The organism is Burkholderia sp. AU16482 (assembly GCF_002223285.1).
GTDB classification, from domain to species: domain Bacteria; phylum Pseudomonadota; class Gammaproteobacteria; order Burkholderiales; family Burkholderiaceae; genus Burkholderia; species Burkholderia semiarida.
The window spans coordinates 917,751-1,148,436 of sequence record NZ_NKEY01000006.1 but is presented as its reverse complement, the minus strand read 5'-3'; the positions used below and the strand labels follow the sequence as shown (position 1 = coordinate 1,148,436).

Sequence of the window (230,686 nt, the reverse complement as noted above, 5' to 3'; positions counted from 1 at the left end):
CGCCGTACGAAATCGCCGGGCTTGGCTATTTCGCCGATGGCGGCGTGTTTGCGAACAATCCTTCCGTGTCCGCCATTGCCGAGGCGCTGGCCAGCACTCGCGCAGGCAGTCTGGACGATGTGCGCCTGTTGTCGCTCGGCACCGGAACCAGCCCCGTGGGCATTCCCCCGGACGCTGTCGTCAACCCGTTGACCTGGGGCGTTTCGAAATGGCTGTGGCCGCTCGAAAGCGGGCGCGTACCGGCAGCAGCCCTGCTCGGGCTGACGATGGATACGACGGCGGCGATCGCCGCACAACAGGCCGGGCAGATACTGAACGCCCATTACCAGCGCGGAAATTTCGTGCTCGGTCAAGCCGTCGCCCTCGATGACTGGCAAAAGGCGCCGGAACTGGAGAAGGAAACCCAGGCGTACATGAGAACCGCCGAGTGGCAACGTGTGTGCCAGTGGGTGGAGCAATTCTGGCGCTGATCGCTCGTCGATAGCCGGGCTTTCGTGAGCAGCAGGCGCTGCAGGTGCCGACGGCGAACGAATCAGAAACAACGAGGCCGGGCAGAACGCCCGGCGCTCGGCAACGCCAGCCGCGTGCGGACCGCAAATGGCGGCACGCACGCGGCCAACCTGCCATCAGACCACCCTCAGACGGCCATCACCGTCACCGACTTCGTAACGAGATACGGCTCCAGCGCTTCCGGCCCGCCTTCCGACCCATAGCCCGAATCCTTCACGCCGCCGAACGGCATTTCCGGCCACGGCGTCGCCGGCTGGTTGATCCACAGCATCCCGACTTCGAGGCGCTGCGTCAGCAGATGCACGTTCGCGAACGAACGCGTGAACGCGTAGCCGGCCAGCCCGAACGGCAAACGGTTCGCCTCGGCGATCGCATCCTCCAGCTTGTCGAAACCGCGGATCGCCGCGACCGGGCCGAACGGCTCGTTGTTGAACACGTCCGCTTCGAGCGGCACGTTCGCGATCACGGTCGGTGCGAAGAAGTTGCCTTCCGCGCCGATCCGCTCGCCGCCGGTTTCGATGCTCGCGCCGACCTTGCGCGCGTTGTCGACGACCGACGCCATCGCGCTCAGGCGCCGCGGGTTCGCGAGCGCGCCGAGCGTCGTGCCTTCGTCGAGGCCGTTGCCCACCTTCAGTCCTTCCGCATGCTTGACCAGCGCGCGCGTGAATTCGTCGCGGATGCTGTTGTGCACGAGAAAGCGCGTCGGCGAAATGCAGACCTGCCCCGCGTTGCGGAATTTCGCACCGCCGGCGGCCTTCACCGCGAGCGCGACGTCCGCATCCTCGGCGACGATCACCGGTGCGTGGCCGCCCAGTTCCATCGTCGCGCGCTTCATGTGCTGGCCCGCGAGCGCGGCCAGTTGCTTGCCGACCGGCGTCGAACCCGTAAACGTGACCTTGCGGATCACCGGGTGCGGAATCAGGTACGACGAGATTTCAGCCGGATCGCCGTACACGAGGCCGATCACGCCCGCCGGCACGCCCGCATCGACGAACGCGCGCAGCAGCGCGGCCGGCGACGCCGGGGTCTCCTCCGGCGCCTTCACGAGGAACGAGCAGCCGGTCGCGAGCGCGGCGCTCAGCTTGCGCACGACCTGGTTGACCGGGAAATTCCACGGCGTGAACGCCGCGACCGGGCCCACCGGCTCCTTCACGACCGTCTGCTGCGCGCCGAGGTTGCGCGGCGGCACGATCCGGCCGTACACACGGCGGCCCTCGTCCGCGAACCATTCGATGATGTCGGCCGCCGACAGTACTTCGACGCGCGCTTCGGTGAGCGGCTTGCCCTGCTCCTGCGTCATCAACTGCGCGATCGTGTCCGCGCGCTCGCGCACCAGCGCGGCCGCCTTGCGCATCGTCGCCGCGCGCTCGTGCGCGGGCACCTTGCGCCATGCTTCGAAGCCGCGCTGGGCGGCGGCGAGCGCGCGGTCGAGATCGGCGATGCCCGCGTGGGCCACCTTGCCGATCGGCTTGCCGGTCGCCGGGTTCACGACGTCGATCGTCCTGCCGCTCGCGGCGTCGACCCACTCGCCGTCGATCAGCAGTTGCGTATCCGTATAAGTCACGTTAGCCATCCAGACACCCCTACATTGCGTCGATAAAACGCGCGCCGCCGCGAACGGCCGCGCGCCGGTTGACAGAAAAAGCCATGCCGCCAGGGCAGGCACGCACCCGGCGGCATGGGCGGCAGGCACGCCGGCCCGCCCTCGTTTCGCGGCGCCCCGCGCTCAGTGCGCGGCCGCCGTCGCCTTGCGGAGTTTCGCGACGTCCGCCGCCTGCACGGCCGGCGCGCCGTTGTTCCAGCCGGCGCGCATGAACGTCAGCACGTCGGCGATCTGCTGGTCGTTCAACTGGTTCGAGAACGCCGGCATCGGATACGCGGACGGCACGCCACCGATCACGAGCGTGTCGCTGCCGTTCAACGTCACGTTGATCAGCGACGATGCATCCGCCTCCAGCACGTTCGGATTGCCGGCGAGCGGCGCGAGCAGCGGCGCATAGCCGCGCCCGTCCACCCCGTGGCAATGCAGGCAGTAAGCGTTATACACCTTCGCGCCCGGATCGGCTGCCGGCCGGCCCAGCGCGACCTGCGTCGCCTTCGGATCATAGCGGTACGGCGGCGCGCCCGTGCCGCCTGCTGCCGGCAGCGATTTGAGATAGCGCGAGATCGCGGCCAGATCGTCGTCGGTCAGTTCCTGCGTGCTGTGGTTGATCACGCTCACCATCGAGCCGAATGCGGTCGCGTGCTGATTCGCGCCGGTCTTCAGGAACTGCGCGACGTCCGCCTCGTTCCAGCGGCCAAGCCCGGTGTTGTGCTCGCCGGTCAGGTTCGACGCGAACCAGTTGTCGATCGACGCGCCCGACAGGAACGCCGCGCCGCTTTCGTCGAGCGCCTTCTCCTGGAAGCCGACGCCGCGCGGCGTGTGGCACGACCCGCAGTGCCCGAGCCCCTGCACGAGATACGCGCCGCGGTTCCACACCGCATCCTTCGCCGGCTTGTCCGCGTACGGTGTGGAATCGAGGAACACCATGTTCCACAACGCGAGCGGCCAACGCATGTTGAGCGGCCACGGGATGTCGGACGGCCGGTTCGCCTGCTTCACCGGTTCGACGCCGTGCATGAAGTACGCATACAGCGCCTTCACGTCGTCGTCCTTCAGCTTCGCGTACGACGGATACGGCATCGCCGGATACAGGTTGTGGCCGTCCTTCGCGACGCCCTTGCGCAACGCGCTGGCGAAATCGGCCTCGGTATAGCCGCCGATGCCCGTATCCGGATCGGGCGTGATGTTGGTCGTGTAGATCGCGCCCATCGGCGTGACCATCTTCAGGCCGCCCGCGAACGGCGTGCCGCGCGGCGCGGTATGGCACGCGACGCAGTCGCCGGCTTTCGCGAGATACGCGCCGCGAGCGACGAGCGCGCTGTCGGCGGGCGCCGTTTGCGCGGCATGCGCGGCCGTGCCGGCCAGCAGTGCGGACAGCGAGAGCAGCGACGCGCGCAGCGCGTTCAGGTTCAAGGTGAGATGTCGCATGGTCGTCCCTCCCCTCAGGCCGTTTTCAGCTGGTTGCCGACCGGCAGCTTGCGCAGCCGCGTGCCGGTGGCCGCGAAGATCGCGTTCGACAGCGCCGCCGCGGTCGCGGCCGTGCCCGGCTCGCCGATCCCGCCCGGCGCCTCGCCGCTCTTCACCAGATGGACTTCGATCGGCGGCACCTCGTTGATTCGCATCATCCGGTAGTCGGTGAAGTTGCTCTGCACGACGCGGCCGTCCTCGATCGTGATCTCGCCGTACAGCGCGCCCGTGATCCCGAAGATGATGCCGCCCTGCACCTGCGCCTCGATCGTGTTCGGATTCACGACCATCCCGCAATCGACCGCGCACACGGCGCGCTTGACCTGCACCTCGCCGCCGTCCACCGCGACGTCGATGACGATCGAGAAGAAGCTGCCGAACGCATGCATCACCGATACGCCGCGCCCCTGCCCCTTCGGCAGCGACGTGCCCCAGCCGGCCGCCTTCGTCGCGACGTCGAGCACGTTGCGGGCGCGCGGCGACTTGTCGAGCAGCGCGCGGCGGTACTGCACCGGGTCGGTCTTGGTCTGCGCGGCGAGTTCGTCGATGAAGCTTTCGACGACGAACGTGCTGCGCGTCGGCCCGACGCCGCGCCAGAACGCGGTCGGCACGTGGCGCGGCTCCTGGCGCACGTAGTCGACGAGCTGGTTCGGCAGGTCGTACGGCAGTTCGGCCGCAACCTCGACCGCGTCGGGATCGACGCCGTCCTTGACCGCGGGCGGCGCGAAGCGCGCGAGGATCGACGAGCCGACGATCCGGTGCTGCCACGCAACCGGCTTGCCGTTCGCGTCGAGGCCGGCGGAGATCTTGTCGTAGTAGCACGGCCGGTACATGTCGTGCTGAACGTCCTCCTCGCGCGTCCAGATCACCTTCACCGGGGCATTGACCTGTTTGCCGACCTTCACGGCCTGGCCGATCATGTCGGTTTCGAGCCGTCGGCCGAATCCGCCGCCGAGCAGATGGTTGTGCACGACGATCTTGTCGGGCGACAGCCCGGTCAACTGTTGCGCCGTGTCGCGTGCGCGGGTCGGCACTTGCGTGCCGACCCAGATGTCGCAGCCGTCGCCGCGCACGTGCACCGTGCAGTTCACCGGCTCCATCGTCGCGTGGGCGAGCAGCGGCTGTTCGTAGACGGCATCGACGCGCGTCTTCGCGTTCGCGAACGCCTTGCCGACGTCGCCTTCCTTGCGCGCGACCGCGCCCTTGCCGTTCGCCGCCGCCTGCGCGAGATCCGCGAACAGATCCTTCGTCGACACCTTCGCGCCCGCCCCTTCGTTCCACTTCACGACGAGCGCCGATGCGCCGCGCTTCGCGGCCCACGTGTGATCGCCGACCACCGCGACCGCGTTGTCGACGCGCACGACCTGGCGCACGCCGGGGATCTTCTTCGCGGCCGTGTCGTCGACGCTCGCGACCGTGCCGCCGAACACCGGGCTGTTCACGATCACCGCGTACAGCATCCCGGGCAGGCGCACGTCCAGCCCGAACTGCGCGGTGCCGTCGACCTTCTCCGGCGAATCGAGGCGCTTCGCGGGCGTGCCGATCAGCTTGAAATCCGCCGGCTGCTTCAGCACGACGTCCTTCGGCACCGGCAGCTTCGCCGCCGCGTCGGCCAACTGGCCGTACGATGCGCGCCGCCCGCTCGGCGGATGCTGCACTTCGCCGTTCGCCGCGCGGCAGCTCGCCGGATCGACGCTCCACTGCTTCGCGGCCGCCGAGACCAGCAGCGTGCGCGCGGTGGCGCCCGCGCGGCGCAGCGGCTCCCACGCGTAGCGCACCGACGTCGAGCCGCCGGTAAGCTGGCCGCCGAGCAGCGGATCGAGGAACAGTTTCTCGTTGGGCGGCGCATGATCGAGCGTCACGCTCGACAGCGGCACTTCGAGCTCTTCCGCGATCAGCATCGGCAGCGCCGTATAGACACCCTGCCCCATCTCGACCTTCGGCATCACCAGCGTGACCTTGCCGGCGCGGTCGATCTGCACGAACGCGTTCGGCGCGAACACGCCGGGCGGCGCGGGTTCGGCGGCGTCGCCGCCGATCACCGAGCGACGTGTATCGTCACCGGCCGCCGGCAGGCTGAAGCCGAGCAGCAAGCCGCCGCCGGCGGCGGCGCCGAGCGACATGCCGAGTTTCAGAAACGACCGGCGCGACACGCCCGCGCCGGCCCGACCTGCTTCGATCAGTCCGCGTGACATGTCAGGCTCCTTTTGCGGCTTGTTTGACGGCCGCGCGAATCCGGTGGTACGTGCCGCAGCGGCAGATGTTGCCGGCCATCGCCGCGTCGATATCCGCATCGCTCGGGTTCGGGTTCGATGCGATCAGCGCGGTGGCGGCCATCACCTGCCCCGACTGGCAGTAGCCGCACTGGACGACGTCGAGCTCGCGCCACGCCTGCTGGACCTTGTGGCCGGCCGGCGTCGCGCCGACGGCCTCGATCGTCGTGATCTTGCGGCCGGCGACGGCCGCGACCGGCAGCACGCACGAACGTGCGGCCACACCGTCGAGATGCACGGTGCACGCGCCGCATTGCGCGATGCCGCAGCCGAACTTGGTGCCGGTGAGGCCGACGACGTCGCGCAGCACCCAGAGCAAGGGCATGTCGTCGGGGGCGTCGACCGAGCGGGTTTCGCCGTTGATGTTGAGGGTGATCATTCAGCCTCCGGGGCCGTTGTATTTGGGGAAGCGGCGCGAACGAGGCGCGCTGCGCCGCAGGGTCGTCGTCATCGCCGTTGCGTCGTGCGCAACGGGTGCCCCCGCGGCCCGGGTGCGGGCGAGCCGCGGCGGTGTTGCTTGCTTGCGTGGTTACTCGGCCACGTCGATGGCCGACAGCACCTTGATCACCGGAGGTGCGGTGAACCACTCGGCCGACTTCGTGCGGAATTCGCCGAAATACGGGCTCGCGAGGTGCGCGTCGAATGCCGCCTGGTCGTCGTAGATCTCGTACAGATGCAGGTTCGGCGATCCGTCCTGCTCGCGGAACAGGTCGTAGCGGCGGTTGCCCGGCTCGGTGCGCGTCTTCGCGACCATGCTGCGCAGTTCGGCCTCGGCGGCCTGCGCGTGTTCGGGTTTCAGGAACAGCGAAGCGATCACGTGAAGCGCCATTTTTCACTCCTTTGAAAACGGAAACGAGCATGCCACAAGCCGGCGTCTCGCGGCGCCAGCGTGCAGCGGGTATGTCGCCGTGCGGCGGGATCAGGCCAGCTCGTCCGGGCCGACGCGCACGACGACCTTGCCGAAATTCTTGCCGGCGAGCAGGCCGATCAGTGCTTGCGGCGCGTCGGCGAGATCGGGAACGACGTCCTCGCGCGTCTTCACCTTGCCCTGCGCGACCCATTCGGTCATGTCCTTCAGGAACGGCGCATAGCCGGTCGCATAGTGATCGAGGATGATGAAGCCCTGCACGCGGATGCGCTTGCGCAGGATCGCGCCCATCAGCGCCGGCACGCGGTCACGGCCGGTCGACACGGCCTTGTCGTCGTATGCCGCGTCGTTGTAATGCGCGATGATTCCGCAGACGGGCACGCGCGCATGGTCGTTCAGCAGCGGCCACACCGCGTCGAACACGGCGCCGCCGACGTTCTCGAAATAGATGTCGATGCCGTTCGGGCACGCATCCTTCAGCTTCGCGGCAAACGCCGGATCGTGGTGGTCGACGCATGCGTCGAAGCCGAGCGTACCGGTCACGTACGCGCACTTGTCGGCGCCGCCCGCGACGCCGACCACGCGGCAGCCCTTCAGCTTCGCGATCTGGCCGACCACCGCGCCGACCGCGCCGCTCGCGGCCGCGACGACCACGGTTTCGCCGGCCTTCGGCTCGCCGATCTTCAACAGGCCCGTGTAGGCGGTGAAGCCCGGCATGCCGAGCACGCCGAGCGCGTACGACGGGTGCGCGAAGTCGCGGCCGAGCGGGATCAGGTCGCGCCCGTCGGACAGCGCATAGTCCTGCCAGCCGGCGCCGGCGACGACGAGATCGCCTTCGCGAAACGCCGGCAGATTCGACGACACCACGCGGCTGACCGTGCCGCCGACCATCGGCTGGCCGAGTTCGGCCGGCGGTGCGTAGGACGGCGCGTCGCTCATCCGGCCGCGCATGTACGGGTCCAGCGACAGCCAGACGGTGCGCAGCAGGACCTGGCCGGCGCCGGGCACCGGCACGTCGCCGGTTTCGGCGCGGAAGTTGTCCGGTGTCGGTGCGCCGACCGGGCGCGAATTCAGGACGATCTGGCGGTTTGCAGTCTTGCTTTGCGGCATGTGAGCCTCCGTCAACAGGAATGAACGTGCGTCGTGGGCACGATCGGATCAGGGATGGACCAGCAGGAAGTGCGCGCCCCCGACGGCCGCGGCGGTGTGGCCGGGGCGGTCGCAGACAGGCGGTGGGAGCGATCGGGACAGCGTAACGCGGCGTATAGCGTTCGTCATGAATGATTGAGTAGACCAGTCGTCTATAATCAGGGCAAAAACAAGGCGCGCCATGCGCGCCGGAATTACGACTGCGCGCCGTCGGACGCGGCCGGCGGCAGATTCAGCATGCGCCGCGTTTCGATCATCGCCCTCTCGAGCGGTTTGCGGTTGCGGTGAATCTTTTCCAGCAGTGTCGCGCCCAGCCACAGCTCGTACAGGATCGCGGCCGCGTGCGACGGATCGTCGACGCCGCTCAGCGAACCGTCGGCCAGCCCGGCCTCGATGCCGCCCGCGAGCCGCTCGATGATCTGACTGGTGCCGCGCCGCAGTACCGCGCGCATCGCTTCCGACAGGTCCGACACTTCGGCGCCCAGCTTGACCGCGAGGCACTTGCCTTCCGGATCGTCCGCGCACTGCGTGTGCAGCCAGTTGCCCCAGTACGTCATCAGGCGCTCGGCGCCCGTGCCGGCCTGCTGCTTGAACAGCTTGTCGAGATGCGCGAGATAGCCTTCGAAATACGATTCGAGCAACGCTTCGCCGAATGCCTCTTTCGAGCCGAAGTAATGGTAGAACGAGCCCTTCGGGATGCCCGCCGCGGCGAGAATCTCGTTCAGACCGACCGCCGAAAAGCCCTTGTGGAGCATGATCGGCTTCGCGATGTTCAGGATGTGCTGGCGGACTTCGGCGCCTGAAGATGCATTCATGATGGCGTATGGTAGCAACGATTAGACCGGTCGTCTAGTAACGTCGAGCCGGCATGTTGAGCGGCACTTTACCCGATCCCCGTCGCGCGCCCAATGCCCCGGCCGGCGTTCTCCTCGCTCGTTCGTCCGTCTGCGGGTGGCGCGTCATATCGGCGCCCCGGTTTCGCTATCAGCGCGGCGCTTCGTCGGCGCGCTTTCTGGTGCGCGCCCGCCGCTCGCTGCGCTCGGCGGCCGGGACGGTCTTGACGCCGCGCAACGGCGGCCGGCGCACGAGCGCTGCCATCTCGCGCCTCAGCGCGTCGAGTTCGTGGCTGCGCGCCGCGCCGGTCGCCAGTGCGCCGTCGAGTTGCCCCTGAAGCACGCCGCAGCGATGCAGCGCATCGCCGAGTTGGGCTTGTAGCGCCGCCATTTCCTTTCGCTGCTGCGAGTCGCGTTGTTCCGCGCGCGATGTCGCTGCGTCGAGTTCCTTTTGCAATCGCGCGGCCGCGAGCCGCTCGCGATCGATTTCCTGAAGCGCCCGCTTCTCCGACGCGCGCAGCCGCTCTTCGGCGCGGCCGGCATCGTCGCGCAACCTGTCGAGCTGGGCGGTGAAATCCGCGCGGGCCTGCGCGAGCGCGCGGTCGCCCGCCGCGTTGTCGGCTTTCAGGCGCTCGATATCCGCTTGCAGCGCTTGCCGCGATGCATCGTCCGCCGCCCTCGCCTGCTCGAGCTCCTGAATGCGAACCTGCGCGGCCAGCAAGGCTGCCGTGCGTTGCTCCAGCGCGGTTTCGGTGCGGGCCAGGTCGGCCCGCACCGTCGCGACTTCCGTTTGCGCCGCGGCCCGCTGGGTTTCGACTTCCGCGCGCAGCGCATCGAGCGCGGCGGCCGCGTCGGTACTCGATCGATTCCACAACGCCGCGACGAGTTCGCCTGCCGCCGCCTGCAAGTCGGCCGGCAGGTCGGGATGCTCGATGCGCACGCGGCTCTTTTCCCGCAACTCGGCCCAGAACTCGCCGAGGACGGCCGTCGGCGTGCTCATGCTGCCCTTGCGAACGAGTTGATACAGGCGGTTCGCCGTCGGCGTGATACCGAAGCGGAAGAACAGCAGCGCACACACTTCGCGGTACAACTCGCGCGTTTTCGGGAAGGCGGCCTTGAGCCGCTCGATTTCGGCGGTCAGGCGAGGTTCGTCGGCAGCGAGATCGGACATGGCAGGTTTGGTCGAGAATTTAGTTGATAATATAACGTAAACCGTTAAATATCCAATCAATCGAGCGATGTGATTTGACATTATTTCTATAATGTCGAGATCACATGAATCCATGCGATTCATCTGGTGCGTCAGGAAGGCCGGATTCCTCGCTCGGCGCGTTCGTTCGGCGTGTCATCGGCGTGCCACCGTAGGCCGGTAACGTTCGAAGCCGTCCCCGATCCCGACAAGCGATCCGCCATGCAGCGCCCGTCGCGCGCCACGCCCCACGTCTACGCGGCCACGTCCCGCGCCCTTGCCGTCAGCCTCGCGATCAACCTCCTGCTGCTCGCCGTCGAGACGGCGGCGGCATGGTCCGCGCATTCGTCGGGTTTGCTCGCGGACGTCGTGCATGCGGCGATCGATCTCGCGGCCGATGCGCTGATCCTCGTCGCCTGCCGGCTCGACGCGCGCCTGCCGCCGGCGCGCCGCCCGACCTACGAGCCGCTCGCGCTCGCGGGCCTTGGCGCGTTGCTGGCCGCGACCGGCGGGCGGATGATCTGGCATGCACTGACCGGGTTCGATACGCCGCCCGTCGTGCAGCCGGGCGCGACCGCATTCGCGCTGGTTGTCGTCACGCTCGCCGGCAAGGCCGTGCTGTCGTACTGGATGCTGCGCAAGGCGCGCGAGACCGGCTCCGCGCTGCTCGAGGCGAGCGGCTGGCACGTGCGAACCGATGCGCTGTCGTCGTTGCTCGCGGCGCTCGCGATGAGTGCGGCGCTGGTCGGCTTCGGTCGGCTCGACGATCTGGCCGCGCTCGCGATCGGCGCGCTCGTGATCGGGCGCCGGATTCATCCGGCGCGGCTGGACGCAGTGGCCGGCATGGGCCGGTTGGGCGAATCGCTCGACGCGCGGATCGTGAACGCCGCAGGTATCGCCTGACGGCCGATTCGTGCCGTTGCCTGCCCGATCGGGCTCCCTTTAACAGGCTATCGTTTGTTTTTTGTCAATACAGGCTATCATTTGTATTTTTGCAATACATGCCATAGACTGTATTTTCCGATTACAAACGATCGCCTGTCATCTCGCGGAGCGCCCGATGGCCTTTCCCGTCCAGACCTTGACCCAGTTGCGTCCGATACTCGTCGGCTTCCGCAAATCCGCGGGGCTCACGCAGGCGCAACTGGCCGCGCGCCTCGGCATCACCCAGCAATCCTATGCGCAGCTCGAAGCCAACCCGTCGGCGGCCAGTATCGAACGGCTTTTGAAGGTGTTGAACGCGCTCGGCGTTCGCATGATGCTCAGCCTGGACGAACGGGATGCGCGGGCGGAAGCGGCCGATCCGGCTTCCGATGCCGAGCCGCCGGCGCGCCGCAAGCCGGCCGCGAGCAAGCGCGGCACCACGGCCGCGCAATCCCCGGCCGGGGCCGCGGCCGACGCGGCGCGGAAGCGCCCGGCAGCGACGACTCGGGCCAGGCCACGCGTGTCGAAGCGGGAGGACTGGTGACGATGGCCGCACGCGCCCGCCATGATCGGCTCGACCTGTGGATGAACGGCATTCCCGTCGGCTATTGGGAAATCCGGCGCGGGGTCGAGCGTCTCGTGTACCTGCCGGACTGGCTCGACGATCCCCAGGGCCGGCCACTGTCGCTGTCGCTGCCCTTCACGCCCGGCAACCAGCCGCACCAGGGCGCGATCGTGGCCGACTACTTCGACAACCTGCTGCCCGACAGCGAGCCGATCCGCCGCCGCATCGCGCAGCGTTACCGGCTCGGATCGACGGCGCCGTTCGAATTGCTCGCGTCGGTCGGCCGCGATTGCGTGGGCGCGATCCAGATGCTGCCGCCCGGCGAGACGCCCGCCGATCTCGAGGCGATCGAAGGCGCGACGCTCGACGATGCAGCCGTTGCCGACGTGCTGCGCCACGCGACCGCCGCACCGCTGCCCGGCCACGCGGAGCCGGAAAGCGACCTGCGCCTGTCGATTGCCGGCGCGCAGGAAAAAACCGCGCTGCTGCGTCAGGGAAACCGCTGGCTGCGTCCGTCGGGCAGCACGCCGACGACCCACATCTTCAAGCTGCCGCTCGGGCGCGTCGGCAACATGCAGGCCGACATGCGCACGTCCGTCGAAAACGAATGGCTGTGTTCGAAGCTCGTCGCCGCGTACGGCCTGTCGGTCGCGCCGTGCGAGATCGGCCGGTTCGAGGACCAGAAGGCGCTGATCGTCGAGCGCTTCGACCGGCGTCCGTCGCGCGACGGCTCGTGGATCCTGCGACTGCCGCAGGAGGACATGTGCCAGGCGACCGGCACGCCGTCGGGGGCGAAATACGAATCGGACGGCGGCCCCGGCATCGAGACGATCATGGGCATCCTCGCGAATTCGGCCGATGCGTCGCGCGACCGGATGAATTTCTTCGTCGCCCAGCTCGTGTTCTGGGTGCTGGCCGCGATCGACGGCCACGCGAAGAACTTCAGTATCGCGCACCTGCCCGGCAATGCGTATCGCAGCACGCCGCTGTACGACGTGCTGTCCGCGCATCCGATCATCGGTACGCGCCGCAACCAGATTCCGCCGCGCCGCGCACGCCTCGCGATGGCCGTCTGCGGGAAGAACCGGCATTACGTGATCGGTGAAGTCCAGCCGCGCCACTGGATCGCGCAGGGCCGGCGCGTGGGCCTGACCGAAGACGACGTGCGCGCCGCGATGGCGGCCGTCGCCGCCCGCACGGAACCCGCGATTGCCGAAGCCGCCGCGCAGATCCCGGCGGATTTTCCGGCGGACGTCGCGGATGCGATTTTCGCCGGCATGCGTCGGCACAGCCGCAAGCTCGCGGCGGCCGATTCGGCGTGACACACCGACGGGCCGCGACGGGCTGTCGGCCTTCGCGGCAACACGTCAGCCCTGGATCGACGGGCAGCCCCGACGGAACGGAAGCCGTGACGCCGTCGCCGATACGGCATCGAGCGCCTCCGCGCCGGACCGCGCGCCGGCCGCCGGCGCTTGATCGTTCAGCCCGCGTCGCGCGCGCGGGCGAGTGCCGCGAGGTTGCCCTCGCCGAACCCGTGATGCCCCTTGCGCTGCACGATCTCGAAGAAGATCTCGCCGGGCCGGCGCTTGACGAAGGTCTGGAAGAACAGCCTCGGCACGCCGTCGCGGCCGATCTCGCCATCGACCAGCACCGCGCGGCGGCGCAGCGCATCGAGATCGACGCCGTGCCCGGGCAGCCGCGCATCGACGTCGTCGTAATAGCGTGCGGGCGGCTCGATGAACTCGACGCCGTTCGCACGCAGCGCATCGACGCACGACAGGATGTCGTCGGTCGCCAGTGCGACGTGCTGGACGCCCTCGCCCGGATGGTCGGGCAGGTACGCATGCATCAGCTCGGTGCGCCGCGTGCCTTCCTCGTACACGGGAATCCGCACCGCGCCGCACGGCGACACCATCACGCGCGATTCCTCCGACACATGCCAATGCGCGTCGATCTGGTGGATCTCGCGAAAATGCAGCAGGTCGTGGTAGAAATCGAGCCACTCCTGCATGCGGCCCGCGCCGACGGTTTGCGTGAAGTGGTCGACCTGCTGCAGGCCAACGCCGGCGCAATCGAGGTCGGTATGGGCGGTCGCGATGTCGATCGGCCGGAAATCGATGTCGAAGATCGAGATGTCGCCGACGCCGCCGCGCTGGCCGTCCCGCCCGCGCCAGCGGTCGACGAAATACAGGTGCGAATCGCCGATGCCCTGGATCGCCGGAATCTTGAGTTCGCCGACGCCGACCTTTTCGCCCTCGAACGCCCACGCACCGAGCTGGATCGCACGCTCGAACGCGCGCCGGGCGTTCGCCACGCGCAACCCGATCGCGCAGACGCCCATCCCGTATTCCTCCGCATAGCGCGCGGCGAACGAATCGGGCTCGGCGTTGATGAGGAAATGCATCTGCCCCTGCCGGTACAGCGTGACGTTCTTGCTGACGTGCCGCGCGATCGCCTTGAATCCGAGCTGCTCGAAGCGTTGCGCGAGTGCGTCCGGCACGGGCGCCGCGAATTCGACGAATTCGAGGCCGGCCATCCCGAGCGGATTGGCGGCCGGATCGGCGACGGGCGGCGTATCGCTGGACAGGGGGTGGGAATTGCCGGGCATTCCAGTCTCCGGGGACATGCGTCGATGGGGTAGCGTGCCTGTCGCGCGCGGCATGCGCGGCCGAGGTGGCGGCCGCACGCGCGCTCCGGACGGGCGAGTTGTCGATGCTGCAGATTTTAACCAGATCGTTCACGGCGGCACACCCCGGCCGAACGGATATCGTCGCGCCGCCTAGTGCAAACCCGGAAATCGTTCGATAATCGCACGGACTTGAACGATAATCGCGCAATTTATCCGATTGGCCGATTGCCGCCGTGCGGCGCGCGCCCTATTCTCCGTTCACTCATCGACTTCAATGCAGCATCGGACGCGGCGCCGCCACGATTCCACGATGCGCCGTGCCAGGAGACATCGCCATGACCCCCACCTTCGACACGCTCGACGCCGCTGCAGGCGCCCGTGCGCGCAACCAGGCCCGCAAGGCCGCGATCGGCAGCTTCGTCGGCGCCGTCGTCGACTGGTACGACTTCCTGCTGTACGGGATCGTCGCCGCGCTGGTGTTCAATTCGGAGTTCTTCCCGAAAGTCAGCCCGACGATGGGCACGCTCGCGGCGTTCGCCACCTTCGGCGTCGGCTTTCTGTTCCGGCCGCTCGGCGGCATCGTGTTCGGCCACTACGGCGACCGGCTCGGCCGCAAGCGGATGCTCGTGCTGACCGTGATGCTGATGGGGCTGTCGACCGTCGCGATCGGCCTGCTGCCGACGTTCTCGACGATCGGCTGGTGGGCGCCCGTGCTGCTGGTGCTGATGCGCGCGATCCAGGGTTTCGCGGTCGGCGGCGAATGGGGCGGCGCGGCGCTGATGGCCGTCGAAAGCGCGCCGAAGCAGAAGAAGGCGTTCTACAGCAGCGGCGTGCAGGTCGGCTACGGCGTCGGGCTCGTGCTGGCCACCGGCATCGTATCGATCCTGAGCCATACGCTCGGCGAGGCCGCGTTCAAGTCGTGGAGCTGGCGCCTGCCGTTCGTGTTCAGCATCGTGCTGGTGCTGATCGGGCTGTGGGTGCGCAAGAACATGGACGAATCGCAGGAGTTCGTCGAGAAGGTCGAGCACGGCAACCGCAAGCTGCGCCTGCCGGTGCTGGAAGCGCTGACGCGCCACCCGAAGGCGTTCCTGCTGATCGTCGCGCTGCGGCTCGCCGAACTGTTCACGATGTATATCGTCACCGCGTTCGCGCTCAGTTATTCGACGACGAACCTCGGCATGTCGCGCGACCTGTTCCTGAACATCGGCCTGCTGGTGGGCGCGGTGAGCTGCGTGACGATCCCCTGCTTCGCGTGGCTGGCCGACCGCTACGGCCTGCGCCGCATCTATCTGATTGGCGCACTGATCGGCGTTGCGTCCGCGGTGCCGTTCTTCCTCGCACTGGAAGCGCGGTCGATCGCGTGGATCGTGATCTTCTCGATCCTGCTGGCGAACGCCGCGCACGACATGGTCGTGAGCGTCCAGCAACCGCTGTTCACCGAGCTGTTCGGCGCCGAGTACCGCTACAGCGGCGCGGGCGTCGGCTACCAGTTCGCGAGCGTCGTCGGCGGCGGGTTCACGCCGTTCATCGCGGTCGGCCTCGTCAGCGTGGCCGGCGGTTCGTGGCACCTCGTCGCCGGCTATCTGGCGGCCGGCTGCCTGATCTCGCTGGTGGTCGCCGCACGGATGCGGGCGGCGCAATGACGCGATGAGCGCGTGGCCGGTCGCCGTCCGCGGTCGGCCACGCGGCTGGTCATTCGGCCATGCCGGCCGGCGTTCGACCTGCTGCTTCACGGGCGCGACGTCAAACACTGTCAGTTACGTGCGCCGATTCCCCTTTTCCCCTGCGAACATTCCACGCCGCGTGCCGACCAATGGCATCATATGGGCCTACGTCAGTCACCGATACGCCCCCATATCATGTCGAATCTCATCGTCCACGGCGGCACTCCGCTGCGCGGGGACATCAAGCCGTCCGCGAACAAGAACGCCGTCCTGCCGATTCTGTGCGCCACCCTGTTGACCGATCAGCCGCTGCGCCTCGTCGGCGTGCCCGACATCACCGACGTGCGCAAGATCCTCGACATCTTCCGCACGCTCGGCAGCGACGTGTCGGTCGATTTCACGACGGGTCTGCTCGAGCTTCACCATCGCAACACGAAGTTCGATCCGGCCGTCCATCGGCTGCCCGAGGCGATGCGTTCGTCGATCATGCTGATTCCGCCGCTGCTCGCGCGCTTCGGCGTCGCGCGCCTCGAGAACGACGTGAAAGGCTGCACGCTCGGCGTGCGCGAGATCGATCCGCACGTCGAGGTGTTCGAGCGATTCGGCGCGCACATCGAACGCACGCCCGATTCGCTGATCGTCCGTACCGACGGCCCGCTGACGGCCAACGATCACTGGCTCGACTACGCGTCGGTGACGACCACCGAGAACTTCGCGCTGTGCGCGACGGCCGCGAACGGCACGTCGACGCTGATGAACGCGGCATCCGAGCCGCACGTGCAGGAGTTCTGCCAGTTCCTCGCGATGATCGGCGTCGCGATCGAGGGGATCGGCACGTCGCGGCTGTGCGTGACGGGCGGCGGCAAGCTCGGCGGCGGCGAGTTCCGTTTCGCCGAGGATTTCCACGAGATCGCGACGTTCCTCGCGCTCGGCGCGATCACGGGCGGCGACATCACGGTGCGCAACTCGTCGCCCGAGCATTTCCCGCTGATCGACCGCACGTTCGCGAAATTCGGCGTCACCGTCACGCACCGCGACGGCTGGTCGCGCGCGGAGCGCGACGGCCCGCTGCGCGTGCGCCGGCCGTTCACGCAGAACATCCTGACCAAGGTCGAGGCCGCGCCATGGCCGTACCTGCCGGTCGACCTGCTGCCGATCTTCATTGCGCTCGGCGTGCGCGCGGAAGGCAGCGCGATGTTCTGGAACAAGGTCTACGACGGCGCGCTCGGCTGGTCCGGCGAGCTGTCGAAGTTCGGCGCGCACGTGCTGCTGTCCGATCCGCACCGGCTGATCACGTTCGGCGGGCTGCAACTGACGCCGGCGCGCGTCGAGAGCCCGTACATCATTCGCGTCGCGATCGCGCTGCTGATGGTGGCCGCGAGCATCGAAGGCCGCTCGGAAATCATGAACGCGCTGCCGATTCGCCGCGCGCATCCGCATTTCGTCGAAAACCTGCGTTCGGTCGGTGCGAACGTCGAGTGGACGAGCAGCGAGTAAGGTCATGACGGATGCGGCGCGCGCAACGGCCGCGTCGCATCCGGTTCGTCCGCTTTTCATGCCGTATCGGCCGTTTCCATGCGCGGCCGCGCGGCGTTCTGCCATCGGTTGCCATCAGTCCGCGTCAGCACGCTGCGTGCTGCTTCACGCCTTTTCCCGTAGTCGGCGTCAGCCTGACGATGCGTCATCGGGACGTCTACTCCCGCGACCCGCCGGCTTTTCCCGCTCGCGGAAAACCAGATTCGGACCCGTCCAATTGCCGAAACGTGAGCCCGGCCATAGCCTGCTTTCCTGATCCGGCGGAAAGTGCAAAAAACCGCACATCCTCCCTCCAGCACGAAAATGCACAGCCTATGGAACCTCGATTCACCCTGGCGCAGATGCGCGACGTCTGGATCGACGCGTATCGTCACGCCGATGTCGAACAACTCGATTTCGTCGCGAGCCCGCATTTCTTTGTCCGGCACGAAGCTCGCATTCGCCCGAAAGCGCAATTTCTTGCGCGAATGCGCGTCGTAGCGGCCGAACGCACACCGGACAGACCGGCTATCGCATATCGGGACGAAACCATGCAAATCGTTACGCGCGGACGGTGCGCGACGATAACGGGCATCGGATCGGTACGGATCGACCAGGCAATCGATTCCCGCTTCGATTTCGTTGAGCAGTGGTGCGTGATCGACGCCCGATGGCGCATTGCCGCGCTCTGGCACGAACACAAGTAAGCTGGGCGGCGCCGCAGGCGCGTTCCGGCGCTTGAATGGGTCGACTCAATCCGGCTCGTTTGCGTCGTTCCGCCTGAACCTGAAATCGCCCGGCAGCTTGCCTCTGAAACGCCTCAACGGCAGCAGAAGCGCTTCGGGGCTCGCGTGGCGGCTCGCGGCCAAAGCACCGGCATGGTGAACGACTATTTCGACTTCGTCGCCTTCACGTAGCCCCAACGCGTCGACCAGACCGACCGGAAGGCGCACGGCCAGACTATTCCCCCACTTTGCAACCCGCATACGTCCTCCTTGAATGGATGTCGCCGACTCTATATCGGCCCCTATCCCACGGGCAAGGATGGCGGATCAACCGACCTCCCGCTCCCCCACAACTCGCGCGATAATCGCCCACTCCCGCGCGAACACCGCGCGCCACCGCCCACCCGTGATGACGAAAAAGCCGGACCTCGACCGACGCGACTGGATTGCCGGCCTCGAAAAAGGCCTGATGATCCTGGAGGCCTTCGACAGCCAGCACGCGCGCATGACGCCCACGCAAGCCGCCGCGCGCACCGGCCTCACGCGCACGGCCGCGCGTCGCTACCTGCTGACGCTGGAATCGCTCGGCTACGTGTACACCGACGGCAAGCTGTATGGCCTCACGCCGCGCGTGCTGCGGGTCGGCTGGTCGTACTTCGATTCGGCGCGCCTGCCGCGCACGGTCCAGCCTTATCTGCAGCAGTTGAGCGCGTCGCTGAACGAATCGGCGTACGTCAGCGTGCTCGACGGCTGGGAGCTCGTGTTCATCGCGCGCAACGGCGTGTCGCGCGTGATGACGACGGGCTTCGTGCTCGGTGCGCGCGTGCCGGCGCCGCTGACGTCGCCCGGTGTCGTCCTGCTCGCCCATCATCCCGATCGCGAAGCCGTGCGCGCGTGGCTCGACGAGACCGAGCTGGCGCCGTTCACGCCGCACACGATCACCAACAAGGCGCGGCTGCTCGAACAGGTCGACCGGGCGCGCGAAGCCGGCTACGCGGCGATCGAGCAGCAATTGCAGGTCGGCGTACGCGGGATCGCGGTGCCGCTGAAGAACCGTCACGGCGAAGTCGTCGCCGCGCTGAGCACGAACATGCCGATCGGCGCGGAGACGACCGACGCGGCCGTGCGGCGCGTGCTGCCGCATCTGCAGGAAGCCGCGCTCGCGATGCTCAACGTGCTGTAGCAGCCGGCGCCGCCGTTACCCGATCCGCCACCACCGCGGCAGCAAATTGCGCACTTCGCGCCGCCGGTAACGGTCGTCGATCAGATGCACGACGCCCTCGTCGTGCTCGGTGCGGATCACGCGCCCGGCCGCCTGCACGACCTTCTGCAGCCCCGGATACAGGTACATGTAGTCGTAACCGTTGCCGAAGCGCGCGTCCATCGCGCGCCGCATCTGCTCGTTGATGTCGTTGACCTGCGGCAGTCCGAGCGTCGCGATGAACGCGCCGATCAACCGCTCGCCGACCAGGTCGACGCCTTCCGAGAAGGCGCCGCCCAGCACCGCGAAGCCGACGCCGCGTCCGCCCGCGTCGAAGCGCGCGAGAAACGCGTCGCGCTCGCTTTCGGCCATGCCGGGCGCCTGCGCCCACACGGGGACGTCCGGATGGCGCGTCTGCATCAGCGCGACCACGCGCCCGAGGTAGTCGAAGCTGCTCAGGAAGCCGAGATAGTTGCCGGGCCGTGCCGCGTATTGCGCGGCGATCAGGTCGGCGATCGGTTCGAGCGAACGATCGCGGTCGCGCCAGCGCGTCGACACGTGGCTCGCGACGCGCACCGTCAGTTGTTCGGCGCGGAACGGCCCGTCGACGTCGAGCCAGCCGGTATCGCCCGGCAGCCCGAGCGTGTCGCGATAGAAATGGAACGGGCTCAGCGTGCCCGAGAACAGCACGGTCGCGCGCGCGGCTTCGTAGCGCGGCGCGAGGAACCCGGCCGGGATCACGTTGCGCACGCACAGCGTCGACTGGACACGGCGCCGGCGGCCGGCCGTCGCGACGCCGTCGAGCGCCGGCTGGCGCGGCATCGGTTCGCCATGCAGCGTCGCGTCGAAGATCGACGCGCTGTCGAACGCCTCGGCCAGCACGCCGAACTGGATCGCCTCGAAATGGAAACGCAGCAGCGCGTCGTCGTTCGCGCGAGGCGCGTCGGTCAGGTGTTCGCCGATCGCCGCGACGAGGTTCTGCACGGCCGACACGATCGGGCCCGGCACCTCGGGATAGGCGGCATAGCGCTCCGCCTGCGCGCGATTGAGCGTCCCCCACGCGCGGGCGAGCCGGTCGAATGCCTTGCGCAGCGCGGCGGGCGCGGCTTCGCGCGCGGCCGCGAACGCGAATGGATCGAGCGACGCGCTGTACATCTTGCGGGCGCGGTCGAGCAGGTTGTGCGCTTCGTCCACGAGCACGCCGACGCGCCACTGGTTCTGCTGCGCGAGCGTATGCAGCATCGCGCTGCCGTCGTAGTAGTAGTTGTAGTCGCCGATCATCATGTCCGACCAGCGCGCGAGCTCCTGCGCCAGGTAGTACGGGCAGACGTCGTGCGCGAGCGCGGCGGCGCGCACGGTCTCGCGATCGAGGAGCCCGGCCTCGATCGCCGCATCGCGCGCGGCCGGCAGCCGGTCGTAGAAGCCCTTCGCGAGCGGGCACGATTCGCCGTGGCACGCGTTGTCCGGATGCTCGCACGCCTTGTCGCGCGCGACGAGTTCCAGCACACGCAGCGGCAAAGCGGGCGTGCCGGCGCCGAGCGTCGTCGCCGCTTCGAGCGCGAGCGCGCGGCCGGGGGTTTTCGCGGTCAGGAAAAATACGTGATCGAGTTCGCCCTCGCCGCAGGCCTTCAGCAACGGGAACACGGTGCCGAGCGTCTTGCCGATGCCGGTCGGCGCCTGCGCCATCAGGCAGCGTTCGTCGCGTGCCGCGCGATAGACGGCCACCGCCAGCTCGCGCTGGCCGCTGCGGAACTGCCCATGCGGAAACGCGAGCGCGCGCAGCGCCGCGTCGCGCGCGGCGCGATGGGCCGTCTCGCGTTCGGCCCAGCCGATGAAGCACGCGCACTGCTCGGCGAAGAACGTCGCGAGCGCGCCGGCATCGAGCGTTTCCGTCAGCACGGTCTCGCGCTCGGACACGATGTCGAAATACACGAGCGCGACGTCGATTTCATTCAGATCGCGCGCAGCGCACATCAGGTGCGCATAGACCTTCGCCTGCGCCCAATGCAGCGCGCGGTGGTTGGCCGGCATCGCATCGAGGCTGCCGCGGTAGGTCTTGATTTCCTCGAGCCGGTTCGCCACCGGATCGTAGCCGTCCGCGCGCCCGCGCACGGTGAGCATGCCCCACGTGCCCGTCAGCGCGATCTCGGTTTCGTAGCGCGCGCCGCGCTTCGACGTGACCGCGCCGTGGCCGGCGATGCCTTCGAGCGCGGTCGGCGCGGGCGTGAAGCGCAGGTCGAGATCGCCGCGCCGCGCGGTGAACTCGCACATCGCCCGCACCGCGACGACGTAGCTCATACGGACAACCCCGCCGCCTCGGCGTGCGCGACGCCCTCGCCGGCCCACTCGACGTCGACGACGCGCACCGGCATGCGGTGCGCGAGGCAGTAGGCGAGCCAGCGCGTCTGGTTGTCCTGCAGCCGGTCGCCGGGGCCCTTCACCTCGATCAGCTCGTAGCGTCGTTCGTCGGGCCAGAAGCGCACGAGATCGGGCAAGCCGGACCGGTTGCCGCGGATATCCGCGAGCAGGCGCGTGAACCACAGCCGCAGGTGCTCGGGCGGCAGGCACGCGAGCGCTTCGTCGAGCAACGCGTCGGTCAGCACGCCCCAGAACACGAACGGCGACTGCACGCCGGCCTTCGTCGCGAAATGCCGACGGATCGTGTCGCGGTACGCGCCCGAATCGAGCTGCGCGAAGCACGCGTCGAAGGCCGCCGCGCGACGCGCGGCGAAATCGGGCGCGTGCAGGTCGGCCGGGCCGCGCTGGAACGGGTGAAAGAACGCGCCGGGCACCGCCGCGAACACGGGTTCCCAGCACAGCAGACCGAACAGCGAATTGATCAGCGTGTTTTCGACGTAGTGGACCGGCGACGCCGGCTGCGCGAGATGGTCGCGCACCGCGAATTCGACGCTGACGGATGCGTCGGGACGCGCGAGCACGAGCGTCTCGCGCGGGACCGCCGCGGCGGCGGCCGCGCGTTCGACCCGCTGGCCGGCGCGACGCTGCAGGCGCGGCAGCATGCGCTCGACGCGCTGGCGCTCCTCGTCGCTCTCGAAGCCGCCGCGCGCGTCGAGCGCCAGCGCAAGCGCGTCGCCGTCGCGCCCGCAGCGTTCGAGTACGCGGATGCGCCGCTGGCGGCTGCCGGGCCATGCGCTGCGCGTGTACGCGTCGAGCGCGGCGCACCAGTCGGCACGGCGTTCGCATGCCTGGCCCAGCGCGAACAGCAGCTTCGCGCGGCGCGTCGCGAGCCACGGCTGCGCACAGTCGACCGCGTCCAGCGCGCGGATCAGATCGTCGAACGGCAGATCGTCGGGCCATGCGTCGAGCGCGTCGCGGCACATCTGCAGCGCGAGATATGCATCGACGTCGCCACGCTGCTGGAACGCGCGCGACGACGGCGCGATCGGCACGCTTTCGTACTGGAACACGCCGAGATCGGCGAGCACGAACTCGCTCCAGTCTTGATGCAGATTGCCGAAGAACATCAGCCGCAGCCGGTCGCACAGCGGGCCGACCGTCACGCGCAGCACGCGGTCGTCGGCCTGCGCGCACCACGCGTCGAGCGGTTGCGCGACGTCGTGCGCGGGCCTCAGCCGTTCGAGCCAGTCGGCCTTGCGCTCGCCAGCATGCGCGGCGAGCGACGGAAAGATGCGCAGCAGATCGGCCTTGGTCGACAGCGCGAACAGCTCGTCGAGCGTGAGCGCGGGCGCCGGATCGACCCAGCCGAGCGCGACGAGCGGCGCGGCGGCGTCGAGCGTGCAGCCGATCTCGTCGTACACGAGCTTGCTCGCGCGGAAATCGCACCCGTTGCGCATCAGCATCCGCACGAGCAGCGCGCGCGACGCCTGCGGCAGCGCCGCGAACTGCCGGACGAACGCATGCTCGTGCGCGTCGAACAGGTCGTCGTAACGCTCGCCGAGCCAGGCCAGCGCGCGTTCGAAATTGGTCAGGTAGTAAAACGCCGGAGGCGTCGGCGAAGCAGGCGTCACGGGGATCGATCACTGTACATTTGTACAGGTCGCAATCATATCAAATGTGGCGGCCAATGCCGCACGCGGCATTGCCGTTCCGCTGCCCCGGCTTCGGTCAGAACTGGTAATTCACCGACATGTCGAACACGCCGTTGGTCGACTGCTGCGTGATCGGGCTGCGCGCCGCGCGGCCGACGAGCTGCTCGAGCGCGCCGTCCATCGTGACGAACCAGTGCTTGTTCACGAACCACACCATCGTCACGCCCACGCCGGCCGACTTGATCCCGGCCCCGGACGAATAGGCCGGCAGCCCCGAGCGCGCCGCAGCCCCCTGGTTCACGCCGAACCAGCTGTTCATGTAGCGGGAATCGGCGAACGACACGGTGGGCCCCGCGAACCAGAAGAAGTGTTCGTTGCTGCCGGGCATCGGCATGTACGCGGAAAAATCGCCGGTCCAGCCGTTCGACCCGCCGATGCTGCGCCGCACGTCCGCGCGCAGCACGAGCGGGAAATCCTTCGAGACCACGTAGTCGGCCGCGAGCTTCATCACGGGCGCCGCATTGATGTTGTCGAGACCGTTCAGATGGCCGAGATCATCGGCCGAACGGCGCCCGAGGTCATAGCCGACCGACAAACTCACGCGCCAGTTCGGCCCGCGCAGCACGTTCGCGCCGAGCCCCTCGCCGGTCGACAGGAAGAACAGGTCGCGATAGCGGATATCGAAATTCGGGCCGCCCATCACGCGATAGCGGTCGGAGCCCGCATAGCGCGGCTGCAGCGTCATCGCGGCGCCGACGCTGACCTGCCAGGTCGGGATATTCGGATCGAAGAGTTTGCGCAGCGGCACGCCCGCCGTGTATTGCCATTCCCCGAGCGGCGAAGGCGTCTGGGCCGACGCGTCGCGGGCGCCGGCGGCGGCGAGCGCCGCGAATGCCGACAGGCTGGATACGAACCGGCGTGCGCCGGGGGACAGCAACAGGCGAGCAACAGGGGTCAAGGCGGTCTCCGTCGGTTGCATGAAAGGAACCTGAGGGAAAGCGCGTCGCGCTTCGTCGGCTGCAACGGCACGCAGCCTGCGGCGCGAACGTAGCATGCGCTGAATTAATGGACATCCTACGCGACGCGCGCACAGACGCAAAGCGCCCGCTGTATGCGGGCACTTTGCCGGAAGCCGGCATGAGCCGGCGGATGATTGCGGAATCAGAAACGCTCGACGTGATAGTCGCCGGCGAGCGCGGCCGGACTGCGCGTCGACATCATCCGGGAGAAACCGTCGGCGAGCCGGCCGAGCGCCAACTGCTTCTGGCTGGCGTCCCAGTGCGTAAAGGTGTCGTACGCGGCATCGTCGAACGAAACGGTCACGGCGACCGGGCGGCCGCTCGCGCGAAAGCCGATCTGCAGCACGCCGCCCGGCAATTCCTCGATGTGATAGTGCAGCGAACGCGATTCGAAATAGCGGCCCAGTACCTGAGCGATCGCGCGCTTGTCTGGCGATTGCACGTGAATGTCCATGACGGTCCTCCTTTTCAGTGTTCGCGCGGCCGGTGGTGGCGCACTGCCCCGGGCGGCATCCGCATCGGCGGCGGATTCGACGGCGGGTCGCCCTGCGGCAGCCCGTCGGGCACGGGCGGGTCGACCGGGTCGTCGTGCCCGGGCGGCGGCGGATCCGGTTCGACGTCGGGTGTCGTCGGTTCGGGGCGGTGCAGCATGGATGGCGTCTTCATGTCACTCCTGCGCGACGGCGCGCGCATCTCGATGGCGAGGCGAGCCCCGCAAGCGCCGTGCCCGCTCTCGCGCCGTTCCGTTCAATCGTCGTAAGCCGCCATGACGAGCCACATCGTGCGCCCCTCGGCGGACAGTTGCACGGCGAGCGCGAACGGGTCGGACGGTTCGCATTGCGCGACCAGCGCCTGCTGGGCCCGCTCCGGGCTGTCGTAGACGACGTCGTTCAGCTCGCGCACCTCGTCCTTGCCGTCGAACATGCGCCGCTCCGGCCGGTAGACCCGCGATTCGCGCTTCCACGTATCGAATCGCTCGCGCACGTGGCCGAAATCGCCGCCGCATACGTTCGCGTCGTAACGTATCCTTTCCCTGGCTGCATTCATCGCGATGTCCTCTCGTCCAGACCGGACGCGTGCCCGGCCGTCCTGGCCGGCTTGCAAGCGCCGTGCCGCGTGCGCCGCGGGTACGCCGCTTGCGCTTCTCATCGACAAGGAGGTCCGACCATGATCGTTCACGCCACCGGCCGCCGCGACGCCGTGTCACCGGTTGCCGGAGTGCTCCGGCTCGCCACGTCGCGCCCGCCGTCCGAAGACAAGACGGAGGAGCGCATCGACGAAGGGCTCGAGGAGACGTTCCCGGCCAGCGATCCGCCCGCCGTCGGCGGTGCGACCCGTATCGACCCCGCCAAGCCGTCCGGCGAGCATGAACGTCGCGCGCCGCACGTCCCTTCACCGCCCCCCGATCACGGCTGACGGCGGCACCCGGCCCGCGGTGCGGCAGCGCATGCGCGGGCCGGCGAAATCAGGAGCGATTCGATGAAAGTCCTTGAACGCAGATGGCATGAAATCAGTGGCGCGGCCGGCGTCGCGGCACTGGCCGCGATCGAAAGCGCCGTGGTGCTGGCGATCGTCACGATGACGGGGATTGGCCACTGACGTCCCGCGTTGATGCCCCTGCCGCGAGGCGGCGGCTGCCGTGGAAGATGTACAAGCGGGCTGGCCAATTTCTCCGTCCTCCGGCCGTCCGGGCCCCGCGTGCGCGCATCGCGCGCGGCACGCGGCCTGCTCCCGTCTGGATCCGATCACGAAGGAGGCGTTCATGTATCGCGTCAACGAGATCATGTCGCGCGACGTAGTATGCGTCGCACCGACCGACACGATTCGCCGTGCGGCCGAATTGATGCAGCGCTTCGACATCGGCGTGCTGCCCGTGTGCGAGGGCACCGAGCTCGTCGCGATCGTGACCGACCGCGATCTGGCGGTGCGGGCGCTGTCGCACGGTCATTCGCCCGATACGCCGGTGCACGCGGTGGCGTCCAGACCCGTGCAGTGGTGCGTGGAAGACGACGGCGTCGGCGACATTCAGCAGCGGATGGCCGACGTGCAGTTGCACCGGCTGCCGGTGCTCGATCGCAGCCGGAAGCTGGTCGGCATGGTGTCGCTCGGCGACATCGCGACGCGCGCGGGCGGCCCGGCGCGCGACGAGCTGGCCAATACGCTCGAGGACGTATCGCTGCCGCGCCGCCGCTGACCGGCATCTCTCATCGTTCTGCGTTGCCCGCTACCCCGGCGCCGTACCCGCGCGATGGATTTGCGCGTGGACCGCGGTGCCGCTTCTACCAGGAGGTTTCGATGACAACGGACAAACCGTCGCGCGACGCCGCGCGCATCGTCGGCGCGAACCCGCGCACGGCCGCCGGCGGGCCGGGGCCCGACGTGATGGCCGCTCGCACGCTCGAAGACGATCGCGTGCTGACGATGGACGGCGACGACATCGGCAAGGTGAGCCACATCATGCTCGACGTACGCGCGGGACGGATCGCGTACGCGGTCGTGTCGTCGGGCGGCTTGCTCGGGATTGGCGACAAGCTGCTCGCGGTGCCGTGGAACGCGCTCGTTCTCGACGCCGAGCGCGAATGCTTCGTGCTGCCGGTCGACACCGCGCGCGTGCGCGAGGCGCCCGGCTTCGACAAGAGCCGGTGGCCCGCGATGGCCGACCCCGAATGGGCCGAAGCGCTGCATGCGTACTACGGCAGCTCGCCTTACTGGCTGATCGAGGAAGGCGAAACGGCGCTCGATTCGCCGCCGTACGAGGCATCCCCCGGCGGCCCCGAAGACGGCACGCGGCAGCCCTGAAGCGCATCCGCCGCAACGCGGGTCACTGCGCGGTGGCCACGGTCTTCGCGAGTTGCCGCGCGGCACCCAGGTGCGCGTTCAGCGTCGGCAGCGTGCGGGCCGCGAACGCGCGAAGCTGCGGGTCGCGGCCGTCTTTCGCCTCGGTTTCGTAGAGCCGGACCGCCGCTTCGTGCGCGCGGGGCCCGGCCAGCGCCACGTACGCCGTATCGAATGCGTGCCCGTCCTTCGCTCGCAATGCCGTCACCTCCGGATCCACGAGCATCCGCGTCTGGACCGGCACGCCCTTCTGCGCGCCGAGATGCCGCAATCCGTCTGCGATACGCGCGTGATCGTCGACCATCCGGCGGGCGAAGGCTTTCACGTCCGCGTTCGACGATCGATCGAGCGCGAGCTGGCCGGCCTGTCGTTGCACCTTGCCGATCATGCCGGCCTTGTCGACGAACTCGGCGTCGATGCCGGCCGGCCGCTGCGTCATGCCGGCCTCGTCGGCGGTCGAGCCCGGCCGGATGACGCCCGGCGCGACCTGCGCGGACGAAGCGGGCGGCGCCTGCGCGTCCGACAGCGCGAACGTCCCGACACCGGCGGCGGCCATCAGCATGATGACTACCGGCCGACGCCCGCGTTGTTTCGTCCGGTTCGTTTTATTCATCCGGGCCTCCGATGTCGGGCGACGAAGCGGGGCCGGCCGCACGCCTTCCCGTCACGCGGGACGATGGGCCGACGTGAAGAAATCGGTCCACGCGCCGTTGTGCCATGCACCCTCGGTGCGCTCCACCGACAGCGCGCCGGCGGCGAGCATCGTCCGCTCCGCGAACGCGATCGTGCGCCGCGTCACGTGCGCGGCCAGCACGACGCCGTTTTCGCATTGCTTCAGTGCGCCATGTCCCTCCGGTGCATCGCCGCGCATCCGGCCGAGCGCGCCGCACAACGCGCCGACATAGGCGCCGACGAGCGGCACGCCGATCCACGCGAGCGGGGAATGAAGCCCGCCCAGATGGAGCACCGCGGCGCCGGCGAGCCCGACGACCGCGCCGATGGCCACGCCTTCCAGCGCGCCGAGGCCGCCCGGCCGCGCGGCGGAGTCCGCATAGACGTCGCCGCCGAGCCAGAACAGCGCGTGCTGCCCGGGCGGATTGAGAAAGAAGACCTTCACGTCGTCCCGATGGATGGCGTGGCCGCGCAGTTGCTCCGCGCAGCGTTCCGCCTGCTCGAGCCGCGAGAAACGGCCCGCGATGATGGTGTCCATGTCGAACCCTCCTGCCCGGTGACGCGCAGGGTCGCGGGCGCGCGACGCCCGGTCGGCCCGGCGCTGGCCCGCGCATCACATTACTTCCGGCGGATCTGCAGCTTGTCGCGCACGCCGCTCACGCCGCTGACGTCGTGCGCGACGCGGACCGCGGCCGCGCGTTGCCGCTCGTCGGGCACGTTGCCCGTCAATTCGACCACGCGGTCGTGAACCTGCACGTCGATGTCGCCGGAAGCCAGGCCGCGTTCGGCGACGAGCGCGGCCCTGACGCGGGACGCGAGCGTCGCGTCGCGGATCTGGCCCCCGACGGCCGACGCCTGGCTCGCCAGCTTCGCACGCGTGCCCTCCTCGGCCGATGCGTAGCGGGGCGTCGCGATCCATGCACACGACAACATCAGTATGCTCGCGATCCGCCCGATCGGCGTCCCGCGTCGGGTGCGTGCCGGCTTGCCGCCCGTGCCGCCGCGCCGCGTGCTTTCCGTTGCGTCCATCGTGCCTCCTTTTTCGTATGCGGCCGCGGCGGTCAGGCGGCCGGATAGCCGCGCCCGTGTATTGGCCGTCACCGCTCGCGCGGCTTCGCGTCGCCCGCGTCGTCCGGGGCGACATCGACGATCACGCTCGCGAGGGTCGGCATGTCGACCGGCTTGCACAGATACGCATCGAACCCGGCGGCCATCACGCGGCGCCGGTCGGTCTTGCCGGCGTGCGCGGTCACCGCGACGACCGGCAGATGCCCGCCGCCGTTCGGCAGGCGCCGGATCCGGTCCAGCAGCCAGTAGCCATCGCCGTCCGGCATCGCGAGATCCGACAGCACGACGCTCGGCGGCTGCCGTGCCACCGCGTCGAGCGCGTCGTGCCCCGAACGCGCGGTCGATACCTGCGCGCCCATCGTTTCGAGCGCGGCCGCGAGGCTGGTGCGCGACGTCGCGTCGTCGTCGACCACCAGCACGCGCTGACCGTCGAGTGCGACCGTATTGGCCATGCCCTTCGCGCGCGCCGGCCGCTCCACCGGATCGTCGGCATCCCAGCCGGCCGGCAGCGTCACCGTGACGGTCGTTCCGCGCCCGGCGCCCGCGCTCGTCGCGACGACGTCGCCGCCGTGCAGCTGCACGATGTTGCGCACGATCGACAGGCCGAGCCCGAGGCCGCGCTTCGGCGACGTGAACGCGCCTTCCGGCCGGCTGAACGTCTCGAACAGATGCGGCAGGCGTTCCGGCGCGATACCTTGCCCGGTGTCGGCGACCGACAACCGTACGCGTTCGCCCGCGCGCGTCAGTGACACGTTGATGCGGCCGCCCGGCGGCGTGAACTTGATCGCGTTCGACAGCAGGTTCGACAGGACCTGGCGCAGGCGTTCGCCGTCCGCCGGAATCACGCAGGCCGGCATCGCATACTCGGTCGACAGCACGAGCCCGTTTGCCTGCGCCGTCGCGTCGAGTTCGCGCGCCGCGTCGCGCACGATCCGCACGAGATCGACCGGCACGCGTTCGAGGCGCAGCCGGCCGGTCGCGAGGGACGACGCGTCGAGCAGATCGGCGACCATGTGCGACAGCGACCGCGCGCTGCGGTCGATCGCATCGACCGCCTGTTGCGCGAAGCCCTGCCCGTCGGCGTTGCGCAGTACCTCGACCCAGCCGTAGATCACGTTCAGCGGCGTGCGCAGTTCGTGCGAGACCGTGGCCAGCAGCTCGTCCTTCAACCGGTTCGACGCATCGGCCTGCACGCGCGCGTCGCGAGCGCCACGCAGCGAACGCAGGTCGCGGCGCTCGCTGCGGCGGCGTTCGCCCGCTTCGCGCAGCATCAGCGACAGGCCCGTGCAATGGCCCTCTGCATCGACGATCGGCGAAGCGGCGAAGGTGGCGCGAAACCGGCCGCCGTCGTGGCGCACGCACAGTACGTCGAGTGGCCCGACCGGCGCGCGCAGGTCTGCGAACGACGCCGGCACCGCATGTCGGCGCAACCAGCGCGGCGCGATCATCGTGACGACGTCGCGTCCGCTCGCCTGCGCCGCATCGATGCCGAAGATTCGTGCCGCGGCCGGATTCCAGCTGGTGATGCGGCGCGCGGCGTCGATCCCGACGATCGCATCGGGCGACGCATCGACCACCTGACGCAGCAGCCCGTCGTCGCGCACGCCCGCGCCGACGGAAGGCTCGCGGTGCGGCGGATGCGGCTCGCCGCGGGCGTCGTCGAACGCGCGCGGACGATCGTTCGCGAGCAGCGGCTTCACGGCCGCCACCAGCACGCATTCGACGAAACCGATCGCGACGAACGTGCCGGCTTGCGCGAGCAGCGTTGCCAGCGGCGCGGCGCGCCACCACCATGCGGCGATCACGCCGATGCTGGCGACGGTCGCGACCAGACCGCCGCCGAACGACGTCAGCCATGCGGCAGCCGCCACGCCGGCATAAAAAGGCAGCGGCGCAAATGGCGCGTGCTCGCCGACAGCCCGGATCGCCCACGCCTGCAGCGCGGACGCGAGCCCGACGGCCAGTACGACCCATGCACCCTGCCGGAACAGCTCACGGGTCAGAGTCCTCATTGCATCCTTGTATCGCGCCGGCTCCCGTCGTGCGGGGGGAATGCCGCCTTTCGGCCATCCGGCATGCCGTCGAACGCGCCGGGGCGAGCTTGAGGGCGTCAGCAAAGAACGTACCCGGGTGGCGGCGCGTTCGCGGCTCGCGGCACCCGATGGCCGGCCCCCGCGCCGGCGCCCGGTGCGACCGGGCCGGTGGGGGGGCGAGTTCGCCGGGCGCGCCGCCGCGATATGTCGCCGGCCGCTTTTTTCATCGGGTTTCTGTAAAAAAGCGCTGGTCCTGACCGAATGCGTCATCACGCCGGGGCCGGCGACAAATCCGATGGCCTGTTGCTTTCACTCACGCCGCGCACATTGGAATTTTCTATTCGGCGGCACCTTCGCGGTCGTTTCGCTGTCGATGATAAATATTGCAATCAACGGAACGTGCGATGCCGTTTTTCAAAGCGGCCCGTGAACACCTATGGGTGAATCCGCCAACCGGGCGAAGCAGCGCGCAGACGGTCGCCGGCTGTCCGGCCGGTCCGCCGCGATGCGCACGCTGCTCGCCCGTATCGAGAAAATCGCGCCGACCCGCGCGAGCGTGATGATTGCCGGCGAAAGCGGGGTCGGCAAGGATATCGTCGCGCGGCGGCTGCACGATCTGAGCGCGCGACGCGACGGTCCGTTCGTGCCGATGAACTGCGGCGCGATTCCGCCCGACCTGGCCGAGGCGCATCTGTTCGGGCACGAGAAAGGCAGCTTTACCGGTGCGATCACGCAGCGTGAAGGCTTCTTCGAAGCCGCGCGCGGCGGCACGCTGCTGCTCGACGAGGTCGCGGAAATGCCCGCGGCGCTGCAGGTGAAGCTGCTGCGGGCGATCGAGTCGAACGCGATCGTGCGCGTGGGCGGCACCGAATCGATTCCGCTCGACGTGCGGTTCGTTTCGGCCACCCGTCACAATCCGGCCGACGCGGTGCGCGACGGCCGGTTGCGCGAGGACCTGTTCTACCGGCTCGCCGCGTTCGCGATCTACGTGCCGCCGCTGCGCCAGCGCGACGGCGACGTCGAGACGATCGCGCAGGAATTCGTCGACACGCTGAACGCGCGGCATCGCGCGCACAAGCGGCTGACCGACGCGGCGATCGCCGCGTTGCGCGCGTATTCGTGGCCCGGCAACGTGCGCGAACTGCACAACACGATCGAGCGTGCATACATCCTGTCGGACGAAGGTATCGACGTCGCGCTGCCGAAGCAGCCGCTGCCGGCGGCCGCCAGCACGTCGGAAGGCGCGATGGCGCTGCCGCTCGGCGCGACGCTGCACCATGTGCAGCAACGCTTCATCGCGGAGACGTTGCGTCACTTCGACGGCAACAAGCCGCGCGCGGCCAAGGCACTCGGCATCAGCCTGAAGACGCTCTACAACCGGCTCGCGCTGATGCGCGACCAGGGCGGCTCTTGAGCGGCGCGGCCCGCATGGCGCGGGCCGCGAGCCACCCGGCCACGGGGCGCGTCAGGCGACCTTGAACTGCCCGACGGTCGTCGCCAGCGCATTCGCCTGGGACTGCAGCGCGGTGGCCGCCGCCGTCGACTGTTCGACGAGCGCCGCGTTCTGCTGCACCATTTCGTCGAGCTGGCTGACCGCGCGGTTCACTTCCTGAATACCGCGCGTCTGCTCGTTCGCCGCGTGCGTGATCTCGGAGATGATGGTCGTCACGTTCGCCACGTTGGACACGATCTCGCGCATCGTGTCGCCGGCCTGGCGTACCTGCCCGGACCCGGCCGACACGCTCGCAACCGTCGATTCCACCAGCACCTTCACTTCGCGCGCGGCCTGCGCGCTGCGTTGCGCGAGGCTGCGCACTTCCTGCGCGACGACCGCGAAGCCGCGGCCCTGCTCGCCCGCCCGCGCCGCTTCGACGGCCGCGTTCAGCGCGAGGATGTTGGTCTGGAACGCGATCCCGTCGATCACGCCGATGATGTCGCCGATCCGGCCGGACGCTTCCTCGATCTTCCCCATCGTCGCGACGACGTCCGACACGACCACGCCGCCGTGCGACGCGATCCGCGACGCGGCCGCCGCGCGTTCGTCGGCCTGGCTGGCGGCGGCGGCCGACTGACCGACGGTCGCGGTGATCTCTTCCATCGACGCCGCGGTTTGCTCGAGGCTCGCCGCCGCCGATTCGGTACGCGACGACAGGTCCTGGTTGCCGGCCGCAATCTCGTTCGCGGCCGTGCGCACCGATTCGCTCGCGTCGCGGATCTGGCGCATCACGTCGTTCAGCTTGTCAACGAAGCTGTTGAACGAGCGTGCGATGTCGGCCACTTCGTCGCGGCCGGCAGCAGGCAGGCGCTGCGTCAGGTCGCCGGCGCCCGAGCCGATCGCGGCCATCGCGTGGCGCACCTGCGACAGGCGGCGGAATGCCGTCGTGGTGATCGCGCCGATGATCAGCGACGCCACGCCGACGATCACGATCAGCGTAATCAGCGACGCGGTCAGCAGCGAACGCATGCCGGCCGTCGCTTCGGCCTTGTCGAGCAGCACCAGCGCGTACCAGTCGGTGCCCGGCACGGGTTTCGCGCGCACGAGCTTCGCGTCGCCGCCGACGCCGACCTCGACCGGCGCGTTCGCCGCCGCGATCGATGCGGCGCCCAGCGAACCGAGTTCGGGCGATACGTCGGCGACCGGCTTCAGCGTGAGCTTCGCGTCCGGGTGCGCGACGACGTGGCCGCTGCTGTCGATCAGCATCCCGAAGCTCGCCGGCGTCGGGCGGATCGACTTGACGTTGGCGATCACGCTGTCCATCGACAGGTCCGCGGCGACCACGCCCTTCAGCGCGCCGTCGCGCAGGATCGGCACCGCGAACGTGACGACGAGGTTGCCGGTGCCGGCATCGACGTACGGCGGCGTCACGACCGGCTTGCCGGCCTGCGCGGCCTGCTTGTACCACGGGCGGCCGGTCGGATCGTAGTCGGGCGGGATGCCGGTCGGGTCGGAGAAGTGGAACGCCTTGTCCGCATAACCGGCATAGACGTTCGTGAAGCCGCCGGCCGCGGCCATCTGCTTGAACACCGGCAGCGGATCGGGCGTCAGCGCGGCATCCTGCAGCGACGCGATCATCCGGCTGCGGGTCGCGACCCAGTCGGCGATCCCCACCACGTGGCCGCTCGCGACTGAGACCAGGTTGCGGTCGATCGCGTCGTCGTTGTACGAGCGTGCGATGAAATAGTTGATCAGGGTCGTGGCGACGAGCGCGAATACGACGATGGAGACGCACGCGGCGAGAATGCGGGCGCGAATGGACGAAAACATGGCAACGACTCGGTAAGAGCGGGCGAACGCCCGGTGGACGAATTCACCGGGTAAACGGCAAATCGCACCACTTTCTTGAGGTCGTCGTGACGATTCAGTGAAACATATGACGAAAGGCGCCGGCGACTGTCGGCGGACCGTCAGGATGGATGGCGCGCCGGGCGCGCCGTGCGCCTGGCCCCCAACCGGCCGCCATCCGCTACAGTCGACGGCTCGGCCGCGGATCGGTGTCCGCGGGTGCCGCATCGGCGCGCGTATCGCGGTCGAGGTCGTCCTTCTGGCGCATCCGCTCACGCAGATGGCGGATCGCGAATACGTGGATGTAGTCGTGCACGCGCGCGCCGGACGACAGCGCGCGCACTTCGTCGTCGAGCATCGCACGCAGCTGATCCGCGCCGATCGCGCGCCGTTCGGCGGCTTCCTTCAGTGAATCGAGCAAATTGTCCTTGGACATCGACGGACTCCTGGCGGTCGAGGAACGAAACGGATGACGGTACTGGAAGCTTAAGACTGGATGGACGCGCGGCGTACGATGCGCCGGCGCGTGTTTGCGCGCGATCAACGGCACGTTGCGTGCCGCCGCGCCGATCCGTTTCCGGACCGGCCCCGCGAAGTTCGCGGGGCACATGGCCTGCGAACGACACCGGAAACCCTGCCACGCCACCCCGGGGCGCGGCACTGGCGACGGACGGCAGGTGGAACGCCATGCGACGCCGGTGCAGACGCGAACTTAGACCGGCCGAAATCATGCGTCAAGCAGCGCCGTGCGCGTACCGTCCATTCGTCGAACGAACGCGCCGAATCGGCCGGTCGGCCGCCACGTGTGTCAGCGGATTCCGATACGCGTCGCGCCATTTCCTGACAACGACTTCAGCACGCACCGCTTGGCAGCGCGCCGTCGCCACACGATACTGATCACATGAACCAGGCGTTCATACCGGAACATCGCTCAGCCGGCCACCGAGCCGGCACGCGGGGTTCCGCGCAGGAGACCAACCATGGCACATCGCAACTTACCGGGCCGGGACGGCCAGCGGCGCACGTCGGGCAACGCGCGCGCCCTGCCCGACCGGGCCGCGTCGGCCGGCAACCGTCCGTCCGACGACCTCGACACCTTGCTCGCGCTCGCACGCGAGGCCGGATTGCTCGTCACGCTGGACGGACAGATCGGCCGCGAAAAGTATCAGAGCGTCGCGGGCTCGGTCCTCGCATTGCAGCGGTTCGCCGCGGCACTGTGTGCGCGAAACGCGGCCGACGCGCCGGCCGCATCGGAGCCGCGTCGCAAGGCGCGCCCGGGCTGGCCGCATGCGAATCGTTTGCGCAGCCGCACGTGCAGCGCATGCGCGCCGCTGCATGTCGTTCGTCCGCATGGGCGGGTACGACGCGGCGTGGGCCGCCGGCACGACCTGCGATCGATTCTTCATACCCTCTGATCCGCGCACGTAACCGATGCGCGGCACGGGGCCGTGCAATGGGCGCGCGCACGACCCGGCCGCCACGCCGGCGTCGCGCCGTGCATCCGCCATGCTCGCCGCGATCCGTATCGAGGTGACCGCGCGCGACGACGCGCCGCTCGACGCGGCCGCGTTCCAAACCATTCGTTCGGGGAAATGAATTCGACGGGGCCACGCGGAAAGCGGACGGGGTGACTTCCACCCCGCCCGTCCTCCAAGGCAACCGTCGGTTGCCTACCCTCGTGCCAGAGAGTTCCCGGTCGGATGACGCGCCGGACAAATACGTGGCGCGACTCCTGAAACGATGTGACATGTGACGGCGGCGCGTGCGACCGTGATCGCCACTCGCATGCAGGCGCGGCAGACCGGCCGCGGCGCCGGATGTTCCATCACTGTCTCACGCGATATGCGCGGCGCTTCTGATGCAGGTCAATCCAGAACCGCTTCCACCGCCATGAGGCGCGACTCAGTCCGCGCCGCGCACCAACAGCACGGGCACTTCCGCGAGATGCGCGACCCGCCGCGCGACGCTGCCGATCAGCCACGCGGCGATGCCGCGACGGCCATGCGTGCCGACCACCAGCAGCTCGGCCCGCCAGTGCACGGCATCGCGCATCAGCGCATGGGCCACGTCGTCGCTGGTCGGACGCGTTTCGACGACGGCGCGCTTGGTCGGATTGCCCGTCGCATGGAACAGCGGGCCGACCTTCGCGAGCGCATCCTCGCCCTCCGCGCGGTATGCATCCTCGAGCGCGCGTACCGGCACGACATCCGTCAGACGAACCGCGCGATCGATCACGTACGCCGCATACAGCAACGTCGTCGGCGCCGCGAAGCCGAGGCCGACGCGCACCGCGTGCAGCGACGGCTCGCTGCCGTCGACCGCGAACATCAGCCGCTGCAGCGTGCCGTCCGACGGCCGTCCATAGGTGCCCGGCACGATCAGCAGCGCGCAGCGCGCGCGTTTCGTCAGCATGTCCGACATCGCGCCTTCGACGAGCCGCAACAGCCCGTGATGCGGATTCGCGCCGATCACCAGCACGTCCGCATGCCACGTCGACGTATCGTTCACCAGCGCGTCCGCTACCGAGCCGCCCGTGACCGACGTATCGATGACCGCCAGTTCGACTTCGATGTCGCTGTCGTCGAACAGCGCCGCGATCCGCTCGCCGGTAGCCTGCGCTTCGCGCATCATGTCCTCGCGCGCGGATGTCAGTAGCGCGTCGATGCGCGGAATGTCGGGCAGCACGAGACGCGGATTGTCGACCGCGCAAATGATGCGCAATCGCATGCCGGGACGCAGCAGCGTGCGCACGTAACGCGCGGCGGTCAACGATTCGGGCGTCGAATCGACGGCCAGTGCGATCCGAGCGAGCGTCGGGATGGGCTGGGCAGGCTGCATGGCGAAGGCCTCCGTGCGTGCACGTCGTCGCTGAACGACGACGGGCGCTTCGCGCGGTAGCGGCACGCGGCGGCCGGACTGCCGCCGCGGTCGCGGGGACCGGCGCGGTGCCACGCGAAGCGCGGACAAGCAATGCGTTCGTTCAGCATAGGCCGTCCGGCCCGCGCGTGCATGATCGCGATCAATGATCGCGAACGGTCGCGCGGCATCCTGCCCGCGCGGCTTACGACTTCGTCGGCATCGACTCGGCCGGACGGTTCGCATGGAACAGCGCGTACGCGATGCCGAGCAGCACGATCCATACCGGCCCGATCACGAGCGCGACGCGCGTGTCGGGCGTGAGCGCCATCAGCACGACGACCAGCGCGAGAAAGCCGAGCGCGACGAACGAACCGAGCGGATAGAACGGCACGCGGATCGGCAGGCGCGCGATCCTGTCGGCCGACAGCGTGCGACGAAAACGCATCTGCGCGATCAGGATCACGCACCACGTCCAGATCGCGCCGAACGTCGACACCGACGTGAGCCACGTGAACACGTGCTGCGGCGCGAGATAGTTGAGCAACACGCTGATCAGCAGCAGCGCGATCGACACCGCCACGCCGTACACGGGCACGCCGCTGCGGTTCACGCGACCGAGCGCGGCCGGCGCCTGGCCCTGCTGCGCGAGGTTATAGAGCATCCGCGCGGTGCTGAACAGGCCGCTGTTGCACGACGACAGCGCCGCGGTCAGCACGACGAAGTTGATGATGCCGGCGGCGGCGGGAATGCCGAGCCGCGAGAACGTCATCACGAACGGGCTGCCCTGCGTGCCGATCTGGTCCCATGGATAGAGCGACATGATCACGAACAGCGCGCCGATGTAGAAAATCAGCACGCGCCAGAACACCGAATTCACGGCTTTCGTCAGCGACTTCTCCGGGTTGCGCGCCTCGCCGGCCGTGAGGCCGAGCATCTCCACGCCGAGATACGCGAACATCACGATCGGCAGCGCGGCGATCACGCCATGGATTCCATTCGGCATGAATCCGCCGTGCGACCATAGATTCGAGATGCCGGTCGCGATACCGCCGTTGCCGATGCCGAACGCGATCATCAAGCCGCCTCCGATGATCATCAGCACGATCGTGACGATCTTGATCAGCGCGAACCAGAATTCGAATTCGCCATACAGTTTGACCGCGATGAAGTTCACCGAGCCCATCGCCAGCAGCGCCGCGAGCGCCCAGATCCAGTTCGGCACGCCGGGGACCCACATGTGCATGTAGACGCCGACCGCCGTGATTTCCGCCATGCAGGTGACGATCCACACGAACCAGTAGGTCCAGCCCGTCAGGTAACCGGCAAACGGGCCGAGGTAGTCGCGCGCATAGCGGCTGAAGGCGCCGGCGACCGGGTTGGTGATCGCCATTTCGCCGAGCGCGCGCATGATCAGGAAGATCGCGAGGCCGCCGAGCAGGTAGGTCAGCAGGATGGCCGGGCCGGCCGTGCGGATCGCGGTGGCCGAGCCGAGGAACAGGCCGACGCCGATCGTCGCACCGAGCGCCATCAGGTTGATGTGCCGTTCTTCCAGCCCGCGGTGCAGTTGGTCTTCTGGTTGTTTCAAATTCGTCTCCTGGCAGCCACGAGGGGCGCCGTCATTGTGTCGATGGCAATGCGCGCCCGGTCATGCCGATTTTTGAGCCGAAAACGAAATAATCCCTGGTGTCGATTTCTGAATGAGAAACGACGTGGACGCCGTGTCAATTCGGTTGGAATTGCTGCGGATTATCCGAATTTGCCAGAGCAATCTGGAAATACGGATAGCCTTTCACGGAATACACCCTGGGTCGACCGCCTGACGCGGCTGTGCGCGTGACGAGCGGCAAACGGGGGGCATCGTTTTCGGCGCGAACGAACGCGCGTCGAATGTGCGCAATCTCGCGCACGGAATATGCAGGCGGGATTATAGGGAGGATCGGTAGTTTCACGCCAGGCGATTTTGAGAAAATCTATCTTCCTGCCTCGGTTGCTGTCGTATTTCGCCATGGCCAAATACAACGCAGATCAAGACGGTATCACGATCCCGCTCAAAACTGCGCCGTTACTTGAAATCCGACTGTCACGCGCGCGGTCGGAAGTCCGGACGGCTTGTACACCGGGGTTCCTGCGAACAGGTCGTAGCCATAGCCGCCGAAGCGCGTTGCTACACTGCCCTTCACGCCGATCATCGCCCCAGCCATCTGCGTACCGACCAGAGCAACCGGTTGCGGTCCCCACACACGGCCGTAATCCAATCCCGCGTAAATCGCCTGTCCGGTCTGTCCGATCGGCATCTGCAACTCATTGCGCCAGTAAAGTCCGCGTGCCGCCGCCAGCATCGTTTCGCCGTCGAACCCGCGAACGGTGTACCTGCTGCCAATCGTCAAATCGTCGATGTAGTACAGCGAGTTCCCGGTATATTGGCCGTGGATGCTCGTCACGTATCGGAACGGCTGCTTTGCGATCGCGAACGGCACGGACAGGTTCGCATCGAGTACCGCCATCTTGAAGCGGTAAGTCGGACCGCACATCGAGCACGACATCGCTTTCTCCCGGCACGTCGGCCGGAACGATCTGCATCGACACGTCTTGACTCGTAACGCGCTTCATCTGCTCCAGACCTTGTTCAAGGTCGCGCAAGTTCAGTTCGCCGTCGCGTGTTGGGAACGCGGTTTTCCACGTGCCACGCAATTTTTCATCAGCGAAACGCACGCGTCGAATCACGCCGGGAATGAGCGAGACGTTCAATGTGCCGGTCGACAGGTCCTGTTCGGGCAGCAGCACGCGTGTCGTGATGTACCCGCGCGAAAGAATGTCTTGCGACAATGCTTTGACGAAAACGTCCAGCCCTTGTTTGCCGACACATTGGCCCGTGTAGTGTTCGAGCCATTCGCGCGCGAATGCGAAACGATCCATCGGCAACGCGGATGCGCCCTGAGTTTTCAAGCCATCCGGCAGCGAATCGGGAACATCGAGCGTGAAGCGGTCAATGCGGAAGCACGGTGTTTCGGCCGGAGGCGCTGGATAGCCTGCACTCGCTGCGACGCTCGAGCGAACGGCTGGCGCGGAAACGGTTCGTTCCCGCTCGCGGGCCTCTTCCTGCTGGCGTGCCTGTTGGTCGTTGCCAACCAGCGGAACCGACTGCGCCATCGTACAAGTTGAAGCAAATAGCAACGACCCCGCGACAAGGCTACCCCCTCGGATTTGCTTCATTTATTTGATTCTCTCGATTACGCGTACCGCGTGACCATCCAGACCCCGATCAGGATGACGACAGCGCCGACGACCTGCATCGGCCGCAACAGGTGTTCGTGCAAAGCCGTGAACGACAACACCACGAGCATGGAAATCGCCACCATCGCCGGATACGCCACGCTTAGCGTTGTTTTGCGCAGCGCGAGTGCGTAAAGGAGGAAGCCGACACCGTAGGCACCTATGGCCGCCCCGCGGGCGATCCATGGCAACATGCTGGACTCACCAAGTGCGATGCCCTTGAGCGCCGCAACTCGGAGCAAGATGCTCGCGACACCGCCGAAAAAACCACTTGCGACGACGATCAGCCAGTTCACCGCGCGGCCTCCGTCACGACTGTCACATCCGGCCGGGGCGTGGTGTTAGTACGGATGTCATCGGATGCACCCGTGTTCCCGTCAAAAATCATATTGAACCGATTTGCGCCATGGAGCGCGATCAGCACGATGGCGGGAAAGACGACCGAAAAGTTTCGCGCCTCATCGCGGTAGCCGAAAAAGAAGAACAACACCAATACCGGCAGGAATGCCGCAAAAAAATAGATACGGTATCGATGTGGCGTCGCGCGCCACGCCGAGCCGAAGAAAACCGCAAGCGGTACAAGCATCAGCGGATTTTCGAGACTTGGCGTAAAGATGCCTTTACCGATCAGGTTGTAGAACGACAGGTAAGACAAGGGATTAAGCCAGAATTTCAGGTTATCCCACACGTGAAATTCGACGAAGCCACCAGCATTCGCGTCGTAGCCGCTCATGATGAAATGGCGAGTGCCCACGCAGATCACAAGTTGCAACACCAGCCAACCGACTCGTTTCGATACCGGAACGTCGCGCTCGTGCAGGAAAAATAGCGCAAGCGGAACAAGGAAGAACGTTTCCTTGTTCAGGGAGAAGATGGAAACCATCAACGTGCATGCCAGCATCCGCTTCTTCAGCAGGAAATAGCACGCACCGAGTACGCCGAGGAGTTCGAAGAAGTCGTAGTAATAGCCGCCCTGCTGAAACGTGAGCGGATAGACGAAGCCGAACGCCGCCAGAAAGCCAACGGATTGCCCGAAGTTCAGGCCGTGTAGCCTGGCTAGCCTGTAGACCAGCAACAGCGCGAACAGCGTCGACAACACGATCGCGATGTACGTCAGGTGGTAGACGAGTGCCACGATCGGTGTCCAATATTGGTCCGGCACACTCGTGAAATAGGCGTTGCGCAGCGAATCATGCCGTTTGATCGATTTGAAAAGCTTTTCCTGCTTTTCCTGGCCAAGCCGCTCGACTACCCATTTTGCGGCTCGCGGGAACGACGAGCGATAGACATACGGCTTCGGTGCCTCGCCGTTCATCATGCCGACGAGGCTGTAGCTGGTTGCAAAATCCCCTTTCTGGTCGTCACGAAAGCCCCACTTCAGCAACATGCTGTTGGTGATGTTTCCGGCGCATACGAACAACAGCACATAGACGATGGCGAAGCGGCAGAACGCCAGCACGCGGTTTCGGTTTTTTTCTGTCATAGGAACTGTGCCGCTCACGGAGCTGGCAAGAAGTGAGCGGCCAGCACGATCGCCACCATGACGCAAAGCATGCTGAAGCTACCGCGATTCTCGAGAATATGGACTATCGGATCGTCGTGCATCGCGCCACGCACCGTTGCGATCCATAGACGACCGAACAGGTAGATCAATCCGATCTGCACGAACCAGAGAAGATGCGGAATTGTGTAACGATCTACCGTTTCCGGGGCGTTGATGAACAGACCGAACACGACCACCGCAGCGAGGGAAGCACCGATGCCAAACGGCCAAAGGACTTCGAGGTCGCTCACTCGATAATCCCGACCTGCCGTCGCGCTTTTGTTACTCTGGCGCAAGAACACCAATTCGGAGCAACGTTTCACGAGTGCGAGGCTGAGAAAAGCAAACACGGAGAACGCAAGAAGCCATCGACTCACCATGATTTCCGCTGCAACTGCTCCTGCGACGATTCGGTACGTGTACAGCAATGACAGAACGACCACATCGAGTAGTACGACCGACTTCAAGCGCCAACTGTACGCGGTCGTCAGGAACAGATAGAGCGCGAACATGCCGGTGAATTCGGCCGACACCGCCAACGCCAATGCAAACGCCAATGTCAGCAGTACCGCTGCGCATGCAATGCCGTGACTGATCGACAACACCGCGCTCGCAAAGGGACGATCACGCTTTCGTGGATGTCTGCGATCACTGTCCAGATCCCAAAGATCGTTGCAAATGTAGGTTGCCGACGCGCCAAGCGACATTGACAAGAACGCCAGTGCAAGCACGCCGACTTTGTCGACGTCAAGAAATGCAAAGGCTGTCAGCAGCGGGACGAACAGCAGCAGGTTCTTTAGCCATTGGTGGACACGCAGGGCCCTGCACCACGTCAAGAACGTTGCACGCACATTCGTGAACTCGTGTTCGATGGGGACGTGGCCGCGGACATCTGCGGCGACATCAGAGGAAACGCCAGCAAGTACGGCACCTCTCGCGCCCGCCCAAACCGGCAAGTCAGCTTTGCTGTCGCCCGCATACACGAAGTCGTCGCCGATCTGCTCGCGAATGCAGGCCAGTTTCGCCTCCCCCTTGACATTCGTGTCGCCACTGGTAGCGATGACACGATCGAACAGGCCGAGATGCGTGCTCACACGCTCAGCGATCGAACAATGTGCGGCAGTTGCGAGGACGATTTTTCGACCGTTCTCGCGTTCACGGGTGAGGTAGTCGATTAGCGGTTCGCGGTACGGAAGCGTTTCCGCTCGAAAATCGGCATGCTCCGCGACCTTGGCCTTGAAGGCGGCGCGACCGCCCGCGAGCCAGAAAGGCAGGCGCAGTAGGTTTGCTGGCTTTCGCTTGACGACACGGATCACGGATTCCATCAAGGTATCCGAAACCGTCAACGTGCCGTCCAGATCAACGACGAGCGGAAGTTTTTTGGTCTCTCGCATTCTTTATGGATTGACCTTAATAGATCGGACCATCTGTTTAATAATCTTGATTTTATCTACCATTCCTCGAACCCATATTCAGATGGAATTTTACAATCGTCACCTGAAAATTTTTACCGACCGAAGCGTGGATCTCCGTAAGACTTTTTGCCATCAAACATCAAGCTATCAAATAAATTCGATAGATCTTGAAGCGCAAGACCGGCATGAATCAATCCTGCCTTTTCTGACAACTTGTCTCCTTTTATGGCCTAATCATATCGGTCGACGGCACCCCAAGTCGCACCACTTATGCTGTCGATATCTATGCTCGCCACGTCGTGGCGGTGCGGATGATACGCTGAAATTCCCCTCGATCGATAAATACGTCGAAGACACTTACGGGCTTGCCATCCATGCCATAGATGAGGCGTGCTTTTGATCCAGACTCCACGAGAAATACGTTATGTCCCTCATCTAACAGGCTGCGAGCAGACACTAAGTGAGTGTAATCACTGCTTTCGGCATCTGAATCTGCTGACGGAAACGCGCGTTCATATAAGACAGAATAAGCCTCAGCGATCGGCGCATTAAAAATATAATCATCTTCGACAGATTTTCCCAGGCAAGGCAATTTCGACAGCAGATGAAGGTCAACGCCAAGGGTTGAATTTTGCGAGCAAATTAATGTTTTTCCAATAAAAAATGCGAAGCATCCGTTTTCAAAATCTGGCGTTGACCACGAATCAACACGATCAAACCAGATCGCAAAACAGTTCGGATCACCAAAAATCATAGTCACTTCCCCTTAAACCCAAGTTCACGTCGCACTTCGATTGGAATCTTCGATACATTCAATTTTGCCTGGGCGTCACCGGTCGATCCCGTCCAATGAAATATCCCATTGCGATCCTCAGTAAACCGATGAATATTTCCGTTTGAATCAATAGCATAGCGGTCGTCTCCATCGCCCGGAACCGATGAGTTGAAAAGATCTAGAGAATTGCGAGGCTCTGTTCCGGCGTTCCAATTATTTCCCGGTGCCCCCGGTGTATGTTTTGGATTCGATTTTACCTGCAAACCATTGTCAGCAGTCACCGGTTTGGGAATTGGCAGGCGATTGTCTCCCTCGCCTTTCGATGCAAGCCATGTATCAACCAACCCTGCAACGTCAGTTGGAAGAATTCCCGCAATCGCATCGAGTATCGCCTTACCAGCCGCCACCGGATTAATCAACGGACCGGTTTTCGCGGTCGGATCAAGCTCGGTCCGGTTATCGACAATACCACTGTCGTCTTTCCCGCGCGGCGACCCAAAGTATCCGCCCAATGGTGGCAGCGGCCCTGTTGGGGCAATCGAAAATTGATTGTTTTCGCCCTCAATTTTGGCGGCCCCCGCCGCCGTCGCGATATCCTGACCCGATATCGCTGCAACCCCGGCAACCAAGCTCGACACGAGGTTGTCGCGAGCTTCACGCTCCTCTGAAGACATATTGGTCGTCGGAGCCATCAAGCTTCCGATCACAGAGCTTGCTGCAGCCCCCATCGCGCCAGCGCCGCACGCTTGACCGCCGGCCGCCCCGCCAGCACATCCCACGATCGCATGAAGTGCTGCGCGCGCCTCGTCACTACCAAGGCCATCGGCGATTTGCTTGACTTGATTCGCACCCAACTGTTGCACGTATGCAATCGTCGCATTTTGCGCGAGTTGACCCATACCTCCCGTTACGTTGCTACCGGCCGCAACCGTAAGCGCGGTCAACACCTGACGATACGTGCCGCTCGGTCCCCACTCTGCGGCCAACTGATCGGCACGTTGTTGGGCCGCTGCTCGCTGCTCCGGCGTGAGATTTGGATCTTTTGCCGCCGCTTTTGCCGCATCCGCTTCCTTTGCCCGGTTGGCCACGAAGGTGCCAGCTTGATTCACAAACTGGCTCGTGATGTCGAAGCCAGCCTGAATCTTGTCCTTGTCGAAGATTGGCGCGAGTGCGCCACCCGCGTTCGATGTATCTCGATTGACGCTGGCGGCCGTTTCGTCAGCGGTTTTGCCCGTTATCTGCTGTTGCTTGACGTTATCGGTGATCTTGAGCGAGCCGCCGCTGATCCCGCTACGTGTGACCGAACTCGCATCATCTGACGCACCGAGCACGACAGGGGACGCGACTGCTAATCCGCTGCCGGTCTTCGGCAAGTCGGTTCCTGCCACCGGATTCACGTTATCGGCCGTGCCTTTCTGGTTCTTACCGATGCCACCGCCGTAACCGCCCGACATTCCGACCGACGACGCGTCGTAGGACGCATGGTTCCGGATATCGCTCGTCGTCAGCGTGGCCGTTGTCAGGCTGTTCACACCGTTCTGTACAGCCTTGTCGTTACTCGCGATCAAGCCGCCTTTCAGGTCCGTATTGCCTTTGACGTTGACTTGGAACCCACCGTTGCCAGCCTTGATGCCCGACTGTTCGGCAACCGCCGCGTAGTCGCTGTTCATCTTTTGCTGACTGATGTTGCCCGATACACTCGACGGTCCGGCACACAACGGCGGAACGCACACGCTAACCGACACCCCTGCGCCTTGCTGCTTCGAATTGTAATGGTCGGTGTCCTGCAAGCTCTCTATGTTCAGGTTGCCGCCTACGTCCGCGACGACTTGCTTGCCGGACGCGACTGCCCCCTTGATGTTCGTATCGCCGCCGGATTGAATCGTGAGCGTGTCGCCTGCCGCAACGTGCGTATTCGTCCAGGCGGTCGAATTACCATCGCTGTTTCCGCGATTCCCCGCGACGCCGGCCGTAAATGCGATGCCGGTCTGCTTGCCGCCACCGATCGATACCCCGACACCAAAACTACCACCGCTATTCTTCAACGATTGGCTGCTGGTGCTTTCAGGCGCTTGCAGATTCACATTGCCGTCAGCGGCGAGCTTGACGTTCCCTCCAGCCGAAATCGTGCTTCCGATCACATCGACGGTGCTATCCGCACCAGCGCCGGTTGCCTTCACTGATACGTTTCGGCCGGCCGATACCGTACTACCGACTGCCGTACTAGCTTGCGATTGCGATTGATTGTCGCTCTTGCTCGCGCCTACGGAAATATTAACGCCGACTGTTTTTCCGAGCGCAGCGGGACCGCCGCCACCCGTTGCATCATAGGCGTTCTTCGCAGCGAGGCAAGTCGTTGCTGCTGCAAGCGCGGTCAAACGCGCATCGCCCGTGGTCTTGCCGGCTGCATCAACCATCTGCCTGCTGGTCTGCGCCAATGCGATGACGGGACTTGTCACGCCGACCGTCACGCCGGCCTGTCGGTATTGCTGCTGCTTCGCCTCGCTCATCGTGTCGTAAGCCGAGTCGATCTTCACAGACTTACCTTCGAGCGACACGTCGTTACCTGCGTGCAATGTGCTACCGGTCGCGTGCAGATCGTTCCCGGCGGCCACATTCAGATTACCGTTCAGCGAACCGACCATGCTTCCGGTATTCGACACTTCGGTGGAATACCGCTGATCCGTCATCGAGCGCGTACCGATCGACACGGACATGCCTCCATTCGACATGAGACCCGATTGTTTTTTCTCGAAGCTGTTGGCCGACTTCACCGTGTCGTGCGAGGTCGTGATACGGACGTCACGCGCCGCCTTCAGATCGACATCACTGGTGCCGACTACATTGCTGCCCTGAACTGTAATGTCCTTGCCTGATTGAATCCTCACGGTGTCGCCCGAAACCGTGCTTGCGACACCGATATTCGCTTGCGTGTCGTGCGATTCCCTGGTGGTCGAACCCGACACGAAACTGCCGCGCTTCGTCTGGACCTTCCTATAGCTGTCGTGTTCCTCGCGGCCTTCGTTGATCGTCACGTTACCGCTGCCGGTAATCGTGACACCGCCCGGCGCCGCGCTGTCGGCGCCCGAGGTAACCGACGACCCCGTCAGCGTGACATTACCTTTCGTCTCATCAGCAACGTTGACAGCCGACAGTGCTGCATTGCGACCAGCCGAAAAGGTCGTGCCTACAGCGGTTTCGTCGTAGGCATGATCGATTTCCTTGCGTGCGCGCCCGTCGGTCGCGACGTTATCGATTTTGGCGGTATCAGTGACCGTCGTCGCGGTGAGGTTGCCGCCAGCCATCACTGACAAATCTTTGCCGGCTGAAACGGTCGCACCTTTGAGTACCGTATCGTTACCGCTCTGCATGACGAGATTGCCGTCTGCCTTAATGCCGCTCGCCACATTTTTCGTGGTGGATTCTTCCCAATGCCGCTGATCGTTCAATTGCATCGATTGGTTTGTGGTCGACTGAACCGTATCGACGTTGATGTTACGGCCGGCCAATGCCATCGCATCGCCGCCAGCCGACAGATTTGCACCATGCAGCGTCAGGTCGCGACCAGCCTGAACGGCAAGACCACCCGTTGCCGCGATCGTGCCTTGCTGGCCGCTTAGACTCGTGCTGATATTGCTCGCACCCGACGTGCCGGTTGCGCCAACCGTATCGACCAACGTCGTGTTGACGATATCGCGGCCCGCCAGCACGGCAATCCGATTGCCGGTAATCTGGCCTGACGCATTCACCACATCATTGCTTGCCGACACGACCGTTGTACCGTTCGTGCCTCTGCTCGAAATCGTACCGCCACGATTCAAAATGTCCGTCGCCGTCAGCACGGTTTTCGTGCCGCCCTTGATCACGCCGGAATTCGTCGCGCTACCCGTCGCATGAATTTCAACGTCGTCCGCCGCGATCAGCGCGCCAGTCGGCTGCAGATCGTTCGCATGCGTTTGCGCCATGTAAACGACCGGAGCCAGCACATGCGTCGTGCTGCCGTTCGGCAACGTTACTGTCTGATCGACCAGCCATACGATATCGCTCGTCAGCGCATCCATTTGCGCGGCCGTCAGCGCCATCCCCGGCACCAGACCGAACGCTTTTGCGTAATTCGCCCCGTTCGTCATCAGCGCGCGATATTCATCCTCGGCACTCGCGTAGCCCGGCAAGAAAGTGCGCCCCGTCAGTTGCGTGATCTGATTGCGCACCATCTGCTGCTCATACATCCCGTCACCCAAACGCTTTTCGATGCTCGCCGGGTTCAGGTTCAACTGGCCGAGCATGTAGTCGCTCGAAATGAAGTTCGTATAGCTCTGCAGGCGCGGATCGGTCACGATCAGGTACGGCTGACCAGGTGCGTCGTGAATCGAATAAAGACCGCTCGTCGGCAACGTGATCGGCAGTGCGCCCGACGCATTCGCGACCGATTGCTGTGCGCCAACCGGTGTCGATGACCCGCCTGCGGCACCCACTGGCGTCAACTTGCCACCGGATACGCCCTCATTGGCCGAATTATTTCCAAGCGTAGCGCCAGTCGCGCCAGTCGAAGAATTCTGGGCTGCAACGTTCTGGTTGTTGACATCCCTCGCGTCGATGATTACCGACTGGTTGGCGATGATCGTGCCGCCTGTTCCACCAATGGCAACCGGCGCATACACCTTCGGAGGCTGAACGATCGTGCCGCGATCCTGCGTCGTATCCTCGTTCCACGCGTACATCGACACGATGTTGTCGGTCTGATACTGATACAGCGTCCGCCCGACGTTGTTCACGACGGTGCCACTGTAGCTGCCTGAACCTGCACTGCCGGACACATCCGCATCGCCGATCTTGATCGAGCCGCCCGCCGCGATCGAGCTGTATTCGTTGTTGATCGTGCCGACGTTCTTCATCACGATGTTGTTGCCAGCAACAAGTTGCGCCTGTTGCGCCTGGCTCTTCACCTTGTCCTGCTGAACCGTGGTCGTCGTGTCTCGCCAGATTTCGACACGCTGATAACCGTTGTGGCCGTCGCTGCGTGTCGTGTATTCCGTATCCGGAACGTAGTTGACGTGCGGATCGTACGCATCCCAATAGTTGACCGTAACCGTACCGTCCGCGTTGGTCGTCAGCGTGTTGTAGTAAATCGTCTGCTGCTTGCCGTTCACGTTCACGACCAACACCTTGTCAGTCGCGCTCGGTCCGGACGTTTCCGATACAACCTGCGAAGGGCTATAGGTTGACGTGAGCGGCGTCTTATAGCCGTTGACCCACATTGCCTGCGAGCACCCGCCGTTCGGGTCCGCGTTCATCGTCGCGCAAACGATGTATTTCTGACGCTTGGTTTCGTGCTTGCTCGCCGTGCTCGTGGTTTCGGTGGTCACCTCCGGAGCCGGACGCGTGTTCGTGAACGTGCCAGCCGCAAGTTCGATACTGCCTTGCGCTTCCATCGCGGACTGATCGTTCAAGACATTTTGCGTACGGTTCGCGAGCAACCCGTTCGCGTCACGCTGACCGTTGGCGGCGATATTGATGTCGCCAATACTGAAGACGTTCGCGCCGCCCGTGTTCGACAACTGGTTGGACGCGTACAAATTCACCCGTTCGGCTGCGGCGATCACCGCCGCTGCACCGGTATTGTTGATCGTGCTCGCATTGGCGGTGACTTCGCGGCCGATGATCGTCGCGGCGTTGTTCAGCGTCGCGCTGTTGGTGGTGACCGTATCGCCTTCAATGCGACCTGCATTATCGATCGTGCCGCCGTCCGCGTTGACCGTCGTCGTGCTGGAATTCAGATCAGCGCCTGCTTGGTTCTCCACGTTCGCGGCATTCACCGTCAGCGCGCCGTTGGCGTCCAGCACGCCCTGGTTCGTCAGCTTACCCGACGTGGAAAACGTGAGGTCGCCGTTGGCATGCAACTTGTTCGCCGTGGTCTGCGTGTAGTCGCTCGCGAGCGTCACCGCACCGTTTCGGCCCGCTACGATCGACCCGTCGCCGCTCAACGCGCTTGCGGACAACGTCAGGTCCTGATCGCTGCCGATAACGCCGTTCTGGTTGGCAAACGTGCCGGCCTGGATTGAAATACCGCCGCCGCTGCCTGCGTCGTTACCAATTTTGCCGGACGTGTTGTCGATCGATGCGGTGTTCAGTGACAGCACGCCGTTTGAACGAATCGATCCGGCCCGATTCGACAGCGCTGCATTTACCGCGCTCAGCTTGAGGTTGTTCGCAGCTGACAGCACACCGCTCGTATTATCTACGTTGCTTGCAACGTTCAGCGTCAGATCGTGCCCGGACAGCGTCTGACCACCTTGAGCGTTCGTCAAGGTTTGCGCGGTCAGCGTAACATCGCCGTTTCCGCCGATCGTACCCGCACCCGCTTTGCCGGACGCGTTCGTGTTCGTGATCGACGCGCCGCCGTCGATCGTCGTTGCACCGCTGCCGATATTCGCGATACGTCCGTCGCTGTTGTCGACGTTGCTTCCCGACAGCGCGAGCGTCGAATTCGTGCCGTTCGCTTCGATTTGCCCTGCAGTGTTGTTGACCGCGCCTTGTGCTCGCAGCGACAGATTCCCGTTCGCCTGAACAAGACCGGCTGCATTCGCCATCGTACCGTTCGACTGCACCGAAAGCGCTTGCCCTGCTAGAAGTGAGCCGCCGGAATTATCGACACTGCGTGCCGACACCGAGACGTCCCCGTTGCCGCCAATGGTGCCGCCCGCCGTATTCGTCAGCGCGTTCGCCGTCGTGACCGACAACGCGCTCGTGCCCACGTTTTTAAGCGAGCCTCCGTCGTTAGCGACACTGTCGGCCGTCACTGAAACGCCATTGTTCGCTTCGAGCGTGCCCGCACGGTTATCGACAGCGCCCTGGGCCTTCAACGTAATGCTGTCCGCACCGACGTAGCCGCCCGCATGGTTATCGAGCGACTGCACATCGAGCGCCGCCTGTCGCTGCGCGGCCAGCGTACCTGCGCTATTCGATACGGCTGTCGCTTTCAGGCTCAACGCGCCATTGGTCGCGATCGCGCCACCTTGGTTCGACAATGCGCCAGTCGAAATCGACAGCGCAACGGTTCCGGCGTGAGTGATTTTCCCGTGGTCATTGATCAGCGTTGCGGGCGTCAGGTTCAGGTCGGTGCTGTTGGTCTGAACAACGCCGTTGCTCGAATTATCGAGTGTGTTCGAGACGGCGACATTCATTGCGCCAGTCCCTGTTTGTGTAATGGTACCGCCGCGGTTCGACAAATTCGTCGCCCCGAGCGACAACTGCGCTGCCTGTACCGAACCCGCATCGTTGCTCAGCGTCGCGGCATTCACGGTCGCGGATTGTCCGGCCGTAATGCTGCCCGAGCCGTTCGTCAACTGCGCACCCGCATTGATCACCGCGTTTTGTGCAGCCGACAACGTGCCGCTGCCGTTGTCGAGCGATTGCGTGCCGACGTTCAGATTCGTTTGTGCACTGACCGTGCCGTGGTTCACGACGCTGCCCGATTGAATCTCCACGCCGCCGTTACCACCGATGACACCGCCTTGTGCACCGAGTGCGGTCGTACCGGCCGCATTCGTCAGTTGCCCCTTCGTCGTAATGGACAGACCGTCCGAATTCAGCGACGTAACGCGGCCTGCACTATTGTCCAGCGAGCTCCCCGAAATATTCATTCCGGCTGCGCTCTGAATCGTGCCCTGGTTGTTCGCGATTGCACCGCCGCGCACCTGCATCGCATTTTCGGAAACGAGCGTGCCGCCGTGATTCTCTATTGCGCCGTTCGACTGCACATTCAGCGGACCTTGCGCCGATACCTTGCCACCCTGGTTCGAAATACTGCCCGCGGTCAACGTTGCATTGCCTTGGCTCGACAGCGTGCCGTGATCGTTGATCAACGCACCCGCTGCGTTCACATCGAGAGCGCCCTGCGCACTCGTTGTCGCATTCGAGAGAGTCAAGTCCCCGGCGCTTGCGTTCAGCGACACGTTACCGTTCGCGGCCGTCTGGCTACCCGCGAGGCTCACGGCAGCACCTGAAATCGACGCGCTCCCACCCGCGACGTTCTGCCCGCTCGCCGTCAATTTCCCGGCGCTCGACAAATTCAGATCGCCGCTTGTCCCGACGGAACCATCGTTATTGACACCCGCGCCGAGCGTCCCGGTCGAATTGATGCTGCCCGCGCTGACCGTCGCATTTTGCTGTGCAGCGAGCGTGCCGCTGTTCGACAGCGTACCGGCTGCTGAAACGTTCGCGCTCTGTTGCGCATACGTCGTGCCGCTGTTTTGAACGCTGTTTGCGGCCGCCGTGAGATTGCCGCTTGCGGTCGTCTTGCCAGTCAGTACAAGCTGACCGTTCGATTGCAGCGTCAGGTCGCCCGCTTGTGCCGCGATCGTCCCGGCGTTCGCGACACCAACACCGAATTCGTTCGATACGAGAAAGACCCTGTTCGTGTACATACCGCCAAGTTGGCTCACGTCGATTGCGATCGCCGGTGCCGCACCGTCGCCAACGATTGGTGTCGCCGCCAGCGTGCTGTGGTTGACCTGGTTCGCACCCGCGACGACGTTCAGGTTCTTCGCGTAAATGGCTGCATTGGCCTGTACCGCGCGCGAAATCAAGTCGACCTGATCGACATTCGATACATTCAGTCCCGCACCGCCGACGGAAATCAGGCCGCGCGACACGTTGAAGCCACCGAGCGAGCCGTCGGCGCCGTAATACGGCGTGCCGGTGGTGAGAACGGCTCTCGACGTATTGATGAACCCGCCGCCGTCAACCTGAATACCGGCACTGTTCGACAGGATCACTTCGGCACGATTGCCCGCGACCTCGACGTACCCTCGCAGTTGCGACGGCGCATTGCTGTTGACCTGGTTGACGATGATCCGCGCAGACTGGCCCGCACCGAAGTTCGGGTTGCCGTTGATCATCCCCGCCTGCTGCGTGTTCACGATCGTCGGCGAGTTGTTCAGGATCGCGCCCGGTTTTTGTACATCGAACTGGTTGTACGTGTTCACCGACACGCGGGCGCCAGACGGTGCGGCAATATTCACTTGCGGTATGCCGTTCTGCGTCTGAATCACGTGCGTACTCGTGCCCGGAGTCGGCGCGATTTGCGCAAAGCTGAACAACGGCACACCGAACAATAATGCAGCCGCCATCGCGATCGGTTGCCAAACGATCCGCAACCCCGCCAAGCCCGACGGCGCGCTCACGCCTTTATTCCCGACCGCACGCGGTGAACTACCGTTTTCCTGAACGGCGATCATCACGCCGCGCACGCGATTGAATACAACCCGATAGCATTTCTTGTTCATTCTTCGTTGACGCGCACTGCGCCCCTACTTGCAGTCTTATTTGAATACAGCGCAAATAGGACCGAACTTAATTCGCCGTCTGATCTTTAACGCGCTTGCAACGGATAGTCAGAGCGACAACGCCTCTCGTGCGCGTCGCGATTGAGAAACAGCGCTCGCAATGGCCCCGCTCATCCACTGCGCGATCCTAGCAGAAGCGATCCCCGTGCATTGTCAGAAATGATTAATGCGATACGCAAAGCATCGGCTTTTTCTTTGCAAGTACTGGAAATTTTCAAAAAACACTCAAGAATTAATGTTTTATAATGTTTTCAGAGTGTTAATTATGAGATGGAAGCGACTTTATTGGGATAAGCGCATCGCAATTTTAGACACAGTGCCAATCGTTCGATCGCGGCCAGATACCCATGATAGGGTCGGCCGAATCATTGCGAGATAAATGGCGATGGTGCCGTGAAATTCGTTGGTCGAAAATACACGAATCAAGATAGGACAATATGCGCTCTCGAGCGCCGAAGCATGCAACCGCAGCTACATCACTTCGACAACGTCGCCCGCACCGTATATTCGCCTTCCAGCCCATCGTGATCGGGCCGCACGAAGTACCGCGACGAATCCAGATCGGCCGGCAGCGGCTCGACCGGATAACCGTGCTTTTCCCACGCATCGAGGCCGCCCTTCAGCGCCCGGATGTTGTGGATCATCTTCTTGCGCTGCATCTTCGCGATCAGACGCTTGGCCGTGGCCTCGTTCGGGCATACGCAATAGACGACGATCGGCCGCTTCAGCACTTCCGGGTCGAGCAGGTCCGGGGAATCGAGATCGACCGGCAGCGCGCCGGCAATCCGGTACGGCTCGCGTTCGCGAATCGCTTTCGGCCGCGCATCGAAGATCAGCGGCGGTTCGTCGGACGTCATCATCTCGACGAGCTGCGGCGGCGAGATGCGTACCTGCGCGAGATAGCGGCGGAACTGCACGCGGCGCACCCAGCGGTACAGCAGGAACGTGATGAAGATCGCGAGGAACGCGTCGAGGATCGTGCCGCCGCTCGCGCGTACCCACAGCACGAACTGGACGATCTGGTCGTGAATGGCCGCGCCGCCGATCAGCCAGAACGCCGCCCACAGCGACGCGCCGGCCAGATCCCAGAACAGGAACACGCCAATGCCGATCGCGGTCGTGCCGAGCAGCGGCGCCGACACGAGGCCGAGACCCGGCAGGAATTTCGACAGCACGAGCAACGGCGCGCCGTACCTTTCGAATACGTTACGGGCGAAGCGCAGCGTCGTGTCGAGCGACAGCGAGAAGCGCACGAGGCCATTCAGCAGGCGCCGGCCGCGCGTACGGCCCATGAAGAACCACAGCGAATCGGCCAGCATCGTCGCCCCGATCGCCGCCGCGAACATGCTGGCCCAGGACGCCTGCCCCATCGCCGCCATCGTGCCGCCGAGAATCAGCATCGGCACGGCCGGCACCGGCACGCCGAGCTGCGTGATCAACACGCTCGCGAAGACGGCCCACGGGCCGAGCGACGATGGAATAGCAATCGGAAAGTGCCACACGGCGGCGCTCCTGGAAGACATGCGGGCCGCGCGACAGGGCCGTCGGTACGGCGGCGCAACGGCCGCCGCGGCATGTCCGCGACCGACCGGTGCATCCTGCGCATTCTAAACGGGTTTGGCCGCGCTCGCGCGGAACACCGACCATCGGCACGGGCTTCGCGCCCGGCGTGACTCGGCCGTGACAGTCACACGTCCGAGCGCGGCGCGAGCTGCGCGACGTGTTCCGCGTAGTCGGGAAACTCGGCCGCCAGCGCGGCCGCATCCGCGAGCTCGAATTCCGCGAATTCGAACCCCGGCGCCACCGTGCAGCCGACGAGCGCGACATGCTCGGGCGATGCACAGCGCGCGCCGAACCAGCTTCCGGCCGGCACGACCGCCTGGAACACGGTGCCGGGATGCGTGAGCGGGTTGCCGAGCCGGTGGATCGTCAGCCCGTCGCGCGCGTCGAGTACCCACACTTCGATCGGGTCGCCCGCATAGAAATGCCAGACCTCGTCGGAGCGGATGCGATGCCACGACGAATACGCGCCGTCGCACAGCAGATAGTAGATCGCGGTCGATGCGGCACGTCGCGCGCCATCGGCCGGGCGCACGACCGAATCGGTCGCGCGGTAGGTTTCACGGAAATAGCCGCCTTCGGGATGCGGCTGCAGGTCGAACTGGCGAATCAGGTCGGTCGCGGAAATCGGCATGGCGGATGACGTCGGTAAGGTTGGAAACCGGCATTCGGCGGCCCTTCCGGTCCGTCCCGATTCAGGCGACCGGTGCCGCCGGATGTCCGTGCGTCGATCGCCGCGGCCATGCGCGCGGCGAACAAGCGGACACCGGCCGATGCTGCCAGAACTGCGTGCCGGGACGCAACCGTCGACGCTCGATCGCTCACCGCCAAGACTCCCGGCGGCCCGCCCCGGCACGCGGATCGTGCCGATATCCGGCCAGGCACGCGAGGCAGCCCGCTGCCCGCAGATGCACGGGCGGCATCGCCAACCGTACCGCCGTCGATTACGCGGTCGCCGACGCCCGCGCCTCGCCGTGCCGCACCAGCAGCACGGGCCGGTCGGCCGCGCGCAGCAGCGATTCCGCCACGCTGCCGAGCAACAGCCTGCGCAGTCCGTGCCGGCCGCTCGTGCCCATCACGATCAGGTCGGCGTCGGCTTCGGCCGCCGTGCGCATCAGCACCGCCGCGATGTCCTCGCCATACGCGTCGAGCGCGCGCACCGTGCCCCGCACATGCTGCTGCGCGAGCGCCGCTTTCGCGTCGTCGAGCACCGGCGTCGCGGCATCGGTCGCCGCGACATCGCCGTCGCGCTCGGCGGCGAAGCCTGCGTCGACGTCGACGAGCTGCGGCCGATGTTCGACGACGTACGCACAGGTCACTTCGCCGCCGGACGCCGCCGCGATCCGGATCGCCTCGTTCAGCGCGAGACGCGCGCTCGGGCTGCCGTCGAGCCCGACGAAAATCCGCTTGTACATGGTCCGTCCCTCCGACCGGGCGCGCATCGCGCGTTGCGCGACCACGGCCCGTTGCCGCAAGCCGGCCCGGCGCCGGCTTGCCTGCCGAACAGTCTGCCCCACGTGCCGACACGCGGGTTGACGCGCATCAAGCGGGGCCGGCGCGCCCCTGCTTCACGCCGTTTGCCGCGATTTCAACCGACCCCATTACAAAAAACGTGTAAAACGCGCACAATTTCATCTTCAAAATAGTCGTTGCACGCAGCCGGTGCGAGGTTTTCCGGTTGTGCCGCCCTGCCCGAGCGCCTTGGGTAGCCCGAACAACAGAATGGCCATCGAATGACCGCCAGTGGAACCCCGACGCGTGGCGCCCGAGGGCCCGCGCCCCTGCAGATCATGTTACGCCAGCCGCTCGCGGCCGGCGTCGTTGCGCTGTGCGCGGGCGCGGTGTTGTCGCTCGGCGTCGCGCTGCTGGTGCGCGAGCAGTGGCAAGCCGCCGTTCATACGCGTTTCGAACGCCGCACGGCGCACGTGACCGCGATGCTGCGCCACGAACTGCAGACCGGCGTCGCGGTGCTCGAAGGCGCGCGCGGCGCGTTCGGCCTCGTCCCGACCATGACGCCCGAGCAATGGCGTCGCTATGCGGAGACGCTCGATCTCGACAGCGCCCGCTCGCCGGTCCGGCAGATCGGCTATGCGCCGCTGACGCCCGCGGCGCGCAGCGCCCTCGCCGGCACGAAACCGCCGCCGGCCGGCCCGCTCGCGGCAGCGACGCTTAGCGCCCCCGCGTCGAATGCGCCGGTCGAGCGCTTCGGCGCGTCCGACGCGGCGCCGCTCGCGCATGCGCTGCGGACCGGCGATATCGCGCTCGGCGTTCATTCGGCCGACGACGATACGTCCCGCGACGCCCGCACGTTGACGCTGTTCCTGCCCGCGACGGCCTCGTCGCTTGCGGCGGCCAGACCGTCCGGCGCGCGCGAAACCGCCGCCGACGGCGTACTGTTCGCGGCGTTGAGCCCGCGGCGCCTGCTCGAGCGCGCGCTCGATACTGAACGCGGGATCGACCTGTGGATGAGCGCCGGCGGCGATCCGCGCGCGATCGCCAGCGTCGAGACGACGACCGACGAAGCGTCGGCGTCGCCCGACCTGATGCGGCGCACCGACATGCTGAATTTCGGCGGCACCGCGCTGACGCTCGCCTATTCCGCGGACGGCCGGCCGAGCGCGACCGGCGCGCAGCGTGCGGCCGGCACCGTGCTCGCCGCCGGGCTGATCGCGTCGTTCGGGTTCGCGGCGCTCGTCCATGCGCTGCTGCGCAGCCGCGCCGATGCCGGCGCGAGCAGCCGCGGCCTCCTCAACGAGGCACGGATGATGGGCATCATCCGCTCGTCGATGGAAGCGATCATCACGATCGACGAGAAGCAGACGGTCGTGATCTTCAATCCGATGGCCGAGCAGGTGTTCGGCGTGTCCGCGATGGAGGCGATCGGTGCGCCGCTGTCGCGCTTCATTCCGGAGCGGTTCCGCGCCGCGCACGCGAAACACGTCGACCAGTTCGGCGTGACGGGCGTGTCCGAGCGGCAGATGGGCCGCCAGCGCGTACTGTTCGGGCTGCGGGCCAACGGCGAGGAATTCCCGATCGAAGCGTCGATCTCGCAGATCCGCGACGCGTCGGGCAAGCTTTATACGGTGATGCTGCGCGACATCACCGAGCGGCTGCGGGCCGAGAACGCGCTGAAGCGATCGCGCGAGGAATTGCGCGAACTGTCGGCGAACCTGCAGAACGTGCGCGAAGAGGAGAAGACGCGCATCGCGCGCGAGCTGCACGACGACCTCGGGCAGCAGCTCACCGCGCTGAAGATGGACCTGTCGGTCGTCGAGCAGCAACTGCGCACGCCCGGCCGCGCGCACCCCGACGATGGCGTGCAGACCCACCTGCAAGGCATGCGGCGGCTGATCGACGCGACGGTCGCGTCGGTGCGGCGCATCGCGGCCGACCTGCGGCCGGTGATGCTCGACGATCTCGGCCTCGTGCCCGCGATCGAATGGCTCGCGAACGATTTCACGAACCGCTACGGGATCGATGTCGAGCGCCACATCGAGACGGGCGGCCTCACGTTCACCAGCGCGGGCGCGACCACGCTGTTCCGCATCGTCCAGGAAGCGCTGACGAACGTCGCGCGCCATGCGGATGCGACGCGCGTGGCGTTGCGGCTCGACGTCGAGGAAGGCTTTTGCGTGCTGCGCGTCGCGGACAACGGCCGCGGCGCGGCGCCCGGCGGTGCGGCCCACGAAGACAAGTCGTTCGGCCTGATCGGCATTCGAGAACGCGCACACATGCTGGGCGGCACCGTGACGATCGACACCGCGCTCGCGCGCGGCTTCTCGATTACCGTCGCGTTTCCGCTCGCCACCGTTCAACAGGACACGCTCATCACATGATCAAGGTGCTCATCGCCGACGACCATACGCTCGTACGCGACGGTCTGCGGCACATCCTCCAGAACGCCACCGGATTCGAGGTGGCCGGCGAGGCCTGCGACGGCCCGTCGACGATTGCGCTGGTGCGTGCGACGCCCGCGCAGGTGCTCGTGCTCGACCTGTCGATGCCGGGCCGCAACGGTGTCGAGCTGATCAAGCAGATCAAGGACGAGAAGCCCGCGCTGCGCGTGCTCGTGCTGACGATGCACGCGGAGCAGCAGTACGCGGTGCGCGCGTTCCGCGCGGGCGCGTCCGGCTATCTGACGAAGGAAAGCGCGAGCGCGGAGCTGGTCGGCGCGGTCACGAAAGTGGCGTCGGGCGGCGTCTACGTGAGCCTGGCGATGGCCGAGCAGTTCGCGCAGAGCCTGAACGAGCCGGCCGAGACGCTGCCGCACCAGCGGCTGTCCGATCGCGAATTCGACGTGTTCCGGCGAATCGCCGCGGGCCAGACGCTGACCGAGATCGCGAATGCGCTGTGCGTGAGCGCGAAGACGGTCAGCACCTACAAAACCCGGATCCTCGAAAAGATGCAGATGCCGCATGAAGCGGCGCTCGTGCGTTACGCGATGCGGCACAAGCTGCTCGACGAAACGGACGACGTGTAACGGCGACGTGTAACGGACGACGTGTAGCCGGTGCGGCGCGGGCCTCGGCGGGCCCGCGCATGGCGGTTACTTCGCCGGCACTGGGCACGCGAGGTCGCCCTCCTCGCAGGCGAGATAGCCCTTCAACGTTTCGGTGCGCGCTTTCGTCAGATCGTCGAGGCAGGTCGATACGACCATCGGGTATGCACTGCCGCCCTCGACATTCGCGCTCGAGAAACGGCACTCCGCATCGCGGTACGCGATCCACGCGCGCTGCGCGCTCACGAGCTTGTCGGCAAGCGGCTGCGCATCGCGCAGGCGCGCGGTGACGGCCTGGTAGGTCCGGTTCAGTTCCCCGTCGGATTTCTTGTACGCGCGATCGGCACACGCCGTCATCGTCGCCTGATCCGTCGCGTCCGCGCAATTCGCCTGCGCATGGGCGACGCCCGCCACCAGCGCCAGCGAGCTCAGCAGACCGGTCAAGACACGCATGGATGCTCCTTTGTTGTTCGTTGAAGTGTGGAACCCGGTGCCTTGTCGCGCCCCGTGTGCATGGGCCGCGCCACCGCGCCGACATCGACCGCGATGCTAGCGCACGCGCCGCGGATTGTCAGCGGGTCGGCGCGGCGAGAGACGTGACCGTTCACGGCAAGGTATTGCTGAATCGGCGCCGATCGGTGACCGGCGTGTCGCTCATGCAAGCCGCAGGCTATTTGCGAACGGTTCGGCCGACGGCAATTCGTGCGTTGCCGTACTCGATGAAAGAGATGCAAAAAGCCCGCACACGATACGTGTGCGGGCTTTTCCGATACGGCTTCGGCCGCGGCCTTCGGGGCCGCGAGACAACAGCCGGCTCAGTGACCGAAGTACACCGACGAGCGGTCGCTCACGGCCGGCACGACCGCGCGCTGACCCGACTGCGACGTCGCGACCGGGTTCGAACCATAGCCGGTTGCGTCGGCTTGCGCACCGGCGTTCTGCGCGGCCGCGATCTTGGCCTGGGCGGCCTGGATGTTTTCCGGATAGTTGATCCAGTCGTTCGGGTTGTAGCCGGCCTTTTCGAGCTGAACCAGTTCGGCGCGCACTTGCGCGCGCGTCAGCGGCTGCTGGTTCGATTGGGCGAACGACACGACCGGTGCGGCCACCAGGGCGGCCAGTGCAACTGCCTTGATCAGCGATTTCATGATGCGTTACCTCCAGGATTGTTTTGTCAGGCGCTTCGGACTCGGAGTCGTTGCGCATGAGTGAAAGTCTAGGAGGCTCGACTATCAGGGTAAATACTTAAATCGCAAATTCACTGTTGACCGAAACCGTACAATCGCACGGGAATAGGTTAATTCATCAGACGATTATCGACGTTCGTGCACCGAATACCGCGATAGGGTGACGGCCGTGCGCGGGCCAGGCGTCAGCGCAGGCGGTCGATATCCGCCGACGCCATCTGCCTGTCGAACAGCAGTGCCTTGAGGCGAATCAGGTCGGCGGCGTCGATGTCGTCGAACGCCGCATGGTGCAGCGTCAGCGCCGGCACCGCCGGATCGGCATGCGCGGCCCGCACCGTGCCGGCGAGCGCCAGCCGCTCGACACGGCCGCCGGTTTCGTACGGCAGCATCACGCACAACGGCTCGCCGGGTGCCGCGATCGCCCGGCCGACGGCGATCGACAGACCGCTCAGGCTGAGGTCGTGCACCACCCCGATGCTTTCCGCTTCGTCCGCCGCGCCGCGGCAGCCGGCCGCGATGCGCACCGGCACGCGCGGCTCGGCGCGCGTGCGCAGCCGGTCGACGAAACCGGGCGGCGACAGGATCATGAATGGCGCCGCGCCCGACGCCTGCACCGATTCGACCGTCGCGCCGAAACGGGACACCGCGGCGCGGCCGACCGCCACCGCTTCGACGTCGTCGCCGCGCGCGAACTCGAGCGCGGTGGCGGGCTGCGGCTCGACGAACAGCGCCCCCGACGCGCCGACGCCGATCAGCCGGCACCGCTGCAGCGCGCGCGCCGTGCCGACCCGCCGGCGGATGCCGATCGCGGCGCCCGCCGACAAGCCCATGCGCGTGGCGGGGGCGCCCGTCGCCGCGGACGCGCGTGGATCGGTGTCGGCGGCGTCGCGTCGGCGCACGGGGCGGAAATGGTCGAACAGGAAAGCGTGCTGCGCCGGGTCGGCCAGCGTCGTGCCGGCCGGCAGCAGCGCGGCGCCGTCGGCGTCGTAGAGGTCGAAGCCGAGCGGGACGCCCACGGAAAGGTCGTCGCGCGCGAGCGCGGCATAGTCAGTGGAAAGTCGCATCGGAGAAGCGCGGGGGCGACCGCGCGAGCTATCGTGACAACTTGATTACGGCAGCATCGCGCGGAATCTGAATGGCTTCGTCACTGCGAAGCGCCGGTCGAGTCAGGCGCGGCCGGCGCCGGCTCCGGGATCGGCGGTGGGGCCGGCACGGCCGAAGGGGCGGCGCCGACACCGGCGCCGCTTCCGCTCGTCGTACTCGCGCCCGCGGGCGGCTGCGCAGGCTGCGGCGGCTGCGATGCGCCCGACGACAGCGCCGCGGCCGACGCGGCTACTTCCGACGCCGGCACCCATTCCTCGACGATGCCGCCGGACGCGGCATCCGGCGCCGACGCGGCCGACGCTTCCGACGCCGCCCCTTCGTCGGTCTCGGCCGGGCGTTCGACGCGCGGCGTCCTGACCGGCGCGGACGCCTTCTTCGGCTCGGACGGGAACCACGTGTCGAACAGGTCGGTCACGCGCTCGCGCAGCGAGCCGAACCAGCCCGGCGACGGCTCGGTATCGAATTTCGCCTTCGTATCGACGATCCGGGCGCGCTGCGCGCGCTGGAAGAAATCGCCGACGATCGGCAGCGCGCTGTGCGCGCCCTGCCCCCAGTAATCGCTGCGCAGCGTCACGCGGCCGTCGTCGAACCCGACCCACGCGCCGGCGACGAGGCCCGGCTGCATCAGGATGAACCAGCCGTCCGCATTGTCCTGCGTCGTGCCGGTCTTGCCGGCCACGTCGCCGCGCACCCCGAAGCGCGTGCGGATGCTGCCGCCCGTGCCGCGCGTCACGACGTCGCGCATCACGTCGAGCAGCATCTTGTCCGTTTCGGCGTCGAGCGCGCGCTCGGGCGGCGCCGGTGCGTACTCGGCGAGCACGTCGCCCTGGCGGTTCTCGATGCGCGTGACCATCTGCGGCTCGACGTACAGCCCGCCGTTCGCGATCGTCGCGTACGACGCGACCATTTCCTTCAACGTGACGGGGCTCGTGCCGAGCGCGAGCGACGGCACGCGTTCGAGCGGGCTTTCGCGCACGCCCATGTCGCGCGCCAGCCGCGCGACGGCGCCCGGCCCGACCTTCTCCATCACCTGCGCGGTGATCCGGTTGCGCGACAGCGCAACCGCGTCGCGCAGCGTCATCGGCTTGCCCGACGGCGGCACGTCGTCGTTCGGCCGCCAGATCTCGCCGCCCTTCAACGGGATCTCGACCGGCTGGTCGATGAACGTATCGTCCGGCTTCATCCCGCTCGCGAACGCGGCGCCATAGACGAACGGCTTGAACGTCGAGCCCGGCTGACGCCGCGCCTGCGCGACGTGGTCGAACGGCTCGCGGGTGAAGTCGCGGCTGCCGACCCACGCGCGAATCTGCCCGTCACGCGGGTCGATCGCGAGGAAGCCGGCCTGCACGTCGGTCTTCGCCTTGCACAGCGCGTGCAGGAAGCCGCGGTCGGACGCGAGCAGCTTCATCGCCGCCGCGTCGTCCTTGCCTGCGTCCTGCGCGGCCTTGTACTCGGCCGATTCGCGCATGAAGGTGCGGAACACCTCGTTGTCGGTGCCGCAGCCGTCGCGGCCGCTCCATGCATTGTTCGCGATACCCTGCAGTTGATTGCCCTGCAGCGTGAGCGCCTGCGTCGCCATCTGCTGGAGCCGCGAGTCGATCGTCGTACGGACGATCAGCCCGTCCGAGTAGATGTTGTAGTCGTTGCGGTCGGCCCACGCGATCAGCCATTTGCGCAACTGCTGCGCGAAATGCGGCGCCGGCCCCGGCGGCTCCTTCTGGCGCTCGAAGTCGATGCGCAGCGGCCGGCGTTGCAACTGCGCGAACTGCGCGGGCGACAGCTTGCCGTACTTCACCATCTGGCCGAGCACCGTGTTGCGCCGCTGCAGCGCGCGCTCGGGGTTCAGCACCGGGTTGTAGTAGCTGTTGCCTTTCAGCATCCCGACGAGCGTCGCGCTGTCGAGCACGTCGAGTTCGTCGGCCGACTTGTCGAAATAGGTGCGCGCGGCCATCTCGACGCCGTACGCGTTGTACAGGAACGGCACCGTGTTCAGGTAGGTCTCGAGGATCTGGTCCTTGCTGTAGACGGCCTCGATCTTCAGCGCGGTGATCGCCTCCTTCACCTTGCGCGTGAGCGTGGGCGCGCGGCCGATCTCGTCCGGATACAGGTTGCGCGCGAGCTGCTGGGTGATCGTCGAGCCGCCCTGGCGGCTGCCCGAGAACGTATGGAGCGCGGCCGACGCCGTGCGCTTCCAGTCGAGTCCGTGGTGTTCGTAGAAGCGGTGATCCTCGGTCGCGATCAGCGCGTCGACCATGTGCGGCGAGATCTGCTTGAGCGCCACCCATTCGCGGTTCGACGGCTTGAATTCGGCCAGCAGCTTGCCGTCGGCGGACAGCACCTGCGCGGGCTGGTCGACGCGCGCCTTGCGGATGTCGCCGATGCCCGGCGTGAACGGGATGAGCACGACCACGTACAGCGCGAACAGCGCCGGCACGGCGGCGGCCGAGAGCAGTACGCCACGGCGCGTCGGGCGGCGGACATGGCGCCACGCGGTGGCGGCGAGAGGCTTGAGCCGCGCGACGGCGGCCGCTGCGACGGGTTGGGCGCGCGCGACCCATCTGGCGCACAAGGCACGCACTGACGACACGTTTCGGCGATTCACGCGGGTGGAGCTCGGCTGAAAAGGCTGCATCGTACCAAACTCGCGCGGCCGACCCGCGGCGGCCTTGCGCCGGCACACGCGCCGCGGTGTTGCGGCGGCGCTCACGCAAAAAAGGCGCGTGTCCGGCAACCGGAACGACGCGCCAAACCTGGTGCGACGACCTGAACGCCGCGCGAAGGGGGCGTAACGGGGACCAATGGGGGGCGACCGGCGCCCCGGCTCAGCGCACGAGAAATCCGTACGTGAGCGGATCGCGCTCGTCGACGATCCAGTTCGCGAACCCGCAGATATGCGCGCTGCCTTCCACTTCCGGGATCACGGCCGGGAGGCCGCCGACCGTCGTTTCGCGCAGCACGCGCCCCTTGAAGACCGTGCCGACGATCGATTCGTTGACGAGCGTGTCGGCCGCCGCGAGCAGTCCGCGCTGGTAGAGCTGCGCGACGCGTCCGCCGGTGCCGGAGCCGGTCGGCGAGCGGTCGACCTCGCGATCCGCGAACACGCAGCAGTTCGCCTGCGTCGAACCCGCGTGGCGCGGCGCGTTCGCGATGATCGTGCCGTAGATATGGTTGATTTCCGGGATCTCCGGATGCACGACCGGATACTTCGCGTTCGCGGCCGCCTTCACTTCCGCGCCGAAGCGAATCAGTTTTTCGACCGCCGATTCGCGCACCGGCAGGTCGAATGGCGCGCCGTCGACATAGAAATAGAACGCGCCGCCATACGCGATGTCGCCGGTCACGGTGCCGAACGAGGGCGTCTGAACCGACACGTCGCGTTGCCAGATGAACGACGGCACGTTGACGAAGCGCACCGGCCCCGCATGCTCGCCGTCCCACTGGACGAACGCCTCGATGAAGCCGCACGGCGCGTCGATGCCGACCCGCGTCTCGGGCACCGTGCGCTGCACCCAGCCGAGCTCGACGGCCGCTGTCGACAGCGCGATCACACCGTGTCCGCAATGGTCGCTATAGCCTTCGTTGTGCACGAAGATCACGCCGAAATCGGCATTAGGCGACACGGGCTCGGTCAGATAGCCGCCATACATGTCGGCATGGCCGCGCGGTTCGAACATCAGCGCGCGGCGGATTTCGTCGGCATGCGCCTTGAGCCATGCGCGGCGCTGGACGATCGTCGCGCCGGGCAGCCGCGGCAGCCCGCTCGTGACGATGCGAAACGCTTCGCCGCCGGTATGCACTTCGACGGTGGAAAGGGATCGGGAAATCTTCATGACGAATTGGATGCGTTGAAACGAAGGACGGCGGCCGGGCCGCCGTCCGGTGACGGGATTACTTCGCGTACGGTTCCGGCAGGCCGTTGCGGATCACGTAGACGGTGGTCGGCGCGCCTTTCAGGTCGCCGTTCGCGTCGAACGAATAGGTGCCGGCGACGCCCGCGTAGTTCGACTTCGCGAGCTGCGCGCTCAGCTTCGCCTTGTCGGTGGTCGTGCCGGCCTTGACCATCGCGTCGGCGAGCAGCTTCACGCCGTCGTAGTAATTGACGCCGTAGACCTGCGTATCGGTGTGATAGGTGTCGTGGTACTTCTTCAGGAATGCGCGCCCGGCCGGCGTCTTCTCGAGCGCGACGCCGCCCTGCGCGCAGTAGACGATCGACGCCGCCTCGCCCGCGACCTTACCCATGTCGGCCGAACAAATGCCGTCACCGCCGAGCAGCTTCGCCCGCAAGCCGCGCTGCTTCATCTGCTTGGCCATCGGCGCGCCCTGCGCCGCATAGCCGCCGAGGAAGATCACGTCGGGGTTGGCGGCCTTGATCTTGGTGAGAATGCCGAGGAAGTCGGTGGCCGACGAATTCGTGTATTCCTGGTCGACGATCTTGATCCCGTTCGCCTTCGCGACGTTCATGAACTGCTCGGCGACGCCCTGCCCGTATGCGGTGCGATCGTCGATCACGGCGGCGGTTTTCGCGTTCAGCGTCTTCGCGGCGAACGTGGCCATCGTGCCGCCGAGCTGCTCGTCGCTCGCGCCGATCCGGAAGATGTTCTTGAAGCCCTGCTTCGTCAGCGCCGGGTTCGACGCGACCGGCAGGATCGGCACGCCGGCGTTCGAATACACGCGCGACGCGGGGATCGCGACGCCCGAGTTGTACGGCCCGAGCACCGCGACGACGCCCTTGTCGACGAGGTTCTGCGCGACCTGCACGCCGGCCTTCGGGTCGGCCTGGTCGTCTTCGGAAACCAGTTTGAAGGTCACGGTCTTTCCGCCGACCTTCACGCCAGCCTTGTTGAGCTCGTCGACCGCCAGCCGCGCGCCGTTTTCATTGTCCTTGCCGTTGGCGGCCTGCGGGCCCGTGAGCGGCGCCGAATGGCCGATCATCACGACCTCCTGCGCATGCGCGGAAGTCAGCGCGCCAGCGGCGACGGCCACCGAAAGCGCGGTCACGAGGTGTCGCATGATGTCTCCTGATTGGTTTTGTGTGAAACCAATGTAGGACATGCGTGGTCACATCGCAAGCAATTTAAAAATAATCGTCGGCATTTTGGTCATATTGAAGACCAGAACGGATGCGCGCGCGGGCCGGTCACTTCGGCGCGATGTCGCGCCGCACGCGGCGGATGTGCTGTTCGACGTAGAACGCAGCCGCATCGGCATCGCCGGACACGATCGCCTCGTAGATCAGCCGGTGTTCGGACACGTAGAGCCGGATCCGGCCCGCGTCGTAGATGCCGTCGTCCTTCAGCCGCTTCCACAGCGGCTGGTCCATCGTCTTCGCGACCTCGTCCGCGATCTTCACGATCAGCGCGTCGCCCGTCATCAGCGCGAGCTGCCGGTGGAACAGCCGGTCGCTCTCGTTCCACAGCGCGCGCTGGTGCGGATCGTCGATGTCGGTGATGGTTTCCATCTGCGCGAGATAGCGCTCGGCGCCGGCGTCGGCGCGGCCATGGGCGGCCGCGAGGCGCGCGATCGCGGGCTCCAGGATCAGCCGCACGTCGAGCGTCGACGTCGGGCTGAAATCGGCCTCGAGCACGGTGTGCGCGTCGCCGTGCCGCGAGAGCACGTCGAGCGGCGCCGCGACGACGTAGGTGCCCGAATTGCGCTTCGTGAAGACGAGACCTTCGTTCTGCAGCGCGCCGAGCGCTTCGCGCACCGCCGGCCGGCCGACCTGGAACAGCGCCGCGAGCTCGCGCTCGGACGGCAGCCGCGATTCGGCCGCGTAGCGCCCGGCGCGAATCTCGTCGCGGATCTTTTCGGCTACCTGCTCGTAGATCTGCAGCGGCCTGAAACCGCCTTCGAGTGAGTCGGGGCGCGCGGACATCATCGTATGGCTCCTGCCCGTTCGCGGGCGTGGGATCTGGAATGGGTTCGCACTATACCGGAGCGGGCGGGCAGCGCGGCATCGGCGAGCCTTCTGGCCAGATATTAGAACCAAAATCCACGAAGCGCTTTATTTTCTGGGTTGCGGGCGCGCCAGCAAGTGGTATAGATTCGATCCACTGCCCTGTGTCACGGTATCCGGCAGACCCGCGGCGGGCGCGGCATGCGTCCGCCGACCACACTCACCGACGCCCCCGACGTACACGATGACCGCCCTTTCCCCGATTCCCGTTTTCGACGCGGCCGACACGGCCGCGCTGCTCCACTACCCGGCGCTGCTCGCCACGCTCACGCAAGCGGTCGTCGAGTATGCGGCAGGCGAGATCGTCAGCCCCGAACGCTTGGTCGTGCCGCTACAAGGTGGCGGCGTGATGCTGTCGATGCCGTCGAGCGCGCACGACCTGGCGAGCCACAAGCTCGTGAACGTGTGCCCCGGCAACGGGGCGCGCGGGTTGCCGACGATCCTCGGCCAGGTCACCGCGTACGATGCCGCCACCGGGGAAATGCGCTTCGCGCTCGACGGCCCGACCGTCACCGGCCGCCGCACGGCGGCGATCACCGCGCTCGGCATCCACGCGCTGCACGGCGCCGCGCCGCGCGAGATCCTGCTGATCGGCACCGGCAAGCAGGCCGCCAATCATGCGGAAGCGCTCGCGGCGATCTTTCCGGACGCGCGCCTTCACGTGCGCGGCACGCGCGCGGACAGCGCGGCCGCGTTCTGCGCGGCCCACCGCGCGCATGCGCCGCACCTCGCGCCGCTCGACGGCGACGCGATTCCCGACGCGATCGACGTGGTCGTCACGCTGACGACGAGCCGCACGCCCGTCTACCGCGAAGCCGTGCGCGAAGGCCGGCTCGTGGTCGGCGTCGGCGCGTTCACCGCGGATGCCGCCGAGATCGACGCGAACACGGTGCGGGGCAGCCGGCTCGTCGTCGACGATCCGGCCGGCGCGCGCCACGAAGCCGGCGACTTGATCGTCGCGCAAGTCGACTGGCGGCACGTCGCATCGCTCGCCGACGTGCTGAACGGCACCTTCGCCCGCGGCGGCCCGCTGCTGTTCAAGAGCGTCGGCTGCGCCGCGTGGGACCTGGCCGCTTGCCGCACCGCGCGCGACGCACTGGCCGCGCGCGGCGCCGGCTGACCCGGCCGCGCGACCGTTCGCACCGCTCGCGCGGCATCGCCTCGTCGGATTCATACCGGCGATTTCCCGTACGCGGTGTAGGAAACGCCCTACACCGCGTCGAAGCGGCCTACACGAACTTCCAATTCGGCCGATTTCAATTTCGGCGGCGCAACACGATACTGCCGGCATGAATGCCAGCCTGTCGCCCGCCTTGCTCAGGGTGTTTCTCGTCGATCATGCGGTCGCCGTTCGCCAGCGGATCGCGCTGCTCGTCGGCGCGATCCGCGGGGTTGCGGTCGTGGGCGAAGCGGAAGACGGCCAGGACGCGTGGACGCATATCCGCAGCAGTGGCGCGGACGTGGTGATCGTCGACGTGCGGCTCGCGGACGGCAGCGGTCTCGACCTGATCGGGATGCTGTCGAAAGCCGCGCCGCGCATCGTCACGATCGTGCTGACGAACCACTCGGCACCGGCATTCAGAGAGGCATGCGCGACGGCGGGAGCCGACTACTTCTTCGACAAGACCGTCGAATTCGACGCCGCATGCCATGTGATCGAATCCCTGGTGCACGCTCGCGTGCGCCGCACCTGACGAGCCGGAGCGACTCATGTCCACCGCCACCGCCTTCGCCGCCGACGTGTCCGTCGTACCCCGGCCAACGATCCCGCTGCGCCCGGCCGCGCGCGCCGACGCCGCCAAACATCCGGCCGCCCGCTGCTCGGCCTGCGCGATGCGCTCGATGTGCCTGCCGCCGCACCTGACGCCCGCCGAATACGGCCGCCTCGACGCGATCATCTGCACGACGCGGCAGGTCCGCCAGGGCGACGCGCTGTTTCGCACCGACGATCCGTTCCAGAGCATCTACGCGGTGCGCGCGGGTTCGTTCAAGACGGTGATGATGCATCGCGACGGCCGCGAGCACGTAACCGGCTTCCAGATCGCCGGCGAAACGCTCGGGATGGACGGCATCGGCGGCGGCCAGCATTGCTGCGACGCGATCGCGCTGGAGGACAGCGTGGTGTGCATCATCCCGTTCGGCGCGCTCGAAGCCGCGTGCCGCGAGATGAAGCCGATGCAGCACTTTCTCTACCAGATGCTGAGCAGCGAGATCGTCCGCGAATCGAGCCAGATGCTGCTGCTCGGCACGATGTCGGCCGAGCAGCGCGTCGCGCATTTCCTGCTGAACCTGTCGTCGCGGTTCGAGGCGCGCGGCTATTCGGCGACCGAATTCAACCTGCGGATGACGCGCGAGGAAATCGGCTGCTATCTCGGGATGAAGCTCGAAACCGTCAGCCGGATGTTCTCGCGGTTCCATCGCGAAGCGCTCGTCGAAACGCGCGGCAAGCGCGTGCGCATCATCGACGCGCAAGCGCTCGCGCGGGTCTGACGCAGGGCGCCGGATCGCCGGCGCCACGTCATTGCATGGTGTCGCGCAGCGCCGCCGTGGCGGCGCCCCGCTGCCACGCGATCAGCGCGTGCTCGGCCTGCGCGAACGCGCGACGCAGCGCATCGTCCACATCGGCGCCGACGCATGGCGGCAGCGGCAAAGGCCTGAGCGCCGCGTCGTGCATCACCAGGTCGACCCGTACGTCGTACACGCGCTCGCCATCGGCCGCCGTGCGCAATTCGATCGCGAGGTGGCAGCCGTCGATCAATGCGCGAAACCGTTCGAGCCTCACCAGTTGCGCGCCGGCTTCGGCCTCGACCGCCGCCGAACCCGTGAATCCCAGGCAGGCGATCTGCATGCCCACGCCCATGTCGTGTCTCCTGACGGGGCCGCCGCTCGTCGACCGCCTTGCAAGTGCCGTCCGCATCGCCGTGCGGCGGCACGTGTTTCCCGTGGCGCGGCGCGCATGGTTCGATCGCGGCCGGCCGATAGTCTGCCCGCGCCTGGCTGGCGCGGGACCGTTCATACGTTGAAGGTCTGCGACGCCTTCATCTCGATCCACGTCATGCCGGCCCGCAGCCCTTCGATCATCGCTTCGCGCTCCGTCGGATACGCGTGGCTGTGCTCGAAGGTATGATGAAACCGCGCGGCGCCGGCGCCGTGCTCGACCGACACGCGGCAGCGGAACTCGCCCGATTCGCACGGGCGCGTCTCCACTTCGACCGACCAGTCGCGTTCGTGAATGTTGCCCTGCAGTGTCATGCGCCCTCCTGCGGTATCAGCCTTCGAGCCGGAAGTGCCCGCTGTGCAGCAGCACCGGCCGGCCGCCGATTTCCTCGAGCATGCGTCGTGCCATCGCCTCGATGGCCGGGCGGTGCGCGTCGAATGCGCTCAGCAGATCGCGCTCGAGCAGCGAGCGCGCGCCGAAATGGTCCTCCAGCGCCTCGGCCGTGACCGCGCACTGGACGCAACGCCCGTCGACCAGCGCCGAAAACGCGACGACCAGGTCGCGCGCGCAGTATTCCGGCGGTTCGGACGGGAAAGCAATGTGCATCTGTCGGTCTGTCATCGTCGTGATGGCTCCATGACGAGAGCATAGTGGCGCGCGCGGCCGCGCGCTTGACCCACGTCAACCGGTTCGCCGCACCGCACGATCGCGCCGCCGCGCGACGCCGCCTCCGCCCGCTTCAGCCCGCGTCGGGCTCGATCGTCGCGCCGCGCTCCGCGAGCAGCTCGCGCAGCACGCTGCGGTGGCAATGGTTTTCGTCGTCGCAATAACAGCCGATCGAGAACGCGGTGGTCGCCGACAGCGCGGCCAGCAGGTCCAGCACCTTCGCCGGATCGCCGTGCGCCATCTCCGCGCGGAAGTGGCGCTTGAACGCCTTCCATTCGGCGTCGGTTTCGGCGGCCTGCGCCTGCGCGACGAGTTCGGGGCTCGGCGACAGCGTCGGCAACCATACATCATAGTAGTTGCGCGACGCGAATTCCGCCTTCGGCACGCCGCGCGGCGGCCGCCGCACCGTGCCGATCCGCAGGCCTTCGCCGGCCGCGCGCGGCGTGCCGAGCTGGATGATCCGGATGCCCATGTCGTTTCTCTGCTCCTCGGTCGTGCATGCGATCCCGTGATCGTACCGCCGCGCCCGCCCGCGCGTCAGCCGGGCATCGCACATGACGGCCGCCCAACGAAAAACCGGCTGCTCCCGCGACGGGACACAGCCGGTTCTTCATCGTGACGCGCCGAGGCGCGCCGCGTTCAGACGCCGCTCTTCAGCACCTTGCCGATCGCGTCCGCGACGATGCCGACGTTCGAGTCGTTCAGGCCCGCCACGCACATCCGGCCCGAGCGCAGGATGTACACGCCGTGCACCTCGCGCAGCGCGTCGACCTGCGAGTCGGTCAGGCCCGTGTACGTGAACATCCCGCGCTGCTTCACGTAGCGCGTGAGTGCCTCGCCGCTCACGTGGTCGCGCAGGCCGTCGTGGATCGACTGGCGCATCCGCGCGATGCGGCGGCACATCGCCGACAGTTCCTCTTCCCACTGCTTGCGCAGCGCCGGCGTGCCGAGCACGGCCGCGACGACCTTCGCGCCGTAGGTCTGCGGGTTGCTGTAGTTCGAGCGCACGGCGCCGGCCAGTTGGCCGAGCACGCGGTCGGCGGCGGCCGCGTCCTCGCAGACGACGCTCAGGCCGCCCACGCGCTCGCCGTACAGCGAGAAGTTCTTCGAGAACGAGTTCGCGACGAGCGTCGGCACGCCGCGGCGGGCCAGCTCGCGCACGGCGAACGCGTCCGCATCGAGCCCCGCGCCGAAGCCCTGGTACGCCATGTCGACGAACGGCAGCAGGCCGCGCGCCTCGATCACGTCGATCAGCTTCTCCCACTGGCCTTCGTCGAGATCGACGCCGGTCGGGTTATGGCAGCACGCGTGCAGCAGCACGATGCTGCGCGCCGGCAGCGCGTCGATGGCCGCGAGCATCGCGTCGAACTTCAGGCCGCCCGTCGCTTCGTCGTAGTACGGGTACGTGTTCACCGTGAAGCCGGCGCGCTCGAAGATGAAGCGGTGGTTTTCCCAGCTCGGATCGCTCAGCCACACCTGCGAATCCGGGAAATAGCGCTTCAGGAAATCGGCGCCGACCTTCAGCGCGCCCGAGCCGCCGAGCGTCTGCAGCGTCGCGATGCGGCCGGCCGCGCGGGCCGGGTGATCGGCGCCGAACACGAGCGATTGCACGGCGTCGCGATACGCGGCCAGGCCGACCATCGGCAGGTACGGCTTCGGGCCGCTGTCGCGCTGCAGCGCGGTTTCGGCTTCGCGCACGGCGCCCATCACCGGGATCCGGCCTTCGGCGTCGAAATAGATCCCGATGCTCAGGTTGACCTTCCGGTCGCGCGGATCTTGCTGGAAATTCTCGTTGAGCGTCAGGATCGGGTCGCCCGGGTACGCGTCGATGTGTTCGAACATGGCTTGAGTCGGTCTCGTTTGGAACAATGGTCGGTCGTGGCCTGCGTCAGCGTGCGGAGACGCCGTCGTGCACCGCCAAGCCCGCATTCTTCTGACGGAAGCGATACCCGATCGCGAGCACCGCGAGCCATACCGGGATCAGGTACACCGACAGGCGGAGATCCGGCGTCAGGTACATCACGACGAGAATGCCGGCCATGAACGCCAGGCACAGGTAATTCGTGAAAGGATAGCCCACACTGCGGAAGGATGTCTCGTCCCCGGCAGCACGCTTGGCCTGGCGGAACTTCAGGTGGATCAGCGTGATCATCGCCCAGTTGATGATCAGCGCCGACACGACGAGGCCCATCAGCACCTCGAACGCCTTGCCCGGCATGAAGTAGTTGACCAGCACGCACACGCCGGTCGCGAGCGCCGACGCGCCGAGCGCGGCGAGCGGAATGCCGCGCTTGTTCACCGAGCACAGCACCTTCGGCGCGTTGCCCTGCTTCGCGAGGCCGAACAGCATCCGGCTGTTGCTGTACACGCCGCTGTTGTAGACCGACAGCGCGGCCGTCAGCACGACGACGTTCAGCACGTTCGCGACCACGTTGCTGCTCAGCGCATGGAAGATCAGCACGAACGGGCTGCCGCCGGTGACGACCTTTTCCCACGGATACAGCGACAGCAGCACGGCGAGCGCGCCGATGTAGAAAATCAGGATCCGGTAGATCACCTGGTTGGTCGCGCGCGGAATGCTGTGCTTCGGATCGTCCGCCTCGGCCGCTGTGATGCCGATCAGTTCCAGCCCGCCGAACGAGAACATGATCGCGGCCATCGACATCACGAGCCCCGATACGCCGTTCGGGAAGAAACCGCCGTGCCGCCACAGGTTCGCGATGCTCGCTTCGGGCCCCGCTTGCCCGCTCGCGAGCAGCCAGCCGCCGAAGCCGATCATCCCGACGATCGCGGCGACCTTGATGATCGAGAACCAGAATTCCGTCTCGCCGTACGACTTCACGCTCGCCAGGTTCAGCAGGTTGATCGCGACGAAGAACACCAGCGCCGACACCCAGGTCGGCACGCCGGGCCACCAGTACTGCACGTAGATTCCGACGGCCGACAGCTCGGCCATGCTGACGAGGATGTACAGCACCCAGTAGTTCCAGCCGGACAGGAAACCGGTGAAGTGGCCGACGTATTTGTCGGCGAAATAGCTGAACGAGCCGGCGACGGGTTCGTCGACGACCATCTCGCCGAGCTGGCGCATGATGAAAAACGCGACGATGCCGGCCACCGCGTAGCCGAGCAGCACGGACGGGCCGGCCATCTTGATCGTCTGCGCGATGCCGAGGAACAGCCCCGTGCCGAGCGCGCCACCGAGCGCGATCAGCTGGATGTGCCGGTTCTTCAGCCCGCGCTTGAGGCCAGCGCTCTCGTTTCCAGAAACCATGTCTTCTCCATTCTTCCCGCCTCCGCCGGAAGCGGTGCGGCGCGCCTCGGTGTGCCGGGCGCTGTTTTTGCTGTGCCGGCGGCCGTTCGTGGGGACGCCGGGTTGGGGACTGCAATTTTCGCGCGGGCGACACCCGATTCGCGTCGGCGTGCCGGCCAGACCGGCCGCCGACTCGTCGCCCATGCCGCATTGCCGCGGCCGAACACGAAAATCCGGCGTCAGTTTAGCGTCGCGACGGCGAAATCGGGTTGCGTAACCCGCTCATGCAAACCCTACATTATGAGATAAGATTGCGCCCAGGAGACAGATGAGGAAACAAAAATGCCTGAACCGCTTCTCGACCGCATCGATCGCCACTTGCTGTCGGTGTTGCAGGAGAACGGCCGTGCGTCGAACCTCGACCTAGCGAAGGCCGTCGGGCTGTCGCCCGCGCAGACCTTGCGGCGCCATCGGCGGCTGGAGGAAATCGGCGCGATCCGCCGTTATGAAACCCGGCTGTGCCCCGATACGCTCGGGTTCGGCGTCACCGCGTTCGTGCACGTGACGATGGAGCGCGGGCATATCCGCGATCTGTCGAAGTTCCAGAAACTCGTGTCGGATCTCGCGCAGATCCAGGAATGTTTCTCGGTCACGGGCGATATCGACTACGTGCTGAAGGTCGTCGCGCACGACCTGAAGGGGCTGTCGACGTTCTTGCTCGAAACGCTGATGCGCATTCCGGGCGTGAGCGGCGTGCATTCGAGCGTGTGTCTCGACGAGATCAAGTGCACGAGCGCGATGCCGGTGGAAGGTTGACCGGCCCGGCGCACCGCGCCGGCGCGCTCACCGCACCGCTTCGAACGCACTGATCAGCAGCGCGCCGCAAGCAATCACGAGGCACCCTGCCGCCCGACGCGGCGTCAGCCGCTCGCCGAGATACACGCGCGCGATCAGCGCCGCGAACACCACGCTCGTTTCCCGCAGCGCCGACACCGGCCCCATCGGCGCGCGATCCATCGCCCAGATCACGATGCCGTACGCGAGCGCCGCGAACACGCCGCCGCAGGCCGCCTTCGCCGTTTCGCCGACATCCTGCGTCAGCCGCAGCGGCCCCGCCCGCAGCCGGTAGTACGCGGCCATCATCGCGCCTGTCAGCACGAACATCCACGCGGTATAGCCGACCGTACTGCCGCTCTCGCGCACGCCGATCCCGTCGACCACGCTGTACGCCGCGATCGACACGCCGGTCGCGAACGCGGTCGGCAGCACCTGCATCATCCGGTGTTTCGCGCCGCGCCCGCGCTCCAGTCCGATCGCCATGATGCCCGCGCAGATCAGCACGAGCCCGCATTGCGCGCCGACGTTCAGGCGCTCGCCCGCGAACGCCGCCGCGCCGAGCGTGACCAGCAGCGGCGCGGTGCCGCGCGCGACCGGGTACGCGACGCTCAGGTCGCCGTGCTCGTAAGCACGGACGAGCAGCAGCGTGTAGACGACGTGGATCACGGCCGACGCGACGACGCAGAGCCAGCTCGCCGGCGTGATCGGCGCGGCGGCCGGCAGGAACAGCAGCGCGAACAGCCCGATCGCGATCTGCAGCACCGTGGCCGAGCGCAGCCGGTCGCCGCTGCTGCGCACGAGCGCATTCCATGATGCGTGCAGGAACGCCGCGCACAGAACGGCAAACAGAACGGGGATCGGCACGCTCAATACTCCCTGACGGTCGGAAGCCGCACGGTGCACGGCAGGCGTTCATCGTATGAACGCGTCACCGTATTGTCAAAAAAGCGACGCGCGACGCCCTGCCAAGGATCCGGCCGGCGGCTGCCCGTCGCCCGCCCGGCAATGCTGGCGTCGCAAGCGACCGGCATGCGGCGACCTGTGACGTGGAGGTTGCGGACAGTCCGCCCCTTTCCGTTCTCTTTCGCATCGCGCCGGGTCGTAATGAAACCGATACCGCGGCGCAACCGTCGCGAAAACACTCCGTCCCCATATTTTCATACGCGGCTGTTCCAATGCGCGTGCTTCCTCACGAGCTCCGCGCCGAACCGACACGGCGACGGGGCCGTTCTCCACCATCGAAGGCCTTACCCTGGAGTTTCCCGATGTTCCGTCAAGCCTTGCTCGTCACCGCCTGCGCCGGCGCCACGCTTGCGCTGTTCGCCTGCGGCGGCAGTGACGATTCCACGCCGACGGCCGCCGTGTCGTCGCAGGATGCGCTGCAGACCGCCACGCCGATCAAGCACGTCGTCGTGATCTACGGCGAAAACATCTCGTTCGATCATTACTTCGGCACCTATCCGAACGCGACGAACCCGTCGGGCGAACCGGCGTTCACCGCGAAACCCGGCACGCCGACGCCGAACGGCCTGACGGGCACGCTGCTCACCGCGAACCCGAACTTCACGAACACGGCCAACGGCACCGACGCGGCGAACCCGTTCCGCCTCGACCGCACGCAGGCCGCGACCGCCGACCAGAACCACGCGTACACGGCCGAACAGCAGGCCGAGGACAACGGTCTTGCGGACCTGTTCCCGAAGTACACGGGCAAGGGCTCGTCCGGCGGCGCCGGCGCGTTCGGCACGAAAGGCCAGGTGATGGGCTATTTCGACGGCAACACGGTGACCGCGTTGTGGAACTACGCACAGCGCTTCGCGATGAGCGACAACACGTACACGACGGTCTACGGCCCGTCGACGCCGGGCGCGCTGAACGTCGTGTCGGGCCAGACCAACGGGATGCAGATCGTCAAGACGTCGAAGCAGCCGTCGACGCTCGCCGCGACCTCGTACTACATCAACGACGGCCAGGGCGGCTTCACGATGATCAACGACGTCGACCCGGGCTTCGACGTGTGTTCGAGCACGACCGACCAGGCGATGATGACCGGCAAGAACATCGGCGACCTGCTGAACGCCGCGAAGATCACGTGGGGCGGCTTCATGGGCGGCTTCAACCTGTCGACGACGAACGGCAACGGCACGACGGGCTGCGCGCGCAGCACGGTCGCCACCGCCGTAAACGCCGCGACGGCCGACTACATCCCGCATCACAACTGGTTCCAGTACTACGCGTCGACCGCGAACCCGCAACACACGCGTCCGAGCTCGATCGCGGCGATCGGTTCGAGCGTCGAGACCGACGGCAAGACGCCCGAACCGGCGAACCACCAGTACGACACGGACGACTTCTTCGCCGCCGTGAAGGCCGGCAACTTCCCCTCGGTGAGCTACCTGAAGGCGCCGGCCGCGCAGGACGGGCACGCGGGCTATTCGGATCCGCTCGACGAGCAGGCGTTCGTGACGAAGGTCGTCAACTTCCTGCAGCAGCAGCAGCCGGACTGGCAGAACACGGCCGTGATCGTCACCTATGACGACTCGGACGGCTGGTACGACCACGTGTACACGGCGCCGACGCACGCATCGTCGGACCCGGTCGACCAGCTCAACGGCCCCGGCAAGTGCGGCACGGGCGGCACCACCGGCGTGAACGGCGCGACCGTGAACGGCCGCTGCGGCCCGGGCGTGCGCATTCCGCTGGTCGTGATCTCGCCGTACGCGAAGCAGAACTACGTCGACCACACGATGCTCGACCAGGCGTCCATCGTGCGCTTCATCGAGGACAACTGGCTCGGCGGCCAGCGGATCGGCGGCGGTTCGTTCGATGCGACGGCAGGCGACCTGCGCAACCTGTTCGACTTCACGTCGAAGCCGAACACGACGCCGCTGTATCTCGACCCGACGCTTGGCACCGCATTGAGCGCGGCCCCGGCGATCTGACGGGGACGGCCTGAGCGCATGGCCGGCGCATCGCGCGCCGGCCGTTTCCATTTAACGCGCCGCCTCGTGCGGCGCCCGATTTTCGACCGACAGCATGACAGCTCGCCCCGCGTTTCCGTCTCCCGATGCCGCCGGCGCGCCCGCGCCGCGCGCCCCTTTCCGCCTGCTGCGCCGCGCGGCGTTCGTGCTCGGCGCGGCCGTGCTCGGCTATGGCGCGTTCGCGATCGCGTTTCCCGCGCAGGTGCCGGCGGCGATCGGCGCCGTGGTCGCCGACTGGACGGGCGCGAACCTGCATCCGGTCGTGTTGCAGCGGCCTGCCGCACAGCCGTTGTCGGCGGTCGCGCAGCTCGGACGCGCGCTGTTCCACGATCCGTCGCTGTCGGCGTCGGGCAAGCAGTCGTGCGCGTCGTGTCACAGCCCCGATCACGCGTACGGCCCGCCGAATGCGCTCGACGTGCAGCCGGGCGGCCTCGCGATGACGCAGCAGGGCTATCGTCCGCCGCCGTCGCTGATGTACCTGTACCGCCAGCCGAACTTCAGCATCGGTCCCGATGCCGGCGAGAACGACGCCGCGCCCAGTGTCGCGCAGCAGGCCACGGCGGCGGCCGGCGTCGTCAAGGCGCAGAAGGTGGCCGGCACGTCGGCGGCGCCGCAGCTCGTGCCGCAGGGCGGGATGTTCTGGGACGGCCGCGCCGATACGCTGCAGCAACAGGCGTTCGGGCCGCTGCTGAATCCGGTCGAGATGGCGAACGCGAGCGTCGACGACGTCGCGCGCAAGCTCGCGCAGTCGTCGCATCGCGCGCAATTCGAGCAGCTGTTCGGCGCGCGCGTGTTCTCCACGCCGCAGCTCGCGGTATCGGAAGCGATGTTCGCGATCGCGCGCTACCAGGTCGAGGACCCGTCGTTTCATCCGTACGACAGCAAGTACGACCGCTGGCTCGAAGGCCGCGCACGCCTCACGCAGGCCGAGTTGCGCGGGCTGCGCCTGTTCAACGATCCGGACAAGGCCAATTGCGCGGGCTGCCACCTGTCGAAGCCCGGCAAGGACGGCTTGCCGCCGATGTTTACCGACTACCAGTACGAGGCGCTGGGCGCGCCGCGCAACCGCGCGCTCGCGCAGAACCGCAACCCGGCGTTCCACGATCTCGGCGTGTGCGGGCCGTTCCGCGACGACCTGAAGGACCAGACGCAGTACTGTGGGATGTTCCTGACGCCGACGCTGCGCAACGCGGCGACGCGCCACGTGTTCTTCCACAACGGCGTATTCCATACGCTCGACCAGGTGATGGCGTTCTACAACGAGCGCAGCATCTCGCCGCAGAAGTTCTATCCGCGCGGGCCGGACGGCAAGATCGACGAATACGACGACATCCCGCCGAAATATCGCGCGAACGTCGACGTGACCGACGCGCCGTTCGATCGCAAGCCGGGCGACAAGCCTGCGATGACGGCGCAGGACATCAAGGATATCGAAGCGTTTCTCGGCACGCTGACGGACCCGTCGCCGCAGCGCTGAACGCCGGCCGAGCGCAGCGCCGCGTCAGCAGCGCGCGCGAATGCAGAGAAACGCCGGCGCGAGCGACAGCTCCGCATGAAGCCGTTCCGACACGGCTTTCATTTCCGGCAGCGGCTTCGGTTCGACGAAGCGGTCGAGCCGCCAGCCGCCGTCGGAGACCGCGTTCAGGATGTCGGCGAGCGGCCGCCGCCAGGCTTCGACGTACGGCCGCGGCTCGCCGAACCCCGACCAGTGAAAACCGAAGCGCGAGGTATCGAAGTAGGTGCCGTCGCCACGCGTGCGTTCGTCCAACCAGTCGCGCATCGGATGCGCCATCGAGAACACGAGCGTTGCCCCGGCACGCGCGACGCGCCGGAATTCCCGCAGCGTCGGTGCGAGGTCGCGCACGTAGTCGAGCGCGAGCGAGCACAGCACCTTGTCGACCGACGCGTCGGGCAGCCACGCGAGCGGCGCCTCCAGATCGCCTTCCGTGACGTCGACCGCCAGCCCGGCGCAGCGCGTTCGCGCGAGCGCGACCATCTCCGGCGTCACGTCGAACGCATGCACGGTCGCGCCGTGATGGGCCAGATGCGCGCTGCAGATGCCAGGCCCGCAGCCGGCGTCGAGCACCGTCAGGCCGTCGACGTCGCCGAGCAGCGCCATCGTAGCCGGCCGCTCGTAAAGCGCGTTGTGTGCCTTCGTCGGCGCGATGTCCGCATAGCGTTGCGCGAAGCTCGCGTAAGCGCGGCGGCCGGGCGATTGGGTCGGGTCATTCGGTTCGGTCATCCGGCATCCGTCGGTGGAAACTGGGCTGGCCGATTCTGCCCGATCGGACGACGGATGGCGACCTGGACGGCGATCTTGTCGCGCCTGCGTCACGACAGGCTGTCGAGCAACCGATACCAGGCGACCCCGGCCGCGATGTAGAAGCGCTGCAGCCCGTGCAACGGAATCGGCCGGATCGGCGTGACGCGCAACGGCAGCGGCAGTTGCGCATCGCCCGACAGATGCGCGGCCAGGTGCTTGCCGAGCGTCGTCGCCATCGCGATGCCGCGGCCGTTGTAGCCAAGCGCGATCGTCACGCCCGGCGCCGGCTCGTGCACGTGCGGCAGGAAATCCGCGGTGATCGCGACGCGCCCCGCCCAGCGGTATTCGAACCGCACGCCCTTCAGTTGCGGATACAGCAGCGTCGTCGCGCGTTCGAGATGGCGCCAGTCGCTCGGCGCGCGCGGTTCCGCGAACGGGCCGCGCCCCCCCATCAGCAGGCGCCCGGCCGCGTCACGGCGAAAGTACAGCAGCAGGCGCCGCGCATCCGACGCGACTTCGCCGCCGGCGAGGATGTCGCGGCCAAGCGCCGGCGCGAGCGGTTCCGTCGCGACGATGAAACTGTTCGCGGCGATCACCGACTGACGCAAGCCGGGCCACAGCCCGTCCGTATAGCCGTTGGTCGCGATCACGACGCGCTCGGCCGACAGCGTCGCGCCGCCGGACGTCGCGATCCGCCAGCGGCCGTCGGCCCGCGTCAGCCCGACGGCGCGGGTCGCTCCGTGCACGACCGCCCCGCTCGCCTGCACGGCGCGCACCAGGCCGCGCGTATAGCTGAGCGGCTGCACGCTGCCCGCGCGGCGATCGATCCAGCCGCCCGCATACGCTGGCGTGCCGAGCCGTCGCGCGACGTCGTCGCGGCCGAGCACGTCGACCGGCGCGCCGCGCGCGGCCCATTGCTGCGCGCGGCGCGCGACCGTATCGAGCATCGCGGCGGTCGGCGCCGGCTGGATCCAGCCCTCGCGACGCGCATCGCAGTCGATCGCGTGCCGCGCGATCAGGTCGAACACCGTGTCGGCCGCGCCGCCGACGATGCCGGCAAGCTGCTCGCCGGCCGCGTCGCCGAACCGGCGCACCAGTTCGTCGGGGTCGTATTTCAGCCCGGGAATCACCTGCCCGCCGTTGCGGCCCGACGCGCCCCACCCCGGCTGCGCGCCGTCGATCACGCGGACGTTCACGCCGCGCTCGGCCAGATGAAGTGCGGTCGACAGGCCGGTGAAGCCGGCGCCGACGATCGCCACGTCGCACGACGCGGACGCGTCGAGCGCGGGCGTATCGGGCGCCGGCGCGGCGGTCGCCGCCCACAGCGAATCCGGCCACCGCGAGCCGGGCCATCCGGGTGCCGCGTTCGTTGCGCTCATGTTCGATCCGGGTGGTCGGCGCCGTCCGACGCCAGCAGGCGGCGCAGGAATTCCTGCGTACGGGGATGCGTCGGCTGCGTGAGCACGTCGCGCGCCGGTCCGCTCTCGCAGATCGTGCCGTCGTGCAGGAAGCACACGCGATCGGCCACCTCGCGGGCGAATGCCATTTCATGCGTGACGACCACCATGGTCATCCCGTCGCGAGCGAGCCCGCGCATCACGCCGAGCACTTCGCCGACGAGCTCGGGGTCGAGTGCCGACGTCGGCTCGTCGAACAGAATCGCCTGCGGCTCCATCGCGAGCGCGCGCGCGATCGCGACGCGCTGCTGCTGCCCGCCCGACAGCTCCGACGGATACGCATTCATCCGGTGCGCGAGCCCGACCTTGTCGAGCAGTGCGCGGGCCTGCTCGCGCGCCTGCGCGGCCGGCATGCGCCGCACGTGCACGGGCCCTTCCATCACGTTCTCGAGCGCGGTGCGGTGCGCGAACAGGTTGAAGCGCTGGAACACCATGCCGACCCGTATTCGCAGTTCGTGGATCCGCTTCGAATGCGCGTCGACCTTCACGCCGTCGATCGTGATCGACCCTTCGTCGTAGGTCTCGAAGCCGTTGATACAGCGCAGCACGGTCGACTTGCCGGAACCCGACGGCCCGATCAGGCACACGACCTCCCCCTGCCGCACGTCGAGGCTCACGCCCTTCAGCACCGCGTGCTGCTGAAACCGCTTGTGTATCGAATCGATCCGGATCATGCGCCTCTCCTCAGTGCGAGCCGCTTGCCGAGCCGGTTCACGCCGAACATCAGCGGCAGGCCGAGCGCGAGATACAGCAGCGCGACGAGCGTGTAGACGCTCATGTTCTGGAACGTCGACGACGCGATCAGCTGGCCGGCGCGCGTGATCTCGGCGACCGTGATCGTCGACGCGACCGACGAATCCTTCAGCAGCATCACCAGCGTGTTGCCGTACGGCGGCAGCGCGATGCGGAACGCCTGCGGCAGCACCACGCGCCGCATGATCATCGGGCCGCGCATGCCGATCGCGTGCGCGGCCTCGATCTGGCCGCGGTCGATCGCCTCGATGCCGGCGCGGAAATTCTCGGCCTGATACGCCGAATACGCGATGCCGAGGCCCAGCACGCCAGCCTGGAACGCCGACAGCTGCACGCCGAGATCGGGCAGCACAAAGTACATATAGAACAGTTGCACGATGATCGGCAGCCCGCGGATCACGTTGATGATCGTGCTGCCGGCCGTCGATACGGCCCGATTGCGCGACACCTTCAGCAATGCGAGGATCAGCCCGAGCACCGAGCTGAGCACGAACGCGCATGCGGTGATCTCGATCGTGACCACCGCGCCCTTCAGCAGGATCGGCAGGAAATCGATCGCGTTCTGGAAAAACATGAGGTCTCCTATGCGACGCCCGGACGGCCCGCCGCTGGGGATGCCCGCGACGCGCGGGCGATACCGGTCGGAACTCGGGCGCGGACGCTCAGCTCATGTGCCACTTCTGCAGGATCTGCTGCAGCGTGCCGTCGCTCTTCATCTTGCGGATCGCGCCGTTGAGCTGTTCGAGCATGGCGGTGTCGCCCTTGCGCACGATGAAGCACACCTGCCCCTTCACGACGCTCTGGTATTCGGGCACGAGCCGCACCTGGCGATTGACGCCGTGCTCGATCTGGTACGCGACGATCGGCTGGTCGGCGAAGCCGGCCTTGATGCGCCCGAGCGCGACGTCGCGCATGATGTCGGCGATCGAATCGTAGGTCCGGACTTCCTTGAAGATGCCCTTCTTGTTGAGCGCGTCGACGAAGGCCGTGCCGACCTGCGCGCCGACCGCCTGCCCCTTGAAATCGTCCATCGACGTGTAGCGGCCCGGGTCGTCGGCCTTCACGATCAGACCTTCGCCGAACGAGTAGACGGTGTCGGAGAAATCGACGACCTGCTGGCGCGCCGGCGTCTTCAGCATCGCGGCCGAGATGATGTCGATCTTCTGCGTGGTGAGCGACGGGATCAGCGCGGAGAACACGGTCTGCTGCACGTCGACGCGAAACCCGGCCGACTTCCCGGCCGCGGTGATCGCATCGACCATCATCCCCTGGATCGAATTGCTCTTGACGTCGAGAAACGTGAACGGCACGCCGGTGGCCGTCGCGCCGACCTTCAGCGTGGGCTCGGCGGCAACGGCGCTCGCCGAAGCCGTGGAGAGTGCGATACAGGTGGCGAAACCGGCGGCCAGTGCGCCGAACCGCTTGATGAACGGAACCATGGTGACTCCTTCTCGAATAATCCGATGCGCCGGCCGGCCGCTGATCGACACTGCGACGATGACCCGATCTTAGAACGAATCAAAAATATCGCAAACAGATTTTTGCGTATCGATATTCGATACGATATGATGCGATATCGAATCGCTCGCGCCCCTCGCCATGGACACCTTGCCCGACCAATCAAACGATCTGCTGTTCAACCAGTCGCTCGAGAAAGGGCTGAACGTGCTGCGCGCGTTCAGCGCGAAACGGCGCACGATGACGCTGGCGGAAGTGGCCGACGCGGCCGGGATGACGAAAAGCTCCGCGCAGCGAATGGTCTACACGCTCGAGAAGCTCGGCTACATCCGCAAGCATCCGGTCACGCGCCGCTACCAGCTCACACCGCACGTGATGCGGATCGGCTTCAACTATCTCGCGGCCGACACGTTGATCGACGTCGCGAATCCGTTCCTGTCCGAGCTCACGAACCTGACCGGCGAAACCACCAACCTCACCGAGCCGGACGAGGATGAAATGGTGTACGTCGCGCGTTTCGTGTCCACCAAGTTCGTGCCGATCCACATGCCGATCGGCAGCCGTATCCCGATGTATTGCACGGGCTCCGGCCGTGCGTTCCTGAGCGCGTTGCCGCCGGACGATGCGCGCGCGCGGCTCGACGGCATGGTGCGCACGCCGCATACGCCGCGCACGGTCACGGCGCTCGACGAGCTCGTCGCGCTGCTCGATGGCGCGCGGCGCGAAGGCTACGCGACCAACCAGGAAGAATTGTTCATCGGGGACATGTCGATCGCGGCGCCGGTGCTCGGCAGTCAGGGACAGCCGGTCGCGGCCGTGCACGTGGTCGCACCGACGAGCCGCTGGACGTTCGACGACGCGCGCCGCAAGCTCGCGCCGGCGGTGATCGACTGCGCGCGCGGCATCAGCAATTCGATCCGGACGCTTGAATAGCGCCGGGGAAATGACGCACGGCGCGCCGCTGCATTGCGCAGCGGCGTTTGATCGCTACCGCGGCTTTGGGGAATGCTCGGCCCGGTAGGTACCGTTCGGGCGCAATACGAGCTTCTTCGCCGCAGCGTCCAGTTCCTTGCCGTGATACAGATCGATGCACTTCAGGAAGTCGAACTTCACATCCCGGACTTCGGATTCGACAATCGGATTCCGATAGTCGCGCGCCAGATACTTCGCGACCAGCGCGTGAATCACGTCCGGTGCACGTTCCATGTCGTAGTAGGTCCAGTCGCGCAACGCGCTGGCGCTGCTGCCGATGTCCGTGCTCGCGCCGGGCTCGTGCTTATAAGCGGTAGCCAGGCACTCCGCAAGCACCATGTCCTTGAAGTTCTGGAGGTGAGTCCGTGAGCCGGCTTCGGGCGACGGCTGTGCGGCGTCCTTCGCCACGACCATCGCCGGTTGAAACGCGATGCACGCGAACGCGGCAGCGATCCGGACTCCCCTCATGACAAGCTCCAAAAATTTGCGCGATCGGTACGATACCGCGCGCCCGGCTCGTTGAAGTAGCAATGGTCCTAACATGTGCGCCCGTTGAATAGCGTGGCTCGGCTCCATGCCATCCCGATCGATGTTGCGCAACGCGGGACCCGTGCCGCGAGACCCGGATCGAACCTTGACGTGGAAAAGTATTGCCGACTGTCGCGGCCCTGAATGGAAGGGTTTCGACAAGAAAGAGCGACTGGATACGCATCGGTCTGCGAGCCTGTTCGCCCACCCGCCCCCTCGTTTTCCCCGATCCCGTTCGACTTGACTCGGCTCCCCCGATCGTCAAGACTTCACCCATCGCCAGTGTGATCACAGATCGCAGATCAAACCCAGGAGAACCCCGCCTTGCCGCCTCGTATCGTTCCGCCCGCCCTGAAAGCCATCGAACAGGAAACGATGGGAGACAAGGTCTACCAGCAACTGCGCGAAGCGCTGATGAGCGGCCGCTTCGCGCCTGGCCAGGCGCTGAGCCTGCGCAGCGTCGCCGAGGCGGTCGGCTCGTCGACGATGCCCGTGCGTGCCGCGCTCACGCGGCTGCGCGCCGAACGCGCGCTGGTCGACGGCCCGAATCGGGCGCTCGTCGTCCCGCCGATGACGCTCGACATGCTCGACGAACTGCGCGACGTGCGCATCGCGCTCGAAGGCTGCATCGCCGAGCGCGCGTGCGCCCGAATGACCGACGCGCAGATCGCGGCCGTGCGCAAGACCTGCGAAACGATGCAGGCGCACGCCGAGGCCGGCCGCTCGCGCGCCTACCTGCAAAGCAATTTCGCGTTCCACAGCGCGATCTACGCGCACGGCGCCAGCGAAAACACGCTCGCGATCGTCGAGAACCTGTGGATGCGCGTCGGCCCGTTCCTCAACATGGTCGCGCTCGACATCCCGCACATGCGGCGCTCGATGGATGCGCACCGCGCGATCGTCGATGCGCTCGAACGGCGCGACGGCGCGGGCGTGCGGGCCGGCATCGCGCTCGACATCGGCGGCGCCGCGCACGATCTCGCCGAGACGCTGCGGGCCGAACAGACACCGCGGACCGTGAACGCGAAACCGTAGCGACCGCTTGCCACGGCCGCCCGCCGCACGAGCGGCCGCCATCCCACTACACCAACGATGGAGACGACCCGGCATGACAGCTTCCGAACTACTGAAACCCTATGACGGCCTGCGCGTCCTCGTGACGGGCGGCGCGTCGGGCATCGGCCTCGAAATCGCCAACGCGTTCGCCGAATGCGGCGCGCGCGTGCACGTGTGCGACGCGTCGCAAGCCGCGATCGCGGCGCTCGCCGACCGGCCGCCGCGCGCCGCGGCCCGTGCGATCGGCGCGACGCTCGCCGACGTATCCGACCCGGCCGCCGTCGAGCGCGTGTTCGCGGACGTGTCGACCACGCTCGGCGGCCTCGACGTGCTGGTCAACAACGCGGGCATCGCCGGCCCGACCGGCGGCATCGACGAAATCGACCCCGTGCAGTGGGAGCAGACCGTCGCGATCAACCTGAGCGCGCAATTCCAGTTCGCCCGCCGCGCGGTGCCGCTGCTGCGCGAGTCGAAACACGGCGGCGCGATCATCGCGCTGTCGTCGGTCGCCGGCCGGCTCGGCTATGCGTTCCGCACGCCGTACGCGGCCACCAAATGGGCGGTGGTCGGCCTCGTGAAGAGCCTCGCGATCGAGCTCGGGCCGCTCGGCATCCGCGTGAACGCGATCCAGCCCGGCATCGTGCGCGGCCCGCGAATGCGCCGCGTGATCGAGGCGCGCGCGCAGCAGCTCGGCATCGGCTACGACGAAATGGAAAAGCGCTATCTCGAGAAGATCTCGCTGCGGCGTATGACCGATCCGGCCGAAATCGCCGCGACCGCGCTGTTCCTGTGCTCGCCGGGCGGGCACGGGATCACGGGCCAGGCGATCTCCGTCTGCGGCAACGTCGAAGTGCTCTGAGCCCTCCTGCATCGTTCATCGAAAGGAATCCATCCGTGGCAAACGCTCGCAAAGTCATCATCACCTGTGCGCCGACCGGCGCGATCCATACGCCGTCGATGTCGCCGTACCTGCCCGTGACGCCGCACGAAATCGAAACGGCCGCGGTCGCGGCCGCGCAGGCCGGCGCGGCGATCCTGCACCTGCACGCACGCAACCCGTCCGACGGCAGGCCGACGCAGGATCCGGCCGTGTTCGCCGAATTCCTGCCGCGCATCAAGGCGCAGACCGACGCGGTGATCAACCTCACGTCGGGCGGCAGTCCGCACATGACGGTTGACGAACGATTGCAACCCGCACTGCACTTCCAGCCCGAGATCGCGTCGCTGAACATGGGCTCGATGAACTTCGGGCTGTACCCGATGCTCGAGCGCTTTCGCGAGCTGAAGCATCCGTGGGAGCGCGAGCATCTCGAGAAAAGCCGCGATCTCGTGTTCAAGAACACGTTCGCGGACATCGAGACGATCCTCACGCGCTGCGGCGCGAACGGCACGCGGTTCGAATTCGAGTGCTACGACATCTCGCACCTGTACAACCTCGCGCATTTCGTCGATCGCGGGCTCGCGAAGCCGCCGTTCTTCGTGCAAAGCGTATTCGGGCTGCTCGGCGGGATCGGCGCGCATCCGGAGGATTTGATGCACATGCGGCGCACAGCCGACCGCCTGTTCGGCGGCGATTACGTGTGGTCGATCCTCGGCGCCGGGCGCAACCAGGTTCCGCTCGCGACGATCGGCGCCGCGCAGGGCGCGAACGTACGCGTCGGGCTCGAGGATTCGCTGTGGATCGCGCCCGGCAAGCTCGCGGAATCGAGCGCCGCCCAGGTCCTGAAAATGCGCCAGGTGCTCGAAGGCCTGTCGCTTGAGATCGCGACGCCGGCCGAGGCGCGCGCGATGCTCGCGCTCAAGGGCGGGGACGCGGTGAATTTCTGAGCGCAGGGCCATCCCCCAACAGCAGCATCCGCAAGCGCAGTGACAAGGCGCCCTTGATCGCCCCGCTCCATTCGAGCGCCGCCGGCGCGGCTCCGTCGTCTGCCCATCCGCTGCGACCGCAGCGGCATTTGCCGAACGCGGCGCGCCGTGCTTGCCGTGCGCGCCGGTTCGCCCTTACCGGAGTCGTCCGCATGTCCACTCATCACGCCCAGGCCTTGCCTTCCGCCGCCGGCGACGCGCACGCGTCGCTGAACCGGCTGCTGTTCCGCAAACTCATGCCGCTGCTGATCGCCGCCTACGTGATCAGCTTTCTCGACCGCACCAACATCGCGTTCGCCAAACATTCGATGGGGGTCGATCTCGGCATTTCGTCGGCCGCGTACGGGCTCGGCGCGGGGCTGTTCTTCCTGACCTACGCGCTTTTCGAGATCCCGAGCAACCTGATCATGCATCGCGTCGGCGCGCGCTTCTGGATCACGCGGATCATGATCACGTGGGGCGCGCTGTCGGTCGCGATGGCGTTCGTCCGCGGCGAGACGTCGTTCTACGTGATGCGCCTGCTGCTCGGTGTGGCCGAAGCCGGCCTGTTTCCGGGCGTGATGCTGTATCTGACGTACTGGTTCGGCCGCGAGGAGCGTGCGCGCGCGACCGGTTACTTCCTGCTCGGCGTGTGCATCGCCAACATCGTCGGCGGGCCGCTCGCCGGTGCGCTGATCGAGCTCGACGGCACGTTCGGCTTCCACGGCTGGCAATGGCTGTTCGTCATCGAAGGCATTCCGGCGATCCTGCTCGCGTTCGTCGTGTGGGCACGGTTGCCCGACCGTCCGAGCGCCGCGCCGTGGCTCGCGCCGGAAACAGCCCGCGCGCTCGAGCGGAAGCTCGCGGCCGAACAGGACGCGGGCGTCGCCGCGCACGGCGGCCATGCATTCGGCGCCGCGCTGCGCGATCCGCAGATCTGGCTCGCGATCTTCGTGTACTTCTGCCACCAGTTGACCATCTACACGGTGATCTTCTTCCTGCCGGGCATCATCGGCGCGTCGGGACGTCTTTCACCGGTGGCGGTCGGGTTGCTGACGTCGTTGCCCTGGCTCGCCGCCGCACTCGGGGCCGGGACGCTGCCGCGCTTCGCACGCGAATCGCGTCATTCGCGGCGGATGCTGTGCGCGGGGCTCGTCGTGATGGCGGCCGGGATGGTCGGCGCCGCGCATGCGTCGCCGGTGGCGGGGCTGCTCTGCGTGTGCGTGGCCGCGTCGACGTTCTTCGTCGTGCAGTCGATCGTGTTCACGTTTCCGGCGTCGCGCCTCGCGGGCAGCGCACTGGCCGGCGGGCTCGGACTTGTGAATACGTGCGGGTTGCTCGGCGGCTTCGTCGGGCCGACCGTCGTCGGCGCGATCGAACAGGCGACCGGCAACGCGAAGAACGGACTGACGCTGCTGGCAGCCGCGCTCGTCGTCGCGGCGGTCGCGAGCCTCGCGTTGCGTCACGGGCACGAGCGCGCCGACGCGCGGTCGCGCGGCTGACAGGCAGGCTGGAATCAAGCTGGCGGGAGGTGGGCTCAGCCCCGCCCGCCTCTCGCCTCACGTCGTCAGAACAGATACATCGCCCCGACGAACACGACGCCCGAGAACAGCATCGTCGTCACGCAATACCCCATGATGTCGCGCATGCCGAGCCCCTAGTGCAGCAGCGCAACGTTCTCGTCGATTCGGCGCTGGATGTCCATGAGGGTGTCTTCGGTGATGATCCCCTCGTAGCGGCACTTCGCAATGGTCGAAAACTGGCTGGCCACGCCGCACATTCCGTCGATCATGTCGCCGGCAGCGGCTGCGGGAAGCTCCGCTTCCTTTGCCAGTCCGAGCAATGCGGCTCGGTCGATCCGCAGCGCCTCGCCCATGACGTCCATTTGGTGGTAACCGCCCGGCCCCTCGCAGAATGTCACGTCGTAGGCCGGCGCGAGCTTCCACTCGCCGGATCGCGACATGACGTACGCGAAGTTCTTCGGATGATCGTCGCGATTGTTGAATGCGACATTGAAGACAGCCCGTTCAAACGCCCGCGCCTTCTCGCGTACGTCGTTGGTGCACATGTGAGTGGCGCGCAAGAAATTCACGTAATCCAGCGCACCCGGCGTTTTGTAATCGGCGCCGGTGAACGCGGCAACGCTTTGCATGGGCACGCGCAGACCGTCCAGTCGATCGAAACGCCGGGACGCAAATGCCGCCATCCCGTCAGGCAAATTGAAATGCAGCGTGTCCGGGGTCTCGATGCCGCACATGCGCAAGCACTCGGCGTAGACCATTTCGATCGCACACACCTCGGGATGCTCTTGCCAAGCCGGGAACTTGACCAACCACGCTTCAAAGCCCGCCACCGCGGCCGTGGTAAATACGCCGGACCGCGGATCACGATAGACCAGGGCCTTTGGCCTGGCGCCTTGCGGAGAGCCACCGACCTGCAGCAATTGATGAAGGAATTCGCCACCCTCGCCATCGAGAACTTCCTGTACCTCGGCCGCAAGCCGAGCGAGGGGGATATCCTGCCGCGGCGCCAGGATCTCGGGCGCGACAGGCTCGAACGACAGGGCGCCCATTGCATGGTTGCCAATGTAAGCCAATCGCTCCAGCGGCCCGATACGTGCGGCGTTGAGACCGCGGCGTTTGAACAAGCGGTCCATCAGCAACATGCCCCATCCATCGGGCAACGCGTCATAGACCGGTCCGGGCAATCCAAGCTGGTGGACCGGAAAGTCCTTGCGCAGCCTCGCCCCATGCAATGGGAGCGCATAAGACGACAGTTCCAGCCCCCTCTTGCGCGCGTCGTCGCTATATTCGAATACGACCAACGGGCGCCCCGTGATCGCGGTCGTGGAAACCATCGATCCCCACAGCCAGTGTTCCCCCCAGCCGTCGTAGTAGACATCGATCCGCTCGATCATTTCTGGTTACCCCTCTTGACGCGCCGGCGTTTGGCACTTTTTTCATACCGGTGAACGTCTTCCAGGCTATCGAGCTTCGGCAGGAAAAGTCCCTCGAGTTCCTTGCTTCGTCCCAGAACCATCGCTATACGGATTACCGTCTCGAGGCTCACATTGCGGCCAGCTTCGAGATTGGACACGGTATTGACACCGACGCCGGCACGCGCGGCTACGTCGCTCTGCGTCAGTTGCAACGCGAGCCGCTCCGTGCGAAGCCGCGCACAAAGGAGGGTGACGATTTCGTCGGGCTTGCGGAAACTTAATTCCAACATAGTGGATCTTAGAACGCTTTATCTCTGATAACTCACAATATTATAGAGTTATGAGCGAGATACGCTCAAGAAATATAATCCCCGATTGTTGGGTCTTACCGTGAGATGTTCGGTTCTAATCCACTTCAAAAGGGAATTACGCGCGCGCCCCGTGCCCTTCCAGTATCCACGCGACGCCCGCCGAACACGCCAAGTCGTGGTGCGGTTCGTCGCGCTCGCCAGTACCTTGGATGTGGCCGGTCGTGAGCCCGGCTAGCGGGCAGCCGCTTCCAGCGTGCTGACAGCTGCGATCGCCCGCGCACGCCCCTCCGCCACCCGCTGCGCGAACCGGTACGCCACGAGCGAACCGGCCACGGCGAGCAACATCGGCACGAGGCAGTCGTGATTCGCGCGCGTGAATTCGAGCATCAGCACGACGGCCGTGATCGGCATCTGCATCGACGCGGCGAGAAACGCGGTCGCGCCGATCAGCGCGCATCCGCCGAGCGATGCGCCGGGCCATAAGGCGCTCCACAGCCCGCCGAGCACGACGCCGAGCAGCGCGCCGTTCGCGAGGCCCGGCGTCAGCAATCCGCCTTCCGCGCCGGCCCGCAGGCTGCCGGCCTCGATCAGCACCTTCAGCACCAGCAACGCCGCGGCAAGCCCGATCGTCAGCGTGCCGTCGAAACCCAGCGACGCCGGCCCCTTGCCGTTGCCGAGCAGTTGCGGAAACCCGATCGCTAGCAAGCCGATCACCGCGAAGTTGAGCAGCGCGAACACCGGCAGCCGCCAGTCCTTCGGCGCGTTCGCCCGCGCGCGGGTCGTGAGCCGCACGAAACCGTACGCGGCGAAGCCGAACAGCGGCCCGCAGACGACCGACCATGCGACGAGCGGCGTGCTCAGCACGAACGCCGGCACCGTGTACTGATGCTCGTTGCCGAGGCCGATCCACGCGACGATCGCCGCGATCGCGGACGTCACGACCGCCACGATCAGCGCACGCAGCTCGAACGTACCGAGCAGCACCTCCAGCACGAAGATCGCGCCGCCGAGCGGCACGTTGTAGACGGCCGCGAGCCCCGCGCCGGCGCCGCACGCGACCATCAGCCGGCAATCGTCGGGCGTGAGTCCCGCCGCATGGGCGAACCGCCCGGCGAGCAGCGAACCGATCTCGCGCGGCGCGACTTCGCGGCCGAGCGGCGAGCCGAGCGCGACGGTGACGATCTGCAGCAGCGCGTGAACCGTCGTGCTGACGAACGGCATCCGCGGATCGGCCGCGCACACCGCGCGACGGATGCTGACGAGCGGCCGGCCATACCGGTAAAGCGCCCACCAGCCGCCGCCGGCGACGAGTCCGCAGACGGCCAGCACCGCGAGCCGGCGCAGCGGATCGGCCGCGGTCACGCCAGTGAGGAAGCTCTCGGACCCGATCACGTGCGCGATGCTGTAGCCGTACGCGACGTGCTGGATCGCATGCAGCAGCAACGCGAGCAGCATGCCGCCGAGACCCGCGCCGATGCCGGTCAGGACCGTGACGACGGCCATGCGCGCGAACGGGCTGGCGGCCGGCGAAGACGAAGCGGGAGCGGATGGAAGATCGAGGCGCATGGGGTCGGCGAACGAAGATCGAAAGGACGGCGCGCAATACGCGCGCCGTCGTCAGAACCGCATCGTAGGCGCGCGCCCATCATGAGACAAACGTATTTTTTTGATCAACTCATGTATTTTTAGAATACACGACGCACGACAGGTCATAGCGGCCTGTCTTGCCCTGTCAATCCGGATACGTGATGCGCTCCGGCTCGCGCCGCATGATGACCTTGCCGTCGCGCATCGACAGCGTGGCCTTCGCCTGCCGGCGCACGGCTTCGTAGTCGCTGTCCGCGTCGAGCACGACGAGATTCGCCGGACGCCCGACCTCGATGCCGTACCGGTCGCCAAGATGCATCGCCGTCGCGCTGTGGTCGGTCACGAAGTCGAGGCAGCGCTGCAAGTCCTGATAGCCCATCATGTGGCAGATATGAAGGCCCGCATCGAGTACGCGCAGGATGTTGCCGTTGCCGAGCGGATACCACGGATCCTTGATCGAATCCTGCCCGAAGCACACGTTGATCCCGGCGCGATCGAGTTCCGCGACGCGCGTGACGCCGCGCCGCTTCGGAAACGTGTCGAAGCGCCCCTGCAGATGGATGCTCTCGGTCGGGCACGAGATGAAGTTCAACCCGGCCCGCTTCAGCAGCCGGAACAGCTTCGAGCAGTACGCGTTGTCGTACGAACCCATCGCGGTCGTGTGGCTCGCGGTGACGCGCGCACCCATGCCGCGCACGCGCGCTTCCTCCGCGAGCACTTCGAGAAAGCGCGATTGCGGATCGTCGGTCTCGTCGCAGTGCACGTCGACGAGGCAGCCCGTGCGTTCCGCGAGATCCATCAGGAAGCGGATCGAGCTGACGCCCTGCTCCCGCGTGTTCTCGAAATGCGGAATCCCGCCGATGACGTCCGCGCCGAGCTCGATCGCCTGCTCCATCAGCGCGCGGCCGCCGTCGAACGATTCGATGCCTTCCTGCGGGAACGCGACGATCTGCAGGTCGATCAGCCCGCGCGCCTCGTCCTTCACTTCCAGCATCGCCTTCAGCGCGGCGAGCGTCGGATCGGTCACGTCGACGTGCGTGCGCACGTGCTGGATCCCGTGGTCGCGCAGCATGCCGATCGCCGCATGCGCGCGCGCCTTCGTGTCGTCGTGCGTGATCGTCGCCTTGCGCTCGGCCCAGCGCTCGATGCCCTCGAACAGCGTGCCGCTCATGTTCCACGCGGGCTCGCCGGCCGTCAGCACGGCATCGAGGTGGATATGCGGCTCGACGAGCGGCGCAATCGCGAGACGGCCGCCGCCATCGATATGGTCGGGATTCGTCGACGCGATCGGTGCGGCTTGCGCGTCGATGCGCGCGATCGTGCCGGCGTCGATGCCGATCGTGAACAGGCCGTCGCGGCCACGCAGGCGTACGTTGAACAGGTTCATGGGGGAGGCCTCTGGTCGTATGCATGAACACGGCCGCGCGATCTGCGTCGGCGGCCGTGCGGTCCGGACGACCAGTATGGAGGAAAAGCGGCGACGCGCGTACGTGCCGTGCATGTTGCATCGGCACGACAGCCGGGCCGCGCCGGACGGACGCCGCTCGCCGGTCGTCACGCAAGAACCGCCTGCCCGGCGCGCGCCACACGTCGTGTCGGTTTTGTGAACGACTCTTGCCGGATCTGGAACGGTGCGCTCGCGGCCGCCACGCCCTTGCGCACGCCGCGCATTCCTATACTTGCGCCGAACTTTCGTTTCCAGTCCCACACGCAGGAGCTTCACGATGAAAAAAACCCTGATCGCCGGCGCGGGCGCCGCCGCCCTGTTCGCGCCGCTCGCCCACGCGCAAGGCTCGGTCACGCTGTACGGCCTGATCGACGCCGGCATCGCCTATACCAACAACGCAAACGGCGGGTCGCAATGGCGCATGACGACCGGCACGATCAACGGCAGCCGCTTCGGCCTGCGCGGCACCGAGGATCTCGGCGGCGGCCTGAAGGCGCTGTTCGTGCTCGAAAACGGCTTCAACGCGAACAACGGCGGGCTCGGCCAGGACGGCAAGCTGTTCGGCCGTCACGCGTATGTCGGCCTCGGCCAGGCCGGCTACGGCACGCTGACGCTCGGCCGCCAGTACGACACGATGGTCGACTTCGTCGCGCCGCTGTCCGCGACGGCCGGCGATTTCGGCGATACGGGCTTCGCGCATCCGTTCGACAACGACAACCTGAACCACTCGCTGCGCATCAGCAACGCGGTCAAGTACACGAGCGACACGATCGCGGGCTTCAAGGTCGGCGCGCTGTACGCATTCTCCAACTCGGCGAATTTCAGCGCCAACCGCGCGTACAGCGTGGCCGCGAGCTACACGAACGGCCCGCTCAAGCTGGCCGGCGCGTACCTGCAGATGAACGGCACGAAGGGCTCGACGAGCGCGAGCCCGGGCGCGCTCGATTCGGCCGAGGCGAAGAGCCTGAACCAGGGTGGCTGGTCGATCGGCTCGGACCGCATGCGCACCTACGGCGGCGGCGTCGGCTACGTGTTCGGCCCGGCGACCGTCGGCTTCGTCTACACGCGCTCGCAGTACGACAACACGGGCGCGTTCGGCTCCAGCGGCCAGATCGCGTTCAACAACTACGACGTGAACGTGCGCTATGCGGTCACGCCGGCCATCAGCATCGGCGCCGCCTATGTGTACACGGACGCCAGCGTGTCGAATCCCGACAGCAAGCACGGCACCGATCCGAAGTGGCATCAGGCCAACGTGCAGGCCGTGTACAAGCTGTCGCGCCGCACCGACCTGTACGCGGAAGCGATGTTCCAGCATGCGTCCGGCCGCGGCTACCACGCGTTCATCAACACGTCGGGCGGCGCATCGAGCACGGCGAATCAGGTGGTCGGCACGATCGGCATGCGCACGCGGTTCTGACCGGCATCGCGTAACGTCGCCCGCCTGCGCTGCGCCCATGTTCGCTCACGGGCGCGATCGCCGCGGGCCACGCCGTCAATGTTGTTTCTTCTGGAAAGCAGCCCTCCCGGAATCGGGGTGTTTGCGCGTGGCAGCGCTACGTAGACTGACGTCGAAGGTCGCAGCCGCGCGTCACGCGCCGCTGCGGCCACCCACCCCGTATTCAGGAGAACCTCGTGAAATCGCTCGTCGTAACCGCCGCCGCTGCTGTCCTGCTTGCCGCACCGGCCCTGTCGTTCGCCCAGCAGCCGACCTCGCCCGTCACGCGCGCGCAGGTGCTGCAGGAACTGATCGATCTCGAATCGGTCGGCTACAACCCGGCGCGCGGTGAAGTCGGCAACTATCCGGACGACATCCTGGCCGCACAGGAACGACTGCAGGCGAAGCGTGTCGCCGCGAGGAAAGCGGCGCAGGCCGCTTACGGCCCGGCCGGCGAGCCGGCAACCGAATCGGGCGCGGCGGCCAGGCCCGCGCTGTGACGGCGCGCGTCGCTCGCATCGAGCATCCATTGCGAGCAGCGCGTATCCGGTGTTTGCATGAAGCATGCCGCCGCGCGCCGATGCGCGCGCGGCATTCACGCGGCCTGCGGTTCGCGGTCGATCGCGTTCAGCATCTCGACGTCGCGCGCGATCATCCCCGGCACCTGCGCACGCAGCGTCTCGACCCAGGTCCGCACCTTCGCATCGACGAAGCGGCGCGACGGGTACAGCGCATGCACGTTCATCTTCTGCAGGATATGCGTGGGCAGCACACGGACGAGCGTGCCGTCGCGCAATGCGTCGATCGCCGAATACACCGGCAGCATGCCGATCCCGATGCCGTCGCGGATCGCGAGCGCGAGCGATTCGGCGGTATTGGTCTGCACCGGCCCGGTGACGTGGATCTGCTCCACGCCTTCGGGCCCTTCGAGCACCCATTCGTGCGTCGGGAACGCCGGCGTACACAGCGTCAGGCACGCGTGCGCGGCGAGATCCCGCGGGCGGGCCGGCGCGCCGTGCCGTTTCACGTACTCGGGCGATGCGCACAGAATGCTGAACGTCGAGCCAAGCAGGTGCGACACGAGCTCCGAGTCGGGCAGCGACGAAGCGGTGACGACGGCCATGTCGCTCGTGCCGTCGAACAGGTCGGGCATGCGCTGCGACAGCGACAGCTCGATCGAGACGTCCGGGAACTGCGCGTGATAGCGCGTCAGCGCGGGCAATACGTAGTGATGGCCGACGCTCGCGAAGCTGTGCATGCGCAGCACGCCGGCCGGGCGCTCGTGCGCGCAGCTCGCCTCTTCTTCCGCGCGGTCCACGTCGGCGAGGATCTGGCGGCAGCGCCGCAGATAGTTTTCACCGGCCGACGTGAGCGCGAGACGGCGCGTCGAACGATTCATCAAGCGGGTGCGCAGGCGCGCCTCGAGCTCCGATACCGCGCGCGACATCGCGCCCGTCGTCGAATTCAGCGATTGCGCGGCCGCGGTGAAGCTGCCCGTCTCGACGACGCGCGAAAACACCCGCATGTTTTGTAGGGTATCCATTCCTGTGAGCAACCTGTAGCGGAGCCGTCATTTTCCTCCACCGGATGCGACAGATTGTTACTCCGGCTGCAACTATCGTTTCCCCGCAACTGCGTTAATGCGCGGGCGCCGCACTCCTACAATCGGCGCCTCACCCGTCGAACGGACCCGTTCGGGCGTACCGCGGCACCTTGCGCGGTCGGCCCTGGGCCCTCTTTTCATGAAGCCACAACCTGCGATCGAGCGACCTTCCATCGAACCGGCACGATGGAGAGCATGGCTCGATCCACTCGGCAACGCGGCGCGCGACTGGGCCGCGACCGACGGGCTGATCTGGCTGCACCTCGCGAAAACCGTGCTCGCGGCGCTGCTGGCGATGGGCATCGCAATGCGTCTGGAGATGTCGCAGCCGCGCACCGCGATGACCACCGTGTTCGTGCTGATGCAGCCGCTGTCGGGGATGGTGTTCGCGAAGAGCTTCTACCGCGTGCTCGGCACGGCGGCCGGCCTCGTCGGCGCGCTCGCGCTCGGCGGGCTGTTCGCGCAGCAGCCCGAGCTGTACATGGCCGGCATCACGCTGTGGATCGGCGGCTGCATCGCACTCGCGGTGCGCAACCGCCACTTCCGCTGGTACGGTTTCGTGCTCGCCGGCTACACGGCCGCGCTGATCGGCCTGCCGGCCGTGATGACGCCGCAGACGCTGTTCCAGTCGGCGCTCACGCGCGCCGCGGAAGTCGCGCTCGGTATCGCGTGCTCGGGCGCGGTCAGCGCGCTGATCCTGCCGTTGAGTTCCGCGAAGGCGCTGATGCGTTCGTTGAGCGCGCGCCACGCGACGTTCGCGGCATTCACGGCCGGCGCACTGGCGGGCGACGTCGCACGCGGCGATTTCGAACGGCGCTTCGCCGACTTCGTCGACGACATCGTCGGCTTCGAAGCGAACCGCGCGTTCGCGTCGTTCGAGGATCCGCACATTCGCGCGCGCAGCCGCCGGCTCGCGCGGCTGAACAGCGAGTTCATGAACGCATGCACGCGGCTGCATGCGCTGCACCAGCTCGTCAAGCGCCTGCGCGCGAATCGCTCGGACGCGGTGCTCGAAGCGCTGGCGCCGCACGTCGACGCGCTCGCGCTGCGCTTCGCCGCGTTGCGCGACGAACGCCAGCGCGGCATCGCACCGGCCACCGGCGCGCTGCTCGACCTGCGCCGCTTCCATGGCGCGCTGCCGAAGGCCGCGCGCGCGTCGCGCCGGGCGCTCGAAGACCACGCGGCCGGCGGCCTGCTCGACTTCGATACCGCGATCGAGCTGCTGTACCGGTTCATCGGCGAATATCTCGGCTACGTCGACACCTACGCGTCGCTCGACCAGGACGATCACGCGTTCGAGCGCTCGGTCACGCATTACGCGGTCAAAACCAATTCGTTCTTCGTCGGTTTCGCGTTCCTGCGCACGGTGATCGCCGTCGGTGCGATGAGCGCGTTCTGGATCGCGTCCGAATGGCCGAGCGGCTCGCTCGCGGTGATCGCCACCGCGATCGCGTGCGCACTCAGCTCGACCTCGCCGCGCGCGCCGAAGTTCGTCGCGCAGATGGGCGTCGGCGCGGCGTTCGCGACCGCGGTCGGCTATGTGTTCCTGTGCTACGTCTATCCGAACATCGACGGCTTCCCGCTGCTGTGCGCGGTGCTGGCTCCCGTGCTGGGCCTGGGCGCGTTTCTCGCGATGCGGCCGGGCCTGTCCGGCTACGGGATCGGCTTCGCGGTGTTCTTCTGCCTGCTCGCGGGCCCCGACAACACGATCGCGTATACGCCGGAAGTGCTGATCAACAACGGGCTGGCGGTCGTCGTCGCGATGCTCGCATGCTCGCTCGTGTTCGCCGTCGTGTTCCCCACCCACATGCCCTGGCTCACCGGCCGGATCGCGCACGACCTGCGCCGCCAGGTGACGCTTGCGTGCGAAGGCGCGCCGAACGGCCTCGAGCAGCGCTTCCAGTCGAGCACGCACGACCTGATGGCGCAATTGCGTACGCTGCTCGTGCGCCGCACGCGGCAGCATCGCGATGCACTGCGCTGGATGCTGTCGACGCTCGAGGTCGGCCACGCCGTGATCGACCTGCGCGACGAGGTGCACGCGTTCCGCGCGTCGAAACCGCCGCAGACGCTACGCTGGACCGGTTCGATCGATGCGGTGCTGCTCGAACTGCCGCGCTTCTTCGACGATCCGACGCCCGCCCGCCATGCGCGCACGCTGAAATCCGTGAATCTCGCGATCCGCGCGGCGCAGCACGCGCTGCAGGCGTGGTACGCGGTGCCCGACGCGCGCCGCAACATGCAGCGAATCGTCGGCTGCCTGCACTTCATGCGCAGCGCGCTGCTCGACAAGGACGCGCCGTTCAACCGGCACCGCCATTGAAGATGGATGTGCGCGCAACGGGATCGTTGTTCCGGATGGAAATAAGCTCTACGGCCCCGGCGATTAATCTTTAAGCAGTGCGAGCCTATAGTTTCCTCACTGCCAGCGAGACTGGCACTCACCCAGGAGAAACAAAATGAAGCCGCTGCACCTCGCCCTCGTTGCCCTGTCGCTCACCGCTGCCGTCGCTCACGCGCAGCCGGCGCCGGCAGACGCCGCACCGCAACAGGCGAACCGCGCCGAGGCGATCCAGGCCGCCGGTCGCGTCGATCGTGCGCAATCGAAGCAGGAGGACCCGAACGCGTGCGTCGGCCCCGTCAGCTTCTGCAACATCTACTTCGGCAGTTGAGCATGACGCCGCGTCGTCACGGCCAGGCCCGCATCGCCCGCACCGTATGCATGACATGCGCGGGCGGACGGCGGCCCGGCCGATCGCGGTCCGGCCGGTCGCCACACCGCCGTCCCGCCCCACGCCGCTTCGATTGAAGGGGCGCTTGCCGTCTCACGCGCCACGCCCCGGCCGCCAGCCCACTTCGCGCAACGCATCCAGCAAGCGCGCCGGCCCGATCCCTTCGACCCGCGCCCCGCGCGACTCGACGTCGCCGCCCGCGACCAGCGCATTCACGATCGCCTCCTCCACCGCTTCGGCCGCCGCGACGAACAGCGCGGAAATATGGTCGTTGTTGACCATCCGCACGTCGGTGGTCGCCGCGCCCTTGCGGCCGTAGTTCGCCGCGGGCAAGCCGTCGTTGCCCGTTGCGAACGCGAGGAAGATATCGCCGCTCGAATCCTCGGTGCCACCGCCGACGCGGGCGAGCCCGACGCCCGCGCGCTGCGCGAGACGCGTGCATTGATGCGGCAGCAACGGTGCATCGGTCGCGATCGTGACGACGATCGAGCCCATGCCGGCCTCGCCTTTCGCGCCTGCTTCGCGAAACGGCGAATGCGCGTGCCGCAGCACTTCGCCGACCGGGTAACCGGCCACGCGCAGCATCTCGCGCACGCCGTAGTTCGCCTGCACGAGCGCGCCGACGGTCCAGCCGCCCGCATCGCTCGCCAGCACGCGCGACGCGGTGCCGATGCCGCCCTTGAACTCGTGGCAGATCATGCCCGTGCCGCCGCCCACGCCGCCTTCGGCGACCGGCCCCGACTGCGCGGCGGCCAGCGCCTGCAAGACGTGTGCGGCATTCACGTGCTGCCCCCAGATGTCGTTCAGCAGGCCGTCGTAGGTCTCCATCACGACCGGCATGCACCAGTACACGCGCCCGGCCGCCGCTTCGCGCTCATTCGCGACGAGCGCGTCGCGCACCGCGCCGACGCTGTGCGTGTTCGTATAGGCGATCGGCGTCGTCAGCAGGCCGGCTTCGCGGATCCATTCGAGCCCGGTCGCGTCGCCGTTGCCGTTCAGCACGTGCACGCCCGCGAAGCACGGCGAATCGTGCGCGGCGCCCGCGCGCGGCTCGATGACGGTGACGCCGGTGCGGATCGACGCGTCGCCGTTCTCGACGTTCAGCGTGCAGTGTCCGACCCGCACGCCCGGTACGTCCGTGATCGCGTTGAAGCGGCCGGGCGTGCCGAGGCCGATGCGGATGCCGAGATCCCTCGTGCGCATGATGCGATTCCTCCAGTCTTTCAATCTTTCAATGGTTCGATGTTTCGGTGCTGCAAGATGTCGATCCGGTGCTCAGAGCGCGCGGAATGCTTCGCTGTGACGCGCCCAGGCCACGTACATCGCGAGCGCCGCGACCAGCAGCCCCGCGATGATGATCAGGTCGGTCGGCTTCGTCGCCGTCGCGAGCGTCGTGTAGAGCGTATACGCGGCGCCCGCCACCGCGACGAGCGGCGTCACGGGCCACAGCGGCATCCGGTAGTGATGCTCGACGTCGCGGCGCACGAACCGGCTCGCGAGCGCGGCCAGCCCGACGACGAGGTAGATCAGCAGCAGCAGGTCGACGGTGAACGCGGTCAGCTCGTCGAGGCTCGACACGAACACGAGCCCGGCCGACGGAATGGCCAGCGCGATCGTCGCGAGCCACGGCGATTCGAGGCGCGGATGGATCGTCGAGAACGCGCGGTTGCAGGTGCGCGACCAGAGCGCATGCCGGCCGCTGCTGTACAGCAGGCGGCCCATCGTGATCACGATCGCGATGATCGCGTTGAACACCGACAGGAAGATCCCGCCGCTGACCACGCGCGACACGGCCGGATTGCTCAGCGAGCGCACGACATAGCCGATCGGGTCGGCGCTCTTCGTCAGTTCCGTCAGCGACGGCGCGCCGAGCACGATGGCGGTGAGCGGAACCAGTTCGACGACGAGGATCACGAGCAGCGAATAGATCACCGCCTTCGCGACGTTGCGGTTGCCGCCGCGCAGGTCTTCCGCGAGATAGGCGGCCGAGCCGAAGCCGTTGTAGCAGAAGATCGCGGTGCCGATCGCGGGCACGATGGCCGCGAGCGTGGCCGGCGCGAGCGCATTGCCGCTCGCGACGACCGGTGCGATCAATACGTCGGCGCCGCGCTGCGGCGAGCCGAAACCGAGGCCCGCGATCAACATCAGCACGCCGATTTCGACGACCAGGAACGCGCCGGTGATCCACGCATTCGTCTTGATGTTCAGCATGCCGAGCAGATAGCTGAGCAGCACGATCGTCAGCGCGACGGACTTCTTGCCGAAGTGCGTACCGAGCGCGTTGTTCAGGTACGGCGCGGCGCCGCTCGCGAGCACCGCCGGGATGAACACGCTGACGGACAGCACCGTGATGAAGGTCAGGTAGCCGGGCAGCGTGCCGAACACGCGTTTGGCCATCACGTATTCGCCGCCCGCGCTGCGGTGCGCGGCGCTGAGTTCCGCATAGCAGAGCGCGAAAGCGAGCGCGAGCACGCCGCCGAGCACGAACGACAGCACGGCGCCGCTGCCGGCCTGCTGGATCGCGAACGGCGCGATCACGAAGATCGAGCTGGCCGGCGTCACGCCCGATACGGTGATCATCACTGCGTCGCGCACGCTGAGCGTCTGCGACAGCGCGCGCGGCGCGTCTTCCGTTGCAGAGGCCGCTTGCAGCGTGCCCGTGGATTCCGACATCATCGCCATTTCGTTCTCCAATGTTCCTGTGCCGCGTTTTTTTGAACACCCATACTCGGGCCCGATTGATTGCGTGGCAGTCTAGGAAGCCAATTTCAGGACCGCTATTCCCCCTTCGTGTTACGCCCTTCCGGTGGTGGTATGGATCGTCTCTTTTCCGAAATCGCGATGCACCAGGCGCTCGGCCGCGCAATCGATCATCTCGGCCAGCCGCGCTTCTGGCGGTTCCTCGTGCTGCTGCTCAACGAAATGGCGCCGTTCGACAACGCGCTCGCGACCGCGGTCGGCCGCGACGGCGTGCCGCTCGTGCTCGACGAATACGACACGGGCGGCACCGATACCGCGTCGCCGGTGCCGCTTTACCTGAATGGGTTATATCTGCTCGATCCGTTCCTGCAGGCCGCGCACGACGGGCTCGCCGACGGCTGCTACCGGCTCGAGGAAGTCGCGCCGGACCTGTTTCGGCAGAGCGAGTATTTCCTGAGCTATTTCCGCGACGCGGTCGGCGACGACGAGATCCAGATTCTGGTGCGGCCGAATGCCGATACGCTGCTGTCGCTGTCGCTCGGTGCATCGGCGCGCTTCGACGTCGAGCCGCTCGGCAAGCTGACGGCCGCGATGCCGTGGGTGCTCGCGGTCATCCGGCAGCACTGGCGGCTGGTGGGCGACGCCACGCGCACGACGCCCGATGCCGATCTCGGCGCGCGCGTCGAGCAGGCGCTCGCACGCTTCGGCGCGGGCGTGCTGACCGACCGAGAGATGTCGATCGCACGCATGGTGCTGCGCGGCAATTCGTCGAAGGCGATCGCCGAGCGGCTCGCGATTTCACCCGAAACGGTGAAGGTGCATCGGCGGCACGTGTACGCGAAGCTCGGGATTTCGTCGCAGCCCGAGCTGTTTTCGCGCTTCATTCAGGCGCTGGGGGACGATGCGGCCGGATGAGTGCGTCGGCCGGCACGCGCGAGCCGGGCTCGGGGACGGACGCCGAATACCGACGCATGACGACGATCGTCGCGCCGTTGCGCGCGCCCTACGTGCCGCCGATATGCCCCCCGATCTTCTCGCAGCGTCGCCAAAAACCGCCTATCGTGAAGAAGGCGCCCGTTTGCCGCCATTCGCCCCGGGTCGCTCGCTCGCGCGGGCGGGTGGCGACGGCGCCGTGCTCCGGCACCATTCATCGCGATTCCGGCGCACGCTCGCCCGTGCGCGATCGCGGCCGCTCACCGGACTATCAGGAGGCACTCATGAAAGCCGCGCTGCTCGTCAGCTCCGCCCTGCTCGCCATTGCGTCAGCTTCGGCCACGGCCCAGGGTTCCATCACGAAGGAAGAAAACGGCGCACTCGTCGCCGCGAACGGGATGACCGTCTACACGTTCGACAAGGACAAGCCCAACGCCGGCACCAGCGCCTGTACCGGCCCATGCGAAACCCTGTGGCCGCCGTACAAGGCCAGCGCGACCGACGTACCGGTCGGGCCCTACACGATCGTCAAGCGCGACGACGGCAGCCCGCAATGGGCGTACAAGGGCAAGCCGCTGTACTTCTTCTCGAAGGACATGAAACAGGGCGAGCGCAACGGCGACAACTTCAAGAACGTGTGGCACGTGGTCGCGCCGTAAGCACGTAAAAAGCCCGCCGCCGATCGGCGATCGGGGCGGGCCCTGGCAGTTCCGCAGGTCGCACCGGCTGGATGCAGCCGGTGCGCGCGTCAGCTCAGCGGTTCGACGGGAAGCTGAACACCGTTCCTTCGCGCACGCCGGCCGACGGCCAGCGCTGCGTGATCGTCTTGCGCTTCGTGTAGAACCGCACGGCATCCGGGCCGTACGCGTGCAGATCGCCGAACAGCGAACGCTTCCAGCCGCCGAACGAGTGATACGCGACCGGCACCGGCAACGGCACGTTGATGCCGACCATCCCGATCTGGATGTTGTCGCTGAAGTAGCGTGCCGCTTCGCCGTCGCGCGTGAACAGGCACGTGCCGTTGCCGTACTCGTGCGCATCGATCAGCGCCATCGCCTCGTCGAGCGACTTGAGGCGGATCACGCCGAGCACGGGCCCGAAGATCTCGTGCTGATAGATCGGCATGCCGGGCTTCACGTTGTCGAACAGGCACGGGCCGAGGTAGTAGCCGCCGTCATGGCCGTCGACCTTCACGCCGCGACCGTCGACGACGAGCGTCGCGCCCGCCGCCACACCCGCCTCGACGAAACCGGTGACCTTCTCGAAATGCTGCTGCGTGACGAGCGGGCCCATGTCGACGCCCGCGCCGTTGCCAGGGCCGACCTTCATCTTCTCGATCTCGGCCTTCAGCCCCGCGACGACCTGGTCCCCCGTTTCGTCGCCGATCGCGACGACGAGCGGAATCGCCATGCAGCGCTCGCCGCACGAGCCGTACGCGGCGCCCATCAGCGCGTTCACCGCGTTGGGGATATCGGCATCCGGCATCACGACCGCGAAGTTCTTCGCGCCGCCGAGCGCCTGCACGCGCTTGCCGTGCGCGCACCCGGTCGCGTAGATATATTCGGCGATCGGCGTCGAGCCGACGAAGCTCACCGCCTTCACGCGCGGATCGGTCAGGATCGTATCGACCGCTTCCTTGTCGCCGTTCACGATGTTCAGCACGCCCGGCGGCAGGCCGGCTTCGAGCGCGAGCTCGGCCATGCGCAGCGTCGACGACGGCGTGCGCTCGGACGGCTTCAGCACGAACGTGTTGCCGCACGCGACGGCCATCGGCCACATCCACAGCGGCACCATCACCGGGAAGTTGAACGGCGTGATGCCGGCCGCGACGCCGAGCGCCTGGAACTCGCTCCACGAATCGATCGCGGGGCCGACGTTCTTGCTGTGCTCGCCCTTCAGCAGCTCGGGCACGTAGCTCGCGTACTCGACGTTCTCGATCCCGCGCTGCAGTTCGCCCATCGCATCGGCGAGCACCTTGCCGTGCTCGGCCGTGATCAGCGCGCACAGTTCTTCCGCGTGCTCCTCGAGCAGCGTCTTGAAGCGGCCCATCACGCGGGCGCGCTTCAGCGGCGGCGTGTTGCGCCAGGCCGGAAACGCGGCCTGCGCGGACGCGATCGCGGCTTCGACGGTCAGCTTGTCGGCGAGCGCGACGCTCTTGTGCGATTCGCCGGTGGCCGGGTCGAACACCGGCTGGACGCGGCTGCCGCCGTCGACACGCTTGCCGTCGATCAGGTGGCCGACGGTGGAGGTCACATTGCTGTCGTGTTTCATGGTTCGGGCTCTATCGTGAATTCGGTTGTCGCTGCGGGCGAGCCGTGGCTCAGTCGACTTCGTTCAGTGCATCGGACAGCGCGTTGACCAGGTTGTCGATCTCGCGCTTCTCGGCGATGAACGGCGGCGCGAGCTGGATCGTGTCGCCGCCGTAGCGCACGTAGAAGCCCTTCGCCCAGCAGCGCATCGCGATTTCGTACGGGCGCCGTGCCGGCTCGCCCGGCAGCGCGGCGATCGTCAGGCCGGCCGCCAGCCCGTAGTTGCGGATGTCCGCGATGTGGCGCTGGCCCTTCAGCCCGTGCACGGCCGCCTCGAAATGCGGCGCGAGATCGCGCACGCGGGCCACCGCGTCTTCCTTCACCAGCAGGTCGAGCGCCGCGACGCCGGCCGCGCAGGCGACCGGGTGCGCCGAATACGTGTAGCCGTGCGGGAACTCGAGCATGTACTCGGGGCCGCCCGCGGCCATGAACGTGTCGTAGATCTCCTTCGTCGCGATCACGCCGCCGAGCGGCTGCGTGCCGTTCGTCACCTGCTTCGCGAAGTTCATGATGTCCGGCACCACGCCGAATGCGTCGGCGCCCGTCATCGCGCCGGCCCGGCCGAAGCCCGTGATCACCTCGTCGAAGATCAGCAGGATGTCGTGCGCGGTACAGATGTCGCGCAGGCGCTTCAGATAGCCCTTCGGCGGCACGACCACGCCCGCCGAACCGGAGAACGGCTCGACGATCACGGCCGCGATGTTCGATGCGTCGTGCAGCGCGATCAGCTCGAGCAGGCGGTCTGCCAGCTCGGCGCCGTGCTCCGGCATGCCGCGCGAGAACTTGTTCTCGGCCAGTTGCGTATGCGGCAGGAAATCGGCGTCGAGGCCCTGGCCGAACAGCTTGCGGTTTGGCCCGATCCCGCCGACCGAGATGCCGCCGAAGTTCACGCCGTGGTAACCCTTCTCGCGGCCGATCAGGCGCGTCTTCGTGCCCTTGCCTTTCGCGCGCCAGTACGCGCGGGCCAGCTTCAGCGACGTGTCGGCCGCTTCCGAGCCCGAGCCCGTGAAGAACACGTAGTCGAGGCCGGCCGGCGTGAGTTCCTTGATCTTGTTGGCGAGCTCGAACGATTTCGGATGGCCGAACTGGAAGGCCGGCGCGTAGTCGAGCTGCGCGACCTGGCGGCTCACGGCCTCGACGATTTCCGTGCGGCCGTGACCGAGGCCCGTGCACCAGAGGCCCGACAGGCCGTCGAAGATCTTGCGGCCTTCAGCGTCGGTGTAATACGCGCCCTTGCCCGACACGATCAGGCGCGGATCGGCCTTGAACTGGCGGTTGGCCGTGAACGGCATCCAGTGCGCATCGAGCCACGCGGCGTCGGTGCGGAGGTTGATTTCGTCGTGCTGGGCGGTGGTGATGTCGGTCATGTCGGTCGGCGCGGCGCGCCCCTCCTCCTGGTAATGATGTTGCACATTGTCGGGACGCCAATTAGTCTTTTGAATATCGCAATATCAATGTTCACTTGCTCATCGATGCAAGCAAAGAAACCGAAGAGCCGCGCGCTGCTCGGGCAGCTCAGCGACATGGACCTGCGCCTGCTGCGGGTCTTCAAGGGCGTCGTGCAGTGCGGCGGGATGGCGGCGGCCGAGCTGGAACTGAATATCGGCATCTCGACGATCAGCCGGCACGTGAAGGATCTGGAAACCCGGCTCGGCCTCGTGCTGTGCCGGCGCGGCCGCGCGGGCTTCACGCTGACGCCCGAGGGGCAGACGGTGTACGAGGAAACGCTGCGACTGCTCGCGTCGATGGAAGCATTTCGCAGCAGGATCGACGGTATTCACGACAAGATGGGCGGAGAACTGCACATCGCAGTGTTCGACAAGACGGCCACCAATCCGCATGCGCGCCTGGGCGACGCGATCCGCCAATTCGCGGACGAAGCGCCCGACGTCGCGCTGAACCTGCACGTCGCGTCGATCAACGAGGTCGAGCGCGGGATCATCGACGGCAGCTATCAGGTCGGGATCATTCCGGCGCACCGCAACTCGGGCAGCCTCGTGTATTCGTCGCTGTTCGACGAACGGATGCTGCTCTATTGCGGCCGCCAGCATCCGCTGTTCGACGCGCCGCACGGCAAGCTCACGTGGACGACGATCCGCGATCACGCATTCGCCGGGCTCGGTTTCCATTCGCCGAACATGGAACTGAGCCATCGCGCGAAGCTCACCCGCAGCGCGACCGCGTCGGACCAGGAATCGATCGCGACGCTGATCCTGTCCGGCCGCTATCTCGGCTTCCTGCCCGATCACTACGCGGAGAGTTTTGAAAACAAGGGGCTGATGCAGCCGGTCGCGCCGCACCGGTTCAATTACCGGTGCCGGTTCGTGAGCCTGCTGCGGCGCTCGCCGCGGCCGTCGCGGGCCGCGCTGCTGTTCCAGTCGTGCCTCGAAGCCGCGCATGCGGCGGTGCGGCCGGCGGCGTAGCGGCTTCCGGCTCGGTCAGGCCCCGTCGCCGCCCGGGCCCGGCCGCGTCCGCCTGCGCGCGACGAAATGCGTCGCGACGCTCTGCGATAATGCCAACCTCTTTCCGTTTCCACGCCGCCTTCCGCCATGACGCAGCCGTCCGCCCCGCTCTCCACCGATCTGCCGCCGATCTCGTGCCTGCCCGGCGACGCGCTGCCGTGGTTGCCGATGAGCGCCGACCTGCCGGGGCTCGCGATCAAGTACCTGCACATCAATGCGGCCGAGGACACGCTTACCGCGCTGCTGAAGATGCCGGCCGGCGGCACGCTGCCGCGCCACCGCCACGACGGCGAGGTGTTCGTCCATACGCTGCAGGGTGCGTGGCGCTACCGCGAATACGACTGGGTCGCGCACGCCGGTTCGACGGTGCTCGAACCGGCCGGCTCGGTGCATACGCCGGAAACGCTCGGCGCACCCGGTGAGGATGTGATCACGCTGAACGTGATGCGCGGCGACCTCGTGCTGCTCGACGACGACGGCCGCGAAACGGCGCGCGAGAACTGCCGCGTCGCGCTGCTGCGCCAGCGCAAGCATGCGCGGACGGCGCCGGATGCGGCCTCGGCGTTCGTGACGCGGTAAGTACATGACAAGACAGGCGACGTCGGCGCCGCGCGATCCGCGCGGCGGTGCCGCGGCCGATCGCCCGAATGGCCGCCGGCACGCTTCGCCGGCCACCCCGCTCGTTACCGAAATCGCCGGAAAAACCGCCGAATATCGTCGGCCAGCAGATCCGGCTCCTCCATCGCGGCGAAATGGCCGCCGCTCGGCATGTCGGTCCACTGCGCGACGTCGAACACACGTTCGAGCCAACTGCGCGGCGGGCGGCTGATCTCCTTCGGAAAACGCGCGAACGCGACCGGCGCCGCCACGCGTTGCCCGGCCGCAAACCGCATCGGCTGCAGCCGGTTTTCCCAATACATCTGCATGGAAGAGCCGATGCAGCCCGTGAACCAGTACAGCGATATGCCCGTCAGCAGCGTGTCGTGCGAAAAACGCCGCGCGACGTCGCCGTCGCAATCGCTCCATGCACAGAATTTCTCGGCGATCCACGCGGCCAGCCCGAGCGGCGAATCGTTGAGCGCGACGGCCAGCGTCCGCGGCTTCGTCATGTGGACGTGCGCGTACCCGCCTTCGAGCGCCGCCCACTCGCCGCGCTGCGTCAGGAACGCCTGCTCGTCGTCGGTCAGCGGCCGCGCCGCGTCGATCGGCGGTTCGTAGTTGCCGGGCAGGTAGTTCAGATGGATGCCGTCGACCACGCCCTCATGCCGCGCGCCGAGCGCGACCGACACGCCCGCGCCCAGGTCGCCGCCCTGCGCGCCGAACCGTGGGTAGCCGAGGCCGGCCATCAATTCCGCCCAGCAGTCGGCGACCTGGAGCGCCGACGTGCCGGGCGCCGCCGGTGCGGGAGAAAACAGGAAGCCGGGTAGCGACGGCGCGACGATGTCGAATGCGTCGTCCGGATCGCCGCCGAACGCAGCCGGATCGCACAGGCGGTCGATCAGCGCGTGGAATTCGAATGCGGAACCGGGCCAGCCGTGCGTGACGACGAGCGGATAGGGTTTCGGCCCCGTGCCGCGCCGATGCACGAAATGCACGCGCCGGCCGCCGACGTCCGCGACGAACTGCGGCAGCCGGTTCAGCACACGTTCCGCCGCGCGCCAATCGAAGCCGTCGGCCCAGTACGCGGCCAGTTCGCGCAGCCACGTGCCGTCGACGCCCTGCTGCCAGGGCTCGGCCGGTGTGAGGTTCGGTGGGCGGCTGTCGCGCACGCGCCGACGCAGGTCGTCAAGGGCTTGATCGGGTATCGCAATATCGAACGGCTCGGCGCGCATCGTGTCTCCTCGCGAAACATGTCGACGCGATTCTGCGCGCTTTTTCGGACCCGCGCTGGCGGCGGCCGCGTGCGTCACCCGGTTTCCCGTTCGTCCGCGCGCGCGTCGCGCCGCAACGCCTGCGGCGGCACGCCGAACCCGCGCACGAACGCGTCGCGCATGTGCCGGCGGTCGCGAAAACCGTTCTCCTTCGCGATCACGTCGAGCGGATGGCGGCTTTGCTCGATCATCAGCCGCGCCGATTCGAGCCGCAGCCGCTCGATCGCCTTCGCGGGCGACTGACCGGTTTCCAGCGTAAACACGCGGCTGAACTGGCGCGGGCTCAGGTGCACGGCCTCTGCCAGCTCCTCGACCGTCAGTGCGCGGCCGAGATGCTGCCGCGCATAGTTCAGCGCGTTCTGGATCCGGTCGGATTTCGGCGCAAGCTCGAGCATTTCCGAATGCTGCGACTGGCCGCCGGCCCGGCGCTGATGCATCACCAGCTTGTGCGCGACCGAGCGCGCGGCGTCGGCGCCGAGATCCTTTTCCACCATCGCGAGCGCGAGATCGAGGCCGGCCGTCATCCCGGCCGACGTCCAGATCGGGCCGTCGACGATGAAGATCCGGTCGTCCTCGACGCGGATCTCCGGATAGTGCCGCTGCATGTCGCGGCCGAACGCCCAGTGCGTGGTCGCGCGGCGCTGCGCGAGCAGCCCGGCCTCGGCCAGCACGAACGCGCCCGTGCAGATGCCGGCGATCCGCCGTGCATGCGCATGCGCGCGGCGCAGGTAGGCGACGACGCCGGCCGGCGCCGGCGCGGCGAGCGGATCGTTGACGCCCGCGACGATCCACGTATCGACGCCGAGCCGCCCGCGCAGCGCGCGCGTGGCGACCGGCAGCCCGAGCGACGAGCGCACGTCGCCGCCGTCGACCGAATAGTTGTCCATCGCGTAGAACGGCGCGTCCATCCCCATGTTCGCGTACTCGAACACCGACTGCGCGGCGAGCGCCATGATCTGGAAGCCGTCGCTGATCAGAAAGCCGATTCGGTGCATCTGCGTTCTCCGGTTTCGTGCCGATTGGCCCGATGTCCGAAATCATACCCATCTACGTCATTTATGTCGCGGCGCGTCGAGGCCAGAATGCGTTCACGCCATCCGGCCACCCTCATCGAAACGGAGCACATCATGACGCAAGCACATCGCGGTACCGCCCTCATCACCGGCGCGTCGTCGGGCATCGGCGCCGTGTACGCGGACCGCCTCGCGCGCCGCGGCTACGACCTGATCCTGGTCGCGCGCAACCGCGACCGGCTGAACGCCCTCGCCGAGCGCATCACGAACGACACGCGGCGCAGCGTCGAGATCGTCGACGCGGACCTCAACGACCGCGCGGCGCTCGCCGCCGTCGAAGCGAAGCTGAAACAGGACGCGAGCATCACGCTGCTCGTGAACAACGCGGGCGTCGGCACGCATGCGCCGCTGCTCGACAGCGACGTCGACGCGATGACGCGGATGATCGACCTGAACGTGACCGCGCTCACTCGGCTGACCTATGCGGCCGTGCCCGGCTTCGTCGCACGCGGCCGCGGCGCGGTGATCAACATTTCGTCGATCGTCGCGATCTCGCCGGAAACGCTGAACGGCGTGTACGGCGGCAGCAAGGCGTTCGTGCTCGCGTTCAGCCAGTCGCTGCATCACGAACTCGCCGACAAGGGCGTGCAGGTGCAGGCCGTGCTGCCCGGCGCGACGGCCACGGATTTCTGGCAGACGGGCGGCCTGCCGCTCGAGCATCTGCCGAAGGAAATTGTGATGAGCGCACAGGACATGGTCGATGCCGCATTGGTCGGGTTCGATCGAGGCGAACTCGTGACGATCCCGTCGCTGCACGCGGGCGACGAATGGGAGGCGTACGAGGCCGCGCGCCGCACGATGGCGCCGCACCTGTCGGCCGATACGCCCGCGCCGCGTTACACCGCGGCGCGCTAGTTGCCGGCGGGGCCCGCGCCGCGCGGGGCGGCGCGCACGCCGAGCATCAGCGCCACGCCGCTCGCGACCAGCAGCGCGGCGAGCAGGTACACGGCGAGATCCATGCTGCCCGTGCGCGTGCGGATCATCCCGATCACCCACGGGCTGACGATGCCGCTCGTGATCCCGATGCTGCTGATCAGCGCGATCCCGGCCGCGGCCGCGTTGCCGGACAGGTAGCGGGTCGGCACGGCCCAGAAGATCGGCAGCGCGGCGAAGATCAGCGTCGCCGCGATCGACAGGCACGCGAGCATCGCAGCGAAGCTGTGCAGATGCAGCGTCAGCGCCGCGAGCGCGAGGCCGCCGCCGATCGTGCAGCACGCGAAGTGCTTGCGGCGCTCGCCGGTGCGGTCCGAGCGGCGCGCGATCAGCACCAGCCCCACCGCGCCCACCCCATTCGGCACGACCGTGTAGAGGCTCACGGCGACGACGTCGGTCACGCCGAAGTCGCGGATCATCAGCGGCATCCAGAAGTTGAGCGTCAGCGACGCGCAGGTCAGCGAGAAATAGATGAACGCGAACAGGTACACGCGCGGGTTCGCGAGCGCGGCCATCACGCTGCGCCCGTCGTGCGCGCCGCCGGGTGCTTGGCCTTCTGCGCACAGCGCGGCGACGCGCGCCTTTTCGTCGGCCGTCAGCCACGTGGCGTCCCGCGGCCGGTCGACGAGCAACGTGAACGCGGCGAACGCGAGCAGGATCGCCGGCGCGCCTTCGATCGCGAACATCCACTGCCAGCCGTGCAGCCCGAGCACGCCGCTCATGTCGCGCATGATCCAGCCGGACAACAGCCCGCCGAGCACGCCGGCCACCGCGACGCCCGCGAAGAACACCGAGATCGCCGCCGCCCGCCGGTTCGCGGGAAACCAGTAGGTCAGGTACAGCACGATGCCGGGGAAGAAGCCGGCCTCGAACACGCCGAGCAGGAAGCGCAGCACGTAGAAATGCGACGGCTGCGACACGAACATCATCCCGGTCGACGCGAGGCCCCACAGCAGCATGATCCGCGTGAACGTGCGGCGCGCGCCGAACCGCGCGAGCAGCATGTTGCTCGGCACTTCGCAGAACACGTAGCCGACGTAGAACACCGCGGCGCCGAGGCCGTACATCGCATCGCTGAAGCCGAGATCGTGCTTCATCTGCAACTGCGCGAAGCCGATGTTGATGCGGTCGAGAAACGACACGACGTAGCAGAGGAACAGGAACGGAACGATCCGCCACGCGATCTTGCGGAACAGCAGCGCGTCGCTGATTGCGGAGTTGGATACGGAAGCCGAAGCGCTCGCGTGCGCGAGCGTCGCTTCGGCGGGAAGCGATTGGGGCATGTCTCTCTCCAAACGGGCCGCGCGATGTCGAGCGCGCGGCAGTCTCCGAGGGCGTGCGTGCGCCCTGCTTTCTTGTGAGACCGGATACGGCCGCCGGCTCCGCGGCGCGATGCCGCCGCGAATGCCGCAACCGTCAGGGAAACGGCGGCGCGGTCATCTGAACACCGCGCCGCCGCCTTGAGCCATTCACTCCTGGAGCGCGGCCCACATTTCCTTGTCGCGCTGCGCGGTCCAGATGCGCGGATGCGCGATGCCGCTCGCTTCGTCGAACGCGCGCGACACGTCGAACGGCAGACAGTGTTCGTAGATGAACACGTGGCCGAACTTCGGGTCCATCGCCTCGCGCGTGAGCGCCATCGCCGCCTTCAGGTCGAGATTGCGCTCGACGGCCTTGCGGCCCTGCGCGAGCAGCGTCGTGACGAAATCCTTCGTGTAGTCGAGGCCCTTGTTCACTTCGGCCGGATTCAGCAGCGCGGGGCCGCGGCCCGGGACGAGTTTCTCGGCGCCGAGCGCGCGCAGCGCCTCGAGCGTGGCCGGCCACTGTTCGAGCTGCGCGTCGCCGCAATAGCACGCGGCGTCGTATTCGACGAGGTCGCCGGAGAACAGCACCTTCTGCGACGGCAGCCACACGATCGTGTCGCCCTTCGTGTGGCCCGAGCCGACGTGCATGATCTTCACTTCGAGCTTGCCGAGAAACAGCGTGATCTCGCGCTCGAACACGAGCGTCGGCCACGTCAGCCCCGGCACCGTCTCGACGCCGGCGAACAGGCGCGGGAAGCGCTCGATCTCCGACTTCATGTCGGCCTCGCCGCGCTCGACGATCATCTCGTACGTGCCGCGGCTCGCGATCACGTGCTGCGCGCCTTCGGCGAAATACGCGGACGCGCCGAGCACGCGCACCGCGTGGTAATGCGACAGCACCACGTGCTTGATCGGCTTGTCGGTCACGCTGCGGATCCTCGCGATCAGGTCCTGCGCCATCGCGGGCGTCGCGGTCGTGTCGACGATCAGCACGCTGTCGTCGCCGATGATCACGCCGGAGTTCGGATCGCCTTCGGCTGTGTACGCGTACGCGTTCTCGGACAGCTGCGTCCAGGTGACTTTCTTCTCTTCCAGATCGGCTTGGGAGGCGAATGCTTTGGCCATTGTGCGTTCCGTGGCTGCGAGCCATGTGTTGAGGGGAATGAGCGGATCATCTGCCCGCATCGAATATTTGTCAATGGCAAATGAGCTTGCTATTGTCTAATACGGGTAAACCTGCGGGCTGGTGCCGAAAACGGCGTCGGATACCATGCGGGGTTTCGTCAACGGAAGAATCATCGCGTGCAGAACCACGAAGTCAGCGCGGACGATGCGCCGCCCAAGGCGCAGCGCGGCATCCAGAGTGTCGAGGTCGGCGGCCGGCTGCTCGACGCGCTCGCGCGCCGGCGCAAGCCGCTCGGGCTGTCGGAGCTGGCCGCGGCGGCCGACCTCTCCACCGCGCAGGCGCACACCTATCTCGTGAGCCTGACGCGGCTCGCGCTCGTGAAACGCGACGCGATCACCGGCAACTACGAGCCCGGCCCGCTGTCGCTGCGGCTCGGGCTGATGTCGATCGAGCGCCAGCCGGCCTATCGCGCGACGCTGCCGCATGCGGTGCGGCTCGCGGAAACGGTCGGCCTGAGCGTCGCGTTGTCGGTGCCGGGCGTGCTCGGCCCGACGATCGTGCGCATCGAGCACGGCGGCTATCCGTTGCACGTGAACCTGCACGTCGGTTCGGTGATGTCGCTCGACACGACGGCAACCGGCCGCGTGTTCCGCGCGTTCGGCGACGCCGCGCAACTCGACGCGATGGCGGCCAGCCAGGCCGGCGCGGGCGATACGCTCGCCGGCGCCGAACGCGAGCCGGCCGCGCCGGACGCCGATGCGCAGCACGTCGAACTCGACGCGATCCGCGCGCGCGGCATCGACCGCAGCATCGACCGGCCCAGCCCCGGCGTCAGCGGGATGTGCGTGCCTGTTTTCGATGCACACGGGCGCCTGCAACTCGCGTTGACGGTGATCGGTTCGACGGGATCGATCGATGTCGACTGGAACGGGCCGATCGCGGCGGCCTTGCGCGACGCGGCGCGTCAGGCGACCGCGTCGCTCGGCGCGGTGCATGCGGAACCGACGCCCGCGCCGGCGTTGGCCGCGGCGCGCGTGCCGCCCGCGCTCGCCGACGACACGAAAGCGCAACGCGGGATCAATGCCCTCGACAGCACCGGCGACTTGCTGCTCGCGCTGGTCTCGGCGGGCCGCGCGCTGCCGCTGCGCGATCTCGCGACGGCGGCCGGCATGCCGGCCGCGAAGGCGTTTCCGCATCTCGTCAGCCTGCAGAAGATCGGCCTGTTGAGCCGCGACGACGCCGGCTGCTTCGACGGCGGCCCGCTCGCGCAGGCGCTCGGCCTGATCGCGATGCAGCGCGTATCGCCGACGCGCGACGCGGAAGCCGAGATCGTCGCGCTCGCCGGCGCGACCGACATGAGCGTGGCCGCCGCGACGCTCGGGCCGCTCGGGCCGACCGTGATCCGGCTCGAGGAATCGGCGCGGCCGCAGCACGTGAGCCTGCAGGTCGGCACCGTGATGTCGCTCGTCAATACGGCGATCGGACGGATTTTCGCGTCCGGCATGTCCGACGACGTGCTGGCCGATCTGCTCGCCAACGAGCCCGTGCGCCTCGCCGGCGCGTCCGCCGCACCCGACGACGCGGCGTTCCGCGCACGGCTCGCGGCGATCCGCGCGGACGAACTCGATTTCGCGTTCGACGCGCCGGTGCCGGGCATCGGGACGATCGCCGCGCCCGTGTTCGATCACACCGGCAGCATCCGGCTCGTGATCGCGATCATCGGCGCGTCGCGCGGCTTCCCGCGTGGGCCGGACAGCGAGCTGGCGCGGACGCTGCGGGCCGCGACGCGGCGGCTGTCGTGGCGCTTCGGGTGGATCGGCCGGTAATCGCGCGCTTTTCCCGAACGTACGCTCGAATCCCTTCCTTTCGCCCCGTGAGGCGTGCCGGCACGGCCTCGTCACGCCTATCCGATACGCCCGGGCAGCCGATATTCATGTTGCGCAGCAGCAACATAAATTGTCAGTAATTCTCATATAACGAAATCGCATTTCACAAGGCGGAGGTGTTTCGCTATGATTAGGGTTATCCCTAACTCGCCACCTATATGGGGCTTCGTCATGCAAACGTCTAATGTCTCCGATCGTTCCACCCAATCCACTGGCTGGCTCGCACGTGTTGGCGAGCTGCTGGCAGAGGCTTGGGCGCTGCACCTCGAGAACTGCGAAGTCATCGCTGAAGCACACGCGCGCCTGCCGCGCTGAGCGGGCAGCCGGATTGCCGGCCACCGGAGCGCCGGCCGCCTGATTCGCTTGCGCTGACGCACGCCGGCAGCGGCTGTTGCCGCGCCGGTCGTGTAGCAAGAGGCCGGGCGCGCCCTGCCGAACACGCTCACCGCGCGGCGAGCGTTTCGAGATCGTCTTGAGAGGCCGTGTTTCAGGCCGATACCGGCGCCGATTCATCCGTTATCGGCGCGGATCGGTGTAAACCGGTCGCTTCGGCGAGAAACCATTCCCCGCCGGCGCGCGATTGTGCCCGGCCATCGCGGACGGAAGATTCATCCGTTTTCGTGTATCCGCGGGCCCTTTCCCCGGCGAGCCCTCCCTGTCGGCCCTGCGCCGGTTTCCTCCGCGCAAGCGCCGCGCCGCATCGCCGCCCGCCGCGACGACGGCCTCGCCAGCAATTCCCCGTCACACCTGAATCGAAGGCACGTCCTTCATGCACCGCAGCGCGAACATCGAGCGGCTATGCCGGATGCTCGAAATCCGGTACAGCTTTTCCCGCAGAAAGCGTTCGTAGCCGGCCGTGCCGTCCACCGCCACCTTGATCCAGTAGTCGTATTCGCCCGACACGAGATACGCCTCGAGCACTTCCGGCAGCGCCGCCAGTTCGGCGCCGAAGCGCGCCAGCGCGTCGTCCTCGTGGCGATCGAGCGTGACTTCGAGGATCACGATGTCCGCGTAGCCGAGCTTGCGCTGGTTGACCAGTGCGACATAGCCGTCGATATAGCCGTCGAGTTCGAGTTGCCGCGTGCGGTTCCAGCAGGCGGTGGTCGACATGCCGATCTGTTCGGCGAGTTCTGCATTCGACAGGCGCGCATTTTTCTGCAATGCACCCAGGATCTTGCGGTCCTGATTGTCGAGCGTTTTCGGCGTGCGTTCGCGGGTAGCCATGGCGAGAAGAATCTTCTACTGAAAAACCCGATTCTATCTGAACGCCATTCCGGTTTCAGCGCCGTTTTGCTGGAAAACAGGAAGCCTTTTAACCGGGCCGCTTGATACATTTTCTCCATGCCTGCTGCCCGGCACGCTCCCCGCGATCACCCGTCGCAGCGGGACGCACGGCCGCAATCACGAGTTGCGGCGCCGGCCGGCAGGCATGCGATTCCCCGCCGCCCGCACGCCTATCCGACCGCGTGCGGGGCCGGTGCCTGCCTCCCCGTTCCTGCCCGTCCGTCATGTCGTTCAAGCTTTATCTGTCGTTCCTCGCCGCTTCCGTCGTCCTCATCTATGCGCCCGGCCCGGTCAACCTGCTCACGATGAACCAGGCGTTGCGCACCGGCTGGCGCCGCGCGCTGCCGTGCGTCTGGGGCGGCACGCTCGCCGTGCTGCTGCAACTCGCGCTGACCGCGCTGTGCCTGAATTCGCTGGTCCACCTCGACGAACATGCGCTGACCGTGCTGCGCTGGGCCGGCGCCGCATATCTCGTCTGGCTCGGCGGCAAGCAATGGCTGAGCCGCACGCCGGCCGGCGCAGCCGCGGCACCGGCCGACGCCAATGCAGGAACGAGGATCGTCGCGCCCGACACCGACACCCGGCGCGCATTGTTCTGGCGCGGCCTCGCGACTTCCGGCCTGAATCCGAAGACGCTGCTGTTCTTTCCGTCGTTCTTTCCGCAGTTCATCAGCCCGACTGCCGACTGGAGCCTGAACCTTCAATACCTGCTGCTCGCCGCGACGTTCGCGCTGCTGTTCGCGGGCGGCGTCGCGTCGATGGCGCTGTTCTCGCACCGGCTGAGCCGCGCGTTGCAGCGGCCGGCGCGGATGCGCGCGATGAACCGCGTGACGGGCGGGCTGCTCGTCGGGATGGGCGCGATCATGGTCGGCTGGAACTGAGAACCGCCGACGCGTTCGTTTCCACGCGACCGCGACACCCCGCACCGGCGGCGACGCCGCCAGTACAATCGCGCGATGTCCGAATTGCTCACTTACGGCGGCCTGTTCGCCGTGTCGATGGTCGCCGCGACCCTGTTTCCGCTCCAGTCCGAAGCCGTGCTCGCCGGCCTGCTGCTCGCCGGGCGCGAACCCGTGTGGGCGCTGGTGCTCGTCGCGAGCATCGGCAATGTCGCCGGCTCGGCGATCAACTGGGCGCTCGGGCGCGGCATCGAGCACTTCCGCGAGCGCCGCTGGTTTCCGGTCAAGCCGTCCGCACTCGCGCGCGCCGAGCGCTGGTATGCACGCTACGGCCGCTGGTCGCTGCTGCTGAGCTGGGCGCCGGTGATCGGCGATCCGCTGACGATGATCGCCGGCGTGCTGCGCGAGCCGCTGCCGACCTTTCTCGTCATCGTGACGATCGCGAAGGTCGGCCGCTATCTGGCCGTCGCGTGGGTCGTCACGCACTGATCTCCGCCTCCCCCTCTCCTGCCTGCGGGCCCGTGATCCGCGACGCCCGCTAAAGATTTCGCGAAAGTTGCCGTATTAACGGGTCCACAAGCGGTGACGCGTGCGTTCCGCCTCCTCTCACTCCCACTCAGGATGTCTCATGAGAATGACCCAATCGGGCCGAGTGAGCGTCGGCGCGCGTCTGGCCGCGCTGGCGTGCGCGCTCGTCGCCCTGCTGTTTACCGTGTTCGCGTGGACGCTCGCCCATTTCGCCGGCCAGCAGCTCGCCGACGAAGCGCATCGGCGGATCGACGACAAGGAGCAGTCGATCCGCGCGATGGTCGACCTGTTCGACAAGGCACTGAGCGCCGAAGCCAACCGCTCGATGTCGTTGTTCGCGAGCTTCCTGCCGGCCGATTTCTCGCTCGACCCGGCACGCACCGTCGATATCGGCGGCGTCGCCGCGCCGACGCTGCTCGCGGGTGGCCAGCCGCTCGACCTCGACTACTCGATTCCCGACCAGTTCCTGAAGAAAAGCGGCGCGATCGCGACGATCTTCGCGCGCGACGGCGACGATTTCGTGCGCATCACGACGTCGCTGAAGAAGCAGGACGGTGCGCGCGCCGTCGGCACGAAGCTCGACCGCGCCGGCCCCGCATATGCGCCGCTCGTCGCCGGGCGCAGCTACACGGGCCTCGCGAAGCTGTTCGGCCGGCCGTACATCACGCAGTACAAGCCGGTGACCGATGCGAGCGGCCGCGTGATCGGCGCGCTGTTCGTCGGCCTCGACATCGGCGCCGAGCTCAAGCTCGTCGAAGACGGCATCCGCGCGCTGAAGATCGGCGACAACGGCTACTACTTCGTGCTCGACGCATCGCAGGGGCCGTCGCGCGGCACCTTCGTCGTGCATCCCGACGCGGCGGGCCAACGGGCCGACGACACGCGCGCGCCCTACTCGCAGATGCTCGCGGCGGCCCAGGGGCGGCTCGCGTACACGTCGACCGACCCGGCCGCGCACGACGCCGGGCCGACCGCGAAATTCGTGTCCTTCACGACGATTCCGCAGTGGCAATGGCTCGTCGGCGGCATCGCGCTCGACGACGAACTGCTCGCCACGATGCGCGCCACCCGCAACCGCTTCCTGATGATCGGCGCCGCGCTCGTCGCCGCGTTCGCGATGCTGTTCGTCATCGTCGTGCGACGCGTCGTGAGCCGGCCGCTGGAAGCCGCCGCCCGCGCGTCCGAGCGCTATGCGGCGGGCGATCTCAGCGTGCGCATCCGCGACGGCGCGGCCGCGCACGGCAGCGCGGGCAACGACGAGATCGGCCGGCTCGTGCAGGCGGTCGACGGGATCGGCGACGGCCTCGCGCGAATCGTCGCGCAGGTGCGCAACGGCGCGGCCGACATCGCGCACGGCACGGTCGGCATCGCGGCCGGCAGCAGCGACATCGCCGCGCGAATCGCGACGCAGGCGAGCAGCGTCGAGCAGACGGCCGCCAGCATGGAGCAGATCACCGCCGCCGTGCAGCAGAGCGCCGAGCATGCGGCGCAAGCCAACGCGCTGGTCGCGGACGCATCGGCCGCCGCGACGAACGGCGACGCCGCGGTGCAGCGCGTGGTCGCGACGATGGACGACATCGGCCGCGCGACGCGCCGGATCGCGGAGATCACCGGCGCGATCGAAGGCATCGCGTTCCAGACCAACATCCTCGCGCTGAACGCGGCCGTCGAGGCCGCCCGCGCGGGCGAGCACGGCAAGGGCTTCGCGGTGGTCGCGGCCGAGGTGCGCGCGCTCGCGCAGCGCAGCGCGGCCGCCGTCAAGGAGATCGACGCGCTGAGCGCCGAATCGTCGACGACCGTCGAACAGGGTTACCGGATCGCGGACGCCGCGCGCGGCACGATGCGCGACATCGTCGCGCGGGTCGACCAGGTGCGCACGCTGATCGGCGAGATCAGCGCCGCGTCGCGCGAGCAATCGACCGGCATCGAGCAGGTGAACCTGGCCGTCACGCAGATCGGCGAAGCGACGCAGCAGAATGCGACGCTGATTTCGGATGCCGAGCGCGCGGCCGTCGCGCTGCGCGAGCAGGCCGCGCAACTGTCGGACGCCGTCAGCGTGTTCCGGCTCGAACGCGGCGCGTGACCGACGCCCGATGATCGGCCACGGCCGGGTGCGCTGCCTACTTCTTGTCGCCCGCCAGGTCGATCGCCGTGTTCGAGCCGACCGCATGGCGCAACTGGAACTTCTGGATCTTGCCGGTCGAGGTCTTCGGCAGCTCGCCGAAGCGCACGGCCTTCGGCACCTTGAAGCCCGCGAGCAGTTGCCGGCAGTGCGCGACGATTTCCGCCTCGGTCGCGCTCGCGCCTTCGCGCAGCTCGACGAACGCGCACGGCACCTCGCCCCATTTCGGGTCGGGCATCGCGACGACGGCCGCCACGGCCACGGCCGGATGCCGGTACAGCGCGTCCTCGACCTCGATGCTCGAGATGTTCTCGCCGCCGGAGATGATGATGTCCTTCTTGCGATCCTTGATCCGGATATAGCCGTCCGGCATCAGCACCGCGAGATCGCCGGTATGGAACCAGCCGCCGTGGAACGCCTCGTCGGTCGCCTTCGGGTTCTTCAGGTAGCCCTTCATGCAGATGTTGCCGCGGAACATGATCTCGCCGAGCGTCTCGCCGTCGGCCGGCACCGGCGTCATCGTGTCGGGATCGAGCACCGTCGCGCCCGCTTCGAGGTGGTAGCGCACGCCCTGGCGCGCATTGAGCCGCGCGCGTTCCTCGTCGGACACGGCTTCCCAGTGCGCCTGCTTCGCGCAGACGGTCGCCGGGCCGTAGACCTCGGTCAGCCCGTACACGTGCAGCAGGTCGAAGCCGATCTCCTTCATCTTCGCGATCACCGCCGGCGCGGGCGCCGCGCCCGCGACCATCGCGTGCACCGTGTGGTCGATGCCTTCGCGCAACTCGGCCGGCGCGTTCGCGATCGCGCTCTGCACGATCGGCGCGCCGCAGTAATGCGTGACGCGCTCGCGGCGGATCAGGTCGAACACGGTCTTCGCGTCGAACTTGCGCAGGCACACGTTCACGCCCGCGCGCGCGGCGACGGCCCACGGGAAACACCAGCCGTTGCAGTGGAACATCGGCAGCGTCCACAGATACACCGCGTGCTTCGGCATGTCCCATTCGAGGATGTTGCTGATCGCCGCGAGATACGCGCCGCGATGGTGGTAGACGACGCCCTTCGGGTCGCCCGTCGTGCCGGACGTGTAGTTCAGCGCGATCGCGTCCCATTCGTCGGCGGGCGGCGTCCATGCATGGTCGGGGTCGCCGCCGGCCACGAACGCCTCGTAGTCGGTCGCGCCCGCGAAACGGTCGGGGTCGGCCGGCATCGCGTCGGCCACGCTGACGATCTTCAGGCCCGGCACCTCGAGCGCCGCGCGATGCGCGAGCTCCGCATATTCGGTGTCGACGATCAGCACCTTCGCCTCGCCGTGACGCAGCATGAACAGCACCGACGATACGTCGAGCCGCGTGTTGATCGTGTTCAGCACGGCGCCGGCCATCGGCACGCCGAAGTGCGCCTCGACCATCGCCGGGATGTTCGGCAGCAGCGCCGCGACCGTGTCGCCGCGCCCGACGCCGGCCTGCGCGAGCGCGCTCGCCAGTTGCTTCGCGCGCGTGCAGGTTTCGCCCCACGTACGCCGCACGTCGCCGTGCACGATCGCGAGGCGCTCGCCGTAGACTTCGGCCGCGCGGATCAGGAAATCGATCGGCGTGAGCGGTACGTAGTTGGCGTCGCGGCGGCCGAGCCCGGCCTCGAACATCTGCGTCATGATCCTGTCTCCCGTGTTCTGTCGACCGGGGCGCATGCACCCCGGATCGTTTTGATGTGGTTCAATTGCCGACAGCCTAACGGGCGATATTGTGAGCCGTCTGTCATCGAAACGACAGAGTGCCGCGCGAGCGCTGCGCGTTATCCCTATCCTCGCAAACCCGCATCCATGCACGACCACCTCGACGCGGCCGCCGACCCGGCCGACACGCTTCCCGAACCGGGCCCGTTGCCGCCGCTGGCGACGCTGTTCGGCCAGTGCGCGTGGTTCCGCACGCTGGCGCCCGAACACCAGGCGCTCGTGCTCGCCCAGTCGCACGTCGCGCAGTGCGACGCCGGCGACGTGATCGCGCACCGGCTCGCGCCGTCCGAATACTGGATCGGCGTCCATCTGGGGCTGCTGAAGCTCGCGATCTTCAACGTATCGGGGCGCGGCTGCACGTTCTCCGGCGTGCCGTCGGGCGGCTGGTTCGGCGAAGGCAGCGTGATCAAGCGCGAGCTACGCAAATACGAGGTCGTCGCGATCCAGCGCTCGACCGTGCTGTTCGTGCCGGTCGACACGTTCCATGCGCTGCTCGACACGAGCCTGCCGTTCACGCGCTTCGTGATTCATCAGTTGAACAACCGGATGGGCGAATTCATCGCGTCGATCCAGAACAGCCGACTGCTCGACGTCGACGCGCGCGTCGCGCAGGCGCTCGCGCAGCTCTTCAACCCCGCGCTGTATCCGGATACCGGCCCGTCGCTGTCGATCTCGCAGGAGGAACTGGGGATGCTCGTCGGCGTGTCGCGCCAGCGGATCAACCAGGCGCTGCAGCAGCTCGAGAAGCTCGGCGCGCTGCGGCTCGCGTACAACCAGATCGAGGTCGTCGATCTCGATGCGCTCGCGCGTTTCGGCATGGAGCAGCTGTGAGCGCCGCCCGATGCGCGGAACCGTCGCCATCGCGGCCGCGCATTCCGTCTGCGGAATCGGCCGAACGCCGCCACGCCCCAACCTGACAATTCCGCCAGTTTCGCGACAGTAACCCGTTGCGGGCCGACGCCTATCATTCGGGTTCCCTTCACCGCCGCCCGATCACCGCCTGTCCCGCCGCCTCCATGTGGATCGTCAATCTCGCGCTCAGGCGCCCCTACACGTTCATCGTCATGGCCATCATGATCGTGCTGGCCACGCCGCTGGCGCTGATGCGCACACCGGTCGACGTGCTGCCCGCGATCAACATCCCCGTGATCAGCGTGATCTGGAATTACAACGGCTTCTCCGCGACGGAGATGACGAACCGCATCACGTCCGTGCATGAACGGATCCTGACCACGACCGTCAACAATATCCAGCACGTCGAATCGACGTCGTTGCCCGGCATCGCGGTCGTCAAGGTGTTCCTGCAGCCGGGCGCGAACGTGCAGACGGCGATCGCGCAGACGGTGTCGTCCGCGCAGGCGATCGTGCGGCAGATGCCGCAGGGCGCGACGCCGCCGCTCGTGATCACCTATTCCGCGTCGAGCATCCCGGTGATCCAGCTCGGGCTGTCGAGCAAGACGCTCAGCGAACAGTCGCTCGCCGACATCGCGCTCAACTTCCTGCGCCCGCAGCTGATCACCGTGCCCGGCGTTCAGATTCCGTTCCCGTACGGCGGCCGCACGCGCGTGGTCGCGATCGACCTCGACCCGCAGGCGCTGCAGACGAAGGGCCTCACGCCGGCCGACATCGTCAACGCGGTCAACGCGCAGAACCTCGTGCTGCCGACCGGCACCGCGAAGATGGGCCAGACCGAATACCGGATCGACACGAACGCGTCGGCCGATACGGTCGCCGACATCAGCAACCTGCCGGTCCAGACGATCAACGGCGCGACGACCTACCTGCGCGAGGTCGCGGCGGTGCGCGACGGCTTCGCGCCGCAGACCAACGTCGTGCGCCAGAACGGCCAGCGCGGCGTGCTGATCTCGATCCTGAAAAGCGGCGACGCGTCGACGCTCAAGGTCGTGTCGGACCTGAAGACGCTACTGCCGAAGGTGATCCCGACGCTGCCCGAGGGGCTCACGATCACGCCGCTGTTCGACCAGTCGGTGTTCGTCAACGCGGCCGTCCAGGGCGTGATCCACGAGGCGCTGATCGCCGCCGTGCTGACCGCGATGATGATCCTGCTGTTCCTCGGCAACTGGCGCAGCACGCTGATCATCGCGATCTCGATCCCGCTGTCGATCTTCACGTCGCTGATCGCGCTGTCAGCGCTCGGCGAGACCATCAACATCATGACGCTCGGCGGGCTCGCGCTCGCGGTCGGCATTCTCGTCGACGATGCGACCGTCACGATCGAGAACATCGAGCGGCATCTCCATCTCGGTACGAACCTGCACGACGCGATCCTCGAAGGCGCCGGCGAAATCGCGGTACCCGCGCTCGTGTCGACGCTGTGCATCTGCATCGTGTTCGTGCCGATGTTCTTCCTGACCGGCGTCGCGCGCTTCCTGTTCGTGCCGCTCGCGGAAGCCGTGGTATTCGCGATGCTCGCGTCGTACGTGCTGTCGCGCACGCTGGTGCCGACGCTCGCGATGCTGCTGTTCCGCCCGCAGCAGGCGAGCACCGGCCCCGGCCCTTCGACGTCGCGTTTCGCGCGCATCCATCACGCGTTCAACCACGCGTTCGAACGGCTGCGCGCGTGGTACATCGTGCTGCTGAGCATCCTGCTCGTGCGCCGCCGCTTCTACGCGCTGTGCTTTCTCGGCTTCTGCGTGCTGTCGACGGGCCTCGTATTCGTGCTCGGCCGCGACTTCTTCCCGAACGCCGATTCCGGCAACCTCCGGCTGCACGTGCGCGCGCCGACCGGCTACCGGATCGAGGAAACCGCGCGGCTCGCCGACCAGGTCGAACGCGTGATCCGCGAAACCGTGCCGCCCGACGAGCTCGGCGCGATCGTCGACAACCTCGGCCTGCCGGTGAGCGGCATCAACCTGTCGTACAGCAACGCCGGCACGATCGGTACGCTCGACGGCGAGCTGCTGATCGCGCTGAAGCCCGGCCACCGTGCGACCGGGCACTACGTGCAGACACTGCGCACGCTGCTGCCGCAGCGCTTCCCGGGCGTCGAGTTCTTCTTCCAGCCGTCGGACATCATCACGCAGATCCTCAACTTCGGGCAGCCGGCCGCGATCGACGTGCAGGTGCTCGGCAACGATCTCGCGAGTAACATGACCATTGCGAGCGGCCTGATGAAAAAGATCAGGCAAATCCCCGGCGCCGTCGACGTGCATGTACTGCAACGCAACGACGAACCGACCCTGCTGGCCGACATGGACCGTACGCGCATGCAGCAGCTCAATCTCTCCGCGCAGAACGTCGCGCAGAACATGCTGATCTCGCTGTCGGGGAGCTCGCAGACGACGCCGTCGTTCTGGATCAACCCGCGCACCGGCGTCCAGTACCCGCTGCAGATCCAGACCCCGCAATACAACCTGTCGTCGGTCGACGATCTGCTCGGCACGCCAATCTCCGCCAGCGGCCGCACGGGCACGCCGCTGCAGCTGCTCGGCAACCTGGTGCAGGTGCGCAGTACCGCGAACCCCGCCGTGATCACGCACTACAACATCCGCCCGGCAATCGACGTGTACGTGAGCGTCGAAAGCCGCGACCTCGGCGCGGTCGCGGGCGAGATCGACCGCATCGTGGCCGACGCACGCGCGTCGCTGCCGCGCGGCACCGCCCTCGCGATGCGCGGCCAGATCGAGACGATGCGCACGTCGTATCTCGGCCTCGGCGCGGGCGTCGCGATGGCGATCGTGCTCGTCTACCTGCTGATCGTCGTCAATTTCCAGTCGTGGCTCGACCCGCTGATCATCATCAGCGCGATGCCGGCCGCGCTCGCCGGCATCGCGTGGATGCTGTTCGTCACCGGCACGCACCTGAGCGTGCCCGCGCTGACGGGCGCGATCATGACGGTCGGCGTCGCGACCGCGAACAGCATCCTGGTCGTATCGTTCGCGCGGCAACGGCTCGCGGCCGGCGCGCCGCCGCTCACGGCCGCGCTGGAGGCCGGCGCGACGCGGATCCGGCCGGTGCTGATGACGGCGCTCGCGATGATCATCGGGATGGTACCGATGGCGCTCGGTCTCGGCGAAGGCGCCGAGCAGAACGCGCCGCTCGGCCGCGCGGTGATCGGCGGGCTGCTGTTCGCGACCGTTTCGACGTTGCTGTTCGTGCCGCTCGTGTTCGGCGGCGTGCATGCGCGGCTGGCCCGGCGGCGCGCGCGCCAGGCCGGACACTGACTGTCACTTTCGCCCCACTACCCGGTTGAATTGGTTGAATTCATGGAAGAGAAACATCACAGCGCCGTCGGCATCCAGGTGGACGAACACGGCATGCACCTGCCGACGCGCGCGTCGGTGTCGCGACGCGGGCGCCTCGTCGTGATCGTGATCGGCGTGCTGCTGGTTGCGGGCGCCGCGCGCACCATCGTCGTCAACGTGCTGAACCGGCATCACCTCGACGCGGTCGCCGAGCAGAACGCGCGCCAATATGTGAGCGTCGTGCATCCGGTCGACGCGGCCACTGGCGGCAAGCTGACGCTGCCCGGCACGCTGCGCGGCTTCGTCGAGGCGCCGATCCATGCACGCGCCAGCGGCTACGTGCTGCGCTGGCAGGCCGACATCGGCGCGCACGTGAAACAGGGGCAAACGCTCGCCGAACTCGACACGCCCGAGCTGAACCAGGAACTCGCGCAGGCCACCGCGCAGCGCCAGCAGGCGCAAGCGTCGCTCGCGCTCGCGAAGACGTCGTTCGACCGCGCGCAGCAGTTGCGCCAGCGCGATGCCGTGTCGCAACAGGAACTCGACGACCGGCAAGGCGCGTTCAACCAGGGCACCGCGAATCTCGCGGCGGCCGATGCGAACGTGCGCCGTCTCACCGAATTGAAGGGCTTCCAGCGGATCGTCGCGCCGATCGACGGGATCGTCACGCAGCGCAACATCGACGTCGGCGATCTCGTCAATTCCGGCAACGCGGGCCGCGCGCTGTTCACGGTCGTGCAGGCCGACCGGCTGCGCCTGTACGTGCAGGTGCCGCAGGCGTATGCGCAGCAGGTGAAGGTCGGCCAGCACGTGAGCGTCGCGCAGGCCGAGCTGCCGGGCCGGACCTTCGACGGCACGATCACGCGCACGTCGCAGGCAATCGACGTCGCGACGCGCTCGCTGCAGATCGAGATCACGTTGCCGAACCCGGACGGGCGGCTGCTGCCCGGCGCGTACGTGCAGGCGACGCTGCCGATGACGCCGGTCGGCCGCCTGCAGGTGCCGGCCAATACGCTGCTGTTCCGCGCCGAAGGCCCGACGGTCGCGGCCGTCGATGCGAACGGCCAGGTTCATCTGAAACAGGTGACGGTCGTGCGCACGATCGGCCAGACGCTCGAAGTCGACGGGCCGATCACGCCGAACGACCGCCTCGTCGCGAACCCGGGCGACGCGCTCGCGACTGGCGACCGGGTCGTCGTGCAGGCGCCGGCGGCGCAGCCGGCCTCGGCCGTCGCGGGAGCGAAGTCGTGAGTGCGATACGCACCCGCGTGCGGCCCGCGGCGCTCGCCGCCGTCGTCGCCCTCGCCGGCTGCACGGTCGGCCCGGACTACCAACGCCCGGCCGTCGACACGCCGGCCGCGTGGCGGCTCGACCCGGCCGACGCATACTGGCACCCGGCCGCGCCGGCCCGCGCGCCGCTCGATCCGGTCTGGTGGACCGCGTTCGGCGACACGCAGCTCGACGCGCTGGAAGGCGACGCGCTGCGCAACAACCAGAACCTGAAGGCGGTGGCCGCGCGCTACGACCAGGCGAAGGCGACGCTCGCGTCGGTCGCGTCCGCGCAGTATCCGGCCGTCGGGCTGAACGCGAGCGGCCAGCGCTTCAAGATCTCCGCCGACCGGCCGCAGACCAACTACGCGACGAAGAGCATGTCGACCGTGCAGAACGAGATCCAGGTCGGCGCGGCGGTCAGCTACGAACTCGACCTGTTCGGCCGCGTGCGGCGCAACGTCGAATCGGCACAGGCGAACACCGAGCAGGCGCGCGACGATTTCGCGAACGCGCGCCTCGTGCTGAGCGCCGATCTCGCGTCGAGCTATTTCACGCTGCGCGAGCTCGACACCGAGATCGACGTCGTCAAGCGCTCGATCGCGTTGCAGCAGAAAGCGCTCGATTACGTGAGCGCGCGCCACGACCTCGGCGCGGTGTCGGGCCTCGACCTGCTGCAGCAGCGCGCGCAGCTCGACGCGACGCGCACGCAGGTGCAGTTGCTGATCCAGCAGCGCGCGCAGGTCGAAACCGCGATCGCGACGCTGGTCGGCACGCCGGCCCCCGAATTCTCGCTGCCGGCGCGCGTGGTGCCGATCAACGCGCCCGCGCTGCCGACCGGCATGCCGAGCGACCTGCTGCAGCGGCGCCCCGACGTCGCGTCGGCCGAGCGCGCGATGGCCGCCGCGAACGCGCAGATCGGCGTCGCGCGCGCCGCGTATTTCCCGCGCATCACACTGTCGCCCGACATCGGCTGGGATGCGACGCGCTTCGCGGGCCTGTTCACCGTGCCGGCGCTGCTGTGGTCGGTCGGCGGATCGCTCAGCCAGCCGCTGTTCGAAGGCGGCAAGCTGAAGGCCGGCGTCGATTTCGCGCAGGCCGGCTACGTCGCCGCGCAGGCCAGCTACCGGCAGACCGTGCTCACCGCGTTCCAGGAGGTGCAGAATGCGGTAACCGGCCTGTCGGTGCTGGCGCAGGCGGCGCAGCAGGCATCGGCCGCCGTCGACGACGCGCGCAAGCTCGTGTCGCTCGCGCAGGATCGCTACGCGGGCGGCCTGACGCCGTTCATCGACGTGCTGACGGCCCAGCAGCAATTGCTGACGAGCGAGCGCCAGGCCGTGCAGATCCAGGGCCAGCGCGCGGCGCTCGTCGTGTTTCTCGCGAAGGCGCTCGGCGGCGGCTGGGACGGCGGCGCGGCGAACGGCGCCGCGCCGTCCGACGTCGCGTCGGCGGCCCCGCAGCGCGGCGCGGACGTCGGCCCTTGACCTGCCCTTAACCGGTTACGCGGACAACGAACCTATGAAAGTGCTGATCGTCGAAGACGAACCGAAGGTCGTCGAATACCTGAAGAGCGGCCTGACCGAGGAAGGCTGGGTCGTCGATACCGCGCTCGACGGCGAGGACGGTGCGTGGAAAGCCGTCGAATTCGACTACGACGTGGTCGTGCTCGACGTGATGCTGCCGAAGCTCGACGGCTTCGGCGTGCTGCGTGCGCTGCGCGCGCAGAAGCAGACGCCCGTGATCATGCTGACCGCGCGCGATCGCGTCGACGACCGCGTGCGAGGCTTGCGCGGCGGCGCCGACGACTACCTGACCAAACCCTTCTCGTTCCTCGAACTGATCGAACGGCTGCGTGCGCTGACGCGCCGCGCGCGCGTGCAGGAATCGACGCTGATCTCGATCGGCGACCTGCGCGTGGATCTGATCGGCCGCCGCGCGACCCGCGACGGCGCGCGGCTCGACCTGACCGCGCAGGAATTCCAGTTGCTCGGCGTGCTCGCGCGGCGCAGCGGCGAGGTGCTGTCGAAGACGACGATCGCCGAACTCGTGTGGGACGTGAACTTCGACAGCAACGCGAACGTCGTCGAGACGGCGATCAAGCGCCTGCGCGCGAAACTCGACGGCCCGTTCGCGGAGAAGCTGCTGCACACGATCCGCGGGATGGGCTACGTGCTCGAGGCGCGCGAGGACGGCGACACGGAGCGGCGCGCATGAAACGCTCGATCATCCTGCGGCTCTCGGCGATGTTCGGCATCGTGTCGCTGCTGGTGTTCACGCTGGTCGGCTGCGGGCTGTTCGTGATGATGGAACGGCAACTGTTCGCCGAATTGCGCGCGACGCTCGATACGCGCGCCAAAGTCGCCGCGATGATCGTGTCGCACGCGACCACGGCCGCGCGCGGCCGCCTGATGCAGGAAAAGCTCGCGGACCTCGAACCGCCCGACGGGTCGACGCACTATCAGGTCGTCAGTCCCGACCCCGCGTTCCGCTTCGGCAGCCCCGTCAACGGCGTGCCGCTCGATCCGCCGTTCGGCGCGTTCCAGCGCTACCAGCTCAACGACAGCAGCTACGCGGTGATGACGAAAACCGTCACGGTGGCCGGCGCCGGCGAACGGCCGACGCTGCAACTCGTCGTCGCGACGTCGTGCGAGCGTACGCAGCGGATGCTGCGCCGCTTCGGCTGGACGCTGGCCGCGCTGATCGCGACGGCCACCGTGATCACGCTGCTGCTGAGCCGCGCGGTCGCGCGCTTCGGGCTCGCGCCGCTCGACCGGCTGTCGCAGGACGCGGCGAGCGTGAGCGCGACGAACCGCCGCCAGCGCCTGCACACCGACGCGCTGCCGACCGAGCTGCGCGATCTCGCGACGTCGTTCAACGGCGCGCTCGAACGCATCCAGCAAACCTACGCGCGGCTCGAAGCGTTCAACGCGGACGTCGCGCACGAGCTGCGCACGCCGATCAGCATCCTGATCGGCCAGACCCAGGTCGCGCTGACGAGCCGCGACCGCTCGGTCGACCGGATGCGCCAGACGCTGCAGTCGAATCTCGAGGAATTCGAGCGGCTGCGCGTGATCATCAACGACATGCTGTTCCTGTCGCGCAGCGATCGCGGCGAACGCGCGACCGACCTGAAGGACGTGTCGCTGGCCGACGAGGTGCGGCGCATGCTCGACTTCCTCGAAATCCCGCTCGACGAGGCGCGGTTGCGCGCCGAACTGCACGGCGATGCGCGCGCGGCCGTCGATCCGTCGCTGTTCCGCCGCGCGATGACGAACCTGCTGATCAACGCGATCCAGCATTCGGCGCCGGGCGCGACGCTGAACGTGACGATCACGCACCGCGGCACGCTCGTCGAGATGGCCGTGTCGAACCCGGGCGAGCCGATCGACCCGGTGCAGCGCTCGCACGTGTTCGAACGTTTCTACCGGCTCGAGGAAGCGCGCGCGAACAGCAAGGAAAATCACGGGCTCGGGCTGTCGATCGTCAAGGCCGTGGCGGAGATGCACGGCGGCGGCGTGTTCGTCGCGTGCTCGGGCGGCGTCAATACGTTCGGCTTCTCGGTGTCGACGCAGCCCGGGTCGGGCGGGCCGCTGCGTCCCGGCGACGCCGCCGGCCCGCCCGATTCCACGGATTCCACCGATTCGGCGAATCCGGCCGATCTCCACGGCGCTCGCCCGGCGCACGCGCCGGGCGCACTGCACTGACGGCGGCCGCGCGCCGCCGAGGGCAGTTTTCTTCAATACGGGCCGACGCGGAGCCCGTAGTCTCGGTGCGATTTTCGACATTTCGCATGGAGACACCCGATGAGCATGCTGGTTTCGATGGCCGCGTTCGCGCTCGCCTCGTCGATCACCCCCGGTCCCGTCAACATCGTCGCGCTCGGCGCGGGCGCGCGCCACGGCCTCGGCGCGAGCCTGCGCTACGCGGCCGGCGCGACGCTCGGCTTCGTCGCGCTGTTCCTGCTGATCGGCCTCGGCCTGCACGCGGCGCTCGCGCGCTGGCCCGTGCTGACGACAGCCACGCAGTGGTCGGGGATCGCGTTCCTGCTGTATATGGCGCTGCGGCTCGCGCTCGACGACGGCCGGCTGTCGGCCGATCCGGACGTGGCCGGCCCGTCGGCGGCGGCCGGCGCGGCGATGCAGTGGCTCAACCCGAAGGCGTGGCTCGCATGCGTGGCCGCGATGGGCGCATATGCGGCCGATGGCGACCGCGCGCAGGTCTGGCAGTTCGCCGCGCTGTATCTTGTGATCTGCTTCGCGTCGATCGCATGCTGGGGCTATGCGGGCGCGTCGTTGCGGCACCGGCTCGCGAACGCACGGCGCATGCGCGTGTTCAACCGGCTGATGGCGCTGCTGCTCGCGGGCAGCGCGCTGTTGCTGCTCGACGTGTAGCGGCTTCGCCGGTCAGCGCATCGCACTGCGGTACTGCCCAGGCGTCGCGGCCGCGATTCGCCGGAACGCGCGCTGGAAATGCGCCTGGTCCGCAAAGCCGGCATCGAGCGCGACTTCGGCGATCGGCCGGCCGCGGCGCAGTTCCGTGCGGCCGTACTGCACGCGCCGATCGATCAGGAACGCATGCGGCGTCATCCCGTAGCGCGCATTGAACGCGCGGATCAGGTACGACGGCGACAGGTCGGCCGCCGCGCAGATCGCATCGAGCGTGACGGCCTCGCGGCAATGGGCGGCGATGTAGTCGGCCGCGCGCGCGAGCTTCGCGTTGTCGTCGCCCGGCCGCGAATCGGGCGGTTCGCGTTCGAGCGCGCCGTGCAGCGCCGTGAAGAATTCGACCGCCGCGCTCTCCTTGCCGAGCGCATCGACGCGGGGCGACACGAGCGTGCGGTAGAAGCCGCCGAATTGCGCGAACAGATCGCCGCGCTCGGTCCACTTCGTCGAAAACCCGTGAAAATCGCGGTTCGGATCGCGGCCCAGCGCGTGTTGCAGCCGCGCGAGCCACGGCACGTCGACATAGACCATCCGGTACGCCCACGCATCGGGGCCGTACGGGTTGCACGCGTGCACCTGCTCGGGATCGATGATCACGAGCACGCCGCGCCCGACGTGTGCGTTCGTCGCACCGTTCACGTACGTGCTCGTGCCGCCGACGATCGCGCCCACCGAAAACGTGTCGTGCGTGTGCTTTGCATAGCAGATCGCGCGCCCATCGTCGACGGTACGCGCCTCGACGAACGGCAGCGCCGCATCGCGCCAGAACGGCGACGGCACGGCGGATCGGTTGGCGGTACGGCTCACGCGGCAGGCTCCCGTTTCGGACGAACGCTCACCGTACAAGACTGTGCGGCGCCGCGCAACAGCGAACCGACGCCTGGTGGCTGGATCGCCTAAGCTTTGAATTCGGCCGCCGCGGCAGACGCGGCGGGTTCCGCTTCCTCTTCCAACCGGTACCACTCATGCAGATCGATCTGAAAGGCAAGACCGCGGTCGTCACCGCTTCCACCGCCGGCATCGGCTTCGCGATCGCCGAAGGGCTCGCGCGCGCCGGCGCGCACGTCGTCGTCAACGGCCGCAGCGACGCGTCGGTGCAGTCCGCGCTCGACAAACTGCGCGACGCCGTGCCAGACGCAAGCCTCGGCGGCGTCGCCGCCGACCTGTCCGACGCGGCCGGCGTCGCGCGCGTCACGCAGCACACGCCGGATGCCGACATTCTCGTCAACAACGCGGGCATCTACGGCCTGAAGCCGTTCTTCGACATCGACGACGCCGAATGGGAACATTATTTTCAGATGAACGTGATGTCCGGCGTGCGGCTCGCGCGGCATTACCTGAAAGGGATGATCGAACGCAATGCCGGGCGCATCGTGTTCATTTCGTCGGAATCGGGCTTGAACATCCCGGTCGACATGATTCATTACGGGTTCACGAAAACCGCGCAACTGTCGATCGCGCGCGGCCTCGCGAAGCTCGCGGCCGGCACCCGCGTGACCGTCAATTCGGTGCTGCCGGGGCCGACGATGTCGGAAGGCGTGCGCGAGATGCTGAAGGCGCAGGCCGACGAAACGGGCCGCAGCATCGACGACATCGCGGTGGAATTCGTGCGCAGCGAGCGCGCGAGCTCGATCATCCAGCGGCCGGCGACGACCGAGGAAGTCGCGAACCTGGTCGTGTACGTGTGCTCGCCGCAGGCGTCGGCGACGACCGGCGCGGCGTTGCGCGTCGATGGCGGCGTGGTCGACACGATCGCGTGACGACTGCATGACACGCTCGCGCGGCGCAGGGCGGCCGCGCTAGCGCGAAGCGGCCTTGTCCGAGCGAAGCGCGCCCTTGCGGTCGGCGTCCATGCAGGAATCGAAGCCGTACCGCGTGACGACGCCGGCCTTGTCGAACACGACGAAGTACGCGCGGTGATCGTTGCCGTGCTCGATGAAATAGTTGTAGCAGACGCCGCTGCCGTTGCGGACCATCCACACGCTGCGCGGGTTGCCGGCGGCGCGGACGACGTCGGCGCGCGTCGCGCCATGCCGCGACGCTGCCCGCGCGAGCGGCGTGCGCGAGTACGAGAACGGCAGCCACGCGTCGAACCAGGCACAGCCGTGCAACATCAGGCAGCCGGCGGCCACGGACAGCGCCGCCGCGGGACGGGACATCGAAATCAATCGCATGCTCGGGAAATCTGCTGCGCCATGCCGGCGTGATCGAAAGCCCCATGCTACTCGACCTTTGGGTCCGGATCGAAAAGAAATGTAGAGATCTCTGTCCGAATTCCCGCGCTGGCGTGCATCCGCGCCAGCCGAATCGTCAACGAACGTTGCAACCGGCGCCCGTGCGCGCAACCGCGCCGCTGCGCCGCCGCGTCGAACCGGCATGCGCGGTCAGGCAATCCATTCGGCCCACAGCATCGTCAGCACCGTCATCAGCGCGGGACCGACGAACAGCCCGATCAGGCCGAACGTCTCCGCCCCGCCGAGGATGCCGAACAGCACGAGCAGGAACGGCAGCCGTGTCGAACCGCCGATCAGCACCGGCCGCACGAAATGCTCGGCGACGAACACGACGATGAACCCGAGCGCCGCGATCACGACGGCCCACATCGTCGCCCCCTGCACGAACAGCCAGAGCGCCGCGCCGCAGAACACGACCGGCGCACAGAACGGCAGCATCGCGGCGACCGCCGTGACGAGGCCGAGCAGCGCCGCGTGCGGAACGCCCGCGAGCGCATAGGCGACGCCGAGCAACGCGCCCTCGCCGAGCCCGACGACGACGAGCCCCGTCACCGTGCCGTACACGGCCGCGACCATGCGCTCGATCAGTTCCGCGCCGTTGCGCCCGAACGCACGCCGCGCGCCCTGCAGCAACGCACCCGACAGCTTGTGGCCGGCGCGCAGGATCACGAACAGCGTGACGAGCATGAAGCCGAATTCGAGCAGCACGTGCGCAAGCTTCGTGCCGAAGTGCCGGCCGAACGCGATGAATTTCTCGCCGTTGACGCCGTGCATCGCGGTGGCCGCATGCAGCGGATGGCCGAGATTGGCCTGCCACCATTCGGTGATCTGCGCCGCGCCGTACGGCAACCGGCTGACCACGTCCGGCAGCGGAATGCCGTTGTCCTGGATCGTGCGCAGCCACTCGCGCAGATCGTGCGCCTGTGCGATCGCCTGGGTCGTCGCGACGGCCACCGGCAGCACGACGAGCAGCGAAATCGCCGCCGTGATGACGGTCGCGATCAGCGTCGGCCGGTTGCGGAACAGCCGGTGCGATTCAAAGCATTTCAGCAGCGGCCACATCGCGATGGCGATCACGCAGGCCCATGCGATGGCGGGAATGAAATCGCGGATCACCCACAGCGCGAGCACCAGCAACGCCGCATACAGCGCGACGCGGGCGATCTGCTGGGCGCGCGGCCGCGCGGCGGAATCGGAAGACGACGGGACATGCGCGCCCATGGCACCTCGGTCGAAATGAAAAAATGGCGGTTCGCGCAGGCAACCGGCCTGCGCGAACCGCCATTCTATCCATCGGCGCCGGATCGGCGGCACGCGCGATGCGCGGGCCGCCCGGGCGCTGCGTCGTCACGCGTCGCTCACGCCACCTTGTCGGCGACCCGGTAGCGCTCGAGCCAGTGCGCGTACGGCGCGGGCAGCGTCCACGACGGACGCTCGACACCGAGCTGCCTGGCCGCGTAGTACGGCCAGTGCGGGTCGGCCAGATGCGCGCGGCCGACCATCACGAGATCGAGTTGCTGCTCCGCCACCACGCGATTCGCCAGTTGCGGCGTATCGATCCCCCACGCGGACGACACCGGCAGCCCGGCCTCGCGGCGCACGCGCTCGGCGATCGGCGCGAGAAACGCCGGTCCCCACGGAATCTGGGCGTCGGGCGTCGAGAAGCCGACCGACACGCTCAGCATGTCGAGCCCTTCGAGCTTCATCCGCTGCGTGAGCGCGATCGACTCGGCGAGCGTCTCCTCGTCGCGACCGTCGTATTCGATCACGCCCAGGCGCGCGGTCAACGGCAGATGCTCGGGCCAGACCTTGCGAACGGCCGCGAGCGTGTCGACGAGGAAACGGCCGCGGTTCTCGGCGGAACCGCCGTATTCATCGGTGCGCTGGTTCGAATGCACCGAGAAGAAGCTCTGGCCGAGATAGCCGTGCGCGAAGTGCAGCTCCAGCCATTCGAAACCGAGGTCGCGCGCGCGCCGCGCCGCCGCGACGAAGTCGGCCTGCACGCGCGCGATGTCGTCGCGCGTCATTTCGCGCGGCACCTTCGGCAGATGCGCGCCGAACGGCACGGCCGAAGGCGCGATGGTCTGCCAGCCGCGCGGATCGTCGTCGGCGATATGGTCGTCGCCTTCCCACGGGCGGTTGGCGCTCGCCTTGCGGCCCGCGTGCGCGAGCTGGATACCGGGCACCGCGCCGGCCGCCTTGATCGCCGCGACCGACGGCGCGAACGCGTCGGCCTGCGCGTCGCTCCACAACCCCGCGCAGCCCGGCGTGATGCGACCTTCCGGCGACACGGCCGTCGCCTCCGCGATCACGAGGCCCGCGCCGCCGCGCGCGATGCCGGCCAGATGCACGTGATGCCAGTCGTTGACGACGCCGTCCTCGGCGACGTACTGGCACATCGGCGGCACCGCGATACGGTTGCGCAGCGTGACATCCTTGAGTTTGAACGGTTCGAACAGGGCAGACATCCACGACTCCTTTGCTAGGTTCTGCAAAACGGCTGGGAATACGCCGTGCGGGGCGCACGGCGCAACGATGCGGGCCATCGGCGGGCCGGCTGCGCCCGGCGACGGCAAGGACGCGGCGCCGGCCGGGCCGGCGCCGCGTGTTTAGCGGTGGCCGAGCTTCGCGAGCAGCGCCTCGGCCGCGGGGGCCGACGACGCGGGGTTCTGCCCGGTGATCAGCAGCCCGTCGGTGACGACATGCGGCGCCCAGTCGGCGCTGCGCTCGAATGCCGCGCCGTTGGTCTTCAGCATGTCCTCGACGAGGAACGGCACGACTTCGGTCAACTCGACGGCCGCTTCCTCGCTGTTGGTGAAGCCCGTCGCGCGCTTGCCGCGCACGACCGACTCGCCGGTCTGCGGGTTCTTCACGTGGCGCAGCACGCCCGGCGCGTGGCAGACCGCGGCGACCGGCTTGCCGGCCGCGAGCGCGCGCTCGATCAGGCCGATCGAATGCAGATCCTCGGCGAGATCCCACAGCGGGCCGTGACCGCCCGGGTAGAACACGGCGTCGTAATCGTCCATCGACACATCGGCCAGCTTGCGCGTCGACGCGAGTTCGGCTCGCGCCGCCGCATCGGCGTCGAAGCGGCGCGTCGCGTCGGTCTGGGCCGTCGGGTCGCTGCTTTTCGGGTCGAGCGGCGGCTGGCCGCCCTTCGGCGACGCCAGCGTCAGCTCGACGCCCGCATCCTTGAACCTGTAGTACGGCGCGGCCAGTTCCTCGAGCCAGAAGCCGGTTTTCTTGCCGGTGTCGCCGAGCGTGTCGTGCGAGGTCAGGACAACCAGAATCTTCATGATCGGACACTCCTTCGAAAATGAACGGGGAACGACGCCGCGCGTCGCGGCACGCCTGTCGGTTAGTCAGGCCGCGCGCGGCAACGTGCGAATCATTTCTCCGCATGCGATATATGCCTATTAGACCAGTCGTCTAGAAGCGGCCGAAATAAAACGACGGCATCCCGCTGCCTGAATCCGCCAGGGACGTCGCCGCATTCACCGGCACGGATCATATCCCCGGATTAGACCGGTCGTCTAGAAGAACACGCATTCGCCCCTGCCGACGTCATGGCCTTTGCGACGGCGCGTCGTTCGACCACGCCCGCCGCCCCGCTCATCCGCCCTCGGTTCGCCGCGGCCGGAAGACCTAGCCGCGCAACGGACCGTCCGTGTCGCCCGCTTCGATCGTCGGCGCTTCGAGCCGATGCTCACGCGCGCCGTCGTCCAGCAGCCGCAGCATCAGTTCCGCTAGCGCGCGCCCGGATGCATGCCCGGTCGGCTGCACGACCGCCGTGACACGATACGGATGCGCGATATCGGGCGGCACGCCGTCATAGACGATCAGCGACAGGTCCGCACCCAGGCGCACCCCGCTGTCGACCAGCGCGCGAAATGCGCCGCCGCCCGCGATGTTGTTGTCGACCAGCAGCGCGGTCGGCGGCTCGGCCTGCGCAAGCAGCGCCCGCGCTGCCTGCCCCCCGCCGTCGTGCGTAAACGGGCACTCGACGAGCAGCGCCGGATCCGCGTCGATACCGGCTTCGCGCAATGCCGACAGACAGCCGGCGCGCCGTTGCGCGGCGAAATTCAGCGCCAGCGGTGCGCTGATCATCGCGATGCGCCGATGCCCGAAGCCGATCAGCCGGCGCACCGCGTCGCGCGCGCCCGCCTCGTTGTCGAAGTCGAACCATGCATACGGGCCGGCCGACTGCGTGCGGCCGTACGCGACATACGGAAACGCGCTCGCCTGCAGGTACGCGAGCCGTGGATCGTCGACCAGCGTGCGCGCGACGATCAGCCCGTCGACGAGCTTGCCGTCGACGATCCGCCGGTAGGTGTCCAGTTCCGCATTCGGTCGCGCGGACGCGATGATGAAATCGAGATTGCGCTCGGCGAGCCGCTCGGTGATGCCCGCGACGACCTCGCCGAAGCGCGGATCGCCGAGATCGCCGGCGCCGAACGGATAGACGATGCCGATCATGTCGGCCCGCCCCGTCGCCAGCCGGCGCGCGGTCGGATCGGCCACGTAGCCCATTTCCCGCGCGGCCTTCGCCACGCGCTCGCGCGTCGCCTCGCTGACGTCGTCGTAACCGTTCAACGCACGGCTGACCGTCGTGCGCGACAGACCGAGCGCGTCCGACAGCGCCTTCAGATTCACCTTCACCGTCACTCCTCGCATTCGCCGCTCCGCCCGGCCGCCCGACCATCGGGACACGCCGACCAGGTAATTATTTCCAATTGGTAACGATTACCGTCAATTAAATATCTTTTGCGTTCCAAACCGGTTTGAAATAGCATCCAAACCGGTTTGGACATCGATGCCCACTCAGCCGTTCACTTTCACCTTTCCAGGAAACAACGACGAGATGACATACTTTCCCCTTTTCCGCCCGACCGCGGCCAAACGTTTGCTGCTCGCTGGCGGCGCACTCGCCGCCTTCGCGTCCGTCGCGCACGCGCAGTCCGGCGGCACGGGCGCGCCCATGCCCACGCCCCACACGCAGCAAGCCTACGATCCCGAAGGCAACTTCACGATGCGCTGGACGCGAGCGGACATCCGCCAGATCGTCGCGCAATCGCACACCGCCGGTGCCGACAAGAACTCGCTGCCGCAAGCACTGACGATGCCGGACATCCCGCAGGACTTCCCGCTGATCAACTCGAACGTGTGGGTGTGGGACACGTGGCCGCTGGCCGACCTGCGCGCGAACCAGCTCAGCTACAAGGGCTGGGAGGTGATCTTCTCGCTCACCGCCGATCCGCACGCGGGCTACACGTTCGACGACCGGCACGTGCACGCCCGCATCGGCTTCTTCTATCGCCGCGCGGGCATCCCCGCGTCGCAACGCCCCGCGAACGGCGGCTGGACCTGGGGCGGCCACCTGTTCCCGGACGGCGCGAGCGCCAAGGTATTCGGCACCGCGCCGATGACCAACAACGCCGAATGGTCGGGCTCCGCGCGCCTCACGCACGGCAGCAACGTCAGCCTGTACTACACCGCGACGTCGTTCAACCGCTCGGCGCCCGGCGGCGCCGACATCACGCCGCCGCAGGCGATCATCACGCGCGCCGACGGCAACATCCACGCCGACGACAAGCACGTGTGGTTCACCGGCTTCGGCGATCACAAGCCGCTGCTGGAACCGGACGGCAAGTACTACCAGACCGGCCAGCAGAACACCTACTTCTCGTTCCGCGATCCGTTCGTGTTCACCGACCCAGCGCATCCGGGCAAGACCTACATGGTGTTCGAAGGCAACACCGGCGGCCCGCGCGGCGCACGCACCTGCACCGAGGCCGATCTCGGCTACGCGCCGAACGATCCGAACCGCGAAGACCTCAACGCGGTGATGAATTCGGGCGCAGTGTATCAAAAGGCCAACGTCGGCCTCGCGGTCGCGACGAACCCGCAACTGACCGAGTGGAAGTTCCTGCCGCCGATCCTATCGGCGAACTGCGTCGACGACCAGACCGAGCGCCCGCAGATCTATCTGAAGGACGGCAAATACTACCTGTTCACGATCAGCCACCGCACGACGATGGCGGCCGGCGTCGACGGCCCGGACGGCGTGTACGGCTTCGTCGGCAACGGCATCCGCAGCGACTTCCTGCCGCTGAACGGCGGCAGCGGCCTCGTGCTCGGCAACCCGACCGACTTCTCGGCCCCGGCCGGCGCGCCGTATTCGCAGGACCCGAACCAGAACCCGCGCGAATTCCAGTCGTATTCGCACTACGTGATGCCGGGCGGGCTCGTCGAGTCGTTCATCGATGCGATCGGCCCGCGCCGCGGCGGCACGCTCGCACCGACGGTGAAGGTGAACATCAACGGCACGTCGACGTCGGTCGACCGCGCGTATGGACGCGGCGGCCTCGGCGGCTACGGCGACATCCCGGCGAACCTGCCCGCGACGGGGGCCGGCCACAACGACGGCAACGCCCAGGCCAATTAGGATGACCAACAATAACCGTCGTCGATAAAGGCACGAGGTTCAGGAGGCGCGTATCGCGCGTGTCGCGTGTGCGCCTCCTCTTTTTTCTTTCCTCCATTGCGCATGCCGCCGTTGCAGCGGCATTCGCCCTCCTTTCCCGCTTCGCCCGACGGAGCACCGGATCACGCATGAGATCAATGTTGTTCGGCCTTTCCGGCCCTTCCGGCCTTTCCGTCCATTTCGCCGCGCTGCTGCTTGCCGCGGCCGCCTGCACGCATGCCGCCGCCGCACCCTGCGGCGCGCCGGCCGAAAACGGCACGCCGCAATGGCGCCCGGCCCTCCACTACACGCCGCAGCGCAACTGGATGAACGATCCCAACGGGCTCGTGTACGAGAACGGCCGCTATCACCTGTTCTATCAGTACAACCCGCTCGGCAACGACTGGGGCAACATGTCGTGGGGCCATGCGACCAGCACCGATCTCGTCCACTGGCGCGAGCAGCCGGTCGCGATGCGCGCGAACGCCACCGAGGAAATCTTCTCGGGCTCGATCGTCGCCGATACGCTGAATACGTCCGGCCTCGGCACACCGGGCCACGCGCCGCTCGTCGCGCTCTATACGAGCGTCTACAAGCCCGGCTCGGGTCACGCCCCCGGCATACAGGCGCAGTCGCTCGCGTACAGCCTCGATCGGGGCGCGACCTGGCAGCCGTATGCGCACAATCCGGTGCTGACGCTCGACCCGGAATCGAAGCAATTTCGTGATCCGAAAGTGTCGTGGTATGCGCCGGGCGGCTACTGGTTGATGACGACGGTCGTCGCCGACGCGCACGTCGTGAAGCTCTATCGTTCCGACGACCTGCTCCACTGGTCGTTCCTGAGCGACTTCACGCTGCCCGACGTGCCGCATGCGGGCGCGCTGTGGGAAATGCCGGATCTCGTGCCGCTGCCGCTCGACGACGATCCGAAACGGATCAAGTGGGTGATGATCGTCAACGTCAACCCGTGGTCGATCGCCGGCGGTTCCGGCGCGATGTATTTCGTCGGCAACTTCGACGGCCGCACATTCGTGCCCGACCGCGTCGCGCCGGCCGGCTCGGATCCCGCGCAATTCCGCTGGGTCGATCACGGCGCCGATTTTTATGCGGCCGGCACGTTCTCCGGCGCGCCCGGCGCCCGGCCGGTCGCGATCGCATGGATGAGCAACTGGGATTACGCGGCGAAAGCGCCGACCGCCCCGTGGCGCGGCGCGGCCACGCTGCCGCGCGAGCTGTCGCTGAAGACGATCGACGGCGAGCCAACCCTCGTCGTCGCGCCAGCCGCCGCCTTCGACGCGTGGGCCGACGGCCGCCCCGCCGTGCACGAAGGCGACGTCACGGTCGACTCCGCGACGCGGGTGCTGTCGGCCGCGACGCGCGGCGTCGTCCAGCGCATCACGGTGACGATCTCGCCTCGGCATGCGGCGCGCGCGGGCCTGATCGTCCGGCGCTCGGCCGACGGCTCGACCGGCACGCGGATCGTGTACGACACGACGAAGCGCACGCTGACGCTCGACCGGTCGCAATCCGGCGACACGAATTTCGCCGGCACGTTCAGCCGCGAGCACATCGTCGATCTGCCGCTCGAGCACGGGCAACTGCGGCTCGAAATCGTCGTCGATCGCGGGTCGGTCGAAGTATTCGCGAACGGCGGCCGCGTGGCGCTGACCGACCTGATCTTTCCGCCGCTCGAGGCGGACCGCGTGGCCGTGTTCGCCGAGCACGGCCGCGCGACGTTCTCGGGATTGACGGTGACGCAGCTGAAAGCCGGCGACGATACGCGTGGCGCCTGCGCGTCCCGATAGGTGCGGGTGACGGGGCCGGCCGCCCGGTATCGCATCGCCGGTGACGGTCCCCGCCCGTCTGGCTCGTCAGAGCAACCCCATCCCGCCCGACGCGATGATTTCCGCACCGACGATGAACGCGGATTCCGGCGCGCTCAGGTGCAGCACCGTCGACGCGATTTCATCCGGCGTGCCGAAGCGGCCGATCGGCACGAGGCCCTTGATTTTCTCGGCCGTCTCGTCGAGCGCCGCCGCATCGAGCCCGAGCTTGCCGTACAGCGGCGTCTGCACGGGCCCGGGGCTCACCACGTTCACGCGCACGCCGTGCGGCAGCAGTTCCGTCGACAACGTCTTCGCGAACGAATTGACGGCCGCCTTGCTCGCCGCGTACACCGACGAGCCGGGCATCCCGACATGCGCGTTGATCGAGCCGTTGATCACGATCGAGGCGCCGCGGTTCAGCAGCGGCACAAGCGACTGGATCTGGAAATACGCGCCCTTCACGTTGGTGTTGAACACGAGATCCCACATCGCTTCGTCGCTGTCGGCGAACGGCGCGAGTTTCGCGACGCCCGCGTTGACGAATACGGCGTCGAGCCGCACGCCGGCGGCGGCGAGCGCATCGGCCAGCGCGCGGGCCGACGCGACGCTGCCGGCTTCGTTGCGAATCGTGAGCGCCCCTTCGCCGAGCGTTTGGCGGGCGGCTTCCAACGTCTGGGCGTCGCGCCCGGTGATGACGACCCGCGCGCCTTCGGACGCGAATGCCCGGGCGGCCGCCAGGCCGATGCCGCTGTTGCCGCCCGTGACGAGGACCGTCTTTCCTTCGAAGCGTTGCATGATGTTCTCCTGTGAACCGGTGAGTTGACCGTGAACACAGGATGCGCGCGGCGCCCGGCCTTGCCGTACGACGGGCGCGACGAACATGTTCGAAAACGTCGAACATGTTCGCGCGGGCGCGTTCAGCCGACCACGTCGATCCCGTCGAGCAGCCGCCGTGCGAGTCTCGGCTCGCGCAATTGCTCCAGCCACCATTGCAGTGCGCGGCCGTCGCGATCGCCGTGCCACGCGACGTACAACAGATTCGGCTCGCGCGGATCGGCCGTCTGCTTCTCGACCAGTTCGCCGCGCGCGAGCAGCGACGCGACGCGCCGGCGCGGCACCCAGCCGACGCCGAGCGCATCGCGCTGCGCGAGGATCTTCGCGCGCATCGACGGCACCGCGAGCACGGCCTGCCCGCCGAGCAGGCCATACGCGCGGCCGGCCGCGCGCCGCGACGAATCGGCGACGACGACCGAGCGGTGCGCACCGATCGCGTCGCGCGTCAGCGGGCCGCGCGCGGACGCCAGCGGATGGCGCGGCGACACCGCGAACACCCACTCCATCGCGCCGAGTTCGAACCACTTGAGGCCTGGAATGGCCGGCGGCTCGTTCGTCGCACCGACGACCAGATCCGCGCGGCCGTCGCGCAACGCTTCCCAGGTCCCGCCGAGCACCTCGTGCGTGAAACGCAGCGACACGCCCGAATCGAGCGCATCGAAGGCGCGGACGACCGGCACGAGCGTATCGAACTCCAGCACCTCGTCGCTGACGATCCACAGCCGGTCCTCCCAGCCGCTCGCGACCTGCCGCACGCGCTGCGTCAGCCGGGCGACGTCGAGCGCGAGCCGCGCCGCCTCGTCGGCCAGCAATTGTCCGGCCGGCGTGAGCTGCAGCCGGTAGCCGCGCCGGTCGAACAGCAGCGCGTCGAAGCGCGTTTCGAGCTGGCGCGCCGCGTGCGACACCGTCGACGGCGCCTTGCCGAGCCGCGCGGCGGCACGCGACAGGCTGCCGGTGGCGCGGATCGCGTCGAGCAGTGCCAGTTCGTCTTCGGACAGCATGAGGTCGCTCCGCGGTGAGGTTTGTCGTGGATCGTAAGGCAGCAGCGCACGGCGGTCCAATCGCGCGATGGCGGCCGCGGCCACGAGCCACGAACCGCCGCCGGCGCGCTCGACTTCCGGTATGCTGGCCGAGGCGAAATGACACGAATCGAGGTAACCACTGCGATGGACATCGCGATCCGCATCGAAGGCCGTCACGACCTGACGGGGCAAATCTTCCGGCAACTGCGCACCGCGATCGTCGACGGGCGTCTCGAAGCCGGCGCGCGGCTGCCGTCGACGCGCGACCTCGCGAAACAGCTCGGCGTGTCGCGCAAGACGACGCTCGACGCGTTCGAGCGCCTGGTGGCCGAGGGTTACCTGAATACGCGCGCCGGCGACGGCACGTTCGTTGCGGACGGCCTCGCGCGCGTGCCGCACGCCGCGGCCGCGTCGGCGCCGTCGATCGTCGACGAGATGCCGCGCATCGACGCGGTCGATGCGCGCGCGCTGTGGAACGACCTGCCGGACGCGCTCGCGATGCCCGCGCCGCACGATTCGCCCGGCTTCGACTTTCGCGGCGGCGTGACCGACAAGACGCTGTTCCCGTTCGACGCATGGCGGCGCTGCCTGCATCACGCGCTGCGCCAGCAGGCGCGCGGCCCCGGCCAGTATCACGATCCGGCCGGCGACCCGCAGTTGCGCGGCGCGATCGCGCGCTACGTCGGATTCAGCCGCGCGGTCGCATGCAGCTGGGACGACGTGCTCGTCACGCAAGGCGCGCAACAGGCGCTCGACCTGATCGCGCGCGTCGTCGTGCGGCCGGGCGACGTCGTCGCCGTCGAGGATCCCGGCTATCCGCCCGCGCGCGCCGCGTTCGCGTCGCTCGGCGCGACGGTGACCGGCGTGCCGGTGGACGCGCACGGCCTCGTCACGGAACGGCTGCCGGACGACGCACGGCTCGTCTACGTGACGCCGTCGCATCAGTTCCCGCTCGGCATGCCGATGACGCTCGACCGCCGCGTCGCGCTGCTCGAATGGGCGCAGCGTCGCCGTGCAGTGATCATCGAGGACGACTACGACGGCGAATTCCGCTTCGAAGGCCGCCCGGTCGAATCGCTGAAGAGCCTCGACCGCACGGGCCTCGTCGCGTACGTCGGCACGTTCTCGAAGACGATCTTTCCCGAGTTGCGGATCGGCTACGCGATTCCGCCGCGCGCGCTGCGCGGCGCGCTGGCCAAGGCGAAGCAGATCGTCGACTGGCACACGTGCACGCTGACGCAGGCGGCGCTCGCGCGCTTCATGCACGATGGCGATTTCGCGCGGCACCTGAAACGCGTGCAGAAGCACTACGACGCGCGGCGCAAGGTGCTGATCGCGCACCTGCGCGGCGAACTCGCGCCGTGGTTCGACGCGATCGTGCCGACCGCCGGCATCCATCTCGCCGCGCACCTGAAGCCGGGGCTCGACGAAGCGGCGCTGGTCCGCGCGGCGCGGGCGCAGGACATCGGCCTGTACGGAATCTCCGCGTTCCACGCGGACGTGCCGGTGCGTGCCGGGCTGCTGTTCGGCTATGGCGGGATCGACGCGCTGCGCATCGACACGGCGCTCGCGAAGCTGGCCCGGCTGCTGGAAGCCGGCATCGCAGGCGGGCCGCCACTGGTTACCTGAATTTCCACGGAATTGGCTATTCAAGCAGGCCAGTACGCGTCCTAAAGTGGGTCCTGTCGCGCCACCCCGGCGCTACCCAACCGAAAAGGACCTGCCATGCAACCGCGCCTGAACTTCTATGCCGCCAGCCCGAATGCGATCAAGGTGATGCGCAACGCCGAGGAATTCCTCGCGAAGTGCTCGATCGAGAAGCCGCTCGCCGAACTCGTCCGTCTGCGTGCGTCGCAGATCAACGGCTGCGCGTTCTGCGTCGACATGCATACGAGCGACGCACGCAAGGGCGGCGAAACCGACCGCCGTCTCGCGACCGTCGTCACGTGGCGTGAAACGCCGTTCTTCACTGAGCGCGAACGCGCGGCGCTGGAATGGACCGAGGCGCTGACGCTGGTGGCCGGCAACCACGTGCCCGACGCCGTCTGGGAAGCCGTGAAGCCGCATTTCACCGACGAGGAGCTGTTCGACCTGTCGATGCTGATCGCGACGATCAACTCGTGGAACCGCTTCGCGATCGCGTTCCGCAAGATGCCCGAGTAAGGCGGCGACGATGATTCGCTCCCCGCTCCATCGCATCGCGCCGTGCATCGGGCTCGTGCTCGCGGCGGCACTGCCGGCCGCCGCCCACGCGCACGACGCCGGCGACAGCGTCCACGCGATCATGCAGCAGGCCGTGCCCGAAGCGCCCGGCAAGCTCGTCGTCGTCGCGACGGTCGACTATGCGCCCGGTCAGGCGTCCGACGCGCACCGGCATCTCGGCTCGGTCTTCGCGGTCGTGTCGAAAGGCGAAGTGCTGTCGCAGGTGAACGGCGGCCCGCTGCGCCGCTATCGCGCCGGCGAAGGCTGGTACGAGCCGCCCGGCTCGCGCCATCAGGTATCGCGCAACGCGAGCGCGACCGAGCCCGCGCAACTGGTCGTGTTCGGGCTGACGGGCGAGCATCAGCCGCTGAAATCGCCGATCGATCAGTGATCCGGAGAATCGGACGAATCGGGCGAATGCTCGCGACGTAAACGAAAAAACCGGCTCGAAAGCCGGTTTTTTCATACCGCATGCCGTGAGCGGCGCTCGCGCGCCGCGCGACGTTTAGAAGCGGTGGATCATGCCGACGCCGACAGCGATCTGGTTCTGCTTCGAACCTGCCGCCACGCCGTCGCCGATCTGCGTCGTTGCTGCCTGGATGGTGCCAGTCTTGCTCAGCGTATTGCCCGACGCGTGCTGGTAAGCCTCGAGTGCGTACAGGCCCGTGCGCTTCGACAGGCTGTAGTACTGCGACAGCGTGACCTGATGGTACTTGGCCGCGCTCGTGATGCCGTTCGACTGCGTCGCCGCCGTGTACGAGTAGCCGACCGCGAAGTCCCACTGAGCCGCTGCCTTCCAGTGCAGCACGGCGCCGGCCGTGTTGAAGATCGCGCTGTTGCGGAACACCGAGCCGACGCCCGGCGTGTACTTGACGTTCGTGTACGACGCCGACACATCCCACGCCGGCGTGAACTGGTAACCGGCCGTCACGCCGATGCGCTGCTGCGATTGCGCCGTCTGATAACCGGCATTGAGCGCCGACACCGCCGGCTGGCCGCCGCTCGTGACCGTCGAGTTGTCGCCCCACACGCCGCCGCCGAGCGTCGAGTTGTTGACCTTCTGATAGCCGACCGCGATGCCTGCCGGGCCGTTCAGGTACTGGACCGCCGCGCTCCACGTCGAGCCGCGGTTGACGCTGCCCGGCACGCCGCCGAACGAGTACGAACCGCCGACCGTGAAGCCGTAGAACTTCGGCGACATGTAGACGAGCGAGTTGTTCGCGCGGTAGCTGGTATCCAGCGAATCGATATCACCCGGGTGCGCGCCGTATGCGCCCGTCAGCCACGTCGTCGGGCTGTACGGCGACAGCAGCGTGTAGTACGCCGTGTACTGACGGCCGGCCGTCAGCGTACCGTACGCCTGGTTCGTCATACCGACCCATGCCTGGCGGGTGAAGATACCGCCTGCCCATTGCGACGCGCCGGTCGCCGAGTTCACGCCTGCTTCCAACTGGAAGATCGCCTTCGTGCCGCCGCCGAGATCTTCGCTGCCCTTCAGGCCGAAGCGGCTGCCTGCCCATACGCCGGTGGACATCGATACCTTCGAGTGACCGCCGGTCGTCGCACCCGTCGACGGGGCCGCGTTGTTCTGGTATGCCAGGCCGTTGTCGACGATACCGTACAGGGTCACGCTGCTCTGGGCGTGGGCGGCGGTAGCGGCTGCGAGACCCACTGCCGTCATGGCGAAAGCGACGCGCTTTTTCATTGATTCTCCGTCCTCAAAGAATGTTTCTTTTCTGGTGTGGTTTTGTGACCGACACATGTGCGAGTACATGCCGACGCGATTCTGACGGATTACCAATTGTTTCCCAACATGTGCAGTCGGTCATCGTATGATCGACGCAACGCGGGCGTTCACCAAACGGTTACATAACAGCTCGAAATGCTTGTGCGGCGGGCCTTTCCGGCATTTGCCGGTGAAAACCCTAGCTTTACATTTTTACGGGTGCAACGCGACCGTCCGATGTCGTCAGACGCCTTCGGCAACCAAACATCTTACAAATGCGCGATCGAAGCTGACGCCGCGATTCACGCCGCCGCGCAGGATCGCCGACGTTCGTGACACCCACATTTCGAGACACGAAATCATGAAAACGTTTTTGTCCGTGCACGGGGCACGGGAGATCGGACGGGAACGGCCCGGCGAGCGCGGGCCGGGACGCGACGTCGGTGCCGGTCGCACCGACGCGCTTCAGTGCTGCGACGCGGGGCGCGCGAGCCGCGCGGTCACGGCGTCGGCGAGCGCGCTCAGGCGCGCGCGGATCGCCGTGTTCGAACCGACCAGCGCGAGCGACGCCGCCATGATCCGGTAGACGCGCTTTCTCGGCACCTTGGCCGGCTGCGCCGGGTCGAGCCACGCAGCGTGGCCGGCCAGCAGTTCGAGCGTTTCGAGGCCGATCATGATCGGCCACAGGCAGGCGAGCCGAAGCCGCACGAAGCGGCGCGGGATCGCGAGCGTATACAGGCATGCGTCGCGATACTGGTCGAGCGCGCCGCGCAGCAGGTCGACCAGCACGCCGCGTGCGCGCGCCGACGCATCGGGCCGCATCAGGTCGGCCACGACGAGCCCGTGCGCGCGCAGCACGTCGTCGGGCAGGTAGCAGCGGCCAATGCGCAGGTCCTTCGCGCAATCGCGCAGGATGTTCGTCATCTGCAGCGCCTTGCCGAAGCGGATGCCCTTCTCGCGCATGTCCGGCAGGTCCCAGCCGCGCGCGGCGCGCGTGTGCGCGCCCGTCATGTCGGTCCAGAATTCGCCGACGCAGCCGGCGACGAGGTACGTGTAGCGGTCGAGTTCGCCCCGCGTGGGCAGCGATGCGACCTGCCCCGACCGCTCGTCCGGAAACGTGCGCAGGTCGAATTCCATCCCCGCGGTGAGCGTCGCGACGACCTTGCGGATCGACGCGCGATCGACCTCCGACTGCGCGCGCAACAGCGCGAGCATCGGTTCCATCGAACCGAGCAGCAGGTGTTCGTGCGAATCGGTCTGCATCCGCGTCACGTCCTCGAGCGAACGCGACAGCGCCGCACCGTCGCCGAGACGCTCGATGTCGTCGCGCAGGTCGGTCAGCAGCGCCGCGCGCCGGTCAGGCGCGACGAGCGCCGTGTCGGCGATCGTATCGGCCGCGCGTGCAAGCAGATACGCAAGGCCGACCGGGTCGCGCATGCCGTCGGGCAGCACGCGCAGCGTCAGGTAGAAGGAGCGGGATACGTTCTTCAGCAGGTCGCCGAGCAGATAGGCAGGATCGGTATGGGTCGTCATGAGTCGGGAAAAATCGGCCGGCGCGGGCCCCGGGCGCACACGGGCGCCGGGCGCCCGCGCCGGCCCGCGAGTCGCCGCATCGTCGCGCGCGGCGGGCGTCGGCCCCGGTGCGGCGATGCAAAATTCCCGCAAGTTTAGTGCATCCGGCGCGCGGGTTCGCTGTGACGGCCGGAATGCGATGTGCGCAAGGCTGCCGTCGCTCGCGCTGCCGCGCCCGTCGCCCCTTCAAAACAGAACGGAAAGGTCCAAGTAATAAATATGTAATTATTCGATGCGACGATCGCGCACCGTTCGATTCCGTTCTGCCCGGCTTCTCGCCGGGCCGCCGACTCGAGCGCCCTTTCCGACTCCGTTTCGAAGGTTCAACGACATGCTCCTCAAGCGCCCGACCTCCCTGCGCTATGCCCCGTTCGCCTGCGCCGCCGCGCTCCTGCTCGCCGCGTGCGGCGGCGACGACGCCCTGACGCGCGATCCCACGCAGCCGATCTCCGCGAAGGTCCAGGTGGTCGGCCATCGCGGCGCGAGCGCGCTGCGCCCCGAACACACGCTCGCGTCGTATCGCAAGGCGATCGAGGACGGCGCGGACGTGATCGAGCCCGACCTCGTGTCGACGCGCGACGGCGTGCTCGTCGCGCGCCACGAGAACGAGATCTCGGGCACGACGAACGTATCGGCGCTGCCGCAGTTCGCCGGCCGCAAGGCGACCAAGACGATCGACGGCGCGCAGTTGACCGGCTGGTTCACCGAGGATTTCACGCTCGCGGAGCTGAAGACGCTGCGGGCGCGCGAGCGCATTCCGCAGGTGCGCCCCGCGAATACGGCCTACAACGACCAGTTCGAGATTCCGACGTTCGACGAGATCGTCGCGCTCGCGAAGCAGATGTCCGCGCAGACAGGCCGCACGATCCATCTGTACCCGGAAACCAAGCATCCGACCTACTTCCAGTCGATCGGCCTGCCGCTCGAGGACCGTCTCGTCGACGCGCTGCTGAAGGATTCATACACGTCGCGCACGGCGACCGTCTACATCCAGTCGTTCGAAGTCGCGAACCTGAAAGCGATCCGCAACCGGATCAAGTCAAGCCAACCGAACTGGCAGCTCGTGCAGCTGATGGACGAAGCCGGTCAGCGCCCGTACGACTTTGTGAAGGCGAACGACACGCGCACCTACGGCGACCTGTCGACGCGCGACGGCATGCGCGAGATCGCGACCTATGCGAACGGCGTCGGCCCGTACAAGACGTCGATCATCGCGGTCGCCGCAGACGGCACGCTGCAGCAGCCGACGCCGTTCGTGCGCTACGCGCACGAGGCCGGCCTCGTCGTGCATCCGTACACGTTCCGCCCGGAAAACAACTTCCTGCCCGCATCGCTGAAGGACGGCGGCACGCCGGCCACGCGCAACACGGGCGGCTCGGTGCGCGAGATCCAGGCGTACCTGCGCGCGGGCATCGACGGCTTCTTCACCGACGATCCGGCCGTCGGCCGCACGGCCGTCGATACGTTCAAGCGCTGACACGAAGCGCCGACCCGCACGCGACCGGGCGCCGCGCACGAGGTGCCGCGCCCGGTTGCACCGCGTCGGTCAGATCACGTTGAAGTGGTGCGTGCCGTCCCGCTTCAACTGGTCGACCAGCCCGTATTCCCAGTCGAGATACGCCTGCATCGCCGCGGCCGCGTTGTCGGTGCCTTCGTACGGGCGCCGATAGCGGTCGATGCGCGGCGACGCAAGACGGGTCTCGCCGCTCTCCAGCGGCAGCCCGGCGTCGATCCACGCGGCCGTGCCGCCGGTCAGCACGCGGATCTCGGCCGACGCCGGCAGCAGCGCGCGGGCGTCATCCGCCGCGAACCGCGCAAGCAGGCTCGATCCGCACGTGAACACGTAGCGCTTCGCGGGCGGAATCGCGGCCAGCGCGTCGCGCAACTGCGCACGCACGGCAAACCACGCGCCCGGCACATGACGCTTCACGTAGTTCGCGCTGGCCGTCACGTCGACGATCGCGAGCTCGCCGGGCGCGGCCTCCTTCAGCCAGCCGGCGAGCGTCGCGGGCGACACGTCGGCCGCGGGCGGCGTCGCGGGCACGTCGCGCGGCGGCTGGCCGCGCTCGACGAATGCCGCGGCGCCGGCCGGCTCGACCACGCGCACGTCCCAGCCCATCTGCGCGAGCCACGACGCGGTCATGTCCGCGCGCACGCCGTCGTCGTCGGCCAGCACGATCCGCGCGCCGCGCACGGCCGCATGATGGTCGGTCTCCTGCACGAGCTGGCCGCCCGGCGTGCTCAAGAAGCCCGGCAGGTGGCCGGCTTCGTATTCCTCCGGCGTGCGCACGTCGAAGCGGTACAGCGTGCGGCCCGGTTCGGCGAGCGCGGCGACGTCGGCCAGCGCGATGCGCGGCACGCCGGCGCGCTCGGCCACCGCGCGGGCGGCCCGACGCGCTTCGGCGCGCTGCGTCGCGTCGATCTCGTCCGGAAAGCGCCGTGCGGCGCCGCGCTCGAGCGTCTGGCCGGCCAGCGTCCAGCCGATCGTGCCGTTGCGCAGCGCGGCGACTGGGTTCGGCAGCCCCGCGTTGACGAGCGACTGCGTGCCGATGATGCTGCGCGTGCGGCCCGCGCAGTTGACGATCACCTGCGTGCGCGGGTCCGGCGCGAGCGCGCGCACGCGCAGCACGAGTTCAGCGCCCGGCACGCTGGTCGACGTCGGGATGTTCATCGTCTGGTATTCGTCGAAGCGGCGCGCGTCGACGATCACGACATCGGCTTTCGCGTCGATCAGCGCCTGCACCTCCTGCGCGGACAGCGACGGCGTATGACGCTCGGCCTCGACCCATTCGCCGAACGACTTGCTCGGCACGTTCACGTCGATGAACAGTTCGCCGCCCGCGGCGACCCAGCCGGCGAGGCCGCCGTCGAGCAGCCGCACGTCGGTGTAGCCGAGCCGCACGAGCGTCGCGGCCGCGCGCGGCGCGAGATCCTCGCCGCCCGCTTCGCCGAACACGACGATCGGCGTGTCGCGGCGCGGAATCCGCGTCCACGCGTCGAGTTCGAGCTTCGACAACGGAAAATTGGCGGCCCACAGCGGATGGCCCTGCGCGTACGGATCTTCCTCGCGTACGTCGATCAGCGCGATCTCGTCGCGGGCAAGCAGGCGCGCGCGTACGTCCTGGTACGACGCGACGGGGAAACGGGAAAGGGAATCTGCGGAGTGCGTCACGATGTCTCTGGGTTGAATACGTTGAAGTCGGTGAAGAAAACGGAACGGCTCGATCGTGGCCCTGCCGCCGCGCGCCCGCCACGGGCCGCGCGAGCGGGCGTTGCGTCAGGCATTCGAATAGCCCGACACGAACGGCTTCACGGTACCGTCGTCCAGGTAAACCGCGCGCTCGACCTTGCCGATGTTCGCGCCGTACACGTGGATGCTGATCGATACGCGGTCGGCAAATGCGTTGGTCACGCGGTGAACGTCGCCGATGCGCGGCGACACGGCCTCGACCTCGCCCGGCCGCAACCGCACGGCGTCGCCCGCGGGCACCGGCCTGCCGGCCGCGTCGAACCGGTACGGCTGCGAGAACTCGCCGCCGCGCAGCATCCCGATCAGCCCCCACACCGTGTGATCGTGGATCGGTGTCGCCTGGCCCGGCCCCCACACGAAGCTGACGACCGAGAAGCGCTCGTCCGGGTCCAGATGCAGCAGGTACTGCCGGTAACGCTCGGGATCGGGCTGCGCGAATGCGTCGGGCAACCAGTCGTCGTGCTCGACGAGCGCGGCGAGCAGCGCGCCGCCCTCGTCGAGAATGCGCGCCTCGTTCGCGCCGGACGCGAGCAGCGCATCCAGACCATCGACGAACGGACGCAGCGGCGTCTGTTGCAACGAAAGCGTACTCATCGGCCGTCTCCTCGAATATGATGCCGAATATGATGGATCGTCATGATGCACCCGAAAGACCATGCAGAACAAACATGAAAATTAGCGATATCGACGCTTTTGCAGCGGTCGTCCGCTGCCAGACCCTGAGCCAGGCCGCGGCCGAGCTCGGGATGACGCAGCCCGCGATCACGCGGCGCGTCCAGAATCTCGAGGAAACGCTCGGCGTGACGCTGCTCGACCGCAACACGAAGCCGCCGCGCCCGACCGACATCGGCCGGCAGGTGTTCGAGCAGTGTCGCGCGATCCTGCGCGAGGTCGACGCGCTGCGCGAACTGACGGCCGGCCAGCAGCCGCCCGCCGGTGAATTCAGGATCGGGCTCACGCAGGGCCTTGGCGAACTGATGCTGCCCGCGCTGATCGCGGATCTCGCCGCGCAGTGGCCCGCACTCGCGACGCAGGTCACGACCGCATGGGGCGGCCTGCTCGTCGACCGCATCGCCCGCCGCGAACTCGATGCGGCGCTGGTCTTCCTCGCGCGCGAGATGGTGCTGCCGGCGCAGGTCGAGGGTGAACGCTTGCTGGCCACGCGGCTCGTCGCGGTCGGCCGCAAGGGCGACTGGCCGCGCCGCAGCTACCGGCTCGCCGATTGCCACGCGCGCGGCTGGGTGCTCAACCCGGACGGCTGCGGCTTTCGTGCGGGCCTGCGGCGCGCGCTCGACGCGCAGGGCCTGCCGATGCCGGTCACGCTCGATGCGTACGGCCGCGACCTGCAACTGCAGAGCGTCGCCAACGGCTTCGGCCTCGGGCTGATGCCGCTGCCGCTCGTCGAAGGCAGCCCGCTGCGCGACGCGCTCGATATCGTGCCGCTTGCCGATTTCAAGCCGCAGATCGATCTGTGGCTGCTGCGCCGGCACGATGCCGCGCGCCTCGACGCGCCGCTCGCGGCCGTCGCCGCGCATGCGCGCACGGCGTTCGCGCTGCCCGAGCAATCGCACGACAAGGCCGCGTAACGTAGCCTCGGTGGCCGCGGTAGCCTCGGTGGCCGCGCGGCGCCTGCGTCGCGCCGCGCCGTTGCCGTGCGCGGCAACCTGGCCCGGCTCACGCATCGCGTCGACCGCCTTCGCTCCCGGTGCGTGACGTCGCGTCCGCCCCTGCATTCGTCTGCCCGCGCGTCGCCACGTCGAGCGCCGCCCGCCCCGCCGCCACCGCGATCGCATCGTCCTGCGGTGTATGCACGCGGCTGCACAGCACGTCGCGATAGTGGCGTTCGAGCGGATTGCCGCGGCTCAGCCCGTGATTGCCCGACAGCTTCAGCGCTTGCTCGACCGTCCGGATCGCGTGCTCGGTCACGGTGCGCTTGACGAGGCCGCTGGTCGTCACCGACGGCGCGTTGCCGGCGTCGGTGCGCGCGATGTGATCGTCGAGCAGCACACGGTTCGCGTGCAGCCAGCCTTCGATTTCCCCGACCGCCTCCTGCACGCGCGGCAGCGTCGCGAGCGGGGCGCCGAGCCCGCTCGGCGCACGCGTCGTCGCGAATTCGACGAGCCAGTCGCGCGACGCACGCGCCACCGCGTCGTACAGGCTGCCGAGCAGCACGACCATCCACGCCTGCTGGTCCGCCTGCGCGTCGGCATCCGCATGAGTGGCGGCCGATACGGTCCATGCGTCCGGCGCGCGTACGTCGACTGCATGGTCGGCCGGCAGCGGCACGTCGTCGAACACGACTTCGTGGCTGCCGGACGCACGCAGGCCGAGGTGATTCCAGCTTTCGATCACGCGGATGCGATCGCCGTCCGCCGCGGGGTCGCGCGGCACGAGAAACACGCCGACGCGCGGCGCCGGTTCGTCGGTGCGCGCCCACACGGCCAGCCAGCGCAGCGCCGGAATCCCGGTACTGTAGAGCTTGTGGCCCGACAGCCGCCAGCCGTCGCCATCGCGGCGCGCGAGGGTCGCCGGCAGCCCGCCGCGCGACGGCGAGCCGAGCGCCGGCTCGACGCGCAGCGCGTTGATCAGCGCGCCGTGCGCAACCGCGCTGTCGAACACCGCGCGCCGCACCTGCGCGGGCCAGCGGTTGTCGGCGCGGCCGAGCGCGCGGTGCTGCAGATACGTCATCGTCAGTACCAGCGCGGTTGCCGGATCGGCCCGCGCGACGGCCGCGACGATCCGGCTCGCCCGCGCCAGCGTCGCCCCGGCGCCGCCATGCTCGCGCGGCACGACCTGCGCGATCAGCCCGGCACGATGCAGTCGCGCGAAGTTCTCGTGCGGAAAGCGGGCCTCGACGTCGTTGCGGGCCGCATCGGCGGCGAGTTCGGGAGTGAGACGCTCGAGCAGCGCGGCGAGGCGCGCGTCGTCCGTCTCGTCGATGGCGTCGGCGTGGGCGGGCTTGGCGGCGTCCGCGGGCAGCAGGCGCAGCGAGGGTTGCGGTGGCGGCGAGGAAACGGCAAGGCTGGCGGACATCGAAACGGATTCCCTGGGTAGGTCGAACACGGCGGCGGAACGACGAAAACGGCGGGCGCAAACAGCAGGCGAAAACAGCGCCAACGCGCGCCCGATCATTCACGAGCCCACAGCGTATGCGCAACCCATACGGCCCCAAACCATGCAAATCTGATATTCAAATCCGGATTGATTATTTCCATTCCGCATGATCCCGGCGTTAACCTGCGCTCCATTCCTGCCCGGCCGTGCGCCGGGACATCCCTGCACCGGAGACCCAGATGAGCGTCGAATTCATCGGCATGATCCAGAGCCAGAAGCAGTCGGAAATCCACCCGGCGTCCGGCCCCGTGGTCGATCCCGACTATGTGCGCGACTTTGCCCGCGCCCACGAAACGGCCGGTTTCGACCGGATTCTCGTGCCGCATCACTCGACCGGCCCGTCGGCGACGCTGACGATCGCGTTCGCGGCGGCCGCGACCGAGCGCATCCATTTCATGCTCGCGCATCGCCCCGGCTTCACCGCGCCGACGCTCGCCGCGCGGCAGATCGCGACGCTCGACCAGTTCAGCCGCGGCCGGCTCGCCGTGCACTTCATCTCCGGCGGCTCGGACAGCGAGCAGCAGCGCGACGGCGATTTCCTCGATCACGACGCGCGCTATGCACGCACCGACGAATACCTCGGCATCCTGCGGCGAATCTGGACGGAAGCGCAGCCGTTCGATCACGACGGCGCGCATTACCGGTTCAAGCAGGGTTTCTCGGAAGTGAAGCCGTTCCAGCAGCCGCACGTGCCGATCTACTTCGGCGGCGCGTCGGAAGCCGCGCTCGCGGTGGCCGGCAAGCACGCGGACGTGTACGCGCTGTGGGGCGAATCGCTCGACCAGGTGCGCGACCTGACGACGCGCGTGCGCGCCGAAGCCGCGAAACACGGCCGCCAGGTGCGCTTCTCCGTATCCTTCCGCCCGATCCTCGCGGCGACCGAGGACGAAGCGTGGGCGCGTGCGCACCGCATCCTCGACGAAACGCGCCGGCTGCGCGAAGCGGCCGGGCTCGGCGCCGGCGGCCCACAGCAGAGCGAAGGCGCACGCCGCCTGCTCGCCGCGGCCGAGCGCGGCTCACGCGTCGACAAGCGGCTGTGGACCGAGATCGCGAAGCTCACCGGCGCGCGCTCGAATTCGACGGCGCTCGTCGGCACGCCCGAACAGGTCGCCGACGCGTTGCTCGACTACTACGACCTCGGCGTGACGACGTTCCTGATCCGCGGCTTCGACCCGCTGGAAGACGCGATCGACTACGGCCGTGAACTGATTCCGCGTGTGCGCGGCGCCGTCGCCGCACGCGACGCGGCGCGCCGCGCGGCCTGAGCCCAACGGAGCCATACGGAGCCCTACGCGATCATGTCCGCCGTCCTGTCCTCGCCCAACCGTACCGCATCGGGCCTCGTGCTCGCCGACACGCCGCGCCAGCACTTCTGGTTCGATCCGCCCGCACCGCGCCTCGACGTCGCCGCCGAGCGCCGCCACCGGCAGGAGCGGCTCGCGGCCGCGTTCCGCCTGTTCGCGCGCTTCGGCTTCGCGGCGGGCCTCGCGGGCCACATCACAGCACGCGATCCGGAGCTGCCGGATCATTTCTGGGTGAACCCGCTCGGCGTGCATTTCTCGCAGATCAAGGTCTCCGACCTGCTGCTCGTCAACGCACGGGGCGAAACCGCGATCGGCAAGCGGCCGCTGAACAAGGCCGCGTTCGCGATCCATGCGGCGATCCACGAGGCCCATCCGCACGTGGTCGCCGCCGCGCACACGCATTCGACGTACGGCAAGGCATGGTCGACGCTCGGCCGCCCGCTCGATCCGCTCACGCAGGACGCGTGCGTGTTCTACGAGGATCACGCGCTGTTCGACGATTTCACCGGGATGGTCGTCGACACCAGCGAAGGCGCGCGGATCGCCGATGCGCTCGCGAAGCCGGACGGCACCACGCACAAGGGCGTGATCCTGAAGAACCACGGGATCCTGACGGCCGGCCCGACGGTCGAGGCCGCCGCGTGGTGGTACATCGCGCTCGACAACGTCGCGCACACGCAGTTGCTGGCCGAAGCGGCCGGCACGCCGCAACCGATCGATCACGCGACCGCGCGCCATACGCACGGCCAGATCGGCGGTCCCGACGGTGCGCTGCATGCGTTCGACAGCCTGTTCGCGCGCGTCGTCGCCGACGAACCCGACCTGCTCGATTAGGGCCTGTTCACGCCAATAACGGACTTGCGCCACACCGGAGACCAGACCATGACCCAAACCACCGCACCCGCGCCCCACGACGCGCACGACGACCAACGCCGCCGGCTGCTGCGCGCGGCCGGCGCCGCCGCGCTCGCCGTGCCGGCAATCACGCTCGGCCGCCACGCGTGGTCGGCGCCGCCGCTGAAGAAGCTCACGTTCGCGTGGAACCAGAACGCGTTCTGCCTGACGCCGATCGTCGTCGCGCAGGAGCGCGGCTTCTTCGAGAAGAACGGGCTGCAGGTCGAGCTGATCAACTACAGCGGCTCGACCGATCAACTGCTCGAATCGATCGCGACCGGCAAGGCCGATGCGGCGGTCGGGATGATCCACCGCTGGCTGAAGCCGCTCGAAGCCGGCTTCGACGTGAAGATCATCGGCAGCTCGCACGGCGGCTGCGTGCGACTGCTCGGCGCGAAGGCGGCCGGCGTCACGACGCTGCAGGCGCTGAAGGGCAAGACGGTCGGCGTCAGCGATCTGGCCGCGCCCGGCAAGCACTTCTTCTCGATCCTGCTCGCGAAGAACGGCGTCGATCCCGAGCGCGACATCACGTGGCGGCAGTATCCGGCCGACCTGCTCGGCGTCGCGGTCGACAAGGGCGAAATCCACGCGATCGCCGACGGCGACCCGAATCTCTACCTGCTCGAAAAGCGCAGCAACGGCGCGTATACCGAACTCGCGACCAACCTGTCCGGCGAATACGCGCGCAAGGTGTGCTGCGTGATCGGCGCGCGCGGCGATCTCGTGCGCAACGACCGGCCGTCGGCCGCCGCGCTCGCGCGCTCGATCGTGCAGGCCACCGAGTACACGCACGACAACCCGAACGAAGCCGCGAAGGTGTTCGCGAAGTATTCGCCGAAGATCAGCCCCGAGGATCTGCGCAAGCTGTACGCGACGCTCACCTACACGCACCACCCGACCAACGTCGACCTGCAGCAGGAAATCGCGTTCTATGCGGACGACTTCCGCCGCATCAGCGTGCTGAAGAAGAGCACGGACCCGCAGCGCTTCGCGCAGCAGGTCTATGCGAACGTACTGGGGTAACGCGATGTCGACGATCGAACATGCGTCCGCCGCACGCGCCGCATCGGCCCCGGCCGGCGCCGCCAACGCCAATGCTTCCGCGCGAGCGGCCTGCACGACCTGCGACGCCGCGCTGGCCGCGGAAGCCCGGCGCGCGCGCACCTGGCCGACCGGCATCGCCGCCGCATTCGCGTGGGCCGCGCTCGGCGCGCTGACGCACCTGTGGCCGAACCGAATCGTCGGCTTCAGCGACTGGGCGTACACCGACACGTTCGGCACGGCCGCGTGGACGATCGCCGCGCTGCTGCTCGTCGCCGCGACGCTCGGCCATCGCGTTCCCGCGACCCGCACGCGGCTCGCACGCGTTCGCCCGGCCGGCCCGTGGCTCGTCGCGCTGCCGCTCGTGCTCGCCGCGTGGGAAATCGTCACCGCCAAAACCGGCTGGCTGCCGACGCCGTTCTTCGCGCCGCCGCAGGCGCTGATCGAGGTCTACGTCGACGACTGGCCGCGCCTCGCCGGCAGCGCCGGCAACACGCTGAAGCTGCTCGCGCTCGGCTTCGCGTACGGCGTCACGGTCGGCTTCGCGGTGGGCGTGTCGATCGGCTGGTCGCGCCGGATCGGCTACTGGGTGCATCCGGTGCTGCGCGTGCTTGGGCCCGTGCCGGCCACCGCGCTGCTGCCGCTCACGTTCTACTTCTTCCCGTCGAGCTATTCGGCCGCCGCGTTCCTGATCGCGCTTGCAACCGGCTTCCCGGTCGCCGTGCTGACGTGGTCGGGCGTCGCGAGCGTGAACAAGCAGTACTACGACGTCGCGCGCACGCTCGGCGCGAACGCGCGCTTCCTCGTGCTGCGCGTCGCGATTCCGGCCGCGCTGCCGCACGTGTTCGTCGGCATCTTCATGGGGCTGAGCGCGTCGTTCACGGTGCTGGTCGTCGCCGAGATGATGGGCGTCAAGTCGGGGCTCGGCTGGTATTTGAGCTGGGCGCAGGGCTGGGCGTCGTACGTGAACATGTATGCGGCGCTGATCGTGATGGCGCTGCTGTTTTCCGGGTTGATCGCGCTGCTGTTCGCGGTGCGCGACCGCGTGCTCGCCTGGCAGAAAGGAACCGTCAAATGGTAAGCGCCGCCGTACTCGAACCGTCCGCCGCCACTGCTGCGGCGCCCGCCGTCGCGCCGCCGCGCGGCGCACGCATCGACATCCGCCGCGTGAGCCATGCGTTCGGCGGCCCCGGCGGCGCGCTGCCGGTGCTCGACGACGTGTCGCTGTCGGTCGCGGCCGGCGAATTCGTCGCGCTGCTCGGCCCGAGCGGCTGCGGGAAATCGACGCTGCTGCGCCTCGTCGCGGGGCTCGACGCCGCCAACCAAGGCCGAATCGCGCAGGACGGCGTGGCGATCGAGCGCCCCGATCCGTCGCGCATCGTCGTGTTCCAGGACCCGACGCTGTACCCGTGGCGGCGCGTGCGCGCGAACGTCGCGCTCGGCCTCGAAGCGCGCGGCGTGGCACGCACCGCGCAGCATCGCGTCGACGATGCGCTCGCGCGCGTCGGGCTGGAGGACTTCGCGAACGTGTTTCCGCATCAGTTGTCCGGCGGGATGGCGCAGCGCGTCGCGCTCGCCCGCGCGCTCGTCAACGACCCGCGCCTGCTGATTCTCGACGAACCGCTCGGCAAGCTCGATTCGCTGACGCGGCTCACGATGCAGGCCGAGCTGACCGCGCTGTGGCAACGCGACGGCTTCTCCGCGCTGCTCGTCACGCACGACGTGGAAGAAGCGCTGTTTCTCGCGCAGCGCGTGATCGTGTTCGGGCCGCGCCCGGCACGGATCGTCGCCGAACTGCGCGTCGACCTGCCCTACCCGCGCCATCGCGGCGACCCGCGCCTCGCCGAATTGCGCCACGACGCGCTGCGGCATCTCGGGCTCGATGCGAGCTGGTAGATGCCGGGTGCCGTTCGACGTTCGAATGCGGTCCGCCGGAGGCGCGCGCGATGAACGCGCCGCCGTTCGCCGACTGGGCCATCGCGTTCCTGCAACTGCTGTATCGCGCGCAAATCGCGTTGGCGCATGGGTTGCACGCGATCGGCCTGACCGGCGACGCCGACGGCCAGGCCGCGTGGCCGTGGGCACACCGCATCGCGCTTGAAACGCTGCGCATCGACGCGGGGCTCACGCGGCAACTCGCGTTCGCGTGTACGTTGACGGCGCTGGCCGTCGGGCTCGCCTGCGCCGCGCTGGCTTCGCGCAAGTGGCGTGTCGCGACGGCCATCGCCGCGCTGGCCGTCGCGTGGTTCGCGCCGTGGCCGCCCGCTTCGCTGTGGCTCGCGCCCGCCGTGCCGACGAGCTTCCAGCGCGACCCCGCGCCGTTTTCCGTGTCGAACGTGATGCGCGGTGCGCACCTGTATGCGCAACATTGCGCGGCCTGCCACGGCGCGGACGGACGCGGGGAAGGCCCGCTCGCGGCCACGCTCGCGCACTGGCCGCCGACCTTCGCCGGCGCGCTGCTCGCGCGTCGGCTCGACGGCGAACTGTTCTGGCGCGTGCGCCACGGCACGCGGGACGAGCACGGTGCGTCGACGATGCCCGGCTTCGCGGCGACGCTCGGCCCGCAGGACACATGGGCCGTGCTCGATTACCTGAAAGCGCTGGCCGCCGGCAGCAGCGCACAGGCGGAAGGCGCGTGGCCGGTGCCCGTCCCGCTGCCGGCGCTCGACGTGCGGTGCGGCGACGCCGCGCCCCAGGCGCTCGAGCGCTGGCGCGAAGGCCAGCGCGTGCGCGTCGTTGCGCTCGCGGCCGGCGCGACACCACCGCAGGAAGACGCGCGCTGGCAAACCTTGCTCGTTACCGAACGCGGCGCGCCCGTGCCGCCGTCAGCCGGCCCGCGTGCGAACTGCGTGGCAACGACCGCCGATGCGTGGCGCGCGTTCGCGACGATCGCCGGCGTCGCGCCCGATTCGCTCGCCGGCACGCAACTGCTTGCGGATCGGCGCGGCTGGCTGCGGGCGCGCGCATTGCCGGGCGGCGCCGGCTGGTCGGATGCCGACCTGCTGTGCCGCTCGGACACGGTGGCCCGCCCGGCCGCGCGCGCCACGAGCGGCGACGCACTGACCGCGCTGCTGCTGCGCGTCGACCAGGAACCCGTGCGCGACGTACAGGCCGGGCTTCCGCATTGAATCCCTGAACCTTTCTTGAACCGAACTTCACGATGAATCCGACCCGACGCCATTTCCTCGCGCAGGCGAGCGCCCTTGCCACGATCGCCGCCGCCCCGGCCGCCGTGCGCGCGCAGTCGGGCGTACGCCCGCTGCTGCGCGCCGGCGACCAGAAAGGCGGGCTGCGCGCGCTGCTCGAAGCGGCCGGCGAACTGAACGGGCTCGCGTACGACATCGCGTGGACCGAATTCCCGGCCGCCGCGCCGCTCGCGGAAGCGCTGAACGCGGCCGCCGTCGACTGCGGGCCGATCGGCGACGCGCCGGTGATCTTCGCGCTCGCCTCGGGCGCCCGCATCAAGGTGATCGGCGCGAACCGTTCCGATCCATACGGCACGGCCGTGCTCGTGCAACCCGACGCCGCGCTGAAAGGCGCGGCCGACCTGAAAGGCAAGCGCATCGGCACGACGCGCGGCTCGATCGGCCATTTCGTCACGCTGAAGGCGCTCGATGCGGCCGGCCTGCCGCCCGATGCGGTGTCGTTCCGCTTCCTGCCGCCGGCCGACACGATGCTGGCGCTCGCCACCGGTTCGATCGACGCGTGGGCGACCTGGGAGCCCTACACCGCGCTCGCCGAAACGAGCGGCCGCGCGCGCGTGCTGGTCAACGGCCGCGGGCTGTGGTCGGGCCTCAGCTATCTCGCGGCGACCGACGCGGCGATCGCATCGAAGCGCGACGTGCTGCACGATTTCCTGCGGCGCGTCGTGCGCGCGCAGGCCTGGTCGTACCGGCACGTCGACGCGTATTCGGCGGCGCTCGCACGCATCATCGGCATTCCACCGGCCGCCGCGAAGCTGCAGTTCGAGCGCCGCGGCACGCGCTGGCAGCCGATCGACGCAGCGGTGATCGCCGAACAGCAGCGCACGGCCGACTTCTACCTGAAGGCCGGGCTGCTGCGCCAGCCGCTCGACGTGCGCACGACCTTCGATACGGGTTTCCCGCTCGCCTGACGGACCGCGTGGCGGCGCACGACCGCCCGAACGGCTCACGCATGATCTGGCACAATCGCGATTCGATCATCCCGCCTCCAGCCAGCGTCACGTCATGCCAGCCATCACCGAACTCTTCGTCTACCCGATCAAATCCTGCGCCGGCATCGCGCTGTCGCGCGCGCAACTGCTCGAAACGGGCCTCGCGTACGACCGTCACTGGCTGATCACCGATCCGCACGGGCAGATGCTCACGCAGCGCACACACCCGCGCCTCGCGCTGATCCGCCCGACGCTCGAGCGCGATGCGCTCGTGCTGAACGCGCCGGGCATGCCGGAAATTCGCACGCCGCTCGACGGTGACGCAACGCCCGCCACACCGAAGATGGCCGCCACCGTGTGGCGCGACACGGTCGACGCGATCGACACCGGTGCCGACACGGCCGCGTGGCTCACCGAATTCCTCGGCGTGCCGACGAAGCTCGCGCGCTTCAGCCCCGACGCACGCCGCGGCTGCAACCGCAAATGGACCGGCGACATCGATACGCATACGCAGTTCGCGGACGGTTATCCGCTGCTGGTGATCGGCCAGTCGTCGCTCGACGACCTGAACGCGCGGCTTGCCGCGAAGGGCGCGCCGGCGATCCCGATGAACCGCTTCCGGCCAAACATCGTCGTGTCGGATCTCGATGCGTACGAAGAGGATTTCGTCGAGCATCTCGACGCCGGCGGCGACACGCCGGTGCGGCTGCGGCTCGTCAAGCTGTGCACGCGCTGCCCGGTGCCGACGATCGACCAGGCCACCGGCACGCCGGACCCGGCATGGCCGCACGAGCCGACCGACACGATGCAGACCTATCGCGCGAACCCGAACTACGACGGCGCGCTGACGTTCGGCATCAATGCGATCGTCGTCGAAGGCGCCGGCGCGTGGCTCGAAGTCGGGCAGCCCGTCGAAGCGGAGATCGGCTTCGGCGATTGAGCCGGACAGCGCGGCCCGCTACTACGCGCGCCGTCATACGGCGCGCGGCATCGCGTCGTTCACCGCCGCCGGCAGCCGGATCGTCACGATCAGCCCGCCGCCGGCCGCATCGGCCAACGTCACGCTCCCCTGATGCACGCGCGCGATTTCCCGCACGATCGACAGCCCGAGCCCGGTGCCTTCGACCGTCTGCGTCTTGCTGCCGCGATGGAAGCGCTCGAACACCGCGTCGCGTTCGTCGGCCGGAATGCCCGGCCCGTCGTCGATCACGTCGAGCCGCGCCGCTTCGCCGTCGCGCGAGACACGCACCGTGATCACCGCATGGTCGCCCGCATAACGGATCGCGTTGTCGATCAGGTTGCCGATCATCTCGCCGAGCAGGTCGGACTGCCCGAGCACGTCGACGTCTGCCTCGTGCTCGAAGCCAAGATCGATGTCGCGCGCGCGGGCGACGGGCGACCAGTCGAGCGTCACGCTGCGCGCGAGCCGGTGCAGCGCAACCGGCTTGTGCGCGACCGCATGACCGCTGTCCGAATCGAGCCGCGACAGCGACAGCAATTGCTGGACGATCTTCGCGGCCTGCCGCACCGCGCCGTTCGCGCGCCGCAGGTGCACGTTCATGCGCGGCTGCTCGTCGGGCCGCAGCGCGAGCTCGACGCCCGCCTGCACCGCCGCGAGCGGCGTCTTCAACTGATGGGCCGCATCGGCGAAGAAGCGGCGCCGCGCCACCTGCATCCGCTGCGTGCGGCCGATGTACTGGTTGATCGAATCGACGAGCGGCGCGAGTTCGCTCGGCATCGCGCCCGTGTCGAGCGGCGTCGTGTCGTCCTCGCTGCGCGCGGCGACGGTCGCCGACAGCCGGTTCAGCGGCCGCAGCCCGCGCCCGACGCCGAGCCACACGATCCCGAGCGCCAGCACGACGAGCAGCCCTTCCTGCAGCAGCGACCCGATCAGGATCTCGCGCGCGAGCGCCTGGCGCGCCTCGATCGTCTCGCCGACCATCACCCACACGATGCGCGATTGCGCGGTCGGCACGTCGTGCACCGGGATGCGCAGCGCGGCCATCCGCAATTGTTCGCCGCGATACACGACGTCGTAGTAGCGCGTGACGAACAGCGCGCCGTCGCCCGCGTCGCGCCCGCGCGGCAGCGGCAGGTCCGGATAGCCGGTGACCGTGCGGCCGTTGTCCTCGCGGATCAGGTAGTAGATCTTGCCGCCGTCGCTCGATTCGAGCATTTCGAGCGCGAGATACGGGAGGTCGACCTCGATCTCGCCGTCGTTGAGCCGCACGCCTTCGCGGATCGACTTCAGCGACGACGACAGCGTGCGGTCGAACGCGACGTGCGCGGCGCTCATCGCGCGCTGGTACGTGAGCCACGAGTCGAGCGCGAGCAGGCCGAGCAGCGGCAGCAGCAGCCACAGCGCGACCTGCGCGCGCAGGTTCGGGCGGGTCATCATGCGTTCGGCCGGGCCGCGCCAACGATCGCAGGCGCCGCGTCGGCCGCCGGCGAGCACGAGCGAGCGCGACGGGCACTCATTCGGCCGTCCCTTCCTTTGCTTCGAGCAGATAGCCGAGCCCGCGCAGCGTGACGATCGCGACGCCGGTGTTCTCCAGCTTCTTGCGCAGCCGGTATACGTAGATCTCTATCGCATCGGCGTTGACCGACTCGTCGAGCCCGAAGATCTTCTCCGACAGCGTGTCCTTGTTGATCGCGCGGCCGTTGCGCAGGATCAGCACCTCGAGCACCGAGCGCTCGCGCGGCGTGAGCGACAGCGGCTCGCCCGCGAGATGGAAGCTCCGATCGATACTGTCATACGAAAGCGGCCCGCATTCGACCCGCGAATGCTCGTGGCCGAGGCTGCGCCGGATCAACGCGCGGGCGCGCGCCTCGAGTTCGGTCAGCTCGAACGGTTTCGCGAGATAGTCGTCGGCGCCGAGATCGAGCCCTTTCACGCGATCCTCGACCGAACCGTGCGCGGTGAGAATCAACACCGGCACCGGGTTGCGGCGCGCGCGCAGCCGCCGCAGCACCTCCAGCCCGTCGAGCTTCGGCAGCCCGAGATCGAGGATCACCAACGCGTAATCCTGCGTGCGCAGCACGTGGTCCGCCGCCTCGCCGTCGGCCATGTGATCGACCGCGAAGCGCGCGGCGCTCAGCGCATCGCTCAGCGACTGGGCCAGGTTGGGGTTGTCTTCGACGAGCAGCACACGCATGGGGATTCCGGTAAGGTCAGCGACAGCCCGCTACATTACATGATCCTTTCCGTCTCCACGCCTCGCGCAAACACGGGTTGCGCGGGTGCCGCGAACGGGCCGCGTCGGCGGCGGCGGCGTCGGATATGCGGCGCGGACGGCCGCGTATGCGCGGCATGGTGGCCAAGTCCTCGGGCAACTGCTGGCCGCGCCCGCGTAGCCGGTCACCCCGCGTCGCGTCCCCCTGTTGCGCCGCGAAACCCGCGTGGCCCCCGGGAAATCCATGACGCGAACGGCGCAATCGCGAACGGAAATGAAAGCGGGCTGAAAGTGCCCCGCCCGTAACATCCGCGTCATTCGAACAACATCGACGCATCACTGGAGGAAGACATGCCGTTTGCACCGAAGCACCTCGCCGCCGCGCTGGCGGTCGTCCTGGGCACTGCCGCCGGCAGCGCCGCCGCGCAGGTTCCGGCCGGCTACCCGGGGAACTACCAGGGCGTGATCGACGCCGCGAAGAAGGAAGGCAAGCTGATCGTCTACTCGACGACCGACACGGGCCTCGTGCGTCCGCTGATCAAGGACTTCGAAAGCCTGTACGGCGTGAAGGTCGAGTACAACGACATGAACAGCACCGAGCTGTACAACCGCTACATCAGCGAGAACGCGGCGAGCAGCACCAGCGCCGACGTGCTGTGGAGCTCGGCGATGGACCTGCAGGTCAAGCTCGTCAACGACGGCCTGATGGCGACGTACGATTCGCCCGAAAGCCCGAACGTGCCGCAATGGGCGCAGTACCAGAAGCAGGCGTACGGCACGACGTTCGAGCCGCTCGCGATCGTCTACAACAAGCGGCTGATCCCCGAGAACGAGGTGCCGAAAACCCGCGCCGACCTGATCAAGCTGCTCACCACGCAGGCCGACAAGTTCAAGGGCAAGGTCACGACCTACGACATCGAGAAATCGGGCGTCGGCTTCAACTACCTGACCCAGGACGCGCACGTAAACGAGAAGGTCACGTGGGAACTCGTGAAGGCGATCGGCGCGACCGGCCCGAAGCTGCAGTCGAGCACGGGCGCGATGATGGAGCGCATCTCGTCGGGCGAGAACCTGATCGGCTACAACATCATCGGCTCGTATGCGTACGCGAAGGCGAAGAAGGACAAGTCGATCGGCTACGTGTTTCCGAAGGACTACACGCAGGTCGTGAGCCGCCTCGCCACCGTGTCGAAGAAGGCGAAGAACCCGAACGCCGCGAAGCTGTGGGTCGACTACCTGCTGTCGAAGCGCGGCCAGACGCTGATCGCGAACCAGGCGAACCTGTACGCGATCCGCGCGGACGTGACCGGCGAAACGTCGGCCGCGAGCCTCACGAAGGAACTCGGCGATTCGCTCAAGCCGATCCAGATCGGCACCGGCCTGCTCGTCTATCTCGACCAGTCGAAGCGCCTCGCGTTCCTGAAGCAATGGCAGCAGGCGATCAAGCGCTGAGCCGCTGACGCCGGGCCGCCCGCCGCACGGCGCGCGGGCGGCCCCTTCCCCTTACCGACTTCCTTGAGGCGGCCATCCGGATGGCCGCAGGGGCGAACTCATGCTTTCCACCAGCACACGCGGCACGGCACCGGCCGTTCCGCCCGCCACCGGCCCGCGCGACGCGATTCCCGCGCTGCCGGTCAGCAGCCTGCAGCCGCTCGCCGGCATGCTGCGCTGGATCGTCGTCGCGGTACTGACCGTCGCGGTCGCGCTGCCGCTCGGCTTCATCCTGTTCCAGAGCCTGCTGTCCGCGCCGTTCTTCGACGCGAACAAGACGCTCGGCATCGAAGGCTTCCGCTTCATCTTCAGCGATCCCGATTTCTGGTCGGCCGTGAAGAACTCGTTCATCATCGCCGGCGGGATGCTGTTCATCTCGATCCCGCTCGGCGGCATCCTCGCGTTCCTGATGGTGCGCACGGACCTGCCCGGCCGCCGCTGGCTCGAACCGCTGCTGCTCACGCCGGTGTTCGTGTCGCCGATGGTGCTCGCGTTCGGCTACGTGGTCGCGGCCGGCCCGGTCGGCTTCTACTCGGTGTGGTTCAAGGAGCTGTTCGGGGCGCAGAGCGTGCCCTGGAACGTGTATTCGATCTTCGCGATCACGGTGATCGTCGGCCTCACGCACGTGCCGCACGTGTACCTGTATTCGTCGGCCGCGCTGCGCAACCTCGGCTCGGACGTCGAGGAAGCCGCGCGCGTGGCGGGCGCCCGCCCGTTCCGCGTCGCGCTCGACGTGAGCCTGCCGATGACGATGCCCGCGCTGCTGTTCGCCGGCGTGCTGGTGTTCTTCCTCGGCTTCGAGGTGTTCGGGCTGCCGCTCGTGCTCGGCGACCCGGAAGGCCACCTCGTGCTCGCGACCTACCTGTACAAGCTGACCAACAAGCTCGGCGTGCCGTCGTATCACCTGATGGCCGCGGTCGCCGTGTGCATCGTCGCGATCACCTTCCCGCTCGTGCTGCTGCAGCGCCGCCTGCTGAAGACCGCGAACCGCTTCGTCACCGTGAAGGGCAAGGCCGGCCGCGCGACCGTGCTGCCGCTCGGCGTGTGGCGCTGGGTCGCGCTCGCGATCGTCGCGCTGTGGCTCGCGCTGACCGTGATCGTGCCGATCTCGGGCATCTTGCTGCGCGCGTTCGTGACCAACTGGGGCGAAGGCGTGCCGCTCGGCGAAGTGCTGACGCTGGCGAACTTCGTCGAGCTGTTCGAGCAGGACAACCTGGTGCGCGCGATCGTCAACACGCTCGGCATCGGCGTGATCGGCGGCGCGCTCGCGATCGGCTTCTACTCGCTCGTCGCGTTCGCCGGCCACCGCCGCCCCGACTGGGCGACCAGGCTGCTCGACTACCTCGTGCTGCTGCCGCGCGCCGTGCCGGGCCTGCTCGCCGGTCTCGCGTTCCTGTGGATCTTCCTGTTCGTGCCGGGCCTGCGCGAACTGAAGAACTCGATGTGGAGCATCTGGATCGCGTACACGGTCGTGTGGCTCGCGTACGGGATGCGGCTGATCCAGAGCGCGCTGCTGCAGGTCGGCCCGGAACTCGAGGAAGCCGGCCGCAGCGTCGGCGCGACGCGCAGCCGCGTGTCGCTCGACGTCACGCTGCCGCTCGTGCGCTTCGGCCTGCTCGCCGCGTGGCTGCTGATCTTCATGATCTTCGAGCGCGAATACTCGACCGCCGTCTACCTGCTGTCGCCCGGCACCGAAGTGATCGGCGCGCTGCTCGTGTCGCTGTGGGCGACCGGCGCCGTCGATCAGGTCGCCGCGCTCTCTGTCATCAACATCGCGATGGTCGGCGCCGGTCTCGGCGTGGCCCTGCGCTTCGGAGTGAAACTTCATGGATAAGCTCATCGTCGACGATCTGCACCTCAGCTACGGCGCCAACCCGATCCTCAAGGGCGTGTCGTTCGAACTGAAGGCCGGCGAAGTCGTGTGTCTGCTCGGCGCGTCGGGCAGCGGCAAGACCACGCTGCTGCGCGCGGTGGCCGGCCTCGAACAGCCGTCCGACGGCCGCATCCAGCTCGACGAGCGCGTGTTCTTCGACAGCGCGCGGCGCATCGATCTGCCGGTCGAGCAGCGCTCGCTCGGCCTCGTGTTCCAGTCGTACGCGCTGTGGCCGCACCGCACCGTCGCCGACAACGTCGGCTACGGGCTCAAGCTGCGCCGCGTGGCGCCTGCCGAACAGAAACACCGCGTGCAGGCGGCGCTCGACCAGCTCGGCCTCGGCCATCTCGCCGAACGCTTTCCGCATCAACTGTCGGGCGGCCAGCAGCAGCGCGTCGCGATCGCCCGTGCGCTCGTCTACAACCCGCCGGTGATCCTGCTCGACGAGCCGCTGTCGAACCTCGACGCGAAGCTGCGCGAGGAAGCGCGTGCGTGGCTGCGCGAGCTGATCGTGTCGCTCGGACTGTCGGCCCTGTGCGTGACGCACGACCAGACCGAAGCGATGGCGATGTCCGATCGCATCCTGCTGCTGCGCAACGGCCGCATCGAGCAGGAAGGCACGCCGGCCGAGCTGTACGGTGCGCCGCGCTCGCTGTATACCGCCGAATTCATGGGCAGCAACAACCGGATCGACGCGCGCGTCGCGGCCGTCGACGGCGAACGCGTGACGCTTGCCGGCGACGGCTGGGAGTTGCAGGCGCTGGCCCGCGACACGTTCGCGCCGGGCCAGGACGCGCAGGCCGTGATCCGTCTCGAGCGCGTGCAGGTGGCCGACGGCCCGGGCGCGAACCGGCTGCAGGCCGACCTCGTCACGTCGATGTATCTCGGCGACCGCTGGGAATACCTGTTCCATTGCGGCGAGATGCGCCTGCGCGCGTTCGGCCACGTGCCGCGCGCGGCCGGCAAGCACTGGATCGAATTCCCGGCCAACGACTGCTGGGCGTTCGCGAAAGCGGGCTGATCCGCATCGCGGCGGCTCGCGTGCCGCCGCGCCGGCTTTCAAGCCGCCCCTTTGCGACTCGCATCGGCGGACGCTTCACGGCGTCCGCCGCTGGCGCGCCGCGTACCCGTTTTCTGTTTCAACCCGCCCACAATAATCTAGGAGACACCGTCAAAATGAAGTCACGCGCAGAACGCTCGATTCGAACAGTAGTCCTCACCAGTTCGGCCGCGGCAGCCTGTCTCGCCGCGCCGGCCGCGCACGCGCAGTCGTCGGTCACGATATACGGGATCATGGACGCGGGCATCGAATACACGAACCATGCGGCACCGGAGGGCGGCAATGCGTTCAAGCTGAAGTCGGGCAACAAGAACACGTCGCGCTGGGGCTTGCGCGGCGTCGAGGATCTCGGCGGCGGATTGAAGGCCGTGTTCCGCCTCGAAAGCGGCATCGATCTCGCGAATGGCGCGTCCGACGACGGCCCCGACTCGATCTTCGCGCGCCGCGCGACGGTCGGCCTGAAAGGCAAATGGGGCGAACTGTCGCTCGGCCGCAACTTCACCGTCACGTACGACTACATGCTGCCGTTCGACCCGATGGGCTACGCGCAGAACTACTCGTGGGCGACCTCGTCGATGGCGACGGGCGGCCGCAAGGACGGCCTGTTCACGCGCTCGTCGAACGCGGTGCGCTACGACGGCGAATTCAGCGGCTTCAAGTTCGGCGCGCTGTACGGTTTCGGCAACGTGCCGGGCAGCGTGAAGACCAGCTCGAAATACGATTTCGCGGTCGGTTACGAGACAGGGCCGTTCGCGGCCGTGGTCACGTTCGACCGGCAGAACGGCGCGGCCGACAGCGTCACGCCGGCCGATACCGTCAACTACATTCAAGGCATCCACGCGGGCCTGAGCTACGACTTCGGTAACCTGAAAACGATGGCCGGCTATCGCAACTATCGGCGCACGTATCACACCACGGCCGCGAACCAGTTGAGCGACATGTATTGGCTCGGCGGGTCGTACCAGTTCACGCCGACGTTCTCGTTGATCGCGGCCGTCTACCACCAGAACATCAAGGGCGGCACGGATGCCGACCCGACGCTGGTGTCGGTGCGTGCGCAGTACGCGCTGTCGAAGCGCACGGTGCTGTATGCAGCCGGTGCGTTCGCGATCGCGAAGCACGACCAGAAAGTCGGCGTGTCGCGCGATTTCAATGGGTACGGCACGACGCAGGTGGGGGTCACGGCGGGGATTCAGCAGCGGTTCTGACCGCTCCGACATGACGGCGGGCAGAGGACGGTGCGAGCGTTTCCGGGCGCGTCGCCCTCTGCTTCGTCGCATGTCGGGGCGCGGCACGGGCGACCGAAGAAACACGTTGAAACGGATGCGCGAGCAACGTGCCGGCGATTCGCTGAGCACGCGAACACCATGGCGGCTCGTTCAGAGAATCGCCCGGTAAGCTTCGAGCGCCTTGCAGGTCTGAACCATCCCCTGCCGCTGCAGGATGTCGAGGTAGCGATCCACCATCATCGGAGGATGCTTGAGCATTTCGCGTTGTCGCCGTGCTGCGCCGACAACCGCAGCCGGCTCGAGATCGAACAGATTGTCGACGAACACGTCGGGATGCTGCGCCTCCACCCCGTACGCCGACAGCACTGCGTCGGGAAAGTCCTTCTGGTTGAACGTCACGATCACACTGGCGTTGCAGCGGATCGCGGCGGCCAGTACATGCCGATCATCGGCATCCGGCAGCCTCAGGCCCTCGATCAACGCTTCGTACCCGGTCACCAGCGCATCAGGTATCGCGCGATCCATCAGACTCGCAGTCCGGTCGAGTTGTGCGGCGCCGAGGTCCGGGCGCTTGCGCAACAGGTTCCGTTTCCATTCGTTATGGATATCGGCACTCCAGCGAGCCCTGAAACACCCGCTCAATGCGAGCCACATCAGGAAATCGCGCAACGGTGCCGGGTACAGCACGCAGGCATCATAGACCGCCGTGAATGGCGAACTCGTCATTCGTAGCCCATCCCGAATTCCTGCGCTTGCCGCCCCAACTCTTCCATCGCATTGGCGCTCGCCCGATCGCGTTCGGTCTTGTAACGCATCAGATCGGAAAAGCGCACACGACGATGCTTGCCGGTCTTGTGATACGGCAGCGCCTTCGATTCGAGCAGCTTGATCAGGTGTGGACGGGACACATTGAGCAGGTCGGCTGCTTCCTGCGTGGTCAGTTCCGCGTGAACGGGCACGACCTTGACCGCATTGCCATCTGCAAGCTCCGCGAGGATGTCGACCAGCAGACGCAGTGCAGAAGTCGGAAGCTCGACCTGATGGGCGCGATTTTCGTCATCGAAAATCTGGATGCGCTGTATTTCCGTTCGCGTGGCCAGATAAGCCGCCAGCGCACGCTGTCCTTCGACCGCCGCCTGCACCTCGCGCTCCACCGGCAAGATCGTATCGGACATCGAGGTATGGGCCATCGCGCGCTCCCAAGCAGGGTTCTCAAATGCGCCATCTTATTCGAAATAAACGAAAATCGCAATAAACGAAAATCGATAGAGCCCTTATAAGACCGCCGAACCTCGATATCAGTCAATACGCGCCGTCACCCGGCTTCTGGTCCTTCCGCGTACAGAGTGACGACCGCGGCCCGCTCGTCGCCGTTCAGTCACCACGCATCGTGAACACCAAACGCACGGCGCTGCTCGTATCGCCCCAGTGCTCGCCGACAGCCGACAGCGGCACCGTGCGCGTGTCGATCGTCAGGCCCGCCGGCGCGGCGGCATCAAACACACCACGGATAGCACCCAGCAAGCCCGGCAACGGCACGCTGCCCAGACCGCTGCCCATCAGTTCGATCGCGGTCGCCCGCAGCACGGCGCCGGGCACCGGCAAGTCCGCGCCGCCGATCGAGCCGATCTGCACGAAACGCAGCCGCCGGCCGCCGGGTGTCGCTTTCGCGGCCGCGCCCAGCAGTGTCTGCGCGCTGGCGCCCCACAGATAATCGAGCACGACATCCACGCCCGCACGGAAATGCGGTTCGAGCGCCCGCGCCAGATCGGCGTCGTCCTGCTGCAGCGACACGACAGCATCCGCGCCGGCCTTCAGCAACGCCTGCAACGCGGCCGCGTTGCGGCCCGTCGCGATCACCTTCGCCGCACCGAGATGCTTCGCGATTCGCACCGCGAGCCGCCCGGACGTACCCGTTGCACCGTTGACGAGCACCGTCTCGCCCGCGACGAACCGCGCGCGTTCGGTCAGCGCCGCCCACGACGACATCCCCGGAATCGCGATCGCCGCGGCGGTGACATCGTCAAGCGTGTCCGGCAGCGGCACGCACTGCGTATCGGGCACGATCGTGCGTTCGGCCATCGCGCCGAACGGCACGGGGGCGCCGAAGAAGTAGACGCGCCGACCGTCGTCGAGACGCCCCACGCCGTCGACACCGACGACGAACGGATAGCGTCGATCCGACGAGTAATGCGTGCCGGCCGCGCGCCCCTGTGCGATGCGGCTCAGCGCGGACGCCGTCACGTCGATCAGGCTGTGGCCCGGCATCGCGCGCGGCGGTTCGAATTCGGTATAAACCGGGCGCTGTCCAGCGCCTTCAACAACTGCTGCTTTCATGGTGGTTCCTTCAATCTGGACGGTGGATCTTTACCGGGCGTCGAGCCACGCGCGCAGCGCGGGATCGCGCACTTCCAGCACGTCGAACAGGCCGAGCGCGCGCAGCGCGGGCAGCGCATCGATCGCATCGGCCTCCGCGCGCGCCCTGTCCGCCGGCGCGGCATTCGGATCGGTCAACACACGGGCATTGACCAGAAAAGCGCCAACCGTGCCCTTGCGGATCGTCGTTCCGCCGGCATCGATCTGGTTGGCATGGTCGGGAAGCATTTGTTCGGCTCGCATCGCGTCGTACTCCGGTTGTCATCGATGGACGCAGTGTAGGCGTGCAAATCCGGCCGTTCTCCGGTATAACGGCCATTCGATACCGATATCCGGCCATGTCCGATCCGCTTCTGCCCGCCCGCTTCGTCACGTCCGACGACGGCCCGTTCGTGGTCGCCGCCGCCCTGTCGCAACGCGCCCCCCGTATCACCGCGCCCCATTCGCATGCGCGCGGCCAGCTCGTCGGCGCGCTGAGCGGGCTCGTGACGATCGGCCTCGACGATCAGGAGTGGGTCGTGCCCGCGATCCACGCGATCTGGATCCCGCCGCACTGCCGGCATTCGCTGCGCTCGTTCGGGCCGATTTCCGGCTGGTCGGCGTTCGTCGCCGAAGCGCGCTGCGCGGCGCTGCCGGCCACGCCGCGTGCGATCCGCACGACGCCGCTGCTGCACGAGGCCGTGCAGCGCGCGGCGAGCTGGGGCGATTCCGAACTGGATGCCGCGCAGACACGGATCGCCGACGTGATCCTCGATGAAATCGCGGCATCGGAAGCCGAGGCGCTGGGGCTGGTGCGACCGCGGGACCCGCGGCTCGTGAAGATCACCGATGCGCTGGCCGCGGATCTCGCGAACGACCGGCGGCTGGAGGAATGGGCCGAATGGGCCGGCATCGGCGCACGGACGATGAGCCGCCGCTTCGTCGCCGAAACCGGGCTGACGTTCGCGCAATGGCGTCAGCAAGCGAGGCTGCTGCGGGCGCTGGAACGCATCGCCGACGGCGTGCCGGTGACGACGATCGCGCTCGATCTCGGATACGACAACGTGAGCGCGTTCATCGACATGTTCCGGCGCGCGCTGGGGACGACGCCGGGGAGATATTTGGCGGGGGGAAGCCAGGCGCAGGGATAGCTGCGGCGATGCGCGCGCATGCAGCCGCACGGCGAAAATCCGGCGGGCGGCAGACAACAACCGCCCGCCGCCGCGTCAATACGTGCCGTCGCCCTTCTTCGCGGCGGCGTCGCCGCCCTTCTTGAACTGCGCCGCAAGCCGCTCCGCGCTCCTCGCCAGCAGCGTCGTATCGACACCGACCGCGACGAACAACGCGCTCGCTTCCAGATAGCGCCGCGCGGCCGCTTCATCCGCGCTCAGGATGCCCGGCGCCTTGCCGGCCGCCTTGATCGCGCGGATCGCGCCGTCGATCGCGGCCTGCACATCGGGGTGGCCTGGATTGCCGAGATGCCCGAGATCGGCGGCCAGATCGGCCGGGCCAATGAACACGCCATCGACACCGTCGACCCGCGCAATCGCATCGATCGCGTCGAGCCCGGCCCGCGTCTCGACCTGCACGAGCACGGCCATCTCGTCGTTCGCGCGATGCAGGTACTCGCCGACGCGATTCCACCGCGATGCGCGCGCGAGCGCGCTGCCGACGCCGCGGATTCCGTGCGGCGGATAACGGGTCGCGGCCACCGCCGCACGCGCCTCGTCCGCGTTCTGCACCATCGGCACGAGCAGCGTTTGCGCGCCGAGATCGAGCACCTGCTTGACGATCACCGGATCGTTCCACGGCACGCGCACGACCGGATGCGACGGATACGGCGCGATCGCCTGCAGTTGCGCGAGGATCGTCGGCACCGTGTTCGGCGCATGCTCGCCGTCGATCAGCAGCCAGTCGAAACCGGCGCCGGCGACCACTTCCGCGCTGTAGGGATTCGCGAGGCCGAGCCACAGGCCGATCTGCGCGTCGCCGCGCGCGAGCGCGGCCTTGAAGACATTCGACGGAATCCGCATCGTCCGCTCACCTCACTCGAAGTAGCACTGGATCGTCCCGAGCGGGCCGTAGTCGACGCTGAACGTATCGCCCGCACGCGCCGCGCAGGGCCGCGTAAACGACCCGCCGAGCACGATCTGCCCAGGCTCCAGCGCGACGTCGAAACGCGACAGCCGGTTCGCGAGCCACGCGACGCCATTCGCCGGATGGTTCAGCACGCCGGCCGCGACACCGGTTTCCTCGACCACGCCGTTGCGCGACATGATCGCCGCGACCCAGCGCAAATCGACGTCCCGCGGGCGCACCGGCCGGCCGCCGATCACGACGCCCGCGTTCGCCGCGTTGTCGGCGATCGTGTCGAACACCTTGCGCGGCCGCTTCGTATCGGGGTCGATCGACTGGCTGCGCGCGTCGATGATCTCGAGCGCCGGCACGACGTAATCGACCGCGTCGTACACGTCGAAGATCGTGCAGTTCGGGCCGGTGAGCCGCTTGCCGAGCACGAACGCGAGTTCGACTTCCACACGCGGCACGATGAAGCGGCCGGTCGGTATCGTGCCGCCGTCCTCGAAGAACATGTCGTCGAGCAGCGCGCCGTAGTCGGGCTCGTCGATCTGCGACGTGTTCTGCATCGCCTTCGACGTGAGGCCGATCTTGTGCCCCTTCAGCGTGCGGCCTTCCGCGAGCTTGAGCGTCACCCACGCGCGCTGGATCGCATACGCGTCGTCGATCGTGATGTCGGGATGGTCGAGCGAGATCTGGCGGATCTGCGTGCGCGCGCGCTCGGCGTCGTGCAGACGGTGCGCGAGCTGGTCGATGATGGCGGGTTCGAGCATGGTCGGATCGATAAATGGGGTTCAGCCGGCCCGCTTGTAGCGGGCGTGAATGTTGTTGTGCTTGTACGAGCCGCTTTCGCTGAACTCGATCAATTCCATCGACAGAGCAAGATAACGCTTCGCGTACAGCTCGGCGAAATGCGCCTTGATCGCGTCGAACAGCGCGTCGCATGCGGCTTGCTTCGTTTCGTCGCTGCGGCCCGCGCCGATCTTCAGCGTCACGTGGACGAACGCGTCGTCCTCCGCGCCGTCGGCGATGCAGTAGTCGTGCAGCTCGATCGCGCGCGAACGAATGCCGCCGGTCGGGAACACGCCGCCCTGCGCGATCAGCGTCGCGTTGATCGTGCGCAGCAGCGCGGGAATGCGTGCGTCGTCGCGGATGTTCGCGGTGTATTCGACGACGATGTGTGGCATGGCAAGTCTCCGGTCGGATTCGAAGTCGTGGTGGGCGGCAATGCTCAGGGCAGCGGGAAGATCGCGTTGATCTGCCCGGTGCCCGAGCTCGCGAAATAGTCGGTGACGATCTCGACGGGCTTGTCGTAGCGATCCCAGCCGAGCAGCCCGAGCAGCATCGCGGTGTCGTGCATGCCGCCTTCGCCATGGCAATGCACGTTGTACTCGGGCAGCATCGCGCAAAACGTCCTGAAATCGCCCTGCTTCCACAGTTCGACCACGCGCAAGTCGACCTGCCGGAAGAATTCGCGGCTGATCTGGTGGATCGATTCCTCGGGGCTGCCGTTGTCGTTGAAGCGGTGCGACAGCGAACCGCTCGCGAGGAACGCGACGTTCGAATCGCTCTTCTCGATCGCTTCGAGCAGCGCCTCGCCGAAGCGCCGGCTCTCGTCGAGTTGATGCCACATGCACCAGCCGGCGATCGACACGACCTTGAAGTGCTGGTCGCCGTTCATGTAGCGCATCGGCACGAGCGTGCCGTACTCGAGCTCGAGGCTGTCGATCTCGTGCGCGCGCGTCGCGATGCCGCGCTCGGTGGCCGTTTCGGCGATCAGCCGGCCGAGCGCCGGGTTGCCCGGGTACGCGTACTGCATGTCGCGGATGAAATGGGGCAACTCGTTGCTCGTATAGGTGCCCGCGAAGCTTGCATTGCAGTTCACGTGATAGCCCGCGTTGACGAGCCAGTGCACGTCCGACACGACGATCGTGTCGACGCCGAGCGCACGGCAGCGCTCACCGATCAGCCGGTGGCCGCGGATCGCCGCATCACGGCAGCCGTGATGCTTACCGGGCAGTTCCGACAGGTACATCGACGGCACGTGCGTGATCTTCGCGGCGAGGGACAGTTTGCCCATCGTTCAAGTCTCCCAGTCGGCCGGAGTTAGCGCTTTAGCGGTTACTCCGGCCCCATGCTTGGCCGGCGTGCCGGCCAAGGAATCGTTCGTTCTTGCGGCGACACCACCCGCTCCCGTCACACGCCCCAGCGCGGAATGTGATGCGAACCCATCGAGATGCACACGTTCTTGATCTCCGCGAACACCTCGAAACTGTACTCGCCGCCCTCGCGCCCGGTGCCCGATTCCTTCACGCCGCCGAACGGCTGGCGCAGGTCGCGCACGTTCTGGCTGTTCACGAACACCATCCCGGCCTCGATGCCGCGCGCGAGCCGATGCACCTTGCCGACGTCCTGCGTCCAGATGTACGACGCGAGGCCGTACGACGTGTCGTTCGCGAGCCGCAGCCCTTCGTCTTCGTCCTCGAACGGGATGATGCACGCGACCGGCCCGAAGATCTCTTCCTGCGCGATGCGCATCCGGTTGTCGACGTCGGCGAATACGGTCGGCCGCACGAAGTTGCCGTTGCGCAGATGGTCGGGCAGCCCGGCCGGCTTGTCGGCGCCGCCCGCGACCACGCGCGCGCCTTCCTGCTCGCCGATGCGGATGTAGCCCGTCACCTTTTCCCAGTGCTGGCGCGTGATCATCGCGCCGAGATTCGTGCCCGGATCCGCTGGATCGCCGACCACCAGGTTGTTCGCGCGGCGTGCGAATTCCTGCACGAAGCGGTCGTAGATCGTGCGCTGCACGAAGATCCGCGAGCCGGCGGTGCAGCGTTCGCCGTTGATCGAGAAGATCGTGAACAGCGACGCGTCGAGCGCGCGGTCGAAATCGGCGTCGTCGAAGATCAGCACCGGCGACTTGCCGCCAAGCTCCATCGAATACTTCTTGAGGCCCGCGCGCTCCATGATCCGCTTGCCGGTGACGGTACCGCCGGTAAACGACACCGCGCGCACGTCCGGATGGCGCACGAGCGCGTCGCCGGCCGTCGCGCCGTAACCCTGCACGACGTTCAGCACGCCCGGCGGGATGCCGGCTTCGAGCGCGAGCCGGCCGAGCTGGTCGGCCGTCAGCGGCGACAGCTCCGACATCTTCAGCACGGCCGTGTTGCCGAGCGCGAGGCACGGCGCCGTCTTCCACGTGGCCGTCATGAACGGCACGTTCCACGGCGACACCAGCGCGCATACGCCGACCGGCTGGTACAGCGTGTAGTTCAGCATCTGGTCGTCGACCGGATAGGTGCGGCCGTTCATCTGCACGCACACTTCCGCGAAAAAGTTGAAGTTCTCCGACGCGCGCGGAATCAGCTGCTTGCTCGTCTGCGCGATCGGCAGGCCGGTGTCCTGCGTCTCCAGCGCGGCGAGCATCGGCACGTTCTTCTCGATGAGCTCGCCGAGCCTGCGCATCAGCTTCGCGCGCTCCTTCGCCGGCGTGTTCGCCCATTTCGGGAACGCTTCCTTCGCCGCGCGCACGGCCGCGTCGACCTCGGCCTCGCCGCCCGACGCGACGTCGGTGATGACTTCACCCGTCGCCGGGTTCAGCGTCGTGAAGGTGTCGCGGCTCTCCACTTCGCGGCCGCCGATCCAGTGCTTGATGGTCATGTGCTCTCCTTCCTTGGGCGACGGCTTCAGCCGGCGCGATAGTAGTCCGCTTCGCCGACGATCGTGTTCACGAGCCGGCCGATCCCTTCGATTTCGGTCACGACCTCGTCGCCCGGCTTCGTGTCGGCCAGCCCCTCGGGCGTGCCGGTCAGGATCAGGTCGCCCGGCGAGAGCGTCATGAAGCTGCTGATGTGCTCGATCAGCGCCGGCACGTCGAACACCATGTCGCGCGTGCTGCCGCGCTGCGTCTCGCGGCCGTTCACCGTCGTGCGCAGCGTGAGGTCGCCCGCGTCGCCGATCTCGTCGCGGCTGACGAACCACGGCCCGAGCGGCGTGCAGGTGTCGCGGTTCTTCACGCGCAGGTTCGGCCGGTAGTAGTTCTCGAGATAGTCGCGGATCGCGTAGTCGTTCGCGACCGTATAGCCGGCCACGTAGTCGATCGCCTGCGCGCGGCTCACGTGGCGCGCGGGCCGGCCGATCACGACGGCCAGTTCGCACTCGTAGTGCATGTGCGCGGCGTCCGCCGGGCGCACGGTCAGCGACCGGTGGCCGATGAACGTGTTCGGCCCCTTCAGGAAAATCAGCGGTTCGCTCGGTGCGTTGAACGCGAGTTCCTTCGCGTGGTCCGCATAGTTCAGCCCGAGCGCGAACGTCGTGCGCGGCGCGACGGGCGGCAGCCATGCCACCGCGTCCTCGGCCACCACGCGCCCCGTATCGAGGCGGATCGCGCCGTCGCCGGCCGGTTCGGCCGCGTGGAGTGCGCCGTTGTAGATCACGCGCGCCGTCTTCATCGTGCTTCCTCCGCCATCAGCGTATGCCGCAACGTGCCGATGCCGGCCGCGGCGATCTCGATCGTGCTGCCCGCGCGGGCACGCGGTGCGCCGCCCGCGACGCCGAGCAGCAGCACGTCGCCCGCGTCGAACGACATGAAGGCCGTCACGTCGGCGATCAGCGCGCGCACCGGGCGAATCAGCGTCGCGGTCGACGCGGCCGCGGCCACCGCGCCGTCGATCCGCACCGTCAGGCCGATCGCGTCGACATCGGCGAGCGCGGCGGCCGGCACGATCGCCGGGCCGAGCGGGCAGAAGCCGTCGCGGCACTTGAAGCGCACGGCCGGGCGGTAGTAATCGGGATGCGGCACCGACACGTCGCTCGCGAGCGTGAAGCCGTGCACGTAGTCGAGCGCGTGCGCGGCCGGCACGCGCGTCGCACGCCGCGCGAACACGACGGCCACCGACGCGCCGATTTCCAGCGCGTCGACGCCGGCCGGCACGACGACGGCGGCGCCGTCGGCCGCATGCGTGTTGGCGGATTTGATGTACAGGATCGGCGCCTGCGGCGGGCGGCCGTAAGGCGGCGCGTTCACGGCGTCGCCGAGCGCGTCGAGCGCCGCGCGCTCGTTGAGCAACGCGCCGTAGACGGTACCGATGGCGACCGGCAACGGCGGCGCCGCGGCGTTCGTGCAAGACAGCTCCATGCGTCGTTCCCCTGCCGCGCGTCGCGGCGCATCGTCAATAGTTAATATCTTAAGTAAACAATCGTGCGCTGGCAACCTCGATTACCCTGATACGCGAAATTCATCAGCTTCGGCTGTTAAGATTGATGCGTCCCCGACCTCTGCCCACCCCGATGAACCGTACGCTCGACCATCGCAACCTGGCCATGCTGCTGCTCGAGGCCCGCGAAACGCTGATGGGTCTGTTTCGCCCCATTCTCAAGGAATTCTCGCTGACCGAACAGCAATGGCGGATCATCCGCGTGCTCGACGGCGAACCGGCGCAGGCGCTCGAAGCCGGGCAGATCGCGAAACGCTGCTGCATCCTGAGCCCGAGCCTGACCGGCGTGCTGGAACGGATGGAGCGCGACGGCCTGATCACGCGCACGCGCGCGCAGGAGGATCAGCGCCGGCTGCTGGTCAGCCTGACGCCGCAAAGCAGGAAACTGGTGACGGAAATCGGTCCGCGCATCGACGAGCAATACCGGCAACTCGAGTCGCGGTTCGGCGAGGACGGGCTCGAGGACATCTACCGCGCGCTCGACCGGCTCATCGAGCTCGGCAGCGACACGTGACGGCGGCGCCCGCTTCCGCGGCCTGCGGGAACGGGCGCCGGTGCGACACGGGCGATCAGTGGAACGCGCCGCGCATCAGCTCGGTCACGGCCACCCCGCGTGACGTGCGCATGCACTCCTCGACGTAATCGATGAACGGCAACGGTTCGAAATCGATTTCATCGCGCACGCGGCGATTGTCGAATACGCGATCGACCGTCGCGAATTCCCCGCAGCGCTGCAGCGCCCGGCCGATCACGCGCTCCAGGGCCGGATCGCGGCGCCCGAGCACGTCGCGCACGACGAGCGGCAGTTCGGCCGGTGCGCATGCGGCGTAGCGCGGCGCCCCGGTCATTCCCGCCGCCTCGTCCATCGCGCGCACGATCTGCGCGACCTGCGGCGCCTCGTCGCCGGCCGACACGTGATAGACGTCGTGCGCGAGCGTCGGCTTGACGGCCAGCAGCATCGTCGCGCGCGCCACGTCGTCCACCGACACGATGTCGATGCGCGTCATCGGCCGCGCGGTGAAGCGGCGCGCCGCATGCGCGAGCCGGAACATCCAGAACGAATTCGGCGCGGGCCGCGTGCCGAGCACCGTGTGGCCGACCACGTGCGACGGCCGCACGACGACGAGCGGCAGCCCGAGCGCGCGCAGGCGCTGCTCCGTTTGCGCCTTCGCGTGCAGGTAGTCGGCCGCGAGCACCGCGCCCGGCAGGCCTTCAGCGCCCGGCGCGGCATCGTTGCCCGTGGCGCGTTCCGCCTCTTCCTGCACGATCCCGCCGCGGCCCGCGTGCGCGTAGGCCGTGCCCACGTACACGAAGCGCTGCAGGCGCGGCGCGCGCGCAAAGCGTTCGGCGAAGCGCACCGCATCGGCGATGTCGGCCTGCAGGTGCGCGCCGTCGGCCGGCGATGCGTGGCCCGCGCAGTGAATCACGTGCGTCGCGCCGGCCAGGCGCGGCGCGTCGGCGCCGTGCCACACGTCGCCGAGCGCGCCGACGATCACGTTCGCTTCGGTCAGGCGCGATGCCCAGTACGGCGCGAGCCCCGCGCGCAGCGCGGCTTCACGCAGCCGCGCGACCGCATGGCCGCGGTCCTGCGCGCGCACGACGCACACCACGCGTTCGAGCAGCCCTGCATTGACGAGCGCCGTCAGCACGGTACTGCCGATGAAGCCCGTGGCGCCGGTCAGCACGAGCCGGCCGACGTTCGCCGCCGCGACCGGCGCGCTGGCCGGCGACACGAGGCTCGTGCGCCAGTTGAGCGACAACGCGGTTTTCCAGATCAGCACGATAGTCTCCTTCGAAGAATCGGCCGGGCGGCGCGGCGCCCGCGGTTGCGGGCCGGCGCACGGCTCAGCGGCCGGGCCGGGGCTGACGCGCGCCCCGGCGGCTCCCGATCGGGCGGACGCCCTGCGATCGCGTCGATCGCGCGCTGGCACGAGGCGGCGGCAGCCGGCGCGGACGGGCGTCCGCGCATGGGATCGGGAAGTGCCCAGTGTGGGGCTCGAACGCGTGCAAGTCTGTCCCGAAAGTTTCGTGAAAGTGTGCAGATTTGTACGCGATTGTCGGAGTGTGTCGTGCCGGCCGCCGCGTCGGAACGCTGAAACGTTCGGTGCGGCCGAGTTCGGGCGGTGCCCGATGGCGTCGGGCGGCCCGATTCGACGGCAGCCGGCGCGCGACAGATCGACGCGGGTGTCCGCCCGTCATCCCATCTCTTGACGGCCGCGCGTGTCCGGCCGGGCGCCGCGATCGCCGCTATCGCCCGTGTGTGCTGACGCATCGGGAATGACCATGCATCATCAGACGTCCTTTCATCTGAAACCGAAATGGACTCAATACGGATTTATTGCGGTTTATCACTTGCGTTTCACACCAGTCTATCTAGACTGTTCAAGTCAAATCGGTCGAACGTTTCAACTTTTCAGGAGAGGATCCAATGCGCCTCACCATTCGGATTAATGGCAGCGAATCGGCAACCCGGCATTCCTTCGCGGTCTTGTGGGTCGATACCGACGAGGGACTGTGGTCGCGCGAGGCACATCAGGGCATCGACCTTCCGACCTGGGGCAAGGTCCGCGACGTGCAGGGCGCGATGGCGCTCTGCGCGGCCGACAGCGGCAATGCCGTCTGTCAATTGAAGGGGCTGTCGTTCGACGCGATGCGGCGCGAACAGGGCCCCGCCGTGCTCGCCGGCGAGCATCCCGCAGGCGCGTGGCGGCTGCAGGCGGTCGATACCTGCACGACCCAGCCGGAATACCGCGAATTTATTTCCGTGGCCCGATAGGTATTATTGACCTGAATCGTCTGCGGTTTTCGGGTTTATTCCGACATCCACGATATTCATTTCGATATTCAGCATGAATGGCGCCTCGGCTCGAGGCGCTTTTCATTTTCGAGATTAAAGAAATAACCGGAGCACGGGCAATTGATCGCGTGCGGGACAATCCCGATCGATCGATGCCGGTCACCCCGTGCCCGGCCTCGGCGCACGGCGAATCGTCCGTGTTTCCCCCGCCGCAGCCGCCGCCGCATTCCGTTACGGCGCCGCCCTGCCCCCTTTTCGCTCCATTCTCGGGATCACCTACCATTCGCCTTTTTGCGGGGCCGGAACATACTTTCCCCACACGTTGTTTACTCATTTATTACAATCGCATTATTCAGACTGACCCGCCGCCGTCCGGCGGCCCGACCCGGCCTTTGCATGAGCGTGAAAAAAAAGACCCACCCCGCCGATCCGTACGCAGCGGCGACCAAGAATCCGATGCTCGCGTCGCGGCTGCCGATGTGGCGCTCTCGGCTGATCGTGGTCGTCGTGTTCCTCGCGTTCGCCGCGTTGATCGCCCGCGCTTTCTGGGTGCAGGTCGCGAACCAGGATTTCTACGTCGGCCAGGGCCAGAAGCGTTACCAGCGCACGATCGAGCTCGACGCGATGCGCGGGCGCATCGTCGACCGCAACGGCGCGATGCTCGCGGTCAGCCTGTCGACCTATGAAATCTGGGCGAACCCGAAACAGGTCGCCGACACCGATTATCCGCAGATCGCGAAGCTGCTCGACATGCCGCTCGTCGAGGTGAAGCGGCGTCTCGGCAACGACAAGACGTTCGTGCTGCTCAAGCGGCAGGTCGATGCGGATACCGCAAGCCGGCTCGACAAGCTCGCGATCGACGGCATCACGCAGATCGCCGATTCGAAACGTTTCTACCCGGAAGGCGAATCGGCCGCGCACGTGGTCGGCTTCACGAACGTCGAGGACAAGGGCCAGGAAGGCGTCGAGCTGGCGGCGAATGCGCGCCTGCAAGGTACGTCCGGCCAGCGCGAGGTGATACGCGATCGGCTCGGCCGCATCGTGTCGGACACGCGCCCGCTCGTGCCCGCGCAGCACGGCGCGACGATCGAACTGACGATCGACCGCCGCATCCAGCAGCTCGCCTTCAGCCAGCTCAAGGCGGCCGTGATCGAAAACAACGCGGTGGCCGGCAGCGTCGTCGTACTCGACGCGCAGAACGGCGAGATTCTCGCGCTCGCGAACTATCCGACCTTCGACCCGAACGATCGCGCCCGCCTCACCGGCCAGCAATTGCGCAACCGCGCGGTGGTGGACACGTTCGAACCGGGCTCGACGATCAAGCCGCTCGTCGTCGCGCTGTCGATCGACGAGCGCAAGGTCACGCCGAACACGATCATCAACACGTCGCCGGGCACCTACAAGATCGGCCCGGCCGTGATCCACGACACATCGAACCACGGGTCGCTGACGGTGTCGCAGGCGCTGCAGAAGTCGAGCAACGTCGCGCTCGCGAAACTCGCGCTGAACCTGCCCGCCGAAACGATCTGGAACAAATACCAGGAATACGGGATCGGCCGCGCGCCGGAACTGACGTTCCCCGGCGTCGCGTCGGGCCGGCTGCGCGGCTACAAGCGTTGGCGGCCGATCGAGCAGGCGACGATGGCGTACGGCTACGGGCTGTCGATGTCGCTGCTGCAGATCGCGCAGACCTACACCGCCTATGCGGGCGACGGCACGCTGCATCCGGTGTCGCTGCTGAAGAACGGCACCGACCAGCAGACGATCGACGCGCACCGCGGCCACCGCGTGACGTCGCCGCAAACGGCCGCCGCGATCCGCTCGATGCTCGAGATGGCGGTGGGTGAAGGCGGCACGGGGCGCCGCGCGCGCGTCGACGGCTACCGGATCGGCGGCAAGACGGGTACCGCGCGCAAGCAGGTCGGCGCGAGCTACGCGAAGGGCAAGTACCGTGCGCTGTTCGCGGGGATGGCACCGATGAGCAACCCGCGCCTGATCGTCGCGGTGATGATCGACGAGCCGCGCGGCAAGGGCTACTACGGCGGCACGGTGGCCGGCCCGGTGTTCGCGTCGGTCACGAGCGGCGCGCTGCAGTTGCTCGGCGTGCCGCCCGATGCACCGGTCGAACCGGAAGAGAATGCGCCGGCGAAGGCCGGCGCGCCGCAGAAGACGGTCGCGGCGCCGAAACCGGCGGCGCCGGCAACGACGGCCGCGCAGTCCACCCGCCCCGCGCCCGCGAAAGTGGCCGCCGCAGGCTGACGAAGCCAGGCGCGCCGCCGCGCGCCGTCAATGCGCGGCCGCGACCGGCTTCGCCATCCGGCCGAGCACGTGCTCGGTCATCCCGCGCGCGAGTTCGGTCTCGCCCATGAACACGGTGCCGATGCCCTCGTTCGACAGCAGCGCGGCCTCGTCGCCGCTGTTCGTGCACAGCACGACCTCGAGCGTCGGGTTGAGCGTGCGCGAGATCTCGACGATCTGCCGCACGTCGAATACGTCGGGCAGCGTGACGACCAGCATCCCGGCGCGCGCGATATGCGCCTGCACGAGCACGATCGGCTCGATCGCGTCGCCCGACACGGCCGCGATGCCGTCCGCGCGCAGCTTCTCGACGAGCTCGCGATTCTGCTCGACGACGACATACGCAATCGAGCGCTCGTCCAGCGCATGCGCGATCCGCGTGCCGACCTTGCCATAGCCGACGATCACGACCTGCCCGGTCAGGTGCGTCTGCGGCGTCGACATCGGCAGCGCGGCGAGCGGATCGTCGCGCGCCTCGAGCTTGCGCGCGAACGCCGAATGCTTGCGGATCCATGCGAGCGCCGGATCGATCATCGCGAACAGCAGCGTGTTCATCGCGATCGAGATCAGCGCGACCGCGAGAATCAGGCTCTGCCCCTCGGCCGACAGCAGCCCGAGCGCGCGGCCGAGCCCCGCGAGGATGAACGAGAATTCGCCGATCTGCGCGAGGCCGGCCCCCACCGTCAGCGCGGTGTTCAGCGGATAGCGGAACGCGATCACGAGCGCGACGGCCGCGAGCGTCTTGCCGATCAGCACGATGCCCGCGACCTCGATCACGTGCAGCGGCTCGTCGAGCAGCACCTTCGGGTCGAACAGCATGCCGACCGAGATGAAGAACAGCACCGAGAACGCATCGCGCAGCGGCAGCGTCTCGTCGGCCGCGCGCCGGCTGAATTCCGATTCGCGCATCATCATCCCGGCGAAGAAGGCGCCGAGCGCGAACGACACGTCGAACAGCTTCGCGGCGCCGAACGCGATGCCGACCGCGGCCGCGATCATGCACAGCGTGAACAGCTCGCGCGAGCCCGTGCGCGCGACGAGCCACAGAATGCGCGGGAACACGCGCTTGCCGACCACCAGCATCAGCGCGATGAACGCGGCGACCTTCAGCATCGTGACGCCGAGCGTGCCCCACACGCTGCCGCCGGCCGCCTGCGCGTCGCCGGGCGGCGTGCCGCCGAGCAGCCCCGCCACCGGCGGCAGCAGCACCAGCACGAGCACCATCACGAGATCCTCGACGACCAGCCAGCCGACCGCGATGCGCCCGTTGACCGTCTCGACGAGCCCGCGCCCCTCGAGCGCGCGCAGCAGCACGACGGTGCTCGCGACCGACAGCGCCAGCCCGAACACGAGCGCCGCACCGAGGCTCCAGCCCCAGGTGAGCGCCAGCCCGCCGCCGAGCAGCGTCGCGACGGTGATCTGCACGATGGCGCCCGGCAGCGCGATCTTGCGCACCGCGAGCAGATCGCCCAGCGAGAAATGCAGGCCGACGCCGAACATCAACAGCATCACGCCGACTTCGGCGAGTTGCTGCGCGAGCGACAGGTCGCCGACGAAGCCGGGCGTGCCGGGCCCGATCACGATCCCGGCGAGCAGATAGCCGACGAGCGGCGGCATTTTCAGCAGCGACGCGAGGTAACCGAAAATCATCGCGAGACCGAAACCGGCCGCGAGCAACGCAATCAGGCTGACGTCATGAGGCATCCCCCCTCCCAAGCTCTTGTAACGATTTAGTAAGGTTCAAGAGTGAAAGGATACGGGATGAGGCGGAAGAATGGCGCGCGGCCGCGAAAATTTCACGCGGCGGCGCGGGTTGGCGGGGCGCGACCCCGGCGAAGACCGAGGCGTCACGGGCCCGGTCACGCATCGACGCGGACCGGGTGACGGGCGGGGCCGGCGCCCCGCCGCCGCGCCGTCAGCGGGACGCTTGCGGGAACCGCGCGCCCGGCGGCGGCTCGGGCCGCGTCGACGGCACGCTCTTGCGCACCTTCGCGACCTGCGCGGCCGTCACCGGCGCACCCGTGTTGCCCCAGCTCGTGCGCACGAAGTTCGACACGTCCGCGACTTCCTGATCCGACAGGCGCCAGCCGAACGGCGGCATCGTGAAGGTCGACGGCGCGGTGCGCGTGCCCTGCAGCGCGCTGCCTTCCAGCACGACGTGAATCAGCGACGTCGGATCGTCGCCCTGCACCACCGGGTTGCCGGCGAGCGCCGGGAACACGCGCGTGTAGCCGTGGCCGTCGCTGCGGTGGCAGGCCATGCAGTTGTCGCGATAGACGGCCGCGCCCGGCTTGCTCGCGTCGCCCATCTGCAGCGCCTTCGCCGCGGCCGCGTCGTACACGTGCGGCTGCTCGCCCTGCACGCGCGGCGGCAGCGTCTTCAGGTAGCGCGCGATCGCGTTCAGATCGTCGTCGGTCATGTGCTGCATGCTGTGGCCGACCACGTCCGTCATCCCGCCGAACGCGGCCGTGCGCAGCGTACGGCCCGTCTTCAGGAACTGTACGATCTCGGTTTCGCTCCACGTGCCGAGGCCCGTGCGCGGCTCGCCGCGCAGGCTCGTCGGCACCCAGCCGTCGATCGCCGCGCCGCCGGCCAGGAAGTCGAGGCCGTCCGCGTCGGTCAGCCCGCGCTCCTGCATCGTCGGCGCGCGCGGCGTGTGGCACGCGCCGCAGTGGCCGAGGCCCTGCACGAGATACGCGCCGCGTGCGACCGCCGGGTCGCTGTACGACGCCGCGTCGAACGGCTTCGGCGACGGCGCGAACATCTTGCGCCAGATGCCGAGCGGCCAGCGCATCGACAGCGGCCACACGATGTCGACCGCGCGGTTCTCGTGCTCGACCGGCGCGACGCCGTGCATGAAGTATGCGTACAGCGCCTTCATGTCGTCGTCGGTCAGCCGCGAATACGACGGGAACGGCATCGCCGGATACATCGTGTCGCCGTTCTTGCGCACGCCTTCGCGCACCGCGCGGGTGAAGTCCTCGTAAGTCCAGCCGCCGAGGCCCGTCTTCGGATCCGGCGTGATGTTCGTCGAGTAGATCGCGCCGATCGGCGTGTCGAACTTCAGGCCGCCCGCGAACGGCTTGCCGCCGCTCGCGGTGTGGCATGCGATGCAGTCGCCGGCGCGGGCGAGGTATTCGCCGCGCTTGATCAGGGCCGCGTCGGCGGATTGGGCGGCCGGTGCGACCGCCGGGCCGGAGGCTGCTGCGGGGGCCGCCGGTTGCGCAAGCGCCGCCGAGCCCGCGAAGCCGAACGCGGCCCAGGCTGCACCGGCCGCCAGCGCGCGCGACATCCGGCGCGCGACGTTGTGGTTCATCGTCCTCTTCATGCGGTCACCAGCGGGGCGGGATTTTTCAGGTACTGCTCGCGGATCGCACGTGCCGACCAGTAGGCCAGCGCCGCGATGATCCCGGTCGGGTTGTAGCCGATGCCCTGCGGCAGCGCGGACGCGCCCATCACGAACACGTTGTGCACGTCCCAGCACTGCAGGTAGCGGTTCAGCACGCTCGTCTTCGGGTCGGTGCCCATGATCGCGCCGCCGACGAGATGGGTGGTCTGGTACTGGCGCGAGTCGAAGTGCTTGCCGAACTCGCGCGTCGACACGCCGATCGCCTTCGGCCCCATCGCCTCCGCGATCTTCTTCATCTGCCCGGTCACGTACTGCGCCATCCTGATGTCGTTGTCCTTCCAGTCGAACGTCATCCGCAACAGCGGCTGGCCGTACGAATCGCGATAGGTCGGATCGAGGTCGAGATACACGTCGCGGTACGACATGTTGGTGCCATGCGCGTCCATCGAGATCGTGTGCGCGTAGTTGTCCTTAACGGCCTTCTTCCATGCCGAGCCCCATTGCGGCGTGCCGGGCGGCGTCGCGATGCCGCTGATCGGCTTCACGCCGGCCTGGTTCACCCACAGCGGCGAGCCGCCGACGAAGCCGAGCGGGCCGTGGTCGAAGTTGTCCGCGTTGAAATCGTCCACCGCGACGCCGTTGCCGCCCGCGCCGATGAACGGATTCGTGTAGGTGTCCTTGTCGAAGAACGCCTTGATCGTCGACAGGTTCTGGTACGCGAAATTGCGGCCGACCACACCTTCGCCCGAGATCGGATCGTACGGCTTGCCGATGCCCGACAGCAGCAGCAGGTGCACGTTGTGATACTGGAACGCGGCCACGATCACGAGATCGGCCGGCTGGTGCACTTCACGCCCGGCCGGATCGACGTAGGTCACGCCGGTCGCGCGCTTCTTCGTGTCGTCGAGATCGACGCGCAGCACGTGGCACTTCGAGCGCAGCTCGAAGTTCGGCGCCTGCTTCAGCGCCGGCAGGATGTTCAGGTTCGGCGACGCCTTCGAATACATGTAGCACGCGTAGCCGCTGCAATATCCACAGAAGTTGCACGGGCCCATCTGCACGCCGTACGGGTTCGTGTACGGGCCCGACGTGTTCGCGGACGGCAGCCGGTACGGATGCAGGCCGAGCGAGCGGGCCGCATCGAAGAAGCGCTGCGCCGAATACGTATTGAGCTGCGCGGGCAGCGGGAAGTGGTCGCTGCGGTTGGCCTCGAACACGTTGCCGTCGCCGACCACCTTGCCGCCGACCTTGTACGCCTGCCCCGACGTGCCGAACACCTTCTCGGCGAAATCGAAATGCGGCTCGAGCTCCTCGTAGGTCACGCCCGTGTCCTGGATCGTCATCCCTTCGGGGATGAACTTCTTGCCGTAGCGCTCTTCGTAGTGGCTGCGCAGGCGCAGCTCTTCCGGCGTGATCCGGAAGTGCACGCCCGACCAGTGCAGCCCCGCGCCGCCCACGCCTTCGCCCGGCAGGAACGCGGCGAGCTGCCGGTACGGCAGCGCGGTGTCCTGCAGCCCGTGGCGAATCGACACGGTCGTCTTCGACAGGTCGAGAAACAGCTTCTTGCGGATGTTGTAGGTCAGCTCGTCGATCGTGTTCGGGTACGCGCCGTCCGGGTAGGTGTCGCGATATTCGCCGCGCTCGAGCGCGACGACGTTCAAACCGGCTTCGGTCAGTTCCTTCGCGAGAATCGCGCCGGTCCAGCCGAACCCGACGATCACCGCGTCGACATGCGGCTTCTTGTCTGCGGCCATCAGCTGCGCTCCCCGTTGATCGAGACGGGGCCGTACGGATAGGGCTTGCCGCTCTGGTTGACGAAATCCATGAAGTCCGCGCGCGCGCCCGGGAAACCGATCATCTTCCACGCGGCCATGTCGCGATTGCCGCCATGCACCGGATCGCAGAAGTAGCCCTCGCGCGTGTTCTGCAGCAACTGGCCGAGAAACACGCCGGGCGGCACGTCGTCGATCTGCGCGCCGCCCTTCTCCAGCGCGCCGAGCACCGTGTCGCGCGTCGGCGCGTCGAGATCCGCGAACGCCTTGCCGTGCGCCTTTTCGCAATAGCGGTTGACGGCCGCGATGCCGAGCCGGTAGATGTCGCGCGGCACGAGCTTCAACTGGTAGCCGAGCTCAGGCACGCCCTGCTGGAACGGCCCCTGCATGTACCACGTCGCGCCGTGCGCATACGGTGTCTCCATCTGGCGATCGATGAATTCGGGCACGCCGGCTTCGAGCGCGCCGGGGCCTTCGGCATCGGCCGGAATCAGCCGGTCGACGGCGGCCTGGACGAACGCCCATTCCTTCGCATCGAAAAAGGTCGGCTTGTACGGCGCGCGCTCGGCGCCGGCCGACGCGGCGGATGCATTGCCAGCCGTCGTCGCGGACGGCGACGACGAGCGCAGGTCGCAGCCGGCGACCGACGCGATCGGCACGAGCGCGACCGACGTGCGCAGGAAACGGCGACGCGAATTGGGTTTGTCAGGTGGCGTGGACATGGTCGGATGTTGATCGTTGGGGATCGGGGTTCGGACGCGCGCATTCCGCATGCCGCGTGCCCGGCAGGCAGCCGTGCCGCACGCGGCCGGTCGCCCTGTTCTTTCGTGTGTTGCGCACAACCTCGATTGCAGGCGCCCGGCCGCGAGCCGCGGTGGCGCCGTCATTGCAGCCGCACCCCGCCCCGGTACCGGTGGCGCTGTGCGGATCGACCTCTTCGCGGGCCCTATCGTCGGACAAATACCGGCATCAGCCTGCATCTCTCCGTCATCGCCCATGACCCTTGTTCAACTTAGACGTCACGTCTGCCCACCGCAAGCGCAACGTGCACGACCCTCTTTCGGGTCCGGCGACGAGTGCGGCGAATTATATATGGAACCGGTTCCATTACTAGAGGGATCGATGCAATTCAGTGCATCGAAATCAGCAATAATGGGAAATTGAGAAGCCGGAATGTGCAAGGATGGGAAGACGGCGGACGGCGCTGGCCGTCGGCGCGCGCTACGGCGTGCCCGTGATCCTCGAAGTCCATGCGCGGCGCATGCACCGGCAGGGCCATGCGTTCTTCGTCGCCGAAAACGGTGTCTGGCTGACCGATGCCGTGCCGGCCGAATATCTCGAGTTGATCGATACGCGCGCCGAGTGAGCCGTGCGCCAGTCGCCATTCACCACGGCCAGAACATCGACGCGATCGACAACGCCAACGCCGCGCACAGCGGCGAGTAATACAGCGTGTCCATCCGCGCGAAACGCGACCCGCGGATCCGCTTGGAGAAGCCGACGTAGCGGAAATCGCCGACGGCCCGCACCGCGAAGATCAATGCGAGCGCAACGGTCGCGAACGCGATCGTGCATGGATACGCGTTGCGCCCGAGCCAGCCGGCACGCACGGCGACCACGCACGCGCCGCCCAGCAGGGCGGCCGCGACGGCAAGCGTGCCGACGGCGGTCGGCCGCAACAGCGGTACGCCGTCCTGCTCCGGAATGGCCGCACGCTTGCCCAGCCGCCCGCCGAACGCCCAGTAGACGTGCACGAGCGCGAGGGCGCAAAGCGTCGGCACGCTGAAATACGCACCGGTCATGTCGATCGATGTCCTCGTGTCGTTGTCTCGTCGTCTTGCCGAAAAACGTTCGGCCCGCGACACGCATGACGATACCGAAACCCGATCACGCGCGCATTGCGACGTCCGGTCGCAACCGGCGGCCGCGCATGCTGCGTCGCAGTGCGCATGCATTGCGCGCATGCCGCACGCTTGACTTCCCTCCGCGCGCTACTACGCTGTTATTCCAGTACTGCGGTCGGCACGCCGCCGCGCAACCGGCTGCGCGCCCGCACGACGACGATAACGAAGGCCATGGAGGCGACTCATGCTGGTCGGTGTGCCGAAAGAGATCAAGAACCACGAATACCGCGTCGGCCTCACGCCGGCCGGCGCGCGCGAACTCACGCGGCACGGCCATCGCGTGCTCGTGCAGCGCGGCGCGGGCACGGCGATCGGCCTGCTCGACGACGACTACACGGCCGCCGGCGCATCGCTCAGCGACGGCGCCGACGAAATCTTCGCGCGGGCCGACATGATCATCAAGGTGAAGGAGCCGCAGCCCGCCGAGTGCGCGATGCTGCGGCGCGGCCAGATTCTCTACACGTACCTGCATCTCGCGCCCGATCCCGATCAGGCCGCCGCGCTCGTGAAATCCGGTGCTGTGTGCATCGCGTACGAAACCGTGACGGGCCCCGGCGGCGGCCTGCCGCTGCTCGCGCCGATGAGCGAAGTCGCCGGCCGCATGTCGATCCAGGTCGCGGCGACCCACCTCGAAAGCCCGCGCGGCGGCCGTGGCCTGCTGATGGCCGGCGTACCGGGCGTGCCGGCCGCGCACGTCGTCGTGCTCGGCGCGGGCGTCGTGGGCACCGGCGCGCTGCAGATGGCGGTGGGCCTCGGCGCGCGCGTCACCGTGCTCGACAACAACGTGAACCGGTTGCGCCAGCTCGATCTCGTGTTCGCCAACCGGATCGCGACCGTCTGCTCGAATGCGCATACGGTCGACGAAGCCGTGCGCGATGCCGACGTCGTGATCGGCGCCGTGCTCGTGCCGGGCGCGTCGGCGCCGCGGCTCGTCACGCGCGACATGATCGCGACGATGCGCAAGGGGGCGGTCGTCGTCGACGTCGCGATCGACCAGGGCGGATGCTTCGAGACCTCGCATGCGACCACGCACGCGGCGCCGACCTTCGTCGTCGACGGCGTGGTCCACTACTGCGTCGCGAACATGCCCGGCGCGGTCGCGCGCACGTCCACCTTTGCGCTGAACAATGCGACGCTCGGCCATGCGCTCGCGCTCGCCGACAAGGGCTGGAAACAGGCGATGCTCGACGATCCGCACCTGCGCGCGGGCCTGAACGTGTGCGACGGCCACATCACGTACGAAGCCGTCGCGCAGGCGCTTGGGCTGCCGTACGTCCCGGCCGCCGGCGTGCTGGCATGACCGTGCCGGCATGAACCGAACGCAACGCGGCCGGCCGCGTTACGTTCACGCGCCCTTCGACCGGCTCCGCTTGCCGCCGCCCATCGTGCGCGCCAGCAGCGGCCGCAGTTGCGCGAGCGTGCGCGTGTTCAGCACGTCGTGCCGCGTCAGCCAGCCGCGCCGCGCCTGGTCGACGCCGAACGCGAGATTGTCGAGTTCGTCCGCGCTGCATGCATCCGAACCGATCGCGACCGGCACGCCGGCCTTCGCGGCCTCGCGACACCAGACGTCCGGCAAGTCCAGGCGCCGCGGCTGAGCATCGAGTTCGACGAAACAGCCGCGCGCGGCAGCCTGCGCGAGCACGCGCGGCACATCGAGTTCGCAGGCGTCGCGCTCGCCGAGCATGCGACCGGTCGGATGCGCGAGAATCGTGAAATGCGAATGGTCCATCGCGCGCAGCATGCGATCGGTCTGCACGCCGCGCGGCAGGTCGAAACCGTCGCGTACCGCGCCGACGACGAGATCGAGCCGGCCGAGCATCGCGTCGGGCACGTCCAGGCTGCCATCCTCGCGAATGCCCGCTTCCACGCCCTTGAGCAACACGAAATCGTCGAACGTCGCGTTGACGCGATCGATGTCGTCGAGCTGCCGCGCGAGCCACTCGAAGCCGCCGCGAGCGCCGTCGCCAGGCGGGACGCGATCGGTGACGGCCAGATACGCGAGCCCGCGCGCACGCGCGGCCGCGGCCATCGCGCGCAGGCCGTCGCGGCCGGCCGACACGTCGGTATGCGCGTGCAGGTCGCCATGCAGATGCTTGCGCTCCACCAGCGCCGGCAGCGTGCCGGCACGGGACGCATCGACCTCGCCGCGATCCTCGCGCAACTCGGGCGGCACCTCGTGCAGCCCGATGGCCGCGTAGACCGATGCCTCCGTCGCGCCGGCAATCCGCTCGTCGCCGCGAAACACGCCGTATTCGTTGATCTTCAGGCCGCCGGCCTGCGCGATCCTGCGCAGCGCGATGTTGTGCGCCTTCGATCCGGTGAAGTAGACGAGCGCCGCGCCGAACGCATCGGCATCGACGACGCGCAGGTCGACCTGCAACCCGTTGGCGAGCATCGCGCTCGACCGGGTCTTGCCGTGTGCGAGCACGCGCGCCACGTCGCCGTAGCCGACGAACGCGTCGGCGACCGCGGCAGCATCGCGTGCGGTGACGAGGATGTCGAGATCGCCGACCGTCTCGCGGCGGCGGCGGAAGCTGCCGGCCGGCACGGCCTTGCCGACACCGGCCACCGCACGCAGGCGTTCGAGCAACGGCGTCAGCGCATGCGCGGCGTCGGGCAGCAGGAAGCGTTGCGGCTCACGCTGCAGGCGATCGTCGATCGCCTCGATCAGATGGGCTTCGGTTTTCGCACCGAAGCCCGGCAGCTCGCGCACATGCCCGCTCTTCGCTTCGGCGCGCAACTGCTCGAGAGAATCGACGTGCAGCGCGTCGTGCAGCGCCTTCACGCGTTTCGCGCCGAGCCCGGGCACGTCGAGCAGCGCGACGATCGCGCCCGGCAACGCATGACGCAAGGTTTGCTGCAGTTCGCAGGTGCCGGTCGCGGCGATCTCGCGCAGCTTCGACGCGAGATCGGCCCCGATCGACGGAATCTTCCCGAGATCGTCGCCGTTCGCGATCATCGTCGGGATATCGCGGCCGTAGTCGCCGATCGTGCGGGCGGCGTTGCGGTATGCCCGCACGCGAAACGGGTTGGCGCCCTGGATCTCGAGCATGTCGCCGATTTCGGCGAACACGGCCGCGCACTCCGCATTGTGGATCGGCATGATCGGCGTGCCCCCTTCCACGTGGATGGCGCCGCGCGCCGGCGCGACGGCGTCTGCCCGCCCGGCGCCGCGTGTCGACGGCGCCCGGCGCCCGTTGGTCATCCTGCGCCGGCCCGCGCAGCGCGTGCAGCGCGGTGGAAACCGCGACGTCAGAGCGACGCGCGCGGCGTCGTCGCGTAGCGACGCTCGTAGAGCGACTGGCAATGCGTGCAGCGTTCGGCGGTCGGGCGCGCCAGCAGGCGCTCGTAGCCGACCGAGCCGTCGCAGTCGATGCATTCGCCGTAACTGCCGTCGCGCATCCGCCGCTGCGCGCGGCCGATCGCGCGCAGCTCGGTCAGCTTCATGCCGATCAACGCGTGATCGACGTCGACGAACAGATCGGCGTTCGCCTCGTCGCCCTCGTCCGGCGCCGCGCCGGCAAGGTCCGCATAGGATTCCAGCGCGCGCTGGTCCTCGCTCGCGCGGATCTCCGCACGCAGCGCCTGCTCGCTCTCGTTCAGCCGCTGTTTCAGCGTCTGCCGTTGTTGTTGGTCGAGCGACATGGCCGTCTCTCCTGTTCCGGGTTCCGCGCGAAAAAGTGAGGCGCGCGGTATCGCGCCGGTACGCGGCGCGCAGGCATGACCTGCGCCGCCGCATCCGGATGCGCGGCCGGACGTGCAGAACGCCGGACGCATTCGACGCAGGATAAACCCATTGAACACGCGTGTGTTGACCCGAATCAGCGTGCCGGTCACGCAGCGTCAGCGGTGAGGAAACCGGGGACGGACGCGCAATCCCGACGTGCGGCGCGCGCCGCGCGGCCCGTCGGCGCAACCGCGGTGCAGCAATTTTCCGCGCCGCCGCATCGCGTCTTCCCGTGCCCGCGAACCGGCATCAGGCCGTCGGTACGATCGCTCGCGCGGCGCCGACTCGATCATTCGTTTTCCTCAGAATGCATTGCGCCCGATGAAGCCGCGCACCACCGTCAGCAGGATGATCTTGATGTCGAACCAGAAGCTCCAGTTCTGCATGTAGAACAGATCGAACTTCACGCGCGCCGCCATCGCCTCGACCTTGCGCGTCTCGCCGCGATAGCCGTTCACCTGGGCCCATCCGGTGATGCCGGGCCGCACACGATAGCGGTACATGTAGCAGTCGACCAGTTGGCGATAGAAGTCGTCGTGTTCGATCGCATGCGGACGCGGGCCGACCACCGACATCTGCCCGAACAACACGTTGAAGAACTGCGGCAGCTCGTCGAGCGAGGTGCGCCGCAGGAACGCGCCGACGCGCGTGATGCGCGCATCGTTGCGCGACGCCTGCCGCAGGACGCCCGGCTGCGCGCGATGCACGCGCATCGTCCGGAACTTCAGGATGTCGAACTCGCGGCCGTCGACGCCCTTGCGGCGCTGCCTGAACAGCACGGGCCCGGGCGAAGACAGCTTGACCGCGATCGCGAGCATCGTCAGCAGCGGCAGCAATGGAATCAGCACGGCGAACGCGAACAGCCGGTCGAATGCGAACTTCGCCCACAGCTCCGGCGCGGAGCGCGGCGTGGTCGCGAGATTGATCGCCGGCATGCCCAGCACGTCGGTCGCGGAGCGATCGACGACCGCCATCTGCCGCACGTCGGGCAACAGCCGCAACTCGACGAACTCGTCGCGCAGTTCGCGCACGATGCGCTGGATCCGCCACTCGTGCGACATCGGCAGCGTGAGCCACACCTCGTCGATGTGACCGCCGCGAATCAGGTCGCGCAACGCGTTCCAGTCGTCGATCACCGGCACGCCGCCGATGCCGCTCGCGGCGGCCGCCGCATCGTCGTCGAATACGCACGCGGCCACGAACGGGCCGTTCGGCGCAAGCTGCATCCGCTCGATCGCCACGCGCCCGTAGGCCGTTGCGCCGACGACGGCGACGCGGCGTTGCCGTGCGCGCGGGTCGCCGCGCGTCAGCGCGAGCGCCAGCAGCGCCGCGCGGCCGAGCAGCAGCGTCGCGTCGCCGGCCAGCACCGTTTGCACGATCCAGCGCGTCGTGACCGTGCCGCCGCGATTCATCATCCATACCGTGCCGGCCACCGTCAGCACGCTCGCGCACATCACCGCCACCAGCGTGTGCGTCAGCACGTGCGCGCCGCCCTGTACCGCCACGCCGCCGCGCACGGTGCGCAGGTAGCGCGGCAGCAGCGCCACCGTCAACACGCACAGCAGCGCGATCGCGCCGCGTTGCGCGTCGGACAGCGCATGCCAGCCGAGGCCCGACGCCGCCTGTGCGGCGAGCGCCCCCGCCAGCACGAGCACGACGTCGGCTGCCGCGATCGCGGCACGCCGCATCGCATTCGTTCCACCGGACATCGGCTGCATCGTCACGCACCGTGTGCCGGGAATCCGCGACGGCTCTCCAGCATGCGCGGGTGGACCGTCGCCGGCCTCGCATTCCCGCGCGTGCCGAGCAGCCGGCGATAGTCCGCGCGAATCAGGTCGTAGCATTCGCACGCGTGATGTTCGAGGCCGTCGCGGTCGAGCACCGTGATGCGGCCGCGGCGCTGCCGGATCAGCCCGGCTTCCTGCAGGTTGCCGGCCGCCTCCGTCACACCCTCGCGCCGCACGCCGAGCATGTTCGCGATCGTCTGCTGCGTGACCGTTAGCTCGTCGCCGTCGATCCGATCATGCGCGAGCAGCAGCCAGCGGCTGAGCTGCTCGCTGACCGAGTGGTGGCGGTTGCACAGCGCGCTGCGCGAGATTTGCGCCATCGTTGCCTGGCAGGTGTTCAGCAGCAGCCGGTAGGTCTGCGGCGACCGCTCGAACTCGGCGCGCATCACGCAACTCGGCACGCGATAGGCCATTCCGCCGATGCGCACCTCGACCCGGCTCGACGCCGCGATGCCGCCCACCAGCGTCCCCAGCCCGACCACCCCCTCGCGGCCGACCACCGCCACCTCGACCATCGCACCGTCCTCCATCAGGTGCTGCACCGACATCATCGCCGTCGTCGGAAAGTGCAGATGACGCATCGGTTCGCCAACCCGATCGAGCATCCCGGCCTTGATCCTGACCAGTTCGAGATGCGGTGCGATGGTGCGGATGCTGTCCTCCGGGAGGGCAGCAAGGATGGCGTTCGCCGAGTAGCTCGAGTGAAGATGAAGCATGTCTGTATCCCTTTTATCGTCCGCGCCGCCTGCAGCCGCGTGCACGGAACTCGTTATCGCGATGCGCGTCCGGACATTGATGCGGTTGCGGCCCACAACCCCGAATCCGACTGACCATCGGCTTGTCATCGCCGGATTGAGTCCACTGCCACGTTTCGACACGCCAGCCCGAATAAGCGATTTACGTGCCAATACGCGTCCATCCTTAATATATGAATGACATTCGATTTAGAGCCCCCGAATAACCGGCCCCAAAAGCAAAAAAACGTCTCATTTCCGGACACTCGCCCACGCAACGGACACAGCAGGCATTCGATCGGTCAATCCCCATGCATCGGGCCGGCACGGTCGCGTGGGGCCACGATGCTTATCGTTCAAATACTTACAGCGGATTTTCAATTGTTTCCATGATGTGCAGCGCAGCATTCCCCGACGTCGGCGCGCCGCGCACGTTCGTTTCAAACTGTCTCAAATTTGAATCGGCACACTAATTCAGCCCTCTGTCGGTTAGCGCACATATCGCTTACAAGTTATTGATTCAATTGACAAATCAGGCGATCCCCATTTTTTTGTCAAACAATGTTCAATGACTTTCCGGCACTTCGCGGTACGATGCGCAACGTCGTTCGATTGATTCCCTGTCGGCATTGAATGACAAGCAAGCACACGATTCCATTTCCGGATGATTAATTTCAGGGAAACGAATCATTAAATCGACATAACGTTTGCGGCCAATCTCAACCGTCAAACTTTGTGAAATGGCAGGATGCGCAATTATGTGAATTCAATTGCGTGCTAGCCTTTTTTGCGAGTATCGTCATTCGGTTTTTGATCAACAAAAGTCCGCACGGTCGTGCGAAATTTCCGTTCCGGAGTTCGCGCGGACGACGCGCGACCGTCATTCTGCGAGGATGCGCCGTGACTCATCAGGCTCCCGACGCCGTCGCGTATGCGAACGGCATGATCGAGCTTTCCCACAGCTTCGATGCCAACCGTTTTCTCGCGGCCATCGACCGCGACGAACTCGCCACGCTGACGCCCCACCTTCAACTCGTTCACCTGAAATCCGGGCAGGTGCTCTGCGAACCGGGCGAAATGCTCGCCGCCGTCTACCTGCCGGTCACGACCGCGATCTCGCTGCAGTACGTGTCGTCTGGCGGCATGACGCTGGAAGTCGCGGAGATCGGCAGCGAAAGCGTGGTCTGCGACGACGTGATCGGCGGCAGCGGCCAGATGCCGTGCCGGGCGCTCGCGTGCCGCGACGGGTTCGTCTACCGGCTCGACCGGCGCGTCTTCGCGGCCGCGTTCGATGCGTCGCCGGTGATCCGCCATCTCGTGTTCGTCTGCGTGCGGCTGCTGATGGCGCAGGTCTCGCAGATCACGTTCTGCAGCCGTCATCACGTGCTCAAACATCAGTTATGCAGATGGTTTCTGCTCGCGTTCGACCGCACCCGCAGCATCGAGATCCAGGTGACGCACAGCATGCTCGCGCAAATGCTCGGCGTACGGCGCGAAACGGTCACGGACGCCGCCGGCGAAATCCAGAAGCTCGGCCTGATCCGGCAATACCGCAGCTCGATCGAGCTCGCCGACCTCGGCGGCCTCGAAAAAATGTCGTGCGGCTGCCGCGCGATCGTGCGCGACGAGATGAAGCGCATCCTGTCGGCCGACTCGGGCGTGCCGGCCGCGTCGCGCGCGTGATCGGCATGCCGGACCGGGACGGCGCTTCGGCGCCGCACGCGTACCGGTTCAGCTGTTTGTAGGGTGGCGAACAGAACGCCGTGTCTGCCAGTGGTCTACTGATGCCGGACTGCCGGGGGGATGTCAGCGCATATCGCGCGTTCGCCCGAGCGGACGACACCACGCACGCCGGAGCAGCACGTGAAAAACGAAATCAGAACCATCCTGAAGCACGTCGCCCATCTCGAAGCCGCGATCGATTCGATCGGCGACGGGGACGACCTCTACGAAGCGGGCCTCTCCTCCCTCGATACGATCCAGTTGATGCTCGCGATCGAAAAGCAGTTCAACATCGAGATTCCCGACGAGATGCTGAACCGCAACCTGTTCCGCAGCATCGACGCGCTCGCGGACACGATCGCCACGCTGCAACGCACCGAGCACTCCGCATGAGCGCGCTGCTTCCCGAACTCGCGCCCGACAGCGATTCGCATCGCCTCGACGAGGCCGCGCATGCCGTCGCGCAAATCGCCGCCCAGCATGCCGATGCGGTCGATCGCGACGCGCGCTGCCCCGTCGAGGCGATCGAGGCGATGCGCGCGCGCCGCCTGCTCGGCGCGATGGTGCCGACCCATCTCGGCGGCGCGGGCGCGTCGCTGGAAGACATCGCGTCGGCCTGCTCGATCCTCGGCCAGGCCTGCGCGTCGTCGGCGATGGTGTTCGCGATGCACCAGATCCAGGTCGCGTGCATCGTCGACCACGCCGCCGACCAGGGCTGGCACAAGCTGTTCCTGCAGCAGCTCGTGCGTCACCAGTGGCTGCTGGCGTCGGCCACGTCGGAAGACGGCGTCGGCGGCAACCTGCGCGCGAGCCAGTGCGCGCTCGAAATCGACGGCGGCGGATTCCGGCTGCACAAGGCCGCGCCGACGATCTCGTACGGCGACTACGCGGACGGCATTCTCGCCACCGCGCGACGCGATGCGGATGCGCCGGCTTCCGAGCAGGTGCTCGTCACGCTGCTGCGCGACGGCTATACGCTGACGCGCCGCGGCGAATGGGACACGCTCGGCATGCGCGGCACGTGCAGCAACGGCTTCGTGCTCGACGCGCAGGGCGCCGCCGTGCAATGCCTGCCGGTGCCGTTCGCGAAGATCGCCGAGGAAACGATGGTGCCCGTCTCGCACATCCTGTGGGCCGCGGTGTGGATCGGCGTGGCCGGCGACGCGTTCCATCGCGCGCACCAGTTCTTCCGCGCGCAGGCGCGCCAGACCGACGGCGCGCCGTCGCCCGCCGCGCGGCGCATCGCCGAATCGCTGGCGCTGATGCAGGCGATGCAGGCCCGCGTCGACAACGTGCTGCGCCTCCACGCGAACGCGCAGGCCCGCTCGTGGTCGGCCGGCATGGCCTGGGCCGCCGAGATCAATACGCTGAAGACCTACGTGTCGGCGACCGCGCTCGAAGTCGCGCATCAGGCGATGATGATCTGCGGGATGGCCGGCTACAAGCAAGGCACGCCGTTCAGCATCGGCCGCCACATTCGCGACCTGCACGCGGCGCCGCTGATGATCAGCAACGACCGCATTGCCGCCAACACTGCGAGCCTGTTGCTCGCGCTGCGTCCCGCGACGCTGGAGAAACATACGTGAACGATCGCCTCGCCGTGCCCTCCGCCGCCTCCGTTCCCGCCGACGCGCCGCTCGACCGTGCGGGCGTCAACCCGCTGCGCGACGCGCTGATCGACGCGGGCCTGCTGGTCTCGACCGGCATCCAGGGCCTGTTCGGCCGCAGCGAGCGATTCGAGCGCGTCGTCGAAGCGCTCGACGCGTTCGTCACGCGCATCGGCGCCGACCAGCAGGCCGAAGTGCTGCGCTTCCCGCCGGCGATGAGCCGCACCGAGTTCGAGCGCAGCGAATACATGAAGAGCTTCCCGCAACTGGCGGGCAGCGTGCACGCGTTCTGCGGCGACGAGCGCCAGCACCAGCGCGTGCTGCAATGCCTCGATCGCGGCGACGACTGGACCGAGAACCAGAAGCCGACTTACGTCGTGATGACGCCGGCCGCGTGCTACCCCGTGTATCCCGTCGTCGCGCGCGCGGGCGCGCTGCACCCGGACGGCCGCATCGTCGACGTATTCTCGTACTGCTTCCGTCACGAACCGTCGCTCGACCCGACCCGCATGCAGTTGTTCCGGATGCGCGAGTACGTGCGGATCGGCACGCCCGAGCAGATCGTCTCGTTCCGCGAGACGTGGATCGAACGCGGCACGCAGATGATCGAAGCGCTGCGCCTGCCGAATGCGATCGATCTCGCGAACGACCCGTTCTTCGGACGCGGCGGCAAGATCGTCGCGGACAGCCAGCGCGAGCAGAACCTGAAGTTCGAGCTGCTGATCCCGATCGAGCACGACGACCGCCAGACCGCGTGCCTGAGCTTCAACTACCACATGGATCATTTCGGGCTGCTGTGGGACATCCGTACCGCGACGGGCGACGTCGCGCACACGGGCTGCGTCGGCTTCGGCCTCGAGCGGCTCACGCTCGCGCTGTTCCGCCACCACGGCTTCGATATCGACGCGTGGCCGCGCGACGTGCGCGACGTGCTGTGGGGTACGCGATGAGGTTCGTTTCCCGCGACGGCGAAGACGCGTCGTTCGAGAGCGTGCGCCATCGCGCGCGCCACTACCGGCCGCATCCGCTGCACAGTCAGGAGATGGTCTGGAAACAGACCAACTGCTACGTCGACATGTGGCTCGAGGTGCTCCGGTGGTGGGGTCTCAATCCGTACGCGGCGCTGCCGTTTACGATCGCGCTCGATTTCGAGGGCGACCAGTTCACGTTCTTCAAGTTTCCGCACGACGAGCTGGAGCGACTCTACGGGATCGTCGTGCAGGAACATTCGATCTACGAGCCGCTCGACCAGCACATCGAGACGCAGGTCGCGCGCGGCCACCTGATGATCGTCGAGGTCGATGCGTGGTTCCTGCCCGATACGCGCGGCAGCAGTTACCGCACGCAGCACACGAAGACGACGATCGGCATCGACGCGATCGACCGCGGGAAGCACCAGATCGGCTATTTCCACAACAGCGGCTATTACGTCGCCGAGGATGTCGATTACAGCGGGCTCGTCGGCGGCAGTTCGCCGATGGCGCTGCCGCCGTACGTCGAATGCGCGAAGCGACGCTTTGCGCCGCTCGACGAGCGCGCGCTCTGCGATGCCTCCCTCGCCGCGTTGCAGCGCCACCTGCGGCGCCTGCCGGTCGTCGATCCGGTCGCGGCATTTCGCCGGCAGTTGCAGACCGACGCACCGATTCTCGCGGAGGCGCCGCTCGAACGCTTCCATGCGTACTCGTTCAATTCGGTGCGGCAGCTCGGCGCGAATTTCGAACTGTTCGGCCATTACGCGCGCTGGCTGCAGGCAAGCGGCTGCACCGGGCCGTTCGCCGAAATCCGCGCCGCGTGCGATCGCATCGCGTCGGAAGCGATGGTGCTCGAATTCCGGCTCGCGCGCGCGTGCGCACGCGGCAAGGAAGAGCGCGGCGAGTCGACGCTCGACGCGATCGAGGCCGCGTATGGCGACCTCGTCGCGTGCGCGCGGCAGATCGGCGCGCCGCTGCGGCACGTGACGCCGGTGCGCTGCGACACGGAGCCCGTGTCGGCCATGCGGTGACGCGCGCGCGCCCCCTGCCCGCGTGGTCGATGCTGGCGACGCCCGCGGGCGCCGTGCGGCACCCGCGCGACCTCCCGGCCGAGCCAGGCGGCTGGATCGCGGCGCCGGTGCCGGGCACGGTCGCGCAGGCGCTCGCGCTGGCCGGCCGGCTCGACGAAGCCGCGTCGCTCGACGAGCGCGACCACTGGTACCGGCTCGCGCTGCGCGGGCGCGGGCCGCGCATCCTGCGCTTTCACGGCCTCGCGACGCTTGCACAGGCGTGGCTCGACGACACGCCGATCCACAGCTCGGACAGCATGTTCGTCGCGCACGACGTGCCCGTGTCGCTCGACGGCACGCACCGGCTGACCGTCTGTTTCCGCGCCCTCGCGCCGCACCTGCGCGACGCGCGCGCGCCGCGCCGTGCGCGCTGGCGCACGCGGCTCGCCGAGCCGGCCGCGCTGCGCACGATCCGCACGTCGCTGTTCGGACACATGCCGGGCTGGTTCCCGCCGTATGTGCCCACCGGCCCGTGGCGGCCCGTCGACGTGCTCGATCCGGCCGACGGGCCCGTTCTGGCCGATTGCACACTGCAGGCGCGTGTCGAGGGCGACACGGGCTGGCTCGACGCGGAACTCACGTTCGCCGTGGCGCTGCCCGACACGTTCGCGGCGCGGCTGTCGTGCGGCGACCATCACGCGACGCTCGAACGTGCCGGCGCCGCTCAACTGCGCGCAAGCGTTCCGGTACCGAACGTGCGTCGCTGGTGGCCGCATACGCACGGCGAGCCGGCGCTCTACGAGATCGCGCTGCATATCGGCGATGCGCGCCGGCCGCTCGGCTCGACGGGTTTCCGCACGATCGACGTCGATTCCGGCGCGGACGGCAAGGGTTTCGGGCTGCGCGTCAACGGCGTGCCCGTATTCGCGCGCGGCGCATGCTGGAGCAGCGCCGCGCCGCTCGCGCTGCACGCGGACGACGCGACCTACGGCCGCCTGCTCGGGCTCGCGCGCGACGCCGGCTTCAACATGATCCGGGTAGGCGGCACGATGGCCTACGAGGCCGACGCCTTCCACGCATGGTGCGACCGGCTCGGGCTGCTGGTCTGGCAGGACTTCGGCTTCGCGAACTTCGATTACGCGCTCGACGACCCCGCGTTCGCGGCCAACGTCGACCGCGAAGCGAGCCAGTTCCTCTCGCGTCACGGCGCTTCGCCGTCGCTTGCGGTGCTGTGCGGCGGCAGCGAGATCGCGCAACAGGCCGCGATGTCGGGGCTCGGGCCGAAGCAGCGCTTTCTCGAGCTGACGGCCGACCGGCTGGCCGCTCACGCGGCCGCGCACCGCCCCGACGTCCCGTACGTGCCCGATTCGCCCGACGGCGGCGTGCTGCCGTTCACGCCGCGCGAACGCGTGTCGCACTACTACGGCGTCGGCGCGTACCTGCGCCCGCTCGACGACGCGCGCCGCGCGGACGTGCGCTTCGCGAGCGAATGCCTCGCATTCGCGAACGTGCCATGCGATACGACGCTCGCCGAACTCGGCTGGCCCGGCGTGCACGAACCGCGCTGGAAGGCGGCCGTGCCGCGCGACCCCGGCACGTCGTGGGATTTCGACGATATCCGCGACCACTATCTGCAGACGCTGTACGACGTCGCGCCCGACCGGCTGCGGCGCGAGGATCCTGCGCGCTATGTCGAGCTGTCGCGCGCGGTGATCGCGGACGTGATGCGCGAGACGTTTTCCGAGTGGCGACGCACCGGTTCGCGGTGCGCCGGCGCGCTCGTGTGGCAATTCCAGGACGTGATGCCGGGCGCCGGATGGGGCGTGATCGACGCCGCGCACCGGCCGAAATCGGCATGGTATGCGCTGCGCCAGGTGCTGCAGCCGGTCCAGGTGCTGCTCGTCGACGAAGGGCTGAACGGGCTCGACGTGCATGTGGTCAACGAGCGCCCGGCGCCGCTGTCGGCCGCGATCGAGCTGGTCGCGCTGCGCGACGGCCGCACGCCGGTGGCACGGGCCGGCTGCGCGGTGCGGATCGCCGCGCACGACACGGTGCGGCTCGGCTCGGCCGAACTGCTCGGCCGCTTCTTCGACTGGACCTACGCGTACCGCTTCGGCCCGTGCGAACACGATACGGTGGTCGCCACGCTGCGCGCCGACGACGGCACGCCCCTGTCGCAGGCGTTCCATTTCCCGTCCCGCACGCATCCGGCCGTGCTGGCGCGGCGCGAACCCGGGATCGAGGCGTGCGTGTCGCGCACCGGCGAGACCTGGCACGTCGACATCGACACGCGACACGTCGCCCGCCACGTGCAGATCGACGCGCCGGGCTTCATGCCGAGCGACGACTGGTTCCATCTCGCGCCCGGCACGCCGGCGCGCATCGCGCTCATTCCGTCGAGAATCGACGGGAAGCCTGCGGCGGCCGACGATAACGCACCGCCTGCGGTGGAAATCCGGGCCGTCAACGCCGCGCGCGCCGTGCGGGCCACGCCGGCCGGATGATACGACGCTCGCGGCCGCCGCGAGCGTCATGCTTCCCGTATCAGTCGGACGAGCCCGTCCCGCGCGGTCGCTCGATCCCGTACGCCTCCATCCAGCGATACAGCGTCGCGCGCGACACGCCGAGCTCGCGCGCGGAGGCCGCGACGCGCCCGCGCGTCCGCAGCAACGCGGTTTCGATCGCCTCGCGCTCGATCGACTTGCGGATGTCGGCGACCGACGGCGATGCCGCATCGAGGCAATATTCGAGCTCGAGGTCCTGCGCGGTGATCAGGCGCCCCTCCGTCATCACGACCGCACGGCGCACGCGGTTGATCAGTTCGCGGACATTGCCCGGCCAGTCGTGCTTGTAGAGCGCCGTGATCGCATCCGTCGAGAACCCGCGCACGCGATGGCGCGCATCGCCGCGAAAGCGCTCGAGCATGTGATGCGCGAGCAGCTCGATGTCCTTGCCACGCGCGCGCAGCGGCGGCTGGTCGATGCGCATCACGCACAGCCGGTGGAACAGGTCGGCGCGAAAACGCCCTTCCTCCATCGCATCGCGCAGATCGACGTGCGTCGCCGACACGATCCTGACATCGACCGGCACCGGATCGCTGCCGCCGAGACGATGAATCGAACGCTCCTGCAGAAACCGCAGCAGGCTTGCCTGGCTCTCGTGCGGCAGATCGCCGATTTCGTCGAGCAGCAGCGTGCCGCCGTTCGCGGCTTCGACGTAGCCGATCTTGCGCGCGTTCGCGCCGGTAAACGCGCCGCGCTCATAGCCGAACAGCTCCGATTGCAGCAGATGCGGCGGAATCGCACCGCAGTTGACCGCGACGAACGGGCCGTTGCGCCGCTCCGAATGACGATGGATCGCGACGGCCGTGAGTTCCTTGCCGGTGCCGGTTTCGCCGAACACGAACACGGGTGCGTCGGTGCGCGCGAAACGCCGCACCGTGTCGAACAGCCGCAGCATCGCGCTGCAGGTGCCGACGATGCCCTTTTCCTCCGATTCGAGCTGTTCTCGATCGCGCGCGAACAGGCATTCCATGCCGTACGCATGGCCGACCGTATCGGCGATCCGCTGGTGCGACGCCGGCAGCGTGACATAGTCGAAGCAGTAGTCGCGCAACAGCGCGCGCACGTTCGGCGACGCGGTCTGACCGACGTCCACGAGCGCCACCCAGACGACGTCGCGCATCGACGCGCAGGTCGACGCGATGCTGCCGATCGCATCGGCGTGGCCGCCGCTCAGGTCGAGAATGCCGCAGGTAATTTCGCCCGACGTGTCGCGCAGTTCGTTCGCATGCGCGACCACCGTCACTTTCCAGTCGCGGCGCGACAATTCCTTTCGCAGCATCACGGACGGCGACTGCGTCCAGTAAATCAGCGGACGCTGCCCGTTACCGCTCCCCACGCCGGCGCTCTTATCGCGCGTTATTGGCATATTCATAACGAACCGTCACTTTCCGCACTCCGCGAACCGTTCGCGTGCGCTGCGACCGGCGGCGCATGGCCGCCTTTCCGCGCTGCGTTTGCGCAGCGTTGGCGAAGATCGAAACTGCACACGGCGAACACCCCCGGAGGTCGAGCCGAATGTCATCCGGCCTCGTTGTCATCGAACTCGAACGGAATGCGCGGCTTCGGGAGCCATGACATTCCGGCTTTGAAGCGACCCGCCGTCAGGCGGGGCACGTCGGCAAACGGGAACTCCGTCCGCATGTACGGCGCGTCGTACGCGACAGTCGCGCCCGCCGCGGAACCGGACGGCCGCCAAACCGTCGCCGGATTGGCCGCCCCATTTCATCCGCACCTGAATTTACACCCCGTTTCGAGTTGACCTTGTTACCAAAAGATAAACCTGAATCAGGCGGTTACGCTGCCCCGGGTTGCGCGCCATGCGCGTTTGACCACCGAGATTTGATTATCTACGACCATTGCCGTCAATCAGTGGCAAATACTACTTTTCCGCAATATTGATCCTGTCGATTACCTGCGATTTCCGCCGAAATGTCCCAAAAGTACGTGGAACCGTGCTCCACGGACCGCATAATCGCGCCGGCCGCCGCGTAACCGCATCGCGTTGCGCCGGTGTGCCGGCCGCCTGGTCGTTACACGCCGTAATCACCGGCATCCCGCCGCGCAGGCGTTTTGGGGGCATTCCCGCCGAGCGGCCTGGATTCAGGAGGCCGGCCCGCGCGTCGTGCGGTGCAGCACGATGGCCCTCCTCGCGCGACCGCCAACCCTCCCGTCTCGACCCGAAGCCGGCACGCCGGAAGATCACCACGGCGGTGCAAGCGCGCGACCGGCAGCGTCCCGACTCAGGCGTCCACGCCGCACGGGCGCGTGGGCGCGCGGGATTTCGACGAGACGCGGCGAGATCGCATCGCCCGGTCGGCACCACGCGATCGACGACGCGCCGTGCCCGGCGCGGCCGCGCTTCATTGCCGGCCGCCACGATGAATCAATTATGAAAAAGCACCGGCCCCGACGGTGTGTGCTACCGCACATTGCGACGCTCACGCGACGCGCGCGTCGCCTCGTATCCCGCGCTGTGCCTGCGAATCCGGAGCGTGAGTGCGCTTTCGAACAGACCGCCCCATCGCGCATCCGGATGATGAAGATCGCCGCGCCGCACGGATCGATCGCGTCCGTAGGGTGCGGCGTGCCGAAGGCATCACGCGAGGACAGCATCATGGAATGGCATTGTTGTGAATTCGAACATCTGAGCGCCGTCGATCTCTATGCAATCCTGCGCGCGCGCAACGCCGTGCTGGTGGTCGAGGACGCGCACACGCATCTCGACATCGACGGCAAGGACGCCGGCGCGCTGCACGTCTATGCGAGCATGCGCAACGGCGACGCCACGGAAGTCGTGGCCTACGCCCGCATCCTGCCCGGCGACGACATCGATCCGGACGTCGTGATCGACAAGGTGCTGACGAGCGAAAGCTGTCGGGACGACGACACGCTCGAACGCCTGATCGGACGCGCGCTCACCGCCGCGCAGGCCGCATGGCCGGACACCGCCGTGCGCACGCACGTCCCCGCGCCGCGTCAGGCGTTCTACAAACAGTTCGGATTCCGCAAGGCCTACGGCCCGTATCTCGAACAGGGTGCGCCGTTCGTCGGCCTGGTACGCGCGGCCGACCGTGCGGCCGGCGCGCTGCGTTACCTGCTGTCGCGGGCCGTTTCCGTCTCGCGCAACGACGACGCGCGCGCCGACGGCCGCGCTCGCACCCGGCTGCCCGTCGATACCGGAGCGAACCGATGACCCCCACCCTTCGCCCGGTTCCCGAACCCGATCTGCCGAGCATCCTGCCGGTGATTCTCGCCGGCGGCTCCGGCACGCGGCTGTGGCCGTTGTCGCGCGAGCAGTATCCGAAGCAGCTGATCGAGCTGGTTTCGGACGAATCGCCGCTGTCGGCAACGGCACGCCGCCTGAACGGCATCGCAAACGCGTCGCTCGGCGACACGCTGCTGCTCGTATGCGGCGAACAGCATCGCTTCATGAGCGCCGAGCAGGTGCAGGGCCGGTCGGCGCCCGCCCGCATCCTGCTGGAGCCGGCCGCGCGCAACACCGCGCCCGCGCTGACGCTTGCCGCGCTCGACGCGAGCGCGCTCGTGGACGATCCCGTGCTCGCCGTGATGCCGGCCGACCACGTGATCGTCGATGTCGGCGCATTCCAGGACGCAATCGCCCGCGCGGCACGTTATGCGCAGGAAGGCGCGATCGTCACGCTCGGCGTGCTGCCGCGCCGTGCCGAGACGGGTTACGGCTACATCCAGGTGGGCGAGCCGCGCGCGGGCCGCCATGGCAGCGAAGGCGGCTACGCGATCGGGCGTTTCGTCGAAAAACCCGATGCGACGCTCGCCGAACGCTATCTGCAATCGGGCGATTACTGGTGGAACAGCGGGATCTTCGTCACGCGCGCATCGGTCTGGCTGAAGGCGATCGGCGCGCTCGCGCCGGACATCCACGCCGCTTGCGAAAGCGCGTGGCGCGCGGGTGTCGCGGACGATCCGTTTTTCCGGATCGATGCGGCGGCCTTCGACGCGTGCCCGTCGGATTCGATCGACTATGCGGTGATGGAGCGCCTCGCGGAACACCGCGAGCTCGGCATCGAAGGCATCGTGGTGCCGCTCGCGGCCGGCTGGTCGGACGTCGGCACGTGGGACGCGATCTGGGAAATCATGCCAAAGGACGATCACGGCAACGTCGCGCGCGGCCCGATCGTGTTCGAGGACACGCAGGACAGCTTCGTGCGCTCGGAAAGCCGCCTGATCGCGTGCGTCGGGATGAAGGACGTCGTCGTGATCGAGACGGCCGATGCCGTGCTCGTGGCGAACAAGCACGACGTGCAGCGCGTGAAAAACGTCGTCGCCCGCCTGAAGACCGACCGGCGCCCGCAGGCGAGCGAGCACCGCAAGGTGCAGCGGCCGTGGGGCCATTACGATTCGATCGATTTCGGCGCGCGCTTCCAGGTGAAGCGGATCGTCGTCGAACCCGGCAGGCGGCTGTCGCTGCAGATGCACTATCACCGCGCCGAGCACTGGATCGTCGTGCGCGGCACCGCGAAGGTGACGCGCGGCACCGAGACGTTCCTGCTGTGCGAGAACGAATCGACGTACATCGCCGTCGGTGAAGTGCATCGACTCGAGAATCCCGGCCGGATTCCGCTCGAAATCATCGAGGTGCAATCGGGCGACTATCTCGGCGAAGACGATATCGTGCGGTTCGATGATCAGTACGGGCGGGCAATCGTCGGCGCCGCTCCGCCGCGCGCGGGAACGACGTCCGCGCAGCCGACGCCGGTCGTACCGCTCTCCGCCGGCGAGCCAGGCTGACCGGACGCGCGTCAAAAGAAGGCAGAGGAACGCGACGCCGTGCGACAAGTGCGTGCGAATCGCGTCGGCGCGCGCCGCGCGTGCCGACGGCGCGGATGCCGCGCACCGCTCGATCAGGTCCTGCTTACCCTAATCCGTGCCGCGCTGCGACCAGCGCGGCCGTCTGACGGATTCGCGCACGCGCGGCAGGAGCGACGTATCGGCGCCGAGCGCGTCGGGCGCGCCCGGCGCAGACTGGCGCGCGCGCGCGCACGGAACGCTCCTCGACCGATCGTTCGGGGAAGGGGCCGCGGGCGCACCGGCTGCGCACTCCGGCTCAGGTCCGACCCGCACCGGCAAGCCGCCGATCCCGGACAGCCGATTGTCGGCCAGCCGTATGTCGGACACGTTGCCCCACAACCGAATGCCGTCGAATCTCGCATTCGACACGCGATTGCCGATCACGGTCACCCGCGACACCGAACCGGACCACGTGCTGACCTCGATCGCCGCTTGCTGCGTGAGCGGGCGCGAATCGGTCCGGCCTGTCGCAGTCTGGATATCGGCAATCACGTTGTGCTCGATCCGGACGTCGGACGAGCCGGCTGTACGGTTGCTGTCCTCCTGCGCGACGAGAATCCCCGCGCTGACCTGCACGTTGCGCACGATGTTGTTCGAAATCGTCACGTCCGCACCGCCGACGACGGTGATGCCACGCCCCCACGGGTTGCCTTCCAGCGAGTTGCCGGTAATCATCACGTTGCGGGTCAGCACGCCCTCCGCCTGGTAACTCACCACGGCGATCATGTCGTCGCCGGTGCCGCGCACGACGTTGCCCTGTACCAGCACGTTGCGCGAGCCGTGCGTCATGTGGATGCCGTCCGCCAGCGTCGACAGTACCTCGTTGCCGACGATCGCGACATCCGCACCGCCGAACACGAAGATGCCGGCACCCGCGCCGCCGTCGACGATGTTGTCGAGCACCTGTACGTCTCGCCCCGTTACCTCGACCTTCGTCGACTCCGGCGTCGTCAGGCGCGTCGTGCCGGTACCCATAAGCCGGAACCCGACGAGCGTCGTACCGTCGCCGCGCAGCTCGATCGTCTGGTCGTTCGGCGCGGTGGCGATCAGCGTCGCGCCGAATCCCGACAGCACCACACGCGCCTGCCGTACGACGAGCGAGCGGCCGACGACATAGCGCCCCGGTGCGAATACGAGCCGCTGCCCCGGGCGCAACGCATCGAGCGCGCGCTGCAACGCGTCGCCCTGATCGGCCGCGGCGGGATCCGGACGCACGTATGCGTCCGGTACGGCCGCATGAATCGCGGCCGGTTCGCCCGCGGCGGTTGCGGATACCGCGGGTTTCGACCACGACAGCCCGCCCGCGATGCACATCGCGGCGATCACGCCGCGCGACAGACGTTGCAATTCATGCATGGCGTATCGTTTCCCTGGCAGGTTTTCGCGCGCGTTGAACCGCACATGTCGACGGCCGACTGCATGGCCCGTCCGCGAGGCCGACGAAAGCGGCGACGCTTCGCCGTTGATTAGATCAGGGGCGTCGATCGGCTTCGGTGCGTCATCAGACCAAGCGCGCAACGTCCGGGCCCGACGATGATGCCGAAGCTCAAGCGGTACGCGTTCGTACCGCCGTATCGCGTCCCGGCCATGACGGGAAGCCGGCAATATGCGCGAACCCCGTCCGCAATGCGACCAGATAGACGGCGATCGGGATCGCGACACCGGCCAGCGTGCCGAGCACGAGGTGGACTGCCAGGCCGGTGATGCCGGCGCGCATCAGCACGATCCGTACGGCCGCCATCGCGAAGATGTGGGTCAGGTAGATCGGCATCGATGCGCAACCGATCGCCGCCAGCCATCCCGCGCGTGCGGGCTGCGACGCATACCGATGCGCGAGTTGCAGCGCCAGTGCGATGCCCGAGAACGCGGCGGGAAGCGCCCAGATGCTCGTCGCGCTACCGACGCCGTGAGCGAACACGACCGCGGCGACGAACGCCGTTGCCGTGGCGGCGCATGCGGTCGGCCCGCCATGGCGCGCGAGCCACCGGGGCAATTCCTGCGACGCAAGCACACCCGCCACGAAGAACGGTGCGTTCATCAGCGTGATCGACAGGATGCCCCACTGCGTCGCCGCGCCGAGCGCCAGCCCGAGCACCGCGCATCCGGCGAGCCAGCCGCGCGCCCGCGATGGCATGGGTGCGCGCGTCACATCCGGCACGGCCGCCGCGAACGCCCGGATGCCCAGCATGCAGAGCATCAACGCGTACAGGAACCAGAACTGGGCGAACGGTCGCCAGCCGATCGCCAGCAGGTCGTTCAGCGTAAACGGATGATTGGTGCCGTGCGACGCCATTGCAATCTGCACGGCGCCCTGCGCGATCGACCACAGCAGGTACGGATACACGATCGTCCGGATCTTCGACCACAGGAAGCCATGCGGCGTGCGGCGCAGCGAGCTGCAGACGTGCAGGCCGGACAGGAAGAAGAACAACGGCATGTGGAACGTATAGATCACGTAGTCGTTCCACGCGAATGCCGTGTCGGCCGCGCCTGCCGGCACGAGGTCGGCGGAAACGGCGCCACGCAGCACATGCCCGTATACGACGAGAATGATTCCCGCGCCGCGGGCGACATCGAGGTGGATTTCGCGTGCAGTCATGATGAAGCGGTGGCCGGCCGTCAGGTTCCGCACCGGCCGAGATATCGGATAGTCGTTCACTGTATGGATGGCCGACGCGCGGGACAGTGCGGTGGGGAACAGTGGGTCGTCGTGCCGCCCGGCGGATGTCCTACAGCCCCTCGAATATCTCCTTCATCATCTCGGCGCTTCTGCTCCAGCGATACTTGTCCGCGTGCAGGCGCCCCTTGCGTTTGAGCTCGGCCCTGAGTTCGTCGGAATCGAGCAGGCTCCGCAATTTCCGCGCGATGTCGTCCTGCGAATACGGATCGCAGTACAGTGCCGCGTCCGCACAGACTTCCGGCAGGGCTGCCGATTTGCCGACCACGGCCGGGCAGCCGTAGCGCATCGCCTCGAGAGGCGGTATGCCGAAGCCTTCGTAGATCGACGGGTAAAGAAAGCACGCCGCGTTCTGATACAGCGCCTTCAACTGTTCGTCGCTGATATAGCCGACGTACTTGATGTTCGGCTCCGCGGCCGCCGCCATCGGGTCCTGCTTGCCGAACACGGTGGCGTTCTGCATCCCGACGATGACGAGATCGACCGACGGATCGTCGATCTGCCTGAACGCCGCGATCAGCCGGCCGAAGTTCTTGGTGGGATTCATGCTGCTGACCGCGAGCACGAACCGGTTCGGTGTCAGCGCATGCTTGTCGAGCACGCTCGTGTCCGGTTCCAGCGTGTCGAGATGATCCGCGCCGAGCGGCACGACGCTGATCTTCTCCGCGGCAACCCCGCAGTGATGCGCGAGGCGATCCCGCGAGAAATACGAGTTGGTCAGCACGCGGACGGAAGTTCGCGCCAGGATCCAGAACATGATCCGGTACCACACGCGAAACGGGCGCGAGAAATGCGCGGGCGTGTCGAATACCGCCGCGTCGTGCATGTAGATGATCTGGTTGCCGATGAAAATGGATGCCGAATTGCTGAGATTGACGACGCGGCCGCGGCGCGCGAACAACGGGAGCACCAGTTGCTCCCAGACCACGCCCTTGTAAAAGCCGACCTTGATCGTCCTCGCGCCACTCACCTCTATACCGGGCTGCGGAGGCACCAGCACGGTTACCGGATCCTGCGGCTGAAACTTGATCAACGCGGCGATCAGCTCGCGTGCGACGCGTTGCACGCCGGTTGTCTTCTGCGTGGTGAATCGGCCGTTGTATACGAGTTGCCTCGGTTTCTTGAAAGCGCTCATGTCAATAAGGGGATATCAAAGTCAGGCTTTGACGTGATCCACGGCAACCGGCTCGAAGTCGCGCGTGGCAACGCGCGGCTCGTCGGGGCCCAGTCCGTAAAGCGCGTGCCATTGCCGGAAGATCGCGCTCATCGAAAACCGCTGAATCGCGCGCTTTCGCGCGGCTTCGCCCATCTGCTCGCGAAGCCGACGATCGTCGCGGAGCGTGCTCAGGTAACCGACCATCTCGTCGGGGCTCGACGCGACGTAGCCGGTCACGCCGTGGATCACCACGTCGCGATTGCCGACGACGTTCGTCACCACGGCCGGGATCCCCGCAACCTGCGCTTCGATCAGCGCGACCGGCATCCCCTCCCAGCGGGAGGTCTGGACATAGATGTCCAGTTCCGACGTGAGCGTCAGCGCACGCTCGCGGGTCACCCAGCCGCTGCAGGCGACGGCCTGGCGCCGCGACGAATCGGGAATCTCCGCCACGTTGCCGCCGATCCAGAGAAATTCGACGTCGGCGCCGCGCAGCTCGTCGGCCAGTCGTACGAATGCTTCGTGATTCTTCTGGAACGACGCGCGACCGCTCATCCCGATGACGACCTTGCGATCGTCGCGTGTTCGGCGAGGCGGAATCTCGGCGACGTTCACCCCGTTTTCCACCAGAACCGCGGATTTCGCGCGAACTTTGCGGTTGATCTCGCCGAGCTCGCTGCCCGAGCACGCGACAATGGTGCCGCCGATACGCGCCGCGATGCGCTCGAAGCTCAGATACGCGAACTGCTTCATGCGAGAGACGTCGCAGCGCAGGAACGACAGACCGTGCGGCGAGTAAAGCACCGTCGCGGTCGGCGCGGCGATCCGGGCGGCGATGCGTCCCAGCACGCCTGCCTTCGACGAGTGCAGATGAACCGCGGTCGGCCCGCAGTCACGCAGGTTCCGGACCAGCGCGCGCAAGCTCCGCAGATCACGCCGGACGTCGACCTCGCGCACCATGTCGACGTAAACGAGCTTCACGTCGGGCCGGAACAGCGTAGCGAAATCGCGCGGGGTTTCCGGCCGGATCGAGTGAAGTACCGTCACGTCGACGCCCGCTGCCGCGGCATGGTTGGCGAGATAGGTCAGCATCGACAGCACGCCGCCGCCAAACGCCTCGGCAATATGAACGATCTTTTCTTTGGTCATCTCTGGATTGGTCGATTCGATCGCACTGTTCGTTGCCCAGCGCGCCGATGAGGCGGCGCATCGTCAAGTCGCGAGCGATCCATACACATCGTAATCCCGATGTATTACGCATTCCTCATTGATGAACACGTGGCCGTCACGAACATTGCTTCGCATCCGTCATGGCGGGCCTCGCTGTCGCGCCACGCGGCCACCGATATCCGTCGTTACGCGTTCCTCAACGGTCCGGACCATTGTGCAGCGCATGCCGGACGCACTGGGTGCGATGGCTAACCGAACAGGCGATTCGGCCGGCGCAGCCGCGAGCGCGCGGTGCTCATTGCACGTCGGTGCGTGCGGCGGGCAGCTTGCGCACGCGCGCAAGCGGATTGGACAGGTAGCGGATCGCGCGATTGCTCAGCGCGGACGACGGCAGCAAACATGCGAGCGACAGCACGGTGACCGCTGCCTTCTTGGCAGGACGCCAGAACGGATTGCGCAGCACGGTATGCCAGTAGCGTCCGGATTCGCACAGGAACCAGCGCCAGCGCCGCGCCAACGGCGCGCGATACAGCGTGCTCGCGAAGCGCGCCTTCTCGATCGCGAAGTCGAGCGGGGCGATCGGTAGCGCTTCCTGCAGCCGGGCGCCGGCGAGCGTGCGCAGGATCGACCAGCGGCGTTCGGCCTTCAGTGCGCCGGTGGCCGCGTCTTCCGAATTGGCGAGCGCAAGGGCCGGGGCGTCGGTTGTGCTTGCATTCGACTGCTGGTGCACGCGATAGCCGCCGAGCGTCGCGTCGATCATGTGGACGGCCCCGAGCAGCGCGATGCCGTAGATCGCGTAAAAATCGGCGCCGTGCAGATTGTCGGCGGTGACGGGTACCGGAAAGATGCGCTTCAGCGCGGCGACGCGATACGCGTTGCCCGATGCAGGCGGTGACGGGTACAGCCAGCCTGCGCGCAACAGGCGGCCGCAATCCGTATCGACCGCGGACTGCGGCACGCTCGCGCCGGTCCGCACGCCATCGTGCGCGATCACGTCGAGCCGGAAATGGACCTTCACGAAATCGCCGGACGCGAACGCGGCGAGCACGCGTGCCGCGGCGTCGGCATAGAGCAGATCGTCGGCGTCGAGCAGGATGACGTAGCGCGACGCGACAAGCTCGAGCGCGCGGTTGTACGCGGCTACCTGGCCGCGATTCTCCTGGAACACCGCCGTCACGCGCTCGCCGTACGAGCGAATGATGTCGCGCGAATCGTCGGTCGACCCGTCGTCGACGATCAGCACGCGGACGTCGCGCACGGTCTGCGCGAGCGCCGAGTCGATCGCTTCGCGCAGGTAGGCACCATGGTTGTAGTTGCAAATTGCGATGGTCAGGTCGGTCATGTGCGGAAGTCGGACGAGCAGCGCGCGGACAATCCTGGTCATGATACGGATCGCGCGGCCGCGCACAGTTCGCGAGCCTACCGTTCCGGATTTCGCGTCGCGCGTGGAATAGTGCGTCGTCGATGCGGTGTGGGTGCGAGTGGCCATGCCGTCGCGCCGCCGTCCCGCTCGTTGGTGTCGGCGGCGCGCGCCCCGCGTCCGGATACCGCATGCGTGGAGGAAGGTGCCACGCTCGTCGACCGCTTCCCGAACCAATGGAACACGATGATCGGCAGCACGATCGGCAGGAAATTGCGTCCGCTGAACAGATTCGGCGTACGCATGATCTCCATCAACGACACGTAGAGCACCGCGTGCGCGCAGCACCAGAACCCGTTGCCGCTGCGCCAGCCCGCATAGCTGCGGCCGACCATCCAGCCGAGCACGGCCGCGTCGAGCAGCCCGAACCAGCCCCACTCGTAGAAGTGGACGAAGATACCGGACGGATTGTTGAATTCCGGGTCTGCGTAGCTGTTCAGAAACAGGTTGAAGCTGTCGCTCGAATCGATCCACGGCCGGAACGTCTCGCCGATCACCGGAAAGCGCATCAACCAGTCGAACGTGAACATCGGATGGCCCTGCCCCCAGCCGAGCACGGCAAGCATCCCGGCGCCGTTGTTCAGCGACGTCGAATAGTACAGGCCGAGCCGTTCGAGCGCGAAGTCGAAGATGTTGTCGTAGATGTTGACGTAATAGGCTTCCCACGACCGGTTGTACTCGTTCGCGATAAACAGCGCGAACAACAGCGGGATCGCCGCGTACGGCCCAAGCGTGAGCAGCCGCGCATACCGGCCCTGCAGCCGGAACCGCACGACCATCAGCGCGAGCGGCATCACCATCTCGATCAACGCCAGGCGCTCCGCGAAGAGGAAACTGCGCAGCAGCGTCAGCACCGCGAGCACGGCCATGTAGATCTTGTAGCGGTTCAGGCCTTTCACCGGCGTTCGGAACACGTAGAAATAGAGTGCGACGAACGGCGACGTCGCCTGCGTGAACGAACTCAACCCGGTGACGCGGCCGATCTGCTGGAGCATGTCGTACGCGGTAGCCTGGCCATGCAGGAATTCGAGCAGCAGCGCCGGCCGCGCGATGACCCCGCTCATCATCACGAGATTGCCGAACAGCGCGAGCGCGAACAGGCAATCGAGCACGCGCGGCGGCACCTCGACGGGCGTTTCCGGCGGCCCGCGCCGCGTCCGCGCTTCGGTCGTCGCGAGCCACGCCGTCGCCGCCACCACCATCAGGAACAACGCGCCGGCAAATGCGTAGTAACCGTCGAAATAGATTCGTGCGATCGACTTCGGGTCGCCCAGCAGGCTGAGCGACAGCAATCCATACAACGGCAGGATGAACATCGGCACGAGCCGTGCCGGATCCTCCCACCAGTAGCCCGCATAACCGCCTGCGACACCGCGCACGCGCGCCATCCTGCGCGCCGTCGCCGCGCCCGGTCGCGGCCCGGCACCGCCTGCTCTCCGATTCATGACGCGCGTTCCGCCCGTTGCCGCGGTGCGATCATCCCCGTCAACCCTGCCTCGGCCTGATGCGTGTTCGCGCCCGTATAGCCGTAGTCGTACCGTCCCGGCGCGCCCTTGTAGTCGTTCAGGATCACGCCGCGCACATCGATATGCGCGTGTTCGAGCCGCCGCGCGCTTTCGTCGAGCTCCGTCAACGTCGTCACGCCGCTACGCGCGACGAGGAACACGGTGCCCGCGAGGCGGCCGAGCACCAGCGCATCGGCCACCGGCAGCAACGGCGGGCCGTCGAGCACGACCATGTCGTAGCGGGACGCGGCCTGCCCGATCAGTTCGGCGAGCGCGGGTTGCAGCAGCAGTTCGCCCGGATCGGGAACGACATGGCCCATCGCGATGAAATCGAGGCCCGGTGCGACTCCGCGCCTGATTGCCTCGTCGAGCGTGTGAGTGCCCGCCACCACGTCCGCCAGCCCCGGCGCGCGGCTATAGCGGAACCGGTCGTGCAGCGAACCCTTGCGCAGATCGGCATCGATCAACAGGACCCGCCGTTTCGCGGCGCCGACGAGCGATGCGATGTTCGCGGCGACGAACGACTTGCCGACGCCCGTCGTCGGCCCGGAGATCAGCACGACCGGATTCGATGCGGCCGGCATCGACAATTGCAGCGACGCGCGGAAACTGCGCAGGCTTTCGAGCGCGGCGTCCTGCACGTTGATCGGCGCCGTCGACATTCGAGGGCCGAGCCGGCCGCGCTTCGACCTCGGTTCCGCGGCCGCCGCGACAGCGCTGTGCGGGACCGTCGCGAACACGGGCAGCCCGGTCGCCCATTCGATTTCCTCCGCGTCGCCGATCGTGCCGACGACGCGCTGCCGGGCGATCACGATCGCCGCGCCCGCCAGCAGGCCGACCATCAGCAAGCCGACCACCGCGACCCCGCGATGCGGCCCGATCGGCTGCTCGGCGACCTTCGCCGTATCGACGATCCGCACCGTGCCCGTCTTGCTGGCGCGCGCGAGGACCATCTGCTGGCGTGTATTGAGCAGGTTCGTGTACAGCGCGGTGTCGACGGCCACGTCGCGCTGCAGTTGCAGCACGCCCTGCTCGACGGTCGGCAGTTGCTGGATCTGCTTGCGGGCCGTGTCGAGCGAGCGCTGCGCATCGGCGAGCTGCGCATCGACGGCCACGATGGCCGGATGCTTCGGCATGAAGCGCGTGAGCAGCTCCTCGCGACGCTGCTGCAGCGTCTGCACGCGCGTCTCGATGTCGACCGACTGTTGACGCAACGCCAGTGCCTCGTCGCTCGTATTGACCGTCCCGTGCGATGCACGGAATGCGTTGAAGCGGTTCTCCGCCGCTTCCAGTTGCGCCTTCAGTTGCGGCAACTGGCCGTCCATGTAACGGATCAGCTTGTCGGCCGCCTCGGATTTGCGTTGCGTGTTCTGCGCGAGGTACGCCTCTCCGATCGCGTTCAGCACACGGCTGTCGTGCACGGGATCGATGCCGTCGAGCGTCACGCCGATCATGTTCGACTGCTTGCCGCGCTCCGAAATCAGCGCGTTCTTCTGCAGCCACGTCGTCGCCTCCTCGTCGCTGTAGCGCGTCAGATCGAAGCGTGCGCCGGGCTGGCCGGCCACGTCGCGCACGAACACGTCGATCGGCCCCTGCGGCGTCTCGATGTGCAGCGGCTGGCCGATGCGGCCCCGCCATACCGGCCCTTTCCGACCGAAGAAGCCCGTGCGCTGCAGCGTGTAGGCGCCGTCGTCGCCGACGGTCAGCGCGAAGCGCTTGCCGAGCAGCCGCTTCGGCACGTCGAAGGTCGGCACGTCGATGCGCTCGGTGCCATACACGTAGCCGCCCGGCAACGGCGACGACAGCCCGTCGGCCGCGTTCACGAGCCGCCAGCCGATCAGCGGCAGGTAATGCGGCCGTGCGTCGAGGGCGAGGTTCGTGCTCTCGATCGCGCGATCGAGCACCGCGCGGGATTTGAGCACCTCGATCTCGGTCGATGCATCGGTCTTCAGATCGAACACCGACGACGGATCGCCGGGCGGCGACGTCTGCTTCGAATCGGTCTGGCTTTGCTCGACCTGGAACAGGATGTCGGAGCGGTAGACGGGGGCCGCGAACAGCGCATACAGGCCGCCCGCGAGCGCGCCGGCGAGCGCCGTGCACACGATCAGGCGCCGGCCGCCATACAGCATGCTCCAGTAGCGGCGCACCGGATAGGACGGCCGCGGAATGCGCCCGCTGGGCGGGTGAGGCAAGGTCGAAGTGTTCATGCAGCATCAGTCCCGTATGGCGCGACGCACGGTCGCGGTCACGAAATCCGCCTCGGGCATCACGGCGAAATGGCTTTCGCCGTCAGCGCACCTTGCGCGGACGACGGAATCAGCAGGTTCACGACGCGACTCCAGCGCACCAGCGACGACGCATCGACGAACACGACGTCGCGCCGCTCGAGCGGAAACTGGTCGGCGAGCGCGAACGACGCGGGCGAGCTGCCGTCGAGGTGGTACACGCGCGGGCGATTGTCGGGGCCGCGGCGCACGACGAACACCTGACGCGCGTCCGACGTGTACTGGCTCACGCCGCCCGTGTCGCCGAGCGCCTCGCCGAGGCTCATCCGGCCGTCGGTCAACGTCAGCGTCGCGGGCCGCGATACTTCGCCGAGCACGAATACCTTCGCGTCGCTCGCCGCGCGCACGCGTACGAGATCGCCGTCGCGCAGCAGGATGTTCGACGGATTCACGCCCGCCGCGATCAGTGCGGGCAGGCTCACGTTCACGGTCGTGTCGCCGCGCGTCACCGACACCTGCGAGCGATCCGCCGTCGGCGTGAAGCCACCCGCGCGGTCGATCGCCTCGGGCAGCGTCATCGGCATGTCGTTGACGATCTGCAAACCCGGCGTGCGCACTTCGCCGTCGAGATAGACGCGCTTGCTGCGGTAGCTCTGCACGCGCAGCGCGAGCTGCGGCTTGCGCACGTATTCGCCGAGCCGCTTCATCAGCAGCGCGCGCGCCTGTGCCTCGGTCAGTCCTGCCACGTGCACGAGGCCCGCATACGCGAACTGGACGTTGCCGGCCGCGTCGACCGTGTAGCCCGTCGCGACCGAGCTGGCGCCGACGCCGTCGCCGCCGCCGACCGTCTGCGTCGTCGGCAGGTTCAATTCGGGGTGGTCCCAGACGATGATGCTCAGCACGTCGCCGGGGCCGATCGTGTACGGCGTCGGCTTGCCGAACAACTGACGGATCTCCGCGTCGACGTTGGCCGGCCGCCCCGCATGGTGCTGTGCGACGAATGCCGGCGTGATCTCGATCAGATCCTCGCTCGACACGTTCTGCACGCCGTCGAGGCCGCCCGAGCCCGATGCGTCGGCGCTCACGCGCGCATTCGCGTCGCGCTCCGCCGGCGCGCGGTAAGTCATGCCGGGCGACAGCGCGCATGCGCTCAGCGCGCACGCGGCCGCCACGATCGCCATGCGCGACAGCCACGGCGCACGGCCGGCGCCGGCCCAGCATGGCCGCCGCGTGCCGCGCGTCGATTCCGGTTGCGTGGTGATTGACATGGTGTCCTTCCAAAACTGTGCGGTAACCCGCCGAACGCGGCGAATTCCGGCATTACGCTTGCCCAGCGCGGCTTGCATTGCAGTGCCGCACCACCCTCTTCACCGCACGTCACTCCCTGCGATTCGTCATGAACTTCTCTTCGTCGCTTGCGCCGTTCCTCTACATCGCGTCGGCCGGCTTCGTCTGTGCCGCCGGTGCGCAAACGCTGTCCGGCACACCGGCCGACACACCGCTCCTCGCATCGTCGACGCGCGTTGCGCCCGTGCCGCCACAACGCTCGGCGCAAGCCCCCGGCGCGGCTGCAATCGCCGAGCCAGCCGCGACCGCATCCGCGGCCGTGGCGCCCGCGCTCGCTCGTTCAGCCGCGAGCACCGCCGTCCAGCCCGACACGCGGGCCCGCATCACGTTGCGCCGGCCGCTCGTGCCGGCGAGACCGCATCGCCCGCAGGTGGCTAATGCGCCCACCGACGACGTATGGCGCAGCGACACGTTGTACGCATCGCCCTACGCGAAATCACCCTATGCGGAGCCGGGCGATCGGAACTGACACATCCGGCTGGTCGGGGCACAACCGTGCATGCATCGATAAGGGATTGGACACTACGGCGAGCCGCGCGTCTGTGAGCGACCCCACCGAACGTCGATCTTCATACGATGCCGGGATCGCGCCCCGCGGCGCCGACGCATGCGGCACGACGCGCATCACGGCCTGCCGACCGACACGTTTGCGTACGATCCCCCCGCCGCTTCGAGCGCGACAGGATCGGCGGCGTGCACGACCGGCCTCGTCAAGTCGCGACCGAGCGCCTGCAAGCACCGCTCGATCACGATATCCGTGCCGACCGCGCCGTATACCGCGTGATCGACCTGCGGCTCGAGGTGCAGCCGTACGTGACGCGAGCACCTGAACGCATGCTCGATCGCGCCGAAATGGCGGCGGACATCGTCGATGCCGGGATCGAGCGCGCCATAGACGAGCGTCGTCCGGACATCGCGTTGCGCAAGCACGTGCATCACGCCGCGTGGTGTGCCCACGCGCGGCTTCCAGCCGACGCGCCCGGCCGCCTCCTTCACCGGTACGCTGACCCGCGCGATCGCATTGGCGGCGACGGCCCGCACGATCGGCCGTAAATCGCGCCGTTCGCGCACGAGGCGTTTCCACTTCTGCCAGTCGCGTACCGACAGCCAGTAGCCGCGCACCGAGTTGTTCCGCTGCTTCTGCACCGCGTCCAGCGAGAGGCCGGCCGGCCACACGAAGCGCGCCAGGTTGATCGCGATCACGCCGCCGAGCGATGGCGTCTTCACGGCCGCATGCAATGCCGCATAGGCGCCGGAGCAGATGCCGGCCGCGACCACGTCCGGATGACCAAGCCCACGCAGCCAATCGGCGGCGGCCGCCACGTCGTCACTCGACCGCGCCGAATACACGACGGGAGACTGGTCGTCGGGCGCGGCGGCCCCGCTGTCGCCGACGCCGTTCACGTCGAGCCGCAACGTCGTGACGCCGGCGCGCGCGAGCGTCCGCGCGAGGCGCACGCTGAAGCGCCCTTCGCCGCTTCGCGGATTCGTCGACGTGTTCGCGATCACGAGCGCCGGCGCGACGGGATGCGCCGGCCCCGTATCGGCGGGACGGCACAGCACGCCGACCAACCGGTCCGGCCCGACCGCGACGACCTGCTCGGTCATGTCGATCATGTCGAGCGCCGCGGCCGATTCGCCGTTCCATGGCGGATCCGGCCGCCACGTCAGGTCGACGCCGGCGGCCGTGTGCGGCGCGCGTTCGACGATCCAGTTCGCGAGCGTGTCGATGGCCGCGAGCGGCAGACGCGAGCGTGTACCGTCCAGCATCGTCGTGGGCCATTCGCGGAACGGTTCGGTCGCCACGTTCACGCCCCGCGCGAGCAGCGCATCGCGCAACGCGGGCTCGTCCTGATCGGGCTGAATCAGCAGCATCGCGCGAGGCAGCGTCGGTGCGTCGCGCACGACGTCGCACAGATCGACCGCCTTCAATGCAGCGACGAAATCGTCGGGAAAGCGGTGCCCGAGCACGTTCATGCACGGCTCGTCGCGATGTGCGGCGCGAATCGCAGGCGACGTGATGTCGAGCCACTGGCGATGCACGAACGACAGCTCGCGAAGATAAGCGCGCCCGCGCACGACCGGCGCGAGCGCCACCATGGCGTCGACGCGCCGCGACGGGTGCTGCCCGTCGCCTGCGGCGGCCAGCATCGCGAACAGCGCACCCGCGCGGATGCCGACGAGCGTCAGCGACGCGACACCGACCTGGTCGCGCAGCAGATCGATCGCATCGTGAATGCTGCCGAGGGTGGCGGCGTGCCGATCGGCGTCACGATCGTCGCCCGCGGAATCGCCGGTGCACGGATAGTTGAATCGCAACACCGTGACGCCGTCGCGGGCAAGGCGCTCGGCGATCGCCCGCATGAGCTTGTGCGTCCACGATGCCTCGTGTCCCAACGATTCGCACAGGATCACCCCTTGTGTCGTCTGTCCTTCGTGCAGCCACCCCACGCAACTGCCGAACGTAATGGGCTTCAATCGGTACTCCTCGGATCGGTATTTTTATCGGACGCGGACACGCGTTCCGGCGGCTCCGCCGGAACGAGCGATTCCACGATCGTGCGACTGCTCGACGAATGCGCGGCAGCGGCCCGGCCGCGCCCCTGCGCGGTCCCCGTCCGGTTCCATGTGTTGTCCTGCTCCCCATGCCCGCGGGAGGTGACGTTGCGTGCCCGAGGCGTCATCGGACGGCTCGCACCGTGAACCAAAACAGTGCGCTCGATTAAAGCACCCGGTTCGAGCGTCCTTCGGTGCGCCAGCTTACAAATAGCTTCATCGCTATCGCGGTACGACGACGGGCGACGGCGCGCGGTGTCGGGATGCATGCCGCGCGTACGAACGGAATCCGCGAACGGTAGGCTCGCGAACAGAGTCGTCCCGTGCGGCCCGTATCATGGCCGCCATACGATGTGGCCATACCGGGCGACGCCGGACGCGCCACCCACCCATGCAACCGGGTCAGCGCCGACCGGATGCACGCGCGCACCGCGGCCCCATGCCGCCGCCCTGCGACACCCACGGCGCCGACCGAGCGAATGTCAAACCTCAAGAAGAATTTCCTGCTGCTGCTGACGTTGCAGATTTCGATGTACGCGGTGCCGCTCCTGATCGCACCGCTGCTGACGCACGCACTCGGGCCCGAAGGCTACGGGCAGCTCGCGTTCTCGCTCGCCGTCATTGCGTATCTCACCAACTGCACGAGCTACAGCTTCGACCTGACCGCCACGCCACGCATCGCGCTCGCGCGCGACAACCGCGCCGAACGCTCGCGCATCTTCTGGGCGACGCTGTACGCGCAGATCGGCATCGCGGTGATCTGTTTCATCGTGCTGGTCGGGCTGATCATGCTGGTCGGCCGCTTCGGCGAAGACCGCGATCTGTTGCTGATCGGCTTCGGGATGGTCGCCGGCGTGGCGTTCACGCCGGGCTGGTATTTCCAGGGAATGGAAAAGCTGCGCGCGCTCAGCGTGATCCTGTTCATCGGGCGCATCCTGAGCCTGCCGGCCATGTTCGCGCTCGTGCACAGCCCGGCGGACATCGACCGTGCGATGATCGTCAACGCGGCGGTGCCGACGCTGTCCGCGATCGCGCTGGCGGCCTATCTGTATTTCAACCGCGAAATCGACTTCGTGCGCGTCGGCGCGGCCGACATCGCCGAATCGCTGAAAGGCGGCTGGCAGGTGTTTCTCGCGTCGACGTCGATCGCGTTCTACGCGTCGACCAACACCGTGCTGCTCGGCTTCGTCTCGGGCAACGTCGCGGCCGGTTACTTCGCCGCAGGCGACAAGCTGATCCGCGCGGCGCTCAGCATGCTGCAGCCGCTGAAGGCCGCCACGTATCCGCGCATCAGCTACCTGATGCGGCACGCGCGCAACGACGCGTTCTCGTTCCTGCGCAAGCTGTTCGTCGTGCAGGTCGCGATGGTGCTCGGCATCTCGCTCGCGATCTTCTTCGGTGCGCCGCTCGCCGTGCGCATTCTCTATGGGCCTTCGTACGAACCGACGGTCCAGGTGCTGCGCTGGATGGCCTTCATTCCGTTCATGGCCGGCATGACGGACCTGTTCGGTGTGCAGACGATGCTGCCGCTCGGGATGAAGTCGGCATTCACGCGAATCCTGATGTCATCGGGTATTCTGAACATCGTGCTGGTACCCGTGCTCGCAAAGTACTTCGCCGAACTGGGCGCCGCCGTCGCCGTGCTGACAGCCGAGGCCGCGGTGGCCGCGGCACTCGCGACCGTCGTCTATCGCGCCGGAATTCCGATGCCCGGCAGTCCGGTCGCGCGACGCGGCTAGTGTCCTGTTCCGCTGATTCGCGAGCAAAGTCGATGCAGCTTT

At 67.6% G+C, this 230,686-nt stretch carries 195 protein-coding genes and 3 pseudogenes (2 of these 198 only partly in view); 81 read left to right on the top strand and 117 right to left on the bottom strand.

Going from position 1 to position 230,686, the window contains the following annotated elements; genetic code table 11:
* A protein-coding gene (locus CFB35_RS22520; RefSeq protein WP_059574383.1) for a patatin-like phospholipase family protein crosses the window boundary here: on the top strand, positions 1–470 show its 3' end. Its footprint begins 541 nt before the window's first position; only the last 470 of its 1,011 coding nucleotides appear in the window; its start codon lies off the left edge, out of view; its stop codon occupies positions 468–470.
* Between the two features lie 167 nt (positions 471–637).
* On the opposite strand, the gene CFB35_RS22515 is transcribed toward CFB35_RS22520, so the two are convergent.
* From CFB35_RS22515 to CFB35_RS22480, 8 genes are all read right to left on the bottom strand, one after another.
* Positions 638–2,083, bottom strand: coding sequence for an NAD-dependent succinate-semialdehyde dehydrogenase (locus tag CFB35_RS22515; protein WP_059574384.1), 1,446 nt, complete (start codon positions 2,081–2,083; stop codon positions 638–640).
* 153 nt (positions 2,084–2,236) lie between these two features.
* The gene (locus CFB35_RS22510; protein WP_059574385.1) at positions 2,237–3,541 is read right to left on the bottom strand and encodes a cytochrome c; all 1,305 of its coding nucleotides are present in this window, start codon (positions 3,539–3,541) and stop codon (positions 2,237–2,239) included.
* A 14-nt stretch (positions 3,542–3,555) separates the two neighbouring features.
* Positions 3,556–5,775: a xanthine dehydrogenase family protein molybdopterin-binding subunit gene (locus CFB35_RS22505; protein ID WP_059574386.1), complete on the bottom strand. Its 2,220-nt coding sequence runs from the start codon at positions 5,773–5,775 to the stop codon at positions 3,556–3,558.
* A 1-nt stretch (position 5,776) separates the two neighbouring features.
* Positions 5,777–6,232: a (2Fe-2S)-binding protein gene (locus tag CFB35_RS22500; protein ID WP_059574387.1), complete on the bottom strand. Its 456-nt coding sequence runs from the start codon at positions 6,230–6,232 to the stop codon at positions 5,777–5,779.
* Between the two features lie 150 nt (positions 6,233–6,382).
* Positions 6,383–6,682 (bottom strand): putative quinol monooxygenase, encoded by a 300-nt coding sequence (locus CFB35_RS22495; RefSeq protein ID WP_059574388.1) that lies wholly within the window; start codon positions 6,680–6,682, stop codon positions 6,383–6,385.
* 90 nt (positions 6,683–6,772) lie between these two features.
* Entirely contained in the window at positions 6,773–7,831 is a 1,059-nt protein-coding gene (locus tag CFB35_RS22490) for an NADP-dependent oxidoreductase (protein ID WP_059574389.1), read from the bottom strand.
* 233 nt (positions 7,832–8,064) lie between these two features.
* Positions 8,065–8,685 carry a TetR/AcrR family transcriptional regulator gene (locus CFB35_RS22485; RefSeq protein WP_059574390.1) on the bottom strand — a complete coding sequence of 207 codons (621 nt, stop codon included), beginning with the start codon at positions 8,683–8,685 and terminating at the stop codon, positions 8,065–8,067.
* Positions 8,686–8,854: 169 nt separating this feature from the next.
* Positions 8,855–9,874 (bottom strand): DNA-binding protein, encoded by a 1,020-nt coding sequence (locus tag CFB35_RS22480; RefSeq protein WP_089465581.1) that lies wholly within the window; start codon positions 9,872–9,874, stop codon positions 8,855–8,857.
* Between the two features lie 240 nt (positions 9,875–10,114).
* Between CFB35_RS22480 and CFB35_RS22475 the strand changes: the two are divergent.
* The 3 genes and pseudogenes from CFB35_RS22475 (at position 10,115) to CFB35_RS22465 (ending at position 12,703) form a co-directional block, all read left to right on the top strand.
* Positions 10,115–10,775 (top strand): annotated as a pseudogene (locus CFB35_RS22475) (cation diffusion facilitator family transporter).
* A gap of 177 nt (positions 10,776–10,952) precedes the next feature.
* A complete protein-coding gene (locus CFB35_RS22470; protein WP_059574393.1) occupies positions 10,953–11,360 on the top strand; it encodes a helix-turn-helix domain-containing protein in 408 nt (135 codons plus the stop codon).
* A 2-nt stretch (positions 11,361–11,362) separates the two neighbouring features.
* Entirely contained in the window at positions 11,363–12,703 is a 1,341-nt protein-coding gene (locus tag CFB35_RS22465) for a type II toxin-antitoxin system HipA family toxin (RefSeq protein WP_060011372.1), read from the top strand.
* Between the two features lie 158 nt (positions 12,704–12,861).
* Here CFB35_RS22465 and CFB35_RS22460 read toward each other — a convergent pair whose 3' ends face one another.
* Positions 12,862–13,989, bottom strand: coding sequence for a 4-hydroxyphenylpyruvate dioxygenase family protein (locus tag CFB35_RS22460; RefSeq protein WP_059574395.1), 1,128 nt, complete (start codon positions 13,987–13,989; stop codon positions 12,862–12,864).
* A 356-nt stretch (positions 13,990–14,345) separates the two neighbouring features.
* Between CFB35_RS22460 and shiA the strand changes: the two genes are divergently transcribed.
* Positions 14,346–15,653: a shikimate transporter gene (gene shiA / locus CFB35_RS22455; RefSeq protein ID WP_059574396.1), complete on the top strand. Its 1,308-nt coding sequence runs from the start codon at positions 14,346–14,348 to the stop codon at positions 15,651–15,653.
* 216 nt (positions 15,654–15,869) lie between these two features.
* Positions 15,870–17,171 carry a UDP-N-acetylglucosamine 1-carboxyvinyltransferase gene (locus CFB35_RS22450; protein ID WP_012340028.1) on the top strand — a complete coding sequence of 434 codons (1,302 nt, stop codon included), beginning with the start codon at positions 15,870–15,872 and terminating at the stop codon, positions 17,169–17,171.
* A gap of 56 nt (positions 17,172–17,227) precedes the next feature.
* On the opposite strand, the gene CFB35_RS35050 is transcribed toward CFB35_RS22450, so the two are convergent.
* Together CFB35_RS35050 and CFB35_RS22440 are read right to left on the bottom strand one after the other, a co-directional pair.
* Positions 17,228–17,890, bottom strand: coding sequence for a hypothetical protein (locus CFB35_RS35050; protein WP_226094200.1), 663 nt, complete (start codon positions 17,888–17,890; stop codon positions 17,228–17,230).
* A 51-nt stretch (positions 17,891–17,941) separates the two neighbouring features.
* Entirely contained in the window at positions 17,942–18,175 is a 234-nt protein-coding gene (locus CFB35_RS22440) for an AbrB/MazE/SpoVT family DNA-binding domain-containing protein (RefSeq protein WP_059574398.1), read from the bottom strand.
* Positions 18,176–18,323: 148 nt separating this feature from the next.
* On the opposite strand from CFB35_RS22440, the gene CFB35_RS22435 reads away from it, so the two are divergent.
* Positions 18,324–19,097 carry an IclR family transcriptional regulator C-terminal domain-containing protein gene (locus CFB35_RS22435; RefSeq protein WP_059574399.1) on the top strand — a complete coding sequence of 258 codons (774 nt, stop codon included), beginning with the start codon at positions 18,324–18,326 and terminating at the stop codon, positions 19,095–19,097.
* A 15-nt stretch (positions 19,098–19,112) separates the two neighbouring features.
* Here the strand turns inward: CFB35_RS22435 and CFB35_RS22430 are convergent, their stop codons facing one another.
* From CFB35_RS22430 to CFB35_RS22405, 6 genes are all read right to left on the bottom strand, one after another.
* Complete coding sequence (locus tag CFB35_RS22430; protein WP_059574400.1) at positions 19,113–21,413, bottom strand: ATP-dependent DNA helicase; 2,301 nt, start codon at positions 21,411–21,413, stop codon at positions 19,113–19,115.
* Complete coding sequence (locus tag CFB35_RS22425) at positions 21,410–23,104, bottom strand: VRR-NUC domain-containing protein (protein ID WP_060011369.1); 1,695 nt, start codon at positions 23,102–23,104, stop codon at positions 21,410–21,412. Before CFB35_RS22425 ends, CFB35_RS22430 begins: the two co-directional genes overlap by 4 nt.
* Positions 23,105–23,201: 97 nt before the next feature.
* Entirely contained in the window at positions 23,202–24,104 is a 903-nt protein-coding gene (locus tag CFB35_RS22420) for a MipA/OmpV family protein (RefSeq protein ID WP_179231776.1), read from the bottom strand.
* Positions 24,105–24,286: 182 nt separating this feature from the next.
* A complete protein-coding gene (locus CFB35_RS22415; protein ID WP_060011367.1) occupies positions 24,287–24,598 on the bottom strand; it encodes a hypothetical protein in 312 nt (103 codons plus the stop codon).
* A gap of 14 nt (positions 24,599–24,612) precedes the next feature.
* A complete protein-coding gene (locus CFB35_RS22410) occupies positions 24,613–24,810 on the bottom strand; it encodes a hypothetical protein (protein WP_059574403.1) in 198 nt (65 codons plus the stop codon).
* A gap of 81 nt (positions 24,811–24,891) precedes the next feature.
* On the bottom strand, positions 24,892–25,191 hold the full coding sequence (locus tag CFB35_RS22405) for a hypothetical protein (protein WP_059574404.1): 300 nt from the start codon (positions 25,189–25,191) through the stop codon (positions 24,892–24,894).
* Between the two features lie 120 nt (positions 25,192–25,311).
* On the opposite strand from CFB35_RS22405, the gene CFB35_RS22400 reads away from it, so the two are divergent.
* The 3 genes from CFB35_RS22400 to CFB35_RS22390 all read left to right on the top strand — a co-directional run bounded on the left by CFB35_RS22400 (position 25,312) and on the right by CFB35_RS22390 (position 26,943).
* The gene (locus CFB35_RS22400; protein ID WP_059574405.1) at positions 25,312–25,560 is read left to right on the top strand and encodes a hypothetical protein; all 249 of its coding nucleotides are present in this window, start codon (positions 25,312–25,314) and stop codon (positions 25,558–25,560) included.
* A 346-nt stretch (positions 25,561–25,906) separates the two neighbouring features.
* Positions 25,907–26,338, top strand: coding sequence for a CBS domain-containing protein (locus CFB35_RS22395; RefSeq protein WP_059574406.1), 432 nt, complete (start codon positions 25,907–25,909; stop codon positions 26,336–26,338).
* 101 nt (positions 26,339–26,439) lie between these two features.
* Entirely contained in the window at positions 26,440–26,943 is a 504-nt protein-coding gene (locus CFB35_RS22390; RefSeq protein WP_060011365.1) for a PRC-barrel domain-containing protein, read from the top strand.
* A 22-nt stretch (positions 26,944–26,965) separates the two neighbouring features.
* Here CFB35_RS22390 and CFB35_RS22385 read toward each other — a convergent pair whose 3' ends face one another.
* The 4 genes from CFB35_RS22385 to CFB35_RS22370 all read right to left on the bottom strand — a co-directional run bounded on the left by CFB35_RS22385 (position 26,966) and on the right by CFB35_RS22370 (position 30,731).
* Positions 26,966–27,541 (bottom strand): DUF4142 domain-containing protein, encoded by a 576-nt coding sequence (locus CFB35_RS22385; protein WP_226094199.1) that lies wholly within the window; start codon positions 27,539–27,541, stop codon positions 26,966–26,968.
* Between the two features lie 102 nt (positions 27,542–27,643).
* Positions 27,644–28,189: a hypothetical protein gene (locus tag CFB35_RS22380; protein ID WP_059574409.1), complete on the bottom strand. Its 546-nt coding sequence runs from the start codon at positions 28,187–28,189 to the stop codon at positions 27,644–27,646.
* Positions 28,190–28,269: 80 nt separating this feature from the next.
* Positions 28,270–28,680, bottom strand: a complete 411-nt coding sequence (locus tag CFB35_RS22375) for a BON domain-containing protein (protein ID WP_059574410.1) — start codon at positions 28,678–28,680, stop codon at positions 28,270–28,272.
* 68 nt (positions 28,681–28,748) lie between these two features.
* Positions 28,749–30,731, bottom strand: a complete 1,983-nt coding sequence (locus tag CFB35_RS22370) for an ATP-binding protein (RefSeq protein WP_059574411.1) — start codon at positions 30,729–30,731, stop codon at positions 28,749–28,751.
* 457 nt (positions 30,732–31,188) lie between these two features.
* Here CFB35_RS22370 and CFB35_RS22365 point away from each other — a divergent pair, with 457 nt between their 5' ends.
* Entirely contained in the window at positions 31,189–32,166 is a 978-nt protein-coding gene (locus CFB35_RS22365; RefSeq protein WP_059574412.1) for a sigma-54-dependent Fis family transcriptional regulator, read from the top strand.
* Positions 32,167–32,217: 51 nt separating this feature from the next.
* On the opposite strand, the gene CFB35_RS22360 is transcribed toward CFB35_RS22365, so the two are convergent.
* Both CFB35_RS22360 and CFB35_RS22355 read right to left on the bottom strand, forming a co-directional pair.
* Entirely contained in the window at positions 32,218–34,017 is a 1,800-nt protein-coding gene (locus CFB35_RS22360) for a methyl-accepting chemotaxis protein (RefSeq protein ID WP_059574413.1), read from the bottom strand.
* A gap of 199 nt (positions 34,018–34,216) precedes the next feature.
* Positions 34,217–34,471: a DUF3562 domain-containing protein gene (locus CFB35_RS22355; protein WP_059574414.1), complete on the bottom strand. Its 255-nt coding sequence runs from the start codon at positions 34,469–34,471 to the stop codon at positions 34,217–34,219.
* Between the two features lie 544 nt (positions 34,472–35,015).
* On the opposite strand from CFB35_RS22355, the gene CFB35_RS22350 reads away from it, so the two are divergent.
* Positions 35,016–35,450, top strand: a complete 435-nt coding sequence (locus tag CFB35_RS22350; RefSeq protein ID WP_059574415.1) for a hypothetical protein — start codon at positions 35,016–35,018, stop codon at positions 35,448–35,450.
* 487 nt (positions 35,451–35,937) lie between these two features.
* On the opposite strand, the gene CFB35_RS22345 is transcribed toward CFB35_RS22350, so the two are convergent.
* The 11 genes and pseudogenes from CFB35_RS22345 to CFB35_RS22290 all read right to left on the bottom strand — a co-directional run bounded on the left by CFB35_RS22345 (position 35,938) and on the right by CFB35_RS22290 (position 56,222).
* Positions 35,938–36,873, bottom strand: coding sequence for a universal stress protein (locus tag CFB35_RS22345; protein ID WP_059574416.1), 936 nt, complete (start codon positions 36,871–36,873; stop codon positions 35,938–35,940).
* A 223-nt stretch (positions 36,874–37,096) separates the two neighbouring features.
* On the bottom strand, positions 37,097–38,479 hold the full coding sequence (locus CFB35_RS22340; protein WP_059574417.1) for an amino acid permease: 1,383 nt from the start codon (positions 38,477–38,479) through the stop codon (positions 37,097–37,099).
* 463 nt (positions 38,480–38,942) lie between these two features.
* Positions 38,943–40,107: pseudogene (locus tag CFB35_RS22330) on the bottom strand (ShlB/FhaC/HecB family hemolysin secretion/activation protein).
* 17 nt (positions 40,108–40,124) lie between these two features.
* Positions 40,125–40,463, bottom strand: a complete 339-nt coding sequence (locus tag CFB35_RS22325) for a small multidrug resistance protein (protein WP_059574418.1) — start codon at positions 40,461–40,463, stop codon at positions 40,125–40,127.
* Positions 40,460–41,650, bottom strand: a complete 1,191-nt coding sequence (locus CFB35_RS22320) for a hypothetical protein (protein WP_059574419.1) — start codon at positions 41,648–41,650, stop codon at positions 40,460–40,462. Before CFB35_RS22320 ends, CFB35_RS22325 begins: the two co-directional genes overlap by 4 nt.
* 14 nt (positions 41,651–41,664) lie before the next feature.
* Positions 41,665–43,104 carry a UbiA family prenyltransferase gene (locus CFB35_RS22315; RefSeq protein ID WP_059574420.1) on the bottom strand — a complete coding sequence of 480 codons (1,440 nt, stop codon included), beginning with the start codon at positions 43,102–43,104 and terminating at the stop codon, positions 41,665–41,667.
* A gap of 304 nt (positions 43,105–43,408) precedes the next feature.
* Complete coding sequence (locus CFB35_RS22310) at positions 43,409–43,879, bottom strand: immunity 42 family protein (protein WP_081066605.1); 471 nt, start codon at positions 43,877–43,879, stop codon at positions 43,409–43,411.
* Between the two features lie 2 nt (positions 43,880–43,881).
* Positions 43,882–53,187, bottom strand: coding sequence for a hemagglutinin repeat-containing protein (locus CFB35_RS22305; RefSeq protein WP_089465580.1), 9,306 nt, complete (start codon positions 53,185–53,187; stop codon positions 43,882–43,884).
* A gap of 536 nt (positions 53,188–53,723) precedes the next feature.
* On the bottom strand, positions 53,724–54,749 hold the full coding sequence (locus CFB35_RS22300) for a DedA family protein/thiosulfate sulfurtransferase GlpE (protein ID WP_059574421.1): 1,026 nt from the start codon (positions 54,747–54,749) through the stop codon (positions 53,724–53,726).
* Positions 54,750–54,934: 185 nt separating this feature from the next.
* Complete coding sequence (locus tag CFB35_RS22295; protein WP_059574422.1) at positions 54,935–55,441, bottom strand: cupin domain-containing protein; 507 nt, start codon at positions 55,439–55,441, stop codon at positions 54,935–54,937.
* Between the two features lie 310 nt (positions 55,442–55,751).
* On the bottom strand, positions 55,752–56,222 hold the full coding sequence (locus tag CFB35_RS22290; protein WP_059574423.1) for a universal stress protein: 471 nt from the start codon (positions 56,220–56,222) through the stop codon (positions 55,752–55,754).
* Positions 56,223–56,540: 318 nt separating this feature from the next.
* Here CFB35_RS22290 and CFB35_RS22285 point away from each other — a divergent pair, with 318 nt between their 5' ends.
* Both CFB35_RS22285 and CFB35_RS22280 read left to right on the top strand, forming a co-directional pair.
* Positions 56,541–58,643: a PAS domain S-box protein gene (locus CFB35_RS22285; protein WP_059574424.1), complete on the top strand. Its 2,103-nt coding sequence runs from the start codon at positions 56,541–56,543 to the stop codon at positions 58,641–58,643.
* Positions 58,640–59,287, top strand: a complete 648-nt coding sequence (locus CFB35_RS22280; RefSeq protein ID WP_006483707.1) for a response regulator transcription factor — start codon at positions 58,640–58,642, stop codon at positions 59,285–59,287. Before CFB35_RS22285 ends, CFB35_RS22280 begins: the two co-directional genes overlap by 4 nt.
* 66 nt (positions 59,288–59,353) lie before the next feature.
* Here the strand turns inward: CFB35_RS22280 and CFB35_RS22275 are convergent, their stop codons facing one another.
* From CFB35_RS22275 to CFB35_RS22245, 7 genes are all read right to left on the bottom strand, one after another.
* Positions 59,354–59,758 carry a lysozyme inhibitor LprI family protein gene (locus CFB35_RS22275; protein WP_059574425.1) on the bottom strand — a complete coding sequence of 135 codons (405 nt, stop codon included), beginning with the start codon at positions 59,756–59,758 and terminating at the stop codon, positions 59,354–59,356.
* A gap of 362 nt (positions 59,759–60,120) precedes the next feature.
* Positions 60,121–60,450 carry a DUF4148 domain-containing protein gene (locus CFB35_RS22270; RefSeq protein ID WP_027783001.1) on the bottom strand — a complete coding sequence of 110 codons (330 nt, stop codon included), beginning with the start codon at positions 60,448–60,450 and terminating at the stop codon, positions 60,121–60,123.
* Positions 60,451–60,674: 224 nt separating this feature from the next.
* Positions 60,675–61,553, bottom strand: a complete 879-nt coding sequence (locus tag CFB35_RS22265; protein ID WP_059574426.1) for a PilZ domain-containing protein — start codon at positions 61,551–61,553, stop codon at positions 60,675–60,677.
* An 80-nt stretch (positions 61,554–61,633) separates the two neighbouring features.
* Positions 61,634–64,225: a penicillin-binding protein 1A gene (locus tag CFB35_RS22260; RefSeq protein WP_059574663.1), complete on the bottom strand. Its 2,592-nt coding sequence runs from the start codon at positions 64,223–64,225 to the stop codon at positions 61,634–61,636.
* A gap of 190 nt (positions 64,226–64,415) precedes the next feature.
* Entirely contained in the window at positions 64,416–65,423 is a 1,008-nt protein-coding gene (gene lhpH, locus CFB35_RS22255) for a trans-3-hydroxy-L-proline dehydratase (protein WP_059574427.1), read from the bottom strand.
* A gap of 58 nt (positions 65,424–65,481) precedes the next feature.
* Positions 65,482–66,603, bottom strand: coding sequence for a branched-chain amino acid ABC transporter substrate-binding protein (locus CFB35_RS22250; protein ID WP_059574428.1), 1,122 nt, complete (start codon positions 66,601–66,603; stop codon positions 65,482–65,484).
* Between the two features lie 127 nt (positions 66,604–66,730).
* A complete protein-coding gene (locus CFB35_RS22245) occupies positions 66,731–67,468 on the bottom strand; it encodes a FadR/GntR family transcriptional regulator (RefSeq protein WP_059574429.1) in 738 nt (245 codons plus the stop codon).
* 262 nt (positions 67,469–67,730) lie between these two features.
* Here CFB35_RS22245 and lhpI point away from each other — a divergent pair, with 262 nt between their 5' ends.
* The 3 genes from lhpI (at position 67,731) to CFB35_RS22230 (ending at position 70,036) form a co-directional block, all read left to right on the top strand.
* Complete coding sequence (lhpI, locus tag CFB35_RS22240; RefSeq protein WP_059574430.1) at positions 67,731–68,666, top strand: bifunctional Delta(1)-pyrroline-2-carboxylate/Delta(1)-piperideine-2-carboxylate reductase; 936 nt, start codon at positions 67,731–67,733, stop codon at positions 68,664–68,666.
* A 169-nt stretch (positions 68,667–68,835) separates the two neighbouring features.
* Positions 68,836–69,240 (top strand): response regulator transcription factor, encoded by a 405-nt coding sequence (locus CFB35_RS22235; RefSeq protein ID WP_060011360.1) that lies wholly within the window; start codon positions 68,836–68,838, stop codon positions 69,238–69,240.
* A 16-nt stretch (positions 69,241–69,256) separates the two neighbouring features.
* Positions 69,257–70,036: a helix-turn-helix domain-containing protein gene (locus tag CFB35_RS22230; RefSeq protein ID WP_059574432.1), complete on the top strand. Its 780-nt coding sequence runs from the start codon at positions 69,257–69,259 to the stop codon at positions 70,034–70,036.
* Positions 70,037–70,064: 28 nt separating this feature from the next.
* Here CFB35_RS22230 and CFB35_RS22225 read toward each other — a convergent pair whose 3' ends face one another.
* The 6 genes from CFB35_RS22225 to CFB35_RS22200 form a co-directional block, all read right to left on the bottom strand.
* Positions 70,065–70,406: a hypothetical protein gene (locus tag CFB35_RS22225; RefSeq protein ID WP_059574433.1), complete on the bottom strand. Its 342-nt coding sequence runs from the start codon at positions 70,404–70,406 to the stop codon at positions 70,065–70,067.
* Between the two features lie 152 nt (positions 70,407–70,558).
* On the bottom strand, positions 70,559–70,798 hold the full coding sequence (locus tag CFB35_RS22220; protein WP_006479066.1) for a hypothetical protein: 240 nt from the start codon (positions 70,796–70,798) through the stop codon (positions 70,559–70,561).
* Between the two features lie 16 nt (positions 70,799–70,814).
* Entirely contained in the window at positions 70,815–71,105 is a 291-nt protein-coding gene (locus CFB35_RS22215) for a DUF1488 domain-containing protein (RefSeq protein WP_059574434.1), read from the bottom strand.
* 118 nt (positions 71,106–71,223) lie between these two features.
* Positions 71,224–71,622 carry a DUF488 domain-containing protein gene (locus tag CFB35_RS22210; RefSeq protein WP_059574665.1) on the bottom strand — a complete coding sequence of 133 codons (399 nt, stop codon included), beginning with the start codon at positions 71,620–71,622 and terminating at the stop codon, positions 71,224–71,226.
* A gap of 167 nt (positions 71,623–71,789) precedes the next feature.
* Positions 71,790–72,992 carry an amino acid aminotransferase gene (locus CFB35_RS22205; protein ID WP_060011358.1) on the bottom strand — a complete coding sequence of 401 codons (1,203 nt, stop codon included), beginning with the start codon at positions 72,990–72,992 and terminating at the stop codon, positions 71,790–71,792.
* 46 nt (positions 72,993–73,038) lie between these two features.
* Entirely contained in the window at positions 73,039–74,424 is a 1,386-nt protein-coding gene (locus CFB35_RS22200; protein WP_060011356.1) for an amino acid permease, read from the bottom strand.
* 321 nt (positions 74,425–74,745) lie between these two features.
* Here CFB35_RS22200 and CFB35_RS22195 point away from each other — a divergent pair, with 321 nt between their 5' ends.
* Entirely contained in the window at positions 74,746–75,219 is a 474-nt protein-coding gene (locus CFB35_RS22195) for an Lrp/AsnC family transcriptional regulator (RefSeq protein WP_059574437.1), read from the top strand.
* A gap of 27 nt (positions 75,220–75,246) precedes the next feature.
* On the opposite strand, the gene CFB35_RS22190 is transcribed toward CFB35_RS22195, so the two are convergent.
* Complete coding sequence (locus CFB35_RS22190; RefSeq protein ID WP_059574438.1) at positions 75,247–76,104, bottom strand: EamA family transporter; 858 nt, start codon at positions 76,102–76,104, stop codon at positions 75,247–75,249.
* Between the two features lie 401 nt (positions 76,105–76,505).
* Between CFB35_RS22190 and CFB35_RS22185 the strand changes: the two genes are divergently transcribed.
* Both CFB35_RS22185 and CFB35_RS22180 read left to right on the top strand, forming a co-directional pair.
* Positions 76,506–78,182 carry a phospholipase C gene (locus tag CFB35_RS22185; RefSeq protein ID WP_060011354.1) on the top strand — a complete coding sequence of 559 codons (1,677 nt, stop codon included), beginning with the start codon at positions 76,506–76,508 and terminating at the stop codon, positions 78,180–78,182.
* A gap of 94 nt (positions 78,183–78,276) precedes the next feature.
* Positions 78,277–79,698, top strand: a complete 1,422-nt coding sequence (locus CFB35_RS22180; protein ID WP_060011353.1) for a cytochrome-c peroxidase — start codon at positions 78,277–78,279, stop codon at positions 79,696–79,698.
* 24 nt (positions 79,699–79,722) lie between these two features.
* On the opposite strand, the gene CFB35_RS22175 is transcribed toward CFB35_RS22180, so the two are convergent.
* The 5 genes from CFB35_RS22175 to CFB35_RS22155 all read right to left on the bottom strand — a co-directional run bounded on the left by CFB35_RS22175 (position 79,723) and on the right by CFB35_RS22155 (position 84,133).
* Entirely contained in the window at positions 79,723–80,463 is a 741-nt protein-coding gene (locus tag CFB35_RS22175; RefSeq protein ID WP_060011350.1) for a class I SAM-dependent methyltransferase, read from the bottom strand.
* 89 nt (positions 80,464–80,552) lie between these two features.
* Positions 80,553–81,863: an FAD-binding oxidoreductase gene (locus CFB35_RS22170; RefSeq protein ID WP_059574442.1), complete on the bottom strand. Its 1,311-nt coding sequence runs from the start codon at positions 81,861–81,863 to the stop codon at positions 80,553–80,555.
* A complete protein-coding gene (locus CFB35_RS22165; RefSeq protein WP_059574443.1) occupies positions 81,860–82,615 on the bottom strand; it encodes an amino acid ABC transporter ATP-binding protein in 756 nt (251 codons plus the stop codon). The genes CFB35_RS22170 and CFB35_RS22165 overlap by 4 nt, the downstream gene beginning before the upstream one ends.
* The gene (locus tag CFB35_RS22160; protein ID WP_059574444.1) at positions 82,612–83,268 is read right to left on the bottom strand and encodes an amino acid ABC transporter permease; all 657 of its coding nucleotides are present in this window, start codon (positions 83,266–83,268) and stop codon (positions 82,612–82,614) included. Before CFB35_RS22160 ends, CFB35_RS22165 begins: the two co-directional genes overlap by 4 nt.
* 88 nt (positions 83,269–83,356) lie before the next feature.
* Complete coding sequence (locus CFB35_RS22155) at positions 83,357–84,133, bottom strand: ABC transporter substrate-binding protein (RefSeq protein WP_059574445.1); 777 nt, start codon at positions 84,131–84,133, stop codon at positions 83,357–83,359.
* 160 nt (positions 84,134–84,293) lie between these two features.
* On the opposite strand from CFB35_RS22155, the gene CFB35_RS22150 reads away from it, so the two are divergent.
* A complete protein-coding gene (locus CFB35_RS22150) occupies positions 84,294–85,085 on the top strand; it encodes an IclR family transcriptional regulator (protein WP_059574447.1) in 792 nt (263 codons plus the stop codon).
* 54 nt (positions 85,086–85,139) lie between these two features.
* Here the strand turns inward: CFB35_RS22150 and CFB35_RS22145 are convergent, their stop codons facing one another.
* Positions 85,140–85,592: a type VI secretion system amidase immunity protein Tai4 gene (locus tag CFB35_RS22145; RefSeq protein ID WP_059574667.1), complete on the bottom strand. Its 453-nt coding sequence runs from the start codon at positions 85,590–85,592 to the stop codon at positions 85,140–85,142.
* Positions 85,593–85,976: 384 nt separating this feature from the next.
* Between CFB35_RS22145 and CFB35_RS22135 the strand changes: the two genes are divergently transcribed.
* From CFB35_RS22135 to CFB35_RS22120, 4 genes are all read left to right on the top strand, one after another.
* Positions 85,977–86,687: a GntR family transcriptional regulator gene (locus CFB35_RS22135; RefSeq protein WP_059574448.1), complete on the top strand. Its 711-nt coding sequence runs from the start codon at positions 85,977–85,979 to the stop codon at positions 86,685–86,687.
* A 73-nt stretch (positions 86,688–86,760) separates the two neighbouring features.
* Positions 86,761–87,567 carry an SDR family oxidoreductase gene (locus CFB35_RS22130; protein WP_059574450.1) on the top strand — a complete coding sequence of 269 codons (807 nt, stop codon included), beginning with the start codon at positions 86,761–86,763 and terminating at the stop codon, positions 87,565–87,567.
* Between the two features lie 35 nt (positions 87,568–87,602).
* A complete protein-coding gene (locus CFB35_RS22125; RefSeq protein WP_059574452.1) occupies positions 87,603–88,535 on the top strand; it encodes a 3-keto-5-aminohexanoate cleavage protein in 933 nt (310 codons plus the stop codon).
* A 191-nt stretch (positions 88,536–88,726) separates the two neighbouring features.
* A complete protein-coding gene (locus tag CFB35_RS22120; RefSeq protein WP_059574455.1) occupies positions 88,727–90,055 on the top strand; it encodes an MFS transporter in 1,329 nt (442 codons plus the stop codon).
* Positions 90,056–90,120: 65 nt separating this feature from the next.
* On the opposite strand, the pseudogene CFB35_RS34545 reads toward CFB35_RS22120, so the two are convergent.
* From CFB35_RS34545 to codA, 5 genes and pseudogenes are all read right to left on the bottom strand, one after another.
* Positions 90,121–90,210: pseudogene (locus CFB35_RS34545) on the bottom strand (TIGR00366 family protein); the annotation flags it as partial.
* On the bottom strand, positions 90,211–91,470 hold the full coding sequence (locus tag CFB35_RS22115) for a type II toxin-antitoxin system HipA family toxin (protein WP_059574457.1): 1,260 nt from the start codon (positions 91,468–91,470) through the stop codon (positions 90,211–90,213). It abuts the pseudogene before it with no gap.
* Positions 91,467–91,781, bottom strand: coding sequence for a helix-turn-helix domain-containing protein (locus CFB35_RS22110; RefSeq protein WP_081066607.1), 315 nt, complete (start codon positions 91,779–91,781; stop codon positions 91,467–91,469). Before CFB35_RS22110 ends, CFB35_RS22115 begins: the two co-directional genes overlap by 4 nt.
* A 252-nt stretch (positions 91,782–92,033) precedes the next feature.
* On the bottom strand, positions 92,034–93,368 hold the full coding sequence (locus CFB35_RS22105) for a chloride channel protein (protein ID WP_059574460.1): 1,335 nt from the start codon (positions 93,366–93,368) through the stop codon (positions 92,034–92,036).
* A 166-nt stretch (positions 93,369–93,534) separates the two neighbouring features.
* A complete protein-coding gene (gene codA, locus CFB35_RS22100) occupies positions 93,535–94,776 on the bottom strand; it encodes a cytosine deaminase (protein WP_059574462.1) in 1,242 nt (413 codons plus the stop codon).
* Between the two features lie 337 nt (positions 94,777–95,113).
* Between codA and CFB35_RS22090 the strand changes: the two genes are divergently transcribed.
* Positions 95,114–96,256: a porin gene (locus tag CFB35_RS22090; RefSeq protein WP_089465579.1), complete on the top strand. Its 1,143-nt coding sequence runs from the start codon at positions 95,114–95,116 to the stop codon at positions 96,254–96,256.
* A 215-nt stretch (positions 96,257–96,471) separates the two neighbouring features.
* On the top strand, positions 96,472–96,774 hold the full coding sequence (locus CFB35_RS22085) for a DUF4148 domain-containing protein (protein ID WP_089465578.1): 303 nt from the start codon (positions 96,472–96,474) through the stop codon (positions 96,772–96,774).
* A 95-nt stretch (positions 96,775–96,869) separates the two neighbouring features.
* On the opposite strand, the gene CFB35_RS22080 is transcribed toward CFB35_RS22085, so the two are convergent.
* Complete coding sequence (locus tag CFB35_RS22080; protein WP_089465577.1) at positions 96,870–97,817, bottom strand: LysR family transcriptional regulator; 948 nt, start codon at positions 97,815–97,817, stop codon at positions 96,870–96,872.
* 199 nt (positions 97,818–98,016) lie between these two features.
* On the opposite strand from CFB35_RS22080, the gene CFB35_RS22075 reads away from it, so the two are divergent.
* Together CFB35_RS22075 and CFB35_RS22070 are read left to right on the top strand one after the other, a co-directional pair.
* Positions 98,017–100,200, top strand: a complete 2,184-nt coding sequence (locus CFB35_RS22075) for an FUSC family protein (RefSeq protein WP_089465576.1) — start codon at positions 98,017–98,019, stop codon at positions 100,198–100,200.
* Between the two features lie 136 nt (positions 100,201–100,336).
* A complete protein-coding gene (locus CFB35_RS22070; protein WP_012338215.1) occupies positions 100,337–100,549 on the top strand; it encodes a hypothetical protein in 213 nt (70 codons plus the stop codon).
* A 153-nt stretch (positions 100,550–100,702) separates the two neighbouring features.
* On the opposite strand, the gene CFB35_RS22065 is transcribed toward CFB35_RS22070, so the two are convergent.
* Positions 100,703–101,812, bottom strand: coding sequence for a P1 family peptidase (locus tag CFB35_RS22065; RefSeq protein WP_089465575.1), 1,110 nt, complete (start codon positions 101,810–101,812; stop codon positions 100,703–100,705).
* 72 nt (positions 101,813–101,884) lie between these two features.
* Positions 101,885–103,291: an APC family permease gene (locus CFB35_RS22060; protein WP_089465574.1), complete on the bottom strand. Its 1,407-nt coding sequence runs from the start codon at positions 103,289–103,291 to the stop codon at positions 101,885–101,887.
* Positions 103,292–103,423: 132 nt separating this feature from the next.
* On the opposite strand from CFB35_RS22060, the gene CFB35_RS22055 reads away from it, so the two are divergent.
* Positions 103,424–104,224 carry a LuxR C-terminal-related transcriptional regulator gene (locus CFB35_RS22055; protein WP_089465573.1) on the top strand — a complete coding sequence of 267 codons (801 nt, stop codon included), beginning with the start codon at positions 103,424–103,426 and terminating at the stop codon, positions 104,222–104,224.
* Positions 104,225–104,526: 302 nt separating this feature from the next.
* Positions 104,527–104,901 carry a hypothetical protein gene (locus CFB35_RS22050; RefSeq protein ID WP_027782957.1) on the top strand — a complete coding sequence of 125 codons (375 nt, stop codon included), beginning with the start codon at positions 104,527–104,529 and terminating at the stop codon, positions 104,899–104,901.
* Between the two features lie 94 nt (positions 104,902–104,995).
* On the opposite strand, the gene CFB35_RS22045 is transcribed toward CFB35_RS22050, so the two are convergent.
* Positions 104,996–106,513: a CoA-acylating methylmalonate-semialdehyde dehydrogenase gene (locus CFB35_RS22045; protein WP_089465572.1), complete on the bottom strand. Its 1,518-nt coding sequence runs from the start codon at positions 106,511–106,513 to the stop codon at positions 104,996–104,998.
* A gap of 49 nt (positions 106,514–106,562) precedes the next feature.
* Positions 106,563–107,918 carry an aspartate aminotransferase family protein gene (locus CFB35_RS22040; RefSeq protein WP_089465787.1) on the bottom strand — a complete coding sequence of 452 codons (1,356 nt, stop codon included), beginning with the start codon at positions 107,916–107,918 and terminating at the stop codon, positions 106,563–106,565.
* A gap of 105 nt (positions 107,919–108,023) precedes the next feature.
* On the opposite strand from CFB35_RS22040, the gene CFB35_RS22035 reads away from it, so the two are divergent.
* Positions 108,024–108,974 (top strand): LysR family transcriptional regulator, encoded by a 951-nt coding sequence (locus tag CFB35_RS22035; RefSeq protein ID WP_179231775.1) that lies wholly within the window; start codon positions 108,024–108,026, stop codon positions 108,972–108,974.
* A 126-nt stretch (positions 108,975–109,100) separates the two neighbouring features.
* The gene (locus tag CFB35_RS22030) at positions 109,101–109,592 is read left to right on the top strand and encodes a 2,4'-dihydroxyacetophenone dioxygenase family protein (protein WP_089465570.1); all 492 of its coding nucleotides are present in this window, start codon (positions 109,101–109,103) and stop codon (positions 109,590–109,592) included.
* Positions 109,593–109,696: 104 nt separating this feature from the next.
* On the opposite strand, the gene CFB35_RS22025 is transcribed toward CFB35_RS22030, so the two are convergent.
* Positions 109,697–110,845: an epoxide hydrolase family protein gene (locus CFB35_RS22025; protein ID WP_089465569.1), complete on the bottom strand. Its 1,149-nt coding sequence runs from the start codon at positions 110,843–110,845 to the stop codon at positions 109,697–109,699.
* Positions 110,846–110,919: 74 nt separating this feature from the next.
* Positions 110,920–111,879: a GlxA family transcriptional regulator gene (locus CFB35_RS22020; protein ID WP_089465568.1), complete on the bottom strand. Its 960-nt coding sequence runs from the start codon at positions 111,877–111,879 to the stop codon at positions 110,920–110,922.
* Between the two features lie 132 nt (positions 111,880–112,011).
* Here CFB35_RS22020 and CFB35_RS22015 point away from each other — a divergent pair, with 132 nt between their 5' ends.
* The gene (locus CFB35_RS22015) at positions 112,012–112,812 is read left to right on the top strand and encodes an SDR family oxidoreductase (RefSeq protein WP_089465786.1); all 801 of its coding nucleotides are present in this window, start codon (positions 112,012–112,014) and stop codon (positions 112,810–112,812) included.
* On the opposite strand, the gene CFB35_RS22010 is transcribed toward CFB35_RS22015, so the two are convergent.
* Both CFB35_RS22010 and CFB35_RS22005 read right to left on the bottom strand, forming a co-directional pair.
* Positions 112,809–114,173, bottom strand: a complete 1,365-nt coding sequence (locus CFB35_RS22010; RefSeq protein ID WP_089465567.1) for an MFS transporter — start codon at positions 114,171–114,173, stop codon at positions 112,809–112,811. The two genes, CFB35_RS22015 and CFB35_RS22010, sit on opposite strands and share 4 nt — an antisense overlap.
* 186 nt (positions 114,174–114,359) lie before the next feature.
* A complete protein-coding gene (locus CFB35_RS22005; RefSeq protein ID WP_089465566.1) occupies positions 114,360–115,319 on the bottom strand; it encodes an MBL fold metallo-hydrolase in 960 nt (319 codons plus the stop codon).
* Between the two features lie 177 nt (positions 115,320–115,496).
* Here CFB35_RS22005 and CFB35_RS22000 point away from each other — a divergent pair, with 177 nt between their 5' ends.
* On the top strand, positions 115,497–117,146 hold the full coding sequence (locus CFB35_RS22000) for an IclR family transcriptional regulator (protein ID WP_089465565.1): 1,650 nt from the start codon (positions 115,497–115,499) through the stop codon (positions 117,144–117,146).
* 801 nt (positions 117,147–117,947) lie between these two features.
* On the opposite strand, the gene CFB35_RS21990 is transcribed toward CFB35_RS22000, so the two are convergent.
* Positions 117,948–118,430: an Lrp/AsnC family transcriptional regulator gene (locus CFB35_RS21990; protein ID WP_006479115.1), complete on the bottom strand. Its 483-nt coding sequence runs from the start codon at positions 118,428–118,430 to the stop codon at positions 117,948–117,950.
* A 284-nt stretch (positions 118,431–118,714) separates the two neighbouring features.
* Between CFB35_RS21990 and CFB35_RS21985 the strand changes: the two genes are divergently transcribed.
* From CFB35_RS21985 to CFB35_RS21975, 3 genes are all read left to right on the top strand, one after another.
* Complete coding sequence (locus CFB35_RS21985; RefSeq protein ID WP_089465564.1) at positions 118,715–119,371, top strand: LysE family translocator; 657 nt, start codon at positions 118,715–118,717, stop codon at positions 119,369–119,371.
* A gap of 75 nt (positions 119,372–119,446) precedes the next feature.
* Positions 119,447–119,878, top strand: a complete 432-nt coding sequence (locus CFB35_RS21980) for a YqaA family protein (RefSeq protein WP_060311006.1) — start codon at positions 119,447–119,449, stop codon at positions 119,876–119,878.
* A 139-nt stretch (positions 119,879–120,017) separates the two neighbouring features.
* Positions 120,018–122,000 (top strand): methyl-accepting chemotaxis protein, encoded by a 1,983-nt coding sequence (locus CFB35_RS21975; protein ID WP_089465563.1) that lies wholly within the window; start codon positions 120,018–120,020, stop codon positions 121,998–122,000.
* Between the two features lie 37 nt (positions 122,001–122,037).
* Here the strand turns inward: CFB35_RS21975 and CFB35_RS21970 are convergent, their stop codons facing one another.
* The gene (locus tag CFB35_RS21970; protein WP_059574502.1) at positions 122,038–123,690 is read right to left on the bottom strand and encodes an acyl-CoA synthetase; all 1,653 of its coding nucleotides are present in this window, start codon (positions 123,688–123,690) and stop codon (positions 122,038–122,040) included.
* A gap of 168 nt (positions 123,691–123,858) precedes the next feature.
* Here CFB35_RS21970 and CFB35_RS21965 point away from each other — a divergent pair, with 168 nt between their 5' ends.
* The 7 genes from CFB35_RS21965 to CFB35_RS21935 all read left to right on the top strand — a co-directional run bounded on the left by CFB35_RS21965 (position 123,859) and on the right by CFB35_RS21935 (position 133,636).
* On the top strand, positions 123,859–124,602 hold the full coding sequence (locus tag CFB35_RS21965) for a Crp/Fnr family transcriptional regulator (RefSeq protein ID WP_089465562.1): 744 nt from the start codon (positions 123,859–123,861) through the stop codon (positions 124,600–124,602).
* 185 nt (positions 124,603–124,787) lie between these two features.
* Complete coding sequence (locus tag CFB35_RS21960) at positions 124,788–127,955, top strand: efflux RND transporter permease subunit (RefSeq protein ID WP_089465561.1); 3,168 nt, start codon at positions 124,788–124,790, stop codon at positions 127,953–127,955.
* 42 nt (positions 127,956–127,997) lie between these two features.
* The gene (locus tag CFB35_RS21955; RefSeq protein ID WP_089465560.1) at positions 127,998–129,227 is read left to right on the top strand and encodes an efflux RND transporter periplasmic adaptor subunit; all 1,230 of its coding nucleotides are present in this window, start codon (positions 127,998–128,000) and stop codon (positions 129,225–129,227) included.
* 5 nt (positions 129,228–129,232) lie between these two features.
* Positions 129,233–130,729 carry an efflux transporter outer membrane subunit gene (locus CFB35_RS21950; RefSeq protein WP_089465785.1) on the top strand — a complete coding sequence of 499 codons (1,497 nt, stop codon included), beginning with the start codon at positions 129,233–129,235 and terminating at the stop codon, positions 130,727–130,729.
* A gap of 34 nt (positions 130,730–130,763) precedes the next feature.
* The gene (locus tag CFB35_RS21945) at positions 130,764–131,459 is read left to right on the top strand and encodes a heavy metal response regulator transcription factor (protein ID WP_011547791.1); all 696 of its coding nucleotides are present in this window, start codon (positions 130,764–130,766) and stop codon (positions 131,457–131,459) included.
* On the top strand, positions 131,456–132,949 hold the full coding sequence (locus tag CFB35_RS21940) for a heavy metal sensor histidine kinase (RefSeq protein WP_089465559.1): 1,494 nt from the start codon (positions 131,456–131,458) through the stop codon (positions 132,947–132,949). Before CFB35_RS21945 ends, CFB35_RS21940 begins: the two co-directional genes overlap by 4 nt.
* Positions 132,950–133,048: 99 nt before the next feature.
* Entirely contained in the window at positions 133,049–133,636 is a 588-nt protein-coding gene (locus CFB35_RS21935) for a LysE family translocator (protein ID WP_059574512.1), read from the top strand.
* A 12-nt stretch (positions 133,637–133,648) separates the two neighbouring features.
* Here CFB35_RS21935 and CFB35_RS21930 read toward each other — a convergent pair whose 3' ends face one another.
* The gene (locus CFB35_RS21930) at positions 133,649–134,494 is read right to left on the bottom strand and encodes an AraC family transcriptional regulator (RefSeq protein WP_089465558.1); all 846 of its coding nucleotides are present in this window, start codon (positions 134,492–134,494) and stop codon (positions 133,649–133,651) included.
* A 158-nt stretch (positions 134,495–134,652) separates the two neighbouring features.
* On the opposite strand from CFB35_RS21930, the gene CFB35_RS21925 reads away from it, so the two are divergent.
* Positions 134,653–135,447, top strand: a complete 795-nt coding sequence (locus CFB35_RS21925) for an SDR family NAD(P)-dependent oxidoreductase (protein WP_089465557.1) — start codon at positions 134,653–134,655, stop codon at positions 135,445–135,447.
* Positions 135,448–135,486: 39 nt separating this feature from the next.
* Here the strand turns inward: CFB35_RS21925 and CFB35_RS21920 are convergent, their stop codons facing one another.
* From CFB35_RS21920 to CFB35_RS21900, 5 genes are all read right to left on the bottom strand, one after another.
* Entirely contained in the window at positions 135,487–135,861 is a 375-nt protein-coding gene (locus CFB35_RS21920; RefSeq protein WP_059639406.1) for a hypothetical protein, read from the bottom strand.
* A 210-nt stretch (positions 135,862–136,071) separates the two neighbouring features.
* Positions 136,072–137,142: an AI-2E family transporter gene (locus tag CFB35_RS21915; RefSeq protein ID WP_059574519.1), complete on the bottom strand. Its 1,071-nt coding sequence runs from the start codon at positions 137,140–137,142 to the stop codon at positions 136,072–136,074.
* Between the two features lie 137 nt (positions 137,143–137,279).
* On the bottom strand, positions 137,280–138,389 hold the full coding sequence (locus tag CFB35_RS21910; protein ID WP_089465556.1) for an NADH:flavin oxidoreductase/NADH oxidase: 1,110 nt from the start codon (positions 138,387–138,389) through the stop codon (positions 137,280–137,282).
* A gap of 141 nt (positions 138,390–138,530) precedes the next feature.
* Positions 138,531–139,217, bottom strand: a complete 687-nt coding sequence (locus CFB35_RS21905) for a type 1 glutamine amidotransferase domain-containing protein (RefSeq protein WP_089465555.1) — start codon at positions 139,215–139,217, stop codon at positions 138,531–138,533.
* 349 nt (positions 139,218–139,566) lie between these two features.
* Positions 139,567–140,595 (bottom strand): substrate-binding domain-containing protein, encoded by a 1,029-nt coding sequence (locus CFB35_RS21900; protein ID WP_089465554.1) that lies wholly within the window; start codon positions 140,593–140,595, stop codon positions 139,567–139,569.
* Positions 140,596–140,782: 187 nt separating this feature from the next.
* Here CFB35_RS21900 and CFB35_RS21895 point away from each other — a divergent pair, with 187 nt between their 5' ends.
* Both CFB35_RS21895 and CFB35_RS21890 read left to right on the top strand, forming a co-directional pair.
* A complete protein-coding gene (locus CFB35_RS21895; protein WP_060311016.1) occupies positions 140,783–142,366 on the top strand; it encodes a glycoside hydrolase family 68 protein in 1,584 nt (527 codons plus the stop codon).
* A 176-nt stretch (positions 142,367–142,542) separates the two neighbouring features.
* Positions 142,543–144,189, top strand: a complete 1,647-nt coding sequence (locus CFB35_RS21890; RefSeq protein ID WP_373453022.1) for a glycoside hydrolase family 32 protein — start codon at positions 142,543–142,545, stop codon at positions 144,187–144,189.
* A gap of 66 nt (positions 144,190–144,255) precedes the next feature.
* On the opposite strand, the gene CFB35_RS21885 is transcribed toward CFB35_RS21890, so the two are convergent.
* Together CFB35_RS21885 and CFB35_RS21880 are read right to left on the bottom strand one after the other, a co-directional pair.
* Complete coding sequence (locus CFB35_RS21885; protein ID WP_060011344.1) at positions 144,256–145,005, bottom strand: SDR family oxidoreductase; 750 nt, start codon at positions 145,003–145,005, stop codon at positions 144,256–144,258.
* A 122-nt stretch (positions 145,006–145,127) separates the two neighbouring features.
* Positions 145,128–146,045, bottom strand: coding sequence for a LysR family transcriptional regulator (locus tag CFB35_RS21880; RefSeq protein WP_059574534.1), 918 nt, complete (start codon positions 146,043–146,045; stop codon positions 145,128–145,130).
* A gap of 165 nt (positions 146,046–146,210) precedes the next feature.
* On the opposite strand from CFB35_RS21880, the gene CFB35_RS21875 reads away from it, so the two are divergent.
* The 3 genes from CFB35_RS21875 (at position 146,211) to CFB35_RS21865 (ending at position 148,659) form a co-directional block, all read left to right on the top strand.
* Entirely contained in the window at positions 146,211–147,695 is a 1,485-nt protein-coding gene (locus tag CFB35_RS21875) for a PLP-dependent aminotransferase family protein (protein WP_060011342.1), read from the top strand.
* Between the two features lie 96 nt (positions 147,696–147,791).
* Positions 147,792–148,229: a carboxymuconolactone decarboxylase family protein gene (locus CFB35_RS21870; RefSeq protein WP_059574538.1), complete on the top strand. Its 438-nt coding sequence runs from the start codon at positions 147,792–147,794 to the stop codon at positions 148,227–148,229.
* Between the two features lie 10 nt (positions 148,230–148,239).
* Positions 148,240–148,659, top strand: coding sequence for a cupin domain-containing protein (locus CFB35_RS21865; protein WP_059574540.1), 420 nt, complete (start codon positions 148,240–148,242; stop codon positions 148,657–148,659).
* Positions 148,660–148,773: 114 nt separating this feature from the next.
* On the opposite strand, the gene CFB35_RS21860 is transcribed toward CFB35_RS21865, so the two are convergent.
* Both CFB35_RS21860 and CFB35_RS21855 read right to left on the bottom strand, forming a co-directional pair.
* Positions 148,774–149,973 carry a porin gene (locus CFB35_RS21860; protein WP_059574542.1) on the bottom strand — a complete coding sequence of 400 codons (1,200 nt, stop codon included), beginning with the start codon at positions 149,971–149,973 and terminating at the stop codon, positions 148,774–148,776.
* Positions 149,974–150,459: 486 nt separating this feature from the next.
* Entirely contained in the window at positions 150,460–151,527 is a 1,068-nt protein-coding gene (locus tag CFB35_RS21855; protein ID WP_060011341.1) for a phytoene/squalene synthase family protein, read from the bottom strand.
* Between the two features lie 370 nt (positions 151,528–151,897).
* Here CFB35_RS21855 and CFB35_RS21850 point away from each other — a divergent pair, with 370 nt between their 5' ends.
* Positions 151,898–153,043 (top strand): glycerophosphodiester phosphodiesterase, encoded by a 1,146-nt coding sequence (locus CFB35_RS21850; RefSeq protein WP_060011339.1) that lies wholly within the window; start codon positions 151,898–151,900, stop codon positions 153,041–153,043.
* Between the two features lie 69 nt (positions 153,044–153,112).
* Here the strand turns inward: CFB35_RS21850 and CFB35_RS21845 are convergent, their stop codons facing one another.
* The gene (locus tag CFB35_RS21845) at positions 153,113–154,738 is read right to left on the bottom strand and encodes a rhodanese-related sulfurtransferase (protein ID WP_060011337.1); all 1,626 of its coding nucleotides are present in this window, start codon (positions 154,736–154,738) and stop codon (positions 153,113–153,115) included.
* Positions 154,739–154,843: 105 nt separating this feature from the next.
* Positions 154,844–155,410, bottom strand: coding sequence for a cysteine dioxygenase (locus CFB35_RS21840; protein ID WP_060011336.1), 567 nt, complete (start codon positions 155,408–155,410; stop codon positions 154,844–154,846).
* A 17-nt stretch (positions 155,411–155,427) separates the two neighbouring features.
* Between CFB35_RS21840 and CFB35_RS21835 the strand changes: the two genes are divergently transcribed.
* Positions 155,428–156,402 (top strand): LysR family transcriptional regulator, encoded by a 975-nt coding sequence (locus CFB35_RS21835; protein WP_179231774.1) that lies wholly within the window; start codon positions 155,428–155,430, stop codon positions 156,400–156,402.
* 88 nt (positions 156,403–156,490) lie between these two features.
* On the opposite strand, the gene CFB35_RS21830 is transcribed toward CFB35_RS21835, so the two are convergent.
* Positions 156,491–157,849, bottom strand: a complete 1,359-nt coding sequence (locus CFB35_RS21830; RefSeq protein ID WP_060011331.1) for an acyl-CoA dehydrogenase family protein — start codon at positions 157,847–157,849, stop codon at positions 156,491–156,493.
* A 260-nt stretch (positions 157,850–158,109) separates the two neighbouring features.
* Here CFB35_RS21830 and CFB35_RS21825 point away from each other — a divergent pair, with 260 nt between their 5' ends.
* From CFB35_RS21825 to CFB35_RS21790, 8 genes are all read left to right on the top strand, one after another.
* Positions 158,110–159,195, top strand: a complete 1,086-nt coding sequence (locus CFB35_RS21825; protein ID WP_060011329.1) for an LLM class flavin-dependent oxidoreductase — start codon at positions 158,110–158,112, stop codon at positions 159,193–159,195.
* Between the two features lie 33 nt (positions 159,196–159,228).
* Positions 159,229–160,068, top strand: coding sequence for a class II aldolase/adducin family protein (locus CFB35_RS21820; protein ID WP_060011327.1), 840 nt, complete (start codon positions 159,229–159,231; stop codon positions 160,066–160,068).
* 48 nt (positions 160,069–160,116) lie between these two features.
* Complete coding sequence (locus CFB35_RS21815) at positions 160,117–161,151, top strand: ABC transporter substrate-binding protein (protein ID WP_060011325.1); 1,035 nt, start codon at positions 160,117–160,119, stop codon at positions 161,149–161,151.
* Positions 161,152–161,155: 4 nt separating this feature from the next.
* Positions 161,156–162,250 (top strand): ABC transporter permease, encoded by a 1,095-nt coding sequence (locus tag CFB35_RS21810; protein ID WP_060011323.1) that lies wholly within the window; start codon positions 161,156–161,158, stop codon positions 162,248–162,250.
* The gene (locus tag CFB35_RS21805) at positions 162,244–163,065 is read left to right on the top strand and encodes an ABC transporter ATP-binding protein (protein WP_059574561.1); all 822 of its coding nucleotides are present in this window, start codon (positions 162,244–162,246) and stop codon (positions 163,063–163,065) included. The genes CFB35_RS21810 and CFB35_RS21805 overlap by 7 nt, the downstream gene beginning before the upstream one ends.
* Before the next feature lie 50 nt (positions 163,066–163,115).
* A complete protein-coding gene (locus CFB35_RS21800) occupies positions 163,116–164,297 on the top strand; it encodes a cytochrome c (RefSeq protein WP_059574563.1) in 1,182 nt (393 codons plus the stop codon).
* 32 nt (positions 164,298–164,329) lie between these two features.
* Entirely contained in the window at positions 164,330–165,283 is a 954-nt protein-coding gene (locus CFB35_RS21795; RefSeq protein ID WP_059574565.1) for an ABC transporter substrate-binding protein, read from the top strand.
* 94 nt (positions 165,284–165,377) lie between these two features.
* Positions 165,378–166,244 (top strand): MOSC domain-containing protein, encoded by an 867-nt coding sequence (locus CFB35_RS21790; RefSeq protein WP_059574567.1) that lies wholly within the window; start codon positions 165,378–165,380, stop codon positions 166,242–166,244.
* 33 nt (positions 166,245–166,277) lie between these two features.
* Here CFB35_RS21790 and CFB35_RS21785 read toward each other — a convergent pair whose 3' ends face one another.
* Together CFB35_RS21785 and CFB35_RS21780 are read right to left on the bottom strand one after the other, a co-directional pair.
* Positions 166,278–167,699 (bottom strand): sensor histidine kinase, encoded by a 1,422-nt coding sequence (locus tag CFB35_RS21785; RefSeq protein ID WP_059574680.1) that lies wholly within the window; start codon positions 167,697–167,699, stop codon positions 166,278–166,280.
* Between the two features lie 79 nt (positions 167,700–167,778).
* A complete protein-coding gene (locus tag CFB35_RS21780; RefSeq protein WP_059574569.1) occupies positions 167,779–168,459 on the bottom strand; it encodes a response regulator in 681 nt (226 codons plus the stop codon).
* Positions 168,460–168,828: 369 nt separating this feature from the next.
* Here CFB35_RS21780 and CFB35_RS21775 point away from each other — a divergent pair, with 369 nt between their 5' ends.
* The 4 genes from CFB35_RS21775 (at position 168,829) to CFB35_RS21760 (ending at position 174,109) form a co-directional block, all read left to right on the top strand.
* On the top strand, positions 168,829–169,929 hold the full coding sequence (locus CFB35_RS21775; RefSeq protein WP_059574571.1) for an ABC transporter substrate-binding protein: 1,101 nt from the start codon (positions 168,829–168,831) through the stop codon (positions 169,927–169,929).
* A gap of 100 nt (positions 169,930–170,029) precedes the next feature.
* The gene (locus tag CFB35_RS21770) at positions 170,030–171,802 is read left to right on the top strand and encodes an iron ABC transporter permease (RefSeq protein WP_059574572.1); all 1,773 of its coding nucleotides are present in this window, start codon (positions 170,030–170,032) and stop codon (positions 171,800–171,802) included.
* Positions 171,795–172,862 carry an ABC transporter ATP-binding protein gene (locus tag CFB35_RS21765; RefSeq protein WP_059574573.1) on the top strand — a complete coding sequence of 356 codons (1,068 nt, stop codon included), beginning with the start codon at positions 171,795–171,797 and terminating at the stop codon, positions 172,860–172,862. Before CFB35_RS21770 ends, CFB35_RS21765 begins: the two co-directional genes overlap by 8 nt.
* A 155-nt stretch (positions 172,863–173,017) precedes the next feature.
* Positions 173,018–174,109, top strand: coding sequence for a porin (locus CFB35_RS21760; protein ID WP_059574575.1), 1,092 nt, complete (start codon positions 173,018–173,020; stop codon positions 174,107–174,109).
* A gap of 171 nt (positions 174,110–174,280) precedes the next feature.
* On the opposite strand, the gene CFB35_RS21755 is transcribed toward CFB35_RS21760, so the two are convergent.
* The 4 genes from CFB35_RS21755 to CFB35_RS21740 form a co-directional block, all read right to left on the bottom strand.
* The gene (locus tag CFB35_RS21755) at positions 174,281–174,856 is read right to left on the bottom strand and encodes a PIN domain-containing protein (protein WP_059574577.1); all 576 of its coding nucleotides are present in this window, start codon (positions 174,854–174,856) and stop codon (positions 174,281–174,283) included.
* A complete protein-coding gene (locus CFB35_RS21750) occupies positions 174,853–175,320 on the bottom strand; it encodes a helix-turn-helix domain-containing protein (protein WP_059574579.1) in 468 nt (155 codons plus the stop codon). Before CFB35_RS21750 ends, CFB35_RS21755 begins: the two co-directional genes overlap by 4 nt.
* A gap of 184 nt (positions 175,321–175,504) precedes the next feature.
* Positions 175,505–176,467, bottom strand: a complete 963-nt coding sequence (locus CFB35_RS21745) for a zinc-binding alcohol dehydrogenase family protein (protein ID WP_059574581.1) — start codon at positions 176,465–176,467, stop codon at positions 175,505–175,507.
* A gap of 30 nt (positions 176,468–176,497) precedes the next feature.
* Entirely contained in the window at positions 176,498–176,749 is a 252-nt protein-coding gene (locus CFB35_RS21740; protein ID WP_059574583.1) for a hypothetical protein, read from the bottom strand.
* 95 nt (positions 176,750–176,844) lie between these two features.
* On the opposite strand from CFB35_RS21740, the gene CFB35_RS21735 reads away from it, so the two are divergent.
* On the top strand, positions 176,845–177,636 hold the full coding sequence (locus CFB35_RS21735) for a helix-turn-helix domain-containing protein (RefSeq protein WP_059574585.1): 792 nt from the start codon (positions 176,845–176,847) through the stop codon (positions 177,634–177,636).
* Positions 177,637–177,711: 75 nt separating this feature from the next.
* Here the strand turns inward: CFB35_RS21735 and hpaI are convergent, their stop codons facing one another.
* From hpaI to CFB35_RS21700, 7 genes are all read right to left on the bottom strand, one after another.
* The gene (gene hpaI, locus CFB35_RS21730; protein WP_059574587.1) at positions 177,712–178,518 is read right to left on the bottom strand and encodes a 4-hydroxy-2-oxoheptanedioate aldolase; all 807 of its coding nucleotides are present in this window, start codon (positions 178,516–178,518) and stop codon (positions 177,712–177,714) included.
* Between the two features lie 12 nt (positions 178,519–178,530).
* Positions 178,531–179,334 (bottom strand): 2-oxo-hept-4-ene-1,7-dioate hydratase, encoded by an 804-nt coding sequence (gene hpaH / locus CFB35_RS21725; RefSeq protein ID WP_059574589.1) that lies wholly within the window; start codon positions 179,332–179,334, stop codon positions 178,531–178,533.
* Positions 179,335–179,355: 21 nt separating this feature from the next.
* A complete protein-coding gene (locus CFB35_RS21720; protein WP_059574592.1) occupies positions 179,356–179,748 on the bottom strand; it encodes a 5-carboxymethyl-2-hydroxymuconate Delta-isomerase in 393 nt (130 codons plus the stop codon).
* A gap of 44 nt (positions 179,749–179,792) precedes the next feature.
* Complete coding sequence (gene hpaD, locus CFB35_RS21715; RefSeq protein WP_059574594.1) at positions 179,793–180,641, bottom strand: 3,4-dihydroxyphenylacetate 2,3-dioxygenase; 849 nt, start codon at positions 180,639–180,641, stop codon at positions 179,793–179,795.
* Positions 180,642–180,757: 116 nt separating this feature from the next.
* Positions 180,758–182,221 (bottom strand): 5-carboxymethyl-2-hydroxymuconate semialdehyde dehydrogenase, encoded by a 1,464-nt coding sequence (hpaE, locus tag CFB35_RS21710; RefSeq protein ID WP_059574595.1) that lies wholly within the window; start codon positions 182,219–182,221, stop codon positions 180,758–180,760.
* 26 nt (positions 182,222–182,247) lie between these two features.
* Positions 182,248–183,012 carry a fumarylacetoacetate hydrolase family protein gene (locus CFB35_RS21705; RefSeq protein ID WP_089465553.1) on the bottom strand — a complete coding sequence of 255 codons (765 nt, stop codon included), beginning with the start codon at positions 183,010–183,012 and terminating at the stop codon, positions 182,248–182,250.
* Positions 183,009–183,698, bottom strand: coding sequence for a fumarylacetoacetate hydrolase family protein (locus CFB35_RS21700; RefSeq protein ID WP_059574599.1), 690 nt, complete (start codon positions 183,696–183,698; stop codon positions 183,009–183,011). The genes CFB35_RS21705 and CFB35_RS21700 overlap by 4 nt, the downstream gene beginning before the upstream one ends.
* Positions 183,699–183,850: 152 nt before the next feature.
* On the opposite strand from CFB35_RS21700, the gene hpaR reads away from it, so the two are divergent.
* Positions 183,851–184,291: a homoprotocatechuate degradation operon regulator HpaR gene (gene hpaR / locus CFB35_RS21695; protein WP_089465552.1), complete on the top strand. Its 441-nt coding sequence runs from the start codon at positions 183,851–183,853 to the stop codon at positions 184,289–184,291.
* A gap of 55 nt (positions 184,292–184,346) precedes the next feature.
* On the opposite strand, the gene CFB35_RS21690 is transcribed toward hpaR, so the two are convergent.
* Entirely contained in the window at positions 184,347–185,558 is a 1,212-nt protein-coding gene (locus CFB35_RS21690; RefSeq protein WP_089465551.1) for an SDR family oxidoreductase, read from the bottom strand.
* A gap of 647 nt (positions 185,559–186,205) precedes the next feature.
* Between CFB35_RS21690 and CFB35_RS21685 the strand changes: the two genes are divergently transcribed.
* On the top strand, positions 186,206–186,553 hold the full coding sequence (locus CFB35_RS21685; RefSeq protein WP_059574605.1) for a DUF3564 family protein: 348 nt from the start codon (positions 186,206–186,208) through the stop codon (positions 186,551–186,553).
* A gap of 417 nt (positions 186,554–186,970) precedes the next feature.
* On the top strand, positions 186,971–188,833 hold the full coding sequence (locus CFB35_RS21680) for a penicillin-binding protein 2 (RefSeq protein ID WP_059574607.1): 1,863 nt from the start codon (positions 186,971–186,973) through the stop codon (positions 188,831–188,833).
* Positions 188,834–188,860: 27 nt separating this feature from the next.
* On the opposite strand, the gene CFB35_RS21675 is transcribed toward CFB35_RS21680, so the two are convergent.
* The 4 genes from CFB35_RS21675 to CFB35_RS21660 form a co-directional block, all read right to left on the bottom strand.
* Complete coding sequence (locus tag CFB35_RS21675) at positions 188,861–190,576, bottom strand: cation:proton antiporter (RefSeq protein ID WP_059574609.1); 1,716 nt, start codon at positions 190,574–190,576, stop codon at positions 188,861–188,863.
* A gap of 211 nt (positions 190,577–190,787) precedes the next feature.
* Complete coding sequence (locus tag CFB35_RS21670; RefSeq protein ID WP_059574611.1) at positions 190,788–192,200, bottom strand: cytochrome c; 1,413 nt, start codon at positions 192,198–192,200, stop codon at positions 190,788–190,790.
* Complete coding sequence (locus tag CFB35_RS21665) at positions 192,197–193,975, bottom strand: GMC family oxidoreductase (RefSeq protein ID WP_059574613.1); 1,779 nt, start codon at positions 193,973–193,975, stop codon at positions 192,197–192,199. Before CFB35_RS21665 ends, CFB35_RS21670 begins: the two co-directional genes overlap by 4 nt.
* The gene (locus CFB35_RS21660) at positions 193,975–194,715 is read right to left on the bottom strand and encodes a gluconate 2-dehydrogenase subunit 3 family protein (RefSeq protein WP_059574615.1); all 741 of its coding nucleotides are present in this window, start codon (positions 194,713–194,715) and stop codon (positions 193,975–193,977) included. Before CFB35_RS21660 ends, CFB35_RS21665 begins: the two co-directional genes overlap by 1 nt.
* Before the next feature lie 461 nt (positions 194,716–195,176).
* Between CFB35_RS21660 and CFB35_RS21650 the strand changes: the two genes are divergently transcribed.
* Positions 195,177–195,359 (top strand): RNA 2'-phosphotransferase, encoded by a 183-nt coding sequence (locus CFB35_RS21650; RefSeq protein ID WP_059574617.1) that lies wholly within the window; start codon positions 195,177–195,179, stop codon positions 195,357–195,359.
* 19 nt (positions 195,360–195,378) lie between these two features.
* Here CFB35_RS21650 and CFB35_RS21645 read toward each other — a convergent pair whose 3' ends face one another.
* Entirely contained in the window at positions 195,379–195,795 is a 417-nt protein-coding gene (locus CFB35_RS21645; protein ID WP_059574619.1) for a DUF3995 domain-containing protein, read from the bottom strand.
* Positions 195,796–196,081: 286 nt separating this feature from the next.
* Here CFB35_RS21645 and ald point away from each other — a divergent pair, with 286 nt between their 5' ends.
* On the top strand, positions 196,082–197,197 hold the full coding sequence (gene ald / locus CFB35_RS21640; RefSeq protein WP_059574621.1) for an alanine dehydrogenase: 1,116 nt from the start codon (positions 196,082–196,084) through the stop codon (positions 197,195–197,197).
* A gap of 45 nt (positions 197,198–197,242) precedes the next feature.
* On the opposite strand, the gene polX is transcribed toward ald, so the two are convergent.
* The 4 genes from polX to CFB35_RS21620 form a co-directional block, all read right to left on the bottom strand.
* Entirely contained in the window at positions 197,243–199,000 is a 1,758-nt protein-coding gene (gene polX / locus CFB35_RS21635; RefSeq protein WP_089465783.1) for a DNA polymerase/3'-5' exonuclease PolX, read from the bottom strand.
* Between the two features lie 149 nt (positions 199,001–199,149).
* A complete protein-coding gene (locus CFB35_RS21630; RefSeq protein WP_059574623.1) occupies positions 199,150–199,542 on the bottom strand; it encodes a TraR/DksA family transcriptional regulator in 393 nt (130 codons plus the stop codon).
* A gap of 384 nt (positions 199,543–199,926) precedes the next feature.
* On the bottom strand, positions 199,927–201,333 hold the full coding sequence (locus CFB35_RS21625) for an undecaprenyl-phosphate glucose phosphotransferase (protein ID WP_089465782.1): 1,407 nt from the start codon (positions 201,331–201,333) through the stop codon (positions 199,927–199,929).
* An 11-nt stretch (positions 201,334–201,344) separates the two neighbouring features.
* Positions 201,345–202,127, bottom strand: coding sequence for a Crp/Fnr family transcriptional regulator (locus tag CFB35_RS21620; protein ID WP_059639360.1), 783 nt, complete (start codon positions 202,125–202,127; stop codon positions 201,345–201,347).
* A 918-nt stretch (positions 202,128–203,045) separates the two neighbouring features.
* Here CFB35_RS21620 and CFB35_RS21615 point away from each other — a divergent pair.
* From CFB35_RS21615 to CFB35_RS21590, 6 genes are all read left to right on the top strand, one after another.
* Positions 203,046–203,828: a Crp/Fnr family transcriptional regulator gene (locus tag CFB35_RS21615; protein WP_179231773.1), complete on the top strand. Its 783-nt coding sequence runs from the start codon at positions 203,046–203,048 to the stop codon at positions 203,826–203,828.
* 180 nt (positions 203,829–204,008) lie between these two features.
* Positions 204,009–204,260, top strand: coding sequence for an acyl carrier protein (locus CFB35_RS21610; protein WP_006490451.1), 252 nt, complete (start codon positions 204,009–204,011; stop codon positions 204,258–204,260).
* Complete coding sequence (locus CFB35_RS21605; protein WP_059639359.1) at positions 204,257–205,453, top strand: acyl-CoA dehydrogenase family protein; 1,197 nt, start codon at positions 204,257–204,259, stop codon at positions 205,451–205,453. Before CFB35_RS21610 ends, CFB35_RS21605 begins: the two co-directional genes overlap by 4 nt.
* Positions 205,450–206,424, top strand: a complete 975-nt coding sequence (locus CFB35_RS21600) for an amino acid--[acyl-carrier-protein] ligase (RefSeq protein WP_089465549.1) — start codon at positions 205,450–205,452, stop codon at positions 206,422–206,424. The genes CFB35_RS21605 and CFB35_RS21600 overlap by 4 nt, the downstream gene beginning before the upstream one ends.
* The gene (locus CFB35_RS21595; RefSeq protein ID WP_089465781.1) at positions 206,421–207,476 is read left to right on the top strand and encodes a DUF1839 family protein; all 1,056 of its coding nucleotides are present in this window, start codon (positions 206,421–206,423) and stop codon (positions 207,474–207,476) included. The genes CFB35_RS21600 and CFB35_RS21595 overlap by 4 nt, the downstream gene beginning before the upstream one ends.
* 29 nt (positions 207,477–207,505) lie before the next feature.
* The gene (locus CFB35_RS21590; RefSeq protein WP_226094184.1) at positions 207,506–209,959 is read left to right on the top strand and encodes a glycoside hydrolase family 2 protein; all 2,454 of its coding nucleotides are present in this window, start codon (positions 207,506–207,508) and stop codon (positions 209,957–209,959) included.
* Between the two features lie 40 nt (positions 209,960–209,999).
* Here CFB35_RS21590 and CFB35_RS21585 read toward each other — a convergent pair whose 3' ends face one another.
* Positions 210,000–211,391, bottom strand: a complete 1,392-nt coding sequence (locus CFB35_RS21585) for a sigma-54 dependent transcriptional regulator (RefSeq protein WP_059574633.1) — start codon at positions 211,389–211,391, stop codon at positions 210,000–210,002.
* Between the two features lie 1,242 nt (positions 211,392–212,633).
* On the opposite strand from CFB35_RS21585, the gene CFB35_RS21575 reads away from it, so the two are divergent.
* Positions 212,634–213,212 (top strand): hypothetical protein, encoded by a 579-nt coding sequence (locus CFB35_RS21575; protein ID WP_059574689.1) that lies wholly within the window; start codon positions 212,634–212,636, stop codon positions 213,210–213,212.
* Positions 213,209–214,786 carry a mannose-1-phosphate guanylyltransferase/mannose-6-phosphate isomerase gene (locus tag CFB35_RS21570; protein ID WP_089465548.1) on the top strand — a complete coding sequence of 526 codons (1,578 nt, stop codon included), beginning with the start codon at positions 213,209–213,211 and terminating at the stop codon, positions 214,784–214,786. Before CFB35_RS21575 ends, CFB35_RS21570 begins: the two co-directional genes overlap by 4 nt.
* A 129-nt stretch (positions 214,787–214,915) precedes the next feature.
* On the opposite strand, the gene CFB35_RS21565 is transcribed toward CFB35_RS21570, so the two are convergent.
* The 8 genes from CFB35_RS21565 to CFB35_RS21530 form a co-directional block, all read right to left on the bottom strand.
* A complete protein-coding gene (locus CFB35_RS21565) occupies positions 214,916–216,202 on the bottom strand; it encodes a nitrous oxide reductase family maturation protein NosD (RefSeq protein ID WP_059608912.1) in 1,287 nt (428 codons plus the stop codon).
* A 190-nt stretch (positions 216,203–216,392) separates the two neighbouring features.
* The gene (locus CFB35_RS21560) at positions 216,393–217,445 is read right to left on the bottom strand and encodes an acyltransferase family protein (protein ID WP_059574691.1); all 1,053 of its coding nucleotides are present in this window, start codon (positions 217,443–217,445) and stop codon (positions 216,393–216,395) included.
* Between the two features lie 130 nt (positions 217,446–217,575).
* Positions 217,576–218,658, bottom strand: coding sequence for a glycosyltransferase family 1 protein (locus CFB35_RS21555; RefSeq protein ID WP_059574640.1), 1,083 nt, complete (start codon positions 218,656–218,658; stop codon positions 217,576–217,578).
* A 21-nt stretch (positions 218,659–218,679) separates the two neighbouring features.
* Positions 218,680–219,828: a glycosyltransferase gene (locus CFB35_RS21550; protein ID WP_059574641.1), complete on the bottom strand. Its 1,149-nt coding sequence runs from the start codon at positions 219,826–219,828 to the stop codon at positions 218,680–218,682.
* A 316-nt stretch (positions 219,829–220,144) separates the two neighbouring features.
* Positions 220,145–221,191: a glycosyltransferase family 2 protein gene (locus tag CFB35_RS21545; RefSeq protein WP_059574643.1), complete on the bottom strand. Its 1,047-nt coding sequence runs from the start codon at positions 221,189–221,191 to the stop codon at positions 220,145–220,147.
* A 77-nt stretch (positions 221,192–221,268) separates the two neighbouring features.
* The gene (locus CFB35_RS21540; RefSeq protein WP_226094183.1) at positions 221,269–222,714 is read right to left on the bottom strand and encodes an oligosaccharide repeat unit polymerase; all 1,446 of its coding nucleotides are present in this window, start codon (positions 222,712–222,714) and stop codon (positions 221,269–221,271) included.
* Complete coding sequence (locus tag CFB35_RS21535; protein WP_089465547.1) at positions 222,711–224,984, bottom strand: polysaccharide biosynthesis tyrosine autokinase; 2,274 nt, start codon at positions 224,982–224,984, stop codon at positions 222,711–222,713. Before CFB35_RS21535 ends, CFB35_RS21540 begins: the two co-directional genes overlap by 4 nt.
* 59 nt (positions 224,985–225,043) lie before the next feature.
* Positions 225,044–226,270 (bottom strand): polysaccharide biosynthesis/export family protein, encoded by a 1,227-nt coding sequence (locus CFB35_RS21530; RefSeq protein ID WP_059574648.1) that lies wholly within the window; start codon positions 226,268–226,270, stop codon positions 225,044–225,046.
* Positions 226,271–226,347: 77 nt separating this feature from the next.
* On the opposite strand from CFB35_RS21530, the gene CFB35_RS21525 reads away from it, so the two are divergent.
* A complete protein-coding gene (locus CFB35_RS21525; protein WP_226094182.1) occupies positions 226,348–226,818 on the top strand; it encodes a hypothetical protein in 471 nt (156 codons plus the stop codon).
* A gap of 155 nt (positions 226,819–226,973) precedes the next feature.
* Here the strand turns inward: CFB35_RS21525 and CFB35_RS21520 are convergent, their stop codons facing one another.
* Positions 226,974–228,827: a serine aminopeptidase domain-containing protein gene (locus CFB35_RS21520; protein ID WP_089465546.1), complete on the bottom strand. Its 1,854-nt coding sequence runs from the start codon at positions 228,825–228,827 to the stop codon at positions 226,974–226,976.
* Positions 228,828–229,384: 557 nt separating this feature from the next.
* On the opposite strand from CFB35_RS21520, the gene CFB35_RS21515 reads away from it, so the two are divergent.
* A complete protein-coding gene (locus CFB35_RS21515; protein ID WP_059574652.1) occupies positions 229,385–230,644 on the top strand; it encodes an oligosaccharide flippase family protein in 1,260 nt (419 codons plus the stop codon).
* Here CFB35_RS21515 and CFB35_RS21510 read toward each other — a convergent pair.
* Positions 230,641–230,686, bottom strand: the 3' end of a protein-coding gene (locus CFB35_RS21510; RefSeq protein ID WP_059625722.1) for an IS630 family transposase. It continues 1,046 nt past the right edge of the window; only the last 46 of its 1,092 coding nucleotides appear in the window; its start codon lies off the right edge, out of view; the stop codon is at positions 230,641–230,643. The genes CFB35_RS21515 and CFB35_RS21510 overlap by 4 nt on opposite strands.

Coding starts and splice junctions, on each gene's coding strand:
- CFB35_RS22515 (WP_059574384.1), bottom strand. CDS start 2,083: ATGGCTAACGTGACTTATACGGATACGCAACTGCTGATCGACGGCGAG.
- CFB35_RS22510 (WP_059574385.1), bottom strand. CDS start 3,541: ATGCGACATCTCACCTTGAACCTGAACGCGCTGCGCGCGTCGCTGCTC.
- CFB35_RS22505 (WP_059574386.1), bottom strand. CDS start 5,775: ATGTCACGCGGACTGATCGAAGCAGGTCGGGCCGGCGCGGGCGTGTCG.
- CFB35_RS22500 (WP_059574387.1), bottom strand. CDS start 6,232: ATGATCACCCTCAACATCAACGGCGAAACCCGCTCGGTCGACGCCCCC.
- CFB35_RS22495 (WP_059574388.1), bottom strand. CDS start 6,682: ATGGCGCTTCACGTGATCGCTTCGCTGTTCCTGAAACCCGAACACGCG.
- CFB35_RS22490 (WP_059574389.1), bottom strand. CDS start 7,831: ATGCCGCAAAGCAAGACTGCAAACCGCCAGATCGTCCTGAATTCGCGC.
- CFB35_RS22485 (WP_059574390.1), bottom strand. CDS start 8,685: ATGAATGCATCTTCAGGCGCCGAAGTCCGCCAGCACATCCTGAACATC.
- CFB35_RS22480 (WP_089465581.1), bottom strand. CDS start 9,874: ATGTCCGATCTCGCTGCCGACGAACCTCGCCTGACCGCCGAAATCGAG.
- CFB35_RS22470 (WP_059574393.1), top strand. CDS start 10,953: ATGGCCTTTCCCGTCCAGACCTTGACCCAGTTGCGTCCGATACTCGTC.
- CFB35_RS22465 (WP_060011372.1), top strand. CDS start 11,363: ATGGCCGCACGCGCCCGCCATGATCGGCTCGACCTGTGGATGAACGGC.
- CFB35_RS22460 (WP_059574395.1), bottom strand. CDS start 13,989: ATGCCCGGCAATTCCCACCCCCTGTCCAGCGATACGCCGCCCGTCGCC.
- shiA (WP_059574396.1), top strand. CDS start 14,346: ATGACCCCCACCTTCGACACGCTCGACGCCGCTGCAGGCGCCCGTGCG.
- CFB35_RS22450 (WP_012340028.1), top strand. CDS start 15,870: ATGTCGAATCTCATCGTCCACGGCGGCACTCCGCTGCGCGGGGACATC.
- CFB35_RS22440 (WP_059574398.1), bottom strand. CDS start 18,175: ATGCGGGTTGCAAAGTGGGGGAATAGTCTGGCCGTGCGCCTTCCGGTC.
- CFB35_RS22435 (WP_059574399.1), top strand. CDS start 18,324: ATGACGAAAAAGCCGGACCTCGACCGACGCGACTGGATTGCCGGCCTC.
- CFB35_RS22430 (WP_059574400.1), bottom strand. CDS start 21,413: ATGAGCTACGTCGTCGCGGTGCGGGCGATGTGCGAGTTCACCGCGCGG.
- CFB35_RS22420 (WP_179231776.1), bottom strand. CDS start 24,104: ATGCAACCGACGGAGACCGCCTTGACCCCTGTTGCTCGCCTGTTGCTG.
- CFB35_RS22415 (WP_060011367.1), bottom strand. CDS start 24,598: ATGGACATTCACGTGCAATCGCCAGACAAGCGCGCGATCGCTCAGGTA.
- CFB35_RS22410 (WP_059574403.1), bottom strand. CDS start 24,810: ATGAAGACGCCATCCATGCTGCACCGCCCCGAACCGACGACACCCGAC.
- CFB35_RS22405 (WP_059574404.1), bottom strand. CDS start 25,191: ATGAATGCAGCCAGGGAAAGGATACGTTACGACGCGAACGTATGCGGC.
- CFB35_RS22400 (WP_059574405.1), top strand. CDS start 25,312: ATGATCGTTCACGCCACCGGCCGCCGCGACGCCGTGTCACCGGTTGCC.
- CFB35_RS22395 (WP_059574406.1), top strand. CDS start 25,907: ATGTATCGCGTCAACGAGATCATGTCGCGCGACGTAGTATGCGTCGCA.
- CFB35_RS22390 (WP_060011365.1), top strand. CDS start 26,440: ATGACAACGGACAAACCGTCGCGCGACGCCGCGCGCATCGTCGGCGCG.
- CFB35_RS22385 (WP_226094199.1), bottom strand. CDS start 27,541: ATGCTGATGGCCGCCGCCGGTGTCGGGACGTTCGCGCTGTCGGACGCG.
- CFB35_RS22380 (WP_059574409.1), bottom strand. CDS start 28,189: ATGGACACCATCATCGCGGGCCGTTTCTCGCGGCTCGAGCAGGCGGAA.
- CFB35_RS22375 (WP_059574410.1), bottom strand. CDS start 28,680: ATGGACGCAACGGAAAGCACGCGGCGCGGCGGCACGGGCGGCAAGCCG.
- CFB35_RS22370 (WP_059574411.1), bottom strand. CDS start 30,731: ATGAGGACTCTGACCCGTGAGCTGTTCCGGCAGGGTGCATGGGTCGTA.
- CFB35_RS22365 (WP_059574412.1), top strand. CDS start 31,189: ATGGGTGAATCCGCCAACCGGGCGAAGCAGCGCGCAGACGGTCGCCGG.
- CFB35_RS22360 (WP_059574413.1), bottom strand. CDS start 34,017: ATGTTTTCGTCCATTCGCGCCCGCATTCTCGCCGCGTGCGTCTCCATC.
- CFB35_RS22355 (WP_059574414.1), bottom strand. CDS start 34,471: ATGTCCAAGGACAATTTGCTCGATTCACTGAAGGAAGCCGCCGAACGG.
- CFB35_RS22350 (WP_059574415.1), top strand. CDS start 35,016: ATGGCACATCGCAACTTACCGGGCCGGGACGGCCAGCGGCGCACGTCG.
- CFB35_RS22345 (WP_059574416.1), bottom strand. CDS start 36,873: ATGCAGCCTGCCCAGCCCATCCCGACGCTCGCTCGGATCGCACTGGCC.
- CFB35_RS22320 (WP_059574419.1), bottom strand. CDS start 41,650: ATGACAGAAAAAAACCGAAACCGCGTGCTGGCGTTCTGCCGCTTCGCC.
- CFB35_RS22315 (WP_059574420.1), bottom strand. CDS start 43,104: ATGCGAGAGACCAAAAAACTTCCGCTCGTCGTTGATCTGGACGGCACG.
- CFB35_RS22310 (WP_081066605.1), bottom strand. CDS start 43,879: ATGATTTTTGGTGATCCGAACTGTTTTGCGATCTGGTTTGATCGTGTT.
- CFB35_RS22305 (WP_089465580.1), bottom strand. CDS start 53,187: ATGAACAAGAAATGCTATCGGGTTGTATTCAATCGCGTGCGCGGCGTG.
- CFB35_RS22295 (WP_059574422.1), bottom strand. CDS start 55,441: ATGCCGATTTCCGCGACCGACCTGATTCGCCAGTTCGACCTGCAGCCG.
- CFB35_RS22290 (WP_059574423.1), bottom strand. CDS start 56,222: ATGTACAAGCGGATTTTCGTCGGGCTCGACGGCAGCCCGAGCGCGCGT.
- CFB35_RS22285 (WP_059574424.1), top strand. CDS start 56,541: ATGACCGCCAGTGGAACCCCGACGCGTGGCGCCCGAGGGCCCGCGCCC.
- CFB35_RS22280 (WP_006483707.1), top strand. CDS start 58,640: ATGATCAAGGTGCTCATCGCCGACGACCATACGCTCGTACGCGACGGT.
- CFB35_RS22275 (WP_059574425.1), bottom strand. CDS start 59,758: ATGCGTGTCTTGACCGGTCTGCTGAGCTCGCTGGCGCTGGTGGCGGGC.
- CFB35_RS22270 (WP_027783001.1), bottom strand. CDS start 60,450: ATGAAATCGCTGATCAAGGCAGTTGCACTGGCCGCCCTGGTGGCCGCA.
- CFB35_RS22265 (WP_059574426.1), bottom strand. CDS start 61,553: ATGCGACTTTCCACTGACTATGCCGCGCTCGCGCGCGACGACCTTTCC.
- CFB35_RS22260 (WP_059574663.1), bottom strand. CDS start 64,225: ATGCAGCCTTTTCAGCCGAGCTCCACCCGCGTGAATCGCCGAAACGTG.
- lhpH (WP_059574427.1), bottom strand. CDS start 65,423: ATGAAGATTTCCCGATCCCTTTCCACCGTCGAAGTGCATACCGGCGGC.
- CFB35_RS22250 (WP_059574428.1), bottom strand. CDS start 66,603: ATGCGACACCTCGTGACCGCGCTTTCGGTGGCCGTCGCCGCTGGCGCG.
- CFB35_RS22245 (WP_059574429.1), bottom strand. CDS start 67,468: ATGATGTCCGCGCGCCCCGACTCACTCGAAGGCGGTTTCAGGCCGCTG.
- lhpI (WP_059574430.1), top strand. CDS start 67,731: ATGACCGCCCTTTCCCCGATTCCCGTTTTCGACGCGGCCGACACGGCC.
- CFB35_RS22235 (WP_060011360.1), top strand. CDS start 68,836: ATGAATGCCAGCCTGTCGCCCGCCTTGCTCAGGGTGTTTCTCGTCGAT.
- CFB35_RS22230 (WP_059574432.1), top strand. CDS start 69,257: ATGTCCACCGCCACCGCCTTCGCCGCCGACGTGTCCGTCGTACCCCGG.
- CFB35_RS22225 (WP_059574433.1), bottom strand. CDS start 70,406: ATGGGCGTGGGCATGCAGATCGCCTGCCTGGGATTCACGGGTTCGGCG.
- CFB35_RS22220 (WP_006479066.1), bottom strand. CDS start 70,798: ATGACACTGCAGGGCAACATTCACGAACGCGACTGGTCGGTCGAAGTG.
- CFB35_RS22215 (WP_059574434.1), bottom strand. CDS start 71,105: ATGACAGACCGACAGATGCACATTGCTTTCCCGTCCGAACCGCCGGAA.
- CFB35_RS22210 (WP_059574665.1), bottom strand. CDS start 71,622: ATGGGCATCCGGATCATCCAGCTCGGCACGCCGCGCGCGGCCGGCGAA.
- CFB35_RS22205 (WP_060011358.1), bottom strand. CDS start 72,992: ATGTTCGAACACATCGACGCGTACCCGGGCGACCCGATCCTGACGCTC.
- CFB35_RS22200 (WP_060011356.1), bottom strand. CDS start 74,424: ATGGTTTCTGGAAACGAGAGCGCTGGCCTCAAGCGCGGGCTGAAGAAC.
- CFB35_RS22195 (WP_059574437.1), top strand. CDS start 74,746: ATGCCTGAACCGCTTCTCGACCGCATCGATCGCCACTTGCTGTCGGTG.
- CFB35_RS22185 (WP_060011354.1), top strand. CDS start 76,506: ATGTTCCGTCAAGCCTTGCTCGTCACCGCCTGCGCCGGCGCCACGCTT.
- CFB35_RS22180 (WP_060011353.1), top strand. CDS start 78,277: ATGACAGCTCGCCCCGCGTTTCCGTCTCCCGATGCCGCCGGCGCGCCC.
- CFB35_RS22175 (WP_060011350.1), bottom strand. CDS start 80,463: ATGACCGAACCGAATGACCCGACCCAATCGCCCGGCCGCCGCGCTTAC.
- CFB35_RS22170 (WP_059574442.1), bottom strand. CDS start 81,863: ATGAGCGCAACGAACGCGGCACCCGGATGGCCCGGCTCGCGGTGGCCG.
- CFB35_RS22165 (WP_059574443.1), bottom strand. CDS start 82,615: ATGATCCGGATCGATTCGATACACAAGCGGTTTCAGCAGCACGCGGTG.
- CFB35_RS22160 (WP_059574444.1), bottom strand. CDS start 83,268: ATGTTTTTCCAGAACGCGATCGATTTCCTGCCGATCCTGCTGAAGGGC.
- CFB35_RS22155 (WP_059574445.1), bottom strand. CDS start 84,133: ATGGTTCCGTTCATCAAGCGGTTCGGCGCACTGGCCGCCGGTTTCGCC.
- CFB35_RS22150 (WP_059574447.1), top strand. CDS start 84,294: ATGGACACCTTGCCCGACCAATCAAACGATCTGCTGTTCAACCAGTCG.
- CFB35_RS22145 (WP_059574667.1), bottom strand. CDS start 85,592: ATGAGGGGAGTCCGGATCGCTGCCGCGTTCGCGTGCATCGCGTTTCAA.
- CFB35_RS22130 (WP_059574450.1), top strand. CDS start 86,761: ATGACAGCTTCCGAACTACTGAAACCCTATGACGGCCTGCGCGTCCTC.
- CFB35_RS22120 (WP_059574455.1), top strand. CDS start 88,727: ATGTCCACTCATCACGCCCAGGCCTTGCCTTCCGCCGCCGGCGACGCG.
- CFB35_RS22115 (WP_059574457.1), bottom strand. CDS start 91,470: ATGATCGAGCGGATCGATGTCTACTACGACGGCTGGGGGGAACACTGG.
- CFB35_RS22110 (WP_081066607.1), bottom strand. CDS start 91,781: ATGTTGGAATTAAGTTTCCGCAAGCCCGACGAAATCGTCACCCTCCTT.
- CFB35_RS22105 (WP_059574460.1), bottom strand. CDS start 93,368: ATGCGCCTCGATCTTCCATCCGCTCCCGCTTCGTCTTCGCCGGCCGCC.
- codA (WP_059574462.1), bottom strand. CDS start 94,776: ATGAACCTGTTCAACGTACGCCTGCGTGGCCGCGACGGCCTGTTCACG.
- CFB35_RS22090 (WP_089465579.1), top strand. CDS start 95,114: ATGAAAAAAACCCTGATCGCCGGCGCGGGCGCCGCCGCCCTGTTCGCG.
- CFB35_RS22080 (WP_089465577.1), bottom strand. CDS start 97,817: ATGGATACCCTACAAAACATGCGGGTGTTTTCGCGCGTCGTCGAGACG.
- CFB35_RS22075 (WP_089465576.1), top strand. CDS start 98,017: ATGAAGCCACAACCTGCGATCGAGCGACCTTCCATCGAACCGGCACGA.
- CFB35_RS22070 (WP_012338215.1), top strand. CDS start 100,337: ATGAAGCCGCTGCACCTCGCCCTCGTTGCCCTGTCGCTCACCGCTGCC.
- CFB35_RS22065 (WP_089465575.1), bottom strand. CDS start 101,812: ATGCGCACGAGGGATCTCGGCATCCGCATCGGCCTCGGCACGCCCGGC.
- CFB35_RS22060 (WP_089465574.1), bottom strand. CDS start 103,291: ATGGCGATGATGTCGGAATCCACGGGCACGCTGCAAGCGGCCTCTGCA.
- CFB35_RS22055 (WP_089465573.1), top strand. CDS start 103,424: ATGGATCGTCTCTTTTCCGAAATCGCGATGCACCAGGCGCTCGGCCGC.
- CFB35_RS22050 (WP_027782957.1), top strand. CDS start 104,527: ATGAAAGCCGCGCTGCTCGTCAGCTCCGCCCTGCTCGCCATTGCGTCA.
- CFB35_RS22045 (WP_089465572.1), bottom strand. CDS start 106,513: ATGAAACACGACAGCAATGTGACCTCCACCGTCGGCCACCTGATCGAC.
- CFB35_RS22040 (WP_089465787.1), bottom strand. CDS start 107,918: ATGACCGACATCACCACCGCCCAGCACGACGAAATCAACCTCCGCACC.
- CFB35_RS22035 (WP_179231775.1), top strand. CDS start 108,024: ATGCAAGCAAAGAAACCGAAGAGCCGCGCGCTGCTCGGGCAGCTCAGC.
- CFB35_RS22030 (WP_089465570.1), top strand. CDS start 109,101: ATGACGCAGCCGTCCGCCCCGCTCTCCACCGATCTGCCGCCGATCTCG.
- CFB35_RS22025 (WP_089465569.1), bottom strand. CDS start 110,845: ATGCGCGCCGAGCCGTTCGATATTGCGATACCCGATCAAGCCCTTGAC.
- CFB35_RS22020 (WP_089465568.1), bottom strand. CDS start 111,879: ATGCACCGAATCGGCTTTCTGATCAGCGACGGCTTCCAGATCATGGCG.
- CFB35_RS22015 (WP_089465786.1), top strand. CDS start 112,012: ATGACGCAAGCACATCGCGGTACCGCCCTCATCACCGGCGCGTCGTCG.
- CFB35_RS22010 (WP_089465567.1), bottom strand. CDS start 114,173: ATGCCCCAATCGCTTCCCGCCGAAGCGACGCTCGCGCACGCGAGCGCT.
- CFB35_RS22005 (WP_089465566.1), bottom strand. CDS start 115,319: ATGGCCAAAGCATTCGCCTCCCAAGCCGATCTGGAAGAGAAGAAAGTC.
- CFB35_RS21990 (WP_006479115.1), bottom strand. CDS start 118,430: ATGGCTACCCGCGAACGCACGCCGAAAACGCTCGACAATCAGGACCGC.
- CFB35_RS21985 (WP_089465564.1), top strand. CDS start 118,715: ATGTCGTTCAAGCTTTATCTGTCGTTCCTCGCCGCTTCCGTCGTCCTC.
- CFB35_RS21980 (WP_060311006.1), top strand. CDS start 119,447: ATGTCCGAATTGCTCACTTACGGCGGCCTGTTCGCCGTGTCGATGGTC.
- CFB35_RS21975 (WP_089465563.1), top strand. CDS start 120,018: ATGAGAATGACCCAATCGGGCCGAGTGAGCGTCGGCGCGCGTCTGGCC.
- CFB35_RS21970 (WP_059574502.1), bottom strand. CDS start 123,690: ATGACGCAGATGTTCGAGGCCGGGCTCGGCCGCCGCGACGCCAACTAC.
- CFB35_RS21965 (WP_089465562.1), top strand. CDS start 123,859: ATGCACGACCACCTCGACGCGGCCGCCGACCCGGCCGACACGCTTCCC.
- CFB35_RS21960 (WP_089465561.1), top strand. CDS start 124,788: ATGTGGATCGTCAATCTCGCGCTCAGGCGCCCCTACACGTTCATCGTC.
- CFB35_RS21955 (WP_089465560.1), top strand. CDS start 127,998: ATGGAAGAGAAACATCACAGCGCCGTCGGCATCCAGGTGGACGAACAC.
- CFB35_RS21945 (WP_011547791.1), top strand. CDS start 130,764: ATGAAAGTGCTGATCGTCGAAGACGAACCGAAGGTCGTCGAATACCTG.
- CFB35_RS21940 (WP_089465559.1), top strand. CDS start 131,456: ATGAAACGCTCGATCATCCTGCGGCTCTCGGCGATGTTCGGCATCGTG.
- CFB35_RS21935 (WP_059574512.1), top strand. CDS start 133,049: ATGAGCATGCTGGTTTCGATGGCCGCGTTCGCGCTCGCCTCGTCGATC.
- CFB35_RS21925 (WP_089465557.1), top strand. CDS start 134,653: ATGCAGATCGATCTGAAAGGCAAGACCGCGGTCGTCACCGCTTCCACC.
- CFB35_RS21920 (WP_059639406.1), bottom strand. CDS start 135,861: ATGCGATTGATTTCGATGTCCCGTCCCGCGGCGGCGCTGTCCGTGGCC.
- CFB35_RS21915 (WP_059574519.1), bottom strand. CDS start 137,142: ATGGGCGCGCATGTCCCGTCGTCTTCCGATTCCGCCGCGCGGCCGCGC.
- CFB35_RS21910 (WP_089465556.1), bottom strand. CDS start 138,389: ATGTCTGCCCTGTTCGAACCGTTCAAACTCAAGGATGTCACGCTGCGC.
- CFB35_RS21905 (WP_089465555.1), bottom strand. CDS start 139,217: ATGAAGATTCTGGTTGTCCTGACCTCGCACGACACGCTCGGCGACACC.
- CFB35_RS21900 (WP_089465554.1), bottom strand. CDS start 140,595: ATGCGAGGAGTGACGGTGAAGGTGAATCTGAAGGCGCTGTCGGACGCG.
- CFB35_RS21895 (WP_060311016.1), top strand. CDS start 140,783: ATGACATACTTTCCCCTTTTCCGCCCGACCGCGGCCAAACGTTTGCTG.
- CFB35_RS21890 (WP_373453022.1), top strand. CDS start 142,543: ATGTTGTTCGGCCTTTCCGGCCCTTCCGGCCTTTCCGTCCATTTCGCC.
- CFB35_RS21885 (WP_060011344.1), bottom strand. CDS start 145,005: ATGCAACGCTTCGAAGGAAAGACGGTCCTCGTCACGGGCGGCAACAGC.
- CFB35_RS21880 (WP_059574534.1), bottom strand. CDS start 146,045: ATGCTGTCCGAAGACGAACTGGCACTGCTCGACGCGATCCGCGCCACC.
- CFB35_RS21875 (WP_060011342.1), top strand. CDS start 146,211: ATGGACATCGCGATCCGCATCGAAGGCCGTCACGACCTGACGGGGCAA.
- CFB35_RS21870 (WP_059574538.1), top strand. CDS start 147,792: ATGCAACCGCGCCTGAACTTCTATGCCGCCAGCCCGAATGCGATCAAG.
- CFB35_RS21865 (WP_059574540.1), top strand. CDS start 148,240: ATGATTCGCTCCCCGCTCCATCGCATCGCGCCGTGCATCGGGCTCGTG.
- CFB35_RS21860 (WP_059574542.1), bottom strand. CDS start 149,973: ATGAAAAAGCGCGTCGCTTTCGCCATGACGGCAGTGGGTCTCGCAGCC.
- CFB35_RS21855 (WP_060011341.1), bottom strand. CDS start 151,527: ATGACGACCCATACCGATCCTGCCTATCTGCTCGGCGACCTGCTGAAG.
- CFB35_RS21850 (WP_060011339.1), top strand. CDS start 151,898: ATGCTCCTCAAGCGCCCGACCTCCCTGCGCTATGCCCCGTTCGCCTGC.
- CFB35_RS21840 (WP_060011336.1), bottom strand. CDS start 155,410: ATGAGTACGCTTTCGTTGCAACAGACGCCGCTGCGTCCGTTCGTCGAT.
- CFB35_RS21835 (WP_179231774.1), top strand. CDS start 155,428: ATGATGCCGAATATGATGGATCGTCATGATGCACCCGAAAGACCATGC.
- CFB35_RS21830 (WP_060011331.1), bottom strand. CDS start 157,849: ATGTCCGCCAGCCTTGCCGTTTCCTCGCCGCCACCGCAACCCTCGCTG.
- CFB35_RS21825 (WP_060011329.1), top strand. CDS start 158,110: ATGAGCGTCGAATTCATCGGCATGATCCAGAGCCAGAAGCAGTCGGAA.
- CFB35_RS21820 (WP_060011327.1), top strand. CDS start 159,229: ATGTCCGCCGTCCTGTCCTCGCCCAACCGTACCGCATCGGGCCTCGTG.
- CFB35_RS21815 (WP_060011325.1), top strand. CDS start 160,117: ATGACCCAAACCACCGCACCCGCGCCCCACGACGCGCACGACGACCAA.
- CFB35_RS21810 (WP_060011323.1), top strand. CDS start 161,156: ATGTCGACGATCGAACATGCGTCCGCCGCACGCGCCGCATCGGCCCCG.
- CFB35_RS21805 (WP_059574561.1), top strand. CDS start 162,244: ATGGTAAGCGCCGCCGTACTCGAACCGTCCGCCGCCACTGCTGCGGCG.
- CFB35_RS21800 (WP_059574563.1), top strand. CDS start 163,116: ATGAACGCGCCGCCGTTCGCCGACTGGGCCATCGCGTTCCTGCAACTG.
- CFB35_RS21795 (WP_059574565.1), top strand. CDS start 164,330: ATGAATCCGACCCGACGCCATTTCCTCGCGCAGGCGAGCGCCCTTGCC.
- CFB35_RS21790 (WP_059574567.1), top strand. CDS start 165,378: ATGCCAGCCATCACCGAACTCTTCGTCTACCCGATCAAATCCTGCGCC.
- CFB35_RS21785 (WP_059574680.1), bottom strand. CDS start 167,699: ATGACCCGCCCGAACCTGCGCGCGCAGGTCGCGCTGTGGCTGCTGCTG.
- CFB35_RS21780 (WP_059574569.1), bottom strand. CDS start 168,459: ATGCGTGTGCTGCTCGTCGAAGACAACCCCAACCTGGCCCAGTCGCTG.
- CFB35_RS21775 (WP_059574571.1), top strand. CDS start 168,829: ATGCCGTTTGCACCGAAGCACCTCGCCGCCGCGCTGGCGGTCGTCCTG.
- CFB35_RS21770 (WP_059574572.1), top strand. CDS start 170,030: ATGCTTTCCACCAGCACACGCGGCACGGCACCGGCCGTTCCGCCCGCC.
- CFB35_RS21765 (WP_059574573.1), top strand. CDS start 171,795: ATGGATAAGCTCATCGTCGACGATCTGCACCTCAGCTACGGCGCCAAC.
- CFB35_RS21760 (WP_059574575.1), top strand. CDS start 173,018: ATGAAGTCACGCGCAGAACGCTCGATTCGAACAGTAGTCCTCACCAGT.
- CFB35_RS21755 (WP_059574577.1), bottom strand. CDS start 174,856: ATGACGAGTTCGCCATTCACGGCGGTCTATGATGCCTGCGTGCTGTAC.
- CFB35_RS21750 (WP_059574579.1), bottom strand. CDS start 175,320: ATGGCCCATACCTCGATGTCCGATACGATCTTGCCGGTGGAGCGCGAG.
- CFB35_RS21745 (WP_059574581.1), bottom strand. CDS start 176,467: ATGAAAGCAGCAGTTGTTGAAGGCGCTGGACAGCGCCCGGTTTATACC.
- CFB35_RS21740 (WP_059574583.1), bottom strand. CDS start 176,749: ATGCGAGCCGAACAAATGCTTCCCGACCATGCCAACCAGATCGATGCC.
- CFB35_RS21735 (WP_059574585.1), top strand. CDS start 176,845: ATGTCCGATCCGCTTCTGCCCGCCCGCTTCGTCACGTCCGACGACGGC.
- hpaI (WP_059574587.1), bottom strand. CDS start 178,518: ATGCGGATTCCGTCGAATGTCTTCAAGGCCGCGCTCGCGCGCGGCGAC.
- hpaH (WP_059574589.1), bottom strand. CDS start 179,334: ATGCTCGAACCCGCCATCATCGACCAGCTCGCGCACCGTCTGCACGAC.
- CFB35_RS21720 (WP_059574592.1), bottom strand. CDS start 179,748: ATGCCACACATCGTCGTCGAATACACCGCGAACATCCGCGACGACGCA.
- hpaD (WP_059574594.1), bottom strand. CDS start 180,641: ATGGGCAAACTGTCCCTCGCCGCGAAGATCACGCACGTGCCGTCGATG.
- hpaE (WP_059574595.1), bottom strand. CDS start 182,221: ATGACCATCAAGCACTGGATCGGCGGCCGCGAAGTGGAGAGCCGCGAC.
- CFB35_RS21705 (WP_089465553.1), bottom strand. CDS start 183,012: ATGAAGACGGCGCGCGTGATCTACAACGGCGCACTCCACGCGGCCGAA.
- CFB35_RS21700 (WP_059574599.1), bottom strand. CDS start 183,698: ATGGAGCTGTCTTGCACGAACGCCGCGGCGCCGCCGTTGCCGGTCGCC.
- hpaR (WP_089465552.1), top strand. CDS start 183,851: ATGAACCGTACGCTCGACCATCGCAACCTGGCCATGCTGCTGCTCGAG.
- CFB35_RS21685 (WP_059574605.1), top strand. CDS start 186,206: ATGCGCCTCACCATTCGGATTAATGGCAGCGAATCGGCAACCCGGCAT.
- CFB35_RS21680 (WP_059574607.1), top strand. CDS start 186,971: ATGAGCGTGAAAAAAAAGACCCACCCCGCCGATCCGTACGCAGCGGCG.
- CFB35_RS21675 (WP_059574609.1), bottom strand. CDS start 190,576: ATGCCTCATGACGTCAGCCTGATTGCGTTGCTCGCGGCCGGTTTCGGT.
- CFB35_RS21670 (WP_059574611.1), bottom strand. CDS start 192,200: ATGAAGAGGACGATGAACCACAACGTCGCGCGCCGGATGTCGCGCGCG.
- CFB35_RS21665 (WP_059574613.1), bottom strand. CDS start 193,975: ATGGCCGCAGACAAGAAGCCGCATGTCGACGCGGTGATCGTCGGGTTC.
- CFB35_RS21660 (WP_059574615.1), bottom strand. CDS start 194,715: ATGTCCACGCCACCTGACAAACCCAATTCGCGTCGCCGTTTCCTGCGC.
- CFB35_RS21650 (WP_059574617.1), top strand. CDS start 195,177: ATGGGAAGACGGCGGACGGCGCTGGCCGTCGGCGCGCGCTACGGCGTG.
- CFB35_RS21645 (WP_059574619.1), bottom strand. CDS start 195,795: ATGACCGGTGCGTATTTCAGCGTGCCGACGCTTTGCGCCCTCGCGCTC.
- ald (WP_059574621.1), top strand. CDS start 196,082: ATGCTGGTCGGTGTGCCGAAAGAGATCAAGAACCACGAATACCGCGTC.
- polX (WP_089465783.1), bottom strand. CDS start 199,000: ATGCCGATCCACAATGCGGAGTGCGCGGCCGTGTTCGCCGAAATCGGC.
- CFB35_RS21630 (WP_059574623.1), bottom strand. CDS start 199,542: ATGTCGCTCGACCAACAACAACGGCAGACGCTGAAACAGCGGCTGAAC.
- CFB35_RS21625 (WP_089465782.1), bottom strand. CDS start 201,333: ATGTCCGGTGGAACGAATGCGATGCGGCGTGCCGCGATCGCGGCAGCC.
- CFB35_RS21620 (WP_059639360.1), bottom strand. CDS start 202,127: ATGCTTCATCTTCACTCGAGCTACTCGGCGAACGCCATCCTTGCTGCC.
- CFB35_RS21605 (WP_059639359.1), top strand. CDS start 204,257: ATGAGCGCGCTGCTTCCCGAACTCGCGCCCGACAGCGATTCGCATCGC.
- CFB35_RS21595 (WP_089465781.1), top strand. CDS start 206,421: ATGAGGTTCGTTTCCCGCGACGGCGAAGACGCGTCGTTCGAGAGCGTG.
- CFB35_RS21590 (WP_226094184.1), top strand. CDS start 207,506: ATGCTGGCGACGCCCGCGGGCGCCGTGCGGCACCCGCGCGACCTCCCG.
- CFB35_RS21585 (WP_059574633.1), bottom strand. CDS start 211,391: ATGAATATGCCAATAACGCGCGATAAGAGCGCCGGCGTGGGGAGCGGT.
- CFB35_RS21575 (WP_059574689.1), top strand. CDS start 212,634: ATGGAATGGCATTGTTGTGAATTCGAACATCTGAGCGCCGTCGATCTC.
- CFB35_RS21570 (WP_089465548.1), top strand. CDS start 213,209: ATGACCCCCACCCTTCGCCCGGTTCCCGAACCCGATCTGCCGAGCATC.
- CFB35_RS21565 (WP_059608912.1), bottom strand. CDS start 216,202: ATGCATGAATTGCAACGTCTGTCGCGCGGCGTGATCGCCGCGATGTGC.
- CFB35_RS21560 (WP_059574691.1), bottom strand. CDS start 217,445: ATGACTGCACGCGAAATCCACCTCGATGTCGCCCGCGGCGCGGGAATC.
- CFB35_RS21555 (WP_059574640.1), bottom strand. CDS start 218,658: ATGAGCGCTTTCAAGAAACCGAGGCAACTCGTATACAACGGCCGATTC.
- CFB35_RS21550 (WP_059574641.1), bottom strand. CDS start 219,828: ATGACCAAAGAAAAGATCGTTCATATTGCCGAGGCGTTTGGCGGCGGC.
- CFB35_RS21545 (WP_059574643.1), bottom strand. CDS start 221,191: ATGACCGACCTGACCATCGCAATTTGCAACTACAACCATGGTGCCTAC.
- CFB35_RS21540 (WP_226094183.1), bottom strand. CDS start 222,714: ATGAATCGGAGAGCAGGCGGTGCCGGGCCGCGACCGGGCGCGGCGACG.
- CFB35_RS21535 (WP_089465547.1), bottom strand. CDS start 224,984: ATGAACACTTCGACCTTGCCTCACCCGCCCAGCGGGCGCATTCCGCGG.
- CFB35_RS21530 (WP_059574648.1), bottom strand. CDS start 226,270: ATGTCAATCACCACGCAACCGGAATCGACGCGCGGCACGCGGCGGCCA.
- CFB35_RS21515 (WP_059574652.1), top strand. CDS start 229,385: ATGTCAAACCTCAAGAAGAATTTCCTGCTGCTGCTGACGTTGCAGATT.